Source organism: Rhodococcus sp. PvR099 (assembly GCF_017833315.1).
In the GTDB taxonomy this organism is placed as follows: domain Bacteria; phylum Actinomycetota; class Actinomycetes; order Mycobacteriales; family Mycobacteriaceae; genus Rhodococcus_G; species Rhodococcus_G oryzae.
The window spans coordinates 576212-806897 of sequence record NZ_JAFIBV010000001.1 but is presented as its reverse complement, the minus strand read 5'-3'; the positions used below and the strand labels follow the sequence as shown (position 1 = coordinate 806897).

Below are 230686 nucleotides of genomic sequence, written 5' to 3'. Positions count from 1 at the left end.
GGCGGTCGGCGCGTACGCGCTTCCCACGACCGGCGACCTCCTCAGCCTGTTCTGGGCGAACCTGGGCACCTTCCTCGGCGCGCTGTGCTTCCTCGCCGCGGCGCTGCTGAGCCGGCGTTCCATCCACGCGGATGGAGCGCCGGCCCCGGTGTCCTGACCCGGCCGGGCCGGTTCAGCAGCAGGAGCCCTGCGCGGGCGCGGCTTCCTCCGCCGACGTCGAGGCGCAGCACACTCCGCCAGCGGGTGCCGCGCTCGCGGCCAACTCGAGCGAGGACGGTCCGGTGCCGAAGGTCTCGCTGTCGGCGAGCACCGTGTACACCTCCCACTTCTCGCCCGCGGGGCCGGTGACCCACACCTTGTCCTGGGTCGCGAAGCAACAGGTGGTGCCGATCTCCTCGTCGGTGAACAAGCCCTCGCCGGTCAGCCGGGCGATCTCCTCGTGCACCACCTCGCTCGATTCCACCTCCACGCCAAGGTGATTGATGCTGCCGCCCTTGCCTGGGTTCTGCAGCAGCACCAGCTTCAGCGGCGGCTCGGCGATGGCGAAGTTCGCGTAGCCCTCGCGCAGCTTGGCCGGTTCGGTGTTGAACAACTTCGAGTAGAACGCGACCGATTCGGTCAGGTCGTCGACGTTGAGGGCGAGCTGTACTCGGGACATGAGAACCTCCAGTGAGACATATATCGAATTAGATACCGCCAACTATGGCACCTTTTTGACATATGTCAACAGACTGGCATGATGGACGGCATGCCCAAGGCCCTGCCATTGCTGGATGTGTCCGCACCGATCTGCTGCGCCCCGGTGGCGGCGGGCCCGATGACGGACGAGGCCGCGCTGCACGTGGCGCTGCGACTCAAGGCGCTCGCCGACCCGACCCGGATCAAGCTGATGTCGATCCTGCTCACCAACCCCGACGGCGAGGCCTGCACCTGCGACCTCGCCGCGGCGATCGAGCTGACCGAGTCCACGGCCAGCCACCACCTCGCCCAGCTGAAGAAGGCGGGCATGGTCGAGTCGACGAGGCGCGGCATGAACGTCTACTACCGCGCCCGCGCCGACTCGCTCGAGGCGCTGCGCCTCGTGCTCGACCCGAACTGCTGCTGACCGGTCCGGTTACTCCGGCTTGCGCAGCGCCGCCATGAACATCGCGTCGGTGCCGTGCCGGTGCGGCCACAGCTGCACACCGGGACCGTCACCCAGCTCGGGCACGCCCGGCACCAGTTCCCTGGTGTCCAGCGCCACGACGCCGTGCCTACGGACCGCGTCGGCGACCACGCCGACGGTCTCCGACAGGTGCGGGGAACACGTCGAGTACAGGACGACCCCACCGGGCCGGACCAGCGAGATCGCCGACGCCAGGAGCTCGCGCTGCAGCTTGACCAGGGCCGCCACATCGGTGGGCTGACGGCGCCAGCGCGCCTCGGGGCGACGCCGCAGCGCGCCGAGGCCGGTGCACGGCGCGTCCACCAGCACCCGGTCGAATCCGGGTGCGAGGCCGGGTTCCCGACCGTCCGCGACGTGTACGTCCACCGGCAGGCCCTTGGTCGTCTTGCGGACCAGGTCCGCCCGGTGCTCGGCCGGCTCGACGGCATCCAGCCGCGCGCCCTCGATATCGGCGAGGGCGCCGAGCAGCGCCGCCTTGCCGCCCGGTCCAGCGCACAGATCGAGCCAGCGTCCACCGTCGGCACCGAGCAGCGGCGCCAGCGCCAGCGCCCTGGCCACGAGCTGGCTGCCCTCGTCCTGCACACCCGCGAGGCCCTCGCGGACCGCGTCGAGCTGGCCGGGGTCGCCGCCGTCGAGGTGCACCGCGTACGGCGAGTAGGGGCCGATCTCGCCCCCGGTCACCAGGGCGAGCTCCTCCGCCGAGATCTCCCCCGGTCGCGCCACCAGATGCACCGACGGCCGGGCGTCGTCCGCCGCCAGCACCCGCTCGATCTCGCCCGCGTCAGGGCCGAGCGCATCGGCGAACGCCTGCGCGATCCAGACCGGATGCGCGTACTCGAAGGCCAGGTGTCCCACCGGGTCCGAGCTCGCATCGGGCGCCAGCTCGGACACCCACTGCTCCTCGCTCTTCTCGGCCACCCGGCGCAGCACCGCGTTCACGAAACCTGCCTTGCCGCCACCGAATTCGCTGCGGACCAGGTCCACCGAGGTGGCCACCGCCGCGTGCGGGGCGACCCGGGTGCGCAGCAGCTGGTAGGTGCCAAGGCGCAACACATCGAGCAGAGGTCCGTCGATCTCGTCGATCGGCCGTCCCGCGCCGCTGGCGATGACGGCGTCGAGCAGGCCCTGCGCGCGGCAGGCCCCGTAGGCGAGCTCGGTCGCCAGGGCCGCGTCCCGGCCGTCCATCTTCCGGTCGCGAAGCAGACCGGGCAGCACCAGGTTTGCGTAGGCGTCGCGCTCGCGCACCGCGCGCAGCACGTCGCGGGCCGCGACCCGGGGCCGATCGACCCCGCTCGCGGACGGGTCGGGCCTGCCTGCCTGGCGCGGCCGGGTGTTCGGGCCGCCCTTCGCGCCCTGCTTGTCGCCGCCGCGCGACTGATCGCGCTTTCCTCGTGCGGGCCTACGGGATTCGGTCACAGTGCACGCACCTCGGGTTCGAGGCGCGCTCCCCGCGCCCAATCGGCGGCCGCCATGGCCTTCTTACCTTGTGGCTGAACCTGACTCAGCCGGACCGCGGTCGTCGCGGTTCCGACATAGCAGCCGTCCTTGCGGACCAGGAATTGTCCCGGCTCCAGGGTCTCGTCGGTGACCTGCACCGGACCGACCTTGAGCCGCAGCTCCCCCACCTGCGTCCACGCACCGGGCGCTGGGGTTACCGACCGGACCAGCCGATCGACCGCCTGCGCAGGCTGATCCCACCGAATCCGGGCCGATTCGACGGTCACCTTCGGCGCGTGCGACACGCCCTCGGTCGGCTGGGGCACCGGCGTCGTCGCGCCGTCCTCGATGCCGTCGAGCACGGACTCGAGCAGCACCGCGCCGCCCTCCGCGAGGCGGCCGAGCAACTCGCCCGCGGTGTCGGTGTCGCGGATTCGCTCGGTCATCACCCCGAACACCGGCCCGGTGTCGAGACCCTCTTCCAACAGGAAGGCGCTCGCGCCGGTCATGTCGTCGCCCGCGGCGATCGCCGCCTGCACGGGCGCGGCTCCGCGCCACGCGGGCAGCAGGGAGAAGTGCAGGTTCACCCAACCGTGCCGCGGCACGTCGAGCACCGGTCGCGGCAGCAGCGCGCCGTAGGCGACCACCGGGCAGCAGTCCGGCTCGAGTGCGCGCAGCCGATCCAGGAACTGCGGGTCGGAGGCTCGCGCCGGCGTGAGCACCTCGATGCCGTGCTCGTCTGCGAGCTGCCCGATCGGCGATCGGGCGACCTTCCTGCCCCGACCGGCGACGGCGTCCGGCCTGGTCACGACCGCGACCACCTCGTGCCGGGAGGACTTCAGCAGCCGTGCCAATGACGGCACGGCGGGCTCGGGGGTACCGGCAAAGACGATCCGCATGTCAGCGCACCGTCCTGCCGAACGGACCGGCCTGCGCCGGCTCCGGGGTACCGAACCACTGCGACTGACGGATGGTGCGCATGGCGTCCTTCCTGGCCTCCTGGTCCAGCCGGTCCAGGAACAGGACCCCGTCGAGATGATCGGTTTCATGCTGGAAACACCTGGCCAGGATCCCGGTGCCGTCGATCGTGATCGGCTCGCCGTACTTCGAGAAGCCCGTGGCGACGGCGTTCATCGCCCTGGTGCACTCGGCGCGCACGCCCGGAATCGACAGGCATCCCTCGACCCCGGTCTGGACCTCGTCACCGATCACGCGAACGGTCGGGTTGATCAGGTGTCCCGCGGCGCCCCCGCAGTTGTAGGCGAACACCCGCAGGCTCACGCCGATCTGAGGTGCCGCGATACCTGCCCCGCCCTCATCGTCCATGGTGTCCTCGAGGTCCGCGACGAGCTTGTGCAGTTCCCGGTCGAAGTCGACCAACTCGTCCGCGCGGGTTCGCAGAACGGGATCGCCGAACAGGCGAACGGGCTGAATACTCACGAATCTGCTCCCACGGTTCTCGTCATGTCTGGTCCGACGTCACGAACAGTCTAGGGAAGCCCGCGGGTCCCCCATGACACCCGCGCGCTCCACGACCACGAGAAACACTCCGGCCGCGGTGATGTACACCGCACCCGAAGGGGTATTGACTGGGCCCTGGCGCAATCCGAGTGCCGAACTTCGGTGCGCCGACCGTGAAGTTCCAACTCAGATGGAGGTCACAGTGGCGGGAACCACCGTGGCCGATCTCGGCATCCGTTCGGGTTCCCACAACACTCGATCAAAACTGGTTCGCGCACCTTAGGATTCGCGGCATGTCGTCCCCGAAGCGCAAGTGGCCCCGTCGTGTCCTGCTCGGTTCCCTGGTCCTGATCGTCGTGGCACTCGTCGGTTTCTTCACCATCGCGCCGGGCGCCATCGAGCGGAGCATGAACAAGGTGGTGCCCGCCGATCTTCCTGAGGTGACCGCGCAGACGCGGAGCCTCCACGACAGCCTGCAGATCGCGGACATGCACTCGGACACCCTGATGTGGGATCGCGACCTCCTCAAGCGTTCCGGCCGGGGCCACATGGACCTGCCTCGCCTCCAGGACGGCAACGTGGCATTGCAGGTCTTCTCGTCCGTCTCCAAGTCGCCGAAGGGCCAGAACTACGACGCCAACTCGGACGAGACCGACAACATCGAGCTCCTCACGATCGCCCAGCTGCAGCCGCCGCGGACCTGGGGCTCGCTTCTCCAGCGATCGCTCTATCACGCGGAGAAGCTCGAGAACGCGGCAGCGGATTCGGACGGTCAGCTCCGGTTCGTGAAGACGCGAGAGGAGCTCGCGGCGCTGCTCGCGGACCGCGCGGCGGGACAGAACGTGACCGGCGCCCTGTTCTCGGTCGAGGGTCTGCAGAACCTCGAGGGCAAGGCCGAGAACCTCGACGCGCTCTACGACGCAGGCATGCGGATGGCGGGTTTCACCCACTTCTTCGACAACGAGGCGGCCGGCTCGATGCACGGTGAGGCCAAGGGCGGCCTGACCGATCTCGGACGGACGGTCTTCGCGGAGATGGAGCGGCGCGGCATCATCGTCGACATCGCCCACGCCAGCCACCCGGCAATCAAGGAGATGCTCGAGCGTGCGACGCGGCCCCTCGTCGCGAGCCACGGCGGCGTGCAGGCCACCTGCAACGTCAACCGCAACCTCACCGATGACGAGATCCGCGGGGTGGCGGCCACCGGCGGCGTGGTCGGTATCGGCTACTGGGACGCGGCCGTGTGCGAGCTGACCCCGGCCGCCGTAGTCGACGCGATCGAGCACGTGATCGAGGTCGGCGGCCTCGCGACGGCGGCGCTGGGCAGTGACTACGACGGAGCGACCACGGTCGCCTGGGACACCAGCGAGATCGCGGTGATCACCCAGGAGCTGCGCGACCGCGGCCGCAGCGACGACGAGATCCGGGCGATCATGGGCGGCAACACGCTGCGCGTGATGGGCGAGGTGCTGCCCGCCGGCTGAGACGCCGCGGCACGCACGACCGGGTCAACTGCCGTCGCTGCTGCCGCCACCGAAGTTGCTCTCGTACATCATCTCGGGGATCCCGGTCCCCAGCGCCACCGGGGCGCAGACCGGTTCCGGGGCACCGGGATCGAGCGCACGGAGCACGAGGCCGATGGTGAACGGGTCGTAGACCATGTTCATGTGTCCGGTCCGGTCTTCCGGGCACAGCGCCTGGATGGTGACGTTCGTCGCGCCCCGGCCGCGCAGGGCGACATTCGACGCGGGCTGGATCATCTCGTCGTACTGGGTGCCGATGGTGGTGTAACTCACGCCCGGGACGGTGTCGGCGGGCTCGTTCAGCGCGTCCAGGAATGGTGAACCCTGGATCTGTTGGCCGACGGCCTGTCCGAGCACGGCCTCGATGGCCTCGGCCCCGCCAGGGATTCCGTCGACGACCGGAGCCAGCCCGTAAAAGATCCCGCCGTACGACGGCGACGCCACCCCGACCCACCGCTCGACCGCCGCGGCCCCACCGAGCCGGTTGACGAAGTATCTCGTCACCGTCGCACCCTGGGAGAAGCCGACCAGGTCGACTTTCTCGGCTCCTGTTGCTGCGCGCACCCGCTGCACGAAGTCCGCGGTCTGTTGACCACTGATCCGCATGTCCTCGGTCCCGAACGAGTCCCCGCCGGGCCTGCCCCCGTAGTTGAGGGCGAAGACGCAGTACCCGGCCGCCTTGAGCGCGGGCGATATCGCGGACCAGTCGGAGTAGGCGTTGGCGTCGGTGCCGTGCGCGAGGATCACCGGACGCGGATGCGCGCCGGATGGCTTGCAGGAAAAGTCGTTCGATCCGGGCGGGGTCGTGCCGGGATGCTCTCGGGCGAAGGCGGCCGCGTCGTCATGGGTCGCCTGCACAGGCCCGCGATTCTCGGGGACCTCGGAGATCGACCCGGCGCCCTGGGTCGTGCTGGATTGGGCGTCAGCGGACGAGAGCGGGAGGACGGCGGCGGCGCACGTCAGCGAGATGATCGCGACGACCCTGCGACCCGCTCCCACCCCTGACGCCCTCGTATCGATCCGGTTCACGATCCACATCATGCGCGCGGTGGCCGCGGCCCCGGGACCACCGGGCGGTCACGATTTCAGCACGGTCCGGTTGGGGTTCGGTCACCGATCACTCGTCGGGCTCGGACTCGGTCTCGTCCGAAGCCGGGGTGGTGGCCGTCGGGTTCGGATCATCGGCGAGAATCCGATACAGCGCCCGGCGGGACTCGGTGAGCACCTCGCCCGCCTTGCGGATCTGGTCCGGGGTCCCGACCGCGGCGACCTGGCCGGCCGCACCCATCAGCTGTCCGATCAGTCCGCGCAGGTCCTGCGCCTCCTGGCCCACCCCGGCGCTGACCTCGTCCCACGGGTTCCCCAGGTCTGCCTTGTTCTCCTCCACGTACGCGACGCCCGTTTCGGTCAGGCGCGCGGTCTTGCGGCCTGCCACCTTCTCGATCAACACCAGGCCCTCGTCCTCGAGCTGTGCGAGCGCCGGGTAGATCGAGCCGGGGCTCGGCCGCCACACGCCGTTGCTGCGCTCGACGATCCGCTGGATCAGTTCGTAGCCGTGCATCGGCCCCTCGGCGAGGAGCAGCAGCACCGCGGCGCGCACGTCGCCGCGCCGCCCGCGTCCACCGCGCCCGCGCCCACGGCCGAGCCGCTGACCGCCGGGACCGTGGCCGGGCCCGAAGGCCATACCAGGACCGAATCCGGGGCCGAATCCGTCGCGACGACGATCGCGCCCCTCGCGTCCGGGCCTGCGCCTGCCGCGCCCGTGGTCGTGCTCTCGTTGAATGTGTTCCATGTCAGCCTCCTACGACTGTTCGCATCAATTATGTCTTCGACGATATATCGACAAACAGTCGGTGGCAAGGGGATGGCTGGCCTCACACTCGAAATGGGTGTGACACGGGTCCCGCGTCAGCTCGAGATGCGGGCTTGAATGCCGTCGAGGAGGAAGTCGAGTCCGATGCGGAAGGTTTGGTCGGCGTCCAGGTGGACGCCGTCGCGAATGACCGTGGACAGCGCGGGGAATCGGCCAGAAGCGAAGGTCCGCTCGAGGTAAGGCCCGAAGGCGGTCTGCCACTGCGTCTTGTCCATCCCGCTGGCCCGCTCGGCGCGCTGTTCGGTGATTTCCCGGCGCACCGCGCCGATCACGTACGCATTGACCGCGTCAACCACCGGCATGATGGCGTCCACGTCGACGCCGCCCATCGCGGCCACCACGGCTTCCCCTCTTGCCAACGCATGCGGCCCGAGCTGGGGGCGCCCGCCGATCAGGTCGGCAAGCCATTCGTGCTGGTGAGCAGCCTGTCTGGTGGTTTCAGCAAGGGACCGCAAGACCTCTCGCCAGCCGTCTCCGGCCGGCCGCACCTCGGCGTAGACCGAATCGACCATCAGGTCGAGCAACTCGTCCTTGGTGGTGATGTAGCCGTACAACCGCATCGGCCCGACGTCCAGTGCGGCGGCAACCTTGCGAACCGACACCGCCGCCAGCCCGTCCGCGTCCGCCAGCCGGATCGCGGCTCGCACGACGAATCGGTGTATCGAAGGGGGCGACTGTGACCATCACCATTGTCGGAACCGGACTGGGCGGCCTGACCCTCGCCAGGGTGTTGCAGGTGAACGGCGTCGACGCCGTCGTGTACGAACGTGAGCTCTCGCGCGGCGCGCGTGGCCAGGGCGGCATGCTCGACATACATTCCGGGCAGCGAGCGCTGCGCGAGGCCGGCCTGATCGACCAGTTCGACGCGATCGCCCGCGGCGAAGGACAGGACATGCGCCTTCTGGAGCCGGACGGCACCTTGCTGCTCCAGGAGGACACGCCCGACGACGCCCCGCTCGAGAGACCCGAGGTCGACCGCGCCGATCTGCGCAACCTGCTGCTGGATTCCCTCCCTCAAGACGTGGTGCGCTGGGGGCACGCGTACGAATCCGCCGACAACGGCCGCCTTCACTTCGCCGACGGGAGCAGCGCGACGTATGACCTGCTGGTCGGCGCGGACGGCGCGCAGTCCCGGGTCCGCGCGCTGCTCACCGACGCCCGCCCGGCTCATATCGGGCAGAACGTCGTGGAGGTCGGCATTCCGGACATCGACCGCACGCACCCCGACCTCGCGGCGATGGTCGGGCGCGGCAACTACTGGGTGCTCGGCAACGGACTTTCCCTGGCGGCGCAACGCAACGGCGACGGCCGCGTTCGCATCGGCCTCAGCTTCTATAACACCGGTGAAGACTGGTTCGCTACCTGCGGGATCCCGTTCGATGACCCGGCCGCCGCCCGGGCGCGGCTGATCGACCTGCTCCCCGGTTGGGACTCACGGTTCACCGCGCTGATCGCGGCGTGCGACGACACGGTCGTGCCGCGGTCGATCACCACTCTCCCTGCCGGCCTGACGTGGCCGTCGGCGCAAGACGTCACGTTGGTCGGCGATGCCGCGCACCTGATGCCGCCGGTGGGAGAGGGCGCCAACATGGCGCTGCTCGACGGCGCGGTGCTCGGTCTCGCGCTGGCCACGCACCCGGACGACTTTCCCGCCGCCGTCAGAGAATACGAACGCGAGATGTTCGACCGCACCAGCGCTGCCGCCCGGATGTCCACACGCATGCAGGAAATCCTGATGTCGCCGGACGCCAGCCGGAGAATGCTCGCCTTCTTCCAACCTGGCTGAAATGACTCCGATTCACGGCCGGTGACCGCGGACCGTCCACGCCCGCGCGCACAGGAGGACGGCACCGGAGGCGTTCCGCGGGGTCGTGGCGCGAAGACTCTCCCGCAGGGCGGCCCGATGGTCCTCGGGCAGGCTCGCGCAGTACCCGGGGGCGGGACCCTGACCACCGAGGAACGGGCGCCAGAAGTCATCGAAGTCCGCGAAAACGGTGTCCACCTCGACCTGCCCCACCCTGACCCGGGTCAATCCCGCCGAACCGAACAGCTCGCGCAGTGGCTCGGGGCGGCACAGGGGGAACCGGGCTCCTTCGTCGACCGCGGCGGCGGCCGGGTCCAACTCGATGGCGGCGTCCCAGAACAGCCGGATCATGTCCATACCGTCCGCGTAGTCCCACACGTAGGAGGCGACCAGCCCGCCAGGCCGGGTGACCCGGATCATCTCGGCCAGGGCCGCCCACGGATCGGGTACGAAGTTGAGCACCAGCGCGGAGACGACCCGATCGAACTCGCCGTCGGCGGCAGGGATCGCGGCAGCGGAGCCGAGCCGGAACTCCGCACGCCCATCCGAACGAAGCGCGGCGGCGGCCAGGAACTGGGCCGAGGGGTCGACCCCGAGGACCCGCGTCGGCCGCTCCGTGGCCAGGATCACCTGCGTCAGCGAACCCGTCCCGCACCCGACGTCACACCACACGGCCGCGGGCAGCGGCGGCAGACCGCGAAGGAACTCGACGGCGGCCAGGCGGCTCCACCGGCCCATGTAGCGCTGATAGTCCTCGCCGCTCGCCCACTGCTCCGGCCGAGCTCCCATGGCACTCCTCGCGACCGACTCAAGAGGGTGAAACGCCCGCGCTAACAGTTGAATTCGCGGTACGCGAATCCATCTCGCCCGTGCAGCACCACCTTCGCCGGGTGATGCGCGTGCGCCAGTTCACGGGCGGCGGCGATCGCCTCGCGCTCGGTGCCGTAGTAGTTGTGCTCGCGCGAACCGTACTGGTGCACCTCCCAGCAGTGCGCCGCGTCGCCCTCGTGGGGCAAGACGTCGTAGGTCCTGCGCGTTGTCGATGGCGTTGCCCGCTTCATGCCGAGCCTCCTCGGACTCAGACGGTTGAACCACGAATCCACTTCCAGTGAACGCCCTGCCCGTTCCTGGCACAACCGCCGGTCCGTGGCCGCCGGTGGTGGCGGAGCGGACACCGAATGTCTACGCCTGCGGCGCGAAGAACTCGAGAGCGATGTTGTCCGGATCGCGGAAGGACAGACCGGATCCGTAATGTGCCGACTTGATCCCGCCATGCTCAATCCCAAGGGCGTCGAGCCGATCCCGCCATCGGGGCAGCTCGTCGGAGGAACACCGGAACGCGATGTGGTCGAGACCGACGTGCCGTTCATCGAATGTGGTGGGGGCACCACCGCCGGTGTGGGTGTGCAGTCCGAAGAGCATTCCGTCGTCGAGTGCGAACACCGTGTGGTGGAAGGTTCCCGACTCCTCGTCCTCGTCGAGCACTGGCGCCGCCCCGAACAATGCGCTGTACCACGCGGTGCTGGCGGCCAGGTCGGATACCGTGACGGCGATGTGGGCCAGGCCCGGGAAGCTGGACATCTTCTGCTCGATTCCTCGAAGGACTCGTTCCATGGTTGATTCCGCACCGGTTCTCAACCTATCGAGCAATGTTCTTCGGCGTGGTGAATCGGGAGGCCTCAGCCGATCCGGACGGGGTCGATCTGCACGCGGACCGACCCAGCTTCACGCCGGGCGCCGCGCACGGCCTGCGCCTCGGACAACGCCCTCGCCAGGGCGCCGCCGCTCCCCCGCGGCACCCGCAGCAGCATCCGCTCGACATCGGCAGGCTCCGGACCGTCACCAGAGAACGGCAACCGTTCGCCCGGCGGCAACGGCACCGGACCGAGCCGCTCCACCACGTCGGGCAGTGTCGCGTTCGCCAGCAACGCCTCGATCGCCTCGCGCGAGCCGTCCACCGCGGCGATGTGCACGGTCGGCGGGAATCGGACCTCCGCCCGCTCGTCGAGCTGAGCCTGGGCCGCGCCAACCGGATCCCAGCGCACCAGCGACTGGACAGTGGGCAGGCCCGAGTCGGCGACCACCACGACCCGCCCGCCCTCGCCGGCGGGACGCACCAGCGAGCCCGCGGTCATCCAGCGTCGCAGCGTCTCCTCCTCCGCCCGCAGGTCAGCCCGCCCCAGCAAGGCCCAACCGTCCAGCAGCAGCGCCGCCCCGTAGCCGCCCGGCATCACCGGCTCGGCCCCGACGGTCGCCACCACCAGCCGCGGGCCCGGCTTGACCGCCGCCGTCACCTCGGTCCCGCCGGAATGCGTCACCGCGACGCCGGGGAAGGCCCTGCCGAGCTCCTCCGCGGTCCGGCCCGCCCCGACGACCACGGCGCGCAGCGATCGCGACCCGCACGCGTTGCACCGATGGGTGGCGTCGGCGACGCCGCACCACCGGCACGTCGGGGTACCGGCACCGTCCGGTCCCACCGCCGACGCCAGCGACATCGGACCGTTGCACCGTCGACACCGGGCGGGCGCCCGGCACTTGCCACAGGCCAGGGACGGAACGTATCCGCGGCGCGGCACCTGCACGAGAACGCCCGCTCCCGCCTTGAGCGCCTCCCTGGCCGCGGCGAAGGCGATCGCGGGCAGTCTGGCCGCCCTGGCCCCCGGGTCCCGCGCCAGCGCATGATCACTATCGGCGAGGGCGGTGACCTGCGGCGACCTGGCCCGCACCTCGGCGCGGTCGGCCACCAGGTCGTGCGCCCAGCCCGAGTTCACCAGCGCCTGCGCCTCGGCGGTCCTGGCGTGACCACCGACCACCAGGGCGCAGCCGCTCGCGTGCGCCCGCAGCAGGGCCACCTCGCGGGCATGCGGGTACGGCGAGCGCGGCTCGGAATGGCTGTCGTCGCCGTCGTCCCACACCACGATCAGGCCGAGGTCCGGCACCGGCGCGAACACCGAGCTCCTGGTTCCGACCACGATCCGGGTGGTGCCCCGAAGCGCCGCGAGCCAGCGGCGGTACCGCATCGCGGGACCGAGTCCCGCCGCCAACGGGACCACCAGATCGTCGCCGACCAGGTCCACAGACGCGGCCGCGACCCGGTCCAGGTCCTTCTGGTCGGGCACCACCAGCACCGCGGTCTGACCGCGCGCCACGACCACCGCCGCCAGCTCGGCCAGCAGGGCGGGCCAGTCCTCTCCCGGAAGTGCCTGCCAGACCGCCCGCGGACCGCGGCCCGCCCGCACCGCCGAGACGAAGGCCTCGCCGTGCACGTAGCTCGACCAGGCCTCGCAGCCGGGTGACGGGGGAAGGGGCCCCCGCTCGGCCGTCGGCTCGGCCTCCACGCGCGCGTGCCGGGGCGGTATCGCCAGCCGCAGCACGTCCGCCCTGGTGCCCGCGTACCGCTGGGCGACGGCGTCCACCAGCGCGGCGATCTCCGGTGTCAGCACCCGCTCGGCACCGACAACGCGGTCCAGCCAGCCCAGCTTGCCGGGGTGCTCGCTGGTCGCGATGCGCTCGACTAGGAACCCGTCCACCAGCCTGCCCGCGAAGCGGATGCGCACCCGCACCCCCGGCTGGGCCTGCACGTCGAGCTCGCGCGGTACCCGGTAGTCGAACTCCCGGTCCAGGTGCGCGAGCGGCAGCATCGGGATCACCCTGGCGACGGGCAGCTCCGCCGCCGGTTCCCGTTCCGCGCTCACCGCCACTAAACGACCACCCCGTACCGACGGCACGAGCCGCCCACCGATTTCGGTGAGCGGCTCGTCGCTGTCGCCATCTAGAGTCCGGCGGCCGCGCGCAGCTTCTCGGCCCGGTCCGTGCGCTCCCACGGGAGGTCGATGTCGGTGCGGCCGAAGTGCCCGTACGCCGCGGTCGGCGCGTAGATCGGACGCAGCAGGTCGAGATCGCGGATGATCGCGCCTGGGCGCAGGTCGAAGACCTCGGTGATCGCCTTCTGGATCAGCGCCGGATCGGTCCGCTCGGTGCCGAAGGTCTCCACGAACAGGCCGACCGGGGCCGCCTTGCCGATCGCGTATGCGACCTGGACCTCGATGCGCTCCGCCAGGCCGGCGGCGATGGCGTTCTTGGCCACCCACCGCATCGCGTACGCGGCGGACCGGTCGACCTTCGACGGGTCCTTGCCGGAGAAGGCGCCGCCACCGTGGCGGGCCATGCCGCCGTAGGTGTCGACGATGATCTTGCGACCGGTCAGACCTGCGTCACCCATCGGCCCGCCGAGCACGAACTTTCCGGTCGGGTTGACCAGCAGCCGGACGTCGGCGGTGTCGAGGGTGGGCACGCCCAGCTCGGCGAGCACCGAGCCGAGCACCTTCTCGCGGATGTCCGGCGTGAGCAGGTTGTCGAGGTCGATGTCCGCGGCGTGCTGGGTGGAGATGACGACGGTGTCGAGCCGCACGGCCTTGTCACCGTCGTACTCGATGGTGACCTGGGTCTTGCCGTCCGGACGCAGGTACGGCAGCACGCCGGTCTTGCGGACCTCGGTCAGCCGGCGCGAGAGCCGGTGCGCGAGCGCGATCGGCAGCGGCATCAGCTCGGGGGTGTCGGTGCAGGCGTAGCCGAACATCAGGCCCTGGTCGCCCGCGCCCTGCCGGTCGATCTCGTCGTCGGTGATGCCGTCGACCCTGGCCTCGTGCGAGTGGTCGACGCCCTGCGCGATCTCCGGGGACTGCGCGCCGATCGCGATGTTCACGCCGCAGGAGTTGCCGTCGAAGCCCTTGGCCGAGGAGTCGTAACCGATCTCGAGGACCTTGTCGCGGACGATCTTGGGGATGTCGGCGTACGCGGTGGTGGTGACCTCTCCCGCCACGTGCACCTGACCGGTGGTCACAAGCGTCTCGACGGCCACCCGGCTGCGCGGGTCCTGTTCGAGCAGTGCGTCGAGAATGGAGTCGCTGATCGCATCACAGATCTTGTCCGGGTGTCCCTCGGTCACAGACTCACTGGTGAATAGCCGACTGCCGGACTTGCTCACAGATCTCCCTCTCGCCACAGCGTTGGTATTGCCCCACAGACCCTAGTGCGGGGTACGACGGATATGAACCATTGAAATCAGCAGAAAAATGAAATCAGCGGAAATGTATTCCCTCCGCGCCGGGGTCGGCGACAAAGGGTCTGACTTTCAGACTACGAGGCCGAACCGTTCTGTGCGTGCGCGCCCCCGCCACTGTCGAGCAGGGACACCAGGGCGTCGAGCACCCGACTGGCCATCAAGGCCTTGGAGCCGTACTCCAGCGCGACCTCGGAGCCGTCGGCGCCGAGCAGCCAGCCGTCGTTGTGGTCGACCTCGAACGCCTTGCCCTCCCCGACCGCGTTGACCACCAGCAGGTCGCAGCCCTTGCGGGCGAGCTTCGAGCGCGCGTGGGTGAGCACGTCGCCGTGCGCGTCGCCGGTCTCCGCCGCGAAGCCGACGATCACGGAGGTGTTCGGCAGGTCGCCGTCGCGTCGCGACCGGACGAGCCCGGCCAGTATGTCCTCGTTGCGGGTCAGCGGGATCGTGTCGGGCTCGTCGGCGCCCTTCTTGATCTTGCTGTCGGCGATGGTGGACGGCCGGAAGTCCGCGACGGCCGCGGCCATCACGACCGCCTCCGCTGCGACCGCCGCCTTGTCGACGGCCTCCTTCAGCTCACCCGCCGTGCGGACCCGGATCACCTCGAGCGCGGCCGGATCGGCCAGGTCCGCGGTGTATCCGGCGATCAGGGTCACCTCGGCGCCGCGCTGGGCGGCGAGCCGCGCGATGGCGTAGCCCTGCTTGCCGGAGCTGCGGTTGCCGAGGAATCGGACCGGGTCGAGGGGTTCACGGGTGCCGCCCGCGGACACCAGGATCTTGCGGCCGACGAGGTCGCGGCGCAGCGCGTCGGGACGCTCGAGCAGCAGGGTCGCCAGTCCGACGATCTCGTCCGGCTCTGGCAGCCGGCCCGCGCCGGTGTCCTTGCCGGTGAGTCGACCGGAGGCGGGCTCGATCACACAGATGCCGCGTTCGCGCAGGGTCGCCACGTTCGCGACCGTCGCGGGGTGCTCCCACATCTCGGTGTGCATCGCGGGCGCGAACACCACCGGGCAGCGGGCCGTGAGCAGGGTCGCGGTGAGCAGATCGTCGGCGCGACCGTGTGCGGCCCTTGCCATCAGATCGGCCGTCGCGGGCACGATCACCACCAGGTCGGCCTCCTGGCCGAGCCGCACGTGCGGCACCTGCGGGACGTCGGCGAAGACCCCGGTCTGCACCGGGTTGCCGGAGAGCGCCTCGAACGTCGCGCGGCCGACGAACTGCAGAGCCGAGTCCGTGGGGATCACCCGCACGTGGTGTCCACTCTCGGTGAAGCTGCGGATGATCGAACAGGCCTTGTATGCGGCAATTCCGCCGCCGACCCCGACGACGATGCGGCGGGGTCGGTCGGCGGAATCCGATGGGAGCTCGCTCACGGGCTCTGTATCACTCGCCTTCGGTGTGCTCGAGGAGGTCGGAGTGGATCTCGCGCAGCGCGATGGAGAGCGGCTTCTCCTGGAGGCCCGGCTCGACCAGCGGGCCGACGTACTCGAGGATGCCGTCACCGAGCTGGTTGTAGTAGTCGTTGATCTGGCGCGCACGCTTGGCCGAGTAGATCACCAGCGCGTACTTCGAGGAGGTGCGGGCGAGCAGCTCGTCGATCGGCGGGTTGGTGATGCCCAACGGGGTGTCGTACGCCGGGACGCCGTGTCGCTCGGCGTCGGACAAGGCTGCTTGAGTTGCGCTCACTGGCGAATCTCCTGTGGTGGTCGGCGCTTGTTTCAACTGCAACTACTTCTGAGAACTGCAGGTTCGAGCAAAGGTGCTGCTAGTCGAGATCGATACTGTCTTCTTTACAGAATCCTGAACGGACGCCGACTATCGCGGCGCTCCAACCAACAAGGATACCAACTCGTCGCACGCACGGTCGACATCCTCGTTCACGATGACCGTGTCGAACTCGTCCTTGGCCGCCAACTCGACCTTCGCGGTCTCAAGGCGGCGGGCGACGACCGCCTCGGACTCGGTGCCGCGACCGGTCAGCCGGGACACCAGTTCCTCCCAGCTCGGCGGCGCCAGGAAGGCAAGAATCGCCTCCGGCATCGCCGCCCGGACGGCACGAGCACCCGCCAGGTCGACCTCCACCAGCACGGGATGTCCGGCCTCGAGGGCCGCGATCACCGGCGCGGCGGGGGTGCCCGACCGCTGCAGCCCGCCGTGGATCTCCGCCCATTCGAGCATCTCGCCGGCTGCGATCATCCGCTCGAAGTCGTCGGCGGTGACGAACGTGTAGTCCTTGCCGTCGACCTCGCCGGGCCGCGGGTCTCTCGTCGTGGCAGACACGCTGAAGACCAGGTCGGGAAGTCGCTCGTGCAGTTTGCGGACCACACTCGACTTACCCACGGCTGAGGGGCCGGCCAGTACTACCAGCCGGCCCCTCTGCGCTGTGCTTTCCCCGCTGTTCGAAGCCGGGGTGGTCTTGCTGTTGTCTGACACGTTGTCTGTGTCAGCCACCAGATTCCTACTCAGCGTCGAAATCGAACCTGGTGAGCAGAGCCTTGCGCTGCCGATCGCCGAGGCCACGAAGGCGACGGGTCGGAGCGATCTCCAGCTCGGTCATGATTTCCTGCGCCTTGACCTTGCCCACCTTGGGCAGGGCCTCGAGCAGTGCCGACACCTTCATCTTGCCGAGGATCTCGTTCTCTTCGGCATCCTTGAGGACCTGCTTCAGGTCGGTGCCGCCGCGCTTGAGGCGCTCCTTGAGCTCAGCCCTGGCCTTACGGGCTGCAGCCGCCTTCTCCAAAGCAGCGGCGCGCTGCTCATCAGTCAACTGGGGAAGGGCCACGGTTCCTCCGTCTCGTCGTGTGCAAATAGTCTTCTGCCACCGGTTAACCAGCAGCGATAGCGACCGTACTCACGCCGAGCGCCGATTGCGAACCCACCCCCCAGGTCAGCGCGTAATTCCGGTGGGTTATGCGAGTCCGTTCTCGACGTCGTCCCTGACCCGCTCCGCGGCCTCGCGAAGCGCGGAAACAGACGGCCCGTTCCGCAAAACGTCCCGAGAAGTGTTGGGCAGCAACAACTCTCGTGAATCGCGGAAAATCTCTGCCAGATCGGCCACGGTGGCGCCCTGTGCGCCCAGTCCGGGCGCAAGAATCGGCCCGGAAAATTCCGATAAATCCAATCCGTGTCCGCGTGTCGCGCCGACCACCAGGCCCACCGTGTCCCGGCCGTCCCGGTTCTGCGCCACTGCCGCGTCGACGATCGATTGCGCGACCGACACGCCCTTACCAGCAGAAACAGCCGACAGGTCGGCAGCGTCGAGCTGATCACCCAGCAACCGAGCCCCCTGCAACTGCCCACCCTCCGGATTGGAGGTACGGGCGAGCACGAAGAGCCCGCGGCCGTGCTCGGTCGCCAACTCGACAGCGGGCTCGAGCGCGCCGAACCCGAGATAGGGCGAGACCGTCACCGCGTCCGACGCCAGCGGCGCCTCCTCGCCCAGCCAGGCCTGCGAGTACGCCGCCATGGTGGAACCGATGTCGCCCCGCTTGGCATCGGCGATGACCAGCGTGCCCGCCGCGCGCACCACCGAGATGGTCCGCTCGAGCACCGCGTACCCGGCCGACCCGTAGGCCTCGAAGAAGGCCACCTGTGGCTTCACCAGCGCCACGTCGCCGACGAAGGCCTCCACGCATATCTCCGCGAAGGTCTCGACGCCCCCAGCGGTCTCTGGGAGCCCCCACGCCCGCAGCAGCGAAGGGTGCGGATCGATGCCCACACACAGCCGGCCCCGGTCCGCGATCGCGGACCGGAGCCGGCTGCCCCAGCTGTGCTGACTCACTTCTGTCCCGGCTCGCGCAGCGCCGCGTGCAGGTCCTGCAGCGAGCGCACACCGATATCGCCCCTGATACCGGCCTCGATGCCCTGGACCGCCGCCGAGGCGCCCTGGACGGTGGTGATGCACGGGATGTTCACCGACACCGCCGCGCTGCGGATCTCGTAGCCGTCCACGCGGGGACCCGAGTTGCCGTACGGGGTGTTGATCACCATGTCCACCTCCCCGGCCTTGATCTGGTCGACGATGGTGCGCGCGCCCTCCGGCAGGTCCTCGCCGGACTGCTTGTGCACCTCCTCGCAGGCGATGCCGTTACGCCGCAGCACGTCCGCGGTGCCCTCGGTGGCCAGGATCGTGAAGCCGAGGTCGGCGAGCCGCTTGACCGGGAAGATCAGCGACCGCTTGTCCTTGTTCGCGACCGAGACGAACACCACGCCGCTGGTGGGCAGCGAGCCGTAGGCGGCGGTCTGGCTCTTGGCGAACGCGGTACCGAAGTCCGCGTCGATGCCCATCACCTCGCCGGTGGACTTCATCTCCGGGCTCAGCAGGGTGTCGACGCCGGTGCCGTCCGCCTTGCGGAAGCGGTTGAACGGGAGCACCGCCTCCTTGACCGCGATCGGCGCGCCGGCCGGGGTGTTGCCGCCGTCCCCGGTGGCGGGCAGGACCCCGCTCGCGCGCAGGTCCGCGATGGACTCGCCGAGCATCACCCGGGCGCAGGCCTTCGCCAGCTGCACCGCCGTGGCCTTGGACACGAACGGCACCGTGCGGCTGGCGCGCGGGTTCGCCTCGAGGACGTAGAGGATGTCGTCCTTGAGCGCGTACTGCACGTTCAGCAGGCCCTTGACCCCGATGCCCTTGGCCAGTGCCTCGGTCGAACGCCGGACGTTCTCGAGGTCGGCCTTGCCGAGCGTGATGGGCGGCAGCGCGCAGGCCGAGTCGCCGGAGTGGATTCCGGCCTCCTCGATGTGCTCCATCACGCCGCCGAGGTACACCTCGGTGCCGTCGCACAGCGCGTCGACATCGATCTCGACCGCGTCTTCCAGGAACCGGTCCACCAGCACCGGGCGGTCGTCGGAGATCTCGGTGGCCCGAGAGATGTAGTCCTGCAGCGACTTCTCGTCGTACACGATCTCCATGCCGCGCCCACCGAGCACGTAGGAGGGGCGCACCAGCACCGGGTAGCCGATGCCGCCCGCGATCTCGCGGGCACCGTCGAACGTGGTGGCGGTGCCGAACTTCGGCGCGGGCAGGCCCGCCTCTGTGAGCACGCGGCCGAACTCGCCGCGATCCTCGGCGAGGTCGATGGCCTCGGGACTGGTGCCGACGATCGGGACGCCCGCGGCCTTGAGCCGCTTCGCCAGGCCGAGCGGGGTCTGGCCGCCGAGCTGGACGATGACGCCTGCGACCGTGCCCGACGCCGACTCGGCGCGGTAGACCTCGAGGACGTCCTCGAAGGTCAACGGCTCGAAGTACAGCCGGTCCGCGGTGTCGTAGTCCGTGGAGACCGTCTCCGGGTTGCAGTTGACCATGACGGTCTCGTAGCCGGCCTCGGAGAGCGTGAGCGCGGCGTGCACACAGGAGTAGTCGAACTCGATGCCCTGACCGATGCGGTTCGGGCCCGAGCCCAGGATCAGCACCTTGGGCCGCTCGGTCTGCGGCGCGACCTCGGACTCCGCCTCGGGATCGAGCTCGTAGGTGGAGTAGTGGTACGGCGTCTTGGCCTCGAACTCGGCCGCGCAGGTGTCGACGGTCTTGTAGACCGGGCGGATCTTGAACGCGTCGCGCAGTGTGCGGACCGCGTCCTCACCCTCCTGGCTGTCCCCACCGAGACCCGGGCGCAGCGAGGCGATCTGGCGGTCGGACAGGCCGTGGTACTTGGCCTGACGCAGCAGCGCCTCGTCGACGACCTCGGCCGCGCGGACCTGCTCCCCCAGCTCGTGGATCTGCTGGAACTGATCGAGGAACCACGGGTCGATCTTGGTGGCTTCGAAGAGCTGCTCGATGGTCGCGCCGAGCGCGAACGCCTTCTCGATGCCGTACATCCGGCCGTCCTGCGGCACGCTGAGGTCCGCGAGCAGGGCGTCCAGGTCGTCGACCTCGAGCTCGGGCCCGGTCCAGTAGCCGGCCCGCTTGGTCTCGAGCGACCGCATGACCTTGCCGAAGGCCTCGGTGAAGTTGCGGCCGATCGACATCGCCTCGCCGACCGACTTCATGGTGGTGGTCAGGGTGCCGTCGGCGCCGGGGAACTTCTCGAACGCGAAGCGGGGCGCCTTCACCACGACGTAGTCGAGGGTCGGCTCGAAGCAGGCCGGGGTCTCGCCGGTGATGTCGTTGACGATCTCGTCGAGGGTGTAGCCGATGGCCAGCTTCGCGGCCATCTTCGCGATCGGGTAGCCGGTCGCCTTCGACGCAAGCGCCGACGAGCGCGACACGCGGGGGTTCATCTCGATGACCACGAGGCGGCCATCGGTCGGGTCCATCGCGAACTGGATGTTGCAGCCACCGGTGTCGACGCCGACCTCGCGCAGGATGTCGATGGAGAGGTCGCGCATCTTCTGGTACTCGCGGTCGGTCAGCGTCATGGCCGGGGCCACGGTCACCGAGTCGCCGGTGTGCACGCCGACCGGGTCGACGTTCTCGATCGAGCAGATGATGACCACGTTGTCGCGGCCGTCGCGCATCAGCTCGAGCTCGTACTCCTTCCAGCCGAGGATGGACTCCTCGATGAGCACGTTCGCGGTGGGCGAGGCGGCAAGTCCGCCGCCCGCGATGCGGGTGAGGTCTTCCTCGTTGTACGCCATGCCGGAGCCGAGGCCGCCCATGGTGAACGAGGGCCGCACGACGACCGGGTAGCCGAGCTCGGCGACGGTGTCGTGGACTTCCTCCATCGTGAAGCAGACCCGCGAGCGCGCCGACTCGCCGCCGACCTTGGCGACGATGTCCTTGAACTTCTGCCGGTCCTCGCCGCGCTGGATGGCATCGAAGTCGGCGCCGATCAGCTCCACGTCGTACTTCTCGAGGATGCCCTGCTCGTGCAGCGCGACCGCGGTGTTCAGCGCCGTCTGGCCGCCGAGGGTGGCGAGCACCGCATCGATCTTGTGGCCCTGCTCGGCCTCGCGGGCGATGACCTTCTCGACGAACTCCGCGGTGATCGGCTCGACGTAGGTGGCGTCGGCGAACTCGGGGTCGGTCATGATCGTGGCCGGGTTGGAGTTGACCAGCGACACGCGCAGGCCCTCCTCACGCAGGACACGACACGCCTGGGTGCCCGAGTAGTCGAACTCGCAGGCCTGTCCGATGACGATCGGTCCGGAACCGATCACCAGGATGTGCTTGAGATCTGTGCGACGTGGCATTACTTCTTGACTCCCTCGAGCAGGCTGGTGAAGCGGTCGAACAGGTAGGCGGCGTCGTGCGGGCCCGCCGCGGCCTCGGGGTGGTACTGCACCGAGAAGGCCGAGTCGTCGAGCAGGCGGACGCCCTCGACGGCGCCGTCGTTGGCGCAGGTGTGACTGATCACGGCGCGGCCGAACGGGGTGTCGAACTCCTGGCCCGCCTCGCCCTCGAGCGCGAACCCGTGGTTCTGCGCGGTGATGGCGATCCGGCCGGTGCCGTGCTCGATCACCGGGATGTTGATGCCGCGGTGGCCGAACTTCATCTTGTAGGTGCTCAGACCGAGCGCGCGGCCGAGGATCTGGTTGCCGAAGCAGATGCCGAACAGCGGCAGGCCCTGGCCGAGCACCTCCTTGGTCAGGTGCACCGCGCCGTCGGCGGTGGCCGGGTCGCCAGGGCCGTTGGACAGGAACACTCCGTCCGCGCCGAGGTCGAGAATCTGCTCGAGGCTCGCGTTCGAGGGCAGCACGTGCACCCGGATGCCGCGCTGGGCGAACATCCGCGGGGTGTTGGTCTTGATGCCCAGGTCGATGGCCGCAACCGTGAACCGGGCCTCGCCGCCGACCGGCTCGATGATGTAGCCGTTGTCGGTGCTGACCTCGCCCGCGAGATCGGCGCCGAGCATCGACGGCTGGTCCTTGACGGCCTGCAGCATGGCGGCGTCGTCGGTCAGCGCCGCGCCGGAGAAGACCCCGGCCCGCATGGAACCGCGGGTGCGCAGGTGCCGGACCAGTGCCCTGGTGTCGATGCCCGCGATCCCGACGATGCCCTGGCGGACGAGCTCGTCCTGCAGCGACCCGGTGGCGCGCCAGCTCGAGGTGCGGCGCGCGGGATCGCGGACCACGTAGCCGGCCACCCAGATCTTGTTGGAGTCGCCGGAGGCCTGACGGCCAGCGCTCAGCGCCTCACCGTCCTCGCCGTTCCAGCCCGTGTTGCCGATCTGCGGGGCGGTGGCGACCACGATCTGGCGGTGGTAGCTCGGATCGGTGAGGGTCTCCTGGTAGCCGGTCATGCCGGTGCTGAAGACCGCCTCGCCGAGGGTCTGGCCGACCGCACCGAAGCTGGTGCCGCGGAAGATCCGCCCGTCCTCGAGGACCAGGGCCGCCGGTCCTGTGCCGCTCGCTGATTCAAAGCTGTCACTCACGCGTTCTCTCCGTTCACCCATGCCGGGTACACACTCTTGTCGTCTCCACGGAATCCGGTGTCGATCTCCGTTCCGGTGGGCAGCTCCCACCGGATCACCAGGACCCCGTCCTTGCTCATGACCTTGCCTGCGAGCCCGCGTTCGGTCCGGATCGCCCGGATCGAGGACTGCGGGATCCAGATCGCCGAGGCGCCGTCTCGTTCGAGCAGCACACCCTTCTCGTGCCTGCTGATATCGCCGGTCGCGCGGAAGCCGATGTCCCCGACCGCGATCCGGTCCTGCCAGCTGGGCGCGAGGGTGCTGCCCACGTACAGGCCGCTGCTCGGCGGGATCAGCTGCGCGCCCAGGTCGGCTGGCACCGCGGGCAGCTCGCCGATCGCGTCCGCCTGACGGCCGGCCCGCTTCTTCCAGCCCCGGTACATCAGCGCCACCATCAGCGCCCAGAACAGGAGGAAGCCGACGGTCAGCAGGATCCGGTCCGTGCTCATGCGCGCACCTTCCCGTCCAGGACGGTGACCCGGCCGCGCAGCAGGGTGGTGGTGACCCTGGCGCCGAACGTCATCGCGTCGAACGGGCTGTTCTGCGCGATCGACGCCAGTTCCGGTGCCCGCACCGTCCATTCGCGATCCGGGTCCACCAGCGTGAGATTGGCCGGCTCGCCGACCGCGATCGGTCGGCCCTGATCGCTCAGTCCGACGATCTCGGCGGGCCGCTCGCTCATCACCCGGGCCACGCCGCGCCAGTCCAGCAGGCCGGTCTCGACCATCGTCTGCACGACGATCGCCAGCGCCGTCTCCAACCCGAGCATGCCGGGCCTGGCGGCCGAGAACTCGCAGCACTTGTCCTGCTCGGCGTGCGGGGCGTGGTCGGTGGCGACGCAGTCGATGACGCCGTCGGCCAGGCCCTGTCGCAGCGCGGCGATGTCGCTGGGTTCGCGCAGCGGCGGGTTCACCCGGTTCACCGCGTCGTAGGTCTCCAGCCGGGAGTCGTCGAGCAGCAGGTGATGCGGGGTGACCTCAGCGGTGATCGAGATGCCCTGTCCGCGTGCCCACTTCATCAGCTCGACGGTGCCTGCGGTGGAGGCGTGGCAGATGTGCACGCGGGCACCTGCATCGCGGGCCAGCAGCGCGTCGCGGGCGACGATGGACTCCTCCGCGGCCCGGGGCCAGCCGGCCAGGCCGAGCCGGGCGGCGGTCGGACCCTCGTGCGCGACGGCACCGACGGTCAGCCGCGGCTCCTCGGCGTGCTGGGCGATGAGGACTCCGAGCGCGCTCGAGTACTCGAGTGCCCGGCGCATGATCAACGGGTCGTACACGCAGTGGCCGTCGTCGGAGAACATCTTGACCTTGCCGATGCCCGACGCCATGGTCGCCATCTCGGCGAGCTGCTTGCCCGCGAGCCCGACAGTGACCGCGCCGACCGGATGGACGTCGACCAGGCCGACCTCCTGTCCCCTGCGCCACACGTGGTCGGTGATCACGACTGAGTCGGCGACCGGGCTGGTGTTGGCCATCGCGAACACCGCGGTGTAGCCGCCGAGCGCCGCGGCGGACGACCCGGACTCGATGGTCTCGGTGTCCTCACGACCGGGTTCGCGCAGGTGCGTGTGCAGGTCGACGAAGCCGGGCAGCAGCACCTGGCCGGCCGCCTCGATGACCTCGGCGCCCTCGGGTGCGTCCAGTCCGGCGCCGATCCCGCGGATCTCACCGTCGGAGATCAGCACGTCCTGCGGCTCACCCTCGCCGTAGATGCGCGCCCCGCGGATCAGGATGTCACCGCGGGCGAAGCCTCGGGAAATGTCCTGGCTCACAGCGCCACACCTTCCTCAGTACCGACCAACAACCCGAACAGGACAGCCATGCGAATGTGAACTCCGTTCGTAACCTGCTGCAGCACTGCAGCTTTCGGTGAATCCGCGACCGCCGACGCGATCTCCATGCCGCGCAGCATGGGACCCGGGTGCAGCACAACGGCGTGTTCGGCGAGCATGCCCAGCCGCTTCTCGGACAGCCCGTAGGTGATCGAGTACTCGCGCGGCGACGGGAAGAACCCGCCGTTCATGCGCTCGGCCTGCACCCGCAGCATCAGCACCGCATCGACGCCGGGCAGCTCCGCGTCCAGCGAATGCGACACGGTCACCGGCCAGCTCGACACCCCCACCGGCAGCAGCGTGGGCGGCGCGACCAGCACGACCTCCGCGCCGAGCGTGGAGAGCAGGAAGGCGTTCGACCTGGCCACCCGGCTGTGCAGGATGTCGCCGACGATCGCGACCCGCTTGCCCGCGATGGAGCCGAGCCGCTGTCGCAGGGTCAGCGCGTCCAGCAGCGCCTGGGTGGGGTGCTCGTGCGTGCCGTCACCGGCGTTGATCACGGCCGGGCCGTCATCGCCGTCCGCGGTCCACTCCGCGATCCGGTGCGCCGCACCGGAGGCCGGGTGCCGCACGATCAACGCGTCCGCCCCCGCGGCCCTCAGGGTCATCGCGGTGTCCCGCAGCGACTCGCCCTTCGACACCGAGGAACTGCTGGCGCTGACGTTGATCACGTCGGCGCTCATCCACTTGCCCGCGACCTCGAAGGACACCCTGGTCCTGGTCGAGTTCTCGAAGAACACCGTCATCACGGTGCGCCCCCGCAGCGTCGGGAGCTTGCGGACCTCGCGGCCCAGGAGGGCCTGCTCGAATCGTTCGGCCTCGTCGAGCAGACCTGTCGCGCTCTCGAGGGTCAGATCCGAAACCGACAACAGATGCTTCACAGATTCGGCTCCCCGCTCGCCTTGTTCACGCCGCCGCTGAGCGTCACGCTGTCGACCCCGTCGTGTTCGACCAACTGCACCTTCACGTCCTCGGTGCGCGCGGTCGGCACGTTCTTGCCGACGAAATCGGCCCGCAGCGGCAGCTCCCGGTGGCCGCGGTCGACCAGGACCGCGAGCTGCACGGCCTTCGGCCTGCCCAGGTCACGGAGCGCGTCGAGCGCCGAGCGCACGGTCCGCCCGGAGAACAGCACGTCGTCGACGAGGACCACGAGCGCCTGGTCCACACCGCCTTCGGGCACCGAGGTGCGCTCGAGCGGACGGTGCGGCTTGGTCCGCAGATCGTCGCGGTAGAGGGTGATGTCGAGCGAGCCGGTCGGGGGGCGGACACCCGAGAACTCCTCGATCTTGTTCGCCAGGCGGTTGGCGAGGGTGGTGCCGCGCGTCGGGATACCGATCAACACCACTCGGGGCGGGTCGGTCTCGGCGTCGAGCGCGGTCTTCTCGATGATCTGGTGCGCGATCCGCGCGATCGTCCGACCAACGTCGGCAGAAGAGAGCAGCTCCCTGGTGACAGGGTGATCCTGGGCCGATGAATCGGCGGAGGATGGCTCGGGCGTGAGCAAGCTGGACCTCCTTCTCCGCCTCTCTGGACGGATCGTTAAAGGATGTCTGACGCCCGCCAGCCTATCAGCGCGGGGACCAGGAACCCGACGCGGTTCGGGGTGTGCTGAGCCACAGTCGAACCCCCGTTTCGACCGTTTCCCGGCCCGGACGACGAACGCCGCGGACCGTGATCGGTCCGCGGCGTTCGCGTGTCGTTCGGCGCCGGGTCAGGCGTCGGTGCCCGGCTCGGGCGTGGCCTCCGTGCGCTGCGAGGTGGCGGCCGCGGCGGCTCGCACCTGCGGCGCGACGAGCACCACCTGACCGAGTACCCCGTTGATGAATCCCGGCGAGTCGTCGGTGGACAGCTCCTTGGCCAGCTCCACGGCCTCGTCGACCGCCACCACAGGCGGCACGTCGGTGGCGTGGAAGAGCTCCCACACGGCGATCCGCAGGACCGCGCGGTCCACCGCGGGCAGACGCTCGAGTGTCCAGTCCTGCAGGTGGTCGGCGATGACCCGGTCAAGCCGGTCGAGGTTCTCCGCGACCCCGGTCACCAGGGTGACGGTGTAGGGGTTCACCGGGGCGACGGCGTCGTCCGTACGGGCGAGCTCGGCCCGCTCGGTGGCGAGATCGACCGGATCGAGGTCGCGCGCCTCCGCCTCGAAGAGGAAATCGACTGCGCGCTTACGGGCCTTGTGCCTGGCCCCGAGCTTCTTCTGACTACCGGACACGCTACGAAGTCACGCGGCCCAGGTAGTTGCCGTCCCGAGAGTCGATCTTGAGCTTGTCGCCGGTGTTGACGAACAGCGGGACCTGCACCTCGGCGTCCGTCTCCAGGATCGCGGGCTTGGTGCCACCGGTCGAACGGTCGCCCTGCAGGCCCGGATCGGTGTGCTTGACGACGAGCTCGACCGTGACCGGCAGCTCGACGAACAGCGGCGCGTCCTCATGGGTCGCGACCTGGACCTGCATGTTCTCCAGCAGGAAGCGCGCGCCGTCGCCGACGGTGGCCTCGCTGATCGAGATCTGGTCGTAGGTGTCGCCGTCCATGAATACGTAGTCGCTACCGTCGTGGTACAGGTACGTCATGTCGCGACGGTCGACGGTCGCCGTCTCCACCTTGACGCCCGCGTTGAAGGTCTTGTCCACGTTCTTGCCGGAGAGCACGTTCTTGAGCTTGGTCCGCACGAACGCGGGGCCCTTGCCCGGCTTCACGTGCTGGAACTCGATGATCTGCCAGAGCTGGCCCTCGATCTTCAGCACGAGCCCGTTCTTGAAATCACTGGTGTCAGCCACTTACTTCGCGTCTCCTTCAGACGATTACGAGATCTTTGGTGGTGAGGGTGAGGAGCTCGGGCTCCTGCTCGCGAACAACGAGCGTGTCCTCGATCCTGACGCCTCCGCGACCGGAGAAGTACACACCGGGCTCGACTGTTACCGCAGCACCGGCTAGCAGTGTACCGGTGCCGAGCTTGCCGATTCCCGGTGCTTCGTGGATCTCCAGCCCGACGCCGTGCCCGAGACCGTGCAGGAACAGCTCCCCGTAACCCGCGGCCTCGATCACCGACCGGGCCGCGGCGTCCACCGCGGCGACCTCCGTGCCCGGTGCGAGGGCGGCCCGGCCCGCGGCCTGCGCGGTCGCCACGAGCTCGTACACCTCGCGCTGCCAGTCCGCCGCCGCACCGAGCACGAACGTCCTGGTCATGTCCGAGTGGTACCCCTCGACCGTTGCCCCGAAGTCGAGCTTGACGAAGTCCCCTGCGGCCAGCGTGGCGTCGGTCGGACGGTGGTGCGGGATCGCCGAGTTCGCGCCCGCCGCGACGATCGTCTCGAACGAGATGCCGTCCGCACCGTGCTCGAGCATCAGGAACTCCAGTTCCCGTCCGACTTCCCGCTCGGTCCGGCCCGGGCGCAGTCCCCCGCGCTCGATCAGGACCGCGAGGGCGAGGTCGGCCGCCGCGCACGCTCGCCGCAGCAGCCCCACCTCGTGCTCGTCCTTGACCATGCGGAGCCGCTCCACCAGCCGCGGCGCCCGGATCATCTCGAGTGACGGAGCCAGCTCCTGCCAGGCGGCGAGCTCGTCCACGGTCACGACGTGGCTCTCGAACCCGAGCCGCACCGGGCCGGCATCGGTGTCGGCGCAGCGACCGATGAGGTGCCCTGCGCTGGAGCGGTCGATCACCGCCTCGAGGTCCGGCACCTGCTCGCCGACCTGGATCAGGTACCGGCCGTCGGTGCAGATGAGGGTCCGAGACTCGGCACCCGGTTCGTCGCGGGCGTCGACGACCAGCGCCGCATTCGACCCGGTGAACCCCGTGAGGTACCTGATGTTGAGCAGATCGGTCACCAGTAGCGCCTCGACGCCCCAGTCGGTGAGCAGTGTGCGCAGCGCGGCCCGGCGGGACCCGTGATCGACGGTCGACATGAGCCCAACCTACGGCAGCGTCCGGCCCCCGCGAGGGCCCTCGCGACGCCAGGTGTGGGTTAGGCCACAGGTCCCATTGAGCGGTCGTTACGCTGTCGGCATGAACTCGTGGCTTCTTCGTGGTCTGGGTATGGCGTCGGTGCATGTCGTGACGAGGGTGGTGCTCGGACTCGCGGTCACGCAGTGGCCCCTGCACGGATCGTCACTACGGTGGGTCTCGCTGGCGTTCGTGGTGCTGGTCGCACTGCTCTGGGGCGGTCTCGACGGCATCAGGGACGCGCGCACCGCGGTGGACGAGGAGTCGGGCGCGGACCTGACCATGATGTGGCTCAAGGCCGCCGCCGTCGCGGGCGTGCTGGCGGGCGCGGTGTCCTGGCTGATCGGCGTCACCACCGGCATCGCGCTCGGCGACAACACACTGTTCTTCGAGCTCACCTCCGGAGCCGCCTTCACCATCCTGCTCGTCTTCCTGCCCGCGATGCTCGCGGTGACGGTCGGACGCTTCCTGGTGCGGCGCGAGGCCCGCAAGTCCGGAGCGACCGCAGCCCCCGCCGCGGCAGGCGCCGCGGGCGCGTACGCGAGCGAACAGGACTACGACGTGGTCGAGGCCGCGGAGGAGAACTACGAGGCCTCCGAACACGGCACCGGCCAGGGTTACTACGAGACCGATCAGGGCTACTACGAGAACGACCAGGCCGGCAGGCAGCAGGCCGACGACCAGACCTCGGGCGGCGGTCGCCACTACGTCGACGACGCCCCCACCGAGGTCTTCGAGGCGATCAAGCCCGAGAACGGCAAGTAACGCAGCTCCACTGCCCGTGCGCGGGTCTCACCCCGATCGGGGTGAGACCCGCGCACGGGCGCGCAGCGCTATCTCTCGGCGAGGAACCTCAGCGCGAGCGGGTATCCCGCGACGCCGCACCCGACGATGACGCCGGTCGCGATCGCGCTCAGGTACGAGTGATGCCGGAAGTCCTCGCGGGCGTGCACGTTCGAGATGTGCACCTCGACCAGTCCCGCCTCCAGCTCGGCGCAGGCGTCCCGCAGCGCGATCGAGGTGTGGGTGAGCGCTCCTGCATTGAGCACCACCGGTTCACCCGCGTCGGCGGCATCGTGGATCCAGCCGAGCAGCTCGGCCTCGCTGTCGGACTGGCGGACGGTCACCTCGATGCCCAGCTCCACCGCGGTCGCCTCGCAGAGCGCGACCAGATCGGCGTACGTGGTTGCGCCGTACACCTCGGGCTGCCGCTTGCCGAGCCGTCCGAGGTTCGGTCCGTTGAGGACCTGCACCCTCACAGCAGCACCGTGCCGCCGGTGCCCGGCTGGTCCTCGCGGGCCACCGCGGAGTAGGCGGCCGCGAGCAGCGTCGGGTCCGGGCCCTCGAGCCGTCCCGGCTTCGCCAGCCCGTCCAGGACGACGAACCGCAGCATGCCCGCCCGGTTCTTCTTGTCCGTCTGCATGCCCTTGACCAGGTCCGCGAAGGCGGACGCATCGTAGGTGGTGGGCAGGCCGACGCTCTCGAGGATGGTCCGGTGCCGTTCCGCGGTGGCGTCGTCGAGCCGGCCGGCGAGCCGGCCCAGCTCGGCGGCGAACACGAGGCCGACCGACACCGCCGCACCGTGGCGCCAGCGGTACTTCTCGCGGCGCTCGATCGCGTGGCCGAGGGTGTGTCCGTAGTTGAGGATCTCGCGCAGGTCCGACTCCTTGAGGTCGGCGGCGACGACCTTCGCCTTCACCTCAACGGACCGGCGGATCAGCTCGGGCAGCACCTCGCCGGTCGGGTCGAGGGCCGCCTCGGGGTCCCGCTCGATGAGGTCGAGGATCGTCGGGTCCGCGATGAACCCGGTCTTGATCACCTCGGCCATGCCGGCGACGATCTCGTTACGCGGCACCGTCTCCAGGGTCGCCAGGTCGATCAGCACCGCGGACGGCTCGTGGAACGAGCCGACCAGGTTCTTGCCCGCATCGGTGTTGATGCCGGTCTTGCCGCCGACGGCCGCGTCCACCATCGCGAGCAGCGTGGTGGGCACGTGCACGATCCGCACGCCGCGCATCCAGGTGGCCGCGACGAACCCGGCCAGGTCGGTGGCCGCGCCGCCGCCGAGGCTCACCACGGCGTCGCTGCGGGTCAGCCCGATGCGGCCGAGCACCTCCCAGCAGAAGCCCGCGACGGCGAGGTCCTTGCCGTCCTCCGCGTCCGGGATCTCGACGCGATGGGCGTCGATGCCCTTCGCCGCCAACGCGGCGCGCACCGCCTCCGCGGTCTGCGCGAGCGGCGGCTGGTGGAAGATCGCGACGGTCCTCGTGCCGATCAGTTCGTCCACCAGTTCACCGAGCAGTCCACGGCCGATGATCACCGGGTAGGGACTGGCGGTCTTGACCTCGACGCGTACGGGTTCGGTCACTGTCTGCTTCTCCGCTTCTGTGCGCTGCTGCTGTATCGCTTCTGCCTGGGTGCTGCCACCGCTCTACCCCAGTTTGGAGACGAGCTGCTGCACCACGCGGGCCGGACTGCGCCCGTCGGTGCGGACCCGGATTGTGGCCACCTTCCGGTACAGCGGTCGCCGCCGCCGCATCAGGTCCCGGTACTTCTGGCGTGGATCGCCACCGTTGAGGAGGGGCCGGGAGGTGTTGGTCCCGGTCCGCTTGAGGCCCTCGGCCACGCTGATCTCCAGGTAGACGACCGTGTGGCCGACCAGCCGGGCGCGGGTGGTATCGGACAGGATCGCGCCACCGCCGAGCGAGACGATGCCCGCCTGCTCGGCCAGCGCGCGCCGGACCATGTCCTCCTCCAGCGCGCGAAACGCCGGTTCCCCGTCCTGCGCGAAGATCTCCGGGATGGACTTGCCCGCTTCGCGCTCGATGGCGGCGTCGGTGTCGAAGATCTCGACGTCCAACGCCCGCGCCAGTCGTTTCCCGATGGTGGACTTACCGGCGCCCGGCGGTCCGATCAGGACTGCCCGTGGAGTCACCTCGACAGGCGTTCCCGGACCGAGGCGAGGTATCCGCCGATATTGCGCATCGTCTCGTCGACCGAGTCGCCGCCGAACTTCTCGAGCGCGGCCTGCGCGACCACCAGGGCCACCATCGACTCCGCGACGACGCCCGCGGCGGGGACCGCACACACATCGCTGCGCTGATGGATGGCGACGGCCTCCTCGCCGGTGGACATGTCGACGGTCGCGAGTGCCCGCGGCACGGTGGAGATCGGCTTCATCGCCGCCCGGACCCGCAGCGCCTCGCCGTTGGTCATACCGCCCTCGAGGCCGCCTGCGCGGTTGGTCGACCGCAGCACGCCGTCCGGGCCGGGCCGCATCTCGTCGTGCGCGGCGCTGCCCCGGCGGCGGGAGGTCTCGAAGCCGTCGCCGACCTCGACACCCTTGATGGCCTGAATGCCCATCAGCGCGGCGGCGAGTCGCGAATCGAGCCGGTTCTCACCGCTGATGAACGACCCCAGCCCGACGGGCAGGCCGTGCACGATCACCTCGACGACACCACCGAGGGTGTCGCCGTCCCGCTTGGCCGCGTCGATCTCCGCGATCATCGCGGCCTCCGCCTCGGCGCCGAAGGCGCGCACCGGGCTGGCGTCGATGTCCGCGAGGTCGTCGGGTCCGGGGACCGGTGAGTCGGCGGGGCCGGAGGCGGTGCCGATGGAGATCACATGGGAGATCACCTCGACGCCGAAGACCTGACGCAGGAAAGCGCGGGCCACGGTTCCTGCCGCGACGCGGGCCGCGGTCTCGCGGGCGCTGGCCCGCTCCAGGACGGGACGGGCGTCGTCGAATCCGTACTTGAGCATGCCGGAGTAGTCGGCGTGGCCCGGGCGCGGACGGGTCAGCGGTGCGTTGCGCGCGAGGTCCTTGAGAAGCGCCTCGTCCACCGGGTCGGAGGACATGACCGTCTCCCACTTGGGCCACTCGCTGTTCGCGACCTCGATGGCGATGGGGCCGCCCATCGTGCGACCGTGCCGGACGCCGCCGACCATCGTCACGACGTCCTTCTCGAAGCTCATGCGGGCACCGCGGCCGTAGCCGAGGCGACGGCGGGCGAGTTGGGACGCAATGTCCTCGGAGGTCACCTCGACCCCGGCGACCATCCCATCCAGGAGGGCGACGAGGGCGGGACCATGGGATTCTCCGGCAGTTATCCAGCGCAGCACGCCGCCCATCTTTTCACGAAACGTAGGCGTCAACGCACACCGGCCCGGTCCCCGGCTAGCCGCCCACGGCCAGGCTCAACGCCAGCAGCGTCGACAGGCACATCGACGGCCCGTGCGCGAGCGTGCGGCCGCCCCGCCCGAGGGCAAGGGCACACCCGCCGACCAGGGCCGTCAGCGCCACCGCACCGACCGCCGCCGCCAGCCACGCCTTGGCGCCCACCGCACCCGCAGCGGCGCCGAGCCCAAGGGCCAGCTTCACGTCACCGCCGCCCATCGCGGCCGGGGAGGCCAGGTGTACGACGAGGTAGAGACCGGCCAGCATCGCCGCCCCCACCAGGGCCGCCATCCCCCGGCCCACCAGCACCGAGACCAGGAACACCGCGCAGGCGCCCGGCAGGGTGAGCTCGTTCGGCAGCCTGCGCTCCCCCAGGTCGACAACGGACAGGCAGACACACCACCAGAGCAACGCGCAGGCCGCGGCGGCCGTCAGCGGCGGGCAGGCGAGTCCGGCCGCGACGAAGCCGACGATGAGGACCGCGACCCACCAGCGCGGCATCGCCGCGGTGAAACGACGCAGGAACCGCCGCGTCGCGACGCCGGTGAGCAGTCCCGCCAGGCCGAGCAATCCGATTCCCATGCCCCGACGCTGCCACCGTAGGGCGCCTGGACAGGCCCCACGAGTGTCGATTCCGACCGTGCTGGGGATGGATCCGGAGCTGTGGAGAAATGTCGCGTCAGCGCGCGACCGCGGCCGCCATCTCCCCGCGCGGGGCGGGGCGGCCGGTGAACTGCTCGACCTGACCGAACGCCTGGTTGAGCAGCATCCGCAGGCCGTCGACCACGGTCCCGCCCGCGGCCTGGACCGCCGCGGCGAGCGGGGTCGGCCACGGATCGTAGATGGCGTCGAAGACCACCGGCGCCTGCGCGACCGCGTCGGCGAACGGCGCGATCGCGTCCGCGGGCACGGTACTGACCACCGTCGCCGCGTCGGCACACGCGGCGGCCAGCGCATCGGTGTCGAAGCCGAGGTGGCGGGCCCGCAGGCCCATCTCCGACGCGCAGGCCACCGAGGCCGCCGCCCGGTCTGCCGAGCGGGCGACGACGGTCACCGCGTCGACACCGAGGTCCGCCAGCGCGCGCAGCGCCGGCCGCGAGGTCCCGCCCGCGCCGATCACCACCGCGCTCGCGCCGCCCAGATCGGTGACCCCGACCTCTGCGAGTGCGCCGGTCACGCCGTCCACGTCGGTGCAGTCCGCCCGCCAGCCGCCCTGCACCCGGACCAGGGTGTTGGCCGAGCCGACCTGTACCGCGCGCTCGGTGCGTTCGGTCGCGTACTCGAGGGCGGCGACCTTGCCGGGCATGGTCACCGAGAGCCCGACCCATTCCGGGCCCAGCCCGTCGACGAGCCCGGGCAGCTGCTCGCCGGTGCACTCGATCCGGTCGTAGGTCCAGCCGGTCAGGCCGAGGGCGCGGTACGCCGCCAGGTGCAGCAGCGGCGACTTGGAGTGTCCGATCGGCTTGCCAAGGACCGCGGCCTTGCGTGGCAGGTCAGCGCCCACTGTCGAGGATCCCGCTCGCCAGCGCCTTCTTGCTGTTCTCCAGGTGCTCGGTGTAGCTCTTGGTGAACAGCGTGGTGCCCTTGTTGTCGATCGTGACGAAGTACAGCCAGTCGCCCGCGGGTGCCTTCTCCACGGCCTCCACGGCGCCGATGCTCGGCGACGAGATCGGGGTCGCGGGCAGTCCGTCCATCGCGTAGGTGTTCCACGGGGTGACCTTCGCGCGGTCGCCGTCGGTGGTCGCGAGCTCGGTGGTGTCGAGCGCGTAGTTGACCGTCGAGTCCAGCTCGAGGCGCTGTGGCGCGGCGAGCCGGTTGACGATCACGCGCGCGACCTTGCCGAAGTCGTCCGGCAGCGACTCCCGTTCCACCAGCGACGCCGCGACGAGCAGGTCGTAGGGACTCAGCCCGACGGCGTTCCCCGCGCGGTCGATGCCGGTGGCCTCGTACTTGGCCGCGCTCCCGCTGACGAGGGTGGTCAGGATCTCCGCCGCCGACTCCCTCGGGTCGAAGTCCCACTTACCCGCGGCGATCAGGCCCTCGAGCTGCCGGGTTCGGTCCGGAACCGACTTGACCCGAGCGGCGGCCCAGTCGGGCACACCGAGCGCGGCGAGGTTCGGATTGGCGCCCGCCTCCTTGAGCTCGTCGACGCTCACGCACTTCTGCTGACCCGATGCGGTCGGCAGGCAGCTCGCCTCCGAGATGAGGGTGTAGATACCGCGCTTGGTCGCGCCGGTGTTCACGTCCTTGGTGTCGTGCAGCTGACGACCCTCGGAGATCACCAGTGCACCCACGCGGGAGTTCGGATCGACAAGCCCCGCGACGGCCTGCGCGGCCGGCACCTGGGACTTGAGGTTGTAGAAGCCGGGCTGCACCGACGTCATGGAATCGTTCAGGACGGCCGCGTTGAAGAACGCGGACGCGCTCGCCACGACGTCCTTCTCGACCATCTCGCTCGCGATCTGGTCGGCGGTGTCACCGGGGTGCACCTGCACGACGACATCGGGCCCTGACTGACCCGCCTCGTAGTCCTCGGGCACGTCGATGCCGCCGAGGAGCTTCTTGCCGCCGACGTAGCCGACACCCACGATCAGCGCGAGGGCGCCGAGTCCGGCGATCGCGACCACGACCTTGCCCCTGCCCTTGCGTCCCGCGGCGCGCTCCCGTGCGCGACGCACTTCCGCGCGAGTCGGCTGCAACTCGGGCCCTCTCGACCGGGTATCGGTCACTCGCCGTCCTCCATCTGTGAGGGCAGGGCCTGCTCCGAGTGCAGTTCCCTGCTGCGCTGGTCCAACCATCCTTGCAAGATCGCCACGGCCGCGGCCTGGTCGATCACAGACCGCTGCCCCTTCGCCTTGACCCCGCTCTCGCGAAGGGCCCTGGACGCGGTCACCGTCGTGAAGCGTTCGTCGGTCATGCGAACCGGGATGGGCGCCAACCGATCCCGGAGCTGCGCGGCGAACTTCGAGGCGAGTCCGGCCGCGGTTCCGCTCTCCCCCCTCAGGGTTCGCGGTAATCCGACGATAACCTCGACGGCCTCGTATTCCGCGACAATCGCGGCGAGTCGCTCGATGTCCGACCGGTCGGCGCGGGACTTGGCCCGCGCCACGGTCTCCACCGGCGTGGCCAGGATCCCGTCCGGATCGCTGGCGGCGACACCGATCCGGACGCTGCCCACATCGACCCCGATCCGGCGACCCCGCCCCTGGTCGCCGGGCTGATCGGCCTCGCTCACCCGGCGATCTCGGCGACGCGGGCGCGCACTGCCGAGAGCGCGGCGGGGATGCCCGACGCGTCGCTGCCCGAACCCTGGGCCATCTCCGGCTTGCCGCCGCCGCGGCCGCCGATGCTCGGACCGAACGCGGCCACCAGGTCGCCGGCCTTGACGCCGAGGTCCTGCGCGGCCTTGTTGGCGCTCACCACGAACGGCACCTTGCCGTCGGCGGATCCGATCAGGACCACCACGGCGGGCTCGGTCCCGAACCGGCCGCGCACATCGGTGGTGAGGGTGCGCAGGTCGTTGCCCGCGACGCCGTCGGGGGCCTGCTCGGCGACCAGCAGCAGCCCGCCGATCCGCTCGGCCCGCTCCACGAACGCGCCCGCGCCTGCCAGCACCGCGGCCGCCTTGGTCTGCTCGAGTTCCTTCTCGGCCACCTTGAGCCGCTCCACCAGCTGCTCCACGCGCCCTGGCACCTCCTCGGAGGGCACCTTCAGCGCCGTCGCGACACCAGCGAGCAGCGCGCGTTCCTTGGCCAGGTACCGGTACGAGTCGAGGCCGACGAAGGCCTCCACGCGCCGGATGCCGGAGCCGACGGAGGACTCACCGAGCAGCGTGACCGGCCCGATCTGCGAGGAGTGCGCGACGTGGGTGCCGCCGCACAGCTCCATCGAGAACGGTCCGCCGATCTCGACCACCCGGACCTCGTCGCCGTAGTTCTCGCCGAACAGCGCCATCGCGCCCATCGACTTGGCCTTGGCCAGGTCGGTGACGAACGTGTTGACCGGGTGGTTGGCGGTGACGGCCTCGTTGGCGACGGCCTCGATGTCGTTGCGCTGGGCCTCCGACAGCTGGCCCTGCCACGAGAAGTCGAACCGCAGGTAGCCGGGCTTGTTCAGCGATCCGGCCTGAACGGCGTTGGGGCCCAGCACCTGTCGCAGCGCGGCGTGCACCATGTGGGTACCGGAGTGACCCTGGGTCGCGCCCGCCCGCCAGTTGGCGTCGACCTGCGCGAGGATGGCGTCACCCTCGGTGATCTGGCCCTCCTCGACGGTGACCTTGTGCACCCACAGCTTCTTCGCGATCTTCTGCACGTCGCGCACCCGCACCCGCAGCCCGGGTCCGGTGATCACGCCGATGTCGGCGATCTGGCCGCCCGCCTCCGCGTAGAGCGGGCTGCGGTCGAGGATGACCTCGACGTCCTGGCCCACGGTCGCGGTGGGGATCCGGACGCCGTCGGAGATCAGCGCCAGCACGGTGGCCTCCGAGGTCAGCTCGGCGAAGCCGGTGAACTCGGTCTCGCCGCGGTCGACGAACTCCTTGTAGACGGTGAGGTCGGCGTGCGACTGCTTGCGCGCCCGCGCGTCGTCCTTCGCCCGCTGCCGCTGCTCGGCCATCAGGGCGCGGAAGCCGTCCTCGTCGACGGACAGGCCTGCCTCGGACGCCATCTCCAGGGTCAGGTCGATCGGGAACCCGTAGGTGTCGTGCAGGGCGAAGGCCTCGCTGCCCGCGATCACCTTCTTGCCCGCGGTCTTGACCTCATCGGCCGCCGTCTCGAACAGCTTCTCGCCGGAGACCAGGGTGCGACGGAACGCCGCCTCCTCGCCGACCGCGACAGTGAGGATCCGCTCGAAGTCGGTGTCGAGTACCGGGTAGGACGGCGCCATGGTGTCGCGCACGACCGTGATGAACTCGCGCATGCTCGGCTGCTCGGCGCCGAGCAGCTTGGCGGAGCGGACGATGCGGCGCAGCAGGCGGCGCAGCACGTAGCCGCGGCCGTCGTTGCCGGGGTTGACGCCGTCGCCGATCAGCATCGCAGCGGTGCGCGCGTGGTCGGCGATGACACGAAAGCGGACGTCGTCCTCGTGGCTGCCCGCTCCATATGGGCGCCCGGTGAGTTCCTCGGCCTTGGCGATGACCGGTCGCACCAGGTCGGTCTCGTAGACGTTGTCGACGCCCTGCAGGACCAGAGCAACCCGCTCGACGCCCATGCCGGTGTCGATGTTCTTCTTCGGGAGCACGCCGACCGGCTGGTGACCGAGCTTCGGGCTCAGCTCACCGCGAACGTCCTGCATGAACACGAGGTTCCAGATCTCGAGGTAGCGGTCCTCGTCCACGATCGGTCCGCCCTCCTTGCCGAACTCGGGGCCGCGGTCGTAGTAGATCTCCGAGCACGGTCCGCCAGGGCCGGGCACACCCATGTCCCAGTAGTTGTCCTTGCCGTCGCGGAACTGGATGCGCTCCTCGGGGATTCCGGCGACGCGACGCCAGATCTCCGCCGCCTCGGGATCCTTCTCGTAGGCGGTCACCCAGATGCGCTCGGGGTCGATTCCGTATCCGCCCTGGTCCAGCGGCTTGGTGATCAGCTCCCAGGCGAGCGTGATGGCGCCCTCCTTGAAGTAGTCGCCGAACGAGAAGTTGCCCGCCATCTGGAAGAAGGTGTTGTGGCGGGTGGTGACACCGACCTCCTCGATGTCGCCGGTGCGCACACACTTCTGCACGCTCGTCGCGCGCTGGTACGGCGGGGCTTGCTGGCCGAGGAAGAACGGCTTGAACTGCACCATGCCGGCGTTGACGAACAACAGGTTCGGGTCGTCGAAGATCAACGACGCACTGGCCACCTCGGTGTGACCCGCCTTGACGAAGTGGTCGAGGAATCGCCTGCGGATCTCGTGGGTCTGCACTAACCGGTCCTTACTTCATGGGCATACGTCATGGGCATCTGGAGATGAATATCCAGCTTAACGTGCCGAGGATGACGGGGTGCGCAGCGCTCGGGGCCGCGTCAACCCCGCACGATCCGTCGCAACTTGCCCACCCGCGCCGCGATCTCGCGCTCGGCGCCGTGCCCGGTCGGCTCGTAGTAGTCGACGCCGACCAACTCGTCCGGCGGGTACTGCTGCGGCAACACGCCGTCGGCGGCGTTGTGTGGGTAGCGGTACCCGACCGCGTTGCCCAGCTTCTCGGCGCCGGCATAGTGACCGTCCCGCAGGTGCGGCGGCACCAGCCCCGACTTCCCCGCGGACACGTCGGCCATGGCCGCGCCGAGGGCGGCGATCACCGCTCCCGACTTCGGCGCGGTAGCCAGGTGGATCGTGGCCTGCGCCAAGGCGAGCCGGGCCTCCGGCATGCCGATGAGCTGGACGGCCTGCGCGGCCGCGGTCGCGGTCTGCAGTGCGGTCGGATCGGCCATGCCGATGTCCTCGCTCGCGTGCACCACCAGTCGGCGTGCGATGAAGCGTGGATCCTCGCCCGCGGTGATCATCCGGGCCAGGTAGTGCAGCGCGGCGTCCACGTCCGAGCCGCGGATCGACTTGATGAACGCGCTGATCACGTCGTAGTGCTGGTCGCCGTCCCGGTCGTAGCGCACGGCCGCCTTGTCGACACTCGCCTCGACGGTCTCGAGGTCGACCACGACCGACCCGTCCTCGGCAGGCGAATCGAGCGCGGCGCCCGCGGCCGCCTCCAGCGCGGTAAGGGCACGCCGGGCGTCGCCCGACGCCAGCCGCACGAGATGGTCGCGCGCGTCGTCGGTCAGGCTGACCGAACCGCCCAGCCCCCGCTGATCCGCGACGGCCCGGTCGAGCAGCGCGCGGATGTCGGCCTCGGTGAGCGAGTGCAACTGCAGGACCAGCGACCGGGACAGCAGCGGCGACACGACAGAGAACGAGGGGTTCTCGGTCGTGGCCGCGACCAACAGCACGATCCGGTTCTCCACCGCGGCCAGCAGCGCGTCCTGCTGGGTCTTGGAGAATCGGTGCACCTCGTCGATGAAGAGCACGGTCTGCTCACCCGCGGTGAGCCGCCTGCGGGCCAGGTCGATCACCGCGCGGACGTCCTTGACGCCCGCCGACAGCGCGGACAACGCCTCGAACCGACGGCCGGTCGCCCGCGAGATCAGGGAGGCGAGGGTGGTCTTGCCGGTGCCGGGCGGGCCGTAGAGCATCACCGACGCCGCGCCCGAGCCGTCCACGAGCCTGCGCAGTGGCGCGCCGGGTCCCAGCAGGTGTCCCTGCCCCACCACCTCGTCGAGGCTCACCGGCCGCATTCGGACCGCGAGCGGCGCGTCCGGGCGCACTGACGGCAGGCCCGCTGTCACCGGCCCCACCTGATCCGCGGGTTCCCCCGGGGCGGCGAACAGCCCCGTGTCCGCGCCACCGTCGGTTGATCCCAGCCAATCGCTCACGTGTCGACGCTACTAAAGGGCACCGACGCGGATGCCTCCGACCGCGCCGGGACGACAAGGCAGTAAACGTCAGATGAACATCCGACCGTCAGGCCCGCCACGTGTTGAACACACGTCCAAGTTCGGCTGTGATCTTCGGGTGTCTGACAACTGGCTTCCCGACCGCACCACCCTGCCGAGCCTGAGCAGGCGGACCCTCCTGAAGAGTTCGGCCGCGCTCGCGGGCGTTGGCCTGACCGTCGCGGCCGCGGGCACCGCAAGCGCGGCGCCCGGCGCGGGCGCCATCGGCTTCGCGCACGGCGTCGCATCAGGAGACCCGCTCCCCGATCGGGTCATCATCTGGACCCGCGTCACACCGTCCGCCGACGCGCAGCCCGGCTCCGGTGTTGGAGAGGCGGTCGCACTGGACTGGCAGGTCGCGACGGACCCCGGCTTCGCCTCGGTCGTGCGCAGCGGCACGGTGACCGCGGACGCCGGCTCCGACCACACCGCGAAGGTCGACGTCATCGGCCTGAAGCCCTCGACCGCTTACCACTACCGCTTCACCGCCCGCGGGGGTGCGGTCGCCGGCCAGGTCTCCCCCGTCGGACGCACCCTCACCGCACCCGCCAACGATGCCGACCTGGCGCGGCTGCGCTTCGGCGTGGTGTCCTGTTCCAACTGGGAGGCCGGGTTCTTCTCCGCCTACCGCCACCTGGCCCAGCGCGAGGACCTGGACGCGGTCCTGCATCTCGGTGACTACATCTACGAGTACGGCCGAGGCGAGTACGGAGGCCGCAACGGTGCGGTCCGGCCCACCGATCCGCCGCACGAGATCGTCTCGCTCGCCGATTACCGGATCCGGCACGCCCAGCACAAGACCGACGCTGACCTGATGGCGCTGCACGCACGGGTGCCGTTCATCGCGACCTGGGACGACCACGAGTCGGCGGACAACTCGTTCAACGGCGGCGCCGAGAACCACAACCCCGCCACCGAGGGCGACTGGGCCACCCGCAAGGCCAATTCCACCCGGGCTTACTTCGAGTGGATGCCGGTGCGGCCCACCGGGTCCGGCACCGAGGTGACGCTCTACCGGCGCTTCCGGTTCGGCAACCTCGCGGAGATCTCCATGCTCGACCTGCGCACCTACCGCGACGAGCAGACCACCGCCACTGCCGGACGCAAGGTGGACTCCCCCGACCGGACCATCACCGGCCGTGCCCAGATGGACTGGCTCGCCAACGGCATCGTGTCCTCGCCGACGCAGTGGAAGGTGGTCGGCAATCCGGTGATGATCGCGCCGACCCTGGTCCCGCCGCTGGACACCAAGACCACCGCGGCGCTCACCGAGATACTCGGACTCCCCGCCGAGGGCATTCCCTACGGCACCGACTCGTGGGACGGTTACGCCGCCGACCGCCGCCGCCTGTACGACGCGATCGCCGAGGCGGGTGTCGCCAACACGGTCTTCCTGACCGGCGACGTCCACACCTCCTGGGCCTGCGACCTGCCGCTCGACGCCGCGAACTACCCGGCGGGCCCCACGATCGGCACCGAACTCGTGGTGCCGTCGGTGACCTCCCCGAACATGGACGACTCGCTTGGGGTGCCGCCCCGCACCGCCAGCCTCGCGGTGGAGGAGGCGTACAAGGCGGTCAACCGGCATATCCGGTACCTCGACTTCGACTCGCACGGATACGGGGTGTTCGAGATCGCCACCGCCGGTTCGCAAATGGACTGGTATTACATCAGCGATCCGATCGACCCCCGCGCGACCGTGCGCCATGGGGCGAGCTTCCGGGTCGCGGACGGCACCCAGCGCACGGTCCCGGTAGGCACACCGCTCGACCCCGCCGCCCACCGTCCGGGCGCATGAGCTCGCGACCGCCCGCATCCGAACGACACGAGGACGAACGTCAGATGAACATTGGGCGATCGACCCCGTTGCAGTTTGAACACGCGTCCATGTTCGGCTGTGATGCTCGGGTGTCTGACAACTGCCTTCCCGACCACACCACCCTGCCCAGCGTGAGCAGGCGCACCCTGCTGAAGAGTTCGGCCGCGCTCGCGGGTGTGGGCATCACCGTTGTGGCCGCGGGCACCGCCGCCGCCGCACCCGGCGCGCCCGCCGTCGGCTTCGTGCACGGCGTCGCCTCAGGAGACCCGCTCCCCGACCGGGTCATCATCTGGACCCGCGTCACCCCGTCCGCCGACGCGCAGCCCGGATCCGGTGCGGGACCGTCGATCTCGCTGGAGTGGCAGGTCGCCACCGACCCCGACTTCTCCTCGGTCGTGCGCAGCGGCACCGTCACCACGGGCGCCGACTCCGACCACACCGCGAAGGTCGACGTCACCGGCCTCAAGCCCGCCACCTACTACCACTACCGCTTCACCGCCCGTGGCGGCGCGGTCGGCGGCCAGGTCTCCCCCGTCGGACGCACCAGGACCGCACCGGCAAACGACGCGGATCTGGCGCGGCTGCGCTTCGGCGTGGTGTCCTGCTCCAACTGGGAGGCAGGCTACTTCGGCGCATACCGCCACCTCGCGCAGCGCGAGGACCTGGACGCGATCCTGCACCTCGGCGACTACATCTACGAATACGGTCGCGGTGAGTACGGTGGCCGCAACGGAGCCGTCCGGCCGCACGAGCCGGCGCACGAGATCGTCTCCCTCGCCGATTACCGGATCCGGCACGCCCAGTACAAGACCGACCCTGACCTGATGGCCCTGCACGCGAAGCTGCCGTTCATCGCGACCTGGGACGATCACGAGTCCGCGGACAACTCCTTCGACGGCGGCGCGGAAAACCACAACCCTGCCACCGAGGGCGACTGGGCCACCCGCAAGGCCAGTTCCGCACGGGCCTACTTCGAGTGGATGCCGGTGCGGGTGACCGGGTCCGGCACCGAGGTGACGCTGTACCGGCGCTTCCGGTTCGGCAACCTGGCGGAGATCTCGATGCTCGATCTGCGCACCTACCGCGACGAGCCGGCCTCGTCGGGGGCCGGTTGGCGCAAGGTGGACTCCCCCGACCGGACCATCACCGGCCGCGCCCAGATGGACTGGCTCACCAAGGGCATCGTGTCGTCACCGACCCAGTGGAAGGTGGTCGGCAACCCGGTGATGATCGCGCCCTGCCTGTTCCCGCCACTGGACACCAAGACCACCGCGGCGCTCACCGACATGGTCGGGCTGCCCGATGCGGGTGTTCCGTACAACACCGACCAGTGGGACGGCTACTCCGCCGACCGACGCCGGCTGTTCGACTCGATCACGACCGCGGGTGTCGACAACACGGTCTTCCTGACCGGTGACATCCACACGTCCTGGGCATGCGACCTGCCGATCGACGCCGCGAACTACCCGGGCGGCGCCACGGTGGGCACCGAATTCGTGGTGCCGTCGGTGACCTCCCCGAACATCGACGAGACGCTCGGCGTGCCGCCGCGGACCGTCAGCGTCGCGGCGGAGGAGGGGTTCAAGGCGGTCAACCGGCACGTCCGGTACGTCGAACTCGACTCCCACGGTTACGGCGTGTTCGAGATCGCGACGGCCGGTTCGCAGATGGACTGGTTCTACGTCAGCGACCCGATCGACCCCAACGCGACCGTGCGCCACGCGGTGAGTTACCGGGTGGCGGACGGTGCCCAGCGCACGCTCCCGGTCGGCGCACCGCTCGACCCCGCCTCGTACCGGCCCGGCGCCTGAGCACCCCGAGGCGCTGAGTCCACCCTGCGCAGATGACGCAGGGCGGACCGGGCCGCGTTGTACCCGGACATCCCGTGTGCACCCGCGCCAGGCGGGGTCGAGGCGGAGCAGAGGAAGGTCCCCTCGACACCGGTGTCGTACGGGTCACGCGCAGTCCGCGGCCGGAACACCACCTGAGGTCCGCTGTTCGCGCCGCCGATGATGTCGCCCCCGGCCTGGTTCGGATTGTCCTCGGCCAACCGGGCGGGCCCGGCGACGTCGGTCGCGATGATCCGGTCGCGGAATCCCGGCGCGAAACGCTCGATCTGCGCGATCACCGCCTCCGTCGCATCGCCCGGGTATCCGTGCGGCACATGGGCATACGCGTACAGGGGATGCACATCGCCCCGTGATCGCGTGGGGTCGGCGAGGTACTGCTGCCCGACGAGGACAAACGGGCGCCGCGGCATCACTCCCGAACCGACCAGACGCTCGTTGGCCGCGATCTCGGCAAAGTCGCCACCGAGGTGAACAGTTCCTGCCCTGCGGCAGGCGGGGTTCGTCCACGGCACGTGGCCGTCGATCGCGAAGTCGACCTTGTACGCACCCGGCGCCGGGCGGAAACGCGCGTACGCGCGCGCCACCCGCCCCGGTAGCCTGTCCCCCAGAATTCGGAGGGCGCCCGCGGGCGCGACGTCGAGCAGCACCACGTCCGCGGGCGGGATGTCCGCCGAGGTGCGCACGCGCACGCCGGTCTCGATGGTGCCGCTGTGCTCGACGAGCATCGCCGCGAGCGCATCGGTGATCGACCGGGATCCACCCTCGGCCACCGGCCAGCCATAGCGGTGTCCGGCGGCGGTGATCATCAGTCCCACCGCGGAGGTGGCCGGCCGGTCGAGCCGGCAGTACGCGTGCGCGGCGACGCCACCGAACAGCGCGCGCGCCTTCTCCGTTCGCCACCACCGCGCGGTGACGGTGGCGGGGAGCAACGCTCGCGGCCCGAAGGCCGCGAGGCGGACCGGGTGGCGCGGAACGGCGAGCACCGGGCGCATCAGGTCCTCGGCGAGGGCGTCGAACCCGTCCGCCAGGTCACCGAACATCCGGCGCCAGCGTTGCCCGTCGACACCGAGCCCCGCCGCGGTGTCCTCGATCGAACGGTGCATGGCGCCCGCATCACCACTGTCGAGCGGATGGGCGCAGTCGATCTCGGCCCATCGCCAGGTCAGGCCGTACTTCTCGAGGCCGAGCGTGGCCAGGTACGGAGAGCCGATGCCCATCGGGTGGAACGCCGAGCAGTGATCGTGGATCAGACCGGGAACGGTCAACTCACCGGAGCGGGTACCACCGCCGATCGTGTCGGCCGCCTCGAGCACCCGCACCTCGACGCCGTTCCGCGCGAGGTGCACGGCGGCGGCGAGCCCGTTGGGCCCGCTGCCGACGACCAGCGCCGAGCTCATCGGCCCTCCTCGCGACTGACGTCCTTACGCCCAGTACGTCGCGAGCCGCTCCGCGACCTCGCGGGCATGCGCGGCCACGTCGGGCGCCCCGGCGTGGTCGGCACAGGACGCGAGTGTGTTCCACCGCGCGATCAGCGCCTTCGAACGCGGCAGCGACAGGTGGTGCTCCCTGGCGGCGGCGATCCGCTCGTGGTCGTCGGGCAGGTACCAGTAGGTCGAGAGCCAGACCCAGATCAGCTGGGCCTCGAGCATCCGGGCGCAGAGCACCTCGTCGTCGGCCAGCTGCGGCCACATCCCGACCACCTCGGCGCGCCAGGCCTCGGCCATCGCCGCCGAGCGTTCCGGCGACAGTTCGACCCCGCACAGGCAGCCGGGAAACGACACGAGGGCGTAGGCGATGTCGAGCGTCGCATCGCGGAACCCGCCCCACTCGTAGTCAAGGAAGCGCACCCCGGCATCGTTGACGATGATGTTGTCCGGGCAGAGGTCCGACGGGCTGAAGGCGCGGTAGCGGCCGCCGTCGAAGAGACGCGCGGCCTTCGCGACGCGATCGACGATGTCCTGGCCGACCTCGATGCCGAGCTCGCGGCGCAGCAACGCGGGCACCTTCGGGGCGGACGCGACCACCTGCTCGGAGATGCTGTTTCCGAAGTGCGGCACGTCGGCGCGGCGCAGCAGCGCGGTGAAGTCCTCCTCGCGCCCCACGGTCGCGGCGTGCATCCGGCCGATCGCCTGAGCCAGTGCCATCAGCGAGTTGGTGACCGCCGCCTCGTCGGCCTGCTGGAGCAGTTCGGCGATCGGGGTGGCGTCACCGAGGTCGGTCAGCACCAGCAGTCGAGCGTCGAGGTCGTAGGCGATCAGTTCCGGGCCCGGCCTGCTGTCGGTCGCCAGCGCGGTCGCGAACTGGTACGACACGGCCTCGCGGAGGAAGGCGGTGTCCATCACACGCGGCTCGTCGGCGGGCAGTGCCGCGTAGGCGGCGATGCGCCTGGCCTCGGCCTCCGGGGACAGTTCGCGGACCTGCTTGATCACCAAGGTGCGTGGCAGCGAGAAGGGATTCTCGGCGCAGCGGACGCGCAGCACGACCGTGCGGCCGCTGCCGCCCAGATCGATGGGGTCAACGAGGGTGACCGGAGCTCCGGTACGTCGCTCCAGCAGCTGCTCGGCTGCTGCGACTACCTCTGAAACGGGGTCGGCCAATAGTGCGGTCATCGCCGTCCAACCTACCCGCCCAGGCCCCGGAGCGGGCCCCCTCGGTCGCCCGTCCGGTCGGTTACCGATGGACGCGCCATGCGGACCTGCAGAAACAGACCGATCCGTACGAAAAATTGATGGAGACTTGGCCCGCGAAGCACGGACCCGCACCTGCGGGGACCCGACCAGACCGGCACCCGCAGGTGCGGCCGGTCGGGTTCCCGGTCGGTCAGGAGGCCGGTGTGTCCGTCTCCGGCTTGCTCTTGGGCTCCGGCTTGGCGTCGATGCCCGACTCCTTGCGCTGCAGCGGGGTGATCGGCGCGGGCGCATCGGTGAGCGGGTCGACTCCGCCGCCCGACTTCGGGAAGGCGATGACCTCGCGGATCGAGTCCATACCCGCGAGGAGCGCGGTGATGCGGTCCCAGCCGAACGCGATGCCGCCGTGCGGGGGCGCGCCGTAGGAGAAGGCGTCGATCAGGAAGCCGAACTTGTCCTCCGCCTCCTCGTGGTCGATCCCCATCACCTTGAAGACGCGTTCCTGAATGTCCTTGCGGTGGATACGGATGCTGCCGCCACCGATCTCGTTGCCGTTGCAGACGATGTCGTACGCGTAGGCCAGCGCCTTGCCGGGATCGGTGTCGAAGGTGTCCATCGACTCGGGCTTGGGCGAGGTGAAGGCGTGGTGCACGGCGGTCCACGCGCTGTAGCCGAGGGCGACGTCACCGCTGGCGGTGGCGTCGGCGGTCGGTTCGAACATCGGTGCGTCGACGACCCACAGGAAGGCCCACGCGTTCGGGTCGATGAGGTCCTGCTTGCGGGCGATCTCGCCGCGGGCGGCGCCCAGCAGGGCGCGCATCTGCTTCGTCGGGCCTGCCGCGAAGAAGATGCAGTCGCCCGGCTTGGCACCGACGTGCGCGGCGAGGCCCTCGCGCTCGGCGTCGGTCAGGTTCTTGGCGACCGGACCGGTCAGTTCCCCGTCCTCACCGATGAGGACGTACGCCAGTCCCTTGGCGCCGCGCTGCTTCGCCCACTCCTGCCAGCCGTCGAGCTGACGCCTCGGCTGGCTGGCGCCTCCCGGCATCACGACGGCGCCGACGTACTCGGCCTGGAAGACCCGGAAGGTGGTGTCCTTGAAGAACTCCATGCACTCCACGAGCTCGAGCCCGAAACGCAGGTCCGGCTTGTCGGAGCCGAAGCGGCGCATCGCCTCCGCGTAGGTCATCCGCTGGATCGGGGTGCTGATCTGGTGGCCGATCAGCTTCCACACGTTGGTGAGGATCTCTTCGGCGAGATGGATGACGTCGTCCTGCTCGACGAAGCTCATCTCGATGTCGAGCTGGGTGAACTCCGGCTGCCGGTCGGCACGGAAATCCTCGTCCCGGTAGCAGCGCGCGATCTGGTAGTAGCGCTCGATGCCGCCGACCATCAGCAGCTGCTTGAACAGCTGCGGGCTCTGGGGCAGCGCGTAGAAGCTGCCCGGCTGCAGGCGCGCGGGCACCAGGAAGTCGCGGGCACCCTCGGGGGTGGACCGGGTCAAGGTGGGGGTCTCGACCTCGACGAACTCGTGGTGCGCCAGCACCTCGCGGGCCGCCGCGTTCACCTTGGAGCGCAGCCGGATCGCCTGACCCGGACCCTCGCGACGCAGGTCGAGGTAGCGGTGCTTGAGGCGCGCCTCCTCGCCGACCTGGTCGTCGAGCTGGAACGGCAACGGGGCACTCTCGTTGAGCACCTCGAGCGTGGTCGCGTTGACCTCGATCGCGCCGGTCGGGATCTCGAAGTTCTGGTTCCCCTCCGGCCGGACCTCGACGCTGCCGGTGATCTTGACGCAGTACTCGGCGCGCAGGCGGTGGGCCTGCTCGGCGACCTCGCCCTCACGGAACACCACCTGGGCGACCCCGGAGGCGTCGCGCAGATCGATGAAGATCACTCCGCCGTGATCGCGACGCCTGGCAACCCATCCGGTGAGGGTGACGGTTTGATCGGCGTGCTCGGCTCGCAGCGAGCCGGCGAGGTGGGTGCGCAGCACGGGGTTCCTTCCACAGTTATCCAGCGACTTCTCAGTTGGTGCGATCCTACGGAGAGACACTCATAAGACATAACCGCGCAGTCGGAACTTTGCACGCGATCGCGTGTAAAGCTGTATCCGCAGTTCTCGACTTCGAACGAAAGCGATGACGATGACCTTCAACGAGGGTGCGCGGATGGACTCGGGCCGCGTGACGGTGGGCGGCGGCCACCGCGGCGGAGGCGGTCGGGGCGGCAAGGCCGCACTCGGTGGCGGCCTCGGCGGACTGGTGGTGCTCGTCTTGGCCCTGCTGCTCGGCGGCAACCCGGGCTCGCTGCTCGGCGGACTGACCGGCGCCTCCGACTCCGCCCAGCTGGGTACCGGTTCGCTGTCGGAAGTACAGAACTGCGAGTCCGGAGCGGACGCGAACCGCGACGTGAACTGCCGTGTCGTCTACACCACCGGGAGCCTCGACTCGGTGTGGGGCGAGGAACTGCAGAAGCAGACCGGTGTCCGCTACGTCCAGCCGGGCGTCATGCTCTTCTCCGGCGCGGTGAACACCGGCTGCGGCAACGCCACCAGCGACGTGGGCCCGTTCTACTGCCCGGCCGACTCCACCGCCTACTTCGACACCAGCTTCTTCCAGCTCCTGGTGGACCAGTTCGGTTCGAGCGCGGGCCCGCTCGCGCAGGAATACGTGGTCGCGCACGAGATCGGTCACCACATCCAGAATCAGCTCGGCGACATCGGCCGGGCGCAGGCCGACCCGAAGGGCGCCGAGTCCGGCGCGGTGCGGACCGAGCTGCAGGCCGACTGCTACGCGGGAGTCTGGGCGCACTACGCCGACACCAAGCCGGCCCCCGGCGGCGGTGCACCGTTCCTCAACAAGCTGAGCGAGAACGACATCAAGGACGCCCTGTCCGCCGCCTCCTCGGTGGGCGACGACCGGATCCAGCAGGCCTCCAGCGGCCGGGTGAATCCGGAGGGCTGGACGCACGGCTCCTCCCAGCAACGGATGAAGTGGTTCGCCACCGGCTACAAGACCGGGCAGGTCAGCGCCTGCAACACCTACGCGACCCGCGACCTGGACAACCCCGCCGCGCTGGCGCAACGCTGACCCAGGAACCGGTCCCGACGCGCCCGCCCCCCTACTCGGCGGCGGGCGCGTCGCGTTCGGCCTGTCGATCGTGGACCAGTTCGTAACGGCGACCGTAGGTTTCGACCAGCGACTGGATCACCGCGACGACGGGGACGGACACCAGCGCGCCGATCGCGCCGAACAGCGATGCCCCGACGATCACCGAGCCGAAGGCGACGGCCGGGTGGATCGACACGGTCTTGGACGTGATGCGCGGGTGGAGCAGGTAGTTCTCGACCTGCTGGTACGCCGTCCCGAAGACCACCACCCACACCCCGTCCATCGGCTGCGCCGCGGCGGCGATGATCGCGGGCAGCGCGATCGCGAGATAGGTGCCGAGGGTGGGGATGAACTGCGAGACCACTCCGGTCCATATCGCCAGCGGCAGCCAATACGGCACCCCGATCGCCATCAGGAAGATGCCGGTGGCGACGGCGCTCACCGCCGCCAGGATCAATCGGGACACCACGTAGCCGCCTGCCTTGTCGACGGAGATCTCCCACACGGTGGAGATGACCTGCTGCTGCCGGGCCGGGAACCAGCTCGAGATCGTCCGGCGCAGCGCCGGGCCCTGCGCCGACATGTAGAACACGAACAGCAGCAGTGTCATCGCCTGGAACACGACCTCGAGCAGGGACGACACGATCCCGAGCACCCCCGGCGTGAAGCGTTGCGCCAGTTCGCGAATGGTGTCCGGGGTGAGCTTGAGCAGGTCATCGCCGGTCGAGAAGTTGGTGTCGAAGGTCCGGTTGGCCCACTCCGTCACTCGCGAGACGGCCCCCGGCAGCGCGGTGAGCAGCTGGGCCAGCTGCTCGGCGAGCAGCGCCCCGAACACCGCGAGGAATCCGATCGAGAACAGCAGCAGGGACACCAGCACCAGTCCCGTGCCCGCGCCGCGGCGCCATCCACGACGTTCGAACCAGTCGACAACCGGTTCGATGGTGACGCTGAAGAGCCATGCCAGGAACAGCATGCCGAGGAAACCGCGCAGGTTGTGCAGCAGCCAGCCGAGTACCTGGTAGCCCGCGACGGCGAGGAGAACGTAGAGGATCGCGGTCCGCAGCCATCGGCGATAGGTGGCTGTGCCCGCATCGGCCGCGGGTTCGGGCGCCTGCCGTGCGTTCGGTTCGCTGTCGTCGGTCATCGCACACTCCGTGGTCGGATGGTCGTGCCGCTACAGCGGAAATGTACTCGCCGACCGTTCCGGCGCGGGCACCAAACCGGCCGTCACGGCGTGCTGACGCAGACGGTGGCCTCGGTGATGCTCGCGGACATCGCGGCCTCGACGATCGCGGTGGCCCTGGCACTCGCATCGGCGTTGACGATGTCGTCGGCGACGGATGGCGACCCGGAGTCGAGGGCCGCGAGCTCGACCAGGACGTACCGGTGGTCGCGTCCCCCGAACCCCGTCGAATGCCGGATCGTCCTGTCCCCCGTCGTCATCCAGCCCTGTTTGATCCCGGGTCCACCCCACCGCTCCAGCGTCGCCCGGACCCCGAAGTCCTGGTCGAATCCGTCGGCGGCCACGGGCGCGGCCGCCTGGAGCCCGACGATCATGATCTGCCGCGCGGGCTCGGTGAGGCCGCCGCGCCCGGAGAGCAGGCCGTCGTAGTACCTGGCGATATCGGCGGCCGTGACGCTGGTGTCCCACCAGGCACCGTCCGCCGAGGTCGCGGACAGCGCGTACCGCTCGGCTACGCGTTCGACGACGGCCGGGCCGCCGCCGAGCGTCCACAACAGCTCGGCCGCGCCGTCATCGGAGGTGGCCAGCATCGACACGACCCCCGCCAGCATCTCGCCGTCGATCGCCGCCGGAGTCGCCGCGATGCGATGCAGGTAGTCGTCGGCGATGAACAGCTTCGTCAGCGACGCCGCCGGGAATCTCACTGCCGTGTCGCCCGCGCCGAGGTAGACGTCGGTCGCTCGGTCCAGGTAGGCGATCCCGACGATGTCGCCGTCCGCCGCCGCCTCCTCGACCGCGGACGCGAGCGCATCGGGGAGCGGGTCGCACGGGCCGTCGCTCTCGGAGCGCGAAACCGGGCCGGTGGGCGCGGCCGACCACCCGGGCGCTGCTGTCTCACCGGAGGTCAGGCCCGCGCAGATCGCTACCGCGAGCGCGGCGCCCATCGCCCCGCGAACCCATCCCGAGCGAGCGCACCCGGACATATGCCGACCTTTGAAGCAGGAGTATTTCCCTGCTACCACTATAGGATTCGGCGTTGTCTCAGAACAGCGTCAGCGCAGGCGCAGTACCCGCCCCGACCAGCTCGCGCACGGGTGCAGGCGCGGCTTCCTGCCGATGGCCCGAATCACCACCGAGTCCGTACTTCTCGACCAGCGGCGCGACCCGGCCGCGCAGCCACAGCTTGTATTCCGGGGTCACATAGGCGCCGCGACCGTAGAGCTGCCGGTACCGACGGATCAGCGCGGGATGCTCCTCGGCCAGCCAGTTCAGGAACCACCCCCGGGTGCTTCCGCGCAGGTGCATCGGAAACACCGTGACCCCGCTCGCGCCCGCGTCTGCGATTGCCCCCAGCAACTCGTCCAGGTGCCGCGTCGAGTCGGTCAGGTACGGGATCACCGGCGCGACCATCACGTTGCAGTCGAATCCGGCGTCGGCGATCGCCCTGATCAGCTCCAGCCGGGCCTTCGGCGACGGCGTGCCCGGTTCGATGGCCTTCTGCAGGTCCGGGTCCCCGATCGCGAGCGAGACCCCGATCCCCACCGGAACCTGCCGCGCCGCCAGCGTGAGCAGGGGCAGGTCCCGGCGCAGGAGGGTGCCCTTGGTGAGGATCGAGAACGGCGTGCCCGACTCCGCGAGCGCTCCGATGATCCCCGGCATCAGCCGGTAGCGCCCCTCCGCCCGCTGGTACGGATCCGTGTTGGTGCCGAGCGCGACGTGCTCGCGCTTCCACGACCGACGGGCCAGCTCGCGCCTCAGCACGGCGGCCACGTTCGTCTTCACCACGACCTGGCTGTCGAAGTCCCGGCCCGCGTCCAGGTCGAGATACTCGTGGGTCGGCCTGGCGAAGCAGTATCGGCACGCGTGGGAACAGCCGCGAAACGCATTGACGGTGAAGCGAAATGGCAGTGTGGACTCGTCGGGCATCTTGTTCAGCGCGGACTTGCAGAGCACCTCGTGGAACGTGATGCCCTCGAACTCGGGCGTCTGTACTGTGCGGACGAGCCCGGCACGGGCGAGCCCGGGAAGGGCGCCGTCGTCGGCGTCGAGAGCCTGCCCCTGCCATCGCATACACAGAGTCGAACACGTGTTCTAGGTGCTGTCAAGTGCGCTCGCAGACAACCGTCATCACCGCACCGCGGTCGTTACACTCCGGCGATGAGCCCGCGCCGGACCACCTCGCGCACGTCCGTCTCCCGCCTCGTCACCCTCTCCTCGATCGCGCTCCTCGCCTCGCTCACCCTCACGCGGCCCGCGGCCGCCGATCCCGCGACCGCCTCGGCCTGCGGCACCCAGCTGTCCGCCGCCGAGGCAGGCGCCGTCGCCGCGCTGTCCGACACCACCACGATCACCGCGACCTCGTCGATGGACCGACTCGAGGAGGAGGTGGTCCGCCAGCAACGGATATCCGACATCCTGGTCTCGCACGGCGACCGGCGCGGACTGTTCGGCATCGGACTCGACGCCGTCGTGCAACGGGCCGTCATGCCGCTGCAGCGCGACCCGGCCGCCTTCGTCACCCCCGAATGGGCCCACGCGATCAGCACCGATCTGCTGCGCCGCTACCTGGACAACGTCCACGCCGAGTTCACCGGCACCCCAACCGAACCCGCATGGCAGCGTTACTTCGCACTGAGCAGGGACTGCACCCTGTCCCCCGCCCGGGTCGCCATGATCGGCTACAACGCGCACCTGACGGTCGACCTCGCGCGGGCCGTCGCCGCAACCGGCACCACCGAGCGGAACGTCGCCGACTACTACAAGATCGTCGACTCCATCGCCACCGACGGCGACGCGATCGTCGCCAGGACGAAGGCCGTGTACGGCGCCGATCTGGGCCCCCTGTGGCGGTTCTACTTCCTCGGCGAGGGTCTCGACCGGATCGCGGGCGAGGGAGTGGCCTCCGAACTGTTGCTGCGCGCCGCCGACAGCGGCTACAACACCCTCACCCTGGCCAACGGTTTCGCCCTGCAGAATCCGCAGACCGCGCCCGCCGCCACCGCGGAGATGGAGGCGCTCTTGGCCACCGCGGACGGCGCGATCGAATTGCTCACCCGACTCGGCGGGCTCTGACAGAATCCAGGGATGACCTCGGCAGTCGAACCGCAGGTGGCGCCCGTGACGACCGATGTCCTGATCGTCGGGGCTGGGCCTGTCGGGCTGACGCTGGCGGTGGAACTGCGCAGGCGCGGAATCGACGTCATCGTCGTCGACCGTCTCACCGAGCGCGCGCCCTACGCGAAGGCCGTCGGCATCCAGCCGCGCACCGTCGAGGTCTGGGACGCGATGGGAGTGGTCCGGCCCGCGCTCGACGCGGCGACCACGATGCGCGGACAGCTCGTCTACGTCAACGGCGCCGAGGTCGCCCAGCTCGACCTCATCCTGCCCACCGAGATCCCGTACGGGTTCCTCGCGCTCCCGCAGTGCGAGACCGAACGGGTCCTCGCCGAGGCACTGGAGGGCCTCGGCGGCCAGATCACCAGGGGCACCGAACTCACCGGCTTCGAACAGGATCCGGCCGGGGTCCACGCGACCGTCCGGGACGGGTTCGGCGAGTTCACGGTCGAGTCGCAGTACCTGGTCGGCTGCGACGGCGCGCACAGCCTGGTCCGCAAGGGATCGGGAATCTCCTTCGAGGGCGGCGCCTTCGCCGAGGAGTACATGCTCGCTGACGTCGAGGTGGACTGGACGATGCCGGGCGGGTACGGCGTCCGGGCCATGCATCAGACCGACGGCGTCACCGACGACCTGCTGGTCTGCATCCCCCTGCCCGGACACAAGCGCTACCGGATCTCGATGCTCGTCCCTGACGAACTCGCCACTGCGCCTCCGGATTCCGGTGAGGTCGCACACGGCCTCGAGGGCGGGCGACGGCCCGAGCTACGGCACGTGCAGGCCGTGCTCGACCGGCTCTCACCTCAGCCGACGACCGCGAGCAGCCTGCGGTGGTCCTCGGTCTTCCGGATCAGCCACCGGCTGGCGGGCCGGTACAGCATCGGTCGGGTGTTCCTCGCGGGCGACGCCGCGCACATCCACCCGCCCACCGGCGCGCAGGGGATGAACACCGGCGTCCAGGACGCATACAACCTCGGCTGGAAGCTGGCGCTGGCCGTCACCGGTTCAGCGGCGCCACTGCTGCTCGACAGCTATCACGAGGAGCGGCACCCCGTCGGCGAGGAGGTGGTGGGGCGCACCGTCAAGAGCTCGAGGGAGGGCATCGGCGCGGACATGACCGACCCCGCCGAGGCGATCGTGCGGGAGGCACAGCTGCTCGTCGGTTATCCCACGAGCCCGCTGGTCGGGGCCGGGTCGGGAACGGTCGATGCGCTCCCCCGCCCAGGCGATCGCGCGCCCGATGCCGCGGGCCTGCGTCAGGACAGCGTCGCGTTCACGGTCCGTCTGCACGAACTGTTCCGTCACCCAGGCCACACGCTGCTGCTGTGGGCCTCCGACGCCAGGGACGCCGAGACGCAGCGCGCGCTCGCCGCCGAGGTGACCGACCGTTTCGGCCTGGCGGTGCGCAGCCACGTCATCGTCGCCCGGGATGTCGAGCTGCCCACCGTCTCGGGGATCATCCTGCGCGACGCCGACGGCAGGTTCGCCGCCGGATACGGCGCAGGCGACCGAACCGGGTTCCTCGTCCGCCCGGACGGCTACGTCGGGTACCGCTCTGACCAGGTCACCCTCGCCGGTCTCGCCGACAACCTGGCGCGCACCCTGCGCTGATCGGTCGCACGGAGTGCTGGTCCTTCGGCCGAACTTCGGCGAAGATTGATCCCATGGCCGGCACGCTGGGAGAGGCCGAGTTCCGGAAGCTGCGCACGCCGCGCGCCGCGGCGGTCGCCGGGATCGTCTTCGGCGTCCTGTTCGCGGCCAGCATCGTGCTGTTGCGCACCTCGCTGCCGGCGGCTACCGGGTCCCCCTGGCTGCGCGGCCAGACACAGATCACCATCGCCCTGGTGCTAGCCCCCTTCGCAGGCATCGCCTTCCTGTGGTTCATGGGGGTGGTCCGCGACCGGTTCGGGGAGCTGGAGGACCGGTTCTTCTCCACCGTCTTCCTCGGCAGCGGGCTGCTGCTCCTCGCGATGATGTGCGTGTCGATGGCGCTGGCGGGCGGACTCCTCGCCGTCTCCCGGCAATCGAAGGCCCCGGAGGGCGAGCTGATGTACTTCGGCCGCGAGGTGATGCTGCACATCAACAACGTCTACGAGGTCCGGATGGCCGCGGTGTTCATGATCTCGCTGGGAACCATCTGGCTGCGCACCGGCCTGATGCCGCGGACGCTGGCGATCATCACCTATGTGCTCGCGCTCAGCCTGCTGGTGGTCGTCAGCTTCAGCCTGTGGGTGACGTTGGCGTTCCCGGCGTGGGTCATCCTGATCAGCGCGTACATCCTCACCACGGACCGAGCCCGGCGGCGACTCTCACCCGAGACGGGTGATGCGCATCACGGGCGCCCCTAGCAGCGTCGGAACCGCGACATTTTGCATCCGACCGCACACGCGAGGAGCGAACGATGGCGGACACCAAACCCAACATCCTGGTGATCTGGGGCGACGACATCGGTATCACCAATCTCAGCTGCTACAGCGAAGGGCTGATGGGGTACCGGACACCGAACATCGACCGCCTCGCCGACGAGGGCATGAAGTTCACCGACTCCTACGGCGAGCAGAGTTGCACGGCGGGCCGCGCCTCGTTCATCACCGGTCAGAGCGTGTACCGCACCGGCATGAGCAAGGTGGGCATCCCGGGAGTCGACATCGGGCTGTCGGCCGAGGACCCCACCATCGCCGAGCTGCTCAAGCCGCTCGGATACGCGACGGGGCAGTTCGGGAAGAACCACCTCGGTGACCTCAACAAGTACCTGCCGACCGTGCACGGGTTCGACGAGTTCTTCGGCAATCTCTACCACCTCAATGCCGAGGAGGAGCCCGAGCTCGCCGATTACCCCAGCGCGCAGGACTACCCCAAACTCCACGAGGTGATGATGCCGCGCGGTGTCCTGCATACCTGGGCCACCGAGGAGGACGCGGGCGAGGTCGATCCGCGCTACGGGCCGGTCGGGAAGCAACGCATCGAGGACACCGGGCCGCTGAGCAAGAAGCGGATGGAGACCATCGACGACGAGACGGTCTCCGCGGCAATCGACTTCATCACCCGGCAGAAGGAAGCCGACACACCGTTCTTCGTGTGGATGAACACCACGCACATGCACCTGCGGACCCACACGAAACCGGAGAGCCTCGGGCAGGCCGGGCACTGGCAGTCGCCGTACCACGACACCATGGTCGATCACGACAAGCATGTCGGCAGGCTGCTCGACGCGGTCGACGACCTGGGCCTCGCCGAGGACACCATCGTCATCTACAGCACCGACAACGGTCCCCATGCAAACACCTGGCCGGACGGCGCGACCACCCCGTTCCGCAGCGAGAAGGACACCAACTGGGAGGGCGCCTTCCGGGTTCCCGAGGTGATCCGCTGGCCGGGCAAGATCCCCGCGGGCAGTGTGTCCAACGAGATCGTCCAGCATCACGACTGGCTGCCGACCTTCCTCGCCGCCGCGGGCGCACCCGAGATCGTCGACCAACTCAAGGCAGGGCATGCCGTCGGCGACAAGACGTTCAAGGTGCACATCGACGGCTACAACCTGCTCCCGTACCTCACCGGTGAGGTCGAGACGTCCCCGCGCCGGGGGCTGATCTACTTCTCCGACGACTGCGACGTGCTGGGCATACGCTTCGACAACTGGAAGATCGTGTTCATGGAGCAACGGGCCAAGGGCACCCTCGGGCTGTGGGCGGAGCCGTTCACGGCCCTGCGGGTACCGAAGGTGTTCAACCTGCGCACCGACCCGTTCGAGCGCGCCGACATCACCTCGAACACCTACTGGGACTGGTTCCTCGACCACGACTACATCGCCATCTACGGCACGTTCATCACCAGTCAGTTCCTCGAGACCTTCAAGGAGTTCCCGCCGCGGCAGGAGCCGGCCAGCTTCACCATCGACCACGCGGTGGCCAAGCTGCACGCCTTCCTGGCGAAGGACTGACGTCTATGGGGAACCACCTGGCTTCCTGGGCGGACGGATCGACCCGAGCCGCGATCGTCGACTTCGTCGAGCGGGTCACCACCACGGGCGGCCCGGACTTCGTCGAACCCACGGACCGGGTGGCCGTCTTCGACAACGACGGCACGCTCTGGTGTGAGAAGCCGATGCCCATCCAGCTCGACTTCACCGTCCGGCGCTTCGCCGAGATGGCGGCAGGCGATCCCGCCCTCCAGGAGATGCAACCCTGGAAGGCGGCCCACGAGCACGACCTCCAGTGGCTCGGTGCGGCGATGGTCAAGCACTATCACGGCGACGACGGCGACCTGAGACTGCTGATGGGCGCGGTCACCGAGGCGTTCGATTCCGTCACGGTCGAGAACTACGATGCTCGGGTCCGGGCATTCTTCGCCGGCACCGACCACCCCACGCTCAGCCGCCCATATCGGGGCTGTGGGTACGCGCCGATGGTCGAGCTCCTGCGCTACCTGGAGGCAAACGGCTTCGCGAACTACATCGCGTCGGGCGGCGATCGGGACTTCATGCGCCCGGTTGCGGGCGAGCTCTACGGGATTCCGCCGGAACGCATCATCGGCAGCGCCCTGGGCCTCTCGTACCGGGAGGGAGCGGAGGCGACGGACCTGCTCTACAAGGGCGCGATGGACTTCTTCGACGACGGACCGGAGAAACCGATCCGGATCTGGAGCCGGATCGGACGACGGCCGATCCTGTCGGTCGGCAACTCCAACGGCGACCTGCCGATGCTCGCCTTCTCCGGGCAGCCCGACCGCCCGTCCCTGCGGGCGTTGATCCTGCACGACGACGCCGACCGCGAGTTCGACTACGTCGCCGGAGCCGAGCAGGCCCTCGATCACGCACGAGAAAAGAACTGGACCGTGGTGAGCATGAAGAACGACTGGACGAACGTCTTCTCGTCGGCCGTCACCTGATCAGGCAGTAGGAAAGGCTTCGTTGGAAACCCAGATCGTCTCCGAGGTCCGGCGCATCCCCGCCCAGACCTTCACCATGGGCTCGGATCGGCACTACCAGGAGGAAGGTCCTGCGCATCGCGTCGCGGTAGACGTCTTCGCCATCGAGACCCACCCGGTCACCAACGCGCAGTTCGCGCATTTCACGCGGGACACCGGCTACGTCACGGTCGCCGAACGCCCGCTCGATCCCGCCGAGTTCCCCGGGGCTCCCGCCGAGAACCTGCAACCGGGCTCGATGGTGTTCACGCCCACTCCGGGTCCCGTCGACCTCCGCCACCTGAGCCAGTGGTGGACCTGGACGGTCGGTGCGTCGTGGCAGCACCCGATGGGCCCCGTGTCGTCGACGGCCGGCCTGGAACAGCATCCCGTGGTCCATGTCGCGCACGAGGACGCGGAAGCGTACGCACGGTGGGCGGGCCGGTCGCTGCCCACCGAAGCGCAATGGGAGGCCGCGGCTCGGGGCGGCCTCGACGGCGCCGATTTCACCTGGGGCGACGACCCCGAATCCGAGTCCCGCCCGCTGGCCAACTACTGGCACGGGGACTTCCCGTGGCGTGCCGAGGCGGGCTACGGCACCACCACCGCCGTCGGAGGCTTTCCGCCGAACGAGTACGGCCTGCGCGACATGGCGGGCAATGTCTGGGAATGGACCGCGGACTGGTACTCGGACCGACACCCCGACACGACGGAGTCGTGCTGCGCACCTCGCAACCCGCGCGGGCCCGGCCGCTCGGAGAGCTTCGACCCCCGCCAGCCGCAGTTCCTGGTTCCCCGCAAGGTGATCAAGGGCGGCTCGTTCCTGTGCGCGGACAGCTACTGCCGACGGTATCGGCCCGCGGCCAGGAGGCCGCAGATGATCGACACCGGGATGAGTCACATCGGGTTCCGCTGCGTCGCGGACGTTCCTGGCTCATAGCAGGACCACCACCGCGAGCAGCGCGAGCACCGTCACGACACTCGAGGTGGCGATCGCGGCAAAGGTCGCCGGGGCGAATTCCCCCGACTCGATCTGCCTGCTGATGGCCCGGTAGCGCATGGTGCCGTACGCGGACACCAGCAGTCCGGCGCCGATCAGGATGAACCCGGCGGCGACGGCGTGGCCGCCGCGGTTCGGGGCAAACTTCGCGACCGCGACACCGAGCGCGGCGACGCTGATACCGGTGCGATGCCACGCGAGATAGGTCCGCTCGTTCGCGAGATGGTCGCGAGCGGTGCTGCCGGTATTCGGCTGGGTTGGGCCGAACAGGTTGCGGCTCATGCCTAGCTGTAGAGATTCGACGGCTGCTTGGTGACCTCCTCGATATCGGCCGCGGTGGCCTCGATCAATTGGTGGGACAGGTCTGCCAGTGCACGCGCGGTCGCCAGCTCGTCGCCGATCGCCGGTACGTCGGCGTCCTCCGGGTTGAGCCTGGCCAGCCCGACACCGACCATCTCAGGCTTCTCGCCCGCGCTCAGCCGTGCCTTGGCCCGCGTTCGGCCGTCGTGCTCGTCGATGACGACGCCCACCGACCACTGCTTCACGTCCATCATGCTCACCTCCTCGAGTCACACCTCAACCATTGCAGGCGCGCGGCCACCCGTCGAGAGCGCGAGAGCATCGGCCCCTCACCCGAGCGCCCCCGCCGCAAGCGCCGCCTTCCAGCCGCCGTACTCGCTGATGTCCCGGCCGCGGGCCGCCGCGGCGTGATCGCACCCGAATCCGGTCCCCCAGCTCCCGTCGTCGAACTCGACGGCGCCGAGCTGCATCGGTGTCGGCAGCTCGGCGAGGAAGTCCCCGAGTGCGGCCGGGGAGAGTAGCCACTTCTCCCCCGCGATCGACACCCCGCCGTCGGCCACCCGGATCAGTCCGGGCTTGCGGGGCACGGTGTCCAGGGCCGTGAGCCGGTAGTTCGGCGCGGTCCACACGGGCCCGAGCCAGCGGGCGCCCAGCGTGGTGAGCTGGTGCTCGAGCGGTTGGCCGAGCAGGTGGGCGCCGAACACCGCCAGTTCGACCGACGGAGCCGCCGCTGCGGACCACCCCTCGACCACCGAGCCGGTCACCATCCCCGCGATGTCCGCCGCGACCGCGTCCTCGAAGGCACGCGCGAGCACGGTCACCCCGAAGTGTGCGGGTCCCGCGGTCCCTGCGGGTACCGCCACCGCGCACAGATCGAAGAGGTTGCAGAAGTTGGTGTAGGTCCCCATCCGGGAGTTCACCCCGATCGGGTCGGCCGCGACCTCGGCGATGGTCGGGTGCTCAGGAGCGGTGGGGATCAGCAGGGCGTCGATGCCCTCCAACCGCGCCATCGCCGTGGCGCGCAGCTGCTGCAGGCGGCTCCGGTCGGCGATCAGTCGATGCGCCTCGATCCCGCCCGCAGGCGAGACGATCGCCCGGACGGTGGGATCGACGGCGCCGGGCCGCGAATCCACGAACGCCCCGACGGCCGCGTACCTCTCCGCCACCAGCGCCCCGTCGTAGAGGAGCCTGGCTGCGGCCAGGAACGGGTCGAGATCGATCTCCACGATCTCGGCGCCGGATTCGGCCAGCGCGCGGACCGCCGCGCCGAACGCCGCCGCCCAGTCGGCGTCGAGGCCAGGCAGCTCGCGCGGCACGGCCACCCGCGGCCGCGGCGGCGCGGCCAGCCGGACGTCCGCCGGCCAGGCTCGGCCAGGCGCGCCCGCGGCGAGCACGGCCATCGCCCGCGACGCACCGTGCAGGTCGGGTGCGAAGATCGTCACGCAGTCGTAGGACGCGCACGCGGGCACGACGCCCTCGGCGGAGACGACCCCGTAGGTCGGTTTGATCCCGACGATCCCCTGCAGGCCTGCGGGCACCCGCCCCGATCCGGCGGTGTCGGTGCCCACCGCGAGGTCCACCAGGCCGAGCGCGACCGCCACGGCGGAGCCCGAGCTGGAGCCACCCGAGATGTACTCGGGGCGAAGGGAATCGCGCACCGCGCCGTACGGGCTCCTGGTGCCGACGAGGCCGGTCGCGAACTGGTCGAGGTTCGTCTTCCCGATCACCACCGCGCCCGCCTCCCGCAGGGCGGCAACCGACTCGGCGTCCGACTCCGGTCGGAAGGCGAACTCCGGGCAGGCGGCCGTGGTCGGCATCCCCGCCACGTCGACGTTGTCCTTGACCGCCAGCACCGTGCCGCGCAACGGCGGCGTGTCGGCGCGCCGGTCCACCGCCTCCGCCTCCGCCAACGCCTCCGACTCGGGGCGCAGGTGAATCCAGATCTCCGGCCGGTCGGCCGCCTCGATCGCGCGATACGCCGCCCTGACCCGTTCCACCGCCGTCATGCGGCCACCTCCTTTGCCTCGGTCTTGGCGAACTCCCCCGCCGCGGACCAGGCCTCGCGTTCGGCCCCGAACGCCCGCGCCTGGGTGGCGCGGAACGAGTCGATCGACTCGGAGTTGTCCGCGAGGAACCGGTCGTGCTCGGCGAGCGAGAAGCTGCCGTCGACGATCTGGACCCCGCCCGCTCCGCCTGCGGCCGTCTCGGCTCGCAACTCCAACAGCTCGTCGGGTTCGACGGGGTACCAACTGATCCGGTCGAAGAACCGCAGCAGCCAGGGGGTGCCTTCCTCGAACGGCCCCGACTGCTGGGGGTGCCGGTGATTCCACACCTGCGTGGTGCGACCGACGAACTGGTAGCCGCCCGGACCCTCCATCCCGTAGATGCACAGGTAGGCGCCGCCGATCCCGACCGCGTTCTCCGGCGTCCAGGTCCTGGCCGGGTTGTACTTGGTGGTGACCAGCCGGTGCCTCGGGTCGAGCGGGGTGGCCACCGGCGCGCCGAGGTAGACATCGCCCAGCCCGAGGACCAGGTACTGCGCACCGAAGACGGTCTCGAAGACGTCGTTCACCGACTCCAGACCGTTCATCCGCCGGATGAACTCGATGTTCCACGGGCACCAGGGCGCGTCCGCCCGGACGCCGTGCATGTACCGCTTGATGGCCTCGCGGGTGGAGGGGTCGTCCCAGGACAGGGGCATCCGGACCTCGCGGCTGGGCACCACCAGTTCGGAGGCGTCGGGGAGCTGGTCCTCGGCCTCCGCGAGCAGGCCCATCAGTTTCGGGACCGGCAGCACGTCGGGGTCTACGCGGACCTGGAGCGACCGGATGCCGGGGGTCAGGTCGAGCAGGCCCGCCGGCTTCTCCGCCTCGAGCCGCTGGTGCAGGGCGTGTGCCCGCGCGCGCAGGGCCAGATCCAGGCTCATGTCGCCGTACTCGACGAGCACGTTGTCGTTGCCGGAGCGCCGGTAGGTGACCTGGGTGGCCCCGTCCCGCCTGGCGATCACCCCGTCGTCGCCGTCGCCGCCCCGCCCGAAGACCGTCGACAGGCTGGCCCGGCGCCCCAGTCCCAGTTCGCTTCTCGACGCGGCGTGGGCCGCGCGGATGGGGACGAACCGGATGGTGTCCCCCGGGCTGAGCTGGCCGAGCTTCCATCGTTCCGCGGCCACCACGGTGACCGGGCAGACGAATCCGCCGAGGCTGGGGCCGTCGGGCCCGAGCAGGATGGGGGTGTCGCCGGTGAAATCGAGCGCCCCGACAGAGTAGGCGTTGTCGTGGATGTTGGACGGATGCAGTCCCGCCTCGCCGCCGTCGGTGCGCGCCCAGTCCGGCTTCGGCCCGATCAGCCGGACGCCGGTGCGATCCGAGTTGAAATGCACCTCGTAGTCGGTGGCCAGCAGGGTGTCGATGTCCTCCCTGGTGAAGAACTCCGGCGCCCCGTGCGGCCCCTCGGTGACCGCGATCTCCCAGTGGCCACCGATGACCGGCCGGTGCTCCATCGGAACAGGTTGGGCGGCAGCCGGGTTCGACGAACCGCCACCGGCGACGAGCACGTCGCCCTCGCGCAGGGTCCGGCCCTCGTGGCCGCCGAACCGCCCCAGAGTGAAGGTGGAAGCGCTGCCGAGGTAGTCCGGCACGGTCAGTCCGCCTCGGACCAGGACGTAGATCCGCAGGCCGGGACCACTGACCGCGCCCACGTCGAGGACGCCGCCCGCGGGCACCGCGACCGCCTGCCACGACGGGACGGGCCGCCCATCGACCGTGACGACCGTCGGCGCGCCGGTCACGCAGACCGTCGTCGCCTCCGCGAACCGCAGGGCGGGGCCCGCCATGGTGCACTCGAGGCCGGGTGCACCCTCGTCGTTGCCGAGCGCGACGTTCCCGAGCCGGAAGGACAGGTCGTCCATCGGCCCCGACGGCGGCACCCCGATCTGCCAGTAGCCCACCCGACCGGGCCAGTCCTGCACGGCCGTCAGCATTCCCGGCCGCTGGACGGTGACGGCGTTCATCGGTTGTCCCCGGTCGGCCGGGTGACGATCATCCGGACCTCTGTCGGGTCGAAGCCGTTGCAGGGGTTGTTGATCTGCGGGCAGTTCGAGACCAGCACCAGGGTGTCCACCTCGGCCCGCAGCGCCAGCCGCTTGCCGGGCGCGGACAGCCCGTCGACGATCCCGAGGGTTCCGTCGGCGTCGACCGGCACGTTCATGAAGAAGTTGATGTTGGAGACCAGATCGCGTTTCCCCAGGCCCCATTTCGCGCCCTCGGCCAGGAAGTTCTCCACGCAGGCGTGCTGATGCTTGGTGTGATGGCCATAACGCAGCGTGTTCGATTCCTGCGAGCAGGCGCCGCCGACGGTGTCGTGATTGCCGACCTCGTCCGCGACGATCGTCATGAGCGCGCTCGAATCGTCGGCCCGCAGCACGCTTCCCGTGGTGAGGAAGAGGTTGCGTTGCGCGGCAACGGTCGCCGCGGCCGAGTACCGGACGGCGTGGTCGTCGGCCGCGTAGAAGAGGCTGTCGACGGCCTGGTTTCCGTGCAGGTCGACGATGGTCAGCACGTCGCCTGCGCGAACGATCGCCGACCACGGTCCGCGGGCACCGACGGCCTCGTCGAGGACGACGGCGCCGGGGACGAGGTTGTCGAGGGTGGAGGTCATTTCGCGTCCTTTCCGAACTGTGCGGCGGCCCAGGCGTCTTCGCTGTTGAGGACCGCCCGCCGGTACTCGGGGTCCTCGTTGGGCAGCGTGGCGAGATCGGCCGCCGCCTCCCAAGCGAGCACCTCGAGGGAGGTGGTCGGGTACATCGGCGCCGGGTCGAGCGGGTGCGCGGTGTTCGCGATGAGCATGATCACCGGCAGGTGGATCAGCAGCTCGAGTTCGGCTCCGGCCTCGGCATTCCCGGTGCTGGTCAGGGCGCCGCCTGCCTCGACCCGGACGCCGTGGAAGAAGCTCAGTGTCGGTGGCAGGTCGCGAGGAGTCAGGCCGTGCTTGGCGGCGGCGAGGGTCAGCAGCTCCCGGCCCGCCGGGGCGCCCGAGTGCGCGGCGCCCTCTCCGTACCGCGCGAGGTTGTCGGCCAGGCTGCTGGTGCCGCAGAAGGCGTCGTGCCGCCCCGAGGTGTCGGCGACGATCGTGGCCAGGACCCGTCCCTGATCGGAGAGCAGCGGATGCCCGGTACCGAGGTAGGCCTGCCAGGGCACCTTCACCGTGTCGGCCGCGTTGAGCCGTTCCCATGGCGCGTCGGCGCGGTAGAGCAGCACGTTCGCGCAGGCCGCGCCGTCGAGGTCGCGCAGCCGCAGCCTGGTGCCGCGGGCCAGCACCTTCGAGGTGTAGCGGCCACCCGGTACGGTCTCCGCCCAGGTCAGGCGTTCGGCGGGCACACCATCCGGCGGGCTGGGCCACCGGGATGCCGGCAGCACAGGCATCGAATCGGTGATCTCGCCCGCCTGTGCGCGGGCGTGCGCACGGGCAGCGGTCGTGGTGTTGGTTGCGGTCACTGTCAGGCTCCGATCGTGACGGGGTTCGGGACGGTCTTGCCGCGCGGGTAGCAGAGGGCTCCGATGAGCACCACCGCCGCGACCGTGAGCGGTGCGGCCAATTGCAGGAGGGGGAATTCGCCTGTCGGGTTGAAGATCTCGGCGCGCGGCCAGGACAGGTTGACGACCATGAGCGCGCCGTAGAGGACCGCCGCGATGTTGACGGGGATCCCGAACTTCCCGAGCGAGAACAGCGGGCGGCCCTCCGCGTCCACCTGCGGCCCGCCGGTCGGCCAGCCGCTGAGCCTGCGCACCAGCAACGGCACGGTCACCATCAGGTAGGCCAGGTAGATCAGCACGATGCACACGCTCGAGAGGGTGGTGAAGATCGCGGAGTTGCCGACGTTGACGGCCAGCACGGCCACGCAGAGCAGGCCGATCAGGACGGAGGGCGCGATCGGGGTCCCCGTGCGGGGGTTGACCCGGGACAGCACCGACGAGGCGGGCAGTCGGCCGTCGCGGGCCATCGAGAACATCAGCCGCGAGGCCGCGGTCTGGATGGCGAGGGTGCACACGAACACCGCGATCGCGACGTCGATCAGCAGCAGCGTCCCCCATGGCGAGGAGAGGATCGAGGTCAGCACGTACGGCAGCCCCTCGGTGGCGAGGCGGCCGTCGGTCAGGCTCGGCGCCGCCATCAGCGCGCCGACGATCATCAGGCCGCCGCCGATGGCGGAGACCGAGAGCGCGAGGCGGATGGTGCGGGGCGCGACCCGGCGAGGGTTACGGGTCTCCTCCGCGAGCTCGCCCGCGGAGCCGAACCCGACCATCACGTAGGCGGCCATCAGCCCGGAGACGATCCAGGCCCAGATGTACCCCGGCTGGGTGCCCGCCTCGCCCGTGTCGAACACGACGTCGGGTCCGCGCTGGGCGTGGGTGAAGAACATCCCGACCACGTTGATCACGCCGATGATCTCGCAGGTGACACCGATGTTGTTGATCCGCGACATCCAGTTGACGCCGATGCAGTTGATGGTGGTGGTCAGCACAAGCAGCACGGACCCCAGCAGGACCGCGTTCGCGGCGCCGCTCGGCGAGGTCAGGGCGCTGTCCTCGCCGACGATCTGGAATCCGCTCCACACCGTCGGCAGCACGACCTGGAGCGCGATGGCCGCGGCGGAGGCCGTGACGATCTGGGCCAGGATCATGAACCAGCCCGCGAACCACCCGACGAGCTCGCCTCCCATTCGCCGCGACCACTGGTAGATCGCGCCGGAGATCGGGTAGCGGGCGGCGAGTTCGGCGAAGCAGAGGGCCACCATGAACTGGCCGATGAACACGCACGGCCAGGTCCAGAAGAACGCGGGTCCGGCGAAGCTGAAACCGAGGCCGAACAGCTGAAAGATCGTGGTCAGGATCGAGACGAAGGAGAAGCCGGCCGCGAAGGAGGCGAATTTGCCCAGCGACCGGTGCAGCTGTTGTTCGTACCCGAATTCCGCCAGGTCGTCGTGGTCCTGGGACTGAGATGCGACGGTCGTCATGGGCTCTCCTGCGAGGCGGGCGGCGGAGTATCTGTCAGTTGATAGTTTTCCGTTCCACCAGTGCGCATGGGTGTCCCGCACGTTTCGAGGTTCGGGCTTTCCGTTGCGTCTCAATGTCATTCGTTACGCAGACATTGCGAACTGCTCACCGCCGCCGCCTGCGGCGTCGGAACACCGAGTCCTGGAAGGATGTGCCCATGAGAGCCGTGCAGAACAAGGACGGTGGCGCCGGACCCGCCGCCCCACTGGTCGTTCGTGACCCGGCGATGCGCCGGGCAGGCGAGCTGCTGCGCGGGCCCGCGCTGATCTGTTCCCCCGAGAGCACCGTGCGCGAGGCGGCCGAGCTGATGACCCGGGAGGGCAAGCGCTATGTCATCGTCCCGCTGACCGGGGGCTCGCACGGGATCTTCACCGACGGTGATCTGCGGCGGCGGGTGGTGGCAGCCGGGCTCGGCACCCACACCCCGGTCTCGGCCGTGATGACCGCACCAGCACGCACCGTTCCCGCGGACCGTCTCGGCGCGGATGTCCTGATGGACATGCTCGAGCGGGGGGTGCGGCACATGCCGGTGCTGTCCGAGACGGGTGCACTGCTCGGCGTCCTCGAGGACGGCGACCTGCTGGCCACCGCGACCCGCAGCGGGTTCCTACTCCGCGCCGCCGTGGCCAGGGCCGCAACCCCGGATGCGTTGATCGCGGCGACCGCCCAGGTGCCCGAGCTGGTGCTCGGCCTCTGGCGGGCACGGGTCGCACCGCTGGACGTCTCCGCGATCCTCTCGGTGATCGTGGACGCCGCCGCCGCGCGGGCCCTGCACCTGGAGACCCGGACCGCGCGGTCCGGACGGACACCGTTCACCTGGCTCTCGCTCGGCAGCGTCGCCCGCCGCGAGGCGATGCCCGGCTCCGATGTCGACAGCGCCCTGGTGTGGGCGGACGACGACCAGCGGCCGGACACCGACACGGAACTGATGGCCACCGCCGCGCGGGTGCACCGCCTGCTCGACCGGTGCGGCTTCCCGTCCGACGAGAAGGGGGCCACCGCCGCGCGACCGCGTTTCGCGCGGTCCGCCGGGGCCTGGATGCAGGCCGCGGACCAGTGGATCGCGGACCCGTACGAGGACAAGGGCGTCCTGATGATCTCCCTGCTCACCGACAGCCGGGTCACCCGGGGAGACGACGGCCTCGACCTGTCCGCGCAGGTCTCGGCCAGGACCAGGGCGACACCCTCGGCGACGAAGCTCCTGCTCCGCGAGGCGGTCGAGGAGAAGGTCCGCATCCACTCGCTGCGCCAGGTCCTCACCCGACGGACCGACTCGGTGAACCTGAAGTCGCAGGGGGTGATGCCGATCGTCAACATCGCGCGCTGGGCGGGCCTGGCCGCCGGGCTGGGCGCGGAATCGACCCCCGCGCGCCTACAGGCCGCGGCGGACACCGGGCTCCTACCGGACGACGACGCCCGGATCCTGGCGGAGTCCTTCGACGTCCTGCAACAGATCCGGCTGCGCCACCAGTGCGAGCAGCTCGAACAGGGGCTACCGGTCACCGACGAGCTCACCATCGCCTCGCTCACCCCGCTCTACCGCAGCCTGCTCGCGAACGCAGTCCGCGAGATCGCGGGCGTGCAACGCAAACTCGCCTACGCGGGCCCGGGCGCGTGAACGCCTCGGAGCGCTGGCCGACGCTGTTCACCCGGCTCGACGAGCGGCAGACGCGCGCGGTCGACCAGACCGTCGCCGCCGAAGGCCTCGAGGGCTGGGAGCCACGCCCGGACCAGATCGCGGACCTCGTCGCGGTGTTGCTCCGGGAGCTCACCGTCGGCAGCTATCTGGTGAACTGTCGCGCCGAGGCCGACACCTTCCGCGTCGCGGTGCCGCCGCGTCGACGGTTGTTCGTGCGGCGTCACCCGTACCTGGTTCCCGGAACCCGGGTGCTGCGGAACAACTTCGACTACCGGGACGGCGCCGCGCTGCGTTCGATCGAGTTCACCGCGACCGCCGTCCGCATCCTCCAGGTGCATGACCGACGTCCCGATGTCGGCTCCGGCTTCGACGCCACCCACCTGTGCGAGCTGCACCAGCACGTGTTCGGCGACGTGTTCGCGTGGGCCGGGCAGACCCGGATCGTCGACATCACCAAGGGCGGCAACGAGTTCGCTCCGGTCCGCGCCATCGAGGACTACCTCGGCCTCGTCGCCGGGTACGTCGCCGACGCCGACTGGTCAACACCCGACCGGGGCGCGCTCGCCTTCACGCTCGCGCGGATCTACGCCACCCTCAACCACGCCCACCCGTTCCGCGAGGGCAACGGCCGGACCGCGACGCTGTTCCTGCACCAGTTGGCCGCGCAGACCCCGTTCCGGCTCGATCTGTCCGCGGTGAGCGTCCGCGATTGGACGGATGGCTCGCGGGACTCGGCGCCGTTCCGTCGCTCCGGTGAACCCTCCCCCCGGCCGCTGATCCCGATCTTCCACCGAGCACTGGTCGCGGATTCGCTTGCACCAAGCGAACCGCCCGACGAGCGCGGTACGGCCGACGCGAACGTCCCGATCCGGTATCCCCAGGACCAGGCAGAATGATGTGGTGACGACGTTGCGGATCATCGTGCCCGAGGATCTGATCATGGACGGGACAATCGATATCCCGCAGGTAGGCGACCACGTCGACTACGCGCTCCAGTTCTACCTCGCCGAACCGTGGATCCACCCAGAGACCTCTAATGACGTTGTGGCACTGGTCGAACCGCTCAGCGAAGGCAGATTGTCGGCGGCATGGACCGAACCATACGGTCGGGTCCACCCCGGGACGTACTCGTTGCGGCTTGGTGCCGGCGGTCCCCATGCCGCCAGACGCGCGGGAAGGGGGAAGCCCGATGGTTCCTCCGCCGGACGGCCCGTGGATCCGAGAGGCAGGCATCCTGGTGGACCTGGAAGTAGCAACGTCGCAATAGCTGACGCCTTCTGATACCGCAGGTCTAGCATCGGTTCCTGTCGGCGGGGTGTGCGGACCTGAACGGGGGGGGCGTTGTGCGGTGGTTGCTGTCGATACTCGCGGTGGTGGGTCTGACGGGAGCGCTGCCGTTGTTCACTCCTGGCGTGGCTTCTGCCTGCTCGTGCGCCTACGCGCCCGACGGTCCTCACATCGTCGAGCAGGTCTCGCATGCTGCGTCAGTCTTCACCGGGACTGCGACGTCTAAGCGTGCCGAAGACCAAACAGAGTTCTACGAGTTCAAGGTCCGTGAGGTGTTCGAGGGCGACGTCGGCGCTTCGACGGTGGTGTCGTCGAGTGTGCAGAGCGCGGCATGCGGGCGCGGCTTCGAGATCGGCACCGAATACCTCGTCTTCACGTCCACATACGAGACCAATGGCGCACCCTGGTCGGTCAACAGTTGCTCAGCCACAACCAATTCGAACAACGACCGGACCCGAGAAGCCGCGATGACCGTCTACGGGTCACCGCAGGCGCCAGATCCGCAAACGGACCCAGTCGGTGTCGATGACATTGGCGCGCCGGCGTGGTGGGGATTTGCTCTCGGCGGCGTTGCTGTCCTGGTCATGGCTGCCCTGGTGCGTCTGCGGTGGCGGTCTTAACCGCGGACCGAGGCAAACAGTTCGCGGTCAGCTCCTCACGGGAAGCTGCAAGAAGTCGCAGGTCACACCCTTGTAGGGGCGTCTGTCCACGAAGGTGAAGCCGACCTTCTCGAGTACCCGCACGCTCGCTTGGTTTCCGACCTCGACGTACGCACAGAGGCTGCTTGAAGCCGGATCGGTGGGCGGATGTTCGACGTGCCAGCGAACCAAGGCCTCGGCGATCTCAGTCGCGAGGCCACGGTTCCACTGGTCTGGACGCAAGGCGTACGCCAACTCGCGGCCGGCATCGCTCTCGCCGAAGCCGGCCCGGCCGATCATGCCTCCGTCGTTGCCCTCCACGCGCCATTTGGTCCAGCCTCGTTGGCCTTGTTCGCTGCGGTACTCGACGATCCTCGAGCGCGCCTCGTCCATAGTTTCGGGACGCCCGTGGCCGATGAACCGCATTGTGACCGGGTCTGCATGCAGCTCGGCCAGATCCTGAAGGTCTGATGGGAGCCAGGTGGTCAGCCTCACTCGCTCGGTACTCAGGATCGTCTGACGCCCCTCGTTCATTCCGCCCCCTCACTCTGCGCTGGAACCTACCGGGAGCGCCTAGCGGTAACCATGCTTCACGAGATGCCGGGCACCGGCGTTCATCGCCTCGGGGCTCGCGACGCTGAAGTCGAAGGCGTTGGCGAGGCGGTCGGTGATGTTGAAGGCCAGGCACACGGCCAGGGCGTCCTCGATCCGCTGAGGCGAAACGGATGCGGCCAGCGCGGCGCGAATGTCGTCCTCGTCGATGCTCTGCTCCCGGGTGAGCTTGCCGAGCATACGAAGCGTCGCCCGGAGCGGCTCCTCGATGGGCGCCGTCTCCACATCGGCGAGCGTGGCGGTGACCTTCGCGTCGTCGCCGTACCAAAGCGTCGATGTGGCCGAGTGCGCGGCCACGCAGAACGGACACTCGTTGACCTGTGAGACGAACGCCGCCATCAGCTCGCGATCGCCGATCGACCACTCCGATGGTCCGCGCATCGCCTCGTGGGTGAGCGGTCCCCCGCCGTAGAAGTCGGGGCGGTACAGCGCCAGCTTGACCGCGTCGACCACCGGCTGGCGCGACACCAGCCGAATCAGCGCCAGCACGGCCTTGGTGCGCAGGCGGTGGCCCCGATCGAGGATGTCGAGCCTCATCGCGCGCCTCCTTCTCCCGTGGCGCCGGCCAGCGCCGCGAGCGCGCTGTTGTACTGCCGGCTCGCCTGGCCGACGGCGGCGCACACCACGATCTCGAAGACCTGGTCCTCGCTCAGACCCGCTGCCCGAACGGCCGCGATGTCCTCGTCGGTCACCCGGTACGCGTGATCCGCCACCTTCTCGATCAACGTACGCATCGGCTCGCCGAGGCCGGCATTGTCGAAGGCCGCTCGGCGCAACTCCGGCGGCGCCGTCCCGTCGCCGTCGATGACGCGGGCAACGAGCGCGCGGTGCAGCTGGGTTATGTCGGACATGGTTGGAGTCTCCTCCCGGGTGTGGTCCCCGTTCTCAACGTAGACGCAGAGATTTCAGCTGTACATCGTCTATATGGGTACGACGACTCGGCCGCACGCTCGATACGACAACCGGGGGCGAATGCCTGACAGGATGGAAGCCGTGACCAACGCCGGCCCCGGACGACCCCGCCTGACGAAACAGCGCCGACCCGGCCCCACCGCACAGGCAGAGATCCTCGACGCCGCGGCGGAACTGTTCACCACCAAGGGCTTTGCCTCCACCTCCACGCGGCAGATCGCCGAGATGGTCGGGATGCGGCAGGCGTCGCTGTACCACCACTTCGCCACCAAGGACGACATCCTGGCGGCACTGCTCGAGCAGACGGTGACCGCCCCGCTGGAGCTGGCCAACCGGCTCGCGGCGACGACGGAGCCCGCGGCGGTGCGGTTGTACGCGTTGCTCCTGTTCGACAGCGGCCAGTTGATGGCGGGCCGGTGGAACCTCGGCGCCCTGTACCTGCTGCCCGAGCTGCGCACCGAGCGGTTCTCCCGGTTCCGGGAGGAACGCCAGCAGCTGCGCAGACGCTACCGCGAGTTCGCGACCGCGGTCCTCGCGGAGCTCGGAACCGACGACGAGTCCCGCGCGGGGCTGCCCTTCCGGATCGTGGAAACGGTGATCAACGAGCGCAGCGACGCAGAGGGCGGCGGCACCGGCACAGGCGAGCAGTCGCCGGCATTGCTGGCCGAGGCCGGCCTGCGGGTGCTGGGCTGGCACGACGCCGAATCCCTTCGGGCCCAGGCCGAGCGGCTGCTGGCCACCACCCGGTCCACATGAGCACCGACTGCGCCTTCTGCGACGTGGTCGCCGACCCGTCCGGGGCCCACGTCGTGTTCGAGGACGCCGACACCCTCGCGTTCCTGGACCACCGCCCGGTGTTCAAGGGCCACGTGCTGCTGATGCCGCGGCTCCACGTCGCCACCCTGCCCGAGCTCCCAGCCGAGCTGGTCTCCCCGCTGTTCACGGTCGCGCAACGCCTTTCGGAGGCAATGGTCACCGGGCTGGGCGCGCAGGGCTCGTTCGTCGCGATGAACAACGTGGTCTCGCAGAGCGTTCCGCACCTGCACGTGCACATCGTGCCGCGCACCAAGGGCGACGGGCTGCGCGGCTTCTTCTGGCCCCGCACCCGCTACACCGACGACACAGAGGCCGCCGACCACGCCGCCCGCATCCGCGCCGCGTTGCGATTCCCCTAATCGCCACCAACCCCCTAGTTGTTCCCCCATTTCGAGGAACAACACTTCCGATTGGCGCGGCGCTGCTGTACCAATGACGTGTGGCGCCGCCGTGACCCCCGACCCCGGCGGCGCCACAACCCAGACGTTCCCTGGTGCCGTGAGACGATCAGGACACGAGCCGGCCGAACCCGACCACCGCGGAGTCGCTCGACCAGTCGAGAGTGTGCACGCGGATCCGGCCGAACTCGTTGCCACCCACCGTCGTTGCGGTGTCGCCGTCGACCGCGACCACGATATTGGTGTGCTGACCGACCCAGCTGCGGTTGTTGTAGAGCACCACGTCACCGACCGACGGACGGTAGCCACCGTCCACCGGCTCGAACCGCCCCTGCGATTCGTAGTACGCCTGCAGTGTGTAGACCCCGGGAATCCGCCAGTGACCGGAGTTCGGGTTCGACAGCGGCTGCTGGGCCTCCCGCATGATCCAGCTCACGAAATCCGCACACCAGGGTTCCTCGACGCCCTCGGCGTAGAAGGTCCCCGGCCGCTGGCTCCGGTGCTCCTCCTCGAGGAGCGTGACGACCCGCGCCTGCTCCGGCGACAACGCCGCCAGGTCGACCGCAGGGAAATCGCTGGTGTCCCAGGGCAGATAGCGGGTCGGTGCCGCCCAGAGCACCCCGACCACGACGACGGCGAGCGCGGCCAGGGCGGCATCGATCCAGACCATCGGGCGGCGCCGGCGGCGGGTCGACTCGGGAGCGGAGGTCACCTGATCAGTCTGCCAGCCCGGCGACCTCGTGGTCCGTGAGAACGGTCTGCGGAACGCGGCCCGCCTCGCGCGCGGTCCGCACCGCCCGGTAGAGGGGCCGTTCCTCCAGCCCGGCGCCGCGCGCCTCGGCGCGCAGCTGCCCGATCAGGACGGAGGCGACGGCCACCGCCGGGGCGAGTTCGCCCGAGTTCAGCGCATCGGCCAGCGAGCGCAGCCCGAGCAGGTCGAGTTCGCGACCGCCGTCGTCGGTGTACAGCGCCAGCGGGATCGAGACCAGCGCATTACCGTCGCCGATCCGGACGCCGACCTGACTGACCCGTGCGGCACGCACCACCACCTCCGCGCTCACCGCCCGGCTCGCGTCCACCGACCTGGTTCGCAAGCCGTTGCGGGCGTGGATCGTGGTGCCCGTCAACCAGATCCGCCGACGCATGGTCAGCAGCGCCGACACCGCGGTCGGCACCGCGATGATCGCGCCGACGAGCACGGCCAGACCGGCCGACGCGAAGAAGCCGACGCCGACCGCGACCACGACGCCGAGCACGATCGCGAACAACGCGACCTTGCGCAGCCGGGGCGCGATCAGCGACGACGGAATGAGGTCGAGGGACACCGACCCGGCGGGGTCACCCGTCGGCAAGGATCGCCCCGACCTCGGTGACCACCTCGCCGAGCTGGACCTGGCGCTGGTCGCCCGTCGCGAGGTCCTTGACCCCGATCACGCCGTCCGCGATGTCCCGCTCGCCGAGCACGAGAGCGAGCCTGGCCCCCGAGCGATCCGCGGCCTTCATCGCACCCTTGACGCCGCGGCCGCCATAGGCCATGTCGACCCGGATCCCGGCCGCGCGCAGCCGCGCCGCGATCACGACCATCTGTGCCTTCGCCTCGTCGCCGAGGGGAACCCCGAACACCTCGCAGCGCGCCGGGCTGCCGACGGTCTTACCCTCGGCCGCCAGCGCCAGCACGGTGCGGTCGACGCCGATCCCGAAACCGATGCCCGACAGCGGTTGCCCGCCGAGCTGCTCCATCAGGCCGTCGTAGCGGCCGCCACCGCCGATACCGGACTGGGCGCCGAGGCCGTCGTGCACGAACTCGAAGGTGGTCTTCGTGTAGTAGTCCAGGCCGCGCACCATCCGCGGGTTCACCACGTACGGGACGCCGAGCGCGTCCAGGTGCGCGAGCACCTCGTCGAAGTGCGCCTTGGCCTCCTCCGAGAGGTGGTCGAGCATCAGCGGGGCGCCTGCGGTCATCTCCTTGATGTGCGGACGCTTGTCGTCGAGCACGCGGAGCGGGTTGATCTCCGCGCGCCGACGGGTGTCCTCGTCCAGATCGAGGCCGAACAGGAACTCCTGCAACAGCTCCCGGTACTGGGGACGGCAGCTGTCGTCGCCGAGAGAGGTGATCTCGAGCCGGAAGCCCTCGAGGCCGAGGCTGCGGAAGCCGGCGTCCGCGATGGCGATCACCTCGGCGTCCAGCGCCGGGTCGTCGACACCGATCGCCTCGACACCCACCTGCTGCAGCTGCCGGTACCGGCCCGCCTGCGGTCGCTCGTAGCGGAAGAACGGCCCGGAGTAGCTGAGCTTGACCGGGAGCTGGCCGCGGTCGAGAGCGTGCTCGATCACCGCGCGCATCACTCCCGCGGTGCCCTCCGGTCGCAGCGTCACCGACCGGTCGCCGCGATCGGCGAAGGTGTACATCTCCTTGCTGACCACATCGGTCGACTCGCCGACGCCGCGAGCGAACAGCCCGGTGTCCTCGAAGATCGGCAGCTCGATGTGGCCGTAGCCCGCGAGCCTCGCGGCGCGGGTCAGTCCGTCGCGGACGGCGACGAACTCCGCGGACGCAGGCGGCACGTAGTCGGGAATGCCCTTGGGGGCGGAGAATGCGGTGTTACTGGGCTTGCTCACGGGTCTAGTCTCTCCTATCCGAAAACACGAGCCCCTACCTGGATCCGGCCAGTCCGACCAGGAACGGGTTGGACATCCGTTCCTGTCCGATCGAGGTCGACCCGCCGTGACCCGGCAGCACCGCCGTCTCGTCGGCGAGCACCAGCAGCTTCGCCGCGATCGACCGGAGCAACTGCTCGTGATCACCGCCCGGCAGGTCGCTACGGCCGATGGACCCGGCGAACAGGGTGTCCCCGGTCAGCGCGATCTGCACCGGTCCGTCGTCGGTGTCCGCCATCGTCCGGAGCACCACCGACCCCTGCGTGTGGCCCGGGGTGTGATCCACGGTCAGCGACATCCCGGCCAGCTCGAGGACGTCGCCGTCGGCCAGCTCGATCACCTCCCGCGGCTCGTGGAACTCCGCGTCCCCCAGCATCGAGGCCAGCGCGGGCCCGGTCCCCCGCAGCGGGTCGCTGAGCATGTAGCGATCCTCCGGGTGGATGTAGGCGGGGATGCCGAACTTCTCGCAGACCGGTTCGACCGACCAGGTGTGGTCGAGGTGGCCGTGGGTGAGCAGCACCGCCGTCGGCGTCAGCGACGACTGCGTGAGGAACTCGAAAAGCGGCTCGGCCGCGTTCTGACCTGGATCGACGACGATGCACTCGCTCGCGCCGTCCTGGGCGAGGATGTAGCAGTTCGTCTGAAACGCTCCGGCCGGGAATCCGGTGACGAGCACGGCGATCGCTCCTAATGACGTGGGTGTCGGTCGGGGGTGAGGACCGGATACAGCCTATGCGGCCTCTTCTCAGGATCAGATGGCAGACTCACTCAGCGACCAGACGAAGCCGTCTCGCGAGCCCGAGGCTCCGCCCTAGGAGAAGAGGTATGCAGCAGTGCCGACCAATGAGCAGCGACGCCAAGCCGCCAAGCGAAAGCTGGAACGGCAACTCGAGCATCGAGCCGAGCGGGCCCGCAAGCGCAAGCAGATGACCATCGGGGCCTCGGCCCTCGGGGTCGTACTCGTGGTCGCCGCGGGCGCCTTCATCTACTCCCTGACCAGTGACGAGGATGCCTCCGAGGCCTCGGACACCTCGACGTCCGCCGCGGACTCGCCGACTCCGGGTGTCATGCCTGCCGGCCGCTCCCAGGCGCTGCCCGCGACGGTCGACTGCGGCTACACGCCGGACGGCACGCCGCCGGCCAAGCCCGCGAACCTCCCCGCCGCAACCGGGGTGTCCGCGGAGGGCACCGTCGCGGTGAACCTCGACAGCGACCAGGGCCCGATCGGGCTCACGCTCGACCGCGCGAAGTCGCCCTGCACCGTCAACAGCATGGTCAGCCTCGTGCAGCAGGGCTACCTCAACGACACCCCGTGCCACCGCCTGAGCACCACCGGGCTGAAGATCTTGCAGTGCGGCGACCCGACCGGAATGGGTACCGGCGGCCCGGGCTACGGCTACGAGAACGAGTTCCCGACCGATCAGTACAACCCCGACGACCCAAACCTCGGCGAGCCCGTCACCTACCCGCGCGGCACCATCGCGATGGCGAACACCGGCCAGCCCGGCAGCAACGGCAGCCAGTTCTTCCTGGTCTACGACGACTCGCCGCTTCCCCCGATGTACACGGTGTTCGGCACCATCTCCGACGAGGGCCTGGCGACGATCGAGAAGGTCGCGGCGGCAGGCGACGACGGTTCGATGTCCGCGGGTGGCGGCAAGCCCAACCTCCCGATCAAGATCACGACCGCGAGCGTGGCGGCATGAGGGCCCTGGTGAACGTCCGGCGGGGCGTGCTGGCCGCGGCAGGCATCGGCCTGCTGCTGGCGTCGAGCGCCTGCTCGAGCGACGACAGCTCCTCGACCCCACCGACGACGCGCACGCTGGCCAGCCAGCAGAGCGCGGCGCCGGACCTGTCGAGATACCCGGCACTGCCCGCCCCGGCCGCGCCGGCCGCGGCGACCGTGTCCTGCACGTACGCGCCGGCGGGCCAGGCGTCCAAGCAGGTCCAACCGCCGAGCACCGACGGCGTCTCCACCGCGGGTACCGTCGGCGTCGCGATGGCGACCACGCAGGGCCCGATCGGCCTCACCCTGGACCGCGCCGAGGCGCCGTGCACGGTGAACAGCTTCGTCAGCCTGACCGAGCAGGGCTACTTCGACGACACCCCCTGCCATCGGCTGGTGACCAGCCCGGGCCTGCAGGTGCTGCAGTGCGGCGATCCCTCGGGCGCCGGAAACGGCGGCCCCGGCTACCGGTTCGCCAACGAGTACCCGACCACGGCCTTCGCCGAGGGCGATCCGGCCGCCCAGGAGGGCATGCTCTACCCGCGCGGCACGATCGCGATGGCCAACTCGGGTCCCGGCGGCACCAACGGCAGCCAGTTCTTCCTGGTCTACGAGGACTCGGTGCTGCCCCCGCAGTACACCGTCTTCGGCACCATCTCCGACGAGGGCCTGGCCACCATCGAGAAGATCGCCGCCGATGGCGACGACGGCTCCATGTCCGCGGGCGGCGGCAAGCCGAACACCCCGGTGCAGATCGAGACCGCCAAGGTCAGCTAGGCGCTCCGCGCCCGTGCGCGGTTGATGAGTCCTGAGACTCGTCAACCACGCACGGGCGGCGCAGCCGCCTATGCGGCTGAGGTCACCCGGTAGACGTCGTAGACGCCCTCGACGTTGCGGACCACATTCAGCACGTGCCCGAGGTGCTTCGGGTCGCCCATCTCGAAGGTGAAGCGGCTGATCGCGACGCGGTCGCCGGAGGTGGTCACCGACGCCGAGAGGATGTTCACCTTCTCGTCGGCCAGCGCCTTGGTCACATCGGAGAGCAGCCGATGCCGGTCCAGCGCCTCGATCTGGATCGCGACCAGAAACACCGAGGACGGCGACGGCGCCCACTGCACCTCGATGATCCGCTCGGACTGCTCGCGCAGCGACCCGGCGTTGGTGCAGTCGGTGCGGTGCACGCTGACCGCGCCGCCGCGGGTCACGAAGCCCATGATCTCGTCGCCGGGCACCGGGGTGCAGCATTTGGCGAGCTTGGCCACCGTGCCGGTGGCGCCCGGTACCAGCACACCGGCGTCGGTGGTGCGGCGCTGACGCATCGGGATGGTCGACGGGGTCGACCGCTCGGCCAGCTCCTCCTCGGCGGATTCCACGCCGCCGAGATTCGCGACCAACCGCTGCACCACGTGCTGAGCCGACACATTGTGCTCGCCGACGGCCGTGTACAGCGCGGACACGTCGACGTAGCGCAGCTCGTGCGCGATGGCCGACATCGACTCGGAGCTGAGCAGGCGCTGCAGGGGCAGCCCACCGCGGCGGACCTCCTTGGCGATCGCGTCCTTACCCGCCTCGAGGGCCTCCTCGCGGCGCTCCTTGGCGAACCACTGGCGGATCTTCGTCTTCGCGCGGGGCGAGACGACGAAGCCCTGCCAGTCGCGGCTCGGACCGGCGTTCGCGGCCTTGGAGGTGAACACCTCCACGACCTCACCGTTCTCGAGCGTGCGCTCGAGCGCGACGAGCCTGCCGTTCACCCGGGCACCGATGCACCGGTGCCCGACCTCGGTGTGCACCGCATACGCGAAGTCGACCGGCGTCGAACCGGCGGGCAACGTCACGACGTCACCCTTCGGGGTGAAGACGAAGATCTCCTTGACCGCCAGGTCGTAGCGCAGCGATTCGAGGAACTCCCCCGGATCCGCGGCCTCGCGCTGCCAGTCGAGCAGCTGCCGCATCCACGCCATGTCGTCGACCTCGGCGGCGTCACCGGAGTGCCTGCCCTTGGTCTCCTTGTAGCGCCAGTGCGCGGCGATGCCGAACTCCGCGGTGCGGTGCATGTCCCTGGTGCGGATCTGCACCTCCAGCGGCTTGCCCTCCGGGCCCACCACCGTCGTGTGCAGCGACTGGTACACCCCGTAGCGGGGCTGCGCGATGTAGTCCTTGAACCGGCCCGCCATCGGCTGCCAGAGCGAGTGCACGACGCCGACGGCGGCGTAGCAGTCCCGGATCTCGTCGCACAGGATCCGTACGCCGACCAGGTCGTGGATGTCGTCGAAGTCGCGACCCTTGACGATCATCTTCTGGTAGATCGACCAGTAGTGCTTGGGCCTGCCCTCGACGACCGCGTTGATCCGGGACGCGGCGAGGGTGGCGTTGATCTCCGCCCGCACCTTCGCCAGGTAGGTGTCGCGCGACGGCGCCCGGTCCGCGACGAGGCGCACGATCTCCTCGTACTTCTTCGGGTGCAAGATCGCGAACGAGAGGTCCTCGAGTTCCCACTTGACCGTGGCCATACCGAGTCGATGCGCAAGCGGCGCAATGACTTCCAGGGTCTCCTTGGCCTTGCGCGCCTGCTTCTCGGGAGGCAGGAAGCGCATGGTGCGCATGTTGTGCAACCGGTCGGCGACCTTGATCACCAGCACCCGCGGGTCGCGGGCCATCGCGATGATCATCTTGCGGATGGTCTCGCCCTCCGCGGCGCTGCCGAGCACCACCTTGTCGAGCTTGGTGACGCCGTCGACAAGATGTGCGACCTCGTCACCGAACTCCTCGGTGAGCTGCTCGAGCGAGTAGCCGGTGTCCTCCACCGTGTCGTGCAGCAGCGCAGCGACCAGGGTCGTGGTGTCCATCCCGAGCTCGGCGAGGATGTTCGCCACCGCCAGCGGATGCGTGATGTAGGGATCACCGGACTTGCGCTTCTGGCTGGAGTGACGCTCCTCCGCGACGTCATAGGCGCGCTGCAGCGGTGCCAGGTTCGCCTTGGGGTACAGCTCCTTGTGCACGCTGACCAGCGGCTCGAGCACCGGCTTGATCGTGGCGTTGCGCTGCCCGGTCATCCGGCGCGCCAGCCGGGCCCGCACCCGCCGCGACGCCGAGGTGGGCACCGCGGGCGCCACCCCCTCCTGCGGCGCAGCCGGGGTCCCGGTCTCGGACTGCGACCGGTCGAGGTTCTGGGTCATTGCGTCACCTCCCGTGCTGTCGGTCGCCTCAACGGAAACTTTAGTCCTCAGACCCGAAGCAGCGACGTGACCGGGTGGCCCGCGAGCCGCGAGCGCCCGCCGAGCGCCTCGATCTCGAGCACAACCGCGATCCCGATCACCTCGGCGCCCGCCGCGGTCAGCAGCTCCGCCGATGCGGCCAGGGTGCCACCGGTGGCCAGCACGTCGTCGATCACCAGCACGCGGCGGCCGGCGAGCTCGATCCCGTCGGCCGGGATCTCCAGGGACGCGGTGCCGTACTCGAGCTGGTACTCCCGGGTGAGCACGGGCGGCGGCAGCTTCCCCGCCTTGCGGACCGCGAGCACGCCCGCATCGAGCGCGAGGGCCACACCGGCACCGAGAAGGAATCCCCTGGCGTCGATGCCCGCCACCAGGTCGGCGCCGTCGCCGACGTCAACCAGTGCGTCGATGACATCGCGAAAGGCCTTGGCGTCGGCGAACACCGGGGTGAGGTCGGCGAAGGTCACGCCCGGCTCCGGGAAGTCATCGGCCCAGCGGGTCAGTCGGGCCACGTCCTCGGACGCCTTCGTCAATGCAGTCACCGGAGAAGTATCCACCTGTCCATGTTCCATCCCACACCGGAGACCGTCGGGTTCGGCACCGCGGCGTGCAGGCCGTCCGCGAACACCGTGGTCCTCGGCTCGTTGAACAGCGGGATCGACGGCAGGTCGTTCCACAGGATGTTCTCGGCCTCCGTCGACAGGTTGAGCCTGCTGCCCTCCGCCGTGTCCACGGCCAGCTGCTCCGCGATCGCGGTGATGCGGCCGTTGCGGTAGCCGCCGAAGTTGGTGCCGTTGCCCCCGACCAGCGAGTACACCGGCGGCACCTCCGAGTCGGTGCCCGCGGCGCCCTGCGCGGAGGCGGTGCCACCGAGGATGGCGTCCAGTCCGCCCGCACCCAGCGCCGTCGGGGTGAACTCCGGCGAGCCGGCGTCCTCGACGGTGATGTCGGCGGGGGCGCATGCCTCGGCGATCGCCTTGACGGTGTCGGCACGCCGGGTGTCCGGGGCCAGATAGCCGATCCTGACCGTGATCGGGCCCTGCCCCGAGGCGGTCCTCGCGGCGACGGCGGCGGGCACGTCGGGGTGCAGATACCGGCCGCCCTCGGTCGCGGCGACCGAGGGGTAGATCAACATGTCCGGCTGTACGATCCGCGAACTCAGCACGCCGGATCCGAGGCCCGACGGCTTGTCGAAGTCCGGATGCCCGAGCCGATCGAAGAGCTGCTGGCGCGGCACGCACAGAGCGAGCGCCCGGCGCGCATCGGCGGATGCGAACACCCCCGACGTCGCGAGCACCAGCTGCTCGCTGCTGCGGGACGGCGCGGTCACCGAGGAGAACCCGTTACCCGGGGACAGCCCCGGCATCGACCCCGCACCCGCGTCGATCACATCGACCTCACCGGACGCGGTCTTGGACTCGAGATCGGTTCCCTTCGGCCACACCACGATCTGCGGGGTGGCCGGCTTGTTGCCCCACCACCGCTCGTTGGCGACCAACACCAGTCCGCCGTCCGTCGTGAAGGACTCGACCCGGTACGGCCCCGAGGACGGGAACAGGGTGAGATCGAGCTGGTCCGGGACCAGCTTCCAGCCGTTGTTCCAGAACTCGGCGACCCGCTCGAGCGCGGGCACGTCGTTCGAGGCGACGGCGCCAACGAGGTCCGGGACCCCCGCCGCCCTGGCCGCCACGTGCGCAGGCATCAGCGCGGTGGCGCCGAAGAGCGCCCGCCAGTCGGCGAACGCCCGGCCGGGCCGGAACACGACGGTCGCATCCTTGGACCCGGATTGGCAGTCGACCCGATCGATGTCCGTGTAGCCGGCGGTGTCCGCCGCCCGGAACATCGGGAAGCGACCGCTGCCTGCCGCCCACGCCAGCACCAGATCGTCGCAGGCCGTCGGCACGCCGTCCGAGTACACGGCCTGCGGGTTCAGCTTGACCGCGACGGTGAGTGCGTCACCCGGAACGGTGGCCGCGGTGCCGACGTCGCCGTCGGACAGCGCGCTGCCCTCCGGCCCGATGTAGCTCAGGCCGGTGAGCACCCGCGAGAACGCTTGCCGCGCACCCGATGCCGCGCCGTCGACCGTGTTCGCGTTGTAGGTGGTCAACACGTTGTCGACGGCGTACCCGATGGACTGGACCTGATCCTCGGCGGCCGAGCAGCCTGCTGCCGCCACCGCGATCATCGCGATCGCGCCGGCGGCGCCGACCCTCAAACCGCGGGCCGTGCCGGCCCGTCGTGCGCCGGTACCCATGTCAACGCCTCTTCTTGTCGCGCTTCCCCGTCGGTCGTGCGCCGGGCCGCGGGCTCGCCGCGGCGACACGGGACGCGACGGCGGAGGCCTCCGCGGCCGCGGCAGGCGCGGACGCGCTCTCCGAGCGGGTCTCGCGGCGGGCGAGCACCTTCTTGGTGTGCGCCGCCACGGGACCCCAACGCTCCTTGATCGAGACCAGCAGCGGCGTCGCGAAGAAGATCGAGGAGAACGCGCCGACGATGATGCCGACCAACTGGACCACCGCGAGGTCCTTGAGGGTGCCGACGCCGAGCAACCCGACCGCGACGACGAGCAGTCCAATCACCGGCAAAATGCTGATCACGGTGGTGTTGATCGAGCGCATCAACGTCTGGTTGACGGCCAGATTGGCCTGTTCGCCATAGGTCCGCCTTGTCAGGTGCAACACCCCGCGGGTGTTCTCCTCCACCTTGTCGAACACCACCACGGTGTCGTAGAGCGAGAAGCCCAGAATGGTGAGCAAACCGATCACCGTGGCAGGCGTGACCTCGAGACCGACCAGCGCGTAGACGCCCGCCGTGACGATCATGTCGAAGAAGAGCGCCACGATGGCGGCGATCGCCATGTCGCGTTCGAATCGGATGCCGATGTAGATGCTCACGATGACCAGGAACACCACGAGCGCGATGAGCGCCTTCTGGGTGATCTGGCTGCCCCAGGTCTCGCTCACGTCGGCGACGCTGATCGCGTTCTTGCTGGGGTTGCCGTCCTTGTCCTCCGGCTGGAAGGCGTCGTACAACGCGTCCTGCACGACGACGACCTCACGAGCGTCGAGCGCCTCCGAACGGATCTGGATGGTGGCGCTGGCGCCGGAACCGACGGTCTGAACGGAGACCGGAGCCTCGCCCATTCTCTCGGTGTAGACCTGCTCGACCTGTTCGGTCGTGACATTGTCGCCTGCCGGGAACTGGATCCGGGTGCCACCCTCGAAGTCGATGCCGAGGGTGAACCCACGAATCAGGATGCTCGCGATCGAGATCAGCAGGATGACGCCGACCAGGCCGTAGTAGAACTTGCGCCTGCCGACGACCTCGAAAGCGCCGGTGCCGGTGTAGAGCCGCGAGAGCAGGCTGTGCCTGGGCAGTTTCGCCTGGTCGGCCGAGGAATCGGACAACGACAGATCTTCAGATGTGGTCACAGTCAGGCCTCCTTCGCCTGCGCGCCGACGCTGGTGCGCGCGGACGCGGCGGTCTTGCGTTCACGGGCGACCTGCTGCACCGCTCCGAGACCGTTGATGCTCGGCTTCGACCAGAAGTCCGACTTCGATGCCAGGTGGACCAGCGGATGGGTCACCAGGAACACGACGACGACGTCGAGGATGGTGGTCAGGCCGAGGGTGAACGCGAAGCCGCGCACCTGGCCGACCGCGAGGACGTACAGCACGGCGGCCGCGATGAAGCTCACCGCGTTTCCGGACAGGATGGTCCGGCGAGCCCGTGCCCAACCGCGCGGCACCGCCGAGCGGAAGCTGCGGCCCTCCCTGATCTCGTCCTTGATGCGTTCGAAGTACACGACGAACGAGTCGGCCGTCATGCCGATGCCGATGATCAGACCGGCGATGCCTGCGAGGTCGAGGGTGAAGCCGATGTACCGGCCGAGCAGCACCATGATCGCGTAGACCATCACTCCGGACAGCACGAGCGAGAGTGCGGTGAGCACGCCCAGCATCCGGTAGTAGATGAGGCAGTAGAGCAGCACCAGCGCGAGGCCGATCGCGCCCGCGATGAGGCCGGCCTGGAGGGAGGCGAGACCGAGGGTCGCGGAGACGGTCTCGGCCTCGGAGGCCGAGAAGGAGAGCGGCAGCGAGCCGTACTTCAGCGTGTTCGCGAGTTCCTTCGCCGACGCCGACGTGAAGTCGCCGGTGATGGAGGTGGCGCTGCCCGCGGGGGTGGCGCCCTGGACGACCGGCGCGCTGACGACCTTGGAGTCGAGCGTGAACGCGGCCTGCTTGCCGATGTTGGCGGCGGTGAACTGCGCCCATGTGGTGCTTCCGCTCGACTTGAACGTCAGCGACACCTCGTTGCGGGACTGCTGCGAGTTGAAGGCGGAGGTCGCGTCCGCGATCTCCTGGCCGTCGATGATGCTCGGTCCGAGGAGGTAGACCGTGGTGCCGTCCGTCGAGCAGGCCACCAGCGGAAGCGCCGGATCGTCGTTGCCCTGCAGGGGGTCGCTGGCGTTGCAGTCGAGCGTCGCCATCGCCTGCTGCTGTACCGCCGGGTCCGTGCTCTGCCTGGTCTTCTTCGCCTCGGCGATCTCCGCGGCCGCCTGATCGTCGGCCGACGCCGCGCCCTGATCCGCGGGGGGTGCCGGGGTCTCGGTCGCAGGAGCCGGGGTGCCCGGCTCCTGTGCCGGGAAGGGCCGGTTCTGCGGCGCGGGTGCCGGGGCCGGGGTCTCGGCCTTCGGGGCCTGCGCCTGCGCGTTCGAGGAGACGGCCGAACTCTGCACGGGGCGGATGTACAGCCGCGCCGTCTGGCCCAGCGTGCGGGCCTGCGAGCTGTCGTCGCCGGGGACCGTGATCACCAGGTTGTCGCCGTCGATGACCACCTCGGAGCCGGAGACGCCGAGCCCGTTGACTCGGGTCTCGATGATCTCCTGTGCGCGGCGCAGGCTGTCCTGGCTGGGCTTACTGCCGTCCGGGGTGCGCGCGGTGAGGGTGACACGGGTGCCGCCCTGCAGGTCGATGCCGAGCTTCGGCGTCGGGGACTTGTCCCCTGTGAAGAAGACGAGCGCGTACAGCGCAGCGACGATCAGCCCGAAGATCACGAGCGAGCGTGCTGGTCGTACGGCTCCAGTCGAAGGTGCCACGATCCGTAGTTCTCCTAGTACGTGTGTCGTGCGATGGTCGGGTTCGAGGCCCTACACGCGAGCGCTGCCGAGCAGGATCACTCGGCAGCGGTCCGGAACTCAACTCATTCGGTGTCCAGGCGACGCTTGGTCTCCTCGGGAGTCTCCTCGACGGGGGCCTTCTCGACGGCGGGGGTCTCATCGGCGGGGGTCTCATCGAGGATCTCGTCGATGTCCTCCTCCTCGAACTCCTCGTCGTCCTCGACGAGGAGTTCACGGATCACCATCCGCGACCAGGTGGTGACGATTCCGGGCGCGACCTCGAGGTCGACGGTGCCCTCACCGAGCTCGACCACGGTCGCATGCAGCCCGGAGGTGGTGAGCACGCGGTCGCCGACGTTGAGCGAGTCCTGCAGTTCCGCAGTCTTCGCCATCTCCTTCTTCTGGCGGCGGATGCCCAGGAACATGGGCACGAGCAGGGCGAGAATCAGGAGCGGAAACAGCAGTTCCATCGTTGAGTTCAGTCCTCGAGGGTCGTCGACGCGCACAATCCGGAACAGACCGGCGCAGTACTCCAGTGTGCCACTAGTCAAACAGACCTTGCGGCGGTTCGTTGACCCGCACGTCGATGCCGCCCGCCGCGGCCTCCGGCGGCGGCGTCAGACCGAGCTGTTCCCATGCCGCGGCGGTCGCCACCCGACCCCGCGGCGTCCGGGCGATCATGCCCGCACGCACGAGAAACGGCTCGCAGACCTCCTCCACGGTGCCCGGTTCCTCCCCGACCGCGACCGCGAGGGTCGACACGCCGACGGGTCCACCGCCGAAGCTGCGCACCAGCGCGCTGAGTACCGACCGGTCGAGACGGTCCAGGCCGAGCTGGTCGACGTCGTACACGGCGAGCGCCGCCCTGGCGATGTCGCGGGTGATCACGCCGTCGGCCCGCACGTCGGCGTAGTCCCGCACCCGGCGCAGCAGCCGGTTCGCGATGCGCGGCGTGCCACGGGAGCGACCCGCGATCTCCGCGCTGGCCTCCTCCCCCAGCTCGACGCCGAGGATGCCCGCGGACCGCAGCAGGATCCGCTGCAACTCCGGCGGATCGTAGAAGTCCATGTGCGCGGTGAAACCGAACCGGTCGCGCAGCGGCCCGGTCAGTGCGCCGGAGCGGGTGGTGGCGCCGACCAGGGTGAACGGCGCGACCTCCAGCGGGATCGAGGTCGCACCCGGCCCCTTGCCGACGACGACGTCGACCCGGAAGTCCTCCATCGCCAGGTAGAGCATCTCCTCGGCCGGCCGCGCGATCCGGTGGATCTCGTCGATGAACAGCACGTCGCCCTCGACGAGGTTGCTCAGCATGGCGGCGAGGTCGCCTGCTCGCTCGAGCGCCGGACCGGAGGTGAGCCGAAGCGAGGTGCCCAGTTCCGAGGCGATGATCATCGCCATGCTGGTCTTGCCGAGACCGGGAGGCCCCGACATCAGGATGTGGTCGGGGGTGCCGCCGCGCAGCTTGGCGCCGGTCAGCACGAGCTGGAGCTGCTCACGCACCCGCGGCTGACCGATGAAGTCGGTCAGGCTGGTCGGCCGGAGACTGGCCTCGATCTCGCTGTCGGCGGCGACGAAGTTCGCGGTGACCGACGATTCCAGCCCGGCCGGGTCCTCCATGTCCTCGGTCACCGGGTCTTACCCAGCAGGGACAGCGCCGAGCGCAGGGCGGTGGACGTGCTCGCGTCCGGGTCCGCGGCCAGCACGGTGTCGGTCGCCTGCTCGGCGGACTTCGCCGGGAAACCGAGGCCGACCAGGGCCTCGACGATCTGCTCGCGGACCAGACCCGGCACCACCGCGGGCGCGCCGGGATCGGACGTGACGGCGACCGCCTCCACCTTGTCCCGGAGCTCGACGACCATCCGCTCGGCGCCACGCTTGCCGATGCCGGGCACCCGGGTCAGCGCGGTGACGTTGCCCTCGGCGAGCGCCTTGCGCAGTGCCTCCGGCTCGAGGACGGCCAGCGTCGCCATCGCCAGCCGCGGGCCGACCCCGGACACCGTCTGCAACAGGCCGAACAGATCCCGCGATTCGATGTCGTGGAACCCGTACAGGGTCATCGAGTCCTCGCGGACGATCATCGCGGTGACGAGCCTGACCTCGGTTCCGCGCTGGAGGGTGCCGAGCGTGGCCGGGGTGGCGTTGAGCCGGTAACCGACCCCCGCCGCCTCGAGCACCACGTGATCGAGCGCGATCTCGAGCACCTCGCCGCGAATGGACGCGATCATGGGGTACCTGCCTTCTTGAGCCGGGTCTTGTTCAGTTCCGCGAGTCTGGTCTCGTAGCGCCGCTTCTGTTCGGCGGCGGCCTGCTCCGCCTGCGCCATCCGCGACAGCATCGGGGCCCGCCAGCAATGACAGATCGCCAGCGCGAGCGCGTCGGCGGCGTCGGCGGGCTTCGGTGCGACTGCCAGCCCGAGGATCTTCGTCACCATCGCGGTGACCTGCTTCTTGTCCGCGGCACCGTTGCCCGCGACCGCCGATTTCACCTGACTCGGGGTGTGGAAGCAGACGTCGATCCCGCGCCGGGCCGCGGCGAGCGCGACGACGCCACCGGCCTGGGCCGTGCCCATCGCGGTGCGCACGTTGTTCTGCGAGAAGACACGCTCGACGGCCACGACGGTGGGCTGGTAGAGGTCCAGCCATTCCTCGGCCGCGTTCGAGATCCGCAGCAACCGCTGCGACAGGTCCATCTCCGGCGGCGTCCGGATGACGTCGACGGCCACCGGGGCCACCGTGCGGCCGCGACCCGAGTCGACCACCCCGAACCCGCATCGGGTCAGTCCTGGATCCACCCCGAACACGCGCACGCGATCACCTCTCACCACTACGAACAGCTGTTCGAGAGTATAGGTGGATCTGCCGACACGCTGGCCGACCAACACGCGGTCGAAGACAAACATCGGGCCGGACCGCAGTGGTCCGGCCCGATGATCGATGCGGGGGTCAGTCCTCGAGCTGCGCGAGCACCTCGTCGGACAGGTCGACGTTCGTGTACACGTTCTGCACGTCGTCGGACTCCTCGAGCGCGTCGACGAGCTTGAACACCTTGCGAGCGCCGTCCACGTCGACCGGAACCTCGACGGAGGCGCGGAAGTCGGGGTCGGCCGACTCGTAGTCGATGCCGGCGTCCACCAGTGCGGTCCGCACTCCGATCAGGTCGCCCGCCTCGGACACGATCTCGAAGGTGTCGCCGAGGTCGTTGATCTCCTCGGCTCCGGCCTCGAGGACCACCTCGAGGATCTCGTCCTCGGAGCGGCCGTTCTTCTCGAGCACCACGACGCCCTTGCGGGTGAACAGGTAGGCCACCGAACCCGGATCGGCGAGGTTTCCGCCGTTGCGCGTCATCGCGGTACGAACCTCGCCCGCCGCGCGGTTCCGGTTGTCGGTCAGACACTCGACGAGCAGCGCCACACCGTTGGGGCCGTAGCCCTCGTACATGATGGTCTGCCAGTCGGCGCCGCCCGCCTCTTCCCCCGCGCCGCGCTTGCGGGCGCGCTCGATGTTGTCGTTCGGGACGGACGTCTTCTTCGCCTTCTGGATGGCGTCGTACAGGGTCGGGTTACCCGCTGGGTCACCACCACCGGTCCGCGCCGCCACCTCGATGTTCTTGATCAGCTTCGCGAAGGATTTGCCGCGCTTGGCGTCGATCGCAGCCTTCTTGTGCTTGGTGGTGGCCCATTTGGAGTGGCCGCTCATGCGTAGTTCCCTCTTCCCGTTCGTAGATGCGCACGCGACAGCGGAGCACGCTGCAGCGGGGAGCACACAGTAGCGCCAGTTTACGCGCGGGCCACCGCGACTTCCCGCACCATGTCGACAAACAGCTGATGGACGCGCCTGTCGCCGGTCACCTCGGGGTGAAATGACGTCGCGAGAACGTTGCCCTCGCGGACCGCGACGACCCGTCCGGCGGCCGGGCCCTCGGGGACCGTGGCCAGCACCTCGACGCCCGGGCCGACTCGCTCCACCCAGGGCGCCCGGATGAAGACCGCCCGCATCGGGGCGCCTTCGATACCGGCGAAGTCGAGGTCCTCCTCGAAGGAGTCGACCTGACGACCGAAGGCGTTGCGCCGCACGGTGATGTCGATTCCGCTCAGGCACTGGGCATCCGGGCGGGTGTCGAGCACCTCGCCCGCCAGCAGGATCATGCCCGCGCATGAGCCGTATGCCGGCATGCCGTCACGCAACCGGGCGCGCAACGGTTCGAGCAGTTCGAACACCGTGAGCAGACGGCTCATGGTGGTGGACTCCCCGCCCGGGATGACGAGGCCGTCCACCGCTTCGAGCTCCGAGACCCGGCGCACGCCGATGCCGCGGGCTCCCGAGGCCTCCAGCGCCGCAAGGTGTTCGCGCACATCTCCCTGCAGCGCCAGCACGCCGATGGTGGGTGTCATGGTGGCCGATGTCCGTTCGATCATGTCGACGCTCACTGCGGGACCGCCACGAGGATGAGCTCCTGTGCCGGGACATCACCCTCGACCGGGATCGGGTGAACGGTGTCGGTGGTCCAGCGCAGGGCGCCGTCGACCTCGATCTGCGCGCGGACGGCGAGTCGCGCCCTTGGATCGATGGCGTCGCGGTAGGCGGCGAGCTCGAACGGCACCGGCACGCCGGTGGCGCCCTCGATGCGCTGCTCGGCGAGCAGGGTCGCCGACGCATCTGCCAGCGAGATGTCCTCGAGGCGAACGGTCACGACGGCGTTCTCGGGGAAGGCGATCCGCTCGCGGTACGAGACGTTCCCGGTGACGGTGAGCGTGTCGTCCACGCTGTCAGCCTGCGCGGTCTCGGGTGTCGATCCGATCGACACCACCACGGCCGCGACGACCGCGATCAGTGCCGCCCCACCGAGGGTCAGTTCCAGAATTCGTCTCGTCTGCACAGATCGAGGATACGGATGGTCAGAACGGTGGGGGCTGGTGGCGGTGGCGTTCGCCCAGGATCGCGAGGTGTTCGGCGTGGTGGGTGCGGAGTTGTGCGCATCGGGCGAGGTGGCGGGGGTCGGTGATGGTGGCGAGTTCCGGGAGCGTCGGGGGTAGGTCGGTGGGGTGCATGTGGGTTTCCCACCAGGTCGGTTCGTAGATGCCGAGGTCGGGTGGTTCGGGCGGCGGTGGTGCCGGGCTCGGCGGCGTTGCGGCCCGTCGGGGTGCGGGCTTCTTGGTGCGGGCGCTGGGTCGTTGTTCGACCGGGAGTGGCAGGGTGACCCCGATTGCGCCGTGTTGGCCGATCCAGACGATGACGTCGCCGTCGAGGCGGACGACGCGGAAGAGTCGGTCGGTCTTGGCCTGGTGGTGCCAGATGCAGGCGGGTTCGCCGTTGCTCTCCACGGTCCAGCCGCCGGCGTGGGGATTGTCGGGGTCGAACTCGACGATGTGGTCGAACTGACAGTCCCGGGCTTTGACGGTGCAGCCGGGGAAGGTGCAGGTGTCGTACTTGTCGAAGACAGCGGTGCGGACGGTGTTGCTGGGCCGGTACGTCAAGGCACCGCAAGGTGGGTGGTCGTATCCGCCGTGCCCGTCCGGGTACTGGCCGTCGAGCAGGGCGGGGTTCGCCGCGATCGCGTCGAGGATGTCGGTGATCCGCGGCTCTCGTGACTCGGTGTCCGGCATCGGGCGGACGGTTGAGGGTGGGGGCAGTTGTCCGGCGGCTCTGCGTCGGAGCCGGTAGCGGATGGGGACAGAGGCGTCCCCTGACCCGTTGCCGTGCTTCGTTTCTCGTGGCGGCTTGTCGGTCTCGCGGTCGGGCGGTTCACCGTCTGCCCGTGGTGGGCGTGGCGGCTCGTCGCTCTCCGGCTCAGTCGACTCGACGTCGCCGTCCCTCTCACCCTCATCGCCGCCAGCGGCACTTCGCTCGGCCTGGATTCGTCTGGCGTCGGTGATCACCGCCTGCCACGTCGCATCCCCGGCGAGCAACCTCGCCAACTCCGGATCGATAGGCCCGTGACCCTCCACATGCCCGGGATGATCCGCCAACCGCAGCAGACTCTCCAGATCGATATGGATATGCACCTCGGGTTTCGGCCGCTCGGTGCGCGGCAAATGCGCGGTCGGACAGTCATCGCGCCCACACAGGCAGTGCAGATAGCTCTCGCCGTGCACCAACGCCATGAACGCATCCGTGCGCAGATTGTCGACCGTCCGCGGGTCCTGCCGACAGACCGTGCCCGCCATCTCACAAATCAGCGAATCGAGAGTGCGGCCCTCGGCCGCAGTGAGGGTGGCATACACCTGGGCCATACCGTGCAGGTCCGCGGTCACCGACACCCGCCGCGAATGACGCTCCCGCCGCCTGCGGAGTTCCTCGGCCTCGGCGGGGTTGATGCGGATCAACTCCCGCATCACCTCCGCCGTCAATTTCCGCGGCGTCAGATACAGGGCCGCGTCCGCGAGGTGGCCCTCCATCCGTTCGAGGGTGGCATCGGAGATCTCCGCGGTCGCGTCGACGATCGCGAACACCCGCGGAAAGTCGACCCGACCCGACACGAACGCCGCCCGAATCAACGGCAACCGCAGATCCAACGCATTGCCCACCGCCACATACCGTTCCGCCGTGAACGCACTCACCCCCAACGCCAGAGAAGTCTCCATCTCCGCCGACCGCCCCGCCCGATAGGCGAACTCCTCCCCGAACAGATCAACCTCGTGCGCGAACTGCCGCCGCGCAAACGCTGCCGCCGTCAACACCTTGTGCGCGGCGGCGATGTTCTCCGCCCGCCCGTACTCCCGCAACGCCGACAACGCCGCCGTGCCGTCTTCGAATTCCACCGGGCGCTCGCCGCCGCGGGCGCCCTCACCTGCGGCGCCACCCCGAAACCCCCCGGTATCGAACATGTGTACGAGTCTACGCGTGACCACCGACAAGCAGATTCAGGACTACCAATACAATCAAGCCTGTGAGTGATCAGTCACGTTCCGCTCGAACTGTCGTCACGGTATGGCTCTACGGCGGACCGCAACATGGCGACTCCAAGGACGTTTCGATCCCCCTGCCGCCGGCCATCACCACCTCCGCGAACGAGGTCTATGCCAGGGTGGGCCCCGAGCTCAGCGAATCTGGCCAACCGCTATCCACGTGGTGCTATCGCTGGGAACCCCACGTCGCGCTCGAAGCACCGCTCGATCGTTAGAGTTCTTCGACAGCTTCCTCTCGTTCTTGGCGGTCACGACCGCGTTCTCTCACCGCTATTGGCACCCTCGGCTCCATCTTGTTTGGAACCTTGGTCGTCGGCCAATGGGCGATGGCCGCCGACGTTACCCACGACCGGCGTTGAGCCGGGCGGCCTGGCGCGTCAGGTGCTCGCGCTCGGCGAGGTTGGGCGCCTTCAGTGCCGCCTCCACGTACAGCCGTGCCGCCGTAGCCAGGTCGCCGTCCCGCTCGTGGAGGTACGCCGCCACCGCCGCGTGGCGGGGCAGCGAGTCGTCCAGCGCCGCAAGCGCCGCCAGGCCGGCGCGCGGTCCGTCGGCCTCACCGACGGCCACCGCGCGGTTGAGCCGGACGACCGGGCTGTCGGTCAGGCGCTCGAGCTCGTCGTACCACTCGACGATCTGCACCCAATCGGTCTCCTCGGCGGTGAGGGCGTCGGCGTGCAGTGCCGCGATGGCGGCCTGGGCCTGGAACTCGCCGAGCCGGTCGCGGGCGAGGGCCGCCTGCAGGATCTCGACGCCCTCGGCGATCGACTCGGTGTCCCACCGGCCCCGGTCCTGCTCGGCGAGCGATACCAGGCTGCCGTCGGCCTCGGTCCGGGCCGCGCGCCGGGCATGGTGGAGCAGCATCAGGGCGAGCAGCCCGGCCACTTCGGGGTGGTCGATGGCGGCCGCGAGTTGCCGGGTGAGCCGGATGGCCTCAGCGGCGAGGTCGACGTCGCCGGAGTAGCCCTCGTTGAAGACCAGGTAGAGGACGCGCAGCACGGTGGCGACATCGCCGGGCCGGTCGAACCGCACGCCGGAGACGGTGCGCTTGGCCCGACTGATGCGCTGCGCCATGGTCGCCTCGGGCACCAGGTAGGCCTGGGCGATCTGGCGGGTGGTCAGCCCGCCGACGGCGCGCAGCGTGAGCGCGACCGCGGACGACGGCGTCAGCGACGGGTGGGCGCACAGGAAATAGAGCTGGAGCGTGTCGTCGACCGCGGGCGCAGGATCGGGTGGCGGTTGATCATCCATGAGGTCCTCACGCCTGCGCCGGGCCACGTTCGCCTTCGTCACGTCGAGGAACTTGCGCCAGGCAACCGTGACCAGCCAACCCTTCGGATCCCGCGGCGGGTCGGCCGGCCAGACGCGGACCGCCTCGACCAGCGCGTCCTGCACGGCATCCTCGGCCGCCGCGAAATCTGCACCGCGGCGGACGAGGATCCCGAGCACGTGCGGTGTGAGGCTACGGATCAGGACCTCATCCACCGGAGAGGTCACTCCGTGATGGTGGGCGGCACGGAGTAGAACGGGCGCAACTCCAGCCACTCGTGGATCGGCTTGCCGTCCGCCCCTGGCGCGGCCGACAGTTCCCCGGCCAACTCGAGGGCGCGCTCGTAGCTGTCGACGTCGATCACCATCCAACCGGCGATCAGGTCCTTGGTCTCGGCGAACGGTCCGTCGGTGACCGGCGGGCGCCCCTCGCCGTCGTACCGGACGAAAGTTCCCCCAGGGGCGAGCGCCTGACTGTCGACGTACTCCCCGGTCCCCTCGAGCCGGTCCGCGAAATCCTGCATGTACTGCATGTGGGCCGAGATCTCCTCCGGCGTCCACTTGTCCATGGGTACGTCGTTGACCGCAGCCGGGGCGCCGCGGTAGTGCTTGAGAAGCAAGTACTTGGCCATCGAGTTTCTCCTCGGTTCTGGTGCGCCCCATTGTGGTCGCACTCACCACAGGGACGAAGCAAGTCACCGGTTCTCGACATCGCCATCCGAGATCTTCTGGATCTCATGGGTGACTGCGTCGGCCGAAGGCCGGTCCGGCCGACACAACAGGTGAACCCCGCGGGCACATCCACTCCATTACGGGCGGCCAAACTAAATCGGAATGCGTTACCGAATACCGAAATCAGGCAATACCACGAATTTGCTTCCCGAAAGAACCCCGCTAGCATTCGAAAAGAAGGGGAGTAGTTCACTCTGGATATCTCGACGCGGTCGGGCAGAGGCGGATGGTCGACATGCTGGCGCCACAGGGCGCCCGGTCATCCACCGGACAGTGCACGTGAAAGCTGTTCGGCGAGCGAGACCTTCGGACCAACACCACCGTTGGCCGAAGACTCTCCCCGTCCGGATCAGGCGAGTCTGCGGCCGTTGACCCGAAGGCCTGATACCCATTTCATCGAATTCGGCAGTAATAGACACACCCGGCATTCCAACCTACCGCAGCACGTTGCCGCGATCACTGGGAATTACTACGGTGTTCATTCTTCCCGCGCTCGTTCTCCGACTCTCTGGCATGCACCCGAATCCTCTGGTCGCGCTGCTGGTCTACGGGGCCGCGGTGGTGGCGGCGAGTTTCCTGCTCGCCTGGGCAGCCGAGGCCGCACAGGTCGACGTCTCCGGCGGCCTGGCGATCGCCGTCCTCGCCCTGATCGCGGTACTCCCCGAATACGCGGTCGACCTCTACTACGCCTACACCGCCGGACACGACCCCACCTACGCGCAGTACGCGGCGGCCAACATGACCGGCTCGAACAGGCTGCTGATGGGCATCGGCTGGCCCCTGGTGGTGCTGGTCTCGATCACGGTCGCGAAGAAGCTCACCGGCAAACCGGTCTCGGCGCTGGCCCTCGAGTCCGGCAATCGCGTGGAGCTCGGGTTCCTCCTCGTCGCGGGCGTCGCGGCGTTCGTCATCCCGGCGACGGGTCAGATCCACCTCGTATTCGGTGTCGCCCTGCTCGCCTGGTTCGGCTTCTACCTCTACCGACTGTCCGGCGGCGAGGTGGAGGAACCCGACCTGATCGGTACCGCCGCCGCGATCGGCGCACTGCCGGACCGGGCGCGCCGGACGACGGTGATCGCGATGCTCGTCGTCGCGGCCGCGGTCATCGTCGCCTGCGCGGAACCCTTCGCGAACAGCCTCGTCAACGCGGGCACCGAACTCGGCGTGGATCAGTTCCTCCTCGTACAGTGGCTCGCCCCACTCGCCTCCGAGGCGCCCGAGTTCATCATCGCGACCCTCTTCGCCGCACGCGGCAAGGGCACGGCCGCGATCACGATGCTGATCTCGTCGAAGGTCAATCAATGGACCCTGCTGGTGGGATCACTGCCACTGGCCCACCTCGCCGGTGGCGGCGGCCCCGCCCTGATGCTCGACGCGCGCCAGGTCGAGGAGATGCTGCTGACCGCCACCCAGACGATGATGGGGGTCGCGCTGATCCTCGCCCTGCGGTTCCACCGCTGGTTCGCCTGGGCTCTGCTGGCCCTGTTCATCGTCCAGTTCGCGATCACCTCGACCCAAGGGCGGATGCTGCTGTGCGGTGTCTATGCCGTCGTGGCGCTGGTCGCGTTGACGATCAACCGTAGGCACCTCGGCCCCACCCTCGCCGCGCCGTTCACCCGCACGGGCAATGTGCAGACATGACCCCGAGCAGCGTCCACACCACATCAAGAGGACAATCGACCGCATAAGGGAAACGTCAAGACCGCTGGTACACACGCGATCCGGGACCACACTCGCTCGGTGACCACCGCACTGCTCATACGGGCACCCCGCACCGGACGCCCCCAGCGAAAGACCGATCGACACAAGCTCTCGGTCTCCACCGGCCTGGCCGGACTCTCCCTCGACGCCATGGCGTCGGTGTCGTATGGCCCCGAGGCGATCGTTCTCGTCCTCGCGGTCGCGGGCGGCACCGGGCTGGGCTTCACGCTGCCCGTCACCCTCGCGATCGCCGCCCTGCTCGCGGTGCTCGTCGCGTCCTACCGCCAACTCATCGCGGCCTTTCCGAACGGTGGCGGCGCGTATGCCGTCGCCCGAGCCCGGCTGGGGCGCCGCACCGGGCTCGTCGCCGCGGCCTCCCTGGTGATCGACTACATCCTCAACGTCGCGGTCTCCATCGCCGCGGGCGTCGCCGCCCTCACCTCCGCGTTCCCGGTCCTGCTCCCCCACACCGTCTGGATCTGCCTGGCCATCCTGGTCGGGATCACGGCGCTGAACCTGCGCGGGATCGCGGACAGCGCCAGGGCATTCATGATCCCGACCGCGGTATTCGTGCTCAGCATCTTCACCGTGATCATCGCCGGGCTGCTGCGTTCGGAGCCGCTGAGCGTCACCGAGGGCACCGCCGTCGCCGCAGATGTCCACACCGTCGGGGTCCTGTTGCTGCTCAAGGCATTCTCCAGCGGATGCGCGGCCCTCACCGGAGTGGAGGCCATCGCGAACGCGGTGCCCAGTTTCCGTGAGCCGCGGGTGAAGAACGCACAACGCGCCGAGGTCGCGCTCGGAATCCTGCTCGGCAGCATGCTGATCGGACTCGCCGTCCTCATCGGAAAGTTCGCGCTGCACCCGGTCGAGGGGACCACCGTGCTCTCACAGCTGACCGAGGCGTCACTCGGACACGGGATCGGTTACTACGTGGTGCAATTCGCCACCGTTGTCCTGCTCGCGCTGGCCGCGAACACCTCCTACGGCGGCCTGCCGACGCTGGCCCGCCTGCTCGCCGACGACAACTGCCTGCCCCATCGGTTCGCGCTGCGATCCGCTCGTGAGGTGTACCGGCACGGCGTGCTGGCACTGGGCGTGTTCGCGGGCGCCCTGCTGATCGGTTCGGGCGGCAGCATGAACGCTCTGGTGCCGCTGTTCGCCATCGGCGTGTTCGTCGGGTTCACCATCGCCCAGGCCGGACTCGTCCGGCACTGGCTGCTGACCCGGGTGCCCGGCTGGCGGTGGCGCGCCAGCCTCAACGGCTTAGGTGCCACCCTGACCGCCGTCGCGGCGCTCGTCACGACCGCGATGAAGTTCACCGAAGGCGCCTGGCTCATCGTGGTGGCACTGCCCCTGATCGTGTTCCTGATGGAGCGGGTGCGGGCGGCCTACGCGGCCATCGGCGACCGACTGCACCTCGGCGAGGTGCCCGCCGCGCCGGCCGCACAGGGCACCGTCGTCCTCGTTCCGGTGGCCGAGGTCTCCGAGCTGAGCCGGGAGGCGATCTGCGCGGGCCTGTCCGTTGGCACCGATGTCATCGCGGTCCGGGTGTGCCCGAGCGGCGAATCGCCACGCGCCTTCACCAAGGCATGGGAGGCCTGGCACCCCGGCGTCAGGCTCATCCTGCTCGACGGAGCCGACGGCGGGCTCGCGCCGACCTTGACCCGCTACATCACGGACAGGCTCGCGGACCGCCGGGTGGTCGTGGTGATCGCCGAGGTGGAGCCGGGATCCGGGTGGCGGCGGATCCTGCCGAACCACCGCGGCGACGAGCTGGACCGGGCACTGCGCCGCTATACCGACGCCGTGGTCTGCCGGGTGCGGCTCCGGGTCGGCCGATCAGTCCCGCAGCAACCGGGTCAGCCCCTCCTGGACCACCGCCGCGACCAGGTTCCCGCTGCGATCGAAGATCCGGCCCTGGGTCAGCGCCCGGCCGAACCCCGCAGACGGTGACGACTGGTCGTAGAGCAGCCACTCGTCGGCACGGAAGGGCCGCATGAACCACAGCGCGTGGTCGAGCGAGGCCTGCTGGATGTCCTCGTCGGGGTGCGGCACCTTCGCCGAACCGAGCAACGTCATGTCGCTCATGTAGGCGAGGGTGCAGACATGGAAGACGGGGTCCTCGGGGAGCGTGCGGCGGTACCGGAACCAGACCTGCTGCTGCGCGGGCACGCCCCTGCGCCGAGTCACCTTGTCCTCGGGCACGAATCGCAGATCCCAGTCGGCCCACTCCCGGAACTCCCACGACAGTTCCTCGCTCATCATCTCCGAGGTGTCGGGCAGGTCCTCCGGGTTCGGGACCGGGGGCATCTCGTCCTCGTGCTCGATCCCGATGTCGCCCAAGTGGAATGAGGCGGACATGGTGAAGATCGCCTGACCGTCCTGAACCCCGGTGACCCGGCGGGTGCAGAACGATCGGCCGTCCCGGATCCGGTCGACGAGGAAGACGGTGGGGATGGTCGGGTTTCCCGGCCGCAGGAAGTAACCGTGCAGGGAGTGCACGCGGTACCGCTCGTCGACCGTTCGGACCGCGGAGACCAGGGCCTGGCCCGCCACCTGACCGCCGAACGTACGGGTCAGCATCGTGTCCGCGACGATGCCGCGGAAGATGTCCTTCTCCAGCCGTTCGAGTTCCAGGATCTCTTCGATGGACGACATGGCGTACCCCTTTCGACCGGTGCTCACGCTAGCAACGACGCGGCCCCGCATCAGGGATGCGGGGCCGCGTCGAGAATTCAGGCGATCAAGCGCCGCCGATCACCAGCCGCGCTCGGCGAGGCGGTGCGCGACCGGCAGATCGTCGACGTTGATGCCGACCATCGCCTCACCCAGGCCGCGGGAGACCTTCGCCAGCACATCCGGGTCGTCGAAGAAGGTGGTGGCCTTGACGATCGCGGCCGCACGCTCGGCCGGGTTGCCGGACTTGAAGATGCCCGAACCGACGAACACACCCTCCGCGCCCAGCTGCATCATCATCGCCGCGTCCGCCGGGGTGGCGATGCCACCCGCGGTGAACATCGTGACAGGCAGCTTGCCCTCCTTGGCCACCTCGACCACCAGGTCGTACGGCGCCTGCAGCTCCTTGGCCGCCACGTACAGCTCGTCCTCGCTCAGCGAACCGAGACGACGGATCTCACCGAGGATGGTCCGCATGTGCGTGGTGGCGTTGGAGACATCGCCGGTGCCTGCCTCGCCCTTCGAACGGATCATGGCCGCGCCCTCGGTGATTCGACGCAGCGCCTCACCCAGGTTGGTGGCACCGCACACGAACGGCACGGTGAACTTCCACTTGTCGATGTGGTTGGCGTAGTCCGCCGGGGTCAACACCTCGGACTCGTCGATGTAGTCGACACCGAGGGACTGCAGGATCTGAGCCTCCACGAAGTGGCCGATCCGAGCCTTGGCCATCACCGGGATGGACACGGCAGAGATGATGCCGTCGATCATGTCCGGGTCGCTCATCCGGGACACGCCGCCCTGCGCGCGGATGTCCGCGGGCACACGCTCGAGGGCCATGACCGCCACCGCACCCGCGTCCTCGGCGATCTTCGCCTGCTCTGCGTTGACGACGTCCATGATGACCCCGCCCTTGAGCATCTCGGCCATGCCGCGCTTGACGCGGGCCGTGCCGGTGGTCGGGGCGGTATCAGGGGTGCTCACGGCATACTCCATCGGTAGTGACCTGTCAGGGGAACTCGTTCAATTCTAGGACGATGCGGGTTTCTGCCGGTCGGCCGGTCAGCGAATCGATCGGACCTCGGGTTCGACCAGCCTTGCGACCACGACATTCGCCTCCTCCAGGAGGTCCGGCAGCTCCTCCGGGTACACCACCTCGCCGGTCGCGGCGATCTCCCGGATATCGCTCGGGCTGCACCAGCGGTGACCGGTGATCGCACGCCGTTCGAGGTCGGTGAAGCCGCTGCGCGTGGGGGTGAACTCGGTGGTCTGCAACGCGAAGAACAGCTCCTCTGAGCGGATCAGCTCGCCGTCGTAGGGGAACACCGCGACCCGGCGCCACATCGGCCCGCGCAACACCGCCTCGTCCACCGACAGCCCGGTCTCCTCGGCGATCTCCCGGACGGCGGCCGCCCGCAGGGTCTCCCCCATCTCGACGGCGCCGCCGATGGTGAACCAGAAGTAGACGTCGGGCACCTGCGGGTCGTGCCCGCGCAGCAGCAGCACCCGGCCCTTCTCGTCGAGCAGCACCACGCGGGAGGACGTCCGCGTCTCGTCCACGTTCATACCGGCGCCCACCACCGGGGCGGTGCGCTCGGCGATCTCGAAGTAGGTGGGCAGCGGGGCGGTGCCGCCGAGGTGCAGCCAGCGCACCGGTCGCCGGGTCCGCAGCGCGAGGGTGTCGCGCACCGCGTCGTTGTGGAAGCGGCGGGCGATCAGCACCCGGGCCTCGGCATCGGCCAGCTCCGCCACCAGCTGGGGCGGCAGCGCCTCGGCAGGCACCGATGCCAGCGCCACGGACAGCGCGTTCTCCTCGGTCTCGCGGTGTCCGCGATCGGCCCGCTCGGCCTTGATCGCCAACGCCGCCAGGGCTTTTCCGTCCGGTACCCGGGCGTCTCCACCGGGCGCGAGCGCGGCGCCCACTGCACGGGCCACCACCGACCGGCGCGCGAGCGAGGAGTCGAGCGCCTGCCAGGACAGGTCGGAGCGCACGTGCAATCGGTCGAGCCGGTTGGCGGTGCCGTACGCCCACACACCGATCGTGATGATCACCGCGGCGATCAGCGCGAGGATGAGGATCGAGGTCGCCGAGAAGGTCACGAGCGGACCTCAACGCCGACGCCGCTGCCGCCGACCGTCACCGTCTCGTAGACGCGCAGGATCTGCTCCGCGACCACCGGCCAGTCATACTCGGCCACCACCTCGGTGGCGGTGCCGACCAGTGCGCGACGGCGATCCGGGTCACTGAGCACCGAATCGATCGCGGTGGACAGCGCGGCCGAATCGCCGACCGGCACCAGCATTCCGGCGGTGCCGTCGCGTAGCACCCGACGGAAAGCGTCCAGCTCGCTGGCCACCACCGCCGTGCCCGCCGCCATCGCCTCCACGAGCACGATGCCGAAACTCTCGCCGCCCAGGTTCGGCGCGCAGTAGACGTCCGCGCTGCGCAGCGCCGAGGCCTTCTCCGCGTCGGTGACCTGACCCAGCAGCCGCAGATGCCCGGCAAACCTGCCTGCGTCCTTGCGCAGCCTGTCCTCGTCCCCCCGGCCGACGACCAGGATCTCCAGGTCGGGGTGCTTGGCAACGAGCTCCGGCAGCGCCTCGAGCAGCACCGCCATGCCCTTGCGCGACTCGTCGTAGCGACCGAGGAACAGCACGGTGCCGCCCGCGCGCGGGTACCCGGGCAGCGGGTCCGCATTCGCGAACGCGGGCACGTCGACGCCATTGGGGATCTCGACGGCATCCGAGCCGAGCGACTCCATCTGCCAACGCCTCGCCAGTTCGGAGACGGCGATGCGGCCGCTGATCTTCTCCAGGTACGGCGCGAGCACGCCCTGGAAGGTGCTCAGCACCAACGACTTCGTGGTCGAGGTGTGGAAGGTCGCGACGATCGGGCCCTCGGCGATCTTCATCGCCAGCATCGACAGGCTCGGCGCGTTCGGCTCGTGGATGTGCAGCACGTCGAAATCGTTGTCGACGATCCACCGCCGGACCCGTGCATAGGAGACGGGGCCGAAACTCAACCGGGCCACCGAGCCGTTGTACGGGATCGCGACCGCCCGGCCGGCCGAGACCACGAAGTCGGGGAGCTCGGTGCCCTCCGAGGCGGGCGCCAGCACGCTGACCTTGTGTCCCCGCTCGATGAGCACCGATGCCAACTCGACGACGTGGGCCTGCACCCCGCCCGGCACGTCGAACGAATAGGGACAGACCATCCCGATCCTCATGGCGATTCCATCCGCGCCAGCCGGCCCTCGGACAGGTCGGCGAGCCACAGCGGCTGGAGCATGTGCCAGTCGGCCGGGTGGTCCGCGATGTTGGCGGCGAAGCGGTCGGCAAGGGCCTGGGTGGCCGCGGCCACCCCACCGGAGGTGTCCACCGGCGGATCGACCTGGAAGCCCCAGCCGTCGCCCTCGAAGTAGCAGTGCACCGGCAGCAGCGCGGCGCCGGTCTCGATCGCGAGCTTGGCCGGGCCTGCGGGCATCCGGGTCGGCTCGCCGAAGAACGTCACGGGCACACCGTGTTTGGCGAGGTCGCGCTCCCCCAACAGACACACCAGCCGGTTCTCGCGCAGCCGCTCGGCAAGCTGCTCGAACGGTGGGCGCTCGCCGCCGCTGAGCGGGAAGATCTCGAAGCCGAGACTCTCCCGGTACTCGAGAAACCGCAGGTACAGCGACTCCGGCTTGAGCCGCTCGGCGACGGTTGTCACCGTGCCCCAGTGCTGCACGGCCCACACGCCCGCCATGTCCCAGTTGCCACTGTGCGGCAGGGCCAGCACCACGCCCTTGCCGTCGGCCATCGCCTTGTTCAGGTGTTCCTGACCGTGCACCAGGGAATCGAGACGCCCGCCGAGCTCATGCTGATCCATCGCGGGGAGCCGGAAGGCCTCACGCCAGTAGCGCGCATAGGAGCGCAGCGAGTCCCGGATCAGCTCGTCCGGCACCTCCGCGGCGGGTACCCCGAGTACACGTGCCAGGTTGCGGCGCAGTTGATCCGGGCCGCCGCGGCGGGCCGCCCGATCCGCGCCCCAGTTGAACAGCGACTCTGCTGCGCCTTCCGGCAGCGCGCGGACCAACCGCCAGCCGGCGGCGTAGCCGAGGTCGCTTGCCCGTTCGGTCCAGCTCACGTCGTCGGCGCCTCTCCGCTCTCCGCGGTGCCGGTCTTCATCGGCAGCGGATCCCGGGCGCCAGGGGCGTTGCGTACCTGCAGCACCCGCTGGAACACGGTGACTATGCTCGCCACCGCCAGCAGCCACATCGCCACGTAGACGGCCCATTCGAGCCAGTCGATGCCGAAGTGTCCCGCGAGGCCGGTCAGGCCGGAGCCGAGAAGGATGATCACCAGGCGGTCCGACCGTTCGATGAGGCCACCCTCCGCGGACAGTCCGCTCGCCTCGGCGCGAGCCTTGGCGTACGAGATGACCTGCGAGGTGACCAGACAGATCAGGGTCGCCACCAGCAGCGACCTGCTGTTCTCGTGGTACACCGCCCACCAGGCCAGGCCGGCGAAAATCGCGCCGTCGGCGATCCGGTCACAGGTCGCGTCCAGCACAGCCCCGTACCGGGTTCCGCCGCCGCGTTCGCGCGCCATGGCGCCGTCCACGAGGTCGAACAGGACGAACGCGGCGATCACGATCGCGCCCCAGAACAGGTGCCCCGAAGGGAACAGGGTGACAGCAGCCACCACGCTGGCCGTCGTGCCGAACACGGTCACGACGTCCGGGGACAGCCCGACCGCGACCAAGGCCTTACCCACCGGCGCGATCACCTTCGACACCGCGGCGCGCCCGAGAACGCTCAGCACCTGTCGACCCCCGTTCCTGTGCTGGAAGAGACCCGATTTCGAGTTGATCTCGTCAACGATCCTGCCATGACGCAGGCGATACGGCTCACGCGTTCCAGGCTGCCGAGAGCAGCGCCCTGGTCTCGCGCAGGAGCTGGGGCATCACCTTCGCCCCACCGACGACGGTGATGAAGTTCGCGTCGCCGCCCCAGCGCGGGACGATGTGCTGGTGCAGGTGCTCGGCCAGCGAACCGCCGGCCGCGGCGCCCAAGTTCAGCCCAACATTGAAGCCGTCCGGACGCGAGACCCGCTTGATCACGCGGATCGCCTGCTGCGTGAACGCCATCAACTCGGCCGACTCCTCGGGGGTGAGGTCCTCGAGCGCGGCGACGCGACGGTAGGGCACCACCATCATGTGGCCGGGGTTGTAGGGGTACAGGTTGAGCACCGCGTAGACGTGCTCGCCGCGGGCGACGATCAACCCTTCCTCGTCGCTCATCTTCGGGATGTCGGTGAACGGTCCCTCGCCCGGGGTCGTGACCTTCGGCGCCTCGGCGATATAAGACATCCGGTGCGGCGACCAGAGTCGCTGCAGCCGGTCCGGATCACCGGGGCCGGTGTCGACGACCGAGCCCTCGTCGCTCATCCGAGGCCTCCGAGCAGTTCGGCTGTGGGCGAGGCGTTCTCGCGCCGCGCGATCCATCCGGTGATCGCCTCGACGGCGTCCGCCACCGCGATGCCGTTGATCTGGGTGCCGTCGCGGAAACGGAAGCTGACGGCGCCCGCCTCCACGTCCCGCTCGCCCGCGAGCAGCATGAACGGCACCTTCTGCGTGGTGTGGTTCCGGATCTTCTTCTGCATCCGGTCGTCACTGACGTCCACCTCGGCCCGGACTCCGGCGGCCTTGAGCTTGGCCACCACGTCGAACAGGTGCTCCTCGAAGGCCTCGGCGACGGGGATGCCGACGACCTGCACGGGCGCCAGCCACGCCGGGAACGCGCCCGCGTAGTGCTCGGTGAGCACGCCGAAGAACCGCTCGATCGACCCGAACAGGGCACGGTGGATCATCACCGGCTGGTGCTTGGCGCCGTCGGATCCGGTGTACTCGAGGTCGAACAGGTTCGGCAGGTTGAAGTCGAGCTGGATGGTGGACATCTGCCAGGTGCGACCGAGCGCATCCTGAACCTGCACCGAGATCTTCGGGCCGTAGAACGCGGCGCCGCCCGGGTCTGGCACCAGGGTCAGCCCGGACGCCTGGGCCACCTCGGCGAGGGTATTGGTCGCCTCCTCCCAGACCGCGTCGTCGCCGACGAACTTGTCCGGGTTCTTGGTCGACAGCTCGAGGTAGAAGTCGTCGAGGCCGTAGTCCTTGAGCAGACCGAGCACGAAGTCCAGCGTGGTCGCCAGCTCGTCGCGCATCTGCTCACGGGTGCAGTAGATGTGCGCGTCGTCCTGCGTCATGCCCCGCACGCGGGTCAGGCCGTGCACGACGCCCGACTTCTCGTAGCGGTAGACGGAGCCGAACTCGAACAGACGCAGCGGCAGCTCCCGGTAGGAACGCCCGCGGGAACGGAAGATCAGGTTGTGCATCGGGCAGTTCATCGGCTTGAGGTAGTAGTCCTGGCCCGGCTTGCGCACGGTGCCGTCCTCGTTCAGCTCTTCGTCGATGTGCATCGCCGGGAACATCCCGTCGCGGTACCAATCGAGGTGACCCGACACCTCGTACAGGTGGCCCTTCGTGATGTGCGGGGTGTTGACGAACTCGTACCCCTCCTCGACGTGGCGCTTGCGGGAGTAGTCCTCCATCTCGGTGCGGATGATGCCGCCCCTGGGGTGGAACACCGGCAGGCCCGAGCCGAGCTCGTCGGGGAAGCTGAACAGGTCGAGCTCCGCACCCAGCTTGCGATGGTCGCGACGCTCGGCCTCCGCGATCAGCTCCATGTGCTTGTCGAGCGCCTCCGACGACTCCCATGCGGTGCCGTAGATGCGCTGGAGGTCCTCGCGGTTCTGGTCGCCGCGCCAGTACGCGGCCGAGCTGCGGGTCAGCTTGAAGGCGGGGATGTGCTTGGTGGTGGGGATGTGCGGGCCGCGGCACAGGTCGCCCCACACCTTCTCGCCGGTCCTCGGGTCGAGGTTGTCATAGATGGTCAGCTCGTTGCCGCCGACCTCCATCACCTCGGGGTCGTCGATGCCCGACTTGTCGTCGATCAGTTCGAGCTTGAACGGCTCGTTCGCCAACTCGACGCGGGCGTCCTCGATGTTCTCGACCACACGCCGCGAAAAGCGTTGCGAGCCCTTGATGATCTGCTTCATCTTCTTCTCGAGGCGGGTCAGGTCCTCGGGGGTGAACGGCTCGTCGACCCGGAAGTCGTAGTAGAAGCCGTCCTTGATCGGCGGGCCGATGCCGAGCTTGGCGTTCGGGAACTCCGACTGCACGGCCTGGGCGAGCACGTGGGCGGCGGAGTGCCGGATCACGGTGCGGCCGTCGTCCGAGTCGGCCGCGACGGGCTCGACCAGTGCGTCCTCCTCGGGAATCCAGGACAGGTCCTTGAGCTGGCCCTCCGCGTCGCGGACCACGACGATGGCGTCGGCACCCTTGCCGGTGAGCCCCGCCTCCCGAACCGCCGTACCGGCGGTAGTCCCCGCGGGCACCCGGACGTGGGCGGCTGAGACTGCGGATGCGGGCGTGGTCACGGCGATGTGCTCCTCGATGTTCTGCGCCGACTCGAAGACGGCTGCTCGGTGAGACCTCATGCTATCGGCACGCGGATCGGACGGACCTGTCACCCGAGCAGCGCGCCGAGCCGCGCCGCGCGCACCGACGGCTGCTGACGGGGACAGCTGGTGCACTTGACGCCCTCGGCGGCGGCCGGATCGGGCTCCGTCTCGTAGATCAGGCAGCAGGACGACCTGCGGATCACCCGCCTGGAGCCCGGTACAGGCACGGCAAGGGGGTCCGCTCCGGCCACTCCCCCGCGGCCGACGTCGACGAACCGGGGGCGCGGCATCTCGGTGCCGATCAGGTCGGCCAACCGCACCGCCAGCGCGCTGCCGAGCACCGGGCTGCCAAGCGCGGTACCCGCGTCCAGCGCACGGTTGCCCAACGAGTCCGTCGCGATCGCCCACAGCGAGCGCACGCCCGCACCACTGAGTTCGCTCAGCGCCGCGATGATCGGGGCGAGCGCGGCGACGAGCCGCTCGGCCAGTACCTCGTCGTCGCGGATGCCTGCCTCGGAACGAATGGTCCCCAGGTACCCGTCCGGCCGCAACGTACAGGTCAGCCCGTCCAGGGCCGGGTCGGGCGCGAGGCCCGTCGCCAGCAGCATCGAGGCGGGCACCGACAGCAGCGTCGAGCTCGCCGAGTACCACCACAGCGTCGCAGAGACGCGGACGTCCTCGCAGGCCCAGCGCCGCGCGGTGTCATCGATCCGGGCGGCCAGCCAATCGCGGTCCACCAGGACGTTGCCTGCGTGTTCCACCGCGCCCGGCGCGGGTACGGTCGCGTCCCTCAACGACGGGATCGCCGCGACCGCTCGCTCGTAGGCCTGGCCGAGTTCGGGATCCATCACCACGGCTAGAGCGGGCTCTCCAGGAGCGGGTGCTCGATGCCAACCCACCCCGCGATCAGCCCCAGAGTTCCCAGCACCCACAGGGTTCCGATCACGATGGCGCACGTCAGCAACGCGGAGAGCGCCTTCACCACGATCGACTGGCGGACGAACCACGCCATGAACCGGTCGTAGCGCTCCCGCGCGAACCGGAGCAGGCGGTGCGCCCACGCGAACTCCGAGGCGAGGATGCCGAGCCCGGCGAACACGATCAACCAACCAGGACCGGGGTACGGAATGGTGATGATGCCGACGACGAGAACCACGGTGCCGACGACGCCGACGCAGATCCGGTAGGCCAGGTTCAGTGCGGTGTTTCCCGCGATATCCCGCCGCAGGCGCATCCACCGGTTCTCAGTCGTCACCACGCGGCCAACAGTACCGACGGGCGGGCCGCGGCGCGCTGGTCCGTCGAGCTACCTGGCGACCGCCCGCCACGCCTCGAGCTTGTCCGCCACCGGGGTGCCCGCGTTCGCCGGACTCGTCGACGGCAGCCGTGCCATGGCGACCGACTCCGGGTGCAGGCCGCGCGCGACGACGGCGCGCCGGTACGCATGCTCGGCCTTGGCCCCGTTGAAGAAGACCCGGCCGATCCGGGGGTGACGCTCGAACAGGGCAGCGAAGTCGTTGGCCACCTCGGAATCGGGGTCGATGCTCGAGTCGAGGCTGCCCTCCCGCCTGCACAGCTTCAGCACGTCCCACAGCGCGATGCCCTCGTCCTGGAGCCGCCGCAGCCGCTGCACGTACGTCTGCCGGGGGCCCGCGTCGAAGAGCTCGCCCATGATCGGCCAGAAGCTGTTGCGCGGATTCGCGTAGTACATGCCCGCGGCCAGCGACGGGATACCCGGCATCGACCCGAGGATCAGGGTGTCGGCGCGGTCGTCGAGTACGGCGGGAAAGCTGTGGACGACGGTCATGAGCGTCCATTACACCCCAACATGGGCACGAGAAAAAGGGGCCGGTGTCCTTCACCGGCGCAGAGTCACAGGCCGCGATCGATCAGGTCGAGGATCTCCTCGCTGGTCGCCGCGTGGATCTTGTCGACCGCGTCAGCGTGCGCACCCTCGCCCGCGCCGACCTCGGCCAACAGGGTGGCCAGGCGCTTCGCGAGCGCCGCCCGGGCCTCGCCGTCGTCCCCGAGCTCGGCGATGGTCGCGCGAAGCCGGTCGACGTCGGCGAAGGCCACCGACACCGGATCCGGAACGAGCTCCGCGCGCAGGAACTCGGCGACGGCCCTGGAACTCGGGTGGTCGAACACCATGGTGGGCGGCAACCGCAGCCCCGTCGCCGCACCGAGGTGGTTGCGGAGCGCCACGGCGGCGAGCGAGTCGAAGCCGAGTTCCTTGAACGCCTGGTCGGCGTCGACCGAGTCCGCGGCGTCGTGGCCGAGCACCGTGGCGGCTCCGGCCCGTACCAGTTCGAGCATCAGGTGCCGCTGTTCGGGTATCGACAGGTCGGCCAGTCGCAGCGCCCAATCGGACGGCGCGGATCCGCTCGATCCGGCCGAGCCCGACCCCGCGGCACGCCTGCGCGGTTCCCGGATGAGGCCGCGCAGCGGGGCAGGCACGTAAGCCCCTGCCGACCAGGAGAGGTCGAACCGGGCGGCGGCCACGGCCGGAACACCGGCGGCCAGCGCGTCGTCGAAGAGGGCCAGGCCGTCTTCAGCGGTCATCGGAACCATGCCACTGCGGCGGGCCCGGGCCAGATCGATCGCCCCGAGGTTGTCGGTCATGGTGCTCGGCGGTGCCCACATGCCCCACGCGATCGACACCGCGGGAAGACCGAGGGCGTGGCGGTGCCGGGCCAGGGCATCGAGGTACATGTTCGCCGCCGCGTAGTTCGCCTGTCCCGGCGCGCCGAGGACACCGGCCAGCGAGGAGAACAGCACGAAGGCCCGCACCCCGGATGTCGCGGTCAACCGGTGCAGATGCCAGGCCGCGTCGACCTTCGGCCGCAGCACCGCGTCGAGCCGCTCGGGGGTCAATGAGCCAAGGGTTGCGTCGTCGATCACGCCTGCCACGTGGATCACCGCGGTCAGCGGGTGCTCCTGCGGTATCCCCGCCAGCAGCGCCGCGAGGGCCGACTCATCGGAGGTGTCGCAGGCGAGGATGCTCACCTCGGTGCCCAGATCGGCCAGTTCGCGACGCAGCCGGTCGCAACCCTCGGCGTCGGGTCCGCGCCTGCTGGTCAGCACCAGATTCCGCGCCCCGTGGGCGGCGACCAGGTGCCGGGCCACCAGCGACCCCAGGGTGCCGGTGCCGCCGGTGACGAGAACGGTGCCGTCCGGGTCGAACGGCGTCGATGTCTCGACGGCCGGCGCGCGCCGCAACCGGGGCGCCAGCAGGGCGCCGTTCCTGGCCGCCGATTGGGGTTCCCCGCTCGCCGCTGCCGACATGATCGCGGTTTCGGCATCCGACGCGTCGTCGAGGTCGACCAGGACGAACCGGTCCGGATTCTCGTTCTGTGCGGACCCCACGAGGCCCCACACCGCCGCGGCCGCGAGGTCGGCGCCCGCGTCCGGGTCCTGCCCGTCGTCGGTGACCATCGCATTGCGGGTCACGATCACCAGCCTGCTGTCGGCGACGAGGTCATCGTCCAGCCACTCCTGCAGCAGGTCCAGCACCCGGGCGCACAGTTCGTGGGTCGCGTCCGGACCGTGCTCGCCCCCGGTTCCGCATCCGACCAGCACCGTCCAGGGGACCCGGTCGCCGTCGTCGGGGACGGACTCCATCGCGGTTCGCAACGCCGCCAGGTCGCGATGGTGGGGAAAAGCCGAACCGTCGCCCTGCTCGCCCGGCCACCCGGAGCCGAGGACCACCACCGGTCCCGGTGCCGGCTCCGACGAGGGGCCCTCGACCGGAATCCAGGTCAGCCGGTGCAGCGGCGGGGTCGCCCTGCCACCCGCACCCGACCCGTCGACAGCTCTCGGCACCACCCGCAGTGCGTCGACGGTCAGCACGGGATCGCCTCGGGGGTCGGCGAGGGCGACGCGATATCGCCCGTCCTCGCTCGCCTCGGACCGCACCGACACCGCTTCCGCTCCGACGGTGTGCAGGCGGATTCCCGACCAGGTCACCGGCCAGCCGTCCCACCCGAGGATCGGCTCGAGCGCGGCCTCCAACAGCTCCGGATGAATGCCGTAGCCGGTCGCGTCGGTGCCTTCCTCCAGGCGCACCTCGACCTCGGCGTCGCCCGGAACCTGTTGCGCGGCAGCGGCGGCGGGCCCCACGACGTCGTCGATCGTCGCGGAGGCGTTCCGGACCCAGGCATCGGGGCTGTCGGCCTCGGCCGCGTTCGACGAGATGGTGACGGTGCGACCACCGGTTGCGTCGATCGGGGACACGAGCACCCTGATCGATGCCTGCCCCGGCGACGGGAGGGTCAGCGGCTGGTGCAGCGTCAGCTCGTCGATGTGGTCGAGACCGATGTGGTGGGCCGCATGCAGCGTGAGTTCGACCAGCACCGCGCTCGAGACCGGCTGCGGTGCGTCCGGCGACGGCGCCTCACCGTCATCGACCGGCGGCGGCACGAGCCACGAATCGCGCGGCAGCGAGAGCTGTCCGGTGAACATCAGCGCGCCGTCATCGAGGCTCACCGCCGCGCCGAGCAGCGGATGATCCGCGGAGCCGAGCCCCAGCTCCGTCGGATCGCCGGTGCTCCGCATCGACGTCGAGGGCCAGAAGGAACGACGCTGGAATGCGTAGGTGGGCAGGTCGACCCGGCGACGCCCGGGCAGTACCCGATCCCAGTCGACCGGGATGCCCTGCACGTAGGCCGCCGCGACCGCCGCGATGACCCCGTTCGCCTCGTCTCCGCGTCCGGGCAGCGTGGCGATCGCGTTGGGGACCACCTCCGCGGCGAGCGCGGTCAGGGTCGCGCCAGGGCCGACTTCGACGAGGCGGGTGACCCCGAGCTCGTCGAGGGCGCGAATGCCGTCGTGGAAGCGCACCGATTGCCGGATGTGCTGCGTCCAGTAGTCCGGTGACACGAGTTCCTCTGCGGTGGCGACGCGACCGGTGACGTTGGAGATGACCGGCACGGTCGGCGGCTGCGGCGTCAGCCTCGACACCACGGAAGCGAACTCGTCGAGGATGGGATCCATCAGGGTGGAATGGAAGGCCCGCTCGACCCGCAGGCTCGTTGTTTTCAGGCCTGCGGCGGACAATTCGGATGCGATGGTGTCCAGATCGCGTTCACCGCCCGCGAGCACCACCGATTCGGCACCGTTGACGGCCGCCAGATCGACCCGGTCGTCGATCCGTGCGAGCACGTCCTCGGCCCGGGCACGGACGGCGATCATCGCGCCCGGCTTCGTCGATTGCATCAAGCGTCCGCGCTCGCCCACCAGGGCGGCGGCGTCGGGCAGGCTGAACACTCCCGCGACGTACGCCGCCGTGATCTCTCCGATCGAATGGCCGATCAGGTAGTCCGGGGTGATTCCCCAGTCCCGCAGCAGCCGATAGAGCGCGACCTCGACGGCGAACAGGGCCGGCTGGGTGTACTCGGTGCTGTCGAGCTTGGCGGCGCCGCCCTCGGCGTCGTCCCAGATCACCTCCCGCACCGGGACTTCCACATGCTCGTCGAGTGCGGCACAGACCTCGTCCAGTGCCTCCGCGAACACCGGGTAGGCCTCGTAGAGGCCACGGCCCATCCCGATCCGTTGCGCGCCCTGTCCGGTGAACATGAAGGCCGTCTTGCCGCGGACGCTGGTCCCGTCGATGACGTTGCCGCCCGGTCGTCCCTCCACGATGCGGGCCAGGCCGTCGCGCAGGTCGGCGAACGTCTCGCCGATCACCGCGGCGCGGTGGGCGAAGCCGGATCGGGTGGTGGCCAGGGAGTAGGCGAGGTCGGCAGGATCGGGGAGATCTTCCGCGTTGTCGAGGAACTCCGCCAACCGCGCTGCCTGCGCCCGCAGCGCGTCGCCGGTCTTTCCGGAGATCACCCAGGCCAGCGGCGTGGCCGACCGCGGCGAGGGATCGGGCGTCGGGAGGTCGGGTGGCTGTTCGAGGATCAGGTGCGCGTTGGTGCCGCTGATGCCGAACGACGAGACCGCCGCGCGACGGGGCCGCCCGGTCTCCGGCCATGAAACAGCGTCGGCGAGCAGCGAGACCTCTCCCGCGGTCCAGTCGACGTGCCGGGTCGGGGCGTCGCCGTGCAGGCTCGGCGGCAGCACCCCGTGCCGCATCGCCATCACCATCTTGATCACGCCCGCGACTCCCGCCGCGGCCTGGGCATGGCCGATGTTCGACTTCACCGAGCCGAGCCACAGTGGCCTGCCCTCGCGGTCCTGCCCGTAGGCGGCCAGCAGCGCCTGCGCCTCGATCGGGTCGCCGAGCGTCGTGCCGGTGCCGTGGGCCTCGACGGCGTCGATGTCGGTGGGTGCGAGCGCGGCATCGGCCAGCGCCTGGCGGATCACCCGCTCCTGGGACGGCCCGTTCGGTGCGGTGATCCCGTTGGACGCCCCGTCCTGGTTGATCGCCGATCCGCGGATGATCGCCAGCACCCGGTGGCCGTTGCGTTCGGCGTCGCTCAGCCGTTCCAGCACCACCATGCCCGCGCCCTCGCTGAGCCCGGTGCCGTCAGCCCGGTCGGAGAAGGGCTTGCACCTGCCGTCGGAGGCGAGGCCGCGCTGGCGGCTGAACTCGATCAGAACCCCGGGTGTGGACATCACCGTCGCCCCGCCTGCCAACGCGAGCGCGCATTCACCGTCGCGCAGTGCCCGCGCCGCGAGGTGCATGGCCACCAGCGAGGACGAGCAGGCGGTGTCCACCGTGACGGCGGGCCCGGTGAAGCCGAGAGAGTACGAGATCCGGCCGGAGGCAACGCTGTTGCTGGTGCCGGTCATCAGATAGCCCTCGGCATCGACGTTGCGCCTGCTCATCAGGTGGAAGCCGTAGTCGCCGCCCATCAGCCCCACGTACACGCCGGTGTCGGTGAGTCCCGGTCCGTTCGGCTGGATCCCCGCCCGTTCCAACGCTTCCCAGGCGCTCTCCAGGAGCAGCCGGTGCTGGGGGTCCATCGCGATCGCCTCGCGGGGGCTGATGCCGAAGAACGCGGCGTCGAACTCGTCTGCGTCGTAGAGGAATCCGCCCTGGCTCATGTAGGTGGTGCCTGCGCGCTCCGGGTCGGGGTGGTAGACCTCGGCGAGGTTCCAGCCGCGGTTGTCGGGGTACGCGCCCACCGTGTCGTGGCCCTCTCGCACGAGTTGCCAGAGGTCGTCAGGGCTGTACACCCGGCCCGGATACCTGCAGGCCATCCCGACGATCGCGATCGGGTCCTCGCCCCTGCGAGTGCGCGCAGGCCGGGTCGGCTGCGGTGCCGCATCCGACCCGAGCAGGCGGGCCACGAGCTCCTGTGCGAGCGCATCGGCGGTGGGATGGTCGAACACCACCGTCGCGGCGAGTCCGACGCCGGTGGCGGTCGCGAGCTGGTTGCGCAGTTGCACGGCGGTCAGCGAGTCGAAGCCGAGCTGCTTGAAGGCCCGTTCCGGGTCGATCGCCTCCTTGCTGTCGTGGCCGAGCACCGCTGCCACGTGGGTGGTGACGAGGTCGACGACCCGGCTGTGTCGCTCGCCGGGGTCGAGTGCCCGCAGCTCGTCGGCCAGGCCGGTGGGTGATTCGGCGGCGGCGACCCGGCGACGGATCCCGAGGACGCGACGCAGGATCGGCGGCAGGGACTCGGCATCGGAACGGGAGGGTCGCGTCGAGAGACGGATCGGCACGATCAGCGGCCGGTTCACGGCCAGGGCCGCATCGAACAGGGCCAACCCCGACTCCGGGCTGATGGTGTCGATGCCGGAGCGCTGCAACCGGTCCAGGTCTGCCGCGTTCAGGTGGGAGGTCATCCCGCTCGGCCGGTCCCACAGCCCCCAGGCCATGGAGATCGCCTGCAGCCCGCGGGCGCGACGGTGTTGCGCCAGTGCGTCGAGGAAGACGTTCGCGGCCGCATAGTTCGCCTGGCCCGCGCCGCCGAGCACACCCGCCGCCGAGGAGAACAGTACGAAGGCCGACAGGTCGTGGTCGCGGGTGAGCTCGTGCAGGTGCCAGGCACCGTCCACCTTGGGACGCATGACCTCGTGCAACTGGTCTCGGGTCACGGTGGCCGCGGTGGCATCCTCGAGCACCCCGGCCGCGTGGATCACACCGGACAGGTCGGGGATGTCTGCGAGCAGGGCGGCGATCGCGGCGCGGTCGGCCACGTCGCAGGCGACCAGGCGGATCTCGGTCCCCGACTCGGCGACATCGGCTCGCAGTTCGGCCGCGCTGTCGGCGCCCTGCGCGTGCCTGCCGGTCAACACCAGCCTGCGCACCCCGTACCGCGCGACGAGGTGGCGGGCGATCAGCCTGCCGATGGTCCCGGTGCCACCCGTGATGAGGACCGTGCCCTCCGGACCGAAGGGGGCCGGCTCCGCAGCGAGTGCGGCACTTGCACTGACGGGCGTCTCCGCGGCGAGCATGGGCGCCAGCAGCACGCCGTCCCGGATCGCCAGCTGGGGTTCGTTGCAGGCCAATGCCATTGCCAGCAGCGCGGGATCGGCGGGTTCACCCGCCGCCGCATCCAGGTCCACCAGGCAGATGCGGTCCGGGAACTCGTGCTGCACCGCGCCGATCAGCCCCCAGGCGGGTGCGGCCGACACGTCGTCGATCGGTTCGCCGTCGCGCACGCCAACCCCGAGCCGGGTGGTGACGAGCAGGCGGGTCTGCGCCAGCCGGTCCTCGCGGAGCCAGGACTGGACCGCGGCCAAAGCTGCCTCCGCGGCGGCGTGCGCCCGGGCCGGCACGTCGGACTCCCCGCCCGGCTCGCAGTCCAGCCGCAGCACGCGACCGGACTGGTCGCCGCCCGCCAGTGCCTCCGCGAGCGGCACCAGCTCCGCCCCGGCCGCCGCGGCCGCACCCACCGGCATCCACTCCACCCGGTAGAGGTTCTCGCCTGCACCGGCGGCGGGGAGTCGGGTGTCCCCGAGCGGCCGCAGCGCCAGCGAATCCACGGTCAGCACGGGTTTACCGGCCACGTCGAACGCCGATACCCGGTACCGCTCGGGACCGATCGACGTGACGTGCACACGCAGAGCGGTGGCGCCGACGGCGTGCAACTGCACCGCGCCCCAGGCGAAGGGCAGCCGGACACCGCTCTCGCCGGACGCCGCGCTCCCGAGCGCGATCACGTGCAGCGCCGCGTCGAGCACGGCCGGGTGGATCCCATATCCCGCGACCGCCTCGGCCGGGTCCTCGCCGCCCAGACTCACCTCGCCGTACAGCTCGTCGCCGCGGCGCCACGCCGCCCGCAGGCCACGGAAGCTCGGGCCGTACCCGTAGCCGGCCTCGTCGAGCACTCCGTATAGCCCCCCGACATCGATCGGCGTGACATCGGCAGGCGGCCACTGCTGTTCGTCGGAGTCCGCGGAGCCGACGGCCGCGGTGAGCGTGCCGGTGGCGTGCCTGGTCCACGGGGTCTCCCCCGACGCATCCGCGGGCCGGGAGTGCACCGCCACCGTGGAGCGGCCGCCGTCGCCATCGGCGAGGACGCTCACCTGCACCGCCACCTCACCCTCGTCCTGGATCAGCAGGGGCGCTTCGATCGCGAGGTCCTCGAGCCCGCCGCGCGCGACGCGGTTCCCCGCGTGGAGGGCCAGCTCCACGAATGCGGTGCCGGGCAGAATGACCGTTCCGTTCACCGCATGATCGCGCAGCCACGGAAGGCGTTGCGGGGAGAGCAAGCCCGTGAACACCACGCCCCGGTCGTCTCCGAGCTCGACCGACGCGGCGAGCATCGGGTGTCCGCCGGTGTCCATGCCCGTCGACGCGACATCACCGTGCGGCGCGGGACTGTCCAGCCAATAGCGACGGTGCTGGAAGGCATACGTGGGCAGGTCCACCCACCGCTGCCGATCGTCACGCCGGGCCCAGTCGACTCGGTCCCAGTCGATGTGCACCCCGGACACCTGCGCCTCGGCGAGCGCGGCGGTGAACTGGCGCAGGCCGGCGCGGTCGCGCCGCAGGGTGCCGATGGTTCGCCCCGCGACACCCGCCGCGTCGAGGGTCTCCTGCAACGGCACAGTGAGGATGGGATGGCTGCACGACTCGATGAACAATCGATAACCATCCGCGGCCAGCGCTCTGGTCGCCTGCTCGAACCGGACGGGGCGCCGGAGATTCCGGTACCAGTAGTCCGCGTCGAGTGCGGAGCCGTCCAGCGCGCCACCGGTCACCGTCGAATAGAACGGGATCCGCGACCGGCGGGGCGTGATCGAGGCAAGTGCGTCGAGGATCGGATCCCGCAACACCGACACATCCGCGCAGTGCGAGGCGTACTCCACCGCGATCCGCCTGGCCTGGACGCCCTCGCCCTGCAACTGCCCCACCAGGATGTCGAGGGCTTCGACGGGCCCGGACACCACCGTCGCGGAGGGACCGTTCATCGCCGCCACCTCGACGGCGCCCGCCCACGGTTCGATCTTCGCCCGCACCGCGTCGGCGGGCAGTGCCACCGAGGCCATCCCGCCGCCGCGTCGCGCCGACGCGGCGATCACACTGCTCCGCGCGGCGACCACCAGCGCCGCGTCGGACAGGCTCAGCGCACCCGCGACGCAGGCTGCGGCGATCTCGCCCTGCGAATGTCCGACCACGGCCGCCGGTTCGACGCCGTGTGCGCGCCACAGTTGGGTGAGGGCGACCATCACCGCGAACAGCGCGGGTTGCACGACATCGACCCGGTCCAGCGAGGACGGATCGCGGTCGCGGAGCACGTCGAGCAGGGAGAACTTCGTGTACGGCGCGAGCGCGTCGGCGCATTCGCGCACGCTGTCGGCGAATACCGGCGACGACTCGAGCAGTTCCTCGGCCATGCCCACCCACTGCGCACCCTGACCCGGGAAGACGAACACCGGCCGGTCCCCTGCTTCCATGGCCAGGCCGGTGACCGCATCGGGGCTGGGTGCGCCCCGGCCGAGCGCGTCGAGCCCGGCCAGCAGGCCCGAGGGCTCCGCGCCGATCACGGCGGCGCGGTGGTCGAAGGCGGCGCGCGAACCCAGCAACGCCCCGGCCACCTCGGCCGGCGTCAGTTCGGGATGGCCGACGACGTACTCGCGCAACCGCTCGGCCTGGGCGCGCAGCGCGGGTTCGGTGTGGCCCGATACGAACCAGGCCACGACCTCGCCTTCGGGAACGGCCGATTCGTCGGGTGACGGCGAGACGGACGGTGGCTGCTCCAGCACGACGTGCGCGTTGGTGCCGCTGATGCCGAACGAGGACACTGCCGCGCGTCGGGGCCGATCGGCCTCCGGCCAGTCGCGGTTCTCGGTGAGCAGGGACACCGAACCGGCGGACCAGTCGACGTGCGGGGTCGGCCGGTCGACGTGCAGCGTCTTCGGCAGGACACCGTGACGCATCGCCATGATCATCTTGATCACCCCGGCCACACCAGCGGCCGCCTGGGTGTGCCCGAGATTCGACTTCACCGAGCCGAGCCACAGCGGCCGGTCGGCGGGCCGATCGCGGCCGTAGGCGGCCAGCAGGGCGGACGCCTCGATCGGATCGCCCAGCGTGGTTCCGGTGCCGTGCGCCTCGACCGCGTCGACATCGGCCGGGCCGAACCCGGCACTGTCCAGGGCCTGCCGGATCACCCGCTCCTGTGCCTGCTTGTTCGGAGCTGTCAGGCCGTTGCTGGCACCGTCCTGGTTCACCGCACTGCCACGGATGACGGCCAGTATCCGGCGACCGTTGCGCTCCGCGTCGGACAGTCGTTCCAGCGCGACGATTCCCGAGCCCTCACCCCAGGCCGTACCGTCCGCGGCGGCGGAGAAGGCCTTGCACCGCCCGTCCCTTGCCAGTCCGCGCTGGCGACTGAACTCCACGAACACCGCTGGTGTCGCCATGACCGTCGCCCCGCCCGCGAGCGCCAGTTCGCACTCACCGCTGCGCAGCGCCTGCATCGCGAGGTGGATGGACACCAGGGACGAGGAGCACGCGGTGTCGACGGTGATCGCGGGTCCACACAGGCCGAAGCTGTACGCCACGCGTCCGGAGGCGACGCTCATGGCGTTCCCGGTGATGAAGTAGCCCTCGAGGTCCTCCGGCGGCGCCCCGCCTGCCCGCGCCGCGTAGTCGATACCGGACAGCCCGGTGAAGACACCAACCTGGGCACCGTGCACCGACCGCGGATCGATGCCTGCGTTTTCGAAGGTCTCCCAGCTCGTTTCGAGGAGAAGACGCTGCTGCGGGTCCATGGCCAGCGCCTCGCGGGGCGAGATCCCGAAGACCTCCGGATCGAACCCGGCCGGATCGTCCAGGAAGCTGCCCTGCACCGTGTAGGTCTTGCCGGACTGCTCGGCCTTCGGATCGTAGAGGTCCGCGATCCCCCAGCCGCGGTCCTCGGGGAACCCGGTGACGGTGTCCGTACCCGACTCGACCAGGCGCCACAGATCCTCCGGCGACCGGACCCCGCCCGGGTACCGGCAGCCCATCCCGATCACAGCGATCGGTTCGCGGCTGACTCCCTCGGCCTCACGAAGCTTCTCCCGCGTCTGATAGAGATCTGCGGTCACCCGCTTCAGATAGTCGAGGAGCTTCGCCTGATCGGCCATCCGAGATCAGCTCCAATCTGAGCCCCCCGTATCAGCGCGGGACACCGATTGTATCCGTCACCACCTCTCGGAGGCAGCGGTCTGCCGGTCACGAGGTACATCGAGAACACAAAAAAGCCCCCCTCGAATGAGGGGGGCTCTTCTTGTGGTCCCGGCTGGGATCGAACCAGCGACCTTCCGCGTGTGAAGCGGACGCTCTCCCACTGAGCCACGGGACCGAGCCGCGCGTTGAACTCTCGCGGCCGGACGGGATGGAACATTAACACGACTTCCGTGGAAGTGAAAAACCGCTGTCCGACCCCGTCCCCATCCCCGTCGAACCACGTCCCTGTTCCCGGCGAACCCTTGTTCTCTGTCGCCCGATCCTCCGACCTGACGGCAGCAAGGAAACAGGAGCCCACCCCCGTCTATGCGCGGCAAGAGTGCAGTCAATGCGCTGCACTCGATCCCCGATTCCGTCACTGAACTGGCGATTTGTGACTACACACCCCGTGGGCTAATGTTTCATCTCGCACCACGGAGGCAGCAACGCCGCCCCCGGAAGTGCAATGCGGATGTAGCGCAGTGGTAGCGCATCACCTTGCCAAGGTGAGGGTCGCGGGTTCGAATCCCGTCATCCGCTCTCGAGGTTGGACTCGACCTTGACGGTGGAGTGGCCGAGTGGTGAGGCAACGGCCTGCAAAGCCGTGCACACGGGTTCGATTCCCGTCTCCACCTCGCGCGATTAGCTCAGCGGGAGAGCGCTTCCCTGACACGGAAGAGGTCACTGGTTCAATCCCAGTATCGCGCACGAAGGAAAAGGCACCCGGACGGGTGCCTTTTCTGTACACGCACTGTCGGACCTACACAATGGGTCCGGGAGTGCACAATGCGGATGTAGCGCAGTGGTAGCGCATCACCTTGCCAAGGTGAGGGTCGCGGGTTCGAATCCCGTCATCCGCTCGTTTGGGCCGGACCAGGTTCCGGCTTCTCGCGCGATTAGCTCAGCGGGAGAGCGCTTCCCTGACACGGAAGAGGTCACTGGTTCAATCCCAGTATCGCGCACCAGCACCGAAAGCCCCGGCCACCGGCCGGGGCTTTCGTCGTTTCGGGGCAGCGGCGGGGTGAACGTCGGGTGAACACCGAGTCGGCCGAGCCTGTCGAGTTGAACGACCGTTCACATTAAGGTTTGCTCGTCCGGACACCGAACGATGCGACCCGAGGACTGTGATGGAGTTCAACCAGATCGATCGCCGCCGATTCCTGGCAGGCGCCGCCGCGGCGGGCGCCGCCCTGCCGCTGGCAGCGATGGCACCCGGGATCGCGGCCGCCGCCGACACCAAGCCCGCCGCAGGCACCGGCAAGTTCCCGTTCCCCGCGGACACCAACCTCCGAGTGCTGATCACCGGGGACGCGGGCACCGGCACCAAGGCACAGTGGGCGGTGGCCGACGCGATTCGCGATCTGCACAGTCGCGAGCCCTTCTCGATGGCGCTCGGCCTCGGCGACAACATCTACGAGATGGGGCCGACCAACGAGAACGACACCCAGTTCGCGGCGAAGTTCGAGGACCCCAACCACGACCTCGACTTCCCCTGGGTGATGGCACTCGGCAACCACGACAACAGCGCGATCTTCCCCGGCGACGGCGGCTGGCTGTTGCGCGGCGACGAAGAGGTGGACTACCACCCGCTCTCCCGGCGGTGGTGGATGCCCAGCCGCTATTACTCGGTCCGCATTCCCGAGAAGAACCCTGTGGTCGAGTTCTTCGTCCTCGACATGAACCCGGTCGCCGCCATGCTGCCCCCGATCCTCGCGCCCTACTGGGCTGCGGACGGGCAGTTCATGAACGAGCAGCGCGCGTGGCTGGACGCGGCGATCGCCGCGTCACCGGCCAAGTGGAAGATCGCCTGCGCGCACCACCCCTATCTGAGCAACGGATCCCACGGCAACGCGGGCAAGTACGACGGGATGCCGGTACCGCCCGCGAACGGCGCCGACGCGAAGAAGTTCTATGAGGAGCACGTCCTCGGGCGGTGCCAGTTCCTCCTCGCCGGACACGATCACTCGCTGCAGGTCCTCGAGCCGACCGTCGAGTCCAAGGGCACCCGTCAGATCGTCTCCGGCGCCGCAGGGAAGACCAGCAGCGGCAAGGCCAGCTCCACCACGAACAAGAGCCTCTTCGAGAACTTCGCGGACGTCGGATTCATGGTGATGGACCTCTCGCCCACCGCCGCCACGCTCCGCGTCTACACGGTCGACATCACGACCTCGAAGGCGAAGGAAGTGTTCAACCGCCGCCTGTAACAACCGAGGCGTACCCCTCCGGATCGACCCGGAGGGACAATGGCCTCATGGTCTTTCGGGTGCTCGCCGAGGCGACGATGACCGTGCACTTCGCGTTCCTGGTGTACGTCGTCGCCGGCGGGTTCCTGGCCTGGCGGTGGCCGTGGGCGATCTGGCCGCATCTCGTGCTCGCCGGCTGGGGCTTCTCGACCATCGTGTTCGGCCTCGACTGCCCGCTCACCGCCCTGGAGAACTGGGCCAGGCACGAGGCAGGCGAACAGGGGCTGCGCACCGGCTTCATCGACACCTACCTGACCGGTGTCGTCTATCCGGAGCGGTACACCGCGCTGCTGCAGATGCTCGCCGGGCTCGTGGTCCTCGTGTCCTGGACCGGCTTCCTCATCCGGCGCAGGCATCCGGCCCGGGCCCGGGTCACCGCGCCGAACTGATCGCACCCCTCGGGTCGACGAGGCCGCGCAGGGTCCGCCTGGCCGCCCTGCCCTCCGGCGTCGGCAGCAGCGGGTAGACGTGCAACATGTCCCGCTCCTCGTGGTACTCGAACTCGGTGTTGCTGAGCGCGATTCGCTCGCGCAGCCGCCGCGCGTCCGCGTTGAGGATGTCGCGGGTGCCGGTGAACACCGTGATGTGCCCCAGGTCGTCGAGGTCGGCGTTGATCGGGCTCACCCGGACGTCCGCCGGCTCCAGTGCGCCGCGGTACGCCTCGCCCGCCACCCGCAGCCCGTCCGGACTCAGCCACGGGTCGTGTGCCGCGAGGCCGGCGATGGCCGGGTGGTCGGCGGTGATGTCGAGCCACGGCGAGATCAACACCGTGCGCCGCGGCGGCGCGAGGGTGCGTTCCCGCAGCGCCACCGCGACGGCCAGCGCCATGCCCCCACCCGAGGAGTCGCCGAGCAGGGAGAACCGCTCGGCACCGCACTCCCCCATCAGGCATTCGGCGAGGTCGGCGGCCGCCGGCACCACGACGTCCGCGGTCGCAGACGGCGCGAGCGGATAGATCGGGACCACCACCTCCATCGGCAACGACTGGGCCAGATCCGCGACCAGCAGCCAGTGTTGCCGGGTGATCTCGCGGAAGTAGGAGCCACCGTGGAGGTAGAGCGCGCTGTCCAGATCCCGCCGCGACGCGCCGTGCGCGGCCACCGAGTACACCGGCCAGCCGGCGCCGGTGCGCTCCAATCGGATGTCGACCCGCCGGTCGAGCCCGCGGGGCGGGCTGAACGAACGGGGCCGCAACGCCCGGCCCGCGATCTCGCGGCGGGTGGCCTCGGCGCCGACCCGCCTGCTGCCCCGCAACGCGAGCGCCGCGGGCATCAATCGGCTTGCCAGGCTGGTCATCAGCTCACGCTCGCGTGCCCGGCGATGAGATCGCGGTACCAGAAATAGGAGTCCTTCGGCGTCCGGGCGAGGGTCTCGTAGTCGATGTGGACGAGCCCGAATCGCTCCTTGTACCCGGCCGCCCACTCGAAATTGTCGAAGATCGACCAGGCGAAGTAGCCCCGCACGTCGACGCCGTCCTCGATCGCCGCCCGGACCGCATGCAGGTGTTCACGGTGGTAGTCGATCCGCCGACGGTCGTCGACCCGGCCGTTCTCGTCGGGGTCGTCGTCGTGGAACGACGCCCCGCTCTCGGTGATGTAGATCGGCGGCAGCGCGTCACCGAACCGGTCCGCGAAGATCCCGAGGATCTCACGCAGCCCCGCGGGGACGATCGGCCAGCCGAAGTCCGTCCGCTCGTAGCCCTCGAGTGCGACCGGCTGGAACGGCATCCCCGGCGGCAGGTCCACCTCGAGGACCCCGCTGCTGCCCTCATCGGAGGTGGGCGCGGCGATCAGCGTCGGCTCGTAGTAGTTGATGCCGAACCAGTCGAGCGGCTGCGAGATCACCTTCAGGTCCTCGGCGACCGGCCCCTGCAGCGCCGCGGCCAACTCCTCCGCCGGATAGCTGCCCCGCAGGACCGGATCGGCGAACGTCCAGTTCACGATGTGGTCGTAGATCTCGGCGGCGGCGACATCGGCCTCCGAATCACTGGCCGCGTGCACAGGCGCGTGGTTGGAGGCGATCCCGATGTTGCCGCAGCCCGCCGCGCGCAGCGCCTGCACCGACAGCCCGTGGCCGAGCAGCTGGTGGTGGGCGGCCTGCAGTGCGCCGAAGCCCAGTTCCTGGCCGGGGGCATGCACGCCGAGCGCGTGCCCGTACAGGGTGTGCACGACCGGCTCGTTCAACGGCATCCACATGCGCACGCGATCGCCGAGCCTGCGACCGACGATGTCGGCGTACTCGGCCAGTCGATAGGAGGTCTCGCGGTTGAGCCAGCCGCCCGCCTCCTGCAGCTCGACCGGCAGGTCCCAGTGGAACAGGGTGACGGCCGGATCGATCCCGGCCGCGACGAGCTCGTCGACGAGGCGGTCGTAGAAGTCCAGACCCTCCTCGTTGACCGGACCACGGCCGGTGGGCTGCACCCGGGACCAGGAGACGGACAGCCGGTAGGCGTCGACGCCGAGGTCGCGCATCAGCCCGACGTCCTCGCGGTAGCGGTGGTAGTGGTCGATGGCGACGACTCCCGTCTCGCCTCCGACGATAACGCCGGGCCGCTCGCAGTACTCGTCCCAGATCGAGCGGCCCCGCCCACCCTCATCCACCGCGCCCTCGATCTGATAGGCGGCGGTGGCGACCCCCCACAGAAAGCCATGAGGGAACGTCGGATTGGTTTCAGTCGCAGTCATGAGCCGAGTTTGCCGAAATGTTGGACGCGCGTCCAGTGCGGTGCTTGAATTCATCAACACACCGCCCGAACGGGCCCGGCGAAAGCACACTGGCCTCATGACGCTCCCCACCCCCGCATTGCGGGCCGCTCGCGTGTCGACCGCCGTTGGCTTCGGCCTGCAGGGCATGTTCCTCGCCGCACTCCTGACGCAGCTCCCCCAGTTCAAGGACCGGTACGGCTTCGACGACTCCACCATCGTCGTCGCGGTGGTGCTGGTCTCGCTGGTCGCGGCCGTCGGCAGCGTGATCGCCGAGTACCTGGCGACCAGGACCTCGAGCAAGACCACCCTGCGAGCGGGTCTGTTCGTCATCGCCTGCGCAGGCACCGGGATCGCCTTCGCGCCGTCCCCCGCCGCGTTCTTCACCGGGTTCGCCGTGTACGGCATCGGCCTCGGCATGGTCGACGCGGCCACCAACATGCAGGCCGTGGCGATCCAGCACCGCTACGGCCGGTCGATCCTGTCCTCGTTCCACGGCGCGTGGAGCGTCGGCGCCATCGTCGGTGCCCTGTACGTCTCGGCCTGCTCGGCGCTCGAGGTGAGCCTGCCGGTGTCGATCTTCGGCGCCGCGCTCGGGGTCGCCGCCGGCACGCTGCTGATCGGTCCGCGACTGCTCGAGGTCGGACCCGAGGCCGAGGCGACCACGTCCGCCGCACCGCTGACGATCCCGATGCGCCCGTTCCTCGCCCTCGGTGCGGCGATGGCGCTGTTCTTCGCCATCGACTTCAGCGTCGGCAACTGGTCGGCGCTGTACCTCAAGGACCTGCTGCTCGCCAGCGCCAGTACGGCGGCCCTCGCGGTCGCCGCCTATCAGACCGCGGGCCTCGTCTCCCGCCTGACCGGCGACTTCTGGGTGCGACGCCACGGCGAGGTCGCGGTGGTCCGGGTCGGCTCGGCGATCGCCGCGCTCGGGCTCGTCGTCGTGATCGTCGCGCAGAGCCCGACCGTCGCGATCATCGGGTTCCTCATCGTCGGACTCGGCGCGCCGGTCATCGCCCCGCTGTGCTTCAGCGCCGCAGGCAGGCTCGCCCCGCCCGACCAGACGGACGCCGTGATCGCCCGACTCAACCTGTTCAACTACGCGGGCACATTGGTCGGCGGCGCCATCGTCGGCGCGGTCGCGGCCGTCTCCAATCTGCGAATCGGCTTCGTCCTGCCGCTGCTGTTCGCGGTGGCCCTGTTCCTGCTGGCCCCCGCGTTCCGGCCCAAACGGGTCGCCGCAGGGGCCGATTCCGCCGACCTGACGCGTGTGGTCGACTAGACGCATGCCCTCTCAGTTCGCCGTCGTCCGCGCCATCTCATCCGACGCGGCCGAGCTCGCCGCCGTTGCCGCCGAGACCTTCCCGCTGGCGTGCCCGCCGTCCGCGACCGAGGCCGACATCGCGGACTTCATCACCACGGTTTTGTCCCAGGCCCGCTTCACCGAGTATCTGGCCGCGCCGGACCGAACGGTGCTCAAGGCCGTCGGCGCGGACGGGATCATCGGCTACGCGATTCTCGTCGACGGCACCCCCGACGACCCCGATGTCCGGGCGGCGGTCACGCTGCTGCCGACCATGGAGATCAGCAAGCTGTACGTGCTGCCTGACCGGCACGGGGACGGGGTGTCGGTGGCGCTGATGACCGCGGCGCTGGACCACGCTCGCGCTCTCGACGCCGCGGGTGTCTGGCTCGGGGTGAACCAGGAGAACACGCGGGCGCAGCGCTTCTACGCCAAGCACGGGTTCGAGCGGGTCGGCACCAAGACGTTCCTGGTCGGCGAGCAGCTGCACCACGACTTCGTGATGCAGCGAGCGGTCTAGGCAGCGACCTCGAAACGGGACAGCGCGAGCAACCGCGAGGTCGCGCGCAGGTACTTCTTCCGGTAGCCGCCCGCGAGCATCTCCGGGGTGAAGATCTCGTCCAGCTTGGCGCCGGACACGGTGACCGGGATGCTCGCGTCGTACAGACGGTCGGCGAGCACGACCAGTCGCAGCGCGACGGACTGGTCCTGGGCCGGGTGCACGCCCCGCAGGAACACGGCGGGCACGTCCGCGATCAGCTTGTTGTAGCGCGAGGGGTGCAGGGTGCTCAGGTGCGCGCACAGGGCGTCGAAGTCGTCGAGGGTCGCGCCGGGGACCCCGTCGGCGCGGTCTGCGAGCTCGGCGTCCGAGATCGGCTCCGGCGCGGGCGGCAGGTCGCGGTGGCGGTAGTCGGGGCCGTCCACCCGGATCGTCTCGAAGATCGACCCGAGCTTCTTGATCTCCCGCAGGAAGTCCTGGGCCGCGAACCGGCCCTCGCCCAGCTGACCGGGCAGGGTGTTGGAGGTGGCCACGATCGACACGCCACGCGCGGACAGCTCGGTGAGCAGGCGCGAGACGAGCATGGTGTCGCCCGGATCGTCGAGCTCGAACTCGTCGATGCAGAGCACGCTGTGGCCAGAGAGCTGCTCGACCGCGTTGTTGAAGCCGAGCGCGCCGACCACGTGGGTGAGCTCGACGAACGTCCCGAACGCCTTCGGCGAGGGCACGCTGTGGAAGATCGATGCCAGCAGGTGGGTCTTGCCGACGCCGAACCCGCCGTCGAGGTACAGGCCCGCGCCGCTGGCCTGGGCCTTCTTGCCGAACAACCCACGCCGTCCGCCGGAACGGATCTTCGTCACCTTGGCCGCGAACTCCTCGGCCTTGTGCACGGCAGCCGCCTGGCTCGGCTCGTTCGGGTCGGGGATGTAGGAGGCGAAACTGACCTCGTCGAACATCGCCGGCGGGACCATTTGGGCGATCAGCTGGTCCGCCTGAACCACCGGACTGCGATCAACAAGACGCTCGTGCATGCATGGAGGTTATCGACGTGCTGTCATCTCCCATATGCAGCGCCTCGATATTGCGACCCACCTCACACCGCTCGACGACGATGAACTCCGCGACCTGCACGTCTATCCGGACACGACGTCCGCGCCGTGGGTCCGGGTCAACTTCGTCTCCAGCATCGACGGCGCGGTGAGCGCCGACGGGACGTCCGCGGGACTGGGTACTCCGGCCGACAAGCGCCTGTTCGGCGTCCTGCGCGAGCTGGCCGACGTGATCCTGGTCGGCGCAGGAACGGTGCGGGCCGAGAACTACGGCGGCGCCCGGGTCACGGCGGAGCGCCGCGCACGCAGACGCGAGCGCGGCCAGGCGGACGTGCCGCCCATCGCCGTCGTCACCGCGAGTGCCGACATCGACCCTGCGTCCCGCTTGCTGACCGACACCACCACCGCACCCCTGATCCTCACCACCGCCGACGCACCCCGGGATCGGAAGGCCGGGCTCGAGGCGGCGGGCGCGCGGGTTCTCGCACTCGGCGAGTCCACCGTGCCGCCTGCGGCGATCATCGACACCCTCCACGGGCTCGGCCTCGCACGCGTGCTGTGTGAGGGCGGGCCGGGACTGTTCGGACAGCTGCTGGCGGCCGACGCCGTCGACGAGCTGTGCCTGACCACGGCCCCACTCCTGGTCGCCGGTACCGCACCGCGGATCGCCTTCTCCCCCGACGCCGCCCCGACCGCGATGCGACGGGCGCACCTGCTCGGGGACGAGGACGGCACGCTGCTCGCGCGCTGGGTACGCGAGCGGAACGGCTGAGCGACCTGGCAGGCTGTGCACCGTGACATCCCCACTGCGCAGGACGTGGCCGCTCGCCGTGGTACTCGCCGTCTGCTGCGCCTGCAGCGTCGGGCCGAGCGTTCGCCCCGATGTCGCGGTCGCGCAGCGTCCGGGAGAGACGACGGGCCGGACCGCCGACGCCGAGCAGGAGCCGCCCCCGCTCGAGGTGCCCCGCACGGATCTCGACTGGAGCGACTGCACCCGCACCACCCTGGACACGCTCGGTCTCGGACCTGGACCGGCAGGGCTGATCATCGAATGCGCACAGCTCGCGGCCCCGATCGACCAGTCCTCCCCGATCCCCGGCACCTTCAGCCTCGGGGTATCCAGGGCCAGGCTCCCGCAGACCCCGGCCGACGCCGGCCCGCTCGTCCTCACCTCCGGCGCGGACCGGGCCTCCACCGCCACCCTCGCGGCGTTGGCCGCGGGTCCCATCACCGACCTGCTGGCCACCCGGCCGGTGGTGGCCGTTGACCGTCGCGGGATCGGGACCTCGACCACCATCGAGTGCATCGACACCCCTGGCCTGCGCAAGGCCATGCTCGACCTCGGCCAGTTCTCCCCGCCCGACCCCGACGGCGGCGACGCCGCGGACAAGGTGATGACGCTCAGCCGCGACGCCACGGTCGGCTGCACCGACTTCCTGCAGCCGCAGGAACTGGACTTCGACGCCGCACACGCCGCGGACGACCTCGAGCAGCTGCGCAAGGCATGGGGCGTCGAGCGGTTGGGCCTGCTCACCACCGGAAACGGCGCGGCAGTCGGGCTCTCGTACGCGGCGCAGCACCCGGATCGGCTCTCCCGGCTCGTCCTCGACGCCCCCGGTTCGGTTCGCGCCGACGCCGTGACCGCCGCCGAGTCCCGCGTCGCGGGGCAGGAGGCGGCGCTGGCCGCCTTCGCCCGGCAGTGCGCCGCGCTCGCCTGCTCGCTTGGCCCCGATCCCCGGTCGGCGGTGGCCGACCTGGTCCGCCGCGCGTCGGCGGGCGAGCTGGCCCCGGTCTCCTCGAACGGAGTACTGACCGCCCTCACCGACTTCCTCGGCGCACCGCGCGGCGATCAGCAGGCCCGCGTCCGCGAGTTCTCGGACGTACTGGCCGCGGCAGGCCGCGGCGACGTCGGCCCGCTCGACTCCCTCATCGGGCACACCGCGGCCGCCACCGACTCGGACGGGCAGTTCATCGCGCGCTGCTCCGACGGAAGTCAGTGGCCGACGCCAGGCCGGGCCCGTGAGCTGCGGACCGCCTGGGCCGAGCAGTACCCGGTCTTCGGGCCGGACGCCGCGCTCTCGCTGCTGCTGTGCACGGCGTGGCCCACCACTCCGCCGCCGGAGCTGCCCGCCACACTCGACGTCGCGGTGCTCACGCTCAGCGGGGCCGCGGACCCGGTCGTCGGCAGCGCCGGGGCCGGCTCCGTGACCGGGGCGGTCGCGGCCGCTGGTGCCGCCAACGCGACCGTCGCCTGGCTCGGCAGCGGGCATCCGGTGTCGACGCATTCCGGCTGCGGGCAGCTCGCCATCGCGGGGTACGCGGGCACCGGCGTGCTGCCCCCGGACGGCGGCGCCTGCCCGGGCTGAGGCGGCGTCGCGGAGTGTCAACCGAACGCCCGGCCGCCCGCTCGGTGTACCGTGCCACGGTGTTCCTTCGACATCTCGAACCGCGCACCGGCCGGACGACCGCAGAGGTGGTCAAGTTCGCGCTGTGGCCGATCGCCATCATGACGGTGCTGCATCGAGTGCTCGTCAAGGCGGTGAACGGGTTCCGGACGGACGACTTCGCGCCGGTCTACAAGGCGGCACTTGCCTTCCTCAATCACCGGCCGGTCTACACCGCAAACTTCAACTGGGTGGATCCGCACTACCTGTACCCACCCAGCGGAACCCTGCTGATCGCCCCGATCGCGCTCATCGATCCGGAGCGCTCGCGCTGGCTGTTCATCCTCGTGAACGCGGCGGCCATCATCGTCGCCGGCTACCTGATGCTGAAGATGTTCAACCTGGCGCTCGACTCCATCGCTGCGCCGATCCTGCTGTTCGCGATGTTCGCGTCCGAGACCGTCACCAACACCCTTGTCTTCACCAATATCAACGGCCTCGTCCTGCTCGGCGAGGTGGCGTTCATGTACCTGCTGCTGCGCAAGAAGGACGCGTGGTCGGGCGTCGCGCTCGGATTGACGTTCGCGGTCAAACCCGTGCTCTGGCCCCTGCTGCTGCTGCCGCTGGTGAGCAAGCAGTGGAAGGTCTTCGTGACCGCGCTCGGCATCCCGCTGATCCTCACCGCGATCGCCTGGCCGCTGTCGGCCGACCCGATGGACTTCGTGCGGCGCACCGCGCCATACCTGGCGGAGTCCCGCGACTACTTCAACAGCGCGATCGTCGGCAACGGCGCCTACTACGGACTGCCCGACCTGCTGGTCCTGGGGCTGCGGGCCATGTTCGGCGTGATGGTTCTTGTGTCGCTGTGGCTGCTGTACCGCTACTACCGCGACGATCAGCTCTTCTTCGTCACCACCGCCTCCGGTGTGCTGCTGACCGCGTCGTTCCTGCTCGGCTCGCTCGGCCAGATGTACTACTCGATGATGATGTTCCCGCTGCTGATGAGCGTGGTGCTGCGGAACTCGGTGATGCGGAACTGGCCCGCCTGGCTGGCCGTGTACGGATTCATGAGTTACGACAGCTGGCTGTCACTGCGGTGGCCTGCCGCGGGCCGCGCCGCCGAGTACATGAAGACCACCCTCGGCTGGAGCCTGCTCCTCATCGTGATCTTCGCGGTCCTGCTCGGCCGGTACCTCATCGCGAAGCGCGAGAACCGACTGGACGGCGGCATCGACCCGGCATTCCTGATCGAGGAGCGCACGAAGGTCGCCGTCGGCTGAGCCGACACATGTAGCCGTCGGCTGAGCCGACAAGTGTGGACCGCCTGAGTACCGTGGTGCCATGAGTTCCGCGGCAGATCCGGCACCCGTCCAGTTCACCGAAGCGCAGTGGCGCGAACGCCTGAGCCCCGAGGAGTACGCGGTGCTCCGCGAGGCGGGCACCGAACGCCCGTTCGTCGGCGAGTACACCGACACCACCACCGTCGGCGAGTACCACTGCCGGGCGTGCGACGCGCTGCTGTTCACCAGCACGGAGAAGTTCGAATCCCATTGCGGGTGGCCGTCCTTCTTCGACCCGGCGGACTCCGACGCGGTGATCCTGCGCGAGGACACCACCCTCGGCATGCGCCGGGTCGAGGTGCTGTGCGCGAACTGCCACAGCCACCTCGGCCACGTCTTCGAGGGCGAGGGCTATCCCACCCCCACCGATCAGCGCTACTGCATCAACTCGATCTCGCTTCGCATGGTGCCGCAGGGCTGAGTCGCGCTCACTTCGGGGCGAACATCTTCTCGATGATCGTCTTGGCGATGGTGCTGGCCGGGTCCTGACCGTTGGCGCCGGGCGCGAGGTTGGTCCAGACGACCAGCGTGATGCCGCTCTCCTCGTCGGAGCCCATGAACGAGTTGTAGCCGGGCAGTTCGCCGGTATGGCCGTAGAGCGGGCCCATCTTGGCGATCGCCCAGCCGTAGCCCGGTCCGTCCGGCGTGCTCGGGTCGACCGGCTGCACGCTCGCGAGGCGGCGTGCCTGCATGTCCGTGTCGAGGGACTTGCCGTCGGCCAGGGCCTCCGCCCAGGTCGCGAGGTCGTGCGCGGTGGAGATGCCCGATCCTGCCGACCACGCCCAGGACGGGTTGCCGTCGGTGACGTCGTTCGGCGCCAGGGTGCCTGCAGTCGCGGCGGCCTGCATGTCCGGCGGAAGCGCGGGGTCGGTCATGGTCAGCACGTTGTCGCCGAACATGTAGCCGCGCGAGTACGGGGTGGGGATGGCGTTCGAGGTCAACGCGGGGAATTCGGTGTGTTCCAGGCCGACCGGGGTGAACAGCCGGTCCCGGAAGATCTCCGGCAGCGGCTTGCCGTCGAGTTGCTCGGCGATCAGGCCTAGCAGGACGAAGTTGGTGTTCGAGTAGTGATAGCCCTGCCCGGGCGGGAAGTACGGCGGATGCGCGAACGCCAGCGACAGCAATTCCTCAGGCGCCCACACCTTCTGCGGATCCCGGTCGAGGGACTCGTTCAGCTCGAGCGTCTCGCTGTAGTTGAACAGCCCGCTGCGCATGTTCAGCAGCTGCTCGATCGTGATGCCGTCGCCGCCGGGGACCTCGGGCCGGTATTTCGAGACCGGGTCCTCAAGAGCGAGCTTGCCCTCCTGCACCAGCTGCAGGATCACCGTTCCTGTCCAGGTCTTGGTGTTCGAGCCGACCCGGACGTGGTCGTCGAGGGTCACCGGCGCACCGCCGTCGCGTTCGGTCGTGCCGTAGGTGACGGTCTGCTCACCCTCAGGGGTGCGTAGCAACACCACCGCGCCGGGCACCATGAACTGCTTGGCGGCCTCCTGCACGGTCGACTGCAGGGTCGCATCGTCGATCGCGGGGGCGGACGCTGCGGGCGAGGCGGGTGCGGAGGTGGTGCCCGAGTCCGATCCGGTGTCCGAGGAACAGGCACCGAGCAGCAGGGTCAGGGCGAATGCGGCGCCGGCCGCTCGGAGATGGCGTGGTCGACAGGTCACCGCACGACGGTCCATGCCTGACGACCGTACGCCGCCGTGGTGCCGCGTACCGGCAAAACGGCGGGCCCGACGATCGTCGACGACGTCGCCGGGATCAGTCGCCGTCGACACCGGGTGGGGTCGTTGCCCAGTACGGGCGCCAGGCCGGCACCGCGAGGGGTGTCAGGCTTGCGAGGTGGTTGATGATTGCCCGTAGTCCCGGATGTGGGTTCGTTCTGGGGAGGATGAGCGAGAGCGGGTATGCGAGCGTCGGATTCACGATCGGGATGCGGCGCAGGTCGTGGTTCGTCGGCCAGATGTACCGGTCGCGTGCCCCGACGAGGGTGGCCACGTCTGCGGAGTCCGCGAGGGTGTCCAGGAGCACCTCGTCGCCGAAGTGCGGGCCCGCCGCGTCGATGCGGAGGTCGAATTCGGTGGCGAGCTGATCGTAGAAGTCCCCCCCCCACTCGCTTCGGGGCGCGATACCCGGCACCCAGATCCGATGCCTCCGCAGTTGTGGTGGCGTCAGTGATCGTGCGGAGGCGAGGGGATGCCTCGGGCCGACAAGGAGTTCCAGCGGGGAGTCGAACGCGTGGATCATGCGCAGGTCGCGCGGCAACGCGGCCGGATCGGTGACCGTACGGAACGAGGCGTCGATATCGCCTGCTTCGACGGCGGCGACCACGACCCGAGGGTCGTTGACCTTGAGGGTCACCACGTCGAGCTCGGTGTCGGGATGCGACCGCCAATACTCGTGCAGGACAACGGCCTGCGCGGATCGCAGGCCGAGGACGTCGATCCGAAGGGCCCGCGAGCCCGGTCTGATCGCGGTGACGGCGCGATCGACACCCGTGACGATGCTTCGTGCGTGAGGAAGAAAGGCCTGGCCGTCGAGAGTCAGCTCGACCCCGCGGGCGGTACGGGTGAACAACCGGACCTCGAGCTCCCGCTCCAGGGTCGCGATCCGCTTCGAGACGGCCTGTTGCGTCACGCCCAGCTCGTTGGCCGCGTGTTGGAGCTGTCCGAGCTCAGCCGCCCGCACGAACGATCGCACTGCCTCGGTATCCATCGCCCCAGCCTATCCTTGCACAACCGATCGTTGTGGCTCGCCAGCGATGCAGTTGTTTGATCGGGCATCGGTGCGACTGATGTGATCGACAGACCCGAACATCGGTTGTTACGAAGGAGTCGCATGCGCGTGCAGTTGGGGCGCAGCTTCGGCTGGCTGTGGTCGGCCTATGCCGTCAGCACATACGGCACGTGGATCGCCTTCGGCGCCTTCCCCCTCATCGCGGTGCAGGTGCTGCACTCACCGGCATTCGCCGTCTCGCTTCTCGAAGCGACCGGACTCACCGTCGCGGCGATCGTCGCGGTCCCGCTCGGGCCGTGGGTCGAGCACCGGGCCAAACGGCCGGTGATGATCGCCTCGGACCTGGCCCGGTTCCTCGCGATGGCGAGCGTTCCCATCGCGTACTTCCTCGGCGCACTGACCTACGGCCAACTGCTGGTCGTCTCGGTCGTCTCCGGAACCTCGAGCATCGTCTTCACCGCCGCCTCCGGCGCGTACCTGAAACATCTCGTCCGCAGCGAGCACCTCCTCGTCGCGAACGGAAGATTCGAAGGCACGAGCTGGGTGGCGACCGCGGCGGGACCGCCCATCGGCGGCGCGCTCGTCGGGCTGCTCGGCCCGGTCGTCACCGTCGCCGCCGACGCGCTCAGCTTCCTGCTGTCCGCGCTCGGGGTCCTCCGCATCCGTGGAAGCGACGTCGCAGCGCCCCGCGACACCGCCACCAGGTTGCGCGCCACCGACCTGCTGGGCGGCTGGCGATTCATCCTGCACGACCGAGTCCTACGTCGCCTGTTTCTCAACTCGATCCTGGTGAGCGGCCTGATCATGGCCACCCTCCCACTCCTGGCCGTCCTCCTGCTGGGCGAATACCGTTTCCCCGCCTGGCAATACGGTCTCGCCTTCGGCATCCCGGCGCTCGGCGGCTTCGTGGGTGCCCGCCTGTCGGCGCGCCTCGTCGCCCGCCACGGCAGGCGCCGGGTCTTGATCGTCTCCGGCTGGCTGCGCTCGATCTTCCCGCTCGGCCTCGCCTTCACCCAACCGGGGATCGCCGGACTCCTCACGGTGATCGTCGTCGAAGGCCTGCTGATCACCTGCATGGGTGTCTTCAACCCCATCAACGCGACAGAACGCCTGCAGCGCACTCCCGCCGATCACACCGCACAGGTCCTCACCGCATGGAGTGTCAGCAGCAAACTCACCCAGGCCACCCTCATGGTGATCTGGGGAGTCCTCGCCACACTCACCAGTCCACTCACCGCGATCACCATGTCCGGCGTTCTCCTGCTCTCCACCCCGCTCCTGCTACCCCGGCGGACACACATGCCCGAACCCGTGGCCTCGTCGGCCGAGGACGTCCCGGCCGCACGACTCGATAGGATTCTCGATTGAGGTTCTGACACATCACCCACAGAGAGAGTCGTTACGTGACAGAGGAATCCGACCGCGAAGACCTACTCCTCAGCGATGACGAGCGCATGCACGCCTTGAATGTCATCAGCGAGCACTACGCCGCAGGACGGTTGGACACCACCGAGTTCTATGACCGCTCGGAAGCGATCGCCTCCGCACGCACCCTCGACGTCATGCGCGGCGCTTTCCTGGGGCTGCCAGGCGGAATGCCGCTCGAGCAGGTCGACGGCCATCTCCGGAAGATCCCGGTCGGCGCAACCACCCCCGCGGCCCTGACCACGTCACCCAGTGCCGAGGCGGAGCTCTCCTCCCTGCGCAGGCGCGGCGGATTGATCGATTCGCTCGACGGAGTGATCTTCGGCATCACCCTCGTGACTTTCCTCGTACTGCAACTGGTCATCGACTGGGACTACGCCTGGGTCGTCTGGCCGTCACTGATCGTCACTCTGAGCCTCCCCCGGATGATCCTCAGCTTCAGCGACGACGACGAGGAGATCTACGAGGAGTTGAAGACCTCGGAAGCCCGATCACGCAAGAAGCGCCTCCAGGAGGCCACCGAGCGGATACACCAGCTCGAGACCAAGCGCGAACCCGACACGATCTGACCGCTCAGCGCGGCCGGATCGTGGGCGGGTCGTAGGCGCGGATCGGCGGCAGCTCGTCATCGAACCGCTCGACCTGCACGAGTACGTGCTGACCGGTGCAGCCGCGCGCCAGGCTCGAGGTGCCGACGTCGGCGGTGAGCACGTTCGGATTGCCGTGCACGCACATCGAATCCGGGTCGGCGGGGTCCAACGGATCGAACCAGGCGCCCGTCGAGAGTTGGACGACGCGGACCCGCACGCCCTCGTCGAGCACCGCCCCGGCCAGGCAGGCGCCCCGGTCGTTGAACACCCGGACCACGTCCCCGTCCGCGATACCGCGGGCGGCCGCGTCGTCGGGGTGCAGCCGGATCGGTTCGCGCCCCTGCACTTTCGAATTCTGACTGGTGGCCCCGTGGTCGAGTTGGCTGTGCAGCCGGGTCTTCGGCTGATTCGCGATCAGGTGCAGCGGGAAGGCCTCGGCCCGCCGTCCACCGAGCCATTCCTCCGGCTCGTACCAGGTCGGGTGTCCGGCGCAGTCCTCGTAGCCGAAGCCGTCGATGTCTGCCGAGAAGATCTCGATCTTGCCGCTCGGGGTGCGCAGCGCGTTGGCCTCGGGATCTGCCCGGAACTCCTCGAAGAGCGTCAGCTCCTCCTCGGTGCGCATGCGGACGTGCCCGCGCCGCCAGAACTCGTCGAACTCCGGCGCCTCCCCTCCGTCCGCAAGGACGTACCCGCGCCACTGGCCGTAGAGGTGCTCGATCCATTGCCCCGCGGTGCGGCCCTCGGTGAACCGCTCCCCGAACCCGAGCCGGTGCGCGAGCGCGGCGAAGGTGTCGTAGTCGTCGCGGGCATCGGCGAATCGCGGTGTGGCGGCGTGCATCGCGACCATCAGCGGATCGTTGCGCGTGCAGGACAGGTCCTCGCGTTCGAGGGACGTCGTGGACGGAACGACGATGTCGGCGTGCTTGGCCATCTGCGTCCAGTACGGATCGTGCACCACGATCGTGTCCGGCCTGGCCAGCGCGCGGCGCAGCCGACCGAGGTCCTGGTGGTGATGAAAGGGGTTGCCCCCGGCCCAGTACACCAACCGGATGTCGGGGAAGGTGCGGCGCTGACCGTCGAAGTCGTACTCCTGCCCCGGATTCAGCAGCAGATCCGAGATCGCCGCCACCGGGATGGAGTCCGACACCGGGTTGGTCCCCTGGAACAGGGTCGGCAGCGGGTACGGCACCGGCGCAAGACCCGGCTCGTTCATCGAGCCATACCCGTGCCCGAAACCGCCTCCCGGCAAACCGATCTGGCCGAGCATGGCGGCCAGGGTGATACCCGCCCACGGAGCCTGCTCGCCGTGTCGCACCCGTTGCAACGACCAGGTGACCGAGATCATGGTGCGCCCCTCGGCCATTCGGCGGGCCAGGTCCGCGATGGCGTCCGCGGGCAGGCCCGACAGCTCTGCCGCCCACTCGGGCGTCTTGGCGACGCCGTCCGCCGTGCCCAGCAGATATTGCTCGAACACCTCATAGCCGGTGCAGTAGCGGTCCAGGAACTCCCGGTCCGCCAGCCCCTCGTCGGCGAGCACGTAGGCGCAGGCGATCATGATGGCCACGTCGGTCCCCGGACGCGGTGCGAGCCACTCCGCCTCGCCGTGCAGGTCGTCGCGCAACGGGCTGATGGACACGATCCGGCCGCCCCGCGCCCGCAGCGCATCGAGCGCGCCGCGGGTCGGGTGATGGCTGGTGCCGCCGTCGTTGACGGCGGTGTTCTTGAGCGGCACTCCCCCGAAGCACACCATCAGATCGGTCTCGCGGGCGATGACGCCCCAATTCGTGGAGCGGGCGAACATCTTCCAGTGTGTCCCGACCACGCGCGGCATGATCACGCCGGTCGCGCCAAGCGAGTAGCTGTGCTCGGAGCGCGTGTAGCCGCCGAGCATCTTGAGGAATCGGTGGACCTGGCTCTGTGCGTGGTGGAAACGGCCGGGCGAGGACCAGCCGTAGGAGCCGCCGAAGATCGCGCGGTTGCCGTGCGTATCCACGACGCGACGCAGCTCACCGGCGAGTAGGTCGGCCAATTCGTCCCAGGACACCGCGACGAACTCGTCGGATCCCCGCCCCTCGGACGGCCCTGGACCCCGCTCGAGCCAGCCACGCCGGACGGCCGGTCCCGCCACCCGCGAGCGATGCCGGACCGAGCCGACCGCGTTGGCCAGGATCGGTGAGGGATCGCCGTCACCGGGGTACGGGTGCACCGCGGTGACCTCGGTGCCGTCGGATTCCGCCTCGAACATGCCCCAATGCGCCATGTGCTGGCGGCGCGTGGTTCCCGAACTCATGGCGGCCAGTCTGCCACCAGCGCAGGCGCCGCCCCGAACACCCTCGAGCGCCCGGTTTTGGGTGTATGCCTGATTCATGAGTCGCGGCGACGGACCGGCTCCACATGTCCTGGAACTTCGCATTCACGGGGTGAGCAACACCCCGCCGCACGACATGCTCGACGTGCAGGCCGATCAGGCGCACCGGGTGATCGGCGACCAGCTCGCCGGGTTCTGGACCGTCGACGGTGACGCCGCGGCCGAGCTCACCCCCGATCAGCGCGGGTACACCCCGCCTGGCATCCGGCGCGAGGCCTACTCGTGGGGTGGGCTGGCGCGCACGACACCGGGAGGCACGGCACCCCTCGGTCAGGCGGTGCTGGCCGTGGTGATCAGGGCGGCCTGGTGCCTGGTGATGCCCTACGGGCTGACGAACCTGGCGTACTGGTCGCGGAATCTCTGCACCACCCCGGCCCAGGTGCGCCGGACCGCCACCGTGGTCCGACTGTTCGGGCTCGGCCTCACGCTGCTGTTCGTCAGCACCGTGGTGACGGTCTCCTCGGACCTGATCGCGCTGCAGTATCTGGAGCACGAGTCCGGGAACCTGCCCTCGCAGTTCCAGGCCCTGGCGAATCTGCCCCCGCAACGGCGACTGGCTGTGTCCCTGCTGGTGCCCGCCGCCGCGCTGGCGGTGCTGTGGTTCGTCTCGGCGCGGTCGCGGACCCGCTACGACGTGGACGGCGCTCGGCAGACCGCGGAGTCGGCGGATGCCACACCGGTTCTGCGGCGGCACGGGTTCTGGAACAACCGCGGCCACGCCACCGAGACCTCGATGATCCACATCGCCGCGGGGGTGGCGGGCACCGTGGCGATGTCCGCGCTGTTCGCCCCGCCCCGTGACGAGCGATTCGGCTGGGCCTTCTCGGCGATCGCGATCGTCGCCGTGCTGGCGATGGTCGCGGGCGCGGTGCGGCTGGTGCTCACGAGCGAGCGTGGTGTGGACGTGCCGGTCTCCCGCGCGGAGGAGGGCGTGCCCGCGGCGACCTGGGTTGTGGTCGCGGTCAGCGCGGCGGCCTTCGTGGCGCAGTCGCTGTTGCTCGCGTTCGGGCCCCACGACCCGAACGCTCCCGACGGGGACGCGCCGAGGCTGGACGGCCTGGTCGCGGTGCCAGCGGTCCTCGTCCTCGTGTTGCTGGCGCTGGCGCTGGCCGGACTCTCGATCCGGCGGATGTCGCCGTGGTGGACGATCGCGCTGGCTACCACACTCGGCGTGGCGGCGGTCGCGTACCTCTGCGGGCAGCGGGGGCCTGCGGTGATCGCTGGCGCGGCCGTCTTCCTCGTCTTGCTCGCACTCGCGTTGCCCGGCAGCGAATTCCAGGCCTGGTCGGGCCGGGCCGTCGGCGTCTTCCTGCTGTTGGCCCTCGGCGGCGCCATGCTGCTGTCGAACCTCGTGGTGGTCGGCGTCGGCAACTGGCTCAACGGCTCCGGCGGGGCCGCGGAGCTGGTGTCGGACGACCCTGCGGGTTGCCAGACCGAGATCCGCATCCCGCCGATCTTCGGCTGGTTCGGCGTCGGCCTGGTCGCGGCCGCCGCCGTGCTGGTCGTCGTGCTCGTGGTTGCGGGGTGCTGTGCCGTTCGGTGGGCGGCCTTCATCCGGGCCCGCGGCGGAGGTGTCACGCCGTCCCCGGCGACTGCGGATGCGATCGCGCTCGTGGACCCCGACACCGTCCCCGCCGAGCGACTCGCCAACGCCGCCCATCGCGCCGAACCGGCGATCGGCGTGCTCGCCGCGCTAGCCCTCCTCGCGCTGCTCCCCTGCGTGATCCTGCCGCTGCTGCCCCGGCCACGCGACGGGGAACGCGCGTATCTGCAACTCCCCACCGGATGGGGCGCGCTTCTCGCCGCGGCACTCGCGGCGGCATTGGTTGGCGCCCTGGCCCTTCGACCACGCAGCGGCAGGCCGCTCGGCATCGTGTGGGATCTGCTGGGTGTGGTCCCGCGGGCCGCGCACCCGTTCGGCCCGCCCAGCTACTCGGAGCGGGCGGTACCGGAACTCGTCGCCCGGTGCGACGCCTGGCTCCGCGCGGACGACGGGAACCGGGTGGTGCTCTCCGCGCATTCGATGGGGTCCGTGCTCGCCGTCGCGGCGCTCCTCGACCCACGGTCCGAGGCACTGGCCGAGCGCGGCGCCCTGCTCACCTACGGTTGCCAACTGCGTGCCTACTTCGGCCGCATCTTCCCGGAACTGTTCGGACCCGACGCCATCGCGAACGCGCCCGCGTCGGGTGCGCGCCCGCTCGCGCCCGACGAGTTCCTGGGCGACGACGCCGGCCCGGCGGCACATCCCCGCGCGCAGACGCTGGCCGGCCTGCTCCGAGGAACCCCGGGGCGCCCGCGGTGGATCAACCTGTGGCGCGAGACCGACCACCTGGGTTTCCCGGCGTACTCACGACTCCCGAACCGGGTGGACGTGCGGGCCGACGAGGTCGACAGGTCCGGATACCTGCCGACCGTCGCCGGCCACAGCGGCTACGTCCGCACCCCGCAGTACCGGGACGCACTCGCGGAGTTGCGGCGGATTATCGAGGCGTGAGGCCGATCAGGGCAGGGACGCGATCAGCTTCTCGACGTCCACCCGGGGCCCGGTGAAGAACGGGACCTCTTCGCGCACGTGCATCCGCGCCTCGGTGGCACGCAGGTCACGCATCAGGTCGACGATCCGGTCGAGCTCGGGCGCCTCGAACGCGAGGATCCACTCGTAGTCGCCGAGCGCGAAGGCGGGGATGGTGTTCGCGCGCACGTCCGGGTAACCGCGACCCGCCTTGCCGTGGTCGGCGAGCATCTTGCGGCGCTCGTCGTCCGGGAGCAGGTACCACTCGTAGGACCGCACGAACGGGTACACGCAGATGTAGGCACCCGGCTCCTCACCCGCGACGAACGCGGGCAGGTGGCTCTTGTTGAACTCCGCGGGGCGGTGCAGTGCGACGTTGCTCCACACCGGGTCGCTCGCGCGACCGAGGATGGTGGTGCGCCGGAAGTCGGCGTAGAGCTTCTGCAGATCCTCCAACTTCTCCGCGTGCGTCCAGATCAGGAAGTCCGCGTCGGCGCGCATCCCGGCGATGTCGTAGACGCCGCGGACGGTCGCGTCGGTATCCTCGAAGGAATCGAAGAACGCCTTCGCGTCGTCGATCGCCTTGGTGCGGTCCTCTTCGAGGACGCCCGGCTGCACCTGGAACACCGAGAACATCGCGTAGCGGAGCGTGGAGTTGAGCTTGTCGTAATCGAGGCGTGCCATGGCTCTATCGTGCCATCTGCTCCGCGACCGTGGTCGCCGCCGTCGTCGCCGCCGCCACGCAGGCGGGCACACCGACGCCGTGCAGCAGTGCCCCCGCGACGGCGAGCCCGGGCAGCGCGCCGATCGACTCCTCGATGACCTGCACGCGGTCGAGGTGGCCCGGCCCGTACTGGGGCAGCCCACCGTGCCAGCGCTGCACGACCGCGTCGACCGGATCGACCCGAAGGCCGGTGACCGTCTCGAGGTCCGCGCGGGCGGCCGCGACGAGTTCGGCGTCGGGGGCGTCGACGATGTCGGCGTCCCCGAACCGACCGAACGAGGCCCGCACCAGCGCCCCGCCGCGCTCGGCCAGGTGCGGCCATTTGCGGCTGGACAGCGTGAATGCCTTGGCGCGCACGGATTCCCCGGTGGCGACCAGGATGCCGGAGTTCTGCGGCAGCGGCGCCGCATCGGCAAGCGCGAGGGCGACGACGACGGACGAGGCCAGCGGGATCTGCGCGGCGGCCGCACTCGCGACGGGCGCGACCTCGGACAGCAGCGCGGCCAGCGACGGCGCCGGCACGGCCAGCACCAAGCCGTCGACCCGGCCGACCGGATCGATCCACCAACCCGTCCCGCCGGGCGAGCGGGACAGGCCCGACGCGTCCGCGCGCAGCACCGTCGCGGCTGCCCTTTCCTTCAGCGCGTCGAGCAGCACGCCGTAGCCGTCGCGAAGCCCGCCGAACACCGGGCCGGGCTTCGGCTCCGGCATCGCCTCGGCGACCGCCGCCGACAGGCTGGCGGCGCCGCGGTCCAGCGCCGCGGCCAGGGTCGGCAGCGCCGCGCGCACGCCGATCGAGTCCGACAGTCCCGAGTACACGCCGCCGAGCAGCGGGTCCACCGAGCGACGCACCACCTGCTCGCCGAAGCGGGAACCGACAAGGGTCGCGACATCGGTGTCGGAGCCGGGCCGCCAGTCCAGCGGAACGCCCGGCTCGGCAGCGATCCGGGCCAGGGTCTGCTCATCGACGAGTCCCGCCATCGACTCCGGTCCCGCCGGGATGCCCATCAGGGTGCCCCCTGGCAGCGGGTGCAGCGTGGCCCCGGACCAGATCAGCGGGCGCACCCCGGCCGGGGCGACGATCTGGTCGGACAGGCCGAGTTCGGCGAGCAGCGCGGGCACCTCGGGCCGCCGCGCGATGAAGGCCTCCGCGCCGACGTCGACGCCGACGCCGTCCAACTGCGTGGTCCGCAGCTTGCCGCCGACGCGCCCCGACGCCTCGACCATCGTGATGACGGCGTCGGGCCCGAGCCGCTGACGCAGTCGATACGCGGCCACGAGGCCGGAGATGCCCCCACCGACGACGGCGACCGATGTCACAGCGAGTGCACCAGCTCCACCGCCGCGGTCAGCACGCCCGGATCGGTGTCAGGGAGCACCCCGTGGCCGAGGTTGAAGATGTGGCCGATCGCACCCGCCGCGAGGGCCCGGTCCGCCTCGCCCGCCACCCGGCGGACCTCGCGTTCGACGGCATCCCAGCCGGCGAACAACACCGCCGGGTCGAGATTGCCCTGCAGCGCCTTGCCGGGGCCGACGCGGCGGGCGGCCTCGTCGAGCGGGATCCGCCAGTCGACGCCGACCACGTCGGCGCCCGCCTCGCCCATGGCACCGAGCAGTTCGCCGGTGCCCACACCGAAGTGGATCCGCGGCACTCCTGCCTCGGCGACCTCCGCGAACACCCGCTCCGAATGCGGCAGCACGAACTGGCGGTACTCGGCGAGCGAGAGCGCACCGGCCCAGGAGTCGAACAGCTGCACCGCGTCGACGCCTGCGTGCAGCTGCGCCTTGAGGAACGTGATCGTGGTGTCCGCGAGCGATCCGAGCAGCGCGTGCCAGGTCTGCGGATCCGAGTGCATCAGCGCCTTGGTGCGCTCGTGGTTACGGCTGGGACCGCCCTCGACCAGGTAGGAGGCCAGGGTGAACGGCGCCCCCGCGAACCCGATCAGCGGGGTATCGCCCAGTTCCTTGGTGAGCAGCGAGATCGCCGCGGTGACCGCGCCGACCTCCTCGGTGCGCAGCCGCGGCAGCGCCGCGACATCGGCCGCCGAGCGGATCGGCGAGGCGACGACGGGTCCGGTGCCTGCCACGATGTCCAGGTCGATGCCCGCCGCCTTGAGCGGGACGACGATGTCGGAGAACAGGATCGCCGCGTCCACCCCGTGCCTGCGGACCGGCTGCATGGTGATCTCGCAGACCAGCTCGGGATTGAAGCAGGATTCGAGCATCCCGATCCCGGCCCGGATCTCGCGGTACTCGGGCAGCGACCGGCCGGCCTGCCGCATGAACCACACCGGACGGTGTGCCGGTGTGCGCCCGGTCGCGGCCGCCAGCAGCGGAGCCTGGGGCAGCATTCGCCGGTACGGGTACTGCGCGCCGGTGGTCATGGCCGCATTCGTGTCTTCCAGGTCGCTCATATGTCCCAACGCTCGTCGCCCGCCAAGTTTCCTTTCCCGGTCATGCTGCCAGATCCGCGACCGGGAACCCGACTCCAGCCGTGGCGGGCAGGCCGGGGCGACTCATGCACCGATCTGGCCTGCGATCCGGTGCTCGAGCTGTGCTCGTGCACCGGCCGGCAGCACGATCAGCCCGTCGAGGTCCTTACGCGCCTTCGCATACGCGCTCTGCCGCTCTTCCTGGGTGGCCCCCTCGTCCATGGCCAGCCGCAGCAGCCGCTGGGCACGGACCAGCCGCTCTTGCTCGCGAGCGGTGAATCCGCTGCGACGCCGTCGCTTCGCCTCCGCTTCGCAGACATCGAAGGCGATCGCGTAGCCATGCACGGCGTCGCGGTACTCGACCTGCGCCTCGTGGTTGCCGACCATCGATTCCGGGTCCTCCGGCCGGAGCAGGTCCGCGCGTCGCTTGGCCTTGTGGAACTCGACCGTCAGCGGCTCGCGCATGTCCGTGATCATCGGGAAGTCGAGCAGCGTCACCAGGCTCATCTCGTAGCCGAACCAGCGCGCATCGGTCTGATCGTGCTCGTCGACGATCTTGGCGATCTCGCGTCGCTGGGTCCGCTCGTCGGTGTGGATCTGCGCCTTGGCGCGAGCAATCTCGATCTTCGTCTGCTGCTTCAGCCGGTAGCGCTCCAGTCGCCGCTCGGCGCGGCGCCGGTTGGCCGCGCCGACTGCTTTCACAGCCCCGCCGATACTGCCGCCGAAGACGAACAGCAGCCACCAGGAGTGCGAGAGAAACCCGAGCAGCTGGTCCACCTCTTCATGATGCCTTCGGCGGGAGCAACGCGCGACGCGGAGCGCCGGGAGCCGATGCCGCTAGAACCGGCGCGCCTCCACCGGCGAGGATCGGGGCAGGTCTAACGTCCGCGTTGTGACCACGTCGGGATCCCCTGCCGAGCCTGCTCAGTTTCGCAGCGCGATAGCTGCGATGCAGAAGGCCGCGGTGCACCCGCAGATCGAGATCGGTCCGATCCGGCCACCGCAGCGATTGGCTCCGTACAGCTACGCGCTCGGCGCCGAGGTCCGGCATCCCGAGTCCGACATCGTGGCCGAACAGTCCGAGGGTGACGCCTTCGGACGGCTGATCCTGCTGTACGACCCCGAAGGCGACGAGGCCTGGAACGGCACCATGCGGCTGGTCGCGTACATCCAGGCCGACCTCGACGCCGATCTCGCCGCGGACCCGCTGCTGCCGGAGGTCGCCTGGAGCTGGCTGGTAGACGCGCTCGAGACCCGCGGTGAACCGATGACCGCGCTCGGCGGCACCGTGACCGCGACCAGCTCGGTGCGGTACGGCGACATCGCGGGACCGCCGCACGCGCATCAGCTCGAACTGCGCGCCTCATGGACCGCGACCTCCATCGAACTCGGCCCCCATGTGGAGGCGTTCTGCGAGGTGCTGGCCTACGCCGCCGGCCTGCCGCCGGTCGGCGTCACCCAGCTCGGGAGTCCGTCGAAGGGTTGAGCTCAGTGTGCGGGCGCTGCGCGGGCTCCGCGCCGGACGCCCTGCCCGCCCGGACCGAATCGAGGAACGCCGCGATCGCGCGGATCACCTGGTCGCTGCGAATCGAGTGGAAGATGTCGAAGGCGTGCTGCGCGCCGCGCAGTTCCGCATAGGCGACCGGGCTGGTCGAGACAGCCCGCAGCCTCGCCACGAACTCCCTGGCCTCCGCCACCGGCAGCAGCGAGTCGTGGGTCCCGTGCACGACGAGGAACGGCGGCGCATCGGCGCGCACCTTCGCCAGCGGCGACGCGGCCAGGTAGTCCTCGGGGAATCGCGCGCCCTTGCCGAGCACCATCTCGCTGATCCTCGACTCGACACGGGCCCGCACCTGCCTGATGCCCGTCTCCGCGGCGAAGTCGTAGGCCCCGTACATCGGTACGCAGGCCGACACCGAGGTGTCGATGTCCTCGAAACCCGGCTGGAGCCCGGGGTCGTTGGCGGTGAGCGCGACCATCGCGGCCAGGTGCCCACCGGCCGAGCCGCCCGTCACTGCGAGGAAATCGGGGTCGCCGCCGTACTTGTCGCCGTTCGTCCGCAGCCAGGCGACGGCCTGCTTGAGCGCGATGAGATGGGCGGGCCAGCTGGCGCGCGGCGAGAGCGGATAGTTCACCGCCGCGCACACCCACCCGCGGGAGGCCAGCTCCACCATCAGCGGCAGGCCCTGATGGTCCTTGCTGCCGATCACCCAGCCGCCGCCGTGGATCTGCAGCAGCATCGGCGCGTTCGGCGGTAGGTCGCGGTGGTGGTAGACGTCCACGCGGAACCGGGCACCGCCGGGCGCGTACTCGAGGTTGCTGACCCTCGCGACATCCTCGCGGAGCATCCGGAACGGCCTGCTGCTCGAGCGCCAGTCGATGGGGCTGCCTGCACCGGGATCGTCCACGCCGATCTCGCGCAGTGCGTCCGCCATCTCCTGCCCCGCGCGACGGGACGAGACCATCGCCGCCGTCAGCCCGGCAGCGGACACGGCCGCGAGCGCGAGACCCAGCCGGTCGCTACGCGTGGACACGCCGTGGCGGGCCAGGTGGACACCCGCGTCGAGGACCGTCGCCCCGAGTTGCTGGGGCGCCAGTTCCGACGTCAGCCAGCCGGCGAGGAAGGCGGGCACGGAGGCCCACATACCGGGGACGGGTCGCAGCGCGTTGGCCGTCAGCGCCGCGTTGACCGCCTGCCGGATCAGGAAACCCCGTGTCATGTGACCTCTTTCACCCCTGCGCCCGAAGCGGGCTTTTCCGTTCACCCGATTCAATAGTAGAAGCGCCTCTAAAGTTGGGACATGGAGAGACTGAGCGGTCTGGATTCAACGTTCCTCTATCTCGAGACCCCCACCCAGCTCTTGCACGTCTGCGGGCTGATCGTCCTCGACGTCTCGACGATCCCGGGCGGGTACGACTTCGATTCCTTCAAGTCGGAGCTCACCGCCAGGGCACAGGGCATGCCCGTCTTCCGCAGGAAACTGCACGACTCCGTGCTGAACCTCGACCATCCGGTCTGGGTCGACGACCCCGAGTTCGACATCGACCGGCACGTGCACCGGATCGCGGTACCCGGCCCCGGCGGCCGCAAGGAGCTCGCCGACCTGTGCGGTCACATCGCAGGCCAACAGATGGACCGCACCATCCCCCTGTGGGAGATGTGGGTGATCGAGGGCTCCGAGGACGGCACCGTCGCGATCATGTCGAAGATGCATCACGCGAACGTGGACGGCGTGACCGGGGCGAGCATGATGGCGCAATTGTGCGGGCTGTCCCCCGACGCGCCGCGACCGGAGGTCGACCGCGACCAGCGCACGGCGGGCGACGCGGACACCCTCGATCTCGCCGTCAGCGGCCTGGTCGGTTTCGTCAGCCGCCCGCTCCAGCTGGCCAGGGCACTGCCGAGCGGGCTCGCGCTGCTGCCGAAATGGATCACCCGCGCGCGACGCGGCGAGGCGATGCCCGCGCCCTTCACCGCGCCGCGGACCTCCCTCAACGGGGCGCTGACCGGCCACCGCAATATCGCCTACGCACAGCTGGATCTCGCGAAGGTCAAGCTGGTCAAGGACGCCTTCGGCGTCAAGGTCAACGACGTGGTGCTGGCGATGGTCGGCGGTGCGCTGCGTCGCTACCTCACCGACCGCGACGAGCTGCCCGACACCTCGCTGGTCGCGATGGTCCCGGTCTCGGTGCACGAGACCTCCGATCGGCCGGGGACCAACCAGATCTCGGGGATGTTCACCCAGCTGGGCACGCAGATCGGCGACCCCGTCACCCGGCTCACCGAGGCCAACGCGCACAACACCATGGTGAAGTCGCACAATGCCTCGCTCGGCGCCAGCCTGCTCCAGGACTGGTCCCAGTTCGCGGCGCCCGCGGCCTTCGGCCCGGCGATGCGGGTCTACTCCTCGCTCAAGCTGGCCGAACGCCATCCCGTGGTGCACAACCTGGTGGTCTCCAACGTCCCGGGTCCGCCGGTCCCGCTGTATCTCCTCGGCGCGCGCATCGTGGCAATGTTCCCGCTCGGACCGATCTTCCACGGCGCCGGACTAAACGCGACGGTGATGTCCCTCGACGGCAGGCTCAACGTCGGCCTGATGTCCTGCCCGGAGCTCGCTCCCGAGCTGTGGGACCTGGCCGACGCCTTCGGGCCCGCCCTCGACGAGATGGTCAAGGCCGCCCGCGCCAAGACCCGCAAGCGCAAGGCCACGTCCGCCCGGACGTGACGCGCACCCGGCGTCTGCTGAAGCGGCCGGGTTCGCGCCGTAAGGTCATTGTTCATGTCCGATGTCAGCGACCAGGCCCCCGAGCGCACCGCCGTGCCGCTCCTGACCCCCGAAGGCGGGCTCCCCGAGCTCGTCGACTCGACCCGGTTGCTGGCCGCGGCCGTCGACCGGCTCGCCGCGGGCACCGGCCCGCTCGCGGTCGACGCCGAGCGCGCATCCGGCTTCCGGTACTCGAACCGCGCCTACCTGCTGCAGTTCCGGCGGGCCGGCGCGGGCACCGTCCTGGTCGATCCCATCCCGATCGCGGGCGACCTGGCCCCGCTCGCCGAGGTGATCAACCCGCTCGAATGGGTGCTGCACTCGGCCGATCAGGATCTCCCCGGGCTCGACGAGCTCGGCATGCGGCCCGCCGCCCTCTACGACACCGAGCTCGCGGGCCGGCTGGCCGGCTACGAGCGGGTCGGTCTGGCCGCGATCGTCGAGCGCACGCTCGGGTTCGAACTGAAGAAGGGGCACGGGGCCGACGACTGGTCCAACCGCCCGCTGCCGGAAACCTGGCTGAACTACGCGGCACTCGACGTCGAGGTGCTCCTTGAGTTGCGCGACGCCGTCGCCGAGGATCTGGAGTCGCAGGGCAAGACCGACTGGGCCGCGCAGGAATTCGAGCACGTGCGGCTCGCGGGCCCGCCGAAGCCCAAGCCCGACCGCTGGCGACGCACGTCGCAGATCCACTCCCTCAAGTCGCCGCGCCAGCTGGCCGCGGTGCGCGAACTGTGGACCGCACGGGACGAGTTGGCACGCAAGCGCGACGTCGCGCCGGGGCGGGTCCTGCCCGACTCGGCGATCGTCGCGGCGGCGACCGCCGACCCGAGGACCGTCGACGCGCTGCGGGCGTTGCCGGTGTTCGGCGGACCTCGTCAGCGCCGGTCCTCTGCGCTGTGGATGCAGGCGCTCGAACGGGCACGGGCACTCTCGCCCGAGGACCTCCCCCCTGTCACGCAGCCGTTCACCGGTCCGCCGCCGGTCAACCGCTGGTCACGACGCAATCCCGAGGCCGCGGAACGGCTGACGGCGGCCCGCGCGGCCATCACCGAACTCTCAGAGCGGGTGAAGGTCCCGGTGGAGAACCTGCTCACCCCCGAGCTCGTCCGGCGCCTGTGCTGGGATTTCGATCCCGCCGATCATCCAGGAGACCTCACACGGGTGACCGCCGAGATCGACGAGACACTGGCGGCGGGCGGTGCCAGGCCGTGGCAGCGCGAGCTGACCGCCCCCCTGCTCGCGGAGGCACTGCGCACGGCACCCACCCATGTTACTGGTGAGTAATACGCGCTAGAGTGGACGTGCCGGACGTCGTGTCCGGCCGTTCGTCCACTCCAGCCAGGAGGAATCCAGCGTGGCTGCTCCCGCATCACAGCGCAGCGTCGTCTTCGTCGACGGCATCCGTACCCCGTTCGGCAAGGCCGGACCGAAGGGCATGTACGCGGAGACCCGTGCCGACGACCTCGTCGTCAAGGCCATCCGCGAACTGCTCCGCCGCAACCCGCAGCTCGACCCCGCCCGCATCGACGAGGTCGCCATCGCCGCGACCACGCAGACCGGCGATCAGGGCCTGACCATCGGCCGCACCGCCGGAATCCTCGCCGGCCTCCCGGAGACCGTGCCCGGCTTCGCCATCGACCGCATGTGCGCGGGCGCGATGACCGCCGTCACCACCACCGCGTCCGGCATCGGCTTCGGCCAGTACGACGTCGTGATCGCCGGTGGTGTCGAGCACATGGGCCGTCACCCGATGGGCGAGGGCGCCGACCCCAACCCGCGCTTCCTGGCCGACCGCCTGGTCGATCAGAGCGCGCTGGTGATGGGCAACACCGCCGAGAACCTGCACGACCGGTTCCCGACCATCACCAAGGAACGCACGGACGCCTACGCCGTGAACAGCCAGAACAAGTACGAGGCAGCCAAGAAGGCCGGCTTCATCGCCGACACCCTTGTGCCCGTCGCCACCCGCTCGGCCGCAGGCTGGGGCCTGGCGACCGAGGACGAGCCGCCGCGCCCCGGCACCACCGTCGAGGACCTCGCCGGCCTCAAGACCCCGTTCCGTCCCGCGGGCCGGATCACAGCAGGCAACGCGGCGGGCCTGAACGACGGCGCCACCGCCGCGATCCTCGCGGGCGAGGACACCGCCCTCGAGCTCGGCCTGCCGATCGGCATGCGCATGGTCGGCTTCGCCTACCAGGGCGTCGACCCGGCCGTGATGGGCTACGGACCGGTCCCTGCCACCGAGAAGCTGCTGGCCCGTACCGGATTGAAGATCGAGGACATCGGGCTCTTCGAGCTCAACGAGGCCTTCGCCGTCCAGGTCATCGCCTTCCTCGAGCACTATGGCGTCGCCGACGACGACCCGCGCGTCAACCAGTGGGGCGGCGCCATCGCGTGCGGCCACCCTCTCGCCTCCTCGGGAGTGCGTCTGATGACGCAGCTCTCCCGCCAGTTCGCCCAGCGTCCCGACGTCCGCTACGGCCTGACCAGCATGTGCATCGGTCTGGGCATGGGCGGAACCGTGATCTGGGAGAACCCGAACTTCGACGGAGCCAAGTAACCATGTCTGAAATCGCAACCGCATTCGCCGACGAGGTCGTGACGAACGCGTTCACCAAGCTCGTGTCCGTCCCCGGGATCGAGGGCAAGGTCGCCCTGATCACCCTCGACAACGGCTTCGACCACACGAAGCCGTCGTCGTTCGGCCCCGGCGGACTCACCGCGCTCGACGCCGCGCTCGACGAGGCCTTCGCCGCGAACCCGACGGCGATCGCCATCACGGGCAAGCCGTTCATCTTCGCCGCGGGCGCGGACCTCAAGGGCGTGCCGTCCATCACCAGCCGCGAGCAGGGCCTCGAGCTGGGCCGACTGGGCCACAAGGTGTTCCGTCGCCTGCGCGAGTCCAACGTTCCGACCTTCGCCTTCGTCAACGGCGTCGCGCTCGGCGGCGGCCTCGAGGTCGCGCTGCACAGCCACTACCGCACCGCATCCGAGAGCGCGGGCGCGCTCGGCCTGCCCGAGACCATGCTCGGCCTGGTTCCCGGGTGGGGCGGCACGCAGCTGCTGCCGAACCTGATCGGCGCCGACAAGGCGGTCACCCTCGTCATCGAGAACCCGCTCAACAACGGCCGGGTCATCAACCCGAAGAAGGCCCTCGAGCTCGGCGTCGTCGACGCGGTGTTCGGTTCCGCCGACTTCATCGAGCAGTCCCTCGGCTGGGCCGCGCAGGTCCTCGCGGGGGAGATCACCCCGGCCCGCCAGGAGATCGACCGTGGCAAGGACTGGGACGACGCCATCGCCCGCGCGAAGGCCATCGTCGCAGGCAAGACGAAGAACAACGCCCCTGGCGCGGTCCGGGCCATCGAGCTGCTCGAGCTGGCCCGCGGCACCGACCTCACCGATCCGGCCTCGCTGGACGCCGGCTTCGCGGCCGAGGACGAGGCGCTCGCCGACCTGCTGATGGCCGACGAGCTGCGCGCAGGCCTCTACGCCTTCGACCTGGTGAACAAGCGGGCGAAGCGTCCCGCAGGCGCGCCGGACAAGTCGTTGGCGCGCAAGGTGACCGGCGTCGGCATCATCGGTGCCGGCCTGATGGCCAGCCAGCTCGCGCTGCTGTTCGTGCGCCAGCTCAAGGTCCCGGTGATCCTCACCGACATCGACCAGGAGCGCATCGACAAGGGCGTCGGCTACGTCCACACCGAGATCGACAAGCTGCAGGGCAAGGGACGGCTGTCCGCCGACGCCGCCAACCGCCTCAAGGCACTGGTCTCCGGCTCGCTGGACAAGTCGGCGTTCGCCAAGACCGACTTCGTCATCGAGGCCGTCTTCGAGAACCTCGACCTGAAGAAGAAGATCTTCGCCGAGCTCGAGGACTTCATCGCCCCCGAGACGATCCTCGCGACCAACACCTCGTCGCTGTCGATCACCGACATGGCGGCCGACCTCAAGCACCCCGAGCGGGTCGTCGGCTTCCACTTCTTCAACCCCGTCGCGGTGCTGCCCCTGCTCGAGATCATCAAGGGCGCCAAGACCGACGACGCTACGCTGGCAACGGCTTTCGCCACCGCCAAGACGCTGAAGAAGTCGGCCGTGCTGTGCGGCGACAAGGCCGGATTCGTCTTCAACCGCCTCGTCACCCGCACCCTCGGTGAGGTCATGACCGCGGTGGACGAGGGCACCCCGTTCGACGTCGCGGACAACGCGGTTGGCGGGCTGGGCATGCCGATGAGCCCGTTCACCCTGCTGGCCCTCGTCGGTCCCGCGGTCGCGCTGCACACCGGCGAGACCCTGCAGGCCGCGTACCCCGAGCGGTTCACGAGCTCGCCCGGACTCGAGGCGCTCGTCGAGGCCCGCAAGCCCGGCGTGTGGACCTACGGCGAGAACGGCCAGGTCGTCGACCCCGAGGTCGCCGCGCTGTGGCCCCAGGGCGACAAGGCGTCCACCGCCGAGGAGGTCCTCGAGCGCACGCGTCGCGCGTTCGCCGAGGAGATCGCGATCATGCTCGACGAGGGTGTCGTCGCGGCGGCCGAGGACATCGACCTCTGCCTGATCCTCGGTGGCGGCTTCGGCTTCTGGAACGGCGGCATCACGCCGTACCTGGACCGGACCGGCACCTCGGAGGCCGTGAACGGCAAGCGCTTCCTGGCGCCGGGCGTCGCGAGCGTCTAGCTGGTACGGCACACATCACGAAACGGGCGCGGCGCGGGAACTTTCCCGCGCCGCGCCCGTTTCGCTGGGTCTCGCCGCCGTTACAGCGTTATGGTGCAGGGTGCCCGTGAACGGCGGCTGTGGATGGCCGCACCGACGAAAGGCCATAACAGAATGCGAGTCAGACGTCTCAGGGGTGGGAGGGCCGTCTCGAGGCTCAAACGCTCGATATTGGTGTCAATGGCGATCGTGCTACCGCTCGGGGTGTCGGTAGCAGGTCCCGTTGGCACCGCGAACGCGGCGTTCGATCCGAACTTCGGTTACGACTTCTGGGTCAACTCCGACATGGGGCCGATCAAGTCACGGATCTTCCGCGCGGCCGACGGCAACACCAATCGTGTCGTGTATGCCCTCGACGGGATGCGCGCCCGCAACGACCTCAATGGTTGGGAGATCGAGACCAACGTCGCCCACGCGCTGACCGCCGCGAACATCAACGTCGTGATGCCGGTCGGTGGAGAGTCGAGCTTCTACGCGGACTGGAACGCGCCGAGCACCTGGGGCCCGGGAGACCTCGGTTCCTCCACCGGCAGCTCAAGCGGGTCGTCGGGGATGGGCAGCTCGGATGCTGCGGCCGACGCCGACGGAAAGGTCAACACCTACAGGTGGGAGACGTTCCTGACCCGACAGCTGCCGAGCGAGCTGGCCAAGCGGGAAGGGTTCAGATCCACCCGCAACGGCGTGTTCGGTCTGTCCATGGGCGGCAGCGCCGCGCTGACCCTCGCCGCGTACTTCCCGCAGCAGTTCAGCTTTGCAGGCTCGTACTCCGGCTTCCTCAACAACTCCGCGCCCGGCATGCGTGAAGCCCTGCGCGTCGCGATGATCTCCGCCGGCGGCTTCAACATCGACGCGATGGCACCGCCGTGGGGTCCACAATGGCTCCGGATGGATCCGTTTGTGTTCGCGCCACGCCTCAAGGACAACAACACCCGCCTGTGGATCTCCTCCGGCAGCGCGCTCCCCGGCAACGGAGACGTCAACGATGCACTCGGAATCGTGCAGGCAGTTCCGTTGGAGGCGTTGGCACTGGCCAACACCCGCGCGTTCGAGGTCCGGATGGCCACCATCGGCGCAGGCAACGTCCACTACGACTACCCCGCCACGGGAGTCCACAACTGGAAGAACTGGGAGGACCAGGTCTACCGCATGATTCCCGACCTGTCGGCCAACATCGGTTGAGTCGTCCATAGGGTTCACCTCTCGGATCCGCGCCCCAGGCACCTCGCCCGGGGCGCGGACCGGTTTCCGGAGCCAATAGAGTTAGGTTAGGCTCCCCTTTATGCGTTCACTCTTTCGTCTCGGCATCGCCGCCCTCGCCGCCACCACCCTGGTCGGCTGCGCCTCCGACACCGCAGACTCCGGCGACGCCGTTGCCGGCGACGGCACCTACCCGGTGAGAATCGAGAACACCTTCGGTACCACCACCCTCGAGGCGAGGCCGGACCGACTCGTCACCATGGGCTGGAACGCCCAGGATGTGCTCTACGCGCTAGGCCTCACGCCCGTGGGCCAGCCGAAGTACGTGTACGGGGCCAACCCGAACGGCGTGATGCCGTGGGCCGAGAAGTACTACGACGCGGACAAGACCACGCTGTTCGACGACCCGCAGGCAGGCGAGCCGTCCATCGAGACACTGGCCGCCCTGGCCCCCGACGCGATCCTGGCGCCGTACGAGGGATTCGACCAGGCCTACTACGACAAGCTCAGCCGGCTCGCCCCCACCGTCGCGTATCCGGGCAAGGCCTGGCAGACGACGTGGCAGGACCAGACCAGCATCATCGGTGAGGCGGTCGGCAAGCCAGACGAAGCGCAGGGCCTGATCGACGGGCTGGGGAAGACCCTGGCCGACACCGGATCCCAGCACCCCGAGTTCGCGGGAAAGACCCTCGCGGTGGTGAATTTCGACACCGGCGCGGGTGAGGCCAACGTCTACCTGCCGACGGATCCGCGGGTCCAGGTGCTCACCGAGCTCGGCTTCGTGAACGCCCCCGGCGTGGAGAAGCTCGCCGCGGCCAACGAGAGCGGCAAGTTCTACCAGGACATCTCGTTGGAGAACGTGCACGACATCGATGCGGACGTCATCGTGGCCTTCACCGACGGCGCGACAGATCCGCTCGGCAACCCGGCCATCGCCTCGCTCGGGGCGGTTCAGCGCGGCTCGGCCGTCCTCCTCAGCGATCAGCAGGTCATCGCCGGACTCAGCAACGTCAACGTGCTCAGCGTCCCGTGGGTGCTCGACAAGATCGTCCCGCAGCTGTCGGAGGCCGCGCAGCGCGCCGGCTGAGGTCTCGCTACCTACATGCGACCGCCGACGCCACCCGTGGGGGCGATCTGGTCGATGATCGCGAGATCGTCGGGAGTCAGCTCCAGTTCGGCCGCGGTGACGTTCTGGCCGACGCGCTGCGGGTTGCGGGATCCCGGGATCGGCACGATGTAGTCGTCGCGGGTCAGCAACCACGCCAGTGACAGCTGCGCGAGCGTGGCGCCCTTGCTTCCGGCAAGTGCGGTCAACTCGTCGACGATGGCGATGTTGGCATTGAAGTTCTCGGGCGCCCACCACGGGATGTACTGACGGAAGTCGTTGGCGTCGTATCTCTCGCGGGAGGCCACCGCGCCGCTGAGGAAGCCCCGAGCCAGCGGTGAATAGGCGACGAATCCGATACCGAGCTCCTCGAGGACGGGAAACAGGGGTTCGACGTCGCGCGCGAAGATCGAGTACTCGGTCTGCAGCACCGAGATCGGGTGTACCGCGTGCGCGGCGCGGATGGTGGACTCGTCCGCTTCGGACAGCCCCAGATATTTGACCTTGCCTGCCTCGACGAACTCTTTCATGGTGCCGATCACGTCCTCGATCGGGATGTTCGGGTCGGGGCGATGCTGGTAGAGCACGTCGATCGTGTCGACGCGGAGGTTGCGCAGGCTGGCCTCGACCACCTCCCGGATGTGCTCCGGGCGCGAGTCGAGACCGAAGGAGCGGGTGAAGCCGAACTTCGTCGCGATGACCACGTCGTCGCGGATCGGTGCGAGCGCCTGTCCGAGCAGTTTCTCGCCTTCGCCCCAGCCGTACATCTCGGCGGTGTCGAACATCGTCACGCCGAGCTCATGGGCCTTTCGGATCGCGGCGATCGACTCGGCGTCGTCGGTGGGGCCATAGCCCGTGGCGGTACCCATCGCCCCATAGCCGAGAGCGGCAGCGGCCAGGCCCTGACTGCCGAGAGTGCGGATGTCCATGATGAAGCCCTTCTGTTGTCACAACCAGTCACAGGTGTCAGCCTCTGACACTTCCGGCACTGTACGCTTCCATCGTGGAAAGCTCATCGAATCCGGGCCTGCGCGACATCACGCGCAAGGCCGTACGCGCACGGATCGCCGAGGTCGCGATAGACCTGTTCGCCCAGCAGGGTTTCGATGCGGTCACCGTCGAGCAGATCGCCGCAGAGGTGGGCATTTCGGCCCGCAGCTTCCACCGCTACTTCCCGGCCAAGGAAGACACAGTCATCGGCGACCTCATCCCCTGGGGTGAGTTCGTCCGCGACGCCTTCGCCGCGCGGCCGGCCGATGAACCGGTCTGGGATTCTCTGCGTGCGTCCTTCGAAGCCCTGCTGGCTCAACCGAACAGGGACGAACAACGAACCAAGAGAACCATGCGCGTTCTGACGAGCGCGGCCTCCCTACGCGCCCGCAACCTCGAGAAGCACCTGCTGTGGGCAGGTCTGCTCAACCCGCTCGCGAAGGAGCGACTAGCCGGCGATCTCGCAGTACTGCGAGCACAGACACTGGTACAGGCGTCGCTGGCCTGCTTCGACGTTGCGCTGACCGCCTGGGCCGAGCCCGACGAGACCAAGGATGCCGTGGAGCTCCTTCGTCAATCCTTCGCCACGCTCGCGCCCAGAAATCCTACGTAGGGCCGACCACCGCGCTCTACGTCCCGTGAAGCCAGGCCACGGGCATTTGACCACACCCCCACTGCGCGAGATCGTGAATCTCATTCGGTCGACCAGGGGGGGACTTCGCGATGGACACCGAGCCAATGGTGCCGATCGGATTCGATATCGCTTGGACGGCAATGGTGGCCGTATGGGCGATCTTGACGATCACGGCGCTCGTCTCCGCATTCAGGGCCGACCATGACCGCTGGGGAGGGTACCTGCGTGTTCTGTCAAGAGGTGGAACATTCGAACACCGGACCGCTGATCTTGGCGTGGGTCGACGAGGGAAGCGTCGACCCACGCCAACTCCGAACAACCGTTAGACCTCACTAACTCTGAGGGGATGCGCTCCCCATCCGGCCGCTACAGAACGCTCGCACTGCACAGGCTCATCGCCAGCGCGGATCAGTAGAGCGGTCAACATGGTTGCGCCGTATTCGAGAACCTCCCTCACGAGAGGTCCGGTCGCAACGAGTGAGGTCAGCCCGTGGCCGATGATCCAGCATTGGGTGGCAAGTTCCGGCGCAACAACCGCGTCGGATAGTCGCCCGGCGAGCTTTGCTCGTTCTACAGCGCGAACGAGGTAGCTCAGGGTTTCATCTGCGGCCAGAGGATCTTCGAGTTCGATGGTGTCGTCGAACATGACGCGATAGAGGTCAGGATTCGCCAACGCATTGGATACGTATGCGGAACCTAGGGCAACCAAGTCCCGAATGGGATCGTCGGAGACTGGAGTCTTCTCGAGAATCGCCGCCAGCCGTGTGAATCCTTCCTGCCGCACGGCCATCCACAAGCCGTCCATGCCGTCGAAGTAGGTGTAGACGGCCATCGTGGATACGCCGGTCCCAGCAACGAGTACACGAATCGTGATCGGCTCCCTGGCACGAAGCAGCCGGGCCGCTCGCTCCACCAACAGTTCCCGAATCGCAGGATCCTTCACTCTAACCACGCCAAAACAATACATAACGCTGCTATGTTTTCTCGTGACCGATCGCCTGGCCCGGACAGAGATGAGAGTTGAAATGCCAGTTACCTTGATCAACCCTGAAGGACTGCCGAAGCCCGACGTCTACCGGCAACTGTCAATCTCGACGGGCTCGAAGATCGTTTTCCTTGCAGGACAGGTCGCTCGCGATGCAGACGGAAGACCGGTCGGTGACGGCGACTTCGCCGCACAGGTCGAGCAGGCGTACCTCAACATCGGAACAGCTCTCAACGAGATCGGCGGGTCGTTCGATGACGTCGCGAAGCTGACCATCTACGTTGTCGACTGGACCCCGGACAAGATGGCACTCCTGGGTGAGGGCGTGACCCGAGCGGCCGAGAAGATGGGTATCGACCCGGTCAAGCCGATCACGCTGTTGGGAGTCGCGTCCCTGGGAGAACCGGATCTCATGGTCGAAGTCGAAGCGACAGCGGTACTTTCCTAGCTTCCGCATCCTAGGCTCGCCGGGCGCCTGGATTCTGCTCACAGCCCAGCTTCGAGCTCCGCCGCCCGCCGCAAGTCATCAGCCAGTTCTGGTCCACCGTCCGCCGTCTCTCTTGCGCGGGCCAGCAGTTCTCGGGCCAGGTCAAGCTCACGTCGGCGGACCGCCACGTCGGCCCGCAGCACCAGCAGCTTCACGAGCTGGACGGGGGTCGGCTCGTCGTCGCTGCGATGCAGGGCCCGGTCGAGGACCTTCACCGCCAGCTCGAGGTCCTGCTTGGCATCGGCGAACAGTGAGCCCATGTGGATTGCCCGGTCGAATGTGTTCTGCGGCAACGGCCGGTGCTGTTGATCTTCACTGATCGGCTGGGCGATCTGGATGGTGTTTCCACCGGGATCGGTCATCAGAAACTGTCGGACCCCGTAGCTCATATCCTTCAACGCACCCACCCGCGGAACCCCTTGTGTAGGGACTGACCCGAAGGCCTCCTGCATCCCCTGCGTGAAGACCGCGTACAAGTAGTCGACGTCATCGGTGTTGACCAGGCAGCCATGCGCGCAGGACATCGGATCGAAGTCCTTGTCTCCATAAAAGTTCAGCTCGATACCCCCACGCTGCACGCTCAGAAACTGGTACGGCGCCGTCTGCCGGAACGTGATCTCAAACCCCAAGGCAGTGTAGAAATCGGCCACCGGATCAATCGACCGGGCCTTCAGCGCGGGAATCGTCTTCTCAGTCATGCCCCCGACGGTAAAGATCGAATCCACCGCGTGCACATGAAAGTGAGAACCCCAACTTTCCCTGGTCATCCGCTGATTTGCGCTATCTGCGGGCATTCAACACGGCCGACCACGACGTCAAAAACCCGCCGACGGCAGCAACTGTTCCGCTTGGGCACGAAGCGGGCTACGCAGACAGCGACACGGGGACCAGCTGTTGTTCGAAGTCGTCGCGCATGGTGCGCCATAGGCGTTTCGCGACTTGCCGTTTGAGGCATCGCATGGCCTCACGTGAGGTCTTGCCTTCGGCCATTTTCCGTTGGTGGTAAGCGTATCCGGGGCTGCTGGGTGTTCGGGCTTGGTGACGGCGACGATGTGGATGACGGCGTTCAGGGAGCGGTCGCCGCTGCGTGAGAGCTGGTGGCGCTGTTTGTCGGCGCTGGCGACTTCGACGGGGGCTGTGCCGGTGTAGCTGGCGTAGGCGGCCTCGTTGGCGAATCGGGTGGGGTTCCCGGTGCGGGCGAGGATGCGGGCTGCGGTCACGGTGCCGACGCCGGGGATCTTCGGTAGCTGGGTGCCGCTGGCGGCGCGTTCGGTCTTGATGCGGGTGGTGAGGTCGTCGATCTGGAATCGGATTCGTCGCAGGTCACCGACGATCTCGAGGGCGATGTTTTTGCGCATCGCGTCGGCCGCGGTCTCGGGCCGCAACCGCTTGAGTTGTGTGGGGGCGTCCTCGGTGGCGAAGTCGCGCTCGATCCCGCCCGGCAAGAGCTCGCGGAGGACGGCGTGGGGCTGGTTGACCAGCCGGCCGTTCTGTTTGACCAGGTCGGTGCTGCGTTCATCGAGGATCGCCAGCAAGTCGGTGTGCCCTTCCGGGGCGACCGGCCGGAAGTCGCCCTGACTGAACACGACACACGCGGCCGCGGCCGCGTCGATGCGGTCGTCCTTGCGCCGAGGCCCCCGCGGGGGAGCTCCCGCACCCGGGCTGTCCTCCGTGCCGAGTGGATGGGGGTATCCGCGGCCGGCATTCCGACTTCCGTTCACCAAGGTCCGGTGACGTTCCTGTGTTGAGCCAGGCTGCGGACGGAGACCGTGGTGAGGCAGAACCCTCTTTGAGCCAACCCTCCGGCCGGTCGAGTGAACTTCCGACTTGTATGGCGGGGCGGCTCGTGTTCGAACCGGCGTGTTGGTTCACATCCGTCGCCAACCGTCGCCGACTTGTTCGTTGACGCCCGCACACCAGCCCCCCGATCTCCGGTGAACGTTCACAACGTGGTCACCAGCCGTGGTCACAACATTTCCATGTCAGGCGGCCGCCACCATTGTGATAGAACATATGTTCGATTAGTATGGATTCATGCACCTCTCCGAGCTGCTCGACCGACCACAGGACGTGGTCGCGTGGCAGATCGACGAGCGTGAACTCGCAGCCCTGGTGCCGAAACTCTCTAGGCGGATCCGCCAGCTCGAGGCGCTGCGAGTGCGACTGGCACAGGAGGCCGCCTTCCGCGGCGCGGTCACTCTGACCGGCGCCTCATCCGCCGTCAGCTGGCTCGCCGAGTCATCGAAACTCACCCCCGGCCACGCCAAACGCGTGATGTCGCTGGGCGCCGACCTCGACCGCTTCCCCGACGTCAAGGCCTCCTTCGAGAACGGTGACATCGACACCGAACAGGCCCAGTCGATCATCGGACTACTCCTCAAGGTCCCCGCTTACACCGCCGACATCAAGAACTCCGCCAACGGCGGAAACTTCGACGACCCCGCCGCCGAATGCGCCGGCCAATGCACCAAGTACCTCCTCACCAACGGCGCGAGGGAGAGCGCCGAAGACACCCGCAGACGAGTCGCCGGACTTGCCTCGATGCTCCAACCCGACGAGACCAACCCTCCCGACGACGAGAACGAGAAACTCAACGAGTTCTTCGCCTCCCGCACCGCCGGTGGCCGCCTCCGCGTCAAGGGACACTTCGACAAGGCCACCGGCGAACAACTCATGACCGCCCTGTCCGCACTGTCCAAGCCGCAACCCGGCCGCACCACCACCAGCGGCGAGCGCGAACCCGACGCCCGGTCCGCACCCCAACGGCGAGCCGACGCCTTCGCGGACATCATCCGCCACTACCTCGACACCGGCACCGCCCCCGGCGAAGGCGGCGAACGCCCCCACATGACCGTCTTCGTCGGCCTCGGCGACCTCGCCAAGGCCGCCCGCGGCACAGGCGAAGAACCCGATGAGAAGACACCGCCGACTACGAGACTCGGTTCATCCTTTATCCGCCGCGGCCCCGCCTGGATGCCCTGGCTCGGACCGATCGGCCTCCGCCTCGCCGTCACCGCCTCCTGCGACGCCTCGATCACCCCGATCGTCATGGACGACGACGGCAACCCACTCGACGTCGGCCGCACCACCCGCACCATCCCCCGCCGACTCCGACGCGCCCTCGACGCCCGCGACTGCGGATGCGCATTCCCCGGATGCGGCCGCCCCGCCGCCTGGACCGACGGCCACCATATCCACCACTGGTCGAACGGCGGCGAAACCAAACTCTCGAACCTGGTACTGCTCTGCCGGTTCCACCACACCCTCATCCACAAAGGCGACTGGCAGGTCCACATCGGCCACGACCAGCACCCATGGTTCACCCCACCGAACTGGATCGACCACGAACGAAAACCCATCCCAGCCCACAACCGAAGTCAGCTGCTACTCGCCTGCTGACCGCACCAACTCCACACAAGCACCGCCCCGGACCGCGACCCCCACAAGGAGGCCGCGATCCGGGGCGGCGTTTATCGACAACATCGCACCCGCATCGGCGTAGCGTCCACACTGTCTCGGGTGTTGCACGACGCAATGGGGCGTCGACCGCGGGACGCGCTAGGGGTCAGAGATGGCACAGAGCGACACCGCCTTCGGCGGCACCGGGTCGGGCGCGGCGAAGGCGGACGTCGCCCACGCCGTGATGTTCGCGGGAGCGGCCGCACTCGGCGGCTTCCTCTTCGGCTACGACACCGCGGTCATCAACGGCGCGGTGGGCGCCATCCGTGACAAGTACGACATCGGCGCCGCCGGAACGGGACTCACCGTCTCCCTCACACTGCTCGGGGCCGCACTCGGCGCATGGATCGCAGGCGAGTTCGCCGACCGCCTCGGCCGCATCCGGGTGATGCAGGTGGCCGCGGTGCTTTTCATCGTCGGCGCCCTCGGGTCGGCCTTCCCGTTCAGCGTCTACGACCTCACCGCCTGGCGCGTGCTCGGCGGCGTGGCGGTCGGCTTCGCGTCCGTGATCGCGCCCGCCTACATCGCCGAGATCTCCCCCGCCGCCATCCGGGGCCGCCTCGGTTCCATGTACCAGCTCGCCATCGTCCTCGGCATCGCCATCTCCCAGCTCATCAACTACGCGTTGTCCGAGTCTGCGGGCGGGGCGAGGGGCAAGCTGGCGGGAGTCGAGGCCTGGCAGTGGATGCTCGCGCTCGAGGCGGTTCCTGCCGTGCTCTACCTGATCATGACCTTCACCATCCCCGAGTCCCCGCGGTTCCTGGTCGCCCGATCGCGTGACGAGGATGCCCGCAAGATCATCTCCAGGCTGGAGGGCGGCGACCACGATGCGGTCACCGTCCGGATGAACGAGATCCGCGATTCGCTGAGCGAGCACCGGACCAAGACCACTGTCCGCGAACTGTTCTCGAAGCGGCTCGGGGTGGCGCCCCTGGTCTGGGTCGGCATCGCCCTCGCCGCGCTCCAGCAGTTCGTCGGGATCAACGTGATCTTCTACTACTCCAGCACCCTGTGGCAGGCGGTCGGATACGGCGAGGACAGGTCACTGTTCATCAGCGTCGTCAGCGCAGGCGTCAACATTCTCGGCACCTTCGTCGCGATCGCGGTCATCGACCGGATCGGTCGCAAACCGCTGCTGCTGATCGGCTCAGTGGGGATGGCCATCTCACTGGCCATCACGGCGGTGTGTTTCCACACCGCCACCATCACCACCGACGCGGACGGCGACTCGGTTGCGACCCTCAGCGACACCAACGGCATGATCGCGCTCCTGGCTGCCAACGCGTTCGTGTTCTTCTTCGCCTTCTCCTGGGGCCCCGTGGTCTGGGTCCTGATCAGCGAACTCTTCCCGAACCGGGTCCGCGCCGCCGCGGTCGGCGTCGCCACGGCCGCCAACTGGGTCGCCAACTTCCTGGTCTCCTCGACCTTCCCGACGCTCGCGGACTGGAACCTCTCGCTCACCTACGGCGGGTACGCCGCGATGTCCGCGATCTCGTTCTTCGTCGTGCTGCGTTTCGTCAAGGAGACCCGGGGACGCACCCTGGAGGCGGCCGGCTGACCACCGGCGCCGAACGTCAGATCCGGTCGGTGGCCGTCGTGGCGACGATCCGGAACGCGGCCGGGGCGGCGTCGGTGTTGGTCGGGTCGGGACCCTCCCCCGGTGTGCCGACCGAGACCGCCGGGATCTGACGGGGGGCACCGGACAGCGTCGCCATCTCCCGCCAGATCGGTTGCGCCTCCTGGAGTTCGAGGGCCATCGCGATCAGCCCGGCCTCGTCCCACGGCCGCCCGCCGAGCTGAACGCCGAACGGGATGCCCGTCTCGGCCGATCGGCCCGCCGGAATGCAGAGTGCAGGCGCGCCACTGTAATTCGCCCACTCGACATCGCCGACCACGTTCTCCGGACGCTTCACACCGTCCAGCTTGGTGCCGGGAAGCAGCACACAGTCGAGCCGGTTCTCCGCGAGCATCCGGTTGTACGCACGCTGATACTCGGCCCGTGAGCGCTGGAAGTCCCAGTACTCGGAGACCGGTGCGGCCAACATCGCGATGGCGCCGCCCATCATCGCCGCCGACATCGGCTCGTAATCGGCTGTTCGGTCGGAGAACTGGCGGTGGTAGGCGCCGGCCTCGATGTAGTCCCCCGGGAGCATTCCCTCCGGCAGCGGGGGCATCTCGACACCCACGATCTCCCCACCGAGCTCGCGCACGAGTCCGATGAATCCCTCGAAGACCGCGGCGAGTGCGCCCGGCAATGCCTCGCCGACTCCGTTGGGAAGACCGAACCGCTTACCCGCCAGAGGATTCCGCCCGCCGCGCGCGACCAGAGAGTATCCGCCCTCGGGCAGGGTGGGCGCGGTCGCGGTCACCGGGTCCTGCGGGTCGAATCCCGCCATGAAGCCGAGCAGCAGTGCCGCATCGGCGATGCTGTGGCCGATCGAACCGACGTGATCGCGGCTCCAGATCCCGGGGATCACGCCGTAGCTGCTGCACAGACCATAGGTGGGCTTGATGGCGCTCACCCCGCACACTGACGCGGGCAGGCGAATGGACCCCCCGGTATCCGTGCCGGTGGCGAGCGGCGCGAACCGCGCGGCCACCACGGCAGCACTGCCGCCCGAGGAACCGCCGACGGACGCCGTTGTGTCCCATGGGTTTCCGACCTGCGGGGTACACGATCCGATCGCGAACTCGTGGGTGTGCGCGTGCCCCATCAGGACCATGCCCGCCTCGCTCAGGCGCTGAACCACGGTGGCGGTGCCCGCGGCGATGTTGCCCTCGAGCACCCGGCTCGACGCCGTCAGCGGCAGACCCTCCACCGCGAACAGATCCTTCAGCGCGATGGGCAGGCCGCACACCAGGGGCGCCGCGCCGTTGCGCGCGACCTCGGCGACGGAGAGACGCTGGGCAGCCCGGTCCGCCTGCTCATACGCCAGCTCCGGGTAGATCCGAACCCAGGCCGACACCTCGCCGTCCAGGTCCGCGCTGCGAGACAGGTACGCGTCCAACAACTCTCGGGGATGCAGCTCGCGGGACTGCAACAGGCTCGCCGCCTCGACCGCGCTCAGCAGAGCAGGATCCGTCGTGGCGATCGAACCCGACGTACCGGCCCGCTCCCCTCTCGCCAAAACGACTCCCAGTGTGCTCATCCGGACCCTCTCGCCGTCAGAACGCGGACGAGACAGAGCGGTACCCATGCGAAAGTTCCCCCAATTGGTTAGCGATTTGCACCAATCTAACTGATTCGCGGGTTACGCACTTCCAATTCAGACTTTTCGGGCGCGCCCGGACGCACACCGACGACCCAGCCGGTAATCTGGCGGGCCAGATCCTGTGCGGTGAGACCGAGTTCCTTGAGGATCTGATCCCGCGAGGCGTGGTCCAGGAATCGTTGCGGCACACCGACATCCCTCGAGGGTGTGTCCACCCCTGCGGCGCGCAGGGCCGCCGAGACACTGGAACCGATGCCGCCGTGCACTCCGCTGTCCTCGACCGTGACGACCATGCGGAAGCCCTCGGCGAGAGAGACCAGCGCCTCGGGTACCGGCAGCACCCAGCGCGGGTCGACGACCGCGGCACTGATGCCCTGCTGCTCGAGCCGGACGGCCGTCTCAAGCGCCACCTCGGCGAAGGGGCCGACGGCGACGATCAGTACATCTCCTGTGCCCGCCTCCGGCATGCGCAGCACGTCCACCGTGCCGCCGATCCGCTCGATCGCCGGGATGTCCTCGGCAACAGCACCCTTCGGGAATCGCAGGGCTGTCGGGCCGTCGTTGACCGCGAGCGCCTCCGCGAGCTCCTCTCGCAACGAGGCCGCATCCCTCGGCGCGGCGACGCGGATGCCCGGCACGATCCCGAGCAGCGAGAAGTCCCACATGCCGTTGTGACTGGCGCCGTCCGGACCGGTGATCCCCGCCCGGTCGAGCACGATCGTCACGGGCTGGTCGAGCAGCGCCACATCCATCAGCAACTGGTCGAACGCGCGGTTGAGGAAGGTCGAGTACACCGCGACCACCGGGTGCAGCCCGCCGAGGGCGAGGCCCGCAGCGGAGGTGAGCGCGTGCTGTTCGGCGATACCGACGTCGAACATCCGGTCGGGGAACCGCTCGCCGAAGGCCGCGAGGCCGGTCGGCCCCGGCATGGCCGCGGTGATCGCGACGATGTCCTGGCGGCGCTCGGCCTGGGCGACGAGCTCCTCGGAGAACACCGAGGTCCAGTCCGCGGCGGGCTCGGAACTCGACCGCCCGGTGAGCGGATCGATGACACCGGTCGAATGCATCTGATCGGCGACGTGGTTCTCCGCGTGGGCGTAACCCATGCCCTTGCGCGTCACGGCGTGCACGATCACCGGTCCACCGAAGGACTTCGCCCGTCGCATCGCCGACTCGAGGGCGGCCTCGTCGTGGCCGTCGACCGGACCCAGATACTTGATGCCGAGGTCGGTGAACATGACCTGCGGGCTCACCATGTCCTTGATCCCGGCCTTCATGCCGTGCAGGAGTTGGTACGCGGCGCGCCCCACCCACGGCATCTTCTTGACCATGCGTCGGCTGTTGTCGAGGACCTTCTCGTAGCCGGGCTGCAGCCGCAGCGCCGCGAGGTGATCGGCGAGCCCACCGATGGTCGGGGCATAGGAGCGGCCGTTGTCGTTGACGACGATGACGACCGAGCGATTGCGGCCCGCCGCGATGTTGTTGAGTGCCTCCCAACACATTCCGCCGGTCAGCGCGCCGTCGCCGACCACGGCGACCACGTGCCGGTCCTGCCCGGTCAGCTCGAAAGCCTTCGCCAGACCGTCCGCGTAGGACAACGCGGCGGAGGCATGGGAGGACTCGACCCAGTCGTGTTCGCTCTCGGCGCGGCACGGGTAGCCGGACAGCCCACCCTGCTTACGCAGTGAGTCGAACTGGTCCATCCGGCCGGTGACCATCTTGTGCACGTAGGCCTGATGGCCGGTGTCGAAGATGATCGGGTCGGACGGCGAGTCGAAGACGCGGTGCAGCGCCAAAGTGAGCTCGACAACGCCCAGGTTCGGCCCGAGGTGGCCGCCGGTGGCGGAGACCTTGTGCACGAGGAATTCACGGATCTCCGTGGCGAGCTCCCGCATCTCGGCGGGGCTCAGCGCGCGCAGATCGGTGGGCGCCTGGATTCGAGAAAGGACACCCAACGAGATCGCTCCCTCCAGAGACGCAGCAAAAACTGCGTGAACACGGCGTCGACACCGTGCCGACCGACCCAGTCTACGGAGTCCGCATCCGACAACTACCCGACGTCCCGTCCACCCGCGCGGCGCGGCGGCGTTGCCTGCCCATTATGCCGAACTTCGGTGACCGAGGTCACCGCGGTGGACCTAAGCTGAGCCCCATGCGCAACGTCGTGGACGGCCTCATCGGGGAAGTGTTCGCACGGTGCCGGGAGAACCGCACCGGAGATCTCGCCGACTACATCCCGGAACTCGCCGCCGTCGCGCCCGACTCGTTCTCCCTGTGTATCGCCACCTCCGACGGATACGTCTACGAGTCGGGCGACGCGCACACCGAGTTCACCATTCAATCCATCTCGAAACCCCTGACCTACGGTCTGGCGCTGGCCGATCGCGGCCTGAGCGCCGTCGCCGAGAAGATCGATGTCGAACCGTCCGGTGAGCCGTTCAACGAGATCAGCCTCGACCCCGTCACCGAGCGGCCCCGCAACCCGATGATCAACGCGGGCGCGATCGCGGCCGCCTCGCTGATCGACGGGGACGATCCCGAGCATCGATTCGAGCGGCTGCGCCAGTGCTACTCCCGCTACGCCGGCCGCGAACTCGCGCTCAACGAGGCCGTCTACCGGTCGGAGGCACGAACCGGTCACCGCAACCGCGCGATCGGCCACATGCTGCGCTCGTTCGGCATCATCACGGCCGACCCCGACTTGTCCGTCGACCTGTACTTCAGACAGTGCTCGATCGACGTCACCTGCCGCGACCTCGCACTGGTGGCCGCGACGCTGGCCAACAATGGGGTCAACCCGGTCACCCACGAGCGGGCCCTGTCCCCTGATCACGTCGAACGGGTGCTCAGCGTGATGACCACCTGCGGGATGTACGACGCCGCGGGCGACTGGGTGACGCAGGTGGGTCTGCCCGCCAAGAGCGGCGTCGGCGGCGGGGTGCTCGCGGTGCTGCCCGGTCAGATCGGGATCGCGGTGTACTCGCCACGCCTCGACGCCCACGGCAACAGCGTCCGCGGGGTCCAGGCCTGCCGGGAGCTCTCGAAGGAGCTCGAGTTGCACTTCCTGCACGTGACGCGCGCGGCTCGGTCCGCGGTCAGGTCCAGCTACTCGGTCGCGGAGGCACCGTCGAGGCAACGACGCGGGCCCGCCGAACGCGACTCGCTCGAGAAGTTCGGGCAGCGCGCACGGATCTACGAGTTGCACGGCGACCTGCTGTTCGCCGGCACGGAGACCGCGGTTCGCGAGATCACCGCGCAGAGCGACGAACTCGAGGCGGTCGCCGTGGACGTCCGGCGGGTGGACGACGTCAGCGGGGTCGCGGGCCGGATGCTGTCGGACCTGTACGACGACCTGGGCGTCCGGGGGTGCCAGCTCGCGCTGGTCGACCCCGCCGGCCGGCTCGGGCACACCACCTCAGGGCTGGTTCCCACCGCGGGTGCCCGGGTCTTCGTCGATCTCGACGCGGCCCTCGAGTGGTGCGAGGACACCCTCCTGGATCGGCACTGCGCGGGTGCCAGGCTGCCGGAGTCGATCACGGTCGCCGAGCACCCCCTGTTGTCGGCGCTCAGCGCCGAGCAGTTCGACAGATTCGCGGGTGAGCTGGAGATCCGGACCGTTGCCCAGGGTGAGGTGATCGTGCACCGTGGCGATCCGGCCGCGGGCCTCTTCCTGATCCTCGCCGGACGGGTGAGCAACACCCTGCAGGGCGCCGATGGGGTCCCCCACCGGATCACCACGCTCGCGCCGGGGATGACGTTCGGCGAGATGCCGTTGCTGATCGGGGAACGGTTCCTCGGCGACGTGCACGCCGACACCGATGTTCGGCTGGCGGTGTTGCCGCCGGACCGGTTCGCCCACCTCAGCGCCGAGGCGCCCGGCCTCAAGGTGGCGCTTCTCGAGGAGTTGGCGGCGGGTGCATATGCCCAGATGGACGCCGTGATCCGGTCACTGACGCCACGCGGCCGCCTGGGCTGAGCCGCCCGTCCCGAGTCGATCCCGCCCGAATTGTCCGACCCGGCACCTACGCTCGAAACCACGTTGCCGTCGACCGCAGGATCGGAGAAGGTACTCAGATGACCTTGAACGCAGGACTCGCGATCGAAACCAACGGACTGGTCAAGCGTTTCGGATCCAACGTCGCGGTGGACGGTGTCGATCTCGCGGTCCCCTCCGGCGGCGTGTACGGCGTCCTCGGCCCCAATGGAGCCGGCAAGACCACCACGATCCGGATGCTCGCGACTCTGCTCGAGATCGACGGCGGCAGCGCCAGGGTGCTCGGCCACGACGTCGCCAAGGAAGCGGACACCGTCCGCAGCAAGGTCGCACTGACCGGCCAGTTCGCCTCGCTTGACGAGGACCTGTCCGGAACCGAGAACCTGGTGCTGCTGGCCCGGTTGTTCGGCTTCTCGAGGTCCGCCGCCAAGGCCAGGTCCGAACAGTTGCTGACGGCCTTCGACCTCGTCGAGGCTGGACCGCGCCAGGTGAAGACGTTCTCCGGCGGGATGCGCAGGCGCCTGGACATCGCGGCCAGCATCATCGTCACACCGGAGCTGATCTTCCTCGACGAACCGACCACCGGACTCGATCCGCGCAGTCGCAACCAGGTCTGGGAGATCGTCCGGGCCCTGGTCGCGGGCGGTACCACCGTGCTGCTCACCACCCAGTACCTCGACGAGGCCGATCAGCTCGCGGACCGGGTCGCGGTGATCGACCACGGCAAGGTGATCGCGGAGGGCACCACCGGCGAACTCAAGGCCTCGGTCGGGTCCGGCGCCCTGCACGTGCGCGTCGCGGATCAGACGAAACGGGACGCCGCGGCCGTCCTGCTCGGCGACGTCCTCGGCGTCGAGATCACGCGGGAATCCGATCCGGCGGCGCTGACCGCGCGGATCGAGGACCCGCAGCGGGTCGCCCGCGCGCTGCCCGCACTCGACGACGCGGGCATCTCGGTGACCACCTTCGCGCTCGGACAGCCCAGCCTCGACGAGGTGTTCCTCGCGCTCACCGGCCGGCCGGCCGAATCAGAAGACGACCAGGAATTCGTGAAGGAGACGACATCATGACATCGACCTCCGTGCAATCCCCGTCGGTTGCGCCGGCGGTGAGCGACGTGCTGCAGCTCTCGGGGCCGCGGCCGGCACGGCCGAACGCGCTGTCGACGTCGCTGTCCTTCGGGTGGCGGGCCCTGCTGAAGATCAAGCACGTGCCCGAGCAGTTGTTCGACGTGACGATGTTCCCGATCATGTTCACGCTGATGTTCACGTACCTGTTCGGCGGTGCACTCGCCGGGTCCACCGAGGCCTACGTGCAGTTCCTGATCCCGGGCATCCTGGTCCAGACGGTCGTCATGATCACCATGTACACCGGATTGACACTGAACAAGGACATCGAGAAGGGCGTCTTCGACCGCTTCCGGTCCCTGCCGATCTGGCGGCCTGCGCCGCTGGTCGGTGCCCTCTTCGGCGATGTGGTCCGCTACACGATCGCCTCGGTGATCGTGATGGTCCTCGGACTGATCATCGGGTTCCGGCCGCAGGGCGGGTTCGTCGGCGTGGTGGCCTCCATCGCGCTGCTGCTGCTGTTCTCGTTCAGCATGTCGTGGGTCTGGACGATGTTCGCGATGCTGATGCGCACCGAGCAGGCGGTGATGGGCGTGTCGATGTTCATCCTGTTCCCGCTCACGTTCGCGAGCAACATCTTCGTCGACCCGTCCACCATGCCGAGCTGGCTGCAGGCCTTCGTGAACGTCAATCCGATCAGCAAGTTGGTGACCGCGATCCGCGGATTGATGGCGGGCACCGTCGAGCTCGGCGATCTGGCCATCGTGCTCGGCTGGTGTGCCGGTTTCATCCTGATCTTCGGGCCCATCACGATGCGCCTGTACAACCGGAAGTCGTGACCGCGCAGATGACATCGTCCGTCACCGTCCTCGGCCACGGCTCGGCGGCCGCCTCCCCCGATATCATGCGGATCACGGTGTCCGTGGAGGCGCGCAGGCCCGAGGTGACCAGTGCGTTCGACCAGGCTGGGCACGCGGCTCGGGCGGTGTCCGAGGCGCTCCGCGCGGCCGGGGTGTCCCCCACCGACGTCTCCACCACGGGACTGTCCGTGCACGCGGACACCGTGTGGCAGGAGAACCAGGGCCAGCAGGTGGTCGGCTACATCGCCAGTACCGCGCTGTCGGTGACGCTGCGCGATCTGTCGGACCCCGGTCGGGTCATCGCCGACTGCGTCGGCGCGGGCGGGGACGACGTCCGGCTCGGCGGTCTCGAGCTGGGGATCGCCGACCAGGCCGGGCTGCTGGGTCAGGCCAGGGACGCGGCCTTCGCCGACGCCCTCGCGAAGGCGAAACAGTACGCGGGCCTGTCGGGGCGCGAGCTCGGCACGGTCGTCGAGGTCTCCGAGGACGTCGATTCTCCGCCGATGCCGAGGCCGATGGTGCGGGCGATGAAGGCGTCCGCCGATGCCATGCCGATCGAACGCGGCGAGACCGAGCTGTCGGCGACGGTGCGGGTGCGCTGGACCCTGATCTGAACCCCCGAAAGTGCCCGTGACCTGCATCACCTGTGCCGAAGATCTCGTTCCCAGAGTTTGGGAAGGTGCGGGTCGGTCGGCGACACTGGTGACGTGATCCCCTACCTCGTTCTTTCCTCGGTATTGATCGCGCTCATGGGCGTGGTCGTCATCGGCCGCCGGACCAACGGCGGGCAGGCCTTCAACCTCGACCAGTTCCGCTCGCAGGCTCCGCTGGCCGGCTTCCTGCCCGCGGACAACCGCCCGCGACGCGAGTACCACGATCTGGTGGCGGCATACATCAATGCCGACGTGTTCCGGGCGGCCTGAGCCGGCCGCCATCTGAGCCACGACGCAACAGTGCGGCCCACCCGATCGGGTGGGCCGCACTGTTGTGTCGTGTCCCGGACTGTGTCGTGTCCCGGACGGGCCGACTAGACCTTCTCGTACTCCACGTCCGCGACGGACGGCTTGAGGTCGATCGTGGTGCGGAGCGGCTTGTTCGGCAGGAAGATCACCGCGATGACGGTGACCACCGCAACGGCCGCCGCGATGAGGAAGATCCGACCGGTCGCGTCGCCGTAGGCCATCCGGATCACGTCCTGCACGGGAGCGGGCAGCGCCTTCAGGTTCAGGTTGCCACCGCCACCGGGCGTGTGCGAGTCGATGCCGAGCTTCGCGAATCCCTCCGCGGTGAGGTCGGTGACCCGGGTGGCCAGCACCGAGCCGAGCACCGAGACACCGATCGCGCCGCCGAAGGTCCGGAAGAAGGCGACCACACTGCTGGCGGCACCGATGTTGTGGACGCTCACCGTGTTCTGCACCGCCAGGACGACGTTCTGCATCAGCATGCCGGTACCGAGGCCGAGCAGGGCGATCATCAGCCCGATCAGCCACATGTGCGTCTCGTGGTCGATCGTGCTCAGCAGCAGGAAGCCGATGAGCTGCAGGATGGAGCCCGCGACGACGAAGCCCTTCCACTTGCCGAACTTGGTGATCAGCTGGCCCGAGCCGACGGTGCCCACCAGCATGCCGAACACCATCGGGATGGTCAGCAGGCCGGCCTCGGTCGGGGTGTGCCCGCGCGCGGTCTGGAAGTACTGGCCGAGGAACGTGGTGGCACCGAAGAGTCCGACACCGACCGCGACCGAGGAGATGATGGCGAGTGCGGTGGTCCGCTCGGTGACGATCTTGAGCGGGATGATCGGCGAGGTTGCCTTGCTCTCGACGAAAACGGTGGCGATCAGCAGCAGGACACCGACGCCCACCAGCGCCGCCGACTCGGCGGAGATCCAGTCGTAGTAGGTGGCCTTGCCCGCGAAGGACACCCAGATCAGCAGCACCGAGACGCCCGCCGTCAGCAGGGTCGCGCCGAGCCAGTCGATGGTGACGCCCTCCTTGCGGTCGGTCTCGATGTGCAGCGTCTTCTGCAGCAGGACGAGCGCGATCACGGCGAGCGGGACGCAGACGAAGAAGCACCAGCGCCAGCCGAGCCCGTCGGCGATCACGCCGCCGAGGACTGGGCCGCCTGCCATCGACACCGCCATGACCCCACCCATGTATCCGGAGTACCGGCCGCGATCGCGCGGCGGGATGATGCTGCCGATGATGGCGACGACGAGCGCGGTCAGACCGCCCATGCCGATGCCCTGGATCACGCGGGCACCCAACAGGACCGGCACGTTCGGAGCGAAGCCGGCGATGATCGAGCCGACCACGAAGATCACGATCGCCGACTGGACCAGGACCTTCTTGTTGTAGAGATCGGAGAGCTTGCCCCAGATCGGCGTCGACGCCGCGGTGGCCAGCAGCGCCGTGGTGATGACCCAGGCGAACTGGGTCTGGCTGCCGTTGAGATCACCGATGATCGTGGGCAGGGCCGTCGAGACGATCGTCGAGCTGAGCAGCGCGGTGAACAGCGCCGCGAGCAGCCCCGCGAGGACCTCGAGGATCTCGCGGTGAGTCATCAGCACCTCATCGCCCGGCGGGGCGGCGTGGCTTGGCTTGTTTTCGGTTTCGGTCATAGGTGTGTTCTCCCCTGGTTCTGAGAAACGGCGTCGGACACGGCTCTCCGTACCGGCGGGGTCATGAAGGTGTGCTTGAGTCGACGGAGCGATGTCACGGCCTCGTGGGCCTCTTCCTCGCTCCATTCGCCCAACAGGGTGCGTAGGCGTTCGGCCCGGCGTTCTCTGTTCGCCCTCAGCAGCTCTGTCCCGGACTCCGACAGCCGCACGAGCGAGACCCGCCCGTCTTCCGGATCGGCGTGCCGCTCGACGAACCCGGCATCCACCAGATCCGCGATCTGTCGACTGAGCGACGACTGACTGACACACAGGTTGGAGGCGAGCTCCATCTGTCTGCACTGGCCGACGGTGGCCAGCACGTGCAGCACCCCGAGAAGTGCAGGCGGAAGTCCGCTCGTGTCGGCGCCGCCGAGAATATTGCGCAACGCCCTCCCGAAGAGAAAGACCTCCTCGACGAGGTCCTCCGCGGTGGCGGTCTGCACGGCCATGGGCTCCCCTGAACAGAGTGATTGATGCTTGCAGTCTGCAACTATATATTGGTTGCATTACCCATGCAATTTATTTGCCACGAGACTTGAGTCACTTCCGGACGCCGTGGCCCCAGTAGAATCGGTGGTGCACACGATCATGTGCGAGTGGATCACCACCACCGGGAGCGGAGGTGAGACACATGATGTGGCAGGAAATGATGGACATGTTCATGTCCTGGATGCAGCAGATGGGCTGGCAGATGCCCATGATGCCGATGAAGTGACGCCTTGCCAGGGTCCGCGCGGAGCGACCGCTACCGCACCAGCAGCGCGAGGCACTCCACGTGATGGGTCATCGGGAAGGCGTCGAAGGCGCGCACCTGCTCGAGCCGGTACCCCTGCGCGAGGTACAGCCCGACATCGCGCCCGAATGCCGACGGATCGCAGCCGATGTGGATCACCCGGCCCGGGCCCGCGGTCGCGAGCGCGTCGATGACCTCACGGCCCGCCCCGGACCGCGGCGGGTCGAGCACCACCGTGCCCACCGGAACCGGCAACTCCCCCACCACCTTCTCCACCCGGGCCGCCCGCAGGTGCACCTGCCCGAGATCCGCCAGCGCGCGCCTGCCGTCGTCGACCGCGCCGCGGCCCGACTCGACCGACACCACCTCGCCGTCCGGCCCCACCTGGTCGGCCAGCTCGGCGGCGAACACGCCGACCCCGCCGTACAGATCCCAGGCGATCGAGCCGTGAGCGGCCTCCGCCCACTCCCCGACCACCGTCGAATAAGTCTGTGCCGCACCACGATGCGCCTGCCAGAAGCCGGTCGCCGACAGCTCCCACGAACGCCCACCGACCCGCTCCACGGCGCGGCCGCTGCCCTCCACCACATGCTCGCGGCGCGGACCCGCCTGTGCGGCGCGCCTCGCGGTGGCACCGCGTCGGCCCGGACTTCGGCGGCCGGTGCTCGAGACCTTCGCGGGCTCGATCTCCACCACGTGCCGGGCTCCGTCGCCGTCGACCGTCACCTGGATCTCGCCGCCCGGTCGCCAGTCACGCTCGGCCAGGCCCTGGTACGTGCCCAGTACCGGCTGCGGGCACAGCAGGTCAGTGATCACCTGGGAGCTGCGGTAGCCATGGAAACCGGCCCGTCCCGCAGGGTCGACCGCGAGCCGGAGCCTTGTTCGCCACCCGGTGCCGTCTCCGGTGCCGGGCAGCTCCTCGACCTCGACCTCCCGCTCGACGCCTGCGATCCTGCGGAGCTGCTCGGCGACCACCGACGATTTCATCGCGCGCTGGGCGTCCGGGGTGGCGTGCGAGAAGTCGCAGCAGCCGGCCCCGCCGGGCCCGGAGATCGGGCATCGTGCCGTCACTCGCGCCGCTGAGGCCTCCACGATCTCGACCGCGTCCGCGCGGCAGAACGAGCCGCCGCGATCCTCGGTGATCTCGGCCCGGACGAGCTCACCCGGCAACCCGTGCCGGACGAACACCACCCGGCCCTCGTGCCTGGCGACACAGAAACCGCCGTGACCCGGGTTCCCGAGCCGAACCTCGATGCTGCGGCCGTACCAGCTCTCGCTCATCGACGGCCGTCCTCTGGGGCGTCGAAACCACGCCTGGTGCCGCCGGGCACCGCCTGGATGCGCTCGCGCTTGGCCCGCTCCGAGGAGCTGAGCTGCCACGGCACGCTCGTCACCATCACGCCCGGCTGGAACAGCAGGCGACTCTTCAGTCGCAGCGCACTCTGGTTGTGCAGGATCTGCTCCCACCAGTGCCCCACCACGTACTCCGGGATGAACACCGTCACGACCTCACGGGGCGAATCGCGTCGCACCCGCCTGACGTAATCGAGGACAGGCTTGGTGATCTCGCGGTAGGGCGACTCGATCACCTTGAGCGGCACGGTGATGTCGCTGTTCTGCCACTCGCGGACCAGAGTCCGGGTGTCGGCCTCGTCGACGTTCACCGTGACCGCCTCCAGGGTGTCCGGTCGGGTGGCACGGGCGTAGGCGATGGCGCGCATCGTCGGCATGTGCAGCTTCGACACCAGCACGATCGAATGGGTCCGACTCGGCAGCACGCCGTCCCACTCCTGCTCGTCCAGCTCTGCCGCGACGCTGTCGTAGTGCCTGCGGATCGACTTCATCACGACAAAGATCGCGATCATGGCGACGATCGCGATCCAGGCGCCTGCCGCGAACTTGGTGAGCAACACGATGACCAGCACGGTTGCGGTCATGGCGAGACCGATGGAGTTGATGACCCGCGAGCGCTTCATGCGGCGCCGCGCCGCGGGGTCGGTCTCGCTCTTCAGGTGCCGGGTCCAGTGCCTGATCATGCCCGTCTGGCTCAGCACGAACGAGACGAACACGCCCACGATGTAGAGCTGGATCAGCTTCGTGACCTCGGCCCCGAAGAAGACGACGAAGGCGATCGCGGCGCCGGACAGGAACAGGATGCCGTTGCTGAAGGCCAACCGGTCGCCGCGCGTGTGCAGCTGCCGGGGCAGGTAGCGGTCCTGCGCGAGGATCGAGCCGAGCACCGGGAATCCGTTGAAGGCGGTGTTCGCCGCGAGCACCAGGATCAGCGCCGTGACGATAGCGATGAAGTAGAAGCCGATCGGGAAACCGGAGAAGACGGCCTCGGCGATCTGTGCGATCAGCGTCTTCTGCTGATAACCCTCCGGCGCTCCGGTGAGCTGCGTGGCCGGGTCGTGCGCGTACACGATCCCGATCTTCTGGGCCAGCGTGATGATGCCCATCAGGAGCACGATCGCGATCGCGCCGAGCAGGAACAGCGTGGTGGCCGCATTGCGGGACTTGGGCTTCTGGAAGGCCGGCACCCCGTTGCTGATCGCCTCGACACCGGTCAGCGCCGCACAACCCGACGAGAACGCGCGGGCGATGAGGAAGGCGAACGCGACACCGTAGAGCTGAGTGTTCTCGGCGTGCAGGTCGAAGCCCGCCGACTCGGCCTTGACGTCGTCGCCGAGCACGAAGATCCGGAAAAGCCCCCACCCGAGCATCAGGAACATGCCGACGATGAACGCGTAGGTGGGAATGGCGAACGCGGTCCCGGACTCTCGGATACCACGCAGATTGATCGCGGTCAGGATCACGATGGCGGCGACCGCGAAGAGCACCTTGTGCGTGGCGACGAACGGTACCGCGGAACCGATGTTCGATGCGGCCGAGGAGATCGAGACGGCCACGGTGAGCACGTAATCGACCATCAGCGCGCTACCGACCGTCAGGCCGGCCGTCGGCCCGAGATTCGTGGTCGCCACCTCGTAGTCGCCGCCGCCCGAGGGGTAGGCGTGCACGTTCTGTCGGTAGCTGGCCACCACGACCGCCATCACCGCGCAAACGGCCAGGCCGATCCAGGGCGTGTACATGTACGCGGAGATACCCGCCACGGACAGGACGAGGAAGATCTCCTCCGGCGCATAGGCGACCGAGGACATCGCATCGGAGGCGAAGACCGGCAGGGCGATTCGCTTGGGTAGCAGTGTGTGCCCCAGCTTGTCGCTGCGGAACGGTCTACCTACCAGCAGCCGCTTGGCAGCGGTCGAGAGCTTTGACACCGGCAAAGCGTAATCCGTCCGAACCGATCCAGTGCCATCCGCCGCCCACTTCGCCAAATCGCGATGTGCGCGGACGGCACGGAACCGGGGACGGTACCGTTCGAATCGATGGTTGCCGCCGCCGCGGCGACCGCGGCACAGCGTCGGAACGCCGACGAGCGGAGGCAAGCGGTGTACGTAGTCGTGATGGGGTGCGGCCGGGTCGGATCGGCCCTCGCGGCCGGGCTGAACCGGATCGGCCACGAGGTCGCGATCATCGACCGCGACCCCGACGCGTTCCGACGCCTTGACCCCGGATTCACCGGGCACCGCATCGTCGGCATGGGATTCGACCGCGATGTCCTGCTCAAGGCGGGCATCGAACGGGCCGAGGCATTCGCGGCGGTCTCCTCCGGCGACAACTCGAACATCATCTCCGCCAGGGTGGCCAGGGAGAACTTCGGCGTGAGCCGGGTCGTCGCGCGGATCTACGACGCCAAGCGCGCGGCCGTGTACGAACGCCTCGGCATCCCGACCGTGGCCACGGTGCCGTGGACCACCGACCGCTTCCTGCACCATCTCACCCGCGAGAGTCACACCACCAAGTGGCGCGATCCCTCCGGCACCGTCGCGGTCGCGGAACTCGATCTGCACGAGGACTGGGTCGGCCACCAGGTCACCGAGCTCGAGGAGCACACCGGGTCCAGGGTCGCCTTCCTCATCCGTTTCGGCACCGGGGTGCTCCCCGACCGCCGCACGATGATCCAGGCCGACGACCAGGTCTATGTCGCCGCGGTCTCCGGGACCGTGGCCGAGGCGGTCGCGCTGGCCGCAACCCCGCCACCCGCGGACTCCTGATGAACACCGTCCCTCAGGCGTCGCCGACCGCGGCGCACGATTCGACCACAGACCCGAACGGATGGACCCGATGAGAGTCGCAATCGCCGGAGCAGGCGCGGTCGGCCGATCGATCGCGCGCGAGCTGATCCGAGGCGACCACCACGTGATGCTGCTCGAGCGCAATCTCGAACACGTCGACCCCGAGGCGATCCCGGACGCCGTGTGGGTTCACGCCGATGCCTGCGAGCTGGCCCTTCTGGAGTCCGCCGAACTCGAGTCCTACGACGTCGTGATCGCCGCGACCGGCGACGACAAGGTCAACATCGTGGTCAGCCTCCTGGCCAAGACCGAGTTCGCAGTGCGGCGCGTCGTCGCCCGGGTGAACGACCCCCGCAACGAATGGCTCTTCGACGACTCGTGGGGCGTGGACGTCGCCGTGTCCACCCCGCGGATGCTCGCCTCGCTGGTCGAGGAGGCCGTCTCGGTCGGCGACCTGGTCCGCTTGATGACCTTCAGGCAGGGTCAGGCGAACCTGGTGGAGATCACCCTGCCCGACGACACCGAACTGGCAGGCAAGCCGGTCCGCAAGATCCAGCTGCCCCGCGACGCCGCCCTTGTGACCATCCTGCGGGGCGGCCGGGTGATCGTCCCGCAGCAGGACGACCCGATCGAGGGCGGCGACGAGCTGCTCTTCGTCGCCTCCGTCGAGGTCGAGGACGAGCTCCGCGCGGCGGTCGGCGTCAAGCGCTGATACAAAAGTTCCGAATTGTCACGTAACTGAATTTGATGACCGCATTGTCCGGAATCGGGCAATGCGGTCATCGATTTTGAGAACCGGTGAATTTCGGCGGACGCAATTCACGGAACGTGCGGAAGGTCACAACCGATGCGACGGCGCACACAATTGCGGTGCACCCATTACCGGTGACCCGGGCGCCGTTCGCTAGGAACGCTCGTCACCCGCACCATTCGGCTCGGCGCCGCGATCCTCCGACTCCACCACGGCGTCCGGCTCGGTCTCGGTGTCGGGCCCTGCCTCCACCACGGCCTCGGCGGCACGGTCGGCGCGCCGGACCAGCCAGACCGTCGTCACCAGGACCAGCGCCGTCAGCGGCCAGCCCATCGCGATACGCGTGACCGCGAGCCACCCGGTGTGATCGGTGTCGTAGAGCTGAGACTGGACCAGATAGCGAGCCCCGAACACCAGCGCCCACGCGGCGGTGGCCAGGTCGTAGGCCCTGACCGCGGCTTTGCTGCCCCGCCACGAGTTGCCATGACCGTTGAGGAAGCCCCACAGGACGCCGACCAGCGGCCACCGGACCACGATCGAGAGCAGGAAGACCCCGGCGTAGGCGAGGCTCGTGTAGATCCCGAACAGGAAGTACCCCTTGGCATCCCCGGTCCGGTACGCGATGAACGCGCAGATACCGACGCCCAGGAAGCCCGAGATCGCGGGCTGGATGGCGCCCTTCGCGATCACCCGCCACACGAGGATTGCGGCCGCCACACCCAGGGCGGCCCAGATGGCCGCGGTGAGGCCCCAGAAGCTGTTGATCGGGACGAAGACCAGGACCGGCAGGGTCGAGTAGACCAGCCCACTGACTCCACCGAGCTGTTCGAGTACGGACTGCTGCTGCCTGTCGGTCACCCGACGAGACTGCCACATGTACCGGCGATGACTACGAATCCCCTCGAAGCTCGTAGTACGGGTTGTAGATCACCTTCTGGCCGTTGCGCTCACCGACGCGTCCGCGGACGAGCAGGGTCTTGCCCGGCTCGATCCCCGCGATCCGGCGCCTGCCGATCCACACCAGCGTCACGGCGTCGGTTCCGTCGAAGAACTCGGCCTCCATGTTCGCGGTCGAGGCCTTGGGACATGTCTCGACGCTGCGCAGCCGCCCGAGCATGGTGACCTCCTCACCGCGACTACAGTCGCAGGCGCGCTGTGCGCCCGATGCCTGCGACGATTCCACCATTGCCTCTGCATCGAGTTGATCGAGGTCCTCGGTGAGCCGGCGGGTCAGCCGACGAAAATAGCCTGTGGCCGCGAGTGCCATAGCGCGCTCCTGGAGCAGGTGCGGTGCGACTGTCGCCCCGCTTGTAGGTCTGTGTGATCGCCACTGTAGACCCATCCCGAACCGGGAACCACACGACTGTGAGGAGTGTCCCGGCCACCGGGCGGATAGCCCGTTCGCGGCCCCGACAGCACCCGTATGGCACCCGCCCCCGGCCTCGGTGCGACCATCGACGGATGCAGGAGATGACATGGCCGCAGGCGGCGGTGGTGCTGCCGGGAACCGGGTCAGACGCACACTTCGCAGAAAAGGCGTTCTCGGGCGCGTTGACGCAGGTCGGGGTGGAGATCATCGCCGTGGAACCCGACCCGCGGCGGGTGGTCGAGAGCTACCTCGAGGCGATGGACGCGGCCGCGGACCGGTATGGGCGGATCCTCGTCGGCGGCGTGTCGATCGGTGCCGCGGTGGCGGCACAGTGGGCCGCTCGCAACGAGTCCCGTGCGGCCGGGGTGCTCGCGGCGCTGCCCGCCTGGATCGGCGACCCGGCCGAGGCCCCAGCGGCGCTGAGCGCGACGATGACCGCGCGCATGCTCCGCGCGGACGGCCTCGACGCGGTGACCAGCGCGATGATCGAGACCAGCCCGGCGTGGCTCGGCGGTGAACTCGAGCGGTCATGGCGATCGCAGTGGCCGCACCTGCCCAATGCCCTCGAGGAGGCCGCGGCCTACCACGGCCTCGTCGAGGAACACCTCGCAGGGATCACGGTGCCGGTGGGCATCTGCGCCGCCACCGACGACCCGGTGCACCCCATCGCCGTCGCCCGGCGATGGGTGACGGTGCTCCGGTCGGCCACGCTGGCCACCGTCACCCTCGACGAGATCGGCGCCGACGCCGGCATCCTCGGCCGGTCCTGTCTGGCAGCCCTGACCTCGCCCTGATCGGCCGCGGGCCGGATCAGCGACGCAGCTGCTGCATCGCCGACCCAGAGCCGCCGGGACGCTCCTCCGGCGGCACGGTGTGATCCTGGGCGGCGGCCGCTGCTGCCTCGGCGGCGGCCGCGGCCTCGGCGACGGCGGCCTGCTGGACCTCGGTTGTCTGCTCGGCCTGCGCGGCCTGCTGCTGCGCCTGCATCTGCTGCTGCTGGGCCGCGATCAGCTGCTCGGCCAGCATCTGCGGGAGCACGACCGGGAGGGGCGTACGCACCGGGTACGGCTCGGCGCCGCGGTTGACCACCGTGCCGGCGAGGATCTCCCTGGCGATCGCGGTCAGCGGCGCCTCGAGGCCGGCCGATCCGACCGGGCCGGCCACCACGCACCGGATCATCCAGCGCGGGCCGTCGACGCCGATGAAGCGCAGGTCGGCGTTCGGGGTGACCGCGTGCAACTCGCGACCCCATGGACCGGTCTGCACACTGATCTCCGCCTGATCGGCACGCAGCGACTCGGCCAGGTCGCCCGCGACCTCGCGCCACTGTCCCGGCGACTTCGGCGCGGCGTACGCGGCGATCGTGACCCGACCGTGCTCGGTCACCAGGTGCACCGCCTGCGGGGTGCCGTCCTGGGCCATCTCCACCTGGATCTGTCCGCCCTCGGGCAGCGGGACCTGCACCGACCCGAGGTCGAGCCGCGATTGCGCGGCACCCTCCGGGTCGTCGAGTTCGTCCCGGTCGTACGGCCCGCCCTCGGGCCGCTCCTCGACATCGAACTCGTCGACCTCGAACTCGTCGCCCTCGGCCTGCGCGTCGACGTCGTCGCGGAGGTCCTCGAACTGATCGAGGTCCTCGTCCACGGCCTTCTTCTTGCGTCCGAAAATCATCGTGCCCCTTCCTCGGGGAGTGCCGACACCGCGTGCAGGCTGGCATGTCCACCACTGGATCCGTATCCACCCGCGCCCCGCGTCGTCTCGTCGAGCGACTCGACCTCCACGAACGAGACCAACTCCACCCGCTGCACCAGCAGCTGAGCGATCCGGTCACCGCGAGTGATCGCAATGGGCGTGCGCGGATCGTGATTGATCAGACACACCTTGATCTCCCCGCGGTATCCCGCGTCGACCGTCCCCGGCGTGTTCACCACGGACAGACCGGACTTGGCCGCCAGTCCCGACCTGGGGTGGATCAGCCCGACGGTGCCGACCGGGAGCGCGACGGCGATTCCGGTCCCCACCAGGGTCCGCTCCCCCGGCTCGATGGTCACGTCGACTGTGGAACAGAGGTCGACACCCGCGTCGCCCGCGTGGGCACGCTGTGGGATCGGCATGTCGGGATCAAGGCGCAGCAGCTCGATGGCTGGAAGATCGCTCACGCGCACCGAGACTACTCTGGATACGTGCCCGAGAACCCTCAACCTGCCTCGACCGCCGCCACCGGTGGCAAGACCGACCCCACCGCACCGATCTACTCGGAGCGACTGTGGGTACCGCTGTGGTGGTGGGCCGCCGGCCTCGCCGTCGCCGGTCTGCTCGCCGCGGAGGTTCACATGGGCAACCCCGGCCTGCTGGCCTGGTTGCCGTACGTGCTGCTGCTGCCCTTCCCGGTGTGGGTCCTGCTCTGGTTGAGCCGGCTCCGGATCGAGGTCGCCGACGGCCCTGGCCGCGGTGAACTGCGCGTCGGCCGGGCGAACCTGCCGCTGGACGTGATCTCCCGGGTCGCGGTGGTTCCCGCCACCGCCAAGTCGGCGGCGCTGGGCAGGCAGCTGGACCCAGCCGCCTATGTGCAGCACCGGACCTGGATCAAGACGATGGTCCTGATCGTTCTCGACGATCCGGAGGATCCCACCCCGTACTGGCTGGTCAGCACCCGCAGGCCCGCCGAGCTGGCAGCACTACTGACTCCCTGACGGGTCCGGGTGCCCCGGAAACCACTGTGCCCGGCCTGCGAACAGGCCGGGCACGACTTTTGATACCAGGCCGGGGCAACTCGGTGCCCCGGTCGGATCCACTACCTCAGTAGCGCTGTCAGGCTGCGCAATCCATGCAGATGAGCACGCCACCGGCGTCGCTGGCGAGCCTGCTCCGGTGATGCACCAGGAAGCAGCTCGAACACGTGAACTCATCGGCCTGCTTCGGAACGACCCGGACCGACAGTTCCTCGCCGGACAGATCTGCTCCGGGCAGCTCGAACGACTCCGCGGTGTCCGACTCGTCGACGTCGACGACCGCGGACTGCGCCTCATTGCGCCGGGCCTTCAACTCTTCGAGCGAATCCTCCGAAACCTCGTCGGATTCCGAACGCCTCGGTGCGTCGTAGTCGGTTGCCATCTCGTCTTCCCCTCGTCTTCTCTCGTCATCGATTCCCCCGGCCACACACCACAGCCGAATACACGAATCAACCCGTGTGGCTGCATAACGCTCGGGGGCGCCGAATAGTGCCCAAAAGTTAGCGCAGGTAATATGATCTGCACCACATTTGACCCTTCCGTCCGGTCCTCCAAACGCCTGTCGTGTACGACTGCGGCCGCCAGACAATAGCCGAACTCTGGAGAAAAGTCGCGGGCCATTCACCACACGTCGGAAACTGTCTGAAAATCGACACAAACGGCGGGTCGACCGTGACATTTCCGCGACATTCCGAGTCGCGACCGCGTCGACGACGATCCCGGCGCCGCACTCTAGAGTGGGTGCGCACCGGCGCCACAATGGCGCCGATCGGCGGGCGCGGCGGAGAGGTCGGGACGAATCGTGGTTTCACTGATCACACAGGGTCACTCCACCGATGAGCAGGGCCGTCCGTTCCGCAGGCGGCGCGCCATGCCCGTCGTCGTGCTGATCAGCATCCTCGCCCTGCTCGGCTCGGTGCTGTGGGTTCGCATCCTCACCAAGGACGAGGAGGTCTCCGCCGCGGTGACGTGCAACATCCCGAGGCCGGCCTCACAGTCCGCTGACCCGAACGACCCCGCACCGCAGCCGCTCGGCCAGAAAATGGACCCGACGACGCTGATGGACGTGGAACCCACCACCCTCGCGGCGACCAGGGTCCGCGTCTTCAATGCCAACGGCGAACGCGGCCAGGCCGCACAGGTGGCCGCGCAGCTCAGTGAGTACGGCTACGCCAGCGCCCCCGACGTCCAGGTCGGCAACGACCCCGTCTACGTCGACCAGAACATGCAGTGCCACGGCCAGATCCGTTTCGGCGCAAACGGTCTCGCCGCCGCCAGTGCCCTGTGGCTGGTTGCGCCGTGCGCGGAGCTGATCGAGGACCAGCGCCAGGATGACACCGTCGACCTGGCGCTGGGCACCTACTTCAACGAGCTGCGCCCGAACACCGACGCCGAAGAGGTGCTGGCCGTACTGAAGGAGCCCGCGCCAGGAGGCATGGCCGCAGCGCCGGTCGACATCAGCCTCCTCAAGGCCGCCCGCACCGCTCGCTGCTGACGGCTCAGTCCGGGATCGGGTCGAACACACCCGCCTCGGCGAAGACCTCGTCCAACTCCGCCGCGATCCCCGGGGCCGCCGCGACCACCACCTCGCCTTCGGCGCTCATCGAATGCGGCGCGGGCGTGCGGACCCGGGCACCAGCCTCGCTCGCTATCAGCGCTCCCGCCGCCCAGTCCCACGGGCTGAGCCCGTGCTCGAAATGCGCATCGACGCGTCCCGAGGCCACCATGCACAGGTCGAGGGCCGCGGAGCCGATCCGTCGGATGTCGCGCACCTGGGGCAGCACCCGCCCGATCAATGCGCCCTGCGCCTGCCTGCGGGCCCGTCCGTAGCCGAATCCCGTCGCGAGCAGGGCCACCGACACGTCAGACACCGGGTTACACCGCAGCGCGTGCTCGGTGCCGTCCGCCTCGAGCAGCGTCGCGCCGTGGCCGAGGGCGGCCGAGTAGACCGCATCGGCCGGGACGTCCACCACCGCACCCGCCACGGAGACACCGTCGATCTGCGCGGCGACCGACACCGCAAACGCGGGGATGCCGTACAAGAAGTTCACCGTCCCGTCGATGGGGTCGACCACCCAGCGCACGCCCCGGATCTGCTCGGCCTGTCCCCCGCCCTCCTCACCGAGGATGGCGTCGTCCGGGCGCAGGCCCGCGAGCAGTCCGCGGATCAGTTCCTCGGTCTCGGTGTCCACGACGGTGACCGGATCGGTCGGGTGGCTCTTGGTGGCGACCGAGCTGTCCTCCGCGAGGACGCCCGTCGCGGCGAACACCTCTGGGCGGCGGGCACGCACGTGCCTGGCGGCGGCGACGGCCACCCGGACCGCAACGTCGCGCAGCGTGCGCGGATCGTCAGGACCGCCGGTGGCGTCATGTTGGGGGGTGGTGGGGACAGGAGCATCTGACCGCAAAGAAGGCACGCCCCATGGTGCCTCATCTCCCCACTCCCGCGTCGTCGTCCCGACGATTAGGGTTTGCGCCATGACTGAATCGACCCCAGCCCTGCCCTCCGACGACAGCAACGGCAGCAGCCGACGCGGGTTCGGCGTCGACGTCGGCGGAAGCGGAGTCAAGGGCGGCCTGGTCGATCTGCAGACCGGCGAGCTGATCGGCGACCGGATCAAGATCGAGACCCCGAAGCCCGCCACCCCCGAGGCCATCGCGGACACCGTCGCGGAGATCGTCACCCGGGCCGGCTGGGACGGGGCGGTCGGAATCACGCTGCCCGCCGTGGTCACCGGCGGGGTCGCGCGGACCGCGGCGAACATCGACAAGTCCTGGATCGGAACGGACGCGGCGGCCCTGTTCGGGCAGGCGCTCGGCGGCAGGCCCGTCACGGTGCTCAACGACGCGGACGCCGCGGGCGTGGCCGAGGACACCTACGGCGCGGGCAAGGACGTCGACGGCGTGGTCGTGCTGCTGACGTTCGGCACCGGGATCGGATCCGCGATCCTGCACCGGGGCGTCCTGCTCCCCAACACCGAGTTCGGGCATATGGAGGTCGGCGGCAAGGAAGCCGAGCACCGCGCCGCGTCCTCGGTGAAGGAGACCAAGGATCTGTCCTACAAGCAGTGGGCGGCGGAGGTCTCCCGGGTGCTCAGCACGTTCGAGGATCTGCTCTGGCCCGACCTGTTCATCGCGGGCGGCGGGATCAGCCGCAAGAGCGAGAAATGGATCCCGTTGCTGACCAATCGCACCCCCGTCGTGCCCGCTGCGCTGCTGAACACGGCGGGCATCGTGGGCGCCGCACTCGCCGCGCAGACCAGCATCGCGTCGTAACCCCCGTTGCGATAGTTACAATGGACACGTCCGGCTCTCAGCCGGCCGAACTCAACTGACCTCTCCGCCGGAAAATCACTCTGGCGTGACGCCGCACGACACCGTCACGAAAGGGCGTACGTGGCCGCCTCCGATACAAGTCAGACCGCTGAACCGAGCACCGAATCGGCGTCCGCCGCGGCGACCAACGGCACCGCCCCCGCGAAGAAGGCCGCGGCGAAGAAGGCTCCAGCCAAGAAGGCCGCTGCTAAGAAGGCCCCGGCCAAGAAGGCCGCAGCCAAGGCCCCGGCCAAGAAGGCCGCGGCGAAGAAGTCCCCCGCCAAGAAGGCGAGCAGCAAGGCCGACGGCGTCGATCTCGAGGACGCGCCCGACGAAGCCGACATGGCCGATCTCGAGGTACCCGAGGGTGACCTCGCCGTCGACGAGGTGGTCGAGGTCGTCGCCGTCGGCGAGGACGAGGAAGAAGCCGCGGAGCCGACCGACAAGGACAAGGCCTCCGGGGACTTCGTCTGGGACGAGGAGGAGTCCGAGGCGCTCCGGCAAGCCCGCAAGGACGCCGAGCTCACCGCCTCCGCCGACTCGGTCCGCGCCTACCTCAAGCAGATCGGCAAGGTCGCCCTCCTCAACGCCGAGGAGGAGGTCGAGCTGGCCAAGCGCATCGAGGCCGGCCTCTACGCCACCCAGTTGATGGCCGAGCACGCCGAGAAGGGCGAGAAGCTCCCCGTCGCGCAGCGCCGCGACATGAACTGGATCTGCCGCGACGGCAACCGCGCGAAGAACCACCTGCTCGAGGCCAACCTGCGACTGGTCGTCTCGCTGGCCAAGCGCTACACCGGTCGTGGCATGGCGTTCCTCGACCTGATCCAGGAGGGCAACCTCGGCCTGATCCGCGCGGTCGAGAAGTTCGACTACACCAAGGGCTACAAGTTCTCCACGTACGCCACCTGGTGGATCCGCCAGGCCATCACCCGCGCGATGGCCGACCAGGCCCGCACCATCCGCATCCCGGTGCACATGGTCGAGGTCATCAACAAGCTCGGCCGCATCCAGCGCGAACTGCTCCAGGACCTGGGCCGCGAGCCCACGCCAGAAGAGCTCGCCAAGGAAATGGACATCACGCCGGAGAAGGTGCTGGAGATCCAGCAGTACGCGCGTGAGCCCATCTCCCTCGACCAGACGATCGGCGACGAGGGCGACAGCCAGCTCGGCGACTTCATCGAGGACTCCGAGGCCGTGGTGGCCGTCGACGCGGTGTCGTTCACCCTGCTGCAGGATCAGCTGCAGTCGGTGCTCGAGACGCTGTCCGAGCGCGAGGCGGGCGTGGTCCGGCTGCGCTTCGGCCTGACCGACGGCCAGCCCCGCACCCTCGACGAGATCGGCCAGGTCTACGGCGTGACGCGTGAGCGGATCCGTCAGATCGAGTCGAAGACGATGTCGAAGCTGCGGCACCCGTCGCGTTCGCAGGTGCTCCGGGACTACCTGGACTAGTCGGTCCCGACCAGACGACGAATGCCCCGTCACCTCGAAGGTGGCGGGGCATTCGTGTGTCCACCGACAGTTCACCCGGCACACGCCGGGCCGTCATCGGATCCCCACCGTGCACGCCCCGCGGTGGGCGAAACTTGCCGGATGAGTGAGCAGTCCCCTCTCGCCCCGACCTCCCCGCGCGGCCCCTCCCGCCGCACGTTCCTGCGCGGCTCCGCCCTCGGCGGCTTCGCGGTCGCCGGTCTCCGACACGCCCCGTCCGCGGCCGCCGCGGCGCCGTCCGCCGATGCCGCCCGTGTCGACTACCCCACGTGCTGCCCCGGACCGTTCGCCAACGGCGTCGCCAGCGGCGACCCGCTGCCCGACCGCGTCATCCTCTGGACCCGTCTCATGCCCGAGCGCGTGGCCGGCGCCCCCGGCCCCGTGCGGTGGGAGGTGGCCACCGACCCAGCCGTGACGGCCCTCGTCCGCTCCGGTGAGCAGACCCCGGTGGCGGAGCACGACTTCACGGTGAAGGTCGACGTCACCGGCCTGGCCCCGGCCGCGACGTACTACTACCGCTTCACGCATTCCGGCGCCCACTCGATCACCGGGCGAACGCGCACGGCGCCTGCCCCGGGTGCCGCCGTCGACCGGGTGCGCATCGCCGCGATGTCGTGCAGCTCCTACTGGTCTTCGTACTGGAGCGGGTTCGAGCACATCGCCGCCAGGGACGACCTCGATCTCGTGCTGCACGTGGGCGACTACATCTACGACTTCCCCGACAAGGACGAGCTGGTGCGCTCGCGCGTCGGCTTCGCCGACATGGACCACCCGGACAACCGGGATTGGCTCGACCTCGCCGAGGTGCGCAGGCGGTACGCGCTGTGGCGCTCGGACCCCCAGTTCATCCGGGCCCACCAGCAGCACCCGTGGATGATCGTGTGGGACAACCACGACATCGACGTCGCCTACGGCAACGAGGTGAACGCGCCCTTGACCGACCCGGCGTCGGCGACCACGACCCTCTCCGACACGGTGCGCGCGTTCCACGAGTGGACTCCGACCCGGCCCGTGCGCGCCGACGGCAGCGGCGAGTTCGTGCTCGTCGACGACGGCTCCTATCCCACACCGGAGGACCCGTTGCTCGTCTACCGGACGCTGCGTTACGGCGACCTCGTCGACATCGTCGGGATCGACGCCGAGTTGCGCGACGTGCGCGGGCAAACTGCCGACTCCTCGCATCTGCCCCCCGGGCAGCGGAGCCTCCTCGGTCGGCGGCAGTACGAGTGGCTCACGGCCACGCTCACCGACTCGTCGCACCGGAATACCCGGTGGCGGGTCATCGGGAACCAGGGGTGGTTCGCTCCGACCGACATCCCGGAGGTCGTGCAGGGGGTGAAGATGCCGAAGCTCGGCATCGGCCGCTGGGGCAAGTACGCCGCCGAGCGCGAGGCGATCGTCGACCACCTCAGGGGCGCACGCGGCGAGCGGATCTGGCGGAACGTCATGGTGACCGGCGACGCGCACGGGAATTTCGCATCCGACGTGATCTCCACGGAGTACCTCGGCGACGGGTATCTCTCGGGGATACCCGGCCGCAACACCCGTAACGGTGCCGAACCGCATAACCACGGCGCCGGGGCGCTGCGGATGAGCACCGGCAACGGTGGCCCGGTGCCCACAGGCGCGGACGACCCCGCCGACGTCCGAGGCCTGTCCGTCGGTGTCGAGTTCGCCCCCACCTCGATGGGACGCGGCGGCGCCGACGACATGATCCGCGGCGCCACCGGCCTCGGGCCGGCGGAGTCCACCGAGATCGCGCGCGCCGCCGAGGCTTCGATCCTCACGCTCAACCGCAACGCCCAGTTCGTCGAGTGGGTCGACCACGGCTACGGGATCATCGACCTCGACCGCGACCGCGCCGTGTTCGAGTTCTGGTGGCAGGACAAGCACGTGCCGCGCTCGCCGGACGTCCTCGGCCACCAGATGGTGGCGTTCGCCGAGGAGGACCGATCGGCGGTGCCGCCGCGGTTCCGGGATCAGATCGATGGCGTCGAGCTGCACGGGCTGCCGTATGCGCCGACCTCCGGGGCGCCGCACGGCCCGCCTGCGCCGTGGTTCCCGCCGGAGGCCTAGACCGACCTAGACTGGATCGCGAGGTGACCCGAGATGACGACCGAAGACCGGCGGCACGACCACCCGGACACGGTGGTGTTCGGCAACACGCGGGAGATCGCCGATCGCATCATGGCGTTGCCCGATCGGGTGGTGCGGGCGCTCACGGTCGCGAAGGACCGCTGCGCCCACGGCAGCCTGAGGCTGCAGATCTTCCACAACCTCTACAACCCCGAACTCGGCATCGGCCGCTACCTCTTCGTCCCCGGCGACGACACCGAGCCGCACTGGGTGGAGACGCTCGACGGCACCGTGACGCTCCGTTGCCCGTGCTGCCAGGACGAGGTCGCGAAGGTCGGCGACGTCGTCGAGCGGTTCCGCAACGCGCGGCACAAGCGGTGAGCCCGGCGGACGACGTCAGGTCGTGAGGTAGGGGTCGCTCGACTCCCCTGACGGCTTCTGCGGCCGCCGCAACGCACTGACGAGTGGCTCGACCACCCGCGCCGCAACCGGGCCGAGGATCGCCATCAGCAGCACGTACGCGGTCGCCAGCGCCGCGAGCTCGCCCTCGACCGCGCCCGCCGCCACCGCGAGGCCCGCGATGACGATCGAGAACTCGCCGCGGGCGACCAGGGCGGCGCCCGCCCTCGCCCGGCCCATCACGGCGACGCCCTGCCTGCGGGCGGCCCACCATCCCGTCGCGATCTTGGTCGCGGTCGTCGCCACCGCCAGCAGGACCGCCCAACCGAGGACAGGCGGAATGGTGCCCGGATCGGTGTTAAGGCCGAACACCACGAAGAACATCGCCGCGAACAGGTCCCGGAGGGGCTCGAGCACCTTCGCCGCGTTGCGGGCGGTGGACCCGGAGATCGCGATGCCGAGCAGGAACGCCCCGACCGCGGCCGACACCTGCATCGCCGAGGCGATCCCGGCGACCAACAGTGCCGCGCCCAGCAGCTTGAGGAGGAAGACCTCCTTGTCCTTGCTGTCGACGATCGCCGACACGTAGTGGCCGTAGCGCAGCGCGATCACCAGCACCAGGGTGACCACGCACAACGAGATCGCCAGCGCCTGCAGGCCGCCGAAGAAGCCGACCCCGGCCAGGATCGCCGTCAGGATCGGCAGGTAGACGGCCATGGTCAGGTCCTCGAACACGAGGATCGCCAGCACGACAGGGGTTTCGCGGTTGCCGAGCCTGCCCAGGTCGCTGAGGACCTTCGCGATGATGCCCGAGGACGAGATGTAGGTGACGCCGCCCATCACGAGGGCACCGACCGGCCCCCACCCGAGCATGAACGCGACGATCACGCCCGGCACCGCGTTGAGCACGATGTCCACCGCACCCGCCATCCACGACTTGCGCAGCCCGGTGACCAGCTCGCTCGCGGTGTACTCGAGGCCGAGCAGCAGGAGCAGCAGGACCACGCCGATCTCACCGGCGAGGTGCCCGAAGTCGCCGATGCCGTCGAGCGTGAAGAACCCACCCTCGCCGAAGCAGAGGCCACCAACCAGATAGAGCGGGATCGGCGACATCCCGATTCGGCCCGCCAGGCGCCCGAGGACACCCAACGCGAAGAACACCGCGCCGAGCTGGATCAGCGAGAGCGCGGTGCTAGTCATGGTGCCCCGGGTGGTTGCCGGAGCTCATCCGGTTGTCTTGGTCTTCGCCGGAGCTCATCCGTGGTGCAGGATCTTGGCCGCACCGTCGAGCCCGTCCGAGGTACCCACTGCGACCAAGAGGTCTCCCTCGGTGAGGTTGAAATCCGGATTCGGCGACGGGTACACCTGTCCGGCCCGCATCACCGCCACCACCGAGACCCCGGTCCTGGTTCGCATCGCGGTCTCCCCCAGCGTCCGGCCGTCGAAGGGCGAGTCCTCGGTGATCGGCAGTTGCCGGGTGTTGATCCCCGGCAGGTCACGGTGTTCCTCCCGCAACTGCGAGACCAGCTGCGGGGCGCCGAGCAGATTGCCCAGTACAGCGGCCTCCTCGTCGGTCAGCGGCACCGAGGCGGCACAGGCATCGGGATCGTCCTTCTTCGAGACGATGAGGTCCGTCCCGCCGTCCCGATGGGTGACCACGCCGATGCGCCTGCCGGTCGACAGCTCGAAATCCTTCCGGATGCCGATCCCAGGAAGGGGAGTCACTTCCACGTTCATGACTCAACGGTAGCGCCGCGCGCGGGATCGGTGCCGCGACGCGCGATATTCGCAGGTGATCAGCGAAAGAAGAGCTGGACGGCGGCATCGCGGGCGATCAGGAATCCCGCGATGCCGAGCACCCAGCCCAGTGCACTGTCCGCATGTCTGGACAGGAAGCCGTCCGCGCGCGCCAGCCAGGGCTCGACCCGCGTGTGCGCCACGGTCCTGGCGAGGATCAGCAGGCAGGCGGGGAGCACCATCACGACGCAATAGCCGGCCAGCAGCCCCGCCGAGACCGCTGGGGACAGCCCACTCGAGATCATCAACCCGATCGCCGCGAGGTACGGCAGCATCGTGACCAGTTCGAGGGCGCCCGCGCTCATCGCCAGGACCGCGACGCCTGATCCGGAGGACTGCGCATCCAGAGCCCTTGCCCGCCACCGGGTCACCCGACCGCCATCGCCACCGCCGGCCTTCGCCCTGGAGTCGAATCGCCAGCTGATGGCGAACAGGCCGGCACCGAGCGCCAACTGCACACCGAGCGCGACGGGTCCGCGCAGCACAGACCCTGCCGCGGCGATTCCGGTCGACGCCGTCAGCAGGACCAGCACCCCCACCGCGAAGTAGAAGCCCGCGATCGCGCCCAGGTACGCGACCATCCGGCGCACCGGCGGCCGCTCCGGGGACATCAACAGCCACAGCGGGATCACCAGCGTCCCCAGGCTGGTGCTGTCCACCAGAGCGAGCGCGACGAGCCCGAGCACGAGTGCCATCTCCATGCAGACGATCATCACCAGCGCGACACCGCCGCGACATCGCCCGTACGCCGGATCCGGCGTCCTCCCTTGGGAGGACGTCACGGGGTTCTCGGTGTGCTGTGATGATGGCGTGTCACGTTGGACCGCCCTGTCCTCATTCGCGCAGAGTGCCCTGATCGCGCTCCTCGCGTTCGCCGCGGGCACCGTGCTCTACTCGACCGCCCTGTACTCGCTCGCGCCGATCTCCGCCGGGGTCCCCGTCCCGATCAGACTGGCGCTGCTGGCCGCGATCTGCGGTGCGGCCGTGTTCCGGCGGGACCGCCCGGTACTGGCGATCTGGCTCGCCACGATCCCCCTCGGCATCGATTTCGCGCTCGGGCCGACCCTGCCGATCTGGCTGGTCTTTTCCGACCTCGTGTACGCGGTCGTGCTGTACGGCACCGCCAGGCAGTCCCGCGCCATGGTCGGCGTGGCAGCGGCGGGCACGACCGTGTGCCTGGCCATCGTGCTGGTCCTCACCAGGAGCTGGCAGCCGTTGGTGATCGGCACGATCGCGGCCTTCGCGTTCGTCGGCACCCCGCTGTGGTGGGGGCGCGCGGTGCGGCTGCACAAGGACGTCGCCGACTCCGAGCGTGCCCGAGCCGAGGCGCTGACCACCATCGCGGCCCTGGATCGGCAGGCGGCGATCGCGGACGAGCGGAATCGGATGGCCCGGGATCTGCACGACGTCATCGCGGGCCACCTGTCCGCGATCGCCATCCAGTCCGAGGCCGCCCTCGGCATCACCGGCCAGGAGTCCGACGAGCGCCTGCTCCGGATCCTGGAATCGGTGCGCGGCAACAGCATCGACGCGCTCGAGGAGATGCGCTCGATGATCGGCCTGCTCCGGACGGACATCGTCGACGAGGCGGCGGCGCCTGGCCGTCTCCGCCAGCTCGCCAAGCTGGTCGACTCCGCACAGGCCGCGGGCACCGAGGTCGCGGTGCTCGACGACCTCGCACCCGGCCAGCTCCCCACCGCCGTGGACCACACCGCCTATCGGATCGCCCAGGAGGCCCTCACCAATGCCATCAAGCACGCACCGGGCCATCCGGTCGAGCTCACCCTTCGGTCGCAGTCCGGGCAGTTGCTGATGACGGTCAGCAATCCGCTTCCACCGCGAGGGTTCCCGTCGGATCCGCCACGCCAACGCACCGGGCTCACCAACATGCGCGAGCGCACCGAGCTGCTCGGTGGCCGGTTCAGCGCGGGACCTGCCCCCGACGGCTGGCGGGTCGCGGTGTCCATCCCGGTCGACGGACCGGCGGCGGGCGCATGATCCGGGTGGTGGTCGCCGACGACCACGCCGCGATCCGGTCCGGGTTGTCGATGATCCTCGGGTCCGCCGATGACATCGAGGTGGTCGGCGAGGCCGCCGACGGCGAGGTGGCGCTCGGCCAGGCCCGCGCGTTGCGGCCCGACGTGGTGCTGATGGACATCCGGATGCCCGGCACCGACGGCATCGCGGCGACTCGGGAGATCACCGCGGCCGGCCTGGCCCATGTTCTGGTGCTGACCACCTTCGACATCGACGAGTACGTGTTCGGGGCGCTGCAGGCGGGCGCCTCCGGGTTCCTGTTGAAATCGGCGACGGCCGCGGAGTTGACGGCGGCCGTCCGCGCGGTCGCCGCCGGGGACGGCGTGCTGGCCCCACAGGTGACGCGCACCCTGATCGACGCCTTCGCGGCGGTCCCGCCGACCCCGGCGCCCCGGCCCGCGGGCCTCGAGGACCTCACCGACCGAGAGCGGGAGGTGCTCGATTGTCTGGGCGACGGTCTGACGAACCAGCAGATCGCCGGGCGCCTGTTCATCGGGGAGACCACCGTCAAGACCCATGTGTCCCGGGTGCTCACCAAGCTCGGTGTCAGCTCACGCGTCCAGGCCGCGATCATCGCCAGGGAACTCCCCGCGTCCTGAGTCCTCCTGCGTCCCGAACCTGCCGTCGGGACCGGGTCGATACGCGCGCACCCCGATGATCGCCACCGCCGGGAGCGGCCCGTACAGATGCGGGAACCGCATCGACTCCGGGTCCGTCGGCACGCCCGGTTCCCAGCGGACCTCGGCCCCGAGTCGCTCCCGGTCCAGGTACAACAGCACGAGATCGGTGCGGCCAGCGAACAGCCGGTTGGCAGGCAGGTGCACCTGTTCGATGCTCGAGAGGTGCACGAACCCGTCGGCGTCATAGGTCTCGGGCAGCCGCGCCCCCGCCCGCTGCGCCTGCCGCCACTGTTCGGCGGTGCAGATGTGTACCAGGGTGCTGTCCGGATGAGTCACCCCCGCAGGCTATCCGGGCACCCCGGCAGTGATCTACGTCACGCGCGAGGCCCGTGTTCCCTGTTAGTGAAACCACAAAGAAACGCCGACGGGAACAACTCCTGAAGCCCAAACGTCTGACAGAGTGGATTCACCGCGCCATCCCGGTGCGGCGGACCAGGCCCCAGGCACCCGGCTTCGGCCGAACGCCAGTACGGAGGAGTCATGCCCGGAACACTGACCAGCCCCCCATTGACCGCTGCCGACCGGTGCGACCGGTGTGGTGCGGGAGCCCGCGTGCGCGCGGTCCTCTCGACTGGTGGAGAACTTCTCTTCTGCCAGCACCACGCCAATGAGCACGAGGATCGACTCCGCGCGATGAACGCCACCATCGTCTCCGATGCCGTACTCGATGAGGCGACGATCTAGGCCGTCAGCCAAACCGGGCGCCCGTTCGGGGCACCCCAGTCAGCACAGAGCCCGCACCTCCCGGTGCGGGCTCTGTCCGGTTTTCAGCGTTGCCGTCTCACCACTGGCGGAGCATCGCGATCCGTTCGGTGAGCTGCTCGACCGTGGCGATCGCCGTCGGCGGACCGCCGCAGACCCGACGCAGCTCACCGTGGATCCACCCGTGCGGCTTGCCGGTCCGATGGTGCTGCATCGCGACGAGCCCGTTGAGCTCCTTGCGCAGCTCCGCCAGCTTGCTCGCGGACGAGACCCGGTCGGCCACCGCGGCGGGCGCCTGGACCGGCGCCGGCTCCCTTGCCCCCTTGTCCAGCTGACCGGCCTGACGCTCACGCAGCAGGGCCCGCATCTGGTCGGCATCGAGCAGCCCCGGCAGGCCAAGGTAGTCCGCCTCCTCGTCGCTACCCGAGAAGGTCGCCGTCCCGAACGAGGATCCGTCGTAGATCACCTGGTCGAGCTCTGCGTCGGCACCGAGCGAGGTGAACGCCTTCTCCTCCTCGCCCGGTTCGTCCTTCTGCTTGTTGGCGTCGACGAGCAGTTCGTCGTCGAGGCCGTCCTTCTCCCTGTGCGGCTTGCCGAGCACGTGGTCGCGCTGCAGCTCGAGCTGGCTGGCGAGGTCGAGCAGCACCGGCACGGAGGGCACGAAGACGCTCGCCGTCTCGCCCTTGGCCCGCATGCGCACGAACCGGCCGATGGCCTGCGCGAAGAACAGGGGGGTCGAGGAGCTGGTGGCGTAGACGCCGACGGCCAGGCGCGGCACGTCGACACCCTCGGACACCATCCGCACCGCCACCATCCACGGCTCGGAGCTCTCGCTGAACTCGGCGATCTTCTTCGAGGCGGTCGGGTCGTCGGACAGCACGACGGTCGGCGCCCGCCCGGTGCCTGCCTCGAGGATCTTCGCGTACGCCCGCGCCACCGTCTGGTCCGTCGCGATGACCAGACCGCCCGCATCGGGCATGCCACCGGCGCGCAGCTGCTGCAGCCGGGTGTTGGCGGCGGTGAGCACCGACGGGATCCAGTCGCCGTTCGGGTCGAGAGCGGTCCGCCACGCACGCGCGGTCTGCTCGGCGGACAGCGGCTCGCCGAGCCGGGCCGCGAACTCCTCACCGGCGTTGTTGCGCCAGCGCGCCTCCCCCGAGTACGCCAGGAAGACCACGGGCCGCACGACGCCGTCGGCGAGGGCGTCCGAGTAGCCGTAGGAATGGTCGGCCTTCGACCGCATCAGACCCTCGCGGTCCGGCTCGTACTGCACGAACGGGATCGCGCTGTCGTCGCTGCGGAACGGGGTACCGGTCAGGGCCAGCCGGCGGGTGGCGGGCTCGTACGCCTCCCGGATCGCGTCGCCCCAGCTCTTGGCGTCGCCGCCGTGGTGGATCTCGTCGAGGATCACCAGGGTGCGCCGGTTCTCGGTACGCACCCGATGCTTGGTCGGATGCGAGGCCACCTGCGCGTAGGTGACGACCACGCCGTGATACTCGGCGGACGTCTGCCCCGTCGAGTTGGTGAAGTTCGAGTCCAGCGCGATGCCAACCCGGGCGGCGGCCCCCGACCACTGGTGCTTGAGGTGCTCGGTGGGTGCGACGACGGTCACCTGGTCGATGGTGCGGTCGCGCAGCAGCTCCGCGGCGACCCGGAGCGCGAATGTCGTCTTGCCTGCGCCGGGCGTCGCCACCGCGAGGAAGTCGCGGGGCCCGGTGGCCAGGTATTTGGTCAGCGCGCGACGCTGCCACGCTCGGAGGGTGGCGACGGGTGCGGGTGGTGTCGATTCGGTACTACCCGTGAGCACTGTCGCTGCCGCTCCTTCTGCACTGTGTCCGTGATGCGATCGGTCGCCGTGATTCGATCCTGGAGGAGCCTAACGCCGACCACCGACGTTCCCCGCATCACCGGCGACCGCGCGTCGCGGCGTGGTCATGGACCGGCGGCGATCTCTGGTAGCGGCAGATTTCTCCCGACACGAGGGGCCTCAATGCGCGGCGATGTGGCCGCGTCGGGAATGCTGGAACCATCATGGACGAGCCGAGCAACGGAGAGCCGGGCGGCGACCAGCCTGCCGGGCGTGCCGATGCGCGCTCGGGATTCCATCCGTTCCACCGGGCCTGGCAGGTCATCGCGAGAACCGCGACGAAGGCCTGGGGCGACTCGATCTTCGGCAAGGCCGCGACGGCCGCCTTCTGGCAGACCCTGTCGCTGCCTCCCCTGCTGCTCGGACTGCTCGGCAGCATCGGCTACGTGGGCGGCTGGTTCGGCCCCGACACGGTCGAGATCATCGAGTCGAAGATCATCACCTTCAGCCGCACGGCCTTCAGCGAGAGCGTCGTCGACCAGCTCATCAGCCCGACGGTGAACGATGTCCTCGGCCAGGGCCGCCCCGAGATCGTCTCGGCCGGTTTCCTGCTGTCGCTGTGGGCGGGCTCGTCGGCGATCTCCACGTTCGTCGACTCCATCGTCGAGGCGCATGGTCAGAAGGACGTGAGACACCCCGTCTGGCAACGTATCTTCGCGCTGCTGCTCTATGTGATGTTTCTCATCGTCGCGGTGTTCGTGCTGCCGCTCGTCGCACTGGGACCCACCCTGATCGGGCAGGTGCTGCCACGATCCTGGTACTCGTTCGGGACCGAGGCGGTGGATGCCTTCTACTACCCGGCCGTCGGCCTGCTCCTGATCATCGGCCTGACCACCCTGTACAAGGTGGCGCTGGCCAAGTCCCTGCCCTGGCACCGACTACTCGGCGGATCGCTGCTCGCGGGCGTCTTCTTCATGGGCGCGAGCACCGTCCTGCGCTGGTATCTCTCCTGGATCACCCAGACCGGCTACACCTACGGCGCGCTGGCTGCGCCGATCGCCTTCTTGCTGTTCACGTTCTTCCTCGGCTTCGCGGTGGTCCTCGGCGCCGAGTTCAACGCGACCATCCAGGAGTTCTGGCCGGCCAGGGCCACCCGGATGGAGCAGATGCGGGAGTGGCTCGCCGCACAGGCCGCGGCGGCCGCACGGGCGCCAGACGGCGCGTCCGTCGGGCCCGTCACGAATCTCACCAGGCGCCTCGCCGGCGGCCCGATGCGGATCACCGGACCGGACCGGGGCAAGCACGAGGCCGCCGAGGACGCGCCCACCGTCGACGAGGCCGAGGGCACCGACGGCGGCCGCTGTCCGGTCGTGGCGGCTCAGTCGCCCGCGCGCAACCCGTCGTAGATCTTCTTGCATTCGGGGCACACCGGCGAGCCGGGCTTGGCCGATTTGGTCACCGGGAAGACCTCACCGCACAACGCGACGACGTGGGTACCCATCACCGCGCTCTCGGCGATCTTGTTCTTCTTCACATAGTGGAAGAACTTGGGGCGGTCGTCATCGGTGGACTCGTCGGTGGTGGTGTCGGGACGTTCCTTGGTCTGAGTGCTCACCCGTCCATGATGACGCACTCCCGCGCGGTGGGCGAGCCCCCGGTAGTGCATTCGACTGCGGAGAGTGGGAAGGTGGACAGATGGCATCGAGTTCGGATTTCGACCGCGCGAAGGGCAACGACGACGCGTCGGGAAACCCGGTTCTCATCACCGATGCGGCCCAGTCGTTCTACGACGAACAGCGCATCCGGGTCCGCAAGTACACGATCCTGATGGCGATCCGGATCCCGGCACTGGTGCTGGCCGCGCTGGCCTACAGCGAATGGGCCAACCCCTGGATCAGCCTCGCCATCATCGGCATCTCCGTCCCGTTGCCGTGGATCGCGGTGCTGGTCGCGAACGACCGCCCGCCGCGCAAGTCCGACGAGCCGCGCCGCTACGACCACCAGGCCCCGACCCCGCCCGCGATCGAATCACAGCAGCACCCCACGATCGAGGGCTGACGTTTCGGCGTCGACCGCCGACCCCGCCGCCACGAGCTGACAAACTGTGGCGGTGAACCGAGAACTGCTCTCCGCCTGCGCTCCGCTCCGCGAGGCCCTGCACCGCACCGAGTACACCGCCGACGCCCTGCTGGAGATGCTCGGCTCCGACGCCCACGACGCGCTCGGCCGCAGCGAGCCCGTTCCTGTCCGCCTGGCCAGCCGCAGCGCGGGCGATCTCGGGGTACTGACGAGGCTCTTCCTTTTGACCGATCCCTGCCCCGCGGCGGAGGTCGCGCACGCGCTGCGGCCGCTCGATCTGGACCGGGCAGTGGTGGTGGGACTGCTCGAGCGCTCGGGCGACGAGGTCCGGGCGGCGCTCGACCTGCGGCCGCTCGATCTCGGCGCGGGCAACCGATGGGTGCTCTCCGACCTGGACGGCAGCATGGGTCCGCGGACCACGGCGCCCGATCACGTCCTCGGCGTCGGGCACGCATCGCTGTCCCTGCTCCGCGCCACCCCGACGACCCCGACCGGGTCGGTGCTGGACCTGGGCACCGGCTGCGGCATCCAGGCGCTGCACGCCGCCGGGTACGCGCGGTCGGTCACGGCCACCGACATCAACCTGCGCGCGCTCGACCTGTCGGCTGCGACGTTCGCGCTCAACGAGATCGACGTCGAGGTGCTCGGCGGTCCGTGGTTCGAGCCGGTCGACGGCCGCCGATTCGACCGGGTGGTCGCCAACCCGCCGTTCGTGGTCGGCCGCGGCCGGGTCGAGCACACCTACCGCGATTCCGGGCTCGATCTCGACGGCGCAAGCGAGCTGATGGTCTCGAACGTGCTCGACCACCTCGAGCCGGGCGGCACCGCCTCCATGCTGGCGTCCTGGGTGCACGTGCACGGCGAGGACTGGCGGTCGCGGATCGCGTCCTGGCTGCCCGCGCACGGCGTGGACGCCTGGATCGTGCAGCGCGACGTCGCCGACCCCGCGCTGTACGTGGGCACGTGGATGCGCGACGGCGGCCTGGATCCGCGGGATCCGGCGACCGCGGCGCAGGCCGAGGCATGGTTGGCCCATTTCGAGGCGGCCGACGTCGAGGGCATCGGCTTCGGCTTCGTCTACCTGCGCCGCACGGACGAGCCGAGCGATGTGCTCGCGGAGGACCTGCGGCACGGCTTCACCGATCCGCTCGGCGGCGAGGCGCTCGGCTATTTCGACCGGCTGGCCTGGTTGCGCGAGCGTGACGTGCTCGAACGGCGCTTCAGGCTCGAGCCGACGACCGCCCTCGAACGGGTGTCGCTGCCGGGCGAGGAGGGCTGGCAGCAGGTCGTGGCCCGCGTGCACCGCGGCAGTGGGCCGAACTGGCAGCACGAGGTGGACGACCTGACCGCCGCTCTGCTCGGCGGAATGCGGCCGGACTCGCTGGCGTTGAACGAGCTGCTCGAACTGCTGGCGGCCGCGAACGGCGAGGATCCCGACGAACTCGCCGCCGCCGCCATCCCGCTGGTGCACTCGCTGGTTCGGCACGGGCTGGTGCTGCCCGCGGAGTTCCCGCGGTAGTTCCCGGCCGGTTCCCCCGGCCCGTCTTCTCAGCAACTTCTCAGGACCGCCGGCGCAAAAATGCAGGTCAGAAGGAATTCCGTGGATCACACGCGGGAACTTTGCACGGTGGCGCGGCGTTGAGCCATATGAGACACCACCGATGAGGAGGCAGGTCATGACAAGCCCCACCACCACCCGCCGGCTGCGCCCCAGCGCCGAGGATCTGGACGCCCAGAGCCCCGCTGCGGACCTGGTTCGCGTCTATCTGAACGGGATCGGCCGCACCGCGCTGCTGACCGCCGCGGATGAGGTCGAGCTGGCCAAGCGGATCGAGGCGGGTCTGTACGCCGCACACGTGCTCGAGACCGGTAAGAGGCTGACCGCCGCCAAGAAGCGTGACCTCGCCACCATCGTCCGCGAAGGCCAGTCGGCGCGCAGCCACCTCCTCGAAGCGAACCTGCGGCTCGTGGTGTCGCTGGCCAAGCGGTACACCGGGCGCGGAATGCCGCTGCTGGACCTGATCCAGGAGGGCAACCTGGGCCTGATCCGCGCGATGGAGAAGTTCGACTACGCCAAGGGCTTCAAGTTCTCCACCTATGCGACCTGGTGGATCCGCCAGGCCATCACCCGTGGCATGGCCGATCAGAGCCGCACGATCCGGCTGCCAGTGCACCTGGTGGAGCAGGTCAACAAGCTGGCCAGGATCAAGCGTGAACTGCATCAGCAGCTCGGCCGCGAGGCCACCGACGAGGAGCTCTCGAACGAATCGGGCATCGCGGTCGCGAAGATCGCGGACCTGCTCGACCACAGCCGGGACCCGGTCAGCCTCGACATGCCGGTCGGCAGCGACGAGGAGGCGCCGCTCGGCGACTTCATCGAGGACGCCGAGGCCACGTCTGCCGAGAATGCGGTGATCGCGGGGCTGTTGCACAGCGACATCCGGTCCGTACTCGCCACCCTCGACGAGCGCGAGCAGCAGGTGATCCGGTTCCGGTACGGTCTCGACGACGGCCAGCCCCGCACCCTCGATCAGATCGGCAAGATCTTCGGGCTCTCGCGCGAGCGCGTCCGCCAGATCGAGCGTGAGGTGATGGGCAAGCTCCGCGAGGGCGACCGCGCCGAGCGGCTGCGCTCCTACGCGAGCTGATCCCCACCCGGGCACTCACAGTCCGGTGCGCTGACCATCCCCCTGAGTGTCAGCGCACCCCGCGCCGGTCGATCCGACCCGCTCCTCCCCCTCGGAGCGCAAGGATCGGCCGGCGCGACTACGTTGCGGCGCTGTCGGTTGCGGGGCCCTATCGGTCGCGGGGCCCTAGCGCAGCCGGCGCGGACCCAGGTCGGCCCGGCTCGGCTCCGGGCCGATCCGAACCCGGGTGTCGGTGATCTCGGCCCCCATCGCACTGGCCAGCACCGGCTCGCAGACGAGCTCGCGCACCTCGGGCAGGTCGTCGGCGAGCGCGGAGACCCGCTGCACCAGATCCACAAGGGCGCTCTTGTCGACCGGCGCCGCGTTCCGGTAGCCGGACAGCAGCGGCGCCGCCTTCGGGGCGTCGATCAGTTCGGTCGCCTCGTCCTCCGTCAGCGGCAGCACGCGGTAGGCGCGGTCACCGAGAAGATCCGAGATCACCCCCGCGAGTCCGAACGAGATCAGCGAACCGAAGGACGGGTCGTCCTGCACCCCGACGACGCAGCCGATTCCCTTGGTCGCCATCTTCTGCACGTGCAGGAGCGGTTCCGCCGACGCCACCGAGAGCGCGCGATAGGCGTCGCGCACCGCGTCTGGGGTGCTGACGTCCAACCGCACCCCGCTGAGGTCGGGGCGGTGCCGCCACCCCTCGCGGGTCGCCTTGACCGCGACGGGGAAGCCGAGCGCCTGCGCCGCGGCGACCGCCTCGTCCTCGGACCGTGCCAGCGTGAAATCCACCACCCGCAGGCCGTAGCAGGCCAGCAACTCCGACGCCTCGAAATCGGTCAGCCAGCGCCCCTCGCCCGCGCCAAGCCACGACTGCACCAACGCCTCCGCGCGGTCGGAGTCGATACCGCTGGGGCGGACCACCTTCGAGGCAGGCCGCGACTTCCACTGGGCGTAACGCCAGGCGCGTGAGAGCGCCAGGGCGGCACGCTCCGGCCCTGGATACGACGGGACCGATCCCCTGGTGGGATGACCGTCCTCCCCTCGGACCGCCAGCACATCCGGGATACCCTCCGCGGCAAGAAATGTCGTCACGATCGGCTTGCTGCTGTCCCGGGCGGCATCGCGCAGCGCCTTCGCGTACGGCTCGACGTCCACGCTCACCGGCGGCACGAACACCGCGAAGACCGAGTCCACCTCGGCCGACTCCAGCGCGGCGCTCACCGCACCGGCGAACTCCGCCGGCGTGGACTGCGCGGCCAGGTCGACGGGCTTCGCAGGCTCGAGTCCCTCGCTGCGCGCCGCTCCCGCGGCCAGCACACCGAGCGCCGACGAGTTGCCCACCACCGCGACCCTCGGCCCCGCGGGCAAAGGCTGGTAGCCGAGCAGCACCGCGCAGTCGAAGAGCTGGGCGATCGAGCCGACCTGCACGACACCCGCCTGGTCGAACAGTGCCGACACCACCGAGTCGTCGATCTCGACCCCGTTCGCGGCGAGCGCCTCGGGCACGGCATGCCTGCCGGACTTCACCGCCACGATCGGCTTGTTCCTGCCGACCCGGCGCGCGATCCGGGAGAACTTGCGCGGGTTGCCGAAGCTCTCCAGGTACAGCAGCACCACCTCGGTCTCGGGGTCCGAGTCCCAGTACTGCAGTAGATCGTTGCCGGAGACGTCTGCGCGGTTGCCCGCCGAGACGAAGGTGGACAGACCGAGCTGACGGCGCGCCGCCTCGTCGAGGATCGCGATGCCGAGCGCGCCGGACTGGCAGAAGAACCCGACCCGGCCCGGCGGCGGCAGCTCGGGCGCGAGGGTGGCGTTGAGCCGTACGGCCGCGCTGGTGTTCGCGACGCCGAGTGCGTTGGGACCGACCAGTCGCATCCCGTGCGCTCGTGCGGCGTGCACCAGCCGTCGCTCGGACTGGCGTCCGTCCGGTCCCGCGTCGCTGAACCCACCGGACACCACGACCAGCGCCTTGACGCCCTTCGCGAGGCAGTCGTCCAGGACCGAGTCGATGGCCTCCGCCGGAACCGCCACCACCGCGAGGTCCACGTCGTCGGGAATGTCGTGCACCGTCGGGTAGGCCCGCACCCCCCGCACGGAGCGGTTCTCGGCATTGACCGGGTAGACCGGACCGGTGAACCCGGCCCCGAGCAGGTTGCGCAGCACCGCGTTGCCCACCTTCGCAGCGTCGGTCGACGCGCCGATCAGTGCGACCGACTGCGGGCTCAGCAGGTTGCGGACGCTCCGGGCCTCCGTGGCCCGCTCGCGAGAGTTACGAACCGCGACAAGGGTTTCAGTCGGATCGATGGCGAACTCGAGCCGCAGCACTCCCCCCTCGTAGGTCCGGCTGACCTGATACCCGGCCTCCCGGAACACGGTCACCATGTTCCGGTTCTCGGCGAGCACCTCGGCCACGAACATGGTCAGGCCGTTCTCGGCGGCGGCCGCGGCCAGGTGCTCGAGCAGGATCGGTCCGAGCCCGCGCCCCTGGTGCGCGTCGGCGACCACGAACGCGACCTCCGCGGACCTGCCGTCACCGACGTCGAGCAGCCGCTCGTACCGGCCGACCGCGATGATCTCGTCGCCGAGCACGGCCACGAACGCGACCCGGTCCTTGTGGTCGACGGTGGTGAACCGCTTGAGGTCACGCTGCGACATCGTCGGGTACGGACCGAAATAGCGCAGGTAACGGGTGCGCTCGGACAACTTGGCGTGGAACGCGATCAGCCGGTCTGCGTCGTCCGGCGAGATCGGCCGCAGGGCCGCGACTCCGCCGTCGGTGAGCAGCACGTCCGCCAGCCAGTGCTTGGGGAACGGTGCACGCGGTTCGGCGTCGGTACCCCCGGTCGCGGGCTCAGTCACGGGGATCCTCCGGGTCGAGGCCGAGCAGCGGGAAGGCAGCGCGACGGGTTGCGGCGATCGCCGAATCCACCCGGACCAGAGCGCGATCCATCGATTCGACGCCGGTCTCCGGGGTGCCGCCGGGTCCGTCCCAGGACAGGTAGGTCGCCTCGCTGCCGTCGCCCATCGTCTCCGGCAGCTCGACGCTCGGCGCCAGCGTCGAGACCCGGTCGCGCCAGGACTGCGGCACCGCGAGCGCGGGATCGATGTCGCGGTCGAGCGCCGCGGCGATCAGGTGCGTCCACGCGCGCGGGACCACCCGCACCAGCCCGTAGCCGCCGCCGCCGACGGCCAGCCAGCGACCCTCCGCGTACCGATCCGCGAGCTGCCGCATCGCCAGGAACGCCGCCCGCTGCCCGTCGACCGTCAGCGAGAGGTCCGCCAGCGGGTCCTCCCTGTGGCTGTCCACGCCGCACTGGCTGATCACGATCTGGGGCTTGAATGCCGCCATCGCCGCCGGAACGACGGCGTGAAAACCCCTCAGCCACACCGAGTCCACGGTTCCGGGCAGTACCGGCAGGTTGATCGTCGCACCCTCGGCCGCGCCCGATCCGACCTCGCTCGACCATCCGGTGTTCGGCCACAGCGTGGCCGGGTGCTGATGGATGGACACGGTCAGGACCCTGGGGTCACCGAGGAAGGCATGCTGGACGCCGTCCCCGTGATGGGCGTCCACGTCGATATAGGCGATGCGATCGAAACCGTTGTCGAGCAACCAGGAGATCGCGATCGCGGCGTCGTTGTAGACGCAGAATCCGGAGGCCCAGTCGGACATCGCGTGGTGCATCCCGCCGCCGATGCTGACGGCCCTGCGGGCCCGGCCCGACGCGATCTCCTTCGCCGCGGTGAGCGTTCCACCTGCGAGAATCGCGCTCGCCTCGTGCATTCTGGGGAAGATCGGGTTGTCCTCGGTACCCAGTCCGTGCGGGGCCACATCGCCGTCCGCGCGGGCGTCCGCCAGTCCCTGCAGCGGCCCGGCTCCTGCTGCCTTGACCGCGGCGACATAGGCGGGGGTGTGGATCCGCAGCAGGTCCGCGTCGGTGGCGGCGGCGGGGCGGACCAGCTCGGCACCCTCGATGAGACCCAGGCTCCGCGCGAGGTTCATCGTCAGCTCGAGTCGGGTGGGGTTCATCGGGTGGTCGGCGCTCCACCGGTAACTGAGATAGTCCGGACTCCAGACCACGGCCCGGTCCGAATTCGGGTGCGCATGCCCCACCGGGGGGCTGGAGGTCGAGGCCATACGATCCACGCTACTTGCGCGCCGCGGGAAGAGGCGAGGGGCGGGTGGCGTTGCGTCAGAGTGAGTGCAACGCCGATTCCCGCACGCATGCCGGTAGAATCGGCCACAGACGAAGGGGCGTGCAGGTGAAGGATCTTGTCGACACGACGGAGATGTACCTCCGTACCATCTACGACCTTGAAGAGGAAGGCGTGGTGCCGCTGCGGGCACGTATTGCCGAGCGGCTCGAGCAGAGCGGTCCCACGGTGAGCCAGACGGTCGCCAGGATGGAACGCGACGGTCTCCTACTGGTGGCCGGTGACCGCCATCTCGAGTTGACCGACAAGGGTCGTGGACTCGCGATCGCCGTGATGCGCAAGCACCGGCTCGCCGAGCGACTGCTCGTCGATGTCATCGGACTCGACTGGGACCAGGTGCATGCCGAGGCCTGCCGCTGGGAGCACGTGATGAGCGAGGAGGTCGAGCGCCGTCTGGTCGAGGTGCTCAACAACCCCACCACCTCGCCCTATGGCAACCCGATCCCCGGCCTGGACGAACTCGGGCTGAACCGGCCCGCCGACAACGGCGAAACCCTGATCCGCCTGACCGATGTGCCGCCCGGGCAGCCCACCGCCGTGGTGGTGCGCAGGCTGGCCGAGCACGTGCAGTCCGATCCGGAGGTGATCGGCCGCCTCCGCGAGGCGGGCGTCGTCCCCGACGCACGCGTGACGGTGGAGACCAAGCCGGGTTCGGTGACGATCACCGTTCCTGGACACGAGGGTTTCGACCTGTCCGAGGAGATGGCGCACGCAGTCCAGGTCAAGCAGGTCTAGCGGCGTGCGACTCCTGGTCACCGGCGGTGCCGGCTATGTCGGCAGCGTGTGTGCCACCGTCCTGCTCGAACGCGGCCACGAGGTGGTCGTCGTCGACGATCTGTCCACCGGGAACGCGGATGCGGTACCGACCGGGGCCGAGTTCGTCGAGGGCGACGTCGCCGAGGTCGCCTCGTCCGTTCTCGGCGACGGGTCGACGGAGCCCCGCTTCGACGGCGTGCTGCACTTCGCGGCGCAGTCGCTCGTCGGCGAATCGGTCGTCGCGCCCGAAAAGTACTGGCGCGGAAACGTCGTCGCCACGATCGAACTCCTCGAGGCGATCCGGGTCTCCCGCACACCGAAGCTGGTCTTCTCCTCGACGGCCGCCACGTACGGCGAACCGGAGCGCTCCCCGATCACCGAGACGGATCCGACGAGGCCGACGAACCCCTACGGTGCCACGAAGCTGGCGATCGACCACGCGATCACCTCGTATGCCAACGCGTACGGGCTCGCCGCAACCAGCCTTCGCTACTTCAATGTCGCGGGAGCGTACCGAGGCGCCGGCGAAAACCGGTTGGTGGAAACACATCTCATCCCGCTCGTGCTGCAGGTTGCCCTCGGTCAGCGGGACAAGATCTCGGTCTTCGGCACCGACTGGCCGACCCAGGACGGCACCGCGGTCCGCGATTACATCCACGTCCTGGACCTCGCCGAGGCGCACCTGCTGGCGCTGGGGGCCGCGACCCCGGGCACACACAGCATCTACAACCTCGGCAGTGGGGCCGGTTTCAGTGTCCGCGAGGTGATCTCGGCCTGCCAGCGCGTCACCGGACTGCCGATCACCGTGGAGGACGCCCCGCGCCGTGCGGGCGATCCGGCGGTCCTCATCGCCTCCAGCGAGCGGGCCATCGCCGACCTCGGCTGGCAGCCGAAGCACACCGACCTCGACGAGATCGTCGCGGATGCCTGGGAGTTCTTGCAGCAGTTGGGCGACAGGTCGCACGCACACCGCGGCTGACCCACCCGTTCGACCTCCGATCACGCCGATACCACCCCACGGGCGGTATCGGCGTGCCAGGCTGCCACGATGAGTTTCTCCGTCCGCAGGCGCGGGTTCGTCCGCGCCCTGGTGGGTATCGCGATCGCGACCGTGGTGCTGCCGGCCCCGCTCGCGTCCGCGACCACCGGATCCGATGCCGGATCGACCACCGGATCGCTGCACTCGAGCGGGCTGGCCGAGGCCGTCCACCCGGACTGGATGGCCGGACTACCCGACGGGGCCGGGCTCGCGGATTTGTCGCTCCCCGGCACCCACGACACGATGGCCTCCGGGGCCTCCGTCTTCGCCCTCACCCAGGACGCCGATCTGCCGACCCAGCTGAGCGCCGGGGTCCGCGTCGTCGACATCCGCACCCGGCATTTCCGGAATGTCTTCCCCATCCATCACGGGATCGAGTACCTGAACTCGAACTTCACCGACGTGGTGGTCGCGCTCACCGACTTCCTGCGCGCCCATCCCTCCGAGGCGATCGTCATGCGACTCAAGGAGGAGGACACCCCGGCGGAGAACACTCGTAGCTATGAGGACACGCTGAACTGGTACATCGACGAGAACCCCGGGACCCGGGATCGGTTGCGCGAGCATCTGTGGCGCCCGTCCGATGGATACAGCGGAGGCCTGCCCGGCCTCGGCGAGGCCCGCGGCAAGCTCGTCGTGCTCCGGGACTTCGACGCGGTCGCGTGGCCAGGGCCGCGGTTCGGCGATGCGAGCATGGCGATCCAGGACACCTACGAGCTGACCGGCCTGGGCGACGTCGGCCGCAAGTGGGACCTGATCCGCGCACAGTTCGAACGAGCCCGCACCGGGTCCCCCGACCTCCTCTTCATCAACCACCTCAGCGCCACCGGGAACCCCGCCGCCCTGGTGACAGGCACGGTCCCGGTCACGGTCGCGCGCGGCATCCCCGGCGTCGTCGGGATCCTCCCCCGCACCCAGGAGTACCTGGAGACCGTCGGCCCCGGACGGCTGGGCGCGGTGATGGCCGACTTCCCGACCGCCGCACTTGTGACCGAGATCATCGAGCACAACTTCCGCTGACCTGCCACGACACTCAACCGCCGTCGATCGGCGGCGGCATCTGCACCCCGATCCTCGCCGCCTCCTCGAACCCGGTCACCGCGAGCCCCGAGATGGTCTCCGGCCGCATGCCGGACTGCAACGCGGCGTCGAGCATGCCCGCCAGCCGGTGCCGCGGGTTCGCCTCCAGCGCCGCGACGAGGGCCACCCCCGCCATCGGCCCGTCCCCGCGCGCGTAGGCGCTGTAGCCGAGCAGCGCCGCGGGCTCGGCCCGCTCCGGATCGGGCAGCGCCCGTGCCAGCAGGATCCACAGCTGCTCGGCCGCGTCGGCCTCGGCGGTCACCGCGAGCGACAGCAAGGCGTCGCGCACCCGCGGGTCCGACAGCGCCCTGGCCAGGTCCGCGAGGTCGTCGAGGTGCGGCGCCTGTCCGGAGGCCAGCTCCGCGATCCGGGTGAGCACCAGCCGCAGCGCGTCGCGCGGGCGCGAACGGCCGGTGGGCCGGCCGCGCAGCAGCTCCGCGACACGGGCGCGCTCCGACTCCGGCCGCGGGGCCACGACCGCCTCCAGTTCCTCGCGCGAGGACCGGATCGCGCGCCCGCCGAGCACCTGGGCGAGCGCGACGCCGGACGCGGCCGGGTCCGGGAGCCGTCCGCGACGGGGGTCGCCGCACAGCCCCCGCCATGGGCGTCCCGCCACGATCTCGGGGACGACGAGTGCTCCCACCAGAACGACGCCGCGAGCGCTCAGGTACAGCTCGAGTTCACCGACCACGGCGCGGTGCACGCCGGTCACCCGCCGCTCGTCGATGATCACCGCGATGACCGAGCCGATGTCCTCTCGCGCGCAGACGAGGGACATCCGTTCGATGGCCTCCCGGTCGAGCGGGCCGACCGCGCAGTCCGGCAGGTCGTGCCGCATCACCGCCCGCACCCTGGCAGGCCCGTCGCCGCCGTCGAGGCAGACGAGGACCAGCGAATGTGCGGGCCGAAAGCCCAGCATCGCGGGGATCGCCGCGATCAGGTCACCGGGGTCGCCGATTCGGACCGGCTGGCCCGGATGCATGGTTGTCATGGCCAGGACCATGCCGCCCCGATCCGACCGGGCCGCGGTCGCGACCTGCGGCTTCGCCGGGCCTGTGGACGGAAACCGGACTATCCACAGGCGCGGCCGGTCAGGCCGCGTTGACCCGCTGCACAGCCTCCGTGAACACCTGGTCCAGCACCACCGTGTCGGGCTTGCCGTCGCCGAACGACATGTAGGTCGCCGAAACCCGCACGTCATCGATCTGCGCGACGAGCGTGAGCATCGACTGGGTCACCTTCCCGGCACCCTTGCCCGAGGTCACGGTCTGTCGCATGGCGATGGTGTCGTCCGCGTTCAGCGGCGGCGCGGGCAGGATCTCGGTCCGCACGACCGCCTCGGCGCCGTCCTTGGTGGTGGTCACCTCCAGGCACCGCTCGATCTCCGTGGTGCGCTTGTCGAGCGGCAGATCCGATCGCATCAGCTCCACCGAGATGGTGGACCGGTTCGCGTTGTCGGTGCCGACGATCATCGCGGTACCGTCCGGGCCGTAGTCCTGGGCGGGCGGCTTGCACCCGGGCGGGTCGACCTTCGCACCCGGCGGGATCCCATCCAGGTCCGCGGCGGCCTGCGAGACTGCGTGTGGCGGCAACACGATCGCCTGGTAAGGCGCCGGAAAATCGGTGGGGGTCAACAACATCGACTCCAGGGTCGCATCCACCCGGCCGTCCTCGCCGGTCCCGTCGGCACCCGCCGACGACGAGGGGCCGGATGCGGACGAGGGGCCGGCGGCGGCCACCGGGCTCGCCATGCCGTCCACCGTGGACGAACACCCGGCGACACCCAGGCATGCGCCCATGGCGAGGCCCGCGATCAGGATGCGGCGCTTCAACGGAAAGTCCTCCAGTACTCGCGGGACACTGCCCCACCACTGTGCCACCTCCGCAGGCCGGGCCGCCGCAGGCCGGCTGCGGTGTCGTCGAACGGCAGTTCGCTGTCAGCACAAAACGCACACAAAATGCCGGTTCCGGGAATGAATGTGACGCCACGGCACGTTTTTCCGATATCGGATGTGGGTGCTCGCAGCCGGGTGGGGGACACTGAGAGTGAACGAAACGCGAAGGGATCACTGATGGACGATCAGTCGAGGATGTACGAGCTGGAATTCCCGGCGCCCCAGGTGTCCGCGGGCGACGGCCGAGGGCCGGTGCTGGTGCATGGTCTCGAGGGATTCTCCGACGCGGGACACGCGGTGAAGATCGCCACCACCCACCTGCGCGAGAGCCTGGAGACCGAACTCGTCGCGTCGTTCTCCGTGGATGAGCTGATCGATTATCGATCCCGTCGACCCACGATGACCTTCAAGGCGGATCACTTCTCCGACTACGACCAGCCGGAGCTCAACCTGTACGCGCTCCGCGACACCGCCGGAACGCCGTTTCTGCTGCTCGCGGGCCTGGAGCCCGATCTGAAGTGGGAACGGTTCACGACGGCGGTGCGGCTGCTCGCCGAGCAGCTCGGGGTGCGGCGCACCATCTCCCTCGGCGCGATCCCGATGGCGATCCCGCACACCCGCCCGCTCGGGGTGACGGCACATTCGACGAACAAGGACCTGATCGGCGAGAACCAGAGCTGGTCAGGGGAACTGCAGATCCCGGGCAGCGCCTCCGCGCTGCTGGAGCTGCGGATGGCTCAGCACGGTCACGAGTCGATGGGCTACTCGGTGCACGTGCCGCACTACCTGGCACAGACGGACTATCCGGCGGCCGCAGAGACGCTGCTGGAGAACCTCGGCGAGATCGCCGACCTGGAGCTGCCGCTGGCCGCCCTCGGCGAGGCGGCCGCCCGCGTCCGCGAGCAGGTCGACGCGCAGATCACCGGCAATGACGAGGTCCAGTCCGTCGTCTCCGCCCTCGAACGCCAGTACGACTCGTTCGTCGCGGCGCAGGAGCGCCAATCCACCCTGCTCGCCGGGGAGGCCGACCTGCCCAGCGGCGACGAACTCGGCGCGGAATTCGAGAAATTCCTCGCTGAACAGGCCGGACTGGACGAGAAGACCGACCGAGACGAGCCTGATCTGTGACTCGGTTGCACAGTTACCCGGCGGGCCGACCCCCTGAACTATACGATCGCCCAAGTCAGTGACTTAGGGGTCGGCACAGCCGGCGACAGAGGAGGCGACATGAGTGAACGCAAGGGCCGCGCCTTGCGGCCGGTTCCGAACACCGAACCGCGCCTCGTCTTCCGGACCGTGCACGGGTACCGGCGGGCCTTCCGGATGGCGGGCGAGGGTCCGCCGATCCTGCTGATCCACGGCATCGGCGACAACTCGTCGACCTGGAACGACATCATCCCGCACCTCGCCAAGCACTTCACGGTGATCGCGCCCGACCTGCTCGGCCACGGTCGTTCGGACAAGCCGCGTGCCGACTACTCCATCGCGGCCTACGCGAACGGGATGCGGGATCTGCTCACCGTGCTCGGCTACGACCGCGTCACGGTCATCGGCCATTCGCTTGGCGGCGGCGTCGCGCTGCAGTTCGCCTACCAGTTCCCGCAGATGATCGAACGCCTCGTGGTGGTCTCCACCGGGGGCGTGACCAAGGACGTCAACCCCGCGCTGCGCTTCGCCTCGCTGCCGATCGCGAACCAGTCGCTGCGCCTGCTGCAGGTCCCCGGCACCATCTCCGCCCTCGGGGTGCTCGGCAAGATCGCCGACCAGTTGTACCGCGGGCCCTTCAAGGCGGTGCGGGTCTTCCACGACGCACCCGACCTGGTGCGGGTACTCAGCGACCTGCCCGATCCCACCGCACGGGAGGCCTTCCTGCGCACCCTGCGCGCGGCCGTGGACTGGCGGGGACAGGCGATCACCATGTTGGATCGCTGTTACCTGACGGCCGACCTGCCGGTGCAGATCATCTGGGGCGACGTCGACTCGGTGATCCCGGTCAGCCACGCCCACCTCGCCCACTCCGCGATGCCGGGCTCACGCCTGGAGATCTTCCGCGGTAGCGGCCATTTCCCGTACCACGACGATCCCATCCGGTTCCTGCAGGTGGTCGAGGACTTCATCGCGAGCACCGCGCCGCTGGAGTTCGATCCGGCAAAGTGGCGGCAGATGCTCGTCGACGGCGTCGGCGAATCGCAGATCACCGGCACCGATTCCACCCGCGAGGCCGTGCTGGAGGCGATGGGCTCGGACGAGCGCAGCGCGACCTGACTCCGGCCAGGCCGTAACCTGGGTCGGTGCTGCTCTCCGACCTGGTCCCCACGAGTCCCGATGCCGACTCGCTCTTCGACGCCTTCTCACGGTGGACTGCCGAACAGGGCCTGACCCTGTATCCGGCGCAGGAGGAGTCGCTGATCGAGGTCGTCTCGGGCGCGAACGTCATCCTGTCGACACCGACGGGGTCCGGCAAGTCGATGGTCGCGATCGGCGCCCATTTCGCGGCGCTCGCCGAGGGCAGGCGGACCTACTACACCGCACCGATCAAGGCGCTGGTGAGCGAGAAGTTCTTCGCCCTCTGCGAGGTGTTCGGCGCCGAGAACGTGGGCATGATGACCGGCGACGCCTCGGTCAACGCAGGCGCGCCGATCATCTGCGCCACCGCGGAGATCGTGGCGAACCTGGCGCTGCGGCAGGGCGCCGACTCCGACATCGGCCAGGTCGTGATGGACGAGTTCCACTACTACTCCGAGCCGGACCGCGGATGGGCCTGGCAGGTCCCGCTGATCGAACTCCCGCACGCCCAGTTCCTGCTGATGTCCGCGACGCTCGGTGACGTCTCGTTCTTCCAGGAGGACCTGACCCGCCGGACCGGGCGCCCGACAACGCTGGTCGGCGGCACCGAACGGCCGGTGCCGCTGTCCTTCTCGTATGCCCGCTCCCCCATCGGCGAGACCATCGAGGAGCTGGCCACCACCAACCAGGCGCCCGTGTACGTGGTGCACTTCACCCAGGCCGCGGCGCTCGAACGGGCGCAGGCGTTGACCAGTGTCAACATGAGCAGCCGGGAGGAAAAGGACGCCATCGCGGAGGCGATCGGGAGTTTCCGGTTCAGCACCGGCTTCGGAAAGACGTTGTCCCGCTTGGTCCGGCACGGCATCGGCGTGCACCACGCAGGCATGCTGCCCAAGTACCGCCGACTCATCGAGAAGCTCGCACAGGACGGGCTGCTCAAGGTCATCTGCGGAACCGACACCCTCGGCGTCGGCATCAACGTGCCGATCCGGACCGTGCTGCTGACCGGGCTCACCAAGTACGACGGCACCCGGACGCGGCACCTGCGGGCCCGCGAGTTCCATCAGATCGCGGGCCGGGCGGGCCGGGCCGGCTACGACACCATGGGCACCGTGGTGGTGCAGGCCCCGGAGTACGAGATCGAGAACCACCGGCTCGTGGCGCGGGCGGGCGACGACCCGAAGAAGCTCAAGAAGATCCAGCGCAAGAAGCCGCCGGAGGGCTTTGTGTCCTGGGGAGAACCGACGTTCGAGCGACTCGTCTCCGCGTCCCCCGAGCAGCTCACGTCCCGGTTCCGGGTCTCGAACTCGATGCTGCTCAACGTGATCGCCCGCCCGGGCAACTGCTTCGACGCGATGCGTCACCTCCTCGAGGACAGCCACGAGACCCGTCCCCAGCAGCGCAAGCACATCCTCCGGGCGATCGCGCTGTACCGGGGGCTGCTCCAGGCCGGCATCGTCGAGCAGCTCGATGCGCCGGACCCGGACGGGTCATGGGCCAGGCTGACGGTGGACCTGCAGCGCGACTTCGCACTCAACCAGCCGCTGTCGCCCTTCGCGCTTGCCGCGATCGAACTGCTCGACCAGGAGTCGGTGACCTACGCCCTCGACGTGGTGTCGGTGATCGAGTCCACCCTGGACGACCCCCGCCAGATCCTGATGGGCCAGCAGCACCACGCCCGCGGTGAGGCGGTCGCGCAGATGAAGGCCGACGGCATCGAGTACGACGAGCGGATGGAGCTGCTCGAGGAGATCACCTGGCCGAAACCGTTGGAGGAACTGCTCTATCCCGCGTTCGAGATGTACCGCGGCGGGCACCCATGGGTCTCCGAGTTCTCCCTCTCCCCCAAGTCGGTGGTGCGGGACATGGTGGAGAACGTGATGACCTTCGCCGAGCTGGTCAGCCACTACGGGCTTGCCCGCTCCGAGGGCCTGGTGCTGCGCTATCTCGCCGACGCCTACCGGGCGCTGCGTCAGACCGTGCCCGACGCGGCCCGCACCGAGGAACTCGAGGACATCACCGAGTGGCTGGGCGAGCTGATCCGCCAGGTCGACTCGTCGCTGCTGGACGAGTGGGAGCAGCTCACCAATCCCGGCGTGGAGTCCGACGATCAGCAGATCGCGTTCGGCGCCGACGTCCCGCGCCCGGTCTCCGCGAACACCAGGGCCTTCAAGGTGATGATCCGCAACGCGATGTTCAAGCGGATCGAGCTGGCCTCGCGCAAGCGCTGGGACGCGCTCGCCGAACTCGGCGACGGACTGGAGTCGGAGGACTGGTCCGATCTCATGGAGCTGTACTTCGACGAGTACGACGAGATCGGCACCGGACCCGATGCCAGGGGACCGCAACTGTTCTCGGTCCAGGTGGAGCCGGAGCTGTGGCGGGTGCGCCAGACCATCGCCGATCCGCAGGGCGATCACGGTTGGGCGCTGGTCGGCGAGGTGAACCTGGCGGAGTCGGACGCGGCAGGCGAGGTGGTGTTCGACGAGTTCGAGGTCGTCGAGGGGTGAGCGCGATGCTGCTGCGGGGGGCTCGGTTGGCGCCCGGCGAGGCGCCGACGGATTTGATGGTCATCGGCGACCGGATCGCCGGCGACGGTTCCGCCGCGTCGGACGTCGTCGATCTCGGTGGGCGGCTGGTGCTCCCGGGTCTGTGGGACGCGCACGTGCACCTCGACCAGTGGGCACTCTCGCGCGCCGCGCTCGACGTGTCGGGGGCGACCTCGGCCGCGCACGCCGTTCGACTGATCGCCGAGCATCTGCCGTCCGCCGACACCGACGTCGTCGTCGCGCACGGGTTCCGGGACGGCCTGTGGCCGGACTCCCCCACCGCCGCGCTGCTGGACGCGGCCACCGCGGACCGCCCGGTCGTCGCGTTGAGCGGCGACCTGCACAGCGGGTGGTTCAACACCGCTGCGCTGCGGCGCTTCTCGCTCGCGCCGCACCCGAGCGGCCTGCTCACCGAGACCGAGTTCATGCCCATCATGAACGACGTGCAGCGCGTCGACCCGGCGGTGCTCGATCGCCGGGTCGACGCTGCGGTACGGGCCGCGGCCGCGCGCGGGGTGGTCGAGGTGACGGACTTCGAGATCGCCGACAACCGCGCGGTGTGGGCGCGGCGTATCGCCGCGGGCACCGACCTGCTGCGGGTTCGGTGCGGCGTCTGGCCGCGGTGGCTCGACCAGGCGATCGCCGACGGTGCGGGCACCGGGGACCCGGTGCCCGGCACCCGCGGGCTGGCGACGGTCGGGCCGATGAAGGTGATCGTGGACGGATCGCTCGGCACCAGGACCGCGTACTGCCACGACCCGTATCCGGGCGGCGGGCACGGGGTGCTGTCGGTGCCGCCGCGCGAGTTGATCGGGCTGATGTCGCGGGCCACCGGTCACGGGCTCGAGTGCGCGATCCACGCGATCGGCGACCAGGCCTGCGAGCACGTGCTCGACGCCTTCGCGGCCACGGGTGCACGCGGGTCCGTCGAGCACGCGCAACTGGTGGCGGAGAAGGACTTTCGGCGCTTCGCCGAGCTGGGCGTGACCGCGAGCGTCCAGCCCGCCCACGTACACGACGATGCGGACCTGGCCGAACGTTACTGGCCCGGCCGCACCGGCCGGGCGTTCCCGTACGGCACCCTGCTGTCCTCGGGCGTGCGGTTGGCGTTGGGCTCGGATGCTCCGGTGGCGCCGCTGGACCCGTGGCTTACCCTCGCCGCCGCGGTGGACCGCACCCTGCCGGACGGCCGGGCGTGGCACCGCGAGCACGAGATCCCGTGGGAGGTTGCCCTCGCCGCGTCGACCGGCGGCCGCATGCGGGTCACGACCGGCGACCTCGCGGACCTGGTGGTGCTGGACACCGACGATCTTCCGACCACCGGCGCCCGCCTGGCCTCGATGCCCGTGTGGGGCACGATGCTCGGCGGGCGGTGGACCTACGAACCGGCGGCCTAGCCCTCGTTCGGGTGGTGGATCGGCTTCGCGAACCGCTGCTTGCGGTTCGACTGCTCGCGCCGGGTCGCCTGCTGCTCCTTGATCCGCTTCTCGTCCTTGCGGACCTCCACCAGCGACTTGCGCTCTGCCTGCAGCCAGTCCGGCTGATCGGCGAGCAGCGCCTCGATCTGAGCGGTCGTCAGCGCCTCCTCCACGCCGCCGCGGGCCAGCCCGGCAATCGAAACACCGAGCTTGTCGGCGACCACGGACTTCGGGTGCGGGCCGTCGGCGCGCAGGTCGATCAGCCACTGCGGCGGGTTGGTACGCAGCTCGGCGAGCTCGTCGCGAGTCACCACACCATCGCGGAACTCGGCGGGGGTTGCCTCGAGGTAGACGTCCAGCTTCTTCGCGGCGGTCGCCGGCTTCATCGTCTGGGGTGTCTTCTGCGCGCTCATGGGGTTCAGCCTATCGAGCTGCCACCCGAGCTCCCCGCCCCGGTAGCCTGGCGGAATGACCGAGCCCGATGCGCCCACCCCGTTCCGGCTCGCCTATGTGCCCGGCGTCACGCCGTCCAAGTGGGTGCGGATCTGGGGCGAACGCCACCCCGACGTCCGGCTGGAGCTGGTCGTCACGACCGCGGCCGACGCGCCGACCCTGCTGCGTGACGGCCTCGCGGACGCCGGCCTGGTGCGGCTGCCGATCGACAGCGGCGGCCTGAGCGTGATCGCGCTCTACGAGGAGACCCCGGTCGTGGTGGTGCCGAAGGACCACGTGGTCACCGCGGCCGACGCCGTGTCGACGGCGGACCTGGAGGGCGAGATCGTGCTGCACCCGCTCGACGACGCCCTGGACTGGCAGTCGCTGCCGGGGACGCCGGCGGCCCAGCGGCCCGCCACCACCGCCGACGCGATCGAGCTGGTCGCGGCCGGGATCGGGGTGCTGGTGCTGCCGCAGTCGCTGGCCCGGCTGCACCACCGCAAAGACCTCACCTACCGCACCGTCACCGATGCGCCGGAGTCGCCCGTCGCGCTGGCCTGGCCGCAGGACGCGACCACGGACCGGGTTGAGGAGTTCGTCGGGATCGTGCGCGGGCGCAGCGTCAACAGCTCCCGCGGTCGCGACGCGCAGGAGCCCGCCCCCAAGCGCACCGCCTCCCAGAAGGCCGCCGCGAAACAAGCCGCGCGCGTCAAGGCGGGCAAGAACCCGACCCCCCGGAACACCAAGGGCGGCAAGCCCGCCAAGCGCGGCAGGCGCTGACGCGCCCGTGCGCGGTTGACGAGTCCTGACACTCGTCAACCGCGCACAGGCGGCGCAGCCGCCTAGACCTCGATGATCATCGCGATGCCCTGGCCACCGCCGCCACAGAGGGCCGCCGCGCCCTTGCCGCCGCCGCGCGCCTTGAGCGAATGCGCCAGGGAGAGGACGATCCGCGCGCCGGACATGCCGACCGGGTGCCCGACCGCGATGGCACCGCCGTGGATGTTGACCTTGTCCGCGGCGACGCCGAGCTGACGCATCGACGCGATCGCGACACCGGCGAAGGCCTCGTTGATCTCGAGCAGGTCGAGGTCGGCGACGGTGGTCTCGCCGTCACGCTTCAGCGCCGCCTCGATGGCGTTGGCGGGCTGGTGCAGCAGGGAGGTGTCGGGGCCCGCGACGAGGGCGTGCGCCTTGATCTCCGCGATCCACTCGATGCCGCGGGCCTCCGCGACGTCCTTGCGCATCACGATGACCGCGGCTGCGCCGTCAGACAGCTGCGAGGACGCGCCCGCGGTGATGGTGCCGTCCTTCGCGAACGCCGGACGGAGCTTGCCAAGGGAGTCCACGGTGGTCCCCGCGCGGATGCCCTCGTCGTCGGCGACGGTGACGGCGCCCTTGCGGGACGCGATCTCCACCGGCGCGATCTCGGCCGCGAACGCGCCCGACTCGGTCGCGGCGGCGGCGAGGCGGTGCGACCGGGCCGCGAACTCGTCCTGCTCGGCGCGGCTGATGTTCTCCGAGGCCTGGTAGCTCTCGGTGGACGCGCCCATCGACACGCCGTCGAACGCGCACACCAGAGCGTCGCGGTCGAGGGCGTCCTCGAAGCCGGTGGTGCCGTACTTCAGTCCGGTCCTTGCGCCGCGCACCAGGTACGGCGCGTTCGTCATCGACTCCATGCCGCCCGCGACCACGACATCGGCGGCGCCGGTGGCGATCAGCCGGTCGGCCTGCATGATCGCCTCGAGGCCGGACAGGCAGAGGTTGTTCACGGTGGTGGCGGGCACCGTCATCGGCAGGCCTGCTGCGACCGCCGCCTGCCGCGCCGGGTTCGGGCCGACACCGGCCTGCACCACGGTGCCCATCACCACTGCGTCGACACCGTCGGTACCGAGGCCGCTGCGTTCGAGGGCGGCGGCGATCGCCCGCCCACCCAACTCCGCCGCCGTCAGCGACGCCAGCGCGCCGGAGAGCTTGCCGATCGGGGTCCTGGCCCCTGCCACGATGACACTGGTGCTCACGCCTGAATCTCCTTCGTCGTTCGATCACCGCACACGGGTGCGGGTTCGATCCATCGTCCCATCCGCTCCCCTGGGCGACCGTCGTGGGCGGTGACGGCCTCAGCGTTCCCCGTCGACGCGGTAGCGGATCAGGCGGGAACTGTTGGCGACCACGGCGACCGAGGACGCGTTGTGCAGGATCGCCGCGAACACCGGGGACAACGCGCCGCCCGCCCCGACCAGCAGGCCGAGCGCGTTGACGGCGATGGACATCGAGTAGTTCTGCCGGATCAGGCGGACCGCGTGACCGCCGAGGTCGCGGACCTCGAGCAGTCGGGTCAGATCGTCGCTCGCGAGCGCGACGTCGGCGGTCTCGACGGCGACGTCCGTACCCGCCAGGCCCATCGCTATCCCGATGTCGGCCGCGGCGAGCGCCGGTGCGTCATTGGTGCCGTCGCCGACCATCGCGACCACATGGCCCTCCGCCCGCAGCCGCTGCACGACCTCGAGCTTGTCGTCGGGGAGCACCTCGGCCCGCCACTCCTCGATACCCAGCTCCGTGGCGACCGCGGCGGCCGTCTCCGGATGGTCGCCGGTGAGCATGATCACCCGCCGCGCCCCGGTGGCCCGCAATCGGTCCAGGACCGACTGCGCCTCCGGTCGCAGCTCGTCGCGCAGGCTGATCAGGCCGACCAGCCTGCCGTCGACGGCCAGCAGCAGCGGAGTCTCCGCCCGGCGACGTAACCTGCCGACCCAGTCGGCGGCCCGTTTCGACACCCGCACGTTCTCCGATTCGAGCAGCGACACGCTGCCGAGCAGCAGTGTCCTGCCGTCGGCCCAGGTGCGCATGCCCAGCCCGACGAGCACCTCGCACTCCTGGTGCGGCGGGATCTCGATGTGCCGTTCCGCCGTCGATCGCAGCACCGCCTCGGCCAGCGGATGCCGCGAGTGGATCTCGGAGCTCGCGGCGTAGGCCAGCACCTGATCGGGTCGCCAGTCCCTCGCCAACGCGACGATATTGGTCACCACGGGCCTGCCGACGGTCAGGGTTCCCGTCTTGTCGAAGACGAACGCGTCCACCCGGCCTGCGTCCTCGAGGTGCGAGCCGCCCTTGATGAGGATCCCCCGCCGGGCGCCGTTGCCGATGGCCGCGCTGATCGCCGTCGGCGTCGCGAGCCCGACCGCGCACGGGCAGGCGACCAGCAGCATGGTCATCGCCCGGCGTACGTCCCGCGTCACCGCCAGTGTCAGCGCGGAGAGTACGAAGGAGGCGGGGACGAACCGGCGCGAGAAGTTCTCCCCCACCGTCTGGATCGCGGCCCGGTCCTCCTGCGCCGCCTCGACGCGGGTGATGATCCGACCGATGGTGGTGTCGTCACCGACCGCGTCCGCACGCACCACCAGCCTGCCCCGCATCACGACCGAGCCGGCGTGCACCCTTGCCCCCGCGACGATGCTCGCGGGCAGCGTCTCGCCGGTGATCGCGGACCGGTCGACGATGGCCTCACCCTCGATCACGATCCCGTCGACCGCGAGGGCGACGTGCTCGTGCACGATCACCTCGTCGCCGATCTCCAGTGCGTCGATCCCGACCTGGACCTCGCTCCCGTCGGCGGTCCGGACCCAGGCGGTGTCCTGGGTGCCCTTGAGCAGGTCCGAGATGGCGCGTCGGGTGCGGCGCAGGGTCAGATCCTGAAGGTACTCACCGATGTTCAGGAGCCACAGCACGGTGAGGGCGACGACGTTCTCGCGGAGCACGAGGCTGGCGACGGTCGCGGCCGAGACCAGCGCGTCGGTGCCGGGCGCCCTGCTGCCGCGCAGCGCCCGCAGCGCCCCACGCAGGAAGGGGTATCCCGTGAACACCGTCGCCCCGGTGGCCACGGCGCGTCCGGTGGGGCCGAGCAGCGCGGGCCTCCCGAGTGCGTACCTGCGGAAACCGAGCAGCACCAGCGCCACCCCGCCGACCGCCATCCGCACGACGTCGGCGTTGCCGATGTCGGCGGAGGTGGGCGCCCGATCCGGCACCAGGGCGTCGGGGATGAGCCTGCTGTCGCGGATGGCCGCCGCGAATCCGTCCCGGTCGGCGGTGCGGGGCGAGTACCAGATGACAATCGAGGCGGTGCGCGGATAGGCGTGCACGGCCCGCACCCCGGTCAGGGCGCCGACGGCGTCCTCGACTGCGACCGCCCGTGGCCTGCTGCCCCGCAGCCACGGCGCGTGCATCCGCACCCGCCCACCGGCATCGGAGAGGACGGTCAGGTCTCCGACCGCGGTCGGAACCTGATGCAGGACTGCCGGTTCCGCGGACATCTCACCCTAGTGAGCGTGCCCGTGGCCCACGTCCGCAACCCCTGGCGGCGGCACCTCTTCGCCGAGCCGCTCGCGCGCTTCGGCCACCACGTCTGCCATCGTGAGGCGGGCGGACTCCGCGCCTTCCTCCGCCTTGCGCGCTCCGCGCAGGCCCCACTCGGTGGCCGTCACGGCGGCTTCCCGCAACGGCGCCCTCGCGACGATCCGCCGCGCCCCGTTGTAGGCGGCGACCCCCACGGCCCCGGTGACCACCGTCGAGGCGGCCTTGATGATCAGTCCGTGCAGAGGCATCGTCGTTCCTCCTGCTGGTGCGGCGTACGTCCATTGTGACGCACCGACCCGCGATCGCGGAGCCCTATCGGGAACCCACGGACGGCGTCGCGGCAGCGCCCGGCGCGACCGACCGCACCACATCGGCGAGCCTGCGGTAGCCGTCGACGCGCCCGCTGGAGGAGCGGAACACCAGGCCGATCGTCCGGCCCGGCGCCGGGCTCGCGAACCGGGCGGTGGCGAGGTCGCCGCGGCGGGTCTCCACCGGGACCGCCGAGTCCGGCACCAGGGTCACCCCGAGGCCGCCGGCGACGCACTGCACCACGGTCGCGAGCGAGGTAGCCCTTGTGTCCCCGGACGACGGGTGCGCGTCCACCGAGCGGCACAGGTCGAGGGTCTGGTCGCGGAGGCAGTGCCCCTCGTCGAGCAGCAGCAGCGGCAGGTCGTCGAGCACCTGTGGCGACAGGTCGACCCGACCGGCCAGCTCGTGGTCACCGGGCACCACCATCACGAAATCCTCTGTGTAGAGGGGGATCTCCACCAACCCGGTCGCCTCCGACGGGAGCGCAAGGACCGCGACGTCCAGCACGCCCGCGCGCAGCGAATCCAACAGCCGGGCGGTCTGGTCCTCGATCACCTGGGGCACCACGGCCGGCAGCTCCGCACGCATCGCAGGCAGCAGGGCGGGCAGGACGTACGGCGCGACGGTCGGGATCAGACCCATGCGAAGCGGGCCGCCGAGCCGGTCCCCCACGCCGGCCGCTGTGGCGACGAACCCGTCCGCGGCCTCGAGGATCATCTTCGCCTGCGCGAGCAGCTGGGTGCCGGCGTCCGTCACGAGCACCCGACGGGTGCTGCGCTCGATCAGCTGCACCCCGAGCCCGTTCTCGAGCGCCGCCAGCGCCTGCGACAACGTGGGCTGGCTCACATTCAATCGCGCTGCCGCGGTACCGAAGTGGCGGTATTCGGCCACCGCGACGAAGGCACGCAGCTGCGACAGTGTGGGTTGATAAGTCTGATCAGCCATACCTATCAGTGTAGTGGCATATATCGCCTTTACCTTTTGAAAGGTTTCGGGCACTATGGACTCATACCAAAGAGCGCAGGTCAGCGGGGAACCGCGAGACCCGCTCCCGGTATCGAAATCACCCCGGCGCAGCCACCAGTGTGGTTGCCCGTGCCCGAAGATCCATCACAAGTAGGAGGACGAGACATATGGCTCTGCTGACCATCGGCGACCAGTTCCCGGCGTACAACCTCAAGGCCGTCATCGGCGGGGACCTGTCCAAGGTCGACGCCCAGCAGCCCGACGACTACTTCACCCAGGTCACCAGCGACGACTACGCGGGCAAGTGGCGGATCGTGTTCTTCTGGCCCAAGGACTTCACCTTCGTGTGCCCCACCGAGATCGCCGCGTTCGGCAAGCTGAACGAGGAGTTCGCGGATCGCGACGCCCAGGTGCTCGGCGCCTCGGTCGACAACGAGTTCGTGCACTTCCAGTGGCGCGCACAGCACGACGAGCTCAAGACCCTCCCCTTCCCGATGCTCTCGGACCTCAAGCGTGAGCTGGCCGAGGCCACCGGCGTCCTCAACGCCGACGGTGTCGCGGACCGCGCCACCTTCATCGTGGACCCGAACAACGAGATCCAGTTCGTCTCCGTGACCGCCGGTTCCGTCGGCCGCAACGTCGACGAGGTGCTGCGCGTGCTCGACGCACTGCAGTCCGACGAGCTGTGCGCCTGCAACTGGAAGAAGGGCGACCCGACCATCAACGCCGGCGAGCTGCTGGCCGAGAGCGTCTAGTCATGAGCGTCGAGAACCTGAAGAACTCGCTGCCCGAGTACGCCAAGGACCTCAAGCTGAACCTCAGCTCGCTGTCCCGGTCCACCGAGCTGAACGAGCAGCAGCTCTGGGGCACGTTCCTCGCCGCAGCGGCCGCCACCCGGTCCGCGACCGTGTTGCGGGAGATCGCGGAAGAGGCCGCCGACAACCTGTCGGCGGAGGCATACAACGCCGCCCTCGGCGCCGCGTCGATCATGGGCATGAACAACGTCGCGTACCGCGCAAAGGGCTACCTCGGTGAGGATTACACCCAGGTGCGCATGGGCCTTCGCATGAACATCATCGGCAGCCCCGGCGTCGAGAAGGCCGACTTCGAGCTGTGGTCGCTCGCCGTGTCGACCATCAACGGCTGCGACCATTGCACCGGCGCCCACGACGCGGTCGTCCGCAAGGAGGGCCTGACCAAGGAACAGGTCTGGGAAGCCGTCAAGGTCGCCGCGACCCTCCAGGGCGTGGCCCAGGCGGTCACCGCCAGCGAGGCCCTCGCGGGCGCGAGCGTTTAGCCCGGCTTCACCCGTCACATCCCGAAGGTGTCTTTTGTGCGATCGGATAGCACAAAAGGCACCTTCGGTCGTTACCGGCGGTATCGTTTAACGATGAGTATCGAGGTTGACGTCGTCAGGGTCTTCACCGATGCGAACGGCCACCACGGCAACGCATTGGGCATCGTGGATGCGGCACTGGTGCCGGCGGATCGCAGGCAGGGCCTGGCCGCCGAACTCGGGTTCAGCGAGACGATTTTCGTCGAGCTGCCCGGCCCGGGCGCCGCGAGCACGCGGGCGCAGATCTTCACCCCAGCCACCGAACTGCCCTTCGCCGGGCACCCGACGGTGGGCCTGTCCTGGTGGCTGCGCGAACGGGGCGCGGCGGTCGACGTCCTCGAGGTCCCGGCGGGCCCGGTCACGACCTACGTCGATCACGGGATGACCTGGGTACGCGCCAAACCCGACTGGGCGCCCGAGTTCACCCTGCACCCGAAACCCGACTCCGCCGCGGTGGTCTCCACCAGGGCGGACTCGTTCGACTCCGGACACCACTACGTCTGGGCCTGGGCCGGCGAGGGTGCGATCAGATCCCGAATGTTCGCCCCGCTCATGGGGATTCCGGAGGACGAGGCCACCGGTGCGGCTGCGGTCCGGATCACCGAGCACCTGCGTCGAAGCCTGCACATCACCCAGGGGCGCGGCTCGCAGATCTACACCGTCTACTCGAAGGACGGATGGGTCGACGTCGGTGGACGCGTACACCCGGACCGCACGCTGAGCGCGTAGACCGACCGGCTACCCGGACAACGCGCGATCGACCGCGGCCTCGATGAGTTCGTCGATCTCGCTCTCCGAGAACAACTCCGGCAGCGTCAGCCGATCGACGATCAGCCAGTTCAGCGCGAGGTAGAGCAGGCGGACCGTGGTGGCGTCGCCCGGCATGCCCGCCTGCAGGTGGTTGGTGACGTTGAAGTCCAGGTCGGCCCGGATCCGTTCGGTCAGCACCGCGCGCAACTCGGGTCGCCGGGTCGCCTCGAGCCTGAGCTCGAGCAGGGCGAGGAAGCCCGTGCGGAACTCGGTGATCCTGCCGACGACCTCGCGCATCAGCCCGACCAGATGATCACGGTCGTGCGGACCCCCGAGGCTCTGCGCCAAGGACTCGTCGTCGGGGGTCAGCCGCTCGTAGAACCGGCCTCCCGCCTGAGCCAACAGGTCGTCGCGGTTGGCGAAGTAGTTCGACGCCGTACCCGGCGGCACCCCCGCTCGCGAATCGACGGCCCGGAAGGTGAGCCCGCGCGCACCCAGTTCCGCCAGGACCTCTATCGCGGCGTCGACCAATGCCGCTCGTCTCTCCGGATTACTCCGCACTTGACACCACTCCATCCGTAGTACTACGTTCAGACCACTTCAAACAGAGTACTACGGACGGAGCAGCTGTATGCGCAAGCTTGTGTACTACGTGGGAATCTCGCTCGACGGTTACATCGCCGGCCCGGGCGGCGAGTGGGACTTCATGCTCTTGGACGACGTGACCACATGGATCACCCAGCGATACCCGGACACCGTCCCCACCCACATCCGCCCGCACGTCGGCCTCGAGGGCACCGACCGCCAGGCGTTCGACACGGTGGTCATGGGCCTCGGGACCTATCAGCCAGGACTCGACGTCGGAGTCACCAGCCCCTACGCCCACCTGAAGCAGCATGTGGTCTCGACCACCCTCGGCGAGATCGCCGACCCGGCGGTCGAGCTGGTCACCGGCGACCCGCTCGGCCTCGTCCGCGAGCTCAAGGCCCAGGAGGGGATGGACATCTGGCTCGCGGGCGGCGGAAAGCTGGCGGGCACCCTGCTGCCCGAGATCGACGAGCTCGTCATCAAGCGCTACCCCGTGATCGCGGGGGCAGGCATCCCGGCGTTCGACGGAGCGTTCCTGCCGACGCGGTTCACCCCGACCCGCACCGAGTCCTTCGACAGCGGCGCCTCGGTCACCTGGTTCTCCCGGACCCCGGCGGCCTGACCCGACACGGGGCCGGTCGCCGTCAGCTCTCCGGCGACCGGCCCGCCGCCAGATCGGCATCGCTGAGCAGCACCTCGATCTCCCCGCCCAGCGTCACCCCCGGGGCCAGCGGCAACCGGTCGCCGCTCCAGAATCGGCCCGGGTCATACCAATTCGTCTTGCGGCGCTCGGTGAGCAGCCCCATGGACTCGTAGGTCTGCGCGACCACCTCGGCGCAGTACGCGCTCTCGAGCCCGGCCGAAGCCTCCGCGGAATCCCGGGCCGAACTGCGCCGCAGCGACGGCAGCCGGCCGCCGAACCAACGGGTGACCAGCTTGGCCGTGGACGGGAACGGCGTGCCGTCCAGCCGCGCGACGGTGCGCATCAACGCGTCCTCCTGCTCCCGGGTCACCGGCTCCTCGAGCTGCCGCAGCCAGCCGCGCTGACCGTACTTCGCACCCCACACCTGAACCGCCTGCCGCAGGTCGTGCAGCTGTACCCCGCGCTGGAACCGTCCGGTCCACATGTCCTGCAAGGAATGTCCGAGCTCCGCGTGCCACATCAGCGGCGGCATGTCGTCGAGAACCACCGACATCCCGACGTGGTTCACCGGGCTGTTCGTCAGCGTCTGGATCGCCCGATCGGCGCCCGAGTGCCCGCGGAAGATCCAGATGTCCCCGGTTCGGGTGGCATCCACGGCCTCGTCGAGGCTCACCTGCGATTCGTGCATCCGGCGACTCATGCACCTAGCCTAGAGCGATGCGCATGGACGGCAGGAACGTGTGGAAGCTCGTCGGACTCGCGGGCGTCGTCGGGGTCGCGGCAACGGGGGCACTCGCCGCGCGCGCCGAACGCAAGCGCCGCGCCTACACCCCCGACGAGGTCCGGTCCCAGCTGCACGCCCGTTTCGCGCAGGCCACCGCCGCGGCCGACCTCCCACGGGTGGATCTGATCGAGGTGAAACCCACTCTGCGCGAACGCCTGTCGGGCCTCTTCCGGCGCGTTCCCCGACCAGGCGGGAAATGACATGACCGATCGTATGGCCCGAACGCCGCAGGTTTCCGACGCGGTCTGGGATAGATCGGACTTCCCCGACAGTTCGACATGGACCGTGGTCCTCACCGGAACCGAGCGGTCGGAGATCGTCGGGGCGGCCAGATCCGGCGCCGCCGACGCCTCGCGCCTGTTCCCCACTCTTCGGGCCCGGTGCGCCCAGTGGGCGCACACGCTGAACTCGGGATGCGGATTCGTACTGCTGCGCGGATTCCCGCTCGACGAACTCGGAACCGACGAGGTCGAGCGGGCCCACCTCGCGCTGGGGTCCATGCTCGGAGATCCGGTGAGTCAGGATCGCGACGGCTCGGTGCTCACCCACATCCGCGACGAGCGGATCGAGAGAACCGATCCCACCGTCAGGCTCTACCGGACCAGGGAGCGCCAGGATTTCCACACCGACGGTTCCGATCTCGTCGCGCTGCTGTGCCTGGCCAAGGCGGCCACCGGAGGCGAGAGCTGGATCGCCAGCTCGGCAGCGATCTACAACGAGGTGCTGCGGCGGCGGCCGGATCTGCTCGAGGTCCTCTACTCCCCCATGCCCTGGGATCGCAACGGCGAGGAGGCCGCGGGCGACCCCCAGTACTTCGAACTCGCCCCACTCAATGACATCGGCGGATCACCCCGCCTGTTCTACATCAGCTGGTACATCCGCGACTCCCAACGGCACCCGCAGGCCCCACGCCTGACGGCCGAGCAATACGAGGCCATCGAACTCATCGAGGCCATCGCCAACGAGCCGCGCTTCCACGTCGAGATGGTCTTCGAACCCGGCGACGTCCAGATCCTGAACAACGGGCGCATCCTGCACGCCCGCAACACCTACCAGGACCATCCCGATCTCGACAGGCGCAGGCACCTGCTGCGATTGTGGCTGTCGGCCGCCAGCGCACACAGCGTCGCGGAACCGCTGCGATCGGGCATCCCGCGGCGCTGACCCAGGCGGCGATCCCGGCAGTGGGGTCGTAAGGCCCTAGCCGTGCCCGATCCCCGGGCAGATAATTGGCTGCATGGACTACGCGGTACCGGACACCGGCGTCATTCAGAGCGCGGTCGATCTTGCGTGCCGCGCGCCATCGGTGCACAACAGCCAGCCCTGGCGGTGGCGATACTCCGCGGGTCGGCTCGACCTGTTCAGCGAGCGCACCCGGCTCCTGCCCTCCGCCGATCCGTCCGGACGCCAGCTGCACATCAGCTGCGGCGCCGCGCTCCATCACGTGGAGGTCGCCCTCACCTCGCTGCGCTGGCGATCGGACATCGACCTCCTGCCGGAGCCCAGCCTGCCCCGGCTCGTCGCCGCCATCCACTGTCACAGGGACGCGACCCCGCGCTCACACGACTTCGACCTGGTCACCGCCATCCGCCACCGCCGCACCGATCGCAGACCCTTCGGCCCACTCGCCCCGGAGACGGGGCCGGCCGCGCGGCTGGGCGATCAGGCGGGCAGGTTCGGCATCACGCTGACGGTCCTCGCGCCCGAGGCGAGGACAGCGCTGGCCGCCGCGACCGATGCCAGCTCCGCGGCCAGGCGCTACGACGCCGATTACCAGGCCGAACTGCACTGGTGGGCCGGGCACTCCCTCACCGGTGAGGGGATACCTCCCGAGTCGCTGGCGACCACCGGCGAGAGCGCACACGTCCCGATCGGACGAGCGTTCCCTCGCCCCGGCAGGCAGGAGTCGACGCCCCGGCCGGGTGTCGACGAGTCCACCGTGCTGATGCTGAGCACCGATTCCGACTCACCTGCGTCCTGGACGCGGTGCGGGCAGGCGCTGTCCGCGGTCCTGCTCGAGGCGACATCGAGAGGGATCGCGACCTGCCCGCTGACGCACCTCACCGAGGTCGGTCGGAGCCGGGACATGATCGCGGCGCTTGCGCCCGGCGCCGGACTCCCCCAGGTCCTGCTGCGGATCGGCTCGGTCACCGGCTCGCCCCCGGCGGGGCGCACGCCGCGCCGATCGACCGCAGAGGTTCTCACCCTGCACTGAACCGTCGACCGGCCGGCGCGAGCGCTCAGCCGAGCGCCTTGAGGACCCCCGCCGCCATCTCGGCCACCTCGTCGTCGGTCATCACGAAGGACGGCGAGAACTGCATGGCGCCGACGCCCGCCGCGCGACCCGAGATGCCGTGCTCCCGAAGGGTCTTGACGAACGGCAACGCCTCCGCGGGGTCCGCGAGCTGCACCGCCGCCACCGCACCGAGACCGCTGCGCACCTCCGCGACCCGCGGGTGTTCGGCCAGCGGGGACAGGTGCTCGTGCAGCGAACGCTCGAGCCGGGCGGACTCCTCGAGGAGGTTCTCCCGCTCGAGGATGTCGAGGTTCGCCAGCGCCGCGGCTGCCGCGCCCGCGTGCCCGCCATAGGTGTACCCGTGCCGCCACCACACGCCACCGGAGAAGAAGGGCTCGGCGACCCGGGGCGCGATGAAAACCGCACCCATCGGGACGTATCCGGAGGTGAGGCCCTTCGCCGTGGTCACCATGTCCGGCTGCAGGTCGAAACGCGTCGAGGCGAACCACGACCCACCGATCCGGCCGAAGCCCGTGACCACCTCGTCGACGACGAACAGGATGTCGTGCTCGCGGCAGATCTGCCGAACCTCGGAGAGGTAGCCCTCCGGCGGCAGGTAGATCCCCCCCGCGCCGATGATCGGCTCGACGAAGAAGGCCGCGATCGTGTCCGCGCCCTCCCGCTCGATGAGTTCGAGCAGGCTCTTGCCGTTGTCCCACTCCACCGTCCTGGCATCCGGCATCAGCTCGCCGTAGCCTTCCCGGTTCACCGGGATGCCTGCCAGCGCGGTGCCTGCAACGTGCATGCCGTGGTAGGCCTTCTGCCGCCCGACCACGATCCGCTTGTTCGGCTTGCCCATCTCGTGCCAGTAGCGCCGGGCCAGCTTTGCCGCGGTGTCGACGGAGTCCGAGCCGCCCGAGGTGAAGAAGATCTTGCTACCGGGCACCGGCGCGATCGCGGACAGGCGCTCGGCGAGCG

At 69.5% G+C, this 230686-nt stretch carries 209 protein-coding genes, 6 tRNA genes and 1 pseudogene (2 of these 216 cut by a window edge); 87 read left to right on the top strand and 129 right to left on the bottom strand.

The window, feature by feature from the left end; all coding sequences use genetic code 11:
• A protein-coding gene (locus JOE46_RS03735) for a hypothetical protein (RefSeq protein WP_097209882.1) crosses the window boundary here: on the top strand, window positions 1-157 show its 3' portion. The gene continues 494 nt to the left of window position 1, outside the view; only the last 157 of its 651 coding nucleotides appear in the window; its start codon lies beyond the left edge, outside the window; it ends in the stop codon at window positions 155-157.
• A 15-nt stretch (window positions 158-172) separates the two neighbouring features.
• On the opposite strand, the gene JOE46_RS03730 is transcribed toward JOE46_RS03735, so the two are convergent.
• Complete coding sequence (locus JOE46_RS03730) at window positions 173-658, bottom strand: ArsI/CadI family heavy metal resistance metalloenzyme (RefSeq protein ID WP_097209883.1); 486 nt, start codon at window positions 656-658, stop codon at window positions 173-175.
• Between the two features lie 90 nt (window positions 659-748).
• On the opposite strand from JOE46_RS03730, the gene JOE46_RS03725 reads away from it, so the two are divergent.
• Window positions 749-1105: an Rv2640c family ArsR-like transcriptional regulator gene (locus tag JOE46_RS03725; protein ID WP_097209980.1), complete on the top strand. Its 357-nt coding sequence runs from the start codon at window positions 749-751 to the stop codon at window positions 1103-1105.
• A 9-nt stretch (window positions 1106-1114) separates the two neighbouring features.
• Here the strand turns inward: JOE46_RS03725 and JOE46_RS03720 are convergent, their stop codons facing one another.
• From JOE46_RS03720 to def, 3 genes are read right to left on the bottom strand one after another with little or no spacing between them, the layout of a single operon-like run.
• Window positions 1115-2581 carry an RsmB/NOP family class I SAM-dependent RNA methyltransferase gene (locus JOE46_RS03720; protein WP_097209884.1) on the bottom strand — a complete coding sequence of 489 codons (1467 nt, stop codon included), beginning with the start codon at window positions 2579-2581 and terminating at the stop codon, window positions 1115-1117.
• A complete protein-coding gene (fmt, locus tag JOE46_RS03715; protein WP_209926269.1) occupies window positions 2578-3501 on the bottom strand; it encodes a methionyl-tRNA formyltransferase in 924 nt (307 codons plus the stop codon). Before fmt ends, JOE46_RS03720 begins: the two co-directional genes overlap by 4 nt.
• Before the next feature lies 1 nt (window position 3502).
• The gene (gene def / locus JOE46_RS03710) at window positions 3503-4042 is read right to left on the bottom strand and encodes a peptide deformylase (protein ID WP_209926268.1); all 540 of its coding nucleotides are present in this window, start codon (window positions 4040-4042) and stop codon (window positions 3503-3505) included.
• Window positions 4043-4356: 314 nt separating this feature from the next.
• Here def and JOE46_RS03705 point away from each other — a divergent pair, with 314 nt between their 5' ends.
• Complete coding sequence (locus JOE46_RS03705) at window positions 4357-5547, top strand: dipeptidase (RefSeq protein WP_097209887.1); 1191 nt, start codon at window positions 4357-4359, stop codon at window positions 5545-5547.
• A gap of 24 nt (window positions 5548-5571) precedes the next feature.
• Here JOE46_RS03705 and JOE46_RS03700 read toward each other — a convergent pair whose 3' ends face one another.
• The 3 genes from JOE46_RS03700 to JOE46_RS03690 form a co-directional block, all read right to left on the bottom strand.
• Window positions 5572-6615, bottom strand: a complete 1044-nt coding sequence (locus JOE46_RS03700; protein ID WP_307861249.1) for an alpha/beta fold hydrolase — start codon at window positions 6613-6615, stop codon at window positions 5572-5574.
• Window positions 6616-6703: 88 nt separating this feature from the next.
• The gene (locus JOE46_RS03695; protein WP_097209888.1) at window positions 6704-7378 is read right to left on the bottom strand and encodes a PadR family transcriptional regulator; all 675 of its coding nucleotides are present in this window, start codon (window positions 7376-7378) and stop codon (window positions 6704-6706) included.
• Between the two features lie 116 nt (window positions 7379-7494).
• Window positions 7495-8106, bottom strand: a complete 612-nt coding sequence (locus tag JOE46_RS03690; protein ID WP_269590053.1) for a TetR/AcrR family transcriptional regulator — start codon at window positions 8104-8106, stop codon at window positions 7495-7497.
• A gap of 29 nt (window positions 8107-8135) precedes the next feature.
• Here JOE46_RS03690 and JOE46_RS03685 point away from each other — a divergent pair, with 29 nt between their 5' ends.
• A complete protein-coding gene (locus JOE46_RS03685) occupies window positions 8136-9245 on the top strand; it encodes an NAD(P)/FAD-dependent oxidoreductase (RefSeq protein ID WP_209926266.1) in 1110 nt (369 codons plus the stop codon).
• Between the two features lie 12 nt (window positions 9246-9257).
• On the opposite strand, the gene JOE46_RS03680 is transcribed toward JOE46_RS03685, so the two are convergent.
• From JOE46_RS03680 to JOE46_RS03590, 19 genes are all read right to left on the bottom strand, one after another.
• The gene (locus JOE46_RS03680; protein ID WP_209926265.1) at window positions 9258-10052 is read right to left on the bottom strand and encodes a class I SAM-dependent methyltransferase; all 795 of its coding nucleotides are present in this window, start codon (window positions 10050-10052) and stop codon (window positions 9258-9260) included.
• Between the two features lie 41 nt (window positions 10053-10093).
• A complete protein-coding gene (locus JOE46_RS03675; RefSeq protein WP_169310482.1) occupies window positions 10094-10324 on the bottom strand; it encodes a DUF2188 domain-containing protein in 231 nt (76 codons plus the stop codon).
• A gap of 121 nt (window positions 10325-10445) precedes the next feature.
• The gene (locus JOE46_RS03670; RefSeq protein ID WP_097209982.1) at window positions 10446-10844 is read right to left on the bottom strand and encodes a VOC family protein; all 399 of its coding nucleotides are present in this window, start codon (window positions 10842-10844) and stop codon (window positions 10446-10448) included.
• A 98-nt stretch (window positions 10845-10942) separates the two neighbouring features.
• On the bottom strand, window positions 10943-12958 hold the full coding sequence (locus JOE46_RS03665; protein ID WP_307861248.1) for a primosomal protein N': 2016 nt from the start codon (window positions 12956-12958) through the stop codon (window positions 10943-10945).
• A 77-nt stretch (window positions 12959-13035) separates the two neighbouring features.
• Window positions 13036-14250 carry a methionine adenosyltransferase gene (metK, locus tag JOE46_RS03660; protein ID WP_097209893.1) on the bottom strand — a complete coding sequence of 405 codons (1215 nt, stop codon included), beginning with the start codon at window positions 14248-14250 and terminating at the stop codon, window positions 13036-13038.
• A gap of 152 nt (window positions 14251-14402) precedes the next feature.
• On the bottom strand, window positions 14403-15698 hold the full coding sequence (coaBC, locus tag JOE46_RS03655; RefSeq protein WP_209926264.1) for a bifunctional phosphopantothenoylcysteine decarboxylase/phosphopantothenate--cysteine ligase CoaBC: 1296 nt from the start codon (window positions 15696-15698) through the stop codon (window positions 14403-14405).
• 10 nt (window positions 15699-15708) lie between these two features.
• Entirely contained in the window at window positions 15709-16011 is a 303-nt protein-coding gene (gene rpoZ / locus JOE46_RS03650; protein WP_027499672.1) for a DNA-directed RNA polymerase subunit omega, read from the bottom strand.
• A 129-nt stretch (window positions 16012-16140) separates the two neighbouring features.
• The gene (gene gmk / locus JOE46_RS03645) at window positions 16141-16692 is read right to left on the bottom strand and encodes a guanylate kinase (protein ID WP_097209984.1); all 552 of its coding nucleotides are present in this window, start codon (window positions 16690-16692) and stop codon (window positions 16141-16143) included.
• A gap of 91 nt (window positions 16693-16783) precedes the next feature.
• Window positions 16784-17107, bottom strand: a complete 324-nt coding sequence (mihF, locus tag JOE46_RS03640; RefSeq protein ID WP_027499670.1) for an integration host factor, actinobacterial type — start codon at window positions 17105-17107, stop codon at window positions 16784-16786.
• A 126-nt stretch (window positions 17108-17233) separates the two neighbouring features.
• Window positions 17234-18106 carry an orotidine-5'-phosphate decarboxylase gene (gene pyrF / locus JOE46_RS03635; protein ID WP_209926263.1) on the bottom strand — a complete coding sequence of 291 codons (873 nt, stop codon included), beginning with the start codon at window positions 18104-18106 and terminating at the stop codon, window positions 17234-17236.
• Window positions 18103-21456 carry a carbamoyl-phosphate synthase large subunit gene (carB, locus tag JOE46_RS03630; protein WP_097209896.1) on the bottom strand — a complete coding sequence of 1118 codons (3354 nt, stop codon included), beginning with the start codon at window positions 21454-21456 and terminating at the stop codon, window positions 18103-18105. The genes pyrF and carB overlap by 4 nt, the downstream gene beginning before the upstream one ends.
• Window positions 21456-22637 carry a glutamine-hydrolyzing carbamoyl-phosphate synthase small subunit gene (gene carA / locus JOE46_RS03625; RefSeq protein ID WP_269590049.1) on the bottom strand — a complete coding sequence of 394 codons (1182 nt, stop codon included), beginning with the start codon at window positions 22635-22637 and terminating at the stop codon, window positions 21456-21458. The genes carB and carA overlap by 1 nt, the downstream gene beginning before the upstream one ends.
• Window positions 22634-23125 (bottom strand): transporter, encoded by a 492-nt coding sequence (locus JOE46_RS03620; RefSeq protein WP_097209897.1) that lies wholly within the window; start codon window positions 23123-23125, stop codon window positions 22634-22636. The genes carA and JOE46_RS03620 overlap by 4 nt, the downstream gene beginning before the upstream one ends.
• On the bottom strand, window positions 23122-24447 hold the full coding sequence (locus tag JOE46_RS03615) for a dihydroorotase (protein ID WP_307861247.1): 1326 nt from the start codon (window positions 24445-24447) through the stop codon (window positions 23122-23124). The genes JOE46_RS03620 and JOE46_RS03615 overlap by 4 nt, the downstream gene beginning before the upstream one ends.
• Window positions 24444-25388 (bottom strand): aspartate carbamoyltransferase catalytic subunit, encoded by a 945-nt coding sequence (locus tag JOE46_RS03610; protein ID WP_077041500.1) that lies wholly within the window; start codon window positions 25386-25388, stop codon window positions 24444-24446. The genes JOE46_RS03615 and JOE46_RS03610 overlap by 4 nt, the downstream gene beginning before the upstream one ends.
• Window positions 25385-26011, bottom strand: a complete 627-nt coding sequence (pyrR, locus tag JOE46_RS03605) for a bifunctional pyr operon transcriptional regulator/uracil phosphoribosyltransferase PyrR (protein WP_097209898.1) — start codon at window positions 26009-26011, stop codon at window positions 25385-25387. The genes JOE46_RS03610 and pyrR overlap by 4 nt, the downstream gene beginning before the upstream one ends.
• 207 nt (window positions 26012-26218) lie before the next feature.
• Window positions 26219-26722: a transcription antitermination factor NusB gene (gene nusB, locus JOE46_RS03600; RefSeq protein ID WP_097209899.1), complete on the bottom strand. Its 504-nt coding sequence runs from the start codon at window positions 26720-26722 to the stop codon at window positions 26219-26221.
• A 1-nt stretch (window position 26723) separates the two neighbouring features.
• Window positions 26724-27287, bottom strand: a complete 564-nt coding sequence (gene efp, locus JOE46_RS03595) for an elongation factor P (protein ID WP_077041498.1) — start codon at window positions 27285-27287, stop codon at window positions 26724-26726.
• Between the two features lie 16 nt (window positions 27288-27303).
• Window positions 27304-28416 carry a Xaa-Pro peptidase family protein gene (locus JOE46_RS03590; protein WP_209926261.1) on the bottom strand — a complete coding sequence of 371 codons (1113 nt, stop codon included), beginning with the start codon at window positions 28414-28416 and terminating at the stop codon, window positions 27304-27306.
• A gap of 100 nt (window positions 28417-28516) precedes the next feature.
• On the opposite strand from JOE46_RS03590, the gene JOE46_RS03585 reads away from it, so the two are divergent.
• Window positions 28517-29218 (top strand): B-4DMT family transporter, encoded by a 702-nt coding sequence (locus tag JOE46_RS03585; protein WP_209926260.1) that lies wholly within the window; start codon window positions 28517-28519, stop codon window positions 29216-29218.
• Window positions 29219-29286: 68 nt separating this feature from the next.
• Here JOE46_RS03585 and aroQ read toward each other — a convergent pair whose 3' ends face one another.
• From aroQ to JOE46_RS03535, 10 genes and pseudogenes are all read right to left on the bottom strand, one after another.
• On the bottom strand, window positions 29287-29712 hold the full coding sequence (gene aroQ / locus JOE46_RS03580) for a type II 3-dehydroquinate dehydratase (RefSeq protein ID WP_097209902.1): 426 nt from the start codon (window positions 29710-29712) through the stop codon (window positions 29287-29289).
• Window positions 29709-30821 carry a 3-dehydroquinate synthase gene (gene aroB / locus JOE46_RS03575; RefSeq protein WP_179800411.1) on the bottom strand — a complete coding sequence of 371 codons (1113 nt, stop codon included), beginning with the start codon at window positions 30819-30821 and terminating at the stop codon, window positions 29709-29711. Before aroB ends, aroQ begins: the two co-directional genes overlap by 4 nt.
• A 63-nt stretch (window positions 30822-30884) precedes the next feature.
• Entirely contained in the window at window positions 30885-31388 is a 504-nt protein-coding gene (locus tag JOE46_RS03570) for a shikimate kinase (protein ID WP_209926258.1), read from the bottom strand.
• Window positions 31385-32584 (bottom strand): chorismate synthase, encoded by a 1200-nt coding sequence (gene aroC / locus JOE46_RS03565; RefSeq protein ID WP_179800413.1) that lies wholly within the window; start codon window positions 32582-32584, stop codon window positions 31385-31387. The genes JOE46_RS03570 and aroC overlap by 4 nt, the downstream gene beginning before the upstream one ends.
• 46 nt (window positions 32585-32630) lie before the next feature.
• On the bottom strand, window positions 32631-33212 hold the full coding sequence (locus JOE46_RS03560; protein WP_245220915.1) for a prepilin peptidase: 582 nt from the start codon (window positions 33210-33212) through the stop codon (window positions 32631-32633).
• A 97-nt stretch (window positions 33213-33309) separates the two neighbouring features.
• A complete protein-coding gene (locus JOE46_RS03555) occupies window positions 33310-34134 on the bottom strand; it encodes a shikimate dehydrogenase (RefSeq protein ID WP_209926257.1) in 825 nt (274 codons plus the stop codon).
• Window positions 34124-35332: pseudogene (gene mltG / locus JOE46_RS03550) on the bottom strand (endolytic transglycosylase MltG); the annotation flags it as partial. The gene JOE46_RS03555 and the pseudogene mltG, both read right to left, overlap by 11 nt.
• A gap of 23 nt (window positions 35333-35355) precedes the next feature.
• Window positions 35356-35865: a Holliday junction resolvase RuvX gene (ruvX, locus tag JOE46_RS03545; protein ID WP_097209905.1), complete on the bottom strand. Its 510-nt coding sequence runs from the start codon at window positions 35863-35865 to the stop codon at window positions 35356-35358.
• Window positions 35862-38531: an alanine--tRNA ligase gene (gene alaS / locus JOE46_RS03540; RefSeq protein ID WP_209926253.1), complete on the bottom strand. Its 2670-nt coding sequence runs from the start codon at window positions 38529-38531 to the stop codon at window positions 35862-35864. The genes ruvX and alaS overlap by 4 nt, the downstream gene beginning before the upstream one ends.
• A 101-nt stretch (window positions 38532-38632) precedes the next feature.
• Window positions 38633-40033, bottom strand: a complete 1401-nt coding sequence (locus JOE46_RS03535) for a replication-associated recombination protein A (protein WP_209926251.1) — start codon at window positions 40031-40033, stop codon at window positions 38633-38635.
• A 181-nt stretch (window positions 40034-40214) separates the two neighbouring features.
• Here JOE46_RS03535 and JOE46_RS03530 point away from each other — a divergent pair, with 181 nt between their 5' ends.
• Both JOE46_RS03530 and JOE46_RS03525 read left to right on the top strand, forming a co-directional pair.
• Window positions 40215-41891, top strand: a complete 1677-nt coding sequence (locus JOE46_RS03530) for an alkaline phosphatase D family protein (RefSeq protein ID WP_245221327.1) — start codon at window positions 40215-40217, stop codon at window positions 41889-41891.
• 152 nt (window positions 41892-42043) lie between these two features.
• Window positions 42044-43723: an alkaline phosphatase gene (locus JOE46_RS03525; RefSeq protein ID WP_257016989.1), complete on the top strand. Its 1680-nt coding sequence runs from the start codon at window positions 42044-42046 to the stop codon at window positions 43721-43723.
• On the opposite strand, the gene JOE46_RS03520 is transcribed toward JOE46_RS03525, so the two are convergent.
• The 3 genes from JOE46_RS03520 to aspS all read right to left on the bottom strand — a co-directional run bounded on the left by JOE46_RS03520 (window position 43642) and on the right by aspS (window position 48379).
• Entirely contained in the window at window positions 43642-45159 is a 1518-nt protein-coding gene (locus JOE46_RS03520) for an NAD(P)/FAD-dependent oxidoreductase (RefSeq protein ID WP_209926246.1), read from the bottom strand. The genes JOE46_RS03525 and JOE46_RS03520 overlap by 82 nt on opposite strands.
• Before the next feature lie 24 nt (window positions 45160-45183).
• Entirely contained in the window at window positions 45184-46371 is a 1188-nt protein-coding gene (locus JOE46_RS03515) for a phosphotransferase family protein (RefSeq protein ID WP_209926244.1), read from the bottom strand.
• Window positions 46372-46582: 211 nt separating this feature from the next.
• A complete protein-coding gene (gene aspS / locus JOE46_RS03510) occupies window positions 46583-48379 on the bottom strand; it encodes an aspartate--tRNA ligase (RefSeq protein WP_209926242.1) in 1797 nt (598 codons plus the stop codon).
• Between the two features lie 151 nt (window positions 48380-48530).
• Between aspS and JOE46_RS03505 the strand changes: the two genes are divergently transcribed.
• Complete coding sequence (locus JOE46_RS03505) at window positions 48531-49475, top strand: neutral zinc metallopeptidase (RefSeq protein WP_209926240.1); 945 nt, start codon at window positions 48531-48533, stop codon at window positions 49473-49475.
• Between the two features lie 31 nt (window positions 49476-49506).
• Here the strand turns inward: JOE46_RS03505 and JOE46_RS03500 are convergent, their stop codons facing one another.
• The 3 genes from JOE46_RS03500 to JOE46_RS03490 form a co-directional block, all read right to left on the bottom strand.
• Window positions 49507-50640, bottom strand: coding sequence for an AI-2E family transporter (locus tag JOE46_RS03500; protein ID WP_097209912.1), 1134 nt, complete (start codon window positions 50638-50640; stop codon window positions 49507-49509).
• Between the two features lie 83 nt (window positions 50641-50723).
• Window positions 50724-51662, bottom strand: a complete 939-nt coding sequence (locus JOE46_RS03495) for a hypothetical protein (protein ID WP_209926238.1) — start codon at window positions 51660-51662, stop codon at window positions 50724-50726.
• A 58-nt stretch (window positions 51663-51720) separates the two neighbouring features.
• The gene (locus JOE46_RS03490; RefSeq protein WP_209926236.1) at window positions 51721-52749 is read right to left on the bottom strand and encodes an Rv2578c family radical SAM protein; all 1029 of its coding nucleotides are present in this window, start codon (window positions 52747-52749) and stop codon (window positions 51721-51723) included.
• Window positions 52750-52836: 87 nt separating this feature from the next.
• Here JOE46_RS03490 and JOE46_RS03485 point away from each other — a divergent pair, with 87 nt between their 5' ends.
• From JOE46_RS03485 to JOE46_RS03460, 6 genes are all read left to right on the top strand, one after another.
• Window positions 52837-53751 (top strand): DUF5995 family protein, encoded by a 915-nt coding sequence (locus tag JOE46_RS03485; protein WP_209926235.1) that lies wholly within the window; start codon window positions 52837-52839, stop codon window positions 53749-53751.
• 12 nt (window positions 53752-53763) lie between these two features.
• Window positions 53764-55404 carry an FAD-dependent monooxygenase gene (locus tag JOE46_RS03480; RefSeq protein WP_097209916.1) on the top strand — a complete coding sequence of 547 codons (1641 nt, stop codon included), beginning with the start codon at window positions 53764-53766 and terminating at the stop codon, window positions 55402-55404.
• A 53-nt stretch (window positions 55405-55457) separates the two neighbouring features.
• Entirely contained in the window at window positions 55458-56141 is a 684-nt protein-coding gene (locus JOE46_RS03475; protein ID WP_097209917.1) for a hypothetical protein, read from the top strand.
• Window positions 56142-56194: 53 nt separating this feature from the next.
• A complete protein-coding gene (locus tag JOE46_RS03470; RefSeq protein WP_097209918.1) occupies window positions 56195-57733 on the top strand; it encodes an arylsulfatase in 1539 nt (512 codons plus the stop codon).
• 5 nt (window positions 57734-57738) lie between these two features.
• Window positions 57739-58680 (top strand): HAD family phosphatase, encoded by a 942-nt coding sequence (locus JOE46_RS03465; protein WP_097209919.1) that lies wholly within the window; start codon window positions 57739-57741, stop codon window positions 58678-58680.
• A gap of 76 nt (window positions 58681-58756) precedes the next feature.
• A complete protein-coding gene (locus JOE46_RS03460; RefSeq protein WP_245221324.1) occupies window positions 58757-59638 on the top strand; it encodes a formylglycine-generating enzyme family protein in 882 nt (293 codons plus the stop codon).
• Here the strand turns inward: JOE46_RS03460 and JOE46_RS03455 are convergent.
• The 7 genes from JOE46_RS03455 to JOE46_RS03425 form a co-directional block, all read right to left on the bottom strand.
• The gene (locus JOE46_RS03455) at window positions 59633-59980 is read right to left on the bottom strand and encodes a YidH family protein (RefSeq protein WP_097209921.1); all 348 of its coding nucleotides are present in this window, start codon (window positions 59978-59980) and stop codon (window positions 59633-59635) included. The genes JOE46_RS03460 and JOE46_RS03455 overlap by 6 nt on opposite strands.
• 2 nt (window positions 59981-59982) lie before the next feature.
• A complete protein-coding gene (locus tag JOE46_RS03450) occupies window positions 59983-60249 on the bottom strand; it encodes a DUF1876 domain-containing protein (protein WP_097209922.1) in 267 nt (88 codons plus the stop codon).
• A gap of 78 nt (window positions 60250-60327) precedes the next feature.
• Complete coding sequence (gene atzF, locus JOE46_RS03445; protein ID WP_097209923.1) at window positions 60328-62004, bottom strand: allophanate hydrolase; 1677 nt, start codon at window positions 62002-62004, stop codon at window positions 60328-60330.
• The gene (locus tag JOE46_RS03440) at window positions 62001-64007 is read right to left on the bottom strand and encodes a 5-oxoprolinase/urea amidolyase family protein (RefSeq protein WP_097209924.1); all 2007 of its coding nucleotides are present in this window, start codon (window positions 64005-64007) and stop codon (window positions 62001-62003) included. The genes atzF and JOE46_RS03440 overlap by 4 nt, the downstream gene beginning before the upstream one ends.
• A complete protein-coding gene (locus JOE46_RS03435) occupies window positions 64004-64654 on the bottom strand; it encodes an urea amidolyase associated protein UAAP2 (RefSeq protein WP_097209925.1) in 651 nt (216 codons plus the stop codon). Before JOE46_RS03435 ends, JOE46_RS03440 begins: the two co-directional genes overlap by 4 nt.
• Window positions 64651-65490, bottom strand: coding sequence for an urea amidolyase associated protein UAAP1 (locus JOE46_RS03430; protein WP_097209926.1), 840 nt, complete (start codon window positions 65488-65490; stop codon window positions 64651-64653). The genes JOE46_RS03435 and JOE46_RS03430 overlap by 4 nt, the downstream gene beginning before the upstream one ends.
• Window positions 65491-65492: 2 nt before the next feature.
• Window positions 65493-67010: an amino acid permease gene (locus tag JOE46_RS03425; protein WP_209926233.1), complete on the bottom strand. Its 1518-nt coding sequence runs from the start codon at window positions 67008-67010 to the stop codon at window positions 65493-65495.
• Between the two features lie 197 nt (window positions 67011-67207).
• Here JOE46_RS03425 and JOE46_RS03420 point away from each other — a divergent pair, with 197 nt between their 5' ends.
• The 3 genes from JOE46_RS03420 (at window position 67208) to JOE46_RS03410 (ending at window position 70596) form a co-directional block, all read left to right on the top strand.
• Window positions 67208-68668 (top strand): putative nucleotidyltransferase substrate binding domain-containing protein, encoded by a 1461-nt coding sequence (locus tag JOE46_RS03420; RefSeq protein WP_245220914.1) that lies wholly within the window; start codon window positions 67208-67210, stop codon window positions 68666-68668.
• Entirely contained in the window at window positions 68665-69585 is a 921-nt protein-coding gene (locus JOE46_RS03415; protein WP_257016991.1) for a Fic family protein, read from the top strand. Before JOE46_RS03420 ends, JOE46_RS03415 begins: the two co-directional genes overlap by 4 nt.
• 477 nt (window positions 69586-70062) lie before the next feature.
• Window positions 70063-70596 carry a hypothetical protein gene (locus JOE46_RS03410; RefSeq protein ID WP_209926232.1) on the top strand — a complete coding sequence of 178 codons (534 nt, stop codon included), beginning with the start codon at window positions 70063-70065 and terminating at the stop codon, window positions 70594-70596.
• Window positions 70597-70623: 27 nt separating this feature from the next.
• Here the strand turns inward: JOE46_RS03410 and JOE46_RS03405 are convergent, their stop codons facing one another.
• The 3 genes from JOE46_RS03405 to JOE46_RS03395 are packed head-to-tail and all read right to left on the bottom strand — an operon-like array spanning window position 70624 to window position 72077.
• A complete protein-coding gene (locus tag JOE46_RS03405; RefSeq protein WP_097209929.1) occupies window positions 70624-71148 on the bottom strand; it encodes a GNAT family N-acetyltransferase in 525 nt (174 codons plus the stop codon).
• Between the two features lie 39 nt (window positions 71149-71187).
• Window positions 71188-71763, bottom strand: coding sequence for a carboxymuconolactone decarboxylase family protein (locus JOE46_RS03400; RefSeq protein ID WP_209926231.1), 576 nt, complete (start codon window positions 71761-71763; stop codon window positions 71188-71190).
• Window positions 71760-72077, bottom strand: coding sequence for a hypothetical protein (locus JOE46_RS03395; protein ID WP_209926230.1), 318 nt, complete (start codon window positions 72075-72077; stop codon window positions 71760-71762). The genes JOE46_RS03400 and JOE46_RS03395 overlap by 4 nt, the downstream gene beginning before the upstream one ends.
• 133 nt (window positions 72078-72210) lie before the next feature.
• Here JOE46_RS03395 and JOE46_RS03390 point away from each other — a divergent pair, with 133 nt between their 5' ends.
• Together JOE46_RS03390 and JOE46_RS03385 are read left to right on the top strand one after the other, a co-directional pair.
• A complete protein-coding gene (locus tag JOE46_RS03390; RefSeq protein ID WP_209926228.1) occupies window positions 72211-72894 on the top strand; it encodes a TetR/AcrR family transcriptional regulator in 684 nt (227 codons plus the stop codon).
• On the top strand, window positions 72891-73313 hold the full coding sequence (locus JOE46_RS03385) for an HIT family protein (RefSeq protein WP_097209930.1): 423 nt from the start codon (window positions 72891-72893) through the stop codon (window positions 73311-73313). The genes JOE46_RS03390 and JOE46_RS03385 overlap by 4 nt, the downstream gene beginning before the upstream one ends.
• Before the next feature lie 148 nt (window positions 73314-73461).
• On the opposite strand, the gene JOE46_RS03380 is transcribed toward JOE46_RS03385, so the two are convergent.
• The 4 genes from JOE46_RS03380 to JOE46_RS03365 are packed head-to-tail and all read right to left on the bottom strand — an operon-like array spanning window position 73462 to window position 76686.
• A complete protein-coding gene (locus JOE46_RS03380; protein WP_209928936.1) occupies window positions 73462-74022 on the bottom strand; it encodes a CHAP domain-containing protein in 561 nt (186 codons plus the stop codon).
• Between the two features lie 46 nt (window positions 74023-74068).
• Window positions 74069-74704 (bottom strand): hypothetical protein, encoded by a 636-nt coding sequence (locus tag JOE46_RS03375; protein WP_097209932.1) that lies wholly within the window; start codon window positions 74702-74704, stop codon window positions 74069-74071.
• A complete protein-coding gene (hisS, locus tag JOE46_RS03370; protein ID WP_209926225.1) occupies window positions 74691-75971 on the bottom strand; it encodes a histidine--tRNA ligase in 1281 nt (426 codons plus the stop codon). Before hisS ends, JOE46_RS03375 begins: the two co-directional genes overlap by 14 nt.
• A gap of 34 nt (window positions 75972-76005) precedes the next feature.
• Complete coding sequence (locus JOE46_RS03365) at window positions 76006-76686, bottom strand: MBL fold metallo-hydrolase (RefSeq protein ID WP_209926223.1); 681 nt, start codon at window positions 76684-76686, stop codon at window positions 76006-76008.
• 157 nt (window positions 76687-76843) lie between these two features.
• Here JOE46_RS03365 and JOE46_RS03360 point away from each other — a divergent pair, with 157 nt between their 5' ends.
• Both JOE46_RS03360 and JOE46_RS03355 read left to right on the top strand, forming a co-directional pair.
• Complete coding sequence (locus JOE46_RS03360) at window positions 76844-77716, top strand: peptidylprolyl isomerase (RefSeq protein ID WP_136909139.1); 873 nt, start codon at window positions 76844-76846, stop codon at window positions 77714-77716.
• Entirely contained in the window at window positions 77713-78513 is an 801-nt protein-coding gene (locus tag JOE46_RS03355) for a peptidylprolyl isomerase (protein ID WP_209926221.1), read from the top strand. The genes JOE46_RS03360 and JOE46_RS03355 overlap by 4 nt, the downstream gene beginning before the upstream one ends.
• A gap of 68 nt (window positions 78514-78581) precedes the next feature.
• On the opposite strand, the gene JOE46_RS03350 is transcribed toward JOE46_RS03355, so the two are convergent.
• From JOE46_RS03350 to JOE46_RS03290, 13 genes are all read right to left on the bottom strand, one after another.
• Window positions 78582-80912 (bottom strand): bifunctional (p)ppGpp synthetase/guanosine-3',5'-bis(diphosphate) 3'-pyrophosphohydrolase, encoded by a 2331-nt coding sequence (locus tag JOE46_RS03350; protein WP_097209937.1) that lies wholly within the window; start codon window positions 80910-80912, stop codon window positions 78582-78584.
• A gap of 47 nt (window positions 80913-80959) precedes the next feature.
• On the bottom strand, window positions 80960-81523 hold the full coding sequence (locus JOE46_RS03345; RefSeq protein ID WP_097209938.1) for an adenine phosphoribosyltransferase: 564 nt from the start codon (window positions 81521-81523) through the stop codon (window positions 80960-80962).
• A complete protein-coding gene (locus tag JOE46_RS03340; RefSeq protein ID WP_209926219.1) occupies window positions 81490-83205 on the bottom strand; it encodes an ABC transporter substrate-binding protein in 1716 nt (571 codons plus the stop codon). The genes JOE46_RS03345 and JOE46_RS03340 overlap by 34 nt, the downstream gene beginning before the upstream one ends.
• A gap of 1 nt (window position 83206) precedes the next feature.
• A complete protein-coding gene (secF, locus tag JOE46_RS03335) occupies window positions 83207-84382 on the bottom strand; it encodes a protein translocase subunit SecF (RefSeq protein WP_307861245.1) in 1176 nt (391 codons plus the stop codon).
• Between the two features lie 2 nt (window positions 84383-84384).
• Window positions 84385-86049 (bottom strand): protein translocase subunit SecD, encoded by a 1665-nt coding sequence (gene secD, locus JOE46_RS03330; protein WP_097209940.1) that lies wholly within the window; start codon window positions 86047-86049, stop codon window positions 84385-84387.
• Window positions 86050-86153: 104 nt separating this feature from the next.
• On the bottom strand, window positions 86154-86540 hold the full coding sequence (gene yajC, locus JOE46_RS03325) for a preprotein translocase subunit YajC (protein WP_097209941.1): 387 nt from the start codon (window positions 86538-86540) through the stop codon (window positions 86154-86156).
• A 73-nt stretch (window positions 86541-86613) separates the two neighbouring features.
• Window positions 86614-87687, bottom strand: a complete 1074-nt coding sequence (gene ruvB / locus JOE46_RS03320) for a Holliday junction branch migration DNA helicase RuvB (RefSeq protein ID WP_097209994.1) — start codon at window positions 87685-87687, stop codon at window positions 86614-86616.
• A gap of 8 nt (window positions 87688-87695) precedes the next feature.
• On the bottom strand, window positions 87696-88295 hold the full coding sequence (gene ruvA / locus JOE46_RS03315; RefSeq protein WP_077041463.1) for a Holliday junction branch migration protein RuvA: 600 nt from the start codon (window positions 88293-88295) through the stop codon (window positions 87696-87698).
• Complete coding sequence (gene ruvC, locus JOE46_RS03310; protein ID WP_097209995.1) at window positions 88292-88876, bottom strand: crossover junction endodeoxyribonuclease RuvC; 585 nt, start codon at window positions 88874-88876, stop codon at window positions 88292-88294. The genes ruvA and ruvC overlap by 4 nt, the downstream gene beginning before the upstream one ends.
• A gap of 136 nt (window positions 88877-89012) precedes the next feature.
• On the bottom strand, window positions 89013-89765 hold the full coding sequence (locus JOE46_RS03305) for a YebC/PmpR family DNA-binding transcriptional regulator (protein ID WP_077041462.1): 753 nt from the start codon (window positions 89763-89765) through the stop codon (window positions 89013-89015).
• Window positions 89766-89845: 80 nt separating this feature from the next.
• A complete protein-coding gene (gene pdxT / locus JOE46_RS03300; protein ID WP_373560214.1) occupies window positions 89846-90484 on the bottom strand; it encodes a pyridoxal 5'-phosphate synthase glutaminase subunit PdxT in 639 nt (212 codons plus the stop codon).
• A gap of 8 nt (window positions 90485-90492) precedes the next feature.
• On the bottom strand, window positions 90493-90945 hold the full coding sequence (locus tag JOE46_RS03295) for a YbaY family lipoprotein (protein ID WP_179800414.1): 453 nt from the start codon (window positions 90943-90945) through the stop codon (window positions 90493-90495).
• A 19-nt stretch (window positions 90946-90964) separates the two neighbouring features.
• Entirely contained in the window at window positions 90965-92893 is a 1929-nt protein-coding gene (locus tag JOE46_RS03290; RefSeq protein WP_097209943.1) for a DUF222 domain-containing protein, read from the bottom strand.
• A gap of 62 nt (window positions 92894-92955) precedes the next feature.
• Here JOE46_RS03290 and JOE46_RS03285 point away from each other — a divergent pair, with 62 nt between their 5' ends.
• Window positions 92956-93189 carry a hypothetical protein gene (locus tag JOE46_RS03285; RefSeq protein ID WP_143548368.1) on the top strand — a complete coding sequence of 78 codons (234 nt, stop codon included), beginning with the start codon at window positions 92956-92958 and terminating at the stop codon, window positions 93187-93189.
• A 124-nt stretch (window positions 93190-93313) separates the two neighbouring features.
• Here the strand turns inward: JOE46_RS03285 and JOE46_RS03280 are convergent, their stop codons facing one another.
• Window positions 93314-94456, bottom strand: coding sequence for an RNA polymerase sigma factor (locus tag JOE46_RS03280; RefSeq protein ID WP_097209997.1), 1143 nt, complete (start codon window positions 94454-94456; stop codon window positions 93314-93316).
• Window positions 94457-94464: 8 nt separating this feature from the next.
• The gene (locus tag JOE46_RS03275; RefSeq protein ID WP_097209944.1) at window positions 94465-94872 is read right to left on the bottom strand and encodes a YciI family protein; all 408 of its coding nucleotides are present in this window, start codon (window positions 94870-94872) and stop codon (window positions 94465-94467) included.
• Window positions 94873-95485: 613 nt separating this feature from the next.
• Between JOE46_RS03275 and JOE46_RS03270 the strand changes: the two genes are divergently transcribed.
• Window positions 95486-96613, top strand: coding sequence for a sodium:proton exchanger (locus JOE46_RS03270; RefSeq protein ID WP_097209945.1), 1128 nt, complete (start codon window positions 95486-95488; stop codon window positions 96611-96613).
• A gap of 210 nt (window positions 96614-96823) precedes the next feature.
• Window positions 96824-98629 (top strand): APC family permease, encoded by a 1806-nt coding sequence (locus JOE46_RS03265; RefSeq protein ID WP_097209998.1) that lies wholly within the window; start codon window positions 96824-96826, stop codon window positions 98627-98629.
• On the opposite strand, the gene JOE46_RS03260 is transcribed toward JOE46_RS03265, so the two are convergent.
• From JOE46_RS03260 to JOE46_RS03200, 13 genes are all read right to left on the bottom strand, one after another.
• Window positions 98516-99334 carry an acyl-CoA thioesterase II gene (locus JOE46_RS03260; protein ID WP_097209946.1) on the bottom strand — a complete coding sequence of 273 codons (819 nt, stop codon included), beginning with the start codon at window positions 99332-99334 and terminating at the stop codon, window positions 98516-98518. The genes JOE46_RS03265 and JOE46_RS03260 overlap by 114 nt on opposite strands.
• Before the next feature lie 99 nt (window positions 99335-99433).
• Window positions 99434-100336 (bottom strand): pyridoxal 5'-phosphate synthase lyase subunit PdxS, encoded by a 903-nt coding sequence (gene pdxS, locus JOE46_RS03255; protein ID WP_077043643.1) that lies wholly within the window; start codon window positions 100334-100336, stop codon window positions 99434-99436.
• Window positions 100337-100414: 78 nt separating this feature from the next.
• On the bottom strand, window positions 100415-101452 hold the full coding sequence (locus JOE46_RS03250; RefSeq protein ID WP_097211319.1) for an NUDIX domain-containing protein: 1038 nt from the start codon (window positions 101450-101452) through the stop codon (window positions 100415-100417).
• Entirely contained in the window at window positions 101449-102579 is a 1131-nt protein-coding gene (locus JOE46_RS03245; protein ID WP_097211318.1) for a glycosyltransferase family 4 protein, read from the bottom strand. The genes JOE46_RS03250 and JOE46_RS03245 overlap by 4 nt, the downstream gene beginning before the upstream one ends.
• A complete protein-coding gene (locus JOE46_RS03240) occupies window positions 102576-103478 on the bottom strand; it encodes a phosphatidylinositol mannoside acyltransferase (protein ID WP_097211317.1) in 903 nt (300 codons plus the stop codon). Before JOE46_RS03240 ends, JOE46_RS03245 begins: the two co-directional genes overlap by 4 nt.
• Window positions 103475-104155 carry a phosphatidylinositol phosphate synthase gene (gene pgsA / locus JOE46_RS03235; protein ID WP_097211316.1) on the bottom strand — a complete coding sequence of 227 codons (681 nt, stop codon included), beginning with the start codon at window positions 104153-104155 and terminating at the stop codon, window positions 103475-103477. Before pgsA ends, JOE46_RS03240 begins: the two co-directional genes overlap by 4 nt.
• 85 nt (window positions 104156-104240) lie before the next feature.
• Window positions 104241-104780: an HIT domain-containing protein gene (locus JOE46_RS03230; protein ID WP_027499599.1), complete on the bottom strand. Its 540-nt coding sequence runs from the start codon at window positions 104778-104780 to the stop codon at window positions 104241-104243.
• A complete protein-coding gene (thrS, locus tag JOE46_RS03225; RefSeq protein WP_209928932.1) occupies window positions 104777-106828 on the bottom strand; it encodes a threonine--tRNA ligase in 2052 nt (683 codons plus the stop codon). The genes JOE46_RS03230 and thrS overlap by 4 nt, the downstream gene beginning before the upstream one ends.
• 89 nt (window positions 106829-106917) lie before the next feature.
• Complete coding sequence (locus JOE46_RS03220; RefSeq protein WP_108168812.1) at window positions 106918-107700, bottom strand: (2Fe-2S)-binding protein; 783 nt, start codon at window positions 107698-107700, stop codon at window positions 106918-106920.
• A gap of 8 nt (window positions 107701-107708) precedes the next feature.
• Entirely contained in the window at window positions 107709-108086 is a 378-nt protein-coding gene (locus tag JOE46_RS03215; protein WP_097211353.1) for a TIGR02611 family protein, read from the bottom strand.
• Window positions 108087-108158: 72 nt separating this feature from the next.
• On the bottom strand, window positions 108159-108659 hold the full coding sequence (locus JOE46_RS03210; protein ID WP_097211315.1) for a DNA-deoxyinosine glycosylase: 501 nt from the start codon (window positions 108657-108659) through the stop codon (window positions 108159-108161).
• A gap of 65 nt (window positions 108660-108724) precedes the next feature.
• Window positions 108725-119323 (bottom strand): type I polyketide synthase, encoded by a 10599-nt coding sequence (locus JOE46_RS03205; RefSeq protein ID WP_209926213.1) that lies wholly within the window; start codon window positions 119321-119323, stop codon window positions 108725-108727.
• Window positions 119324-119469: 146 nt separating this feature from the next.
• Window positions 119470-119541, bottom strand: a tRNA-Val gene (locus JOE46_RS03200).
• Between the two features lie 332 nt (window positions 119542-119873).
• Here JOE46_RS03200 and JOE46_RS03195 point away from each other — a divergent pair.
• The 7 genes from JOE46_RS03195 to JOE46_RS03165 all read left to right on the top strand — a co-directional run bounded on the left by JOE46_RS03195 (window position 119874) and on the right by JOE46_RS03165 (window position 122037).
• Window positions 119874-119945, top strand: a tRNA-Gly gene (locus JOE46_RS03195).
• A gap of 24 nt (window positions 119946-119969) precedes the next feature.
• Window positions 119970-120040 (top strand) — tRNA-Cys (locus tag JOE46_RS03190).
• 1 nt (window position 120041) lies between these two features.
• Window positions 120042-120113: transfer RNA gene (locus JOE46_RS03185), tRNA-Val, on the top strand.
• Between the two features lie 80 nt (window positions 120114-120193).
• A tRNA-Gly gene (locus tag JOE46_RS03180) sits at window positions 120194-120265 on the top strand.
• Window positions 120266-120295: 30 nt separating this feature from the next.
• Window positions 120296-120370, top strand: a tRNA-Val gene (locus JOE46_RS03175).
• Window positions 120371-120529: 159 nt separating this feature from the next.
• Window positions 120530-121609: a metallophosphoesterase gene (locus JOE46_RS03170; protein ID WP_209926201.1), complete on the top strand. Its 1080-nt coding sequence runs from the start codon at window positions 120530-120532 to the stop codon at window positions 121607-121609.
• 47 nt (window positions 121610-121656) lie between these two features.
• Window positions 121657-122037: a DUF2784 domain-containing protein gene (locus JOE46_RS03165; protein WP_097211312.1), complete on the top strand. Its 381-nt coding sequence runs from the start codon at window positions 121657-121659 to the stop codon at window positions 122035-122037.
• Here the strand turns inward: JOE46_RS03165 and JOE46_RS03160 are convergent.
• Entirely contained in the window at window positions 122021-122944 is a 924-nt protein-coding gene (locus tag JOE46_RS03160) for an alpha/beta hydrolase fold domain-containing protein (protein WP_097211311.1), read from the bottom strand. The two genes, JOE46_RS03165 and JOE46_RS03160, sit on opposite strands and share 17 nt — an antisense overlap.
• Window positions 122944-124332 carry a GH1 family beta-glucosidase gene (locus tag JOE46_RS03155; RefSeq protein WP_209926199.1) on the bottom strand — a complete coding sequence of 463 codons (1389 nt, stop codon included), beginning with the start codon at window positions 124330-124332 and terminating at the stop codon, window positions 122944-122946. Before JOE46_RS03155 ends, JOE46_RS03160 begins: the two co-directional genes overlap by 1 nt.
• On the opposite strand from JOE46_RS03155, the gene JOE46_RS03150 reads away from it, so the two are divergent.
• Together JOE46_RS03150 and JOE46_RS03145 are read left to right on the top strand one after the other, a co-directional pair.
• Entirely contained in the window at window positions 124331-125632 is a 1302-nt protein-coding gene (locus JOE46_RS03150; RefSeq protein ID WP_209926197.1) for an MFS transporter, read from the top strand. The two genes, JOE46_RS03155 and JOE46_RS03150, sit on opposite strands and share 2 nt — an antisense overlap.
• Before the next feature lie 4 nt (window positions 125633-125636).
• Complete coding sequence (locus tag JOE46_RS03145; protein ID WP_097211308.1) at window positions 125637-126173, top strand: N-acetyltransferase; 537 nt, start codon at window positions 125637-125639, stop codon at window positions 126171-126173.
• Here the strand turns inward: JOE46_RS03145 and zapE are convergent.
• On the bottom strand, window positions 126170-127183 hold the full coding sequence (gene zapE / locus JOE46_RS03140; RefSeq protein ID WP_209926194.1) for a cell division protein ZapE: 1014 nt from the start codon (window positions 127181-127183) through the stop codon (window positions 126170-126172). The genes JOE46_RS03145 and zapE overlap by 4 nt on opposite strands.
• A 34-nt stretch (window positions 127184-127217) precedes the next feature.
• Between zapE and JOE46_RS03135 the strand changes: the two genes are divergently transcribed.
• From JOE46_RS03135 to msrB, 4 genes are all read left to right on the top strand, one after another.
• Window positions 127218-127973 (top strand): pyrimidine reductase family protein, encoded by a 756-nt coding sequence (locus JOE46_RS03135; RefSeq protein WP_209926191.1) that lies wholly within the window; start codon window positions 127218-127220, stop codon window positions 127971-127973.
• 22 nt (window positions 127974-127995) lie between these two features.
• Complete coding sequence (locus tag JOE46_RS03130; RefSeq protein ID WP_307861244.1) at window positions 127996-129567, top strand: alpha/beta fold hydrolase; 1572 nt, start codon at window positions 127996-127998, stop codon at window positions 129565-129567.
• 59 nt (window positions 129568-129626) lie between these two features.
• Window positions 129627-130865, top strand: coding sequence for a glycosyltransferase family 87 protein (locus JOE46_RS03125; RefSeq protein WP_179800511.1), 1239 nt, complete (start codon window positions 129627-129629; stop codon window positions 130863-130865).
• A 61-nt stretch (window positions 130866-130926) separates the two neighbouring features.
• On the top strand, window positions 130927-131346 hold the full coding sequence (gene msrB, locus JOE46_RS03120; RefSeq protein ID WP_077041444.1) for a peptide-methionine (R)-S-oxide reductase MsrB: 420 nt from the start codon (window positions 130927-130929) through the stop codon (window positions 131344-131346).
• Window positions 131347-131353: 7 nt separating this feature from the next.
• Here msrB and JOE46_RS03115 read toward each other — a convergent pair whose 3' ends face one another.
• Together JOE46_RS03115 and JOE46_RS03110 are read right to left on the bottom strand one after the other, a co-directional pair.
• Complete coding sequence (locus JOE46_RS03115; protein WP_097211304.1) at window positions 131354-132604, bottom strand: serine hydrolase; 1251 nt, start codon at window positions 132602-132604, stop codon at window positions 131354-131356.
• A gap of 79 nt (window positions 132605-132683) precedes the next feature.
• The gene (locus JOE46_RS03110; protein WP_209926189.1) at window positions 132684-133637 is read right to left on the bottom strand and encodes a LysR family transcriptional regulator; all 954 of its coding nucleotides are present in this window, start codon (window positions 133635-133637) and stop codon (window positions 132684-132686) included.
• A 123-nt stretch (window positions 133638-133760) separates the two neighbouring features.
• On the opposite strand from JOE46_RS03110, the gene JOE46_RS03105 reads away from it, so the two are divergent.
• Both JOE46_RS03105 and JOE46_RS03100 read left to right on the top strand, forming a co-directional pair.
• Window positions 133761-135026, top strand: coding sequence for an MFS transporter (locus JOE46_RS03105; RefSeq protein WP_097211302.1), 1266 nt, complete (start codon window positions 133761-133763; stop codon window positions 135024-135026).
• Between the two features lie 35 nt (window positions 135027-135061).
• On the top strand, window positions 135062-135652 hold the full coding sequence (locus tag JOE46_RS03100) for a DUF1707 domain-containing protein (protein ID WP_097211301.1): 591 nt from the start codon (window positions 135062-135064) through the stop codon (window positions 135650-135652).
• 4 nt (window positions 135653-135656) lie between these two features.
• On the opposite strand, the gene JOE46_RS03095 is transcribed toward JOE46_RS03100, so the two are convergent.
• Window positions 135657-137933 (bottom strand): molybdopterin-dependent oxidoreductase, encoded by a 2277-nt coding sequence (locus JOE46_RS03095; protein ID WP_209928928.1) that lies wholly within the window; start codon window positions 137931-137933, stop codon window positions 135657-135659.
• Between the two features lie 160 nt (window positions 137934-138093).
• Between JOE46_RS03095 and JOE46_RS03090 the strand changes: the two genes are divergently transcribed.
• Window positions 138094-140535, top strand: a complete 2442-nt coding sequence (locus tag JOE46_RS03090; protein ID WP_209926187.1) for a hypothetical protein — start codon at window positions 138094-138096, stop codon at window positions 140533-140535.
• 6 nt (window positions 140536-140541) lie between these two features.
• Here JOE46_RS03090 and hemQ read toward each other — a convergent pair whose 3' ends face one another.
• The 4 genes from hemQ to JOE46_RS03070 all read right to left on the bottom strand — a co-directional run bounded on the left by hemQ (window position 140542) and on the right by JOE46_RS03070 (window position 144486).
• A complete protein-coding gene (gene hemQ, locus JOE46_RS03085) occupies window positions 140542-141237 on the bottom strand; it encodes a hydrogen peroxide-dependent heme synthase (protein WP_077041439.1) in 696 nt (231 codons plus the stop codon).
• Window positions 141238-141241: 4 nt separating this feature from the next.
• On the bottom strand, window positions 141242-142597 hold the full coding sequence (locus tag JOE46_RS03080; protein WP_209926185.1) for a protoporphyrinogen oxidase: 1356 nt from the start codon (window positions 142595-142597) through the stop codon (window positions 141242-141244).
• Window positions 142594-143691, bottom strand: coding sequence for a uroporphyrinogen decarboxylase (gene hemE / locus JOE46_RS03075; protein WP_374102879.1), 1098 nt, complete (start codon window positions 143689-143691; stop codon window positions 142594-142596). The genes JOE46_RS03080 and hemE overlap by 4 nt, the downstream gene beginning before the upstream one ends.
• Before the next feature lie 102 nt (window positions 143692-143793).
• Window positions 143794-144486 carry a hypothetical protein gene (locus JOE46_RS03070; RefSeq protein ID WP_097211296.1) on the bottom strand — a complete coding sequence of 231 codons (693 nt, stop codon included), beginning with the start codon at window positions 144484-144486 and terminating at the stop codon, window positions 143794-143796.
• A gap of 115 nt (window positions 144487-144601) precedes the next feature.
• Between JOE46_RS03070 and JOE46_RS03065 the strand changes: the two genes are divergently transcribed.
• Complete coding sequence (locus JOE46_RS03065; protein ID WP_077041436.1) at window positions 144602-145195, top strand: DUF3000 domain-containing protein; 594 nt, start codon at window positions 144602-144604, stop codon at window positions 145193-145195.
• Here JOE46_RS03065 and JOE46_RS03060 read toward each other — a convergent pair.
• On the bottom strand, window positions 145164-146429 hold the full coding sequence (locus JOE46_RS03060) for an alpha/beta hydrolase (protein WP_097211295.1): 1266 nt from the start codon (window positions 146427-146429) through the stop codon (window positions 145164-145166). The two genes, JOE46_RS03065 and JOE46_RS03060, sit on opposite strands and share 32 nt — an antisense overlap.
• Window positions 146430-146510: 81 nt before the next feature.
• Here JOE46_RS03060 and JOE46_RS03055 point away from each other — a divergent pair, with 81 nt between their 5' ends.
• The 6 genes from JOE46_RS03055 to JOE46_RS03030 all read left to right on the top strand — a co-directional run bounded on the left by JOE46_RS03055 (window position 146511) and on the right by JOE46_RS03030 (window position 154968).
• The gene (locus JOE46_RS03055; RefSeq protein ID WP_209926183.1) at window positions 146511-147935 is read left to right on the top strand and encodes a wax ester/triacylglycerol synthase family O-acyltransferase; all 1425 of its coding nucleotides are present in this window, start codon (window positions 146511-146513) and stop codon (window positions 147933-147935) included.
• Between the two features lie 54 nt (window positions 147936-147989).
• Window positions 147990-149261: a ribonuclease D gene (locus JOE46_RS03050; RefSeq protein ID WP_097211293.1), complete on the top strand. Its 1272-nt coding sequence runs from the start codon at window positions 147990-147992 to the stop codon at window positions 149259-149261.
• A 70-nt stretch (window positions 149262-149331) separates the two neighbouring features.
• Window positions 149332-150537, top strand: coding sequence for an acetyl-CoA C-acyltransferase (locus tag JOE46_RS03045; protein ID WP_209926181.1), 1206 nt, complete (start codon window positions 149332-149334; stop codon window positions 150535-150537).
• A 2-nt stretch (window positions 150538-150539) separates the two neighbouring features.
• Window positions 150540-152645 carry a 3-hydroxyacyl-CoA dehydrogenase NAD-binding domain-containing protein gene (locus tag JOE46_RS03040; protein WP_209926180.1) on the top strand — a complete coding sequence of 702 codons (2106 nt, stop codon included), beginning with the start codon at window positions 150540-150542 and terminating at the stop codon, window positions 152643-152645.
• 153 nt (window positions 152646-152798) lie between these two features.
• On the top strand, window positions 152799-153863 hold the full coding sequence (locus tag JOE46_RS03035; protein WP_097211290.1) for an alpha/beta hydrolase family protein: 1065 nt from the start codon (window positions 152799-152801) through the stop codon (window positions 153861-153863).
• Window positions 153864-153963: 100 nt separating this feature from the next.
• Window positions 153964-154968: an iron-siderophore ABC transporter substrate-binding protein gene (locus JOE46_RS03030; protein WP_209926179.1), complete on the top strand. Its 1005-nt coding sequence runs from the start codon at window positions 153964-153966 to the stop codon at window positions 154966-154968.
• Window positions 154969-154979: 11 nt separating this feature from the next.
• Here JOE46_RS03030 and JOE46_RS03025 read toward each other — a convergent pair whose 3' ends face one another.
• Window positions 154980-155915: an aldo/keto reductase gene (locus JOE46_RS03025; protein WP_097211288.1), complete on the bottom strand. Its 936-nt coding sequence runs from the start codon at window positions 155913-155915 to the stop codon at window positions 154980-154982.
• A gap of 74 nt (window positions 155916-155989) precedes the next feature.
• On the opposite strand from JOE46_RS03025, the gene JOE46_RS03020 reads away from it, so the two are divergent.
• Window positions 155990-156589, top strand: a complete 600-nt coding sequence (locus JOE46_RS03020; protein ID WP_257017371.1) for a TetR/AcrR family transcriptional regulator — start codon at window positions 155990-155992, stop codon at window positions 156587-156589.
• A gap of 343 nt (window positions 156590-156932) precedes the next feature.
• Here the strand turns inward: JOE46_RS03020 and JOE46_RS03015 are convergent, their stop codons facing one another.
• Complete coding sequence (locus JOE46_RS03015; RefSeq protein WP_179800510.1) at window positions 156933-157562, bottom strand: TetR/AcrR family transcriptional regulator; 630 nt, start codon at window positions 157560-157562, stop codon at window positions 156933-156935.
• A gap of 73 nt (window positions 157563-157635) precedes the next feature.
• Here JOE46_RS03015 and JOE46_RS03010 point away from each other — a divergent pair, with 73 nt between their 5' ends.
• The gene (locus JOE46_RS03010; RefSeq protein ID WP_097211285.1) at window positions 157636-158043 is read left to right on the top strand and encodes a RidA family protein; all 408 of its coding nucleotides are present in this window, start codon (window positions 157636-157638) and stop codon (window positions 158041-158043) included.
• Between the two features lie 38 nt (window positions 158044-158081).
• Here the strand turns inward: JOE46_RS03010 and JOE46_RS03005 are convergent, their stop codons facing one another.
• On the bottom strand, window positions 158082-158780 hold the full coding sequence (locus tag JOE46_RS03005; protein WP_097211350.1) for a VOC family protein: 699 nt from the start codon (window positions 158778-158780) through the stop codon (window positions 158082-158084).
• Window positions 158781-158897: 117 nt separating this feature from the next.
• The gene (locus JOE46_RS03000; protein ID WP_097211284.1) at window positions 158898-159668 is read right to left on the bottom strand and encodes a transposase; all 771 of its coding nucleotides are present in this window, start codon (window positions 159666-159668) and stop codon (window positions 158898-158900) included.
• 448 nt (window positions 159669-160116) lie between these two features.
• Here JOE46_RS03000 and JOE46_RS02995 point away from each other — a divergent pair, with 448 nt between their 5' ends.
• Complete coding sequence (locus tag JOE46_RS02995; RefSeq protein WP_097211283.1) at window positions 160117-161481, top strand: HNH endonuclease signature motif containing protein; 1365 nt, start codon at window positions 160117-160119, stop codon at window positions 161479-161481.
• 172 nt (window positions 161482-161653) lie between these two features.
• The gene (locus JOE46_RS02990) at window positions 161654-163099 is read left to right on the top strand and encodes a sugar porter family MFS transporter (RefSeq protein WP_097211282.1); all 1446 of its coding nucleotides are present in this window, start codon (window positions 161654-161656) and stop codon (window positions 163097-163099) included.
• 16 nt (window positions 163100-163115) lie between these two features.
• Here JOE46_RS02990 and JOE46_RS02985 read toward each other — a convergent pair whose 3' ends face one another.
• Complete coding sequence (locus JOE46_RS02985) at window positions 163116-164690, bottom strand: amidase (protein WP_245220909.1); 1575 nt, start codon at window positions 164688-164690, stop codon at window positions 163116-163118.
• Between the two features lie 86 nt (window positions 164691-164776).
• Entirely contained in the window at window positions 164777-166708 is a 1932-nt protein-coding gene (gene dxs, locus JOE46_RS02980; protein ID WP_097211280.1) for a 1-deoxy-D-xylulose-5-phosphate synthase, read from the bottom strand.
• 197 nt (window positions 166709-166905) lie between these two features.
• Here dxs and glsA point away from each other — a divergent pair, with 197 nt between their 5' ends.
• The 5 genes from glsA (at window position 166906) to JOE46_RS02955 (ending at window position 171597) form a co-directional block, all read left to right on the top strand.
• Window positions 166906-168729 (top strand): glutaminase A, encoded by a 1824-nt coding sequence (gene glsA / locus JOE46_RS02975; RefSeq protein WP_097211279.1) that lies wholly within the window; start codon window positions 166906-166908, stop codon window positions 168727-168729.
• A 98-nt stretch (window positions 168730-168827) separates the two neighbouring features.
• Window positions 168828-169817, top strand: coding sequence for an ATP-binding cassette domain-containing protein (locus tag JOE46_RS02970; RefSeq protein WP_097211278.1), 990 nt, complete (start codon window positions 168828-168830; stop codon window positions 169815-169817).
• Window positions 169814-170653 (top strand): ABC transporter permease, encoded by an 840-nt coding sequence (locus JOE46_RS02965; protein ID WP_097211277.1) that lies wholly within the window; start codon window positions 169814-169816, stop codon window positions 170651-170653. The genes JOE46_RS02970 and JOE46_RS02965 overlap by 4 nt, the downstream gene beginning before the upstream one ends.
• A complete protein-coding gene (locus tag JOE46_RS02960) occupies window positions 170650-171288 on the top strand; it encodes an SIMPL domain-containing protein (protein ID WP_269588092.1) in 639 nt (212 codons plus the stop codon). Before JOE46_RS02965 ends, JOE46_RS02960 begins: the two co-directional genes overlap by 4 nt.
• A gap of 93 nt (window positions 171289-171381) precedes the next feature.
• Window positions 171382-171597, top strand: a complete 216-nt coding sequence (locus JOE46_RS02955; protein WP_209926178.1) for a hypothetical protein — start codon at window positions 171382-171384, stop codon at window positions 171595-171597.
• Window positions 171598-171701: 104 nt separating this feature from the next.
• Here JOE46_RS02955 and JOE46_RS02950 read toward each other — a convergent pair whose 3' ends face one another.
• The 4 genes from JOE46_RS02950 to JOE46_RS02935 form a co-directional block, all read right to left on the bottom strand.
• Entirely contained in the window at window positions 171702-173291 is a 1590-nt protein-coding gene (locus JOE46_RS02950; protein ID WP_097211276.1) for an MDR family MFS transporter, read from the bottom strand.
• Window positions 173288-173779, bottom strand: coding sequence for a MarR family winged helix-turn-helix transcriptional regulator (locus JOE46_RS02945; protein ID WP_097211275.1), 492 nt, complete (start codon window positions 173777-173779; stop codon window positions 173288-173290). The genes JOE46_RS02950 and JOE46_RS02945 overlap by 4 nt, the downstream gene beginning before the upstream one ends.
• Window positions 173780-174075: 296 nt before the next feature.
• Window positions 174076-175344: a class I SAM-dependent RNA methyltransferase gene (locus tag JOE46_RS02940; protein WP_097211274.1), complete on the bottom strand. Its 1269-nt coding sequence runs from the start codon at window positions 175342-175344 to the stop codon at window positions 174076-174078.
• A complete protein-coding gene (locus JOE46_RS02935; RefSeq protein WP_097211348.1) occupies window positions 175341-177344 on the bottom strand; it encodes an APC family permease in 2004 nt (667 codons plus the stop codon). Before JOE46_RS02935 ends, JOE46_RS02940 begins: the two co-directional genes overlap by 4 nt.
• Before the next feature lie 171 nt (window positions 177345-177515).
• Here JOE46_RS02935 and JOE46_RS02930 point away from each other — a divergent pair, with 171 nt between their 5' ends.
• Both JOE46_RS02930 and JOE46_RS02925 read left to right on the top strand, forming a co-directional pair.
• Window positions 177516-178181, top strand: a complete 666-nt coding sequence (locus JOE46_RS02930) for a TrkA family potassium uptake protein (protein ID WP_097211347.1) — start codon at window positions 177516-177518, stop codon at window positions 178179-178181.
• A 70-nt stretch (window positions 178182-178251) separates the two neighbouring features.
• Complete coding sequence (locus JOE46_RS02925) at window positions 178252-178914, top strand: TrkA family potassium uptake protein (protein ID WP_097211346.1); 663 nt, start codon at window positions 178252-178254, stop codon at window positions 178912-178914.
• Window positions 178915-179106: 192 nt separating this feature from the next.
• Here JOE46_RS02925 and JOE46_RS02920 read toward each other — a convergent pair whose 3' ends face one another.
• The gene (locus JOE46_RS02920) at window positions 179107-179811 is read right to left on the bottom strand and encodes a DUF3159 domain-containing protein (protein ID WP_179800509.1); all 705 of its coding nucleotides are present in this window, start codon (window positions 179809-179811) and stop codon (window positions 179107-179109) included.
• A gap of 31 nt (window positions 179812-179842) precedes the next feature.
• Complete coding sequence (locus JOE46_RS02915; protein WP_097211272.1) at window positions 179843-180220, bottom strand: OB-fold nucleic acid binding domain-containing protein; 378 nt, start codon at window positions 180218-180220, stop codon at window positions 179843-179845.
• Between the two features lie 194 nt (window positions 180221-180414).
• On the opposite strand from JOE46_RS02915, the gene JOE46_RS02910 reads away from it, so the two are divergent.
• Window positions 180415-181116: a hypothetical protein gene (locus JOE46_RS02910; protein ID WP_097211271.1), complete on the top strand. Its 702-nt coding sequence runs from the start codon at window positions 180415-180417 to the stop codon at window positions 181114-181116.
• Between the two features lie 16 nt (window positions 181117-181132).
• Here the strand turns inward: JOE46_RS02910 and JOE46_RS02905 are convergent, their stop codons facing one another.
• A complete protein-coding gene (locus JOE46_RS02905) occupies window positions 181133-181990 on the bottom strand; it encodes a DUF3710 domain-containing protein (protein ID WP_257017386.1) in 858 nt (285 codons plus the stop codon).
• A complete protein-coding gene (gene dut, locus JOE46_RS02900; protein WP_097211344.1) occupies window positions 181990-182481 on the bottom strand; it encodes a dUTP diphosphatase in 492 nt (163 codons plus the stop codon). The genes JOE46_RS02905 and dut overlap by 1 nt, the downstream gene beginning before the upstream one ends.
• 90 nt (window positions 182482-182571) lie before the next feature.
• On the opposite strand from dut, the gene JOE46_RS02895 reads away from it, so the two are divergent.
• Complete coding sequence (locus tag JOE46_RS02895; RefSeq protein ID WP_097211345.1) at window positions 182572-183015, top strand: DUF3093 domain-containing protein; 444 nt, start codon at window positions 182572-182574, stop codon at window positions 183013-183015.
• A 118-nt stretch (window positions 183016-183133) separates the two neighbouring features.
• Here JOE46_RS02895 and JOE46_RS02890 read toward each other — a convergent pair whose 3' ends face one another.
• Window positions 183134-183436 carry a DUF4193 domain-containing protein gene (locus JOE46_RS02890; RefSeq protein WP_027499550.1) on the bottom strand — a complete coding sequence of 101 codons (303 nt, stop codon included), beginning with the start codon at window positions 183434-183436 and terminating at the stop codon, window positions 183134-183136.
• Window positions 183437-183856: 420 nt separating this feature from the next.
• On the opposite strand from JOE46_RS02890, the gene cei reads away from it, so the two are divergent.
• Window positions 183857-184549 carry an envelope integrity protein Cei gene (gene cei / locus JOE46_RS02885; protein WP_097211269.1) on the top strand — a complete coding sequence of 231 codons (693 nt, stop codon included), beginning with the start codon at window positions 183857-183859 and terminating at the stop codon, window positions 184547-184549.
• 4 nt (window positions 184550-184553) lie between these two features.
• On the opposite strand, the gene JOE46_RS02880 is transcribed toward cei, so the two are convergent.
• Window positions 184554-185462: an inositol monophosphatase family protein gene (locus JOE46_RS02880; protein ID WP_373560243.1), complete on the bottom strand. Its 909-nt coding sequence runs from the start codon at window positions 185460-185462 to the stop codon at window positions 184554-184556.
• A gap of 70 nt (window positions 185463-185532) precedes the next feature.
• Between JOE46_RS02880 and ppgK the strand changes: the two genes are divergently transcribed.
• The 4 genes from ppgK to JOE46_RS02860 all read left to right on the top strand — a co-directional run bounded on the left by ppgK (window position 185533) and on the right by JOE46_RS02860 (window position 190314).
• Entirely contained in the window at window positions 185533-186330 is a 798-nt protein-coding gene (ppgK, locus tag JOE46_RS02875) for a polyphosphate--glucose phosphotransferase (protein WP_097211267.1), read from the top strand.
• 120 nt (window positions 186331-186450) lie between these two features.
• Window positions 186451-187818: an RNA polymerase sigma factor gene (locus tag JOE46_RS02870; RefSeq protein WP_097211266.1), complete on the top strand. Its 1368-nt coding sequence runs from the start codon at window positions 186451-186453 to the stop codon at window positions 187816-187818.
• A gap of 141 nt (window positions 187819-187959) precedes the next feature.
• Window positions 187960-189933 carry an alkaline phosphatase gene (locus JOE46_RS02865; protein ID WP_097211265.1) on the top strand — a complete coding sequence of 658 codons (1974 nt, stop codon included), beginning with the start codon at window positions 187960-187962 and terminating at the stop codon, window positions 189931-189933.
• Between the two features lie 33 nt (window positions 189934-189966).
• Window positions 189967-190314 carry a hypothetical protein gene (locus JOE46_RS02860; RefSeq protein WP_097211264.1) on the top strand — a complete coding sequence of 116 codons (348 nt, stop codon included), beginning with the start codon at window positions 189967-189969 and terminating at the stop codon, window positions 190312-190314.
• 15 nt (window positions 190315-190329) lie between these two features.
• Here JOE46_RS02860 and JOE46_RS02855 read toward each other — a convergent pair whose 3' ends face one another.
• The 3 genes from JOE46_RS02855 to JOE46_RS02845 are packed head-to-tail and all read right to left on the bottom strand — an operon-like array spanning window position 190330 to window position 192830.
• A complete protein-coding gene (locus JOE46_RS02855) occupies window positions 190330-191532 on the bottom strand; it encodes a cation:proton antiporter (protein WP_097211263.1) in 1203 nt (400 codons plus the stop codon).
• 54 nt (window positions 191533-191586) lie between these two features.
• On the bottom strand, window positions 191587-192069 hold the full coding sequence (locus JOE46_RS02850; RefSeq protein WP_077041413.1) for a cation:proton antiporter regulatory subunit: 483 nt from the start codon (window positions 192067-192069) through the stop codon (window positions 191587-191589).
• A gap of 59 nt (window positions 192070-192128) precedes the next feature.
• Complete coding sequence (locus JOE46_RS02845) at window positions 192129-192830, bottom strand: GAP family protein (protein ID WP_097211262.1); 702 nt, start codon at window positions 192828-192830, stop codon at window positions 192129-192131.
• A gap of 109 nt (window positions 192831-192939) precedes the next feature.
• Here JOE46_RS02845 and JOE46_RS26905 point away from each other — a divergent pair, with 109 nt between their 5' ends.
• Complete coding sequence (locus tag JOE46_RS26905; protein ID WP_179800507.1) at window positions 192940-194127, top strand: sensor histidine kinase; 1188 nt, start codon at window positions 192940-192942, stop codon at window positions 194125-194127.
• On the top strand, window positions 194124-194765 hold the full coding sequence (locus JOE46_RS02835; RefSeq protein ID WP_097211260.1) for a response regulator transcription factor: 642 nt from the start codon (window positions 194124-194126) through the stop codon (window positions 194763-194765). Before JOE46_RS26905 ends, JOE46_RS02835 begins: the two co-directional genes overlap by 4 nt.
• On the opposite strand, the gene JOE46_RS02830 is transcribed toward JOE46_RS02835, so the two are convergent.
• Complete coding sequence (locus tag JOE46_RS02830; RefSeq protein ID WP_097211259.1) at window positions 194718-195122, bottom strand: DUF952 domain-containing protein; 405 nt, start codon at window positions 195120-195122, stop codon at window positions 194718-194720. The two genes, JOE46_RS02835 and JOE46_RS02830, sit on opposite strands and share 48 nt — an antisense overlap.
• 204 nt (window positions 195123-195326) lie before the next feature.
• Here JOE46_RS02830 and JOE46_RS26250 point away from each other — a divergent pair, with 204 nt between their 5' ends.
• Window positions 195327-195530, top strand: coding sequence for a hypothetical protein (locus tag JOE46_RS26250; protein WP_097211258.1), 204 nt, complete (start codon window positions 195327-195329; stop codon window positions 195528-195530).
• A gap of 97 nt (window positions 195531-195627) precedes the next feature.
• Here JOE46_RS26250 and JOE46_RS02825 read toward each other — a convergent pair whose 3' ends face one another.
• The gene (locus JOE46_RS02825; protein ID WP_097211257.1) at window positions 195628-197355 is read right to left on the bottom strand and encodes a DEAD/DEAH box helicase; all 1728 of its coding nucleotides are present in this window, start codon (window positions 197353-197355) and stop codon (window positions 195628-195630) included.
• Between the two features lie 224 nt (window positions 197356-197579).
• On the opposite strand from JOE46_RS02825, the gene JOE46_RS02820 reads away from it, so the two are divergent.
• Complete coding sequence (locus tag JOE46_RS02820; RefSeq protein ID WP_097211256.1) at window positions 197580-198761, top strand: YihY/virulence factor BrkB family protein; 1182 nt, start codon at window positions 197580-197582, stop codon at window positions 198759-198761.
• Here JOE46_RS02820 and JOE46_RS02815 read toward each other — a convergent pair.
• The gene (locus JOE46_RS02815; RefSeq protein ID WP_077041408.1) at window positions 198734-198970 is read right to left on the bottom strand and encodes a DUF3039 domain-containing protein; all 237 of its coding nucleotides are present in this window, start codon (window positions 198968-198970) and stop codon (window positions 198734-198736) included. The two genes, JOE46_RS02820 and JOE46_RS02815, sit on opposite strands and share 28 nt — an antisense overlap.
• Window positions 198971-199050: 80 nt before the next feature.
• Here JOE46_RS02815 and JOE46_RS02810 point away from each other — a divergent pair, with 80 nt between their 5' ends.
• The 3 genes from JOE46_RS02810 (at window position 199051) to JOE46_RS02800 (ending at window position 202082) form a co-directional block, all read left to right on the top strand.
• Entirely contained in the window at window positions 199051-199413 is a 363-nt protein-coding gene (locus tag JOE46_RS02810) for a DUF3099 domain-containing protein (protein ID WP_097211255.1), read from the top strand.
• A 52-nt stretch (window positions 199414-199465) separates the two neighbouring features.
• A complete protein-coding gene (locus JOE46_RS02805; RefSeq protein WP_209926177.1) occupies window positions 199466-200953 on the top strand; it encodes a methyltransferase in 1488 nt (495 codons plus the stop codon).
• 157 nt (window positions 200954-201110) lie between these two features.
• Entirely contained in the window at window positions 201111-202082 is a 972-nt protein-coding gene (locus JOE46_RS02800) for a sigma-70 family RNA polymerase sigma factor (protein ID WP_077041406.1), read from the top strand.
• Between the two features lie 165 nt (window positions 202083-202247).
• On the opposite strand, the gene JOE46_RS02795 is transcribed toward JOE46_RS02800, so the two are convergent.
• Window positions 202248-204929 (bottom strand): bifunctional GNAT family N-acetyltransferase/acetate--CoA ligase family protein, encoded by a 2682-nt coding sequence (locus JOE46_RS02795; RefSeq protein ID WP_209926175.1) that lies wholly within the window; start codon window positions 204927-204929, stop codon window positions 202248-202250.
• The gene (locus JOE46_RS02790; protein WP_097211253.1) at window positions 204922-206208 is read right to left on the bottom strand and encodes an acetoin utilization protein AcuC; all 1287 of its coding nucleotides are present in this window, start codon (window positions 206206-206208) and stop codon (window positions 204922-204924) included. The genes JOE46_RS02795 and JOE46_RS02790 overlap by 8 nt, the downstream gene beginning before the upstream one ends.
• 125 nt (window positions 206209-206333) lie before the next feature.
• Between JOE46_RS02790 and JOE46_RS02785 the strand changes: the two genes are divergently transcribed.
• From JOE46_RS02785 to JOE46_RS02775, 3 genes are all read left to right on the top strand, one after another.
• Window positions 206334-207020, top strand: coding sequence for a metal-dependent transcriptional regulator (locus JOE46_RS02785; RefSeq protein WP_077043633.1), 687 nt, complete (start codon window positions 206334-206336; stop codon window positions 207018-207020).
• Window positions 207021-207024: 4 nt separating this feature from the next.
• A complete protein-coding gene (gene galE / locus JOE46_RS02780; protein ID WP_097211252.1) occupies window positions 207025-208020 on the top strand; it encodes a UDP-glucose 4-epimerase GalE in 996 nt (331 codons plus the stop codon).
• A 69-nt stretch (window positions 208021-208089) separates the two neighbouring features.
• Window positions 208090-209100 carry a phosphatidylinositol-specific phospholipase C gene (locus JOE46_RS02775; protein ID WP_245220906.1) on the top strand — a complete coding sequence of 337 codons (1011 nt, stop codon included), beginning with the start codon at window positions 208090-208092 and terminating at the stop codon, window positions 209098-209100.
• Between the two features lie 13 nt (window positions 209101-209113).
• Here the strand turns inward: JOE46_RS02775 and JOE46_RS02770 are convergent, their stop codons facing one another.
• Together JOE46_RS02770 and JOE46_RS02765 are read right to left on the bottom strand one after the other, a co-directional pair.
• A complete protein-coding gene (locus JOE46_RS02770; RefSeq protein WP_097211341.1) occupies window positions 209114-210151 on the bottom strand; it encodes a DUF4192 domain-containing protein in 1038 nt (345 codons plus the stop codon).
• A 100-nt stretch (window positions 210152-210251) separates the two neighbouring features.
• Entirely contained in the window at window positions 210252-210959 is a 708-nt protein-coding gene (locus tag JOE46_RS02765; RefSeq protein WP_097211340.1) for a DUF5642 family protein, read from the bottom strand.
• Window positions 210960-211232: 273 nt separating this feature from the next.
• Between JOE46_RS02765 and JOE46_RS02760 the strand changes: the two genes are divergently transcribed.
• The 4 genes from JOE46_RS02760 (at window position 211233) to JOE46_RS02745 (ending at window position 217287) form a co-directional block, all read left to right on the top strand.
• The gene (locus tag JOE46_RS02760) at window positions 211233-212183 is read left to right on the top strand and encodes a proteasome assembly chaperone family protein (protein WP_097211251.1); all 951 of its coding nucleotides are present in this window, start codon (window positions 211233-211235) and stop codon (window positions 212181-212183) included.
• Between the two features lie 99 nt (window positions 212184-212282).
• Entirely contained in the window at window positions 212283-213320 is a 1038-nt protein-coding gene (locus tag JOE46_RS02755) for an alpha/beta fold hydrolase (protein WP_097211250.1), read from the top strand.
• A 26-nt stretch (window positions 213321-213346) separates the two neighbouring features.
• Window positions 213347-215851, top strand: a complete 2505-nt coding sequence (locus JOE46_RS02750) for an RNA helicase (RefSeq protein WP_097211249.1) — start codon at window positions 213347-213349, stop codon at window positions 215849-215851.
• 5 nt (window positions 215852-215856) lie between these two features.
• Entirely contained in the window at window positions 215857-217287 is a 1431-nt protein-coding gene (locus tag JOE46_RS02745; protein WP_209928924.1) for an amidohydrolase, read from the top strand.
• On the opposite strand, the gene JOE46_RS02740 is transcribed toward JOE46_RS02745, so the two are convergent.
• Window positions 217284-217721, bottom strand: coding sequence for a DUF5997 family protein (locus JOE46_RS02740; RefSeq protein WP_209926173.1), 438 nt, complete (start codon window positions 217719-217721; stop codon window positions 217284-217286). The two genes, JOE46_RS02745 and JOE46_RS02740, sit on opposite strands and share 4 nt — an antisense overlap.
• A 55-nt stretch (window positions 217722-217776) precedes the next feature.
• Here JOE46_RS02740 and JOE46_RS02735 point away from each other — a divergent pair, with 55 nt between their 5' ends.
• Window positions 217777-218523, top strand: coding sequence for a LysR substrate-binding domain-containing protein (locus JOE46_RS02735; RefSeq protein WP_209926171.1), 747 nt, complete (start codon window positions 217777-217779; stop codon window positions 218521-218523).
• A 62-nt stretch (window positions 218524-218585) separates the two neighbouring features.
• Here JOE46_RS02735 and JOE46_RS02730 read toward each other — a convergent pair whose 3' ends face one another.
• From JOE46_RS02730 to JOE46_RS02715, 4 genes are all read right to left on the bottom strand, one after another.
• Window positions 218586-219764, bottom strand: a complete 1179-nt coding sequence (locus tag JOE46_RS02730; RefSeq protein WP_097211246.1) for an acetyl-CoA C-acyltransferase — start codon at window positions 219762-219764, stop codon at window positions 218586-218588.
• A 99-nt stretch (window positions 219765-219863) separates the two neighbouring features.
• A complete protein-coding gene (locus tag JOE46_RS02725) occupies window positions 219864-222053 on the bottom strand; it encodes a cation-translocating P-type ATPase (RefSeq protein ID WP_209926169.1) in 2190 nt (729 codons plus the stop codon).
• A 6-nt stretch (window positions 222054-222059) separates the two neighbouring features.
• Window positions 222060-222344, bottom strand: a complete 285-nt coding sequence (locus tag JOE46_RS02720; RefSeq protein ID WP_209926167.1) for a DUF1490 family protein — start codon at window positions 222342-222344, stop codon at window positions 222060-222062.
• A 64-nt stretch (window positions 222345-222408) separates the two neighbouring features.
• On the bottom strand, window positions 222409-223350 hold the full coding sequence (locus JOE46_RS02715; protein ID WP_097211244.1) for a LysR substrate-binding domain-containing protein: 942 nt from the start codon (window positions 223348-223350) through the stop codon (window positions 222409-222411).
• Between the two features lie 188 nt (window positions 223351-223538).
• Here JOE46_RS02715 and JOE46_RS02710 point away from each other — a divergent pair, with 188 nt between their 5' ends.
• The 3 genes from JOE46_RS02710 (at window position 223539) to JOE46_RS02700 (ending at window position 225436) form a co-directional block, all read left to right on the top strand.
• Window positions 223539-224126 (top strand): peroxiredoxin, encoded by a 588-nt coding sequence (locus JOE46_RS02710; protein ID WP_077041398.1) that lies wholly within the window; start codon window positions 223539-223541, stop codon window positions 224124-224126.
• Between the two features lie 2 nt (window positions 224127-224128).
• Window positions 224129-224668 carry a carboxymuconolactone decarboxylase family protein gene (locus JOE46_RS02705; RefSeq protein ID WP_097211243.1) on the top strand — a complete coding sequence of 180 codons (540 nt, stop codon included), beginning with the start codon at window positions 224129-224131 and terminating at the stop codon, window positions 224666-224668.
• A 93-nt stretch (window positions 224669-224761) separates the two neighbouring features.
• A complete protein-coding gene (locus tag JOE46_RS02700; RefSeq protein WP_097211242.1) occupies window positions 224762-225436 on the top strand; it encodes a PhzF family phenazine biosynthesis protein in 675 nt (224 codons plus the stop codon).
• A 9-nt stretch (window positions 225437-225445) separates the two neighbouring features.
• Here JOE46_RS02700 and JOE46_RS02695 read toward each other — a convergent pair whose 3' ends face one another.
• Window positions 225446-226018 carry a TetR/AcrR family transcriptional regulator gene (locus tag JOE46_RS02695; RefSeq protein WP_097211241.1) on the bottom strand — a complete coding sequence of 191 codons (573 nt, stop codon included), beginning with the start codon at window positions 226016-226018 and terminating at the stop codon, window positions 225446-225448.
• A 70-nt stretch (window positions 226019-226088) separates the two neighbouring features.
• Here JOE46_RS02695 and JOE46_RS02690 point away from each other — a divergent pair, with 70 nt between their 5' ends.
• Window positions 226089-226667, top strand: coding sequence for a dihydrofolate reductase family protein (locus JOE46_RS02690; RefSeq protein ID WP_209926155.1), 579 nt, complete (start codon window positions 226089-226091; stop codon window positions 226665-226667).
• A gap of 22 nt (window positions 226668-226689) precedes the next feature.
• On the opposite strand, the gene JOE46_RS02685 is transcribed toward JOE46_RS02690, so the two are convergent.
• Window positions 226690-227388 carry a hypothetical protein gene (locus JOE46_RS02685; RefSeq protein ID WP_097211239.1) on the bottom strand — a complete coding sequence of 233 codons (699 nt, stop codon included), beginning with the start codon at window positions 227386-227388 and terminating at the stop codon, window positions 226690-226692.
• A 17-nt stretch (window positions 227389-227405) separates the two neighbouring features.
• On the opposite strand from JOE46_RS02685, the gene JOE46_RS02680 reads away from it, so the two are divergent.
• The 3 genes from JOE46_RS02680 (at window position 227406) to JOE46_RS02670 (ending at window position 229687) form a co-directional block, all read left to right on the top strand.
• The gene (locus JOE46_RS02680) at window positions 227406-227672 is read left to right on the top strand and encodes a hypothetical protein (RefSeq protein WP_097211238.1); all 267 of its coding nucleotides are present in this window, start codon (window positions 227406-227408) and stop codon (window positions 227670-227672) included.
• Window position 227673: 1 nt separating this feature from the next.
• A complete protein-coding gene (locus tag JOE46_RS02675) occupies window positions 227674-228636 on the top strand; it encodes a TauD/TfdA family dioxygenase (protein ID WP_245220905.1) in 963 nt (320 codons plus the stop codon).
• A 73-nt stretch (window positions 228637-228709) separates the two neighbouring features.
• Window positions 228710-229687: a hypothetical protein gene (locus JOE46_RS02670; protein WP_209926153.1), complete on the top strand. Its 978-nt coding sequence runs from the start codon at window positions 228710-228712 to the stop codon at window positions 229685-229687.
• Between the two features lie 25 nt (window positions 229688-229712).
• Here JOE46_RS02670 and JOE46_RS02665 read toward each other — a convergent pair whose 3' ends face one another.
• Window positions 229713-230686 carry the 3' portion of an aspartate aminotransferase family protein gene (locus JOE46_RS02665; RefSeq protein ID WP_097211338.1) on the bottom strand. Its footprint extends 220 nt past the window's final position, so the window shows 974 of its 1194 coding nt (coding positions 221-1194); its start codon lies beyond the right edge, outside the window; its stop codon occupies window positions 229713-229715.

What these genes read in the sequence shown, in the direction of transcription:
- JOE46_RS03730 (WP_097209883.1), bottom strand. Translation starts at nt 658, where the DNA reads ATGTCCCGAGTACAGCTCGCCCTCAACGTCGACGACCTGACCGAATCG.
- JOE46_RS03725 (WP_097209980.1), top strand. Translation starts at nt 749, where the DNA reads ATGCCCAAGGCCCTGCCATTGCTGGATGTGTCCGCACCGATCTGCTGC.
- fmt (WP_209926269.1), bottom strand. Translation starts at nt 3,501, where the DNA reads ATGCGGATCGTCTTTGCCGGTACCCCCGAGCCCGCCGTGCCGTCATTG.
- JOE46_RS03705 (WP_097209887.1), top strand. Translation starts at nt 4,357, where the DNA reads ATGTCGTCCCCGAAGCGCAAGTGGCCCCGTCGTGTCCTGCTCGGTTCC.
- JOE46_RS03695 (WP_097209888.1), bottom strand. Translation starts at nt 7,378, where the DNA reads ATGGAACACATTCAACGAGAGCACGACCACGGGCGCGGCAGGCGCAGG.
- JOE46_RS03680 (WP_209926265.1), bottom strand. Translation starts at nt 10,052, where the DNA reads ATGGGAGCTCGGCCGGAGCAGTGGGCGAGCGGCGAGGACTATCAGCGC.
- JOE46_RS03675 (WP_169310482.1), bottom strand. Translation starts at nt 10,324, where the DNA reads ATGAAGCGGGCAACGCCATCGACAACGCGCAGGACCTACGACGTCTTG.
- JOE46_RS03670 (WP_097209982.1), bottom strand. Translation starts at nt 10,844, where the DNA reads ATGTCCAGCTTCCCGGGCCTGGCCCACATCGCCGTCACGGTATCCGAC.
- carB (WP_097209896.1), bottom strand. Translation starts at nt 21,456, where the DNA reads ATGCCACGTCGCACAGATCTCAAGCACATCCTGGTGATCGGTTCCGGA.
- JOE46_RS03620 (WP_097209897.1), bottom strand. Translation starts at nt 23,125, where the DNA reads ATGAGCACGGACCGGATCCTGCTGACCGTCGGCTTCCTCCTGTTCTGG.
- JOE46_RS03590 (WP_209926261.1), bottom strand. Translation starts at nt 28,416, where the DNA reads ATGTCGACCGTCGATCACGGGTCCCGCCGGGCCGCGCTGCGCACACTG.
- JOE46_RS03585 (WP_209926260.1), top strand. Translation starts at nt 28,517, where the DNA reads ATGAACTCGTGGCTTCTTCGTGGTCTGGGTATGGCGTCGGTGCATGTC.
- aroC (WP_179800413.1), bottom strand. Translation starts at nt 32,584, where the DNA reads ATGGGCGGCGTGCTGCGCTGGATAACTGCCGGAGAATCCCATGGTCCC.
- JOE46_RS03560 (WP_245220915.1), bottom strand. Translation starts at nt 33,212, where the DNA reads ATGGGAATCGGATTGCTCGGCCTGGCGGGACTGCTCACCGGCGTCGCG.
- JOE46_RS03520 (WP_209926246.1), bottom strand. Translation starts at nt 45,159, where the DNA reads ATGAGCTCGGCGCTGGTCGTCGGCAGCGGGCCCAACGGGCTCGCCGCC.
- JOE46_RS03515 (WP_209926244.1), bottom strand. Translation starts at nt 46,371, where the DNA reads ATGACCGCACTATTGGCCGACCCCGTTTCAGAGGTAGTCGCAGCAGCC.
- JOE46_RS03505 (WP_209926240.1), top strand. Translation starts at nt 48,531, where the DNA reads ATGACCTTCAACGAGGGTGCGCGGATGGACTCGGGCCGCGTGACGGTG.
- JOE46_RS03500 (WP_097209912.1), bottom strand. Translation starts at nt 50,640, where the DNA reads ATGACCGACGACAGCGAACCGAACGCACGGCAGGCGCCCGAACCCGCG.
- JOE46_RS03495 (WP_209926238.1), bottom strand. Translation starts at nt 51,662, where the DNA reads ATGTCCGGGTGCGCTCGCTCGGGATGGGTTCGCGGGGCGATGGGCGCC.
- JOE46_RS03490 (WP_209926236.1), bottom strand. Translation starts at nt 52,749, where the DNA reads ATGCGATGGCAGGGGCAGGCTCTCGACGCCGACGACGGCGCCCTTCCC.
- JOE46_RS03485 (WP_209926235.1), top strand. Translation starts at nt 52,837, where the DNA reads ATGAGCCCGCGCCGGACCACCTCGCGCACGTCCGTCTCCCGCCTCGTC.
- JOE46_RS03480 (WP_097209916.1), top strand. Translation starts at nt 53,764, where the DNA reads ATGACCTCGGCAGTCGAACCGCAGGTGGCGCCCGTGACGACCGATGTC.
- JOE46_RS03475 (WP_097209917.1), top strand. Translation starts at nt 55,458, where the DNA reads ATGGCCGGCACGCTGGGAGAGGCCGAGTTCCGGAAGCTGCGCACGCCG.
- JOE46_RS03470 (WP_097209918.1), top strand. Translation starts at nt 56,195, where the DNA reads ATGGCGGACACCAAACCCAACATCCTGGTGATCTGGGGCGACGACATC.
- JOE46_RS03465 (WP_097209919.1), top strand. Translation starts at nt 57,739, where the DNA reads ATGGGGAACCACCTGGCTTCCTGGGCGGACGGATCGACCCGAGCCGCG.
- JOE46_RS03460 (WP_245221324.1), top strand. Translation starts at nt 58,757, where the DNA reads ATGGGCTCGGATCGGCACTACCAGGAGGAAGGTCCTGCGCATCGCGTC.
- JOE46_RS03455 (WP_097209921.1), bottom strand. Translation starts at nt 59,980, where the DNA reads ATGAGCCGCAACCTGTTCGGCCCAACCCAGCCGAATACCGGCAGCACC.
- JOE46_RS03450 (WP_097209922.1), bottom strand. Translation starts at nt 60,249, where the DNA reads ATGGACGTGAAGCAGTGGTCGGTGGGCGTCGTCATCGACGAGCACGAC.
- atzF (WP_097209923.1), bottom strand. Translation starts at nt 62,004, where the DNA reads ATGACGGCGGTGGAACGGGTCAGGGCGGCGTATCGCGCGATCGAGGCG.
- JOE46_RS03440 (WP_097209924.1), bottom strand. Translation starts at nt 64,007, where the DNA reads ATGAACGCCGTCACCGTCCAGCGGCCGGGAATGCTGACGGCCGTGCAG.
- JOE46_RS03435 (WP_097209925.1), bottom strand. Translation starts at nt 64,654, where the DNA reads ATGACCTCCACCCTCGACAACCTCGTCCCCGGCGCCGTCGTCCTCGAC.
- JOE46_RS03425 (WP_209926233.1), bottom strand. Translation starts at nt 67,010, where the DNA reads ATGACGACCGTCGCATCTCAGTCCCAGGACCACGACGACCTGGCGGAA.
- JOE46_RS03420 (WP_245220914.1), top strand. Translation starts at nt 67,208, where the DNA reads ATGAGAGCCGTGCAGAACAAGGACGGTGGCGCCGGACCCGCCGCCCCA.
- JOE46_RS03405 (WP_097209929.1), bottom strand. Translation starts at nt 71,148, where the DNA reads ATGAACGAGGGGCGTCAGACGATCCTGAGTACCGAGCGAGTGAGGCTG.
- JOE46_RS03400 (WP_209926231.1), bottom strand. Translation starts at nt 71,763, where the DNA reads ATGAGGCTCGACATCCTCGATCGGGGCCACCGCCTGCGCACCAAGGCC.
- JOE46_RS03395 (WP_209926230.1), bottom strand. Translation starts at nt 72,077, where the DNA reads ATGTCCGACATAACCCAGCTGCACCGCGCGCTCGTTGCCCGCGTCATC.
- JOE46_RS03390 (WP_209926228.1), top strand. Translation starts at nt 72,211, where the DNA reads ATGGAAGCCGTGACCAACGCCGGCCCCGGACGACCCCGCCTGACGAAA.
- JOE46_RS03385 (WP_097209930.1), top strand. Translation starts at nt 72,891, where the DNA reads ATGAGCACCGACTGCGCCTTCTGCGACGTGGTCGCCGACCCGTCCGGG.
- JOE46_RS03380 (WP_209928936.1), bottom strand. Translation starts at nt 74,022, where the DNA reads ATGGTCTGGATCGATGCCGCCCTGGCCGCGCTCGCCGTCGTCGTGGTC.
- JOE46_RS03355 (WP_209926221.1), top strand. Translation starts at nt 77,713, where the DNA reads ATGAGGGCCCTGGTGAACGTCCGGCGGGGCGTGCTGGCCGCGGCAGGC.
- JOE46_RS03350 (WP_097209937.1), bottom strand. Translation starts at nt 80,912, where the DNA reads ATGACCCAGAACCTCGACCGGTCGCAGTCCGAGACCGGGACCCCGGCT.
- JOE46_RS03345 (WP_097209938.1), bottom strand. Translation starts at nt 81,523, where the DNA reads ATGGAACATGGACAGGTGGATACTTCTCCGGTGACTGCATTGACGAAG.
- JOE46_RS03340 (WP_209926219.1), bottom strand. Translation starts at nt 83,205, where the DNA reads ATGGGTACCGGCGCACGACGGGCCGGCACGGCCCGCGGTTTGAGGGTC.
- yajC (WP_097209941.1), bottom strand. Translation starts at nt 86,540, where the DNA reads ATGGAACTGCTGTTTCCGCTCCTGATTCTCGCCCTGCTCGTGCCCATG.
- ruvB (WP_097209994.1), bottom strand. Translation starts at nt 87,687, where the DNA reads ATGGAGGACCCGGCCGGGCTGGAATCGTCGGTCACCGCGAACTTCGTC.
- ruvA (WP_077041463.1), bottom strand. Translation starts at nt 88,295, where the DNA reads ATGATCGCGTCCATTCGCGGCGAGGTGCTCGAGATCGCGCTCGATCAC.
- JOE46_RS03305 (WP_077041462.1), bottom strand. Translation starts at nt 89,765, where the DNA reads ATGAGCGGCCACTCCAAATGGGCCACCACCAAGCACAAGAAGGCTGCG.
- pdxT (WP_373560214.1), bottom strand. Translation starts at nt 90,484, where the DNA reads ATGATCGAACGGACATCGGCCACCATGACACCCACCATCGGCGTGCTG.
- JOE46_RS03290 (WP_097209943.1), bottom strand. Translation starts at nt 92,893, where the DNA reads ATGTTCGATACCGGGGGGTTTCGGGGTGGCGCCGCAGGTGAGGGCGCC.
- JOE46_RS03275 (WP_097209944.1), bottom strand. Translation starts at nt 94,872, where the DNA reads ATGGCCAAGTACTTGCTTCTCAAGCACTACCGCGGCGCCCCGGCTGCG.
- JOE46_RS03270 (WP_097209945.1), top strand. Translation starts at nt 95,486, where the DNA reads ATGCACCCGAATCCTCTGGTCGCGCTGCTGGTCTACGGGGCCGCGGTG.
- JOE46_RS03265 (WP_097209998.1), top strand. Translation starts at nt 96,824, where the DNA reads ATGGCGTCGGTGTCGTATGGCCCCGAGGCGATCGTTCTCGTCCTCGCG.
- JOE46_RS03260 (WP_097209946.1), bottom strand. Translation starts at nt 99,334, where the DNA reads ATGTCGTCCATCGAAGAGATCCTGGAACTCGAACGGCTGGAGAAGGAC.
- JOE46_RS03245 (WP_097211318.1), bottom strand. Translation starts at nt 102,579, where the DNA reads ATGAGGATCGGGATGGTCTGTCCCTATTCGTTCGACGTGCCGGGCGGG.
- JOE46_RS03230 (WP_027499599.1), bottom strand. Translation starts at nt 104,780, where the DNA reads ATGAGCGACGAGGGCTCGGTCGTCGACACCGGCCCCGGTGATCCGGAC.
- JOE46_RS03220 (WP_108168812.1), bottom strand. Translation starts at nt 107,700, where the DNA reads ATGGATCCCGAACTCGGCCAGGCCTACGAGCGAGCGGTCGCGGCGATC.
- JOE46_RS03215 (WP_097211353.1), bottom strand. Translation starts at nt 108,086, where the DNA reads ATGCGCCTGCGGCGGGATATCGCGGGAAACACCGCACTGAACCTGGCC.
- JOE46_RS03210 (WP_097211315.1), bottom strand. Translation starts at nt 108,659, where the DNA reads ATGACCGTCGTCCACAGCTTTCCCGCCGTACTCGACGACCGCGCCGAC.
- JOE46_RS03205 (WP_209926213.1), bottom strand. Translation starts at nt 119,323, where the DNA reads ATGGCCGATCAGGCGAAGCTCCTCGACTATCTGAAGCGGGTGACCGCA.
- JOE46_RS03165 (WP_097211312.1), top strand. Translation starts at nt 121,657, where the DNA reads ATGGTCTTTCGGGTGCTCGCCGAGGCGACGATGACCGTGCACTTCGCG.
- JOE46_RS03160 (WP_097211311.1), bottom strand. Translation starts at nt 122,944, where the DNA reads ATGACCAGCCTGGCAAGCCGATTGATGCCCGCGGCGCTCGCGTTGCGG.
- JOE46_RS03150 (WP_209926197.1), top strand. Translation starts at nt 124,331, where the DNA reads ATGAGCCGAGTTTGCCGAAATGTTGGACGCGCGTCCAGTGCGGTGCTT.
- JOE46_RS03155 (WP_209926199.1), bottom strand. Translation starts at nt 124,332, where the DNA reads ATGACTGCGACTGAAACCAATCCGACGTTCCCTCATGGCTTTCTGTGG.
- JOE46_RS03145 (WP_097211308.1), top strand. Translation starts at nt 125,637, where the DNA reads ATGCCCTCTCAGTTCGCCGTCGTCCGCGCCATCTCATCCGACGCGGCC.
- zapE (WP_209926194.1), bottom strand. Translation starts at nt 127,183, where the DNA reads ATGCACGAGCGTCTTGTTGATCGCAGTCCGGTGGTTCAGGCGGACCAG.
- JOE46_RS03135 (WP_209926191.1), top strand. Translation starts at nt 127,218, where the DNA reads ATGCAGCGCCTCGATATTGCGACCCACCTCACACCGCTCGACGACGAT.
- msrB (WP_077041444.1), top strand. Translation starts at nt 130,927, where the DNA reads ATGAGTTCCGCGGCAGATCCGGCACCCGTCCAGTTCACCGAAGCGCAG.
- JOE46_RS03115 (WP_097211304.1), bottom strand. Translation starts at nt 132,604, where the DNA reads ATGGACCGTCGTGCGGTGACCTGTCGACCACGCCATCTCCGAGCGGCC.
- JOE46_RS03110 (WP_209926189.1), bottom strand. Translation starts at nt 133,637, where the DNA reads ATGGATACCGAGGCAGTGCGATCGTTCGTGCGGGCGGCTGAGCTCGGA.
- JOE46_RS03105 (WP_097211302.1), top strand. Translation starts at nt 133,761, where the DNA reads ATGCGCGTGCAGTTGGGGCGCAGCTTCGGCTGGCTGTGGTCGGCCTAT.
- JOE46_RS03095 (WP_209928928.1), bottom strand. Translation starts at nt 137,933, where the DNA reads ATGGCGCATTGGGGCATGTTCGAGGCGGAATCCGACGGCACCGAGGTC.
- hemQ (WP_077041439.1), bottom strand. Translation starts at nt 141,237, where the DNA reads ATGGCACGCCTCGATTACGACAAGCTCAACTCCACGCTCCGCTACGCG.
- hemE (WP_374102879.1), bottom strand. Translation starts at nt 143,691, where the DNA reads ATGAGCGACCTGGAAGACACGAATGCGGCCATGACCACCGGCGCGCAG.
- JOE46_RS03060 (WP_097211295.1), bottom strand. Translation starts at nt 146,429, where the DNA reads ATGACACGGGGTTTCCTGATCCGGCAGGCGGTCAACGCGGCGCTGACG.
- JOE46_RS03055 (WP_209926183.1), top strand. Translation starts at nt 146,511, where the DNA reads ATGGAGAGACTGAGCGGTCTGGATTCAACGTTCCTCTATCTCGAGACC.
- JOE46_RS03050 (WP_097211293.1), top strand. Translation starts at nt 147,990, where the DNA reads ATGTCCGATGTCAGCGACCAGGCCCCCGAGCGCACCGCCGTGCCGCTC.
- JOE46_RS03040 (WP_209926180.1), top strand. Translation starts at nt 150,540, where the DNA reads ATGTCTGAAATCGCAACCGCATTCGCCGACGAGGTCGTGACGAACGCG.
- JOE46_RS03035 (WP_097211290.1), top strand. Translation starts at nt 152,799, where the DNA reads ATGCGAGTCAGACGTCTCAGGGGTGGGAGGGCCGTCTCGAGGCTCAAA.
- JOE46_RS03030 (WP_209926179.1), top strand. Translation starts at nt 153,964, where the DNA reads ATGCGTTCACTCTTTCGTCTCGGCATCGCCGCCCTCGCCGCCACCACC.
- JOE46_RS03025 (WP_097211288.1), bottom strand. Translation starts at nt 155,915, where the DNA reads ATGGACATCCGCACTCTCGGCAGTCAGGGCCTGGCCGCTGCCGCTCTC.
- JOE46_RS03010 (WP_097211285.1), top strand. Translation starts at nt 157,636, where the DNA reads ATGCCAGTTACCTTGATCAACCCTGAAGGACTGCCGAAGCCCGACGTC.
- JOE46_RS03005 (WP_097211350.1), bottom strand. Translation starts at nt 158,780, where the DNA reads ATGACTGAGAAGACGATTCCCGCGCTGAAGGCCCGGTCGATTGATCCG.
- JOE46_RS02995 (WP_097211283.1), top strand. Translation starts at nt 160,117, where the DNA reads ATGCACCTCTCCGAGCTGCTCGACCGACCACAGGACGTGGTCGCGTGG.
- JOE46_RS02990 (WP_097211282.1), top strand. Translation starts at nt 161,654, where the DNA reads ATGGCACAGAGCGACACCGCCTTCGGCGGCACCGGGTCGGGCGCGGCG.
- JOE46_RS02985 (WP_245220909.1), bottom strand. Translation starts at nt 164,690, where the DNA reads ATGAGCACACTGGGAGTCGTTTTGGCGAGAGGGGAGCGGGCCGGTACG.
- glsA (WP_097211279.1), top strand. Translation starts at nt 166,906, where the DNA reads ATGCGCAACGTCGTGGACGGCCTCATCGGGGAAGTGTTCGCACGGTGC.
- JOE46_RS02970 (WP_097211278.1), top strand. Translation starts at nt 168,828, where the DNA reads ATGACCTTGAACGCAGGACTCGCGATCGAAACCAACGGACTGGTCAAG.
- JOE46_RS02965 (WP_097211277.1), top strand. Translation starts at nt 169,814, where the DNA reads ATGACATCGACCTCCGTGCAATCCCCGTCGGTTGCGCCGGCGGTGAGC.
- JOE46_RS02950 (WP_097211276.1), bottom strand. Translation starts at nt 173,291, where the DNA reads ATGACCGAAACCGAAAACAAGCCAAGCCACGCCGCCCCGCCGGGCGAT.
- JOE46_RS02945 (WP_097211275.1), bottom strand. Translation starts at nt 173,779, where the DNA reads ATGGCCGTGCAGACCGCCACCGCGGAGGACCTCGTCGAGGAGGTCTTT.
- JOE46_RS02940 (WP_097211274.1), bottom strand. Translation starts at nt 175,344, where the DNA reads ATGAGCGAGAGCTGGTACGGCCGCAGCATCGAGGTTCGGCTCGGGAAC.
- JOE46_RS02925 (WP_097211346.1), top strand. Translation starts at nt 178,252, where the DNA reads ATGAGAGTCGCAATCGCCGGAGCAGGCGCGGTCGGCCGATCGATCGCG.
- JOE46_RS02915 (WP_097211272.1), bottom strand. Translation starts at nt 180,220, where the DNA reads ATGGCACTCGCGGCCACAGGCTATTTTCGTCGGCTGACCCGCCGGCTC.
- JOE46_RS02910 (WP_097211271.1), top strand. Translation starts at nt 180,415, where the DNA reads ATGCAGGAGATGACATGGCCGCAGGCGGCGGTGGTGCTGCCGGGAACC.
- JOE46_RS02890 (WP_027499550.1), bottom strand. Translation starts at nt 183,436, where the DNA reads ATGGCAACCGACTACGACGCACCGAGGCGTTCGGAATCCGACGAGGTT.
- ppgK (WP_097211267.1), top strand. Translation starts at nt 185,533, where the DNA reads ATGACTGAATCGACCCCAGCCCTGCCCTCCGACGACAGCAACGGCAGC.
- JOE46_RS02865 (WP_097211265.1), top strand. Translation starts at nt 187,960, where the DNA reads ATGAGTGAGCAGTCCCCTCTCGCCCCGACCTCCCCGCGCGGCCCCTCC.
- JOE46_RS02860 (WP_097211264.1), top strand. Translation starts at nt 189,967, where the DNA reads ATGACGACCGAAGACCGGCGGCACGACCACCCGGACACGGTGGTGTTC.
- JOE46_RS02855 (WP_097211263.1), bottom strand. Translation starts at nt 191,532, where the DNA reads ATGACTAGCACCGCGCTCTCGCTGATCCAGCTCGGCGCGGTGTTCTTC.
- JOE46_RS02850 (WP_077041413.1), bottom strand. Translation starts at nt 192,069, where the DNA reads ATGAACGTGGAAGTGACTCCCCTTCCTGGGATCGGCATCCGGAAGGAT.
- JOE46_RS02845 (WP_097211262.1), bottom strand. Translation starts at nt 192,830, where the DNA reads ATGGAGATGGCACTCGTGCTCGGGCTCGTCGCGCTCGCTCTGGTGGAC.
- JOE46_RS02835 (WP_097211260.1), top strand. Translation starts at nt 194,124, where the DNA reads ATGATCCGGGTGGTGGTCGCCGACGACCACGCCGCGATCCGGTCCGGG.
- JOE46_RS26250 (WP_097211258.1), top strand. Translation starts at nt 195,327, where the DNA reads ATGCCCGGAACACTGACCAGCCCCCCATTGACCGCTGCCGACCGGTGC.
- JOE46_RS02820 (WP_097211256.1), top strand. Translation starts at nt 197,580, where the DNA reads ATGGACGAGCCGAGCAACGGAGAGCCGGGCGGCGACCAGCCTGCCGGG.
- JOE46_RS02810 (WP_097211255.1), top strand. Translation starts at nt 199,051, where the DNA reads ATGGCATCGAGTTCGGATTTCGACCGCGCGAAGGGCAACGACGACGCG.
- JOE46_RS02800 (WP_077041406.1), top strand. Translation starts at nt 201,111, where the DNA reads ATGACAAGCCCCACCACCACCCGCCGGCTGCGCCCCAGCGCCGAGGAT.
- JOE46_RS02790 (WP_097211253.1), bottom strand. Translation starts at nt 206,208, where the DNA reads ATGGCCTCGACCTCCAGCCCCCCGGTGGGGCATGCGCACCCGAATTCG.
- JOE46_RS02775 (WP_245220906.1), top strand. Translation starts at nt 208,090, where the DNA reads ATGAGTTTCTCCGTCCGCAGGCGCGGGTTCGTCCGCGCCCTGGTGGGT.
- JOE46_RS02770 (WP_097211341.1), bottom strand. Translation starts at nt 210,151, where the DNA reads ATGACAACCATGCATCCGGGCCAGCCGGTCCGAATCGGCGACCCCGGT.
- JOE46_RS02765 (WP_097211340.1), bottom strand. Translation starts at nt 210,959, where the DNA reads ATGGGCGCATGCCTGGGTGTCGCCGGGTGTTCGTCCACGGTGGACGGC.
- JOE46_RS02760 (WP_097211251.1), top strand. Translation starts at nt 211,233, where the DNA reads ATGGACGATCAGTCGAGGATGTACGAGCTGGAATTCCCGGCGCCCCAG.
- JOE46_RS02755 (WP_097211250.1), top strand. Translation starts at nt 212,283, where the DNA reads ATGAGTGAACGCAAGGGCCGCGCCTTGCGGCCGGTTCCGAACACCGAA.
- JOE46_RS02745 (WP_209928924.1), top strand. Translation starts at nt 215,857, where the DNA reads ATGCTGCTGCGGGGGGCTCGGTTGGCGCCCGGCGAGGCGCCGACGGAT.
- JOE46_RS02740 (WP_209926173.1), bottom strand. Translation starts at nt 217,721, where the DNA reads ATGAGCGCGCAGAAGACACCCCAGACGATGAAGCCGGCGACCGCCGCG.
- JOE46_RS02735 (WP_209926171.1), top strand. Translation starts at nt 217,777, where the DNA reads ATGACCGAGCCCGATGCGCCCACCCCGTTCCGGCTCGCCTATGTGCCC.
- JOE46_RS02725 (WP_209926169.1), bottom strand. Translation starts at nt 222,053, where the DNA reads ATGTCCGCGGAACCGGCAGTCCTGCATCAGGTTCCGACCGCGGTCGGA.
- JOE46_RS02720 (WP_209926167.1), bottom strand. Translation starts at nt 222,344, where the DNA reads ATGCCTCTGCACGGACTGATCATCAAGGCCGCCTCGACGGTGGTCACC.
- JOE46_RS02715 (WP_097211244.1), bottom strand. Translation starts at nt 223,350, where the DNA reads ATGGCTGATCAGACTTATCAACCCACACTGTCGCAGCTGCGTGCCTTC.
- JOE46_RS02710 (WP_077041398.1), top strand. Translation starts at nt 223,539, where the DNA reads ATGGCTCTGCTGACCATCGGCGACCAGTTCCCGGCGTACAACCTCAAG.
- JOE46_RS02705 (WP_097211243.1), top strand. Translation starts at nt 224,129, where the DNA reads ATGAGCGTCGAGAACCTGAAGAACTCGCTGCCCGAGTACGCCAAGGAC.
- JOE46_RS02700 (WP_097211242.1), top strand. Translation starts at nt 224,762, where the DNA reads ATGAGTATCGAGGTTGACGTCGTCAGGGTCTTCACCGATGCGAACGGC.
- JOE46_RS02690 (WP_209926155.1), top strand. Translation starts at nt 226,089, where the DNA reads ATGCGCAAGCTTGTGTACTACGTGGGAATCTCGCTCGACGGTTACATC.
- JOE46_RS02685 (WP_097211239.1), bottom strand. Translation starts at nt 227,388, where the DNA reads ATGAGTCGCCGGATGCACGAATCGCAGGTGAGCCTCGACGAGGCCGTG.
- JOE46_RS02680 (WP_097211238.1), top strand. Translation starts at nt 227,406, where the DNA reads ATGCGCATGGACGGCAGGAACGTGTGGAAGCTCGTCGGACTCGCGGGC.
- JOE46_RS02675 (WP_245220905.1), top strand. Translation starts at nt 227,674, where the DNA reads ATGACCGATCGTATGGCCCGAACGCCGCAGGTTTCCGACGCGGTCTGG.
- JOE46_RS02670 (WP_209926153.1), top strand. Translation starts at nt 228,710, where the DNA reads ATGGACTACGCGGTACCGGACACCGGCGTCATTCAGAGCGCGGTCGAT.